The sequence below is a fragment of the Streptomyces sp. NPDC045778 genome, assembly GCF_056431945.1.
Window position 1 is genome coordinate 1 of the sequence record NZ_JBWKJZ010000023.1, and the last position, 164,223, is coordinate 164,223.

The window sequence follows — 164,223 nt, forward strand, 5'->3', positions numbered from 1 at the left end:
TGCGGTGAAGATTCGACACCTCCACCACACACGGGGGCCTTCGCCATGATCAAGCCCGGCCAGTGTCAACAACGCTCGTGATCAATACACCTAGGCGCTTCGTGCGGTTGTCTCGTCCGCGGGCGCGTGGGGGCTGGTCGCGCAGTGCCTCGCGCCCCCTCGGGGCGCTTACGGGCGCCCGGCCTTGCGCAGCCAGTACATCGCGGTCACCGGAAGCAGCACGGGGATGAAGAGGTACCCCATGCCGAAGTCCGACCACACCGTCGCGTCCGGGAAGGCGGACGGCTCCGCGAGGGTCCAGGCCCCGACCCCGAGCACGCCCACCAGCTCGGCGGCGCAGCACACGAGCGCCGCCCTGCGGGCCGTCTCGCCGCCGCGCACCAGCGAGTACGTGATGAAGCCGTAGACCACGCCGGCGAGCGCCGACAGGGTGTAGGCGAGCGGCGCCTTGTCGAAGTCCGTCGAGATCTGCACCGCCGAGCGGGACACGGCGCCGACCACCATCACGCCGTACAGCCACACCAGCAGGATGCCGGGGCCGGTGATCAGCTTCCGCCGCTCCGGCTCACCGCGCTCGGGCGCCTCTCCGGATCCGGATTCGGTCACGGCCACCTCAGCCTCCCCAGATGTCGTACAGGCGCACTTCGAGGACGGCGAGGACCACGCCGCCCGCCGCCACGGTCGCCGAGCCCCAGCGGGTGCGCTCCGCGAGCGACATGAAGCCCGCCGCCGGAACGCAGGCGAACGAGCCGATCAGATACGCCACGAAGATCGTCGTGCCCTGCTCCGGGTGCTCGCCCCGGGCCAGCTGCACGATGCCGACGATCAGCTGGATCAGGGCGAGGAGGGTGACCACGCCCATGCCGATGAAGTGCCAGTCCTTCGTCGGCTGGTCCCGGTAGGCGGCGAAGCCGCACCAGGCCGCGAGCGCGAGCGCGGCCACGGAGGTCGCGACGGTCAGGGCAACAAGCATGCCGAGACCCTATTACGGGCCAAAAGGCCCGATGCGCTCGGGCCCGGGGGCCCGGGGCCCGCCGGGGGCGGCCCACGTATCGTCGATCACCATGAACATCCAGGCTGACCCCCACACGATCCGGGCCGAAGCGCTCCTGTTCGACAACGACGGCACCCTGATCTCCTCGATGGAGTCGGTCATGCGCTGCTGGACGCGCTGGGCGGGCGAGTACGGGATCACCGCCGAGGACTTCGGCCGTGTCGAGCTGCACGGGCGCCCCGCCGCCGAGATCGTCGCCGACCTGCTGCCGGCCGAGCGGGTCGCGGAGGCGGTCGCGCGGATCGAGGAGCTGGAGGTCTCCGACGTCGCGGGCGGCGTCGTCGCGCTGCCCGGCACCCTCGACCTGCTCGCCACGCTGCCGCCCGAGCGCTGGGCCGTGGTCACCTCCGCCACCCGCCGCCTGGCCGAGGCCCGCCTCGACGAGGTGGGCATCCGCCCCAAGACGCTGATCGCCGCCGACGACATCACCCGGGGCAAGCCCGACCCGGAGCCCTTCCTCCTCGCCGCGCGCACGCTCGGCGTCGACCCGGCGCGCTGCGTGGTCTTCGAGGACGCCCCCTCGGGTCTCACGGCAGGCCGGGCCGCGGGCATGACCACCGTGGCGTTGACCACAACGCACCCCGCGGCCGAGCTGTCCGCCGATGTGCTCGTGAAGGACCTCTCGGAGGTGTCGGCGCAGGCCACCACGGGTGGGGTGGAGATCGCCGCCCGCGTCCGAAGGGGCCTTTGAGGCGTCCCCGGACGTCCGGCTGCCGGACATCGTGCGTCCGCTATTCGGACAGTGGTGGCGGTGCGGCGCCGCCCGCGTGTTTTACTGTCCGCATGACCACGACGAGCAGCCGCACCCTTGCGACCGAGGCGATGACGACGCCCGGTGCTCGTTGTATGTGTCGAATGTGCGCCTTCTGAGGGCCCCTGTACCACTGAGCCTCGCGCCCCGAAGCGAAGCCGCCGTGCCCCGCCCCCCGTGTCCCGCTCCCTGAGCCACGCGGAGGGAGCGAGCCAGCCCCCGCGCACACGTCCTCCGGTTCCACCGCCACCGCGAGAGCCGTGCCGCGTTCCGAACGAATGCCCCGTGCCCCGGCGACACCGTGCGCCGCGCACTCGACAGTGACGGAAACCCAGTGATCACCACTTCCGGCCTGACCAAGGTCTACCGCTCACGCGGTCGTGAAGTAACCGCCCTCGACGGAGTCGACCTCCACGTGCGCGAAGGCGAGGTGTACGGCGTCATCGGCCAGTCCGGCGCCGGCAAGTCCTCGCTCATCCGCTGCGTGAACCTCCTGGAGCGCCCCAGCTCCGGCACCGTGACGGTGGCGGGCCAGGACCTCACCGCCCTCGCCGGACGCGGCCCGCGCGCGGGCCGGGAACTGCGGGCCGCCCGCAGCCGCATCGGCATGGTCTTCCAGCACTTCAACCTGCTGTCCTCGCGCACCGTGCAGGCCAACATCGAGCTGCCGCTCGAAATCCTCGGCCTTTCCGGCAAGGAGCGCACCCGCAAGGCCCTCGAACTGCTCGACCTCGTCGGCCTCGCCGACAAGGCCAAGGCCTACCCGGCGCAGCTCTCCGGCGGCCAGAAGCAGCGCGTCGGCATCGCCCGCGCCCTCGCAGGCGACCCGAAGGTGCTGCTCTCCGACGAGGCCACCAGCGCCCTCGACCCGGAGACCACCCGCTCCATCCTCCAGCTCCTGCGCGACCTCAACCAGCAGCTCGGCCTGACCGTCCTGCTCATCACGCACGAGATGGACGTCGTCAAGACCGTCTGCGACTCGGCCGCCCTGATGGAGCGCGGCCAGATCGTGGAGTCCGGCACCGTCAGCGAACTGCTCGCCACGCCCGGCTCCCAGCTCGCCGCCGCGCTGTTCCCGCTCAGCGGCGCCGCGTCCGGCGACCACCGCACCGTCGTCGACGTCACCTTCCACGGCGAGGCCGCGACGCAGCCGGTGATCTCCCAGCTGTCGCGCACGTACAACATCGACATCTCGATCCTCGGCGCCGCCATGGACACCGTCGCGGGCAAGCAGGTCGGCCGCATGCGCATCGAGCTGCCCGGCCGCTTCGAGGAGAACGTCGTGCCCATCGGCTTCCTGCGCGAGCAGGGCCTCCAGGTCGACGTCGCCGGGCAGGACACGCCCGCGCCGCAGGACTCCGTGCTGGTGAAGGAAGGTGCCAAGTGACCTGGGACGAGATGCAGCCCCTGCTGGAGCAGGCCTGTTGGGACACCCTCTACATGGTCGGCTGGTCGGCGCTCATCGCCGTCGCCGCCGGCCTGCCGCTCGGCCTGCTCCTGGTGCTCACCGACCGCGGCGGCCTGCTCCAGAACGTCGTGGTGAACAAGGTGATCGGGCAGGTCGTGAACATCGGCCGCTCGATGCCGTTCATCATCCTCATGGTCGCCCTGATGGGCTTCACGCGCTCCATCGTCGGCACCACCATCGGCCGTGAGGCGGCGATCGTGCCGCTCGCGATCAGCGCCATACCGTTCTTCGCCCGCCTGGTCGAGACGGCCGTGCGCGAGGTCGACCACGGCCTGGTGGAGGCCGTGCAGTCGATGGGCGGCAACACCTGGACCGTGGTCCGCAAGGTCCTCGTGCCCGAGTCGCTGCCGTCGCTGATCTCCAGCGCCACCACGACCGTCGTCGCCCTCATCGGCTACTCGGCGATCACCGGCACCGTCGGCGCCGGCGGCCTCGGCGACCTCGCGGTCCGCTACGGCTACCAGCGCTTCGAGACCGATCTGATGTGGATCACCGTCGGCATCCTCGCCGTGGTCATCTCGATCATCCAGTTCGCCGGTGACTACGCCGCCCGCAGGCTGCACCGGCGCGGCAGCCACTCCGGAGCCGCGCCGCGCCTGAAGCTGCTCCGCGACAAGGCCCCGAAGACCGTCACGGCCGAGGCCGAGCCCGCCAAGGCTTCCTGAGCCCCCAGAGTTCGCTGAGTTCGCCCAGCGGCACCCAGCACCACCCCGCGGCCCCGCCGCGGGCGTGTACCACCCATGGAGAAAGGCACTTTTCGTGCGTAACACCACCAAGATCACCGCTGCTGTCCTGACCGCCGGAGCCCTCACCCTGGGACTCACCGCCTGCGGCTCAGACAAGGGCTCCGCCGGGGACAAGGACGGCGCGCTCGTCGTCGCCGCGACCCCGACCCCCCAGGGCCAGATCCTCGACTTCGTCAAGAAGAACCTGGCGAAGAAGGCGGGCCTCGACCTGGAGGTCAAGGAGTTCACCGACTACGTCACGCCGAACACGGCGACGCAGCAGGGTGAGGTCTTCGCGAACTACTTCCAGCACAAGCCGTACCTGGACGACTTCAACAAGAAGAACGGGACGGACATCGTCCCCGTCCCGAACGGCACGGTGCACCTGGAACCGCTGGGCATCTACTCGAAGAAGATCGAGAAGCTCGACGACCTCAAGAAGGGCGCGACGGTCGCCATCCCGAACGACACCACCAATGAGGCGCGCGCCCTGAAGCTCCTCGCGGACAACGGCGTCATCAAGCTCAAGGAAGGCGTCGGCTTCGAGGCCACCCCCAAGGACATCGCGTCCAACCCGAAGCGCCTGAACTTCAAGGAGCTGGAGGCCGCGGCCCTGCCGCGCACCATCAAGGACGTCGACGCCGCGGTGATCAACGGCAACTACGCCCTGGAGGCCGACCTCAGCCCCGCCAAGGACGCCCTCGCCGCCGAGAAGGCCAAGGGCAACCCCTACGGCAACTTCCTCGCCGTGAAGAAGGGCAACGAGGACGACCCGCGCGTGAAGAAGCTCGCCAAGCTCCTCACCTCGCCCGAGGTCAAGAAGTTCATCGACGACAAGTACGACGGCTCCATCGTCGCGGCCTTCTGACATGCGGGCGCCGGGCACAGCCGTGGCGGCCGGGGCCCTGGCCCTGGCGCTCGGCCTGACCGCCTGCGGCTCGGACTCCGGCTCCGACGGCGACACGCTCGTCGTCGGGGCCACCCCGACCCCGGCCGGTGAGGTCCTCGCGTACATCCAGGAGCACCTGGCGAAGAAGGCGGGCCTCGACCTCCAGGTCCGCGAGTTCACGGACTACGTGACGCCGAACACCGCCCTCCAGGAGGGCTCCCTCGACGCCAACCTCTACCAGCACACCCCGTACTTGAAGGACTTCAACGCCTCCAAGAAGACGGACCTGGTGCCGGTGACCGAGGTCTATCTGCCGCCGATGGGTGTCTATGCCGACGGCAGCAAGAAGCTCGACGACGTCACCCGGCTCCGCTCCGGAGCCGTCGTCGCCGTCCCGAACGACACCACCAACGAAGGCCGGGCGCTCCAGCTGCTCGCCTCCAAGGGCGTGATCGAGCTGAAGAAGGGCGCGGGCGCGAACGCCACCCCCGAGGACATCGCGGCCAACCCGAAGAAGCTCACCATCAAGCCCCTGGAGCCCGCGCAGCTGCCGCGCTCCCTGAAGGACGTCGACGCGGCCGTCATCAACAACAACTTCGCGCTCGACGCGGGCCTGAGCCCCAAGAAGGACGCCGTCCTCCTGGAGTCGGTGAAGGACAACCCGTACAACAACGTCCTCGCCGTGAAGAAGGGCGACGAGGACGACCCCCGGGTACGGAAGCTCGCCAAGCTCCTGAGGTCACCCGAGGTGAAGAAGTTCATCGAGGACGAGTACAAGGGGTCGGTGCTGCCCGTCACGGCGGGCTGACACGCATCAGCGCCCTCGCCACACACACGGGGTCCTCTTCGCGACGCGGAGAGGACCCCGTGGTGCGACGCCCCGTCAGCATGCTGCATGCTGAACACTTCAGCAGGCCTGAAGGTCCCCCAGGGCCACGACGGTTCAGGGAGCGACAGGCCCATGAAGGTTACGGAGCGGCGCATGACTACAGCCCCCACAGGCTCCTCGGGGTTCCCCGACATCTCCATCAGCACGGAGCGGTTGGTGCTGCGCCCTCTCGACGAGGCGGACGTCCCCGCGTACGCGGAGATGATGAACGACGAGCTGGTCACCGCCTGGACCGCCGTGCCCCAGCCCTACACCGAGGCGGACGCGCGCGCCTGGATCACCGACCTCGCCCCCGCCGAGCGGGCCGCCGGGCGCGGCATCTCCCTCGCCGTCACCGAGTTCCTCACCCAGCGCCTGGTGGGCACGGTCCAGCTGCGCCGCACCGACTGGCGGGTGCGCTCCAGCGAGCTGAACTACGTGACCGCGCCCTGGGCCCGCGGCGAGGGCTACGCGTCCGAGGCCGCGCTCGCCACCGCCCAGTGGCTGTTCCACGACCAGAAGTTCGAGCGCATCGAGCTGCGCACCGCCGCCGACAACACCGCGGCCCAGCAGGTCGCGCAGAAGATCGGCTGTATCAGCGAGGGCGTCCTGCGCGGCGCCTGGATAGCGCGGGTCAGAAACGGCGGCGACCCCCTCGGCGGCTGGATCGACCTGCGCACCGACCTCATCGTGTGGAGCCTCCTGCCGGAGGACCTCGAAGGCGTCACGGAGCACCTGACGGCGTTCTCGGACTGGAACTAGCGCCTCGGGCGGCGTGGGCGGCGCATCGGCCTGCGGCCTCGTCCTCAAGCGCCGGACGGGCTGGATCCACTGCGGCACCGTCGTCGGCTGTTCGTCTCCGGGTGTCGCTGGGGCCGCTGTGGCGCCGTCGCCGGCCGTCCGTCTCCGGGTCTCGCCGGTCCACCGGCGTCCGGGTGCGGCGTCAGCAGGTACGCTCCCCTCGGGCCGCACCCACCGGCCTCCCCCTCGACGATCCGCGACCCCAGGAGACAGACGACGATGGCCGACCGGGTCACGGTGATCGGCTGGGACGGCTCGCCGCTGACCACCGCGGCACGCTCCGCCCTGAGCGCCGCGACACTCGTGGCGGGCGCCGCCCACCACCTCGCACTTCCCGAGGTCCCCCCGACGGCCGAACGCATCCGCCTCGGCAGCGTCTCCCTCGCCGCCCGCCGCATCGCCGCCCACCGCGGCACGGCGGTCGTCCTCGCGGACGGCGACCCCGGCTTCTTCGGTGTCGTCCGCACCCTGCGCGCCCCCGAGTTCGGCCTGGAGGTCGAGGTCGTACCCGGCGTGTCCTCCGTCGCCCAGGCCTTCGCCCGCGCCGGCATGCCCTGGGACGACGCCCAGGTCGTGGTCGCCCACCGGCGCACGCTGCGCCGCGCCGTGAACGTCTGCCGCGCGCACGGCAAGGTGGCCGTGCTCACCTCGCCCGGCGCCGGGCCCGCGGAGCTGGGCCTGCTCCTGGACGGCGTCCACCGCACCTTCGTCATCTGCGAGGAACTGGGCACCGAGCGGGAGCAGGTCTCCGTCGTCACCTCCGACAAGGCCGCCGACCACACCTGGCGCGACCCCAACGTCGTCATCGTCATCGGTGGCTCCGTCGCCCACGACAGCGGCTGGATCGCGGGCCGCGACCCCGGCACGGACCCGCGCGGCTGGGCCCTGCCCGCCGCCGCGTACGGCGGCGAGCACGAGCTGGGCGAGGGCGAGACCGACCGCATCCGCGCCGCCCAACTCGCCCGCCTCGGCCCGCGCGTGGGCGACCTGGTCTGGGACATCGGCTGCGGCAGCGGCGCGTTCGCCGCCGAGGCCGCGCGCTTCGGGGCCGCCGTCATCGCCGTGGACCGCGACCCGGACGCCTGTGGCCGCGCCACGGCCGTCGCGCGCCGCTTCGGCGTGCAGGCCCACATCGTGCACGGCACCGCGCCGCACATCCTCGAAAGCCTCCCCGAGCCCGACGTCGTACGCGTCGGCGGCGGGGGAGCGGCGGTGGTGTCCGCCGTCGCCGACCGGCGCCCGGAGCGCATCGTCACCCACGCCGCCACCCGCGACGCCGCCGAACTCCTCGGCCGGAACCTTTCGGAGCACGGATACGCCGTCGAGTGCGCCCTCCTGCAATCCGTCGAGCTCGACACCCGCGCCTGGACGGAGCGGAAGCGGACCGTCGTCTTCCTGCTCTCCGGGCTGCTTCTCGACCGCACCGCGTGACCCTGGCGGCCCTCCTACCGCGCCGTGCGCGGTAGGCTGGCCGATCGTTGTACCGCACCCGGGTGCCCGGTGATTCCTTGGTCAAGGTCCGGAAAGCTCGCCCGTCTTGGGGGGTGCGTGTGGTACGGCGGGGCCGCTGGACGCGCGACGTGGCGCAGTCCACAGCGGACCGTGGCCGATCACGCTGCCGCGGTGGCGGAGCAACCGCGACAATGCCTTGTGGTCCGTACGCGGCGCGTTGCCGTGCGGCTCGCGAGCCCGTTGTGGATGACGGGCGGTCACAGAAGGACTAACCGATGGGCGAGGGGTACGCATGACCGACACCGGCCAGGTCCCGGGCGAGGGGTTGCCGGAGAGCGCAGGCATGGTGGAGCAGTCGGGCGTCCCCGCGCCGGACCCCTACACCTTCCTCGACCCCTCCGAGCACCCCGCCGAGGACGACGACCTGCTGCTGATGCCGGGTGCCCAGGGCGCGTGGAGCGAGGCGCAGGCCGCGCAGCCCGGCATCGCGCAGCAGCCACAGGGCATGCAGGGCGGCGCGCCGGGCGTGCCCGCTCAGCCGGGCGCCGTGTCGGCGCAGTTCGCGCAGCCGCAGGGCGCCCCCGCGGCGTTCGGCCAGGCGGCCGCGGCGCCCCAGGTCCCGGCCCAGGTCCAGGTGCCGGTCGGTCAGGCCGCGGCGGCCGCCGGGCAGGTTCCGACAGGGCAGGGCCCCGCTGAGCAGGTGCCCGCGGCTCAGGCCGAGCCCGACCAGGTCCGGCCGGATCAGGCGCAGGCGGTTCAGGAAGCCCAGGCGCAGCCCGTCGCGGCCCCTGCCTCCTTCGCCCAGGAGCAGGCCGCCCACCAGCCCGGGCCGCACGAGACGGCGGGCCGGGACAGCGGCTCCGTCGACCTGACCGGCGTTCCGCTGCCCTCGGGCCCCGCGCACACGCCCGCGTCGCACCACGGCTCCGCCCGCCGCCCGCTGCACCGCGGCCCGGCCGCGCCCGCCGTCCCCGACGGCGCCGCGAGCCCCGTGCTCTCCCTGGCCGACCGCGGCCCCGCGGGCGCCGCGCCGCACGCCGTGCCCGTACGCCAGCCAGGACCGCCCACCAGCGGCCCCGAGTACCTGGACGTCCCGCGCGAGGACACGGGCGTGCTGCCCGGCCCGCAGCTCGGCGAGATCCCTCCGCAGGGCGCGATGCCCTGGGGCGCGCAGCCCCAGCAGGCCCCGGTCACGCCGGTGCAGGACCCCCAGGGGGCGGTTGCAGAAACGGTCGTCCCAGAGGCCACGGAGGTCACGGAGGCTTCTGAGGCTGCTGAGGTCACGGGAGACCCGGAGGCCCTGGCTGCCCCTGCTGCCCCCGCAGACCCGGCAGCCCCCGCAGACCCGACAGCCTCGGCCGCCCCGGCTGCCCCGGGCAGCTCGGACGGCGCACAGGCCGCACAGGCCGCACAGGCCTCGCAGACCCCGGGCGCCTCCGATGTCACAGACGCCTCCAACACCACGGACGTCACGGACACCACTGACGCCACGCATGTCGCCATGGCCGCAGAGGCCCCCGACAGCGCGAACACCCCCGCCGTCACAGACGCCACACCCGCACCGGAGAACGCGTCCGTCGCGCCCCAGCCGCCCGTTGCGGACGCCGTCCCGGAGCCGATCGAGGCATCGGGCGCAGCCGGTGACGCGACAGCGCCCGAGGGGGCGCAGGAGGTGCCGTCGGCGCACATCGCGGGCCCCGCGCAGGCGGAAGGCGCCACAAGCGCCGTCCTCGCGCCCGATGCCCCGGACGCGCCCGGTACAGCGGATTCCGCTGTTCCGCACGCCCCCGAGGCGGACGCGCCCGCGCAATCCGCCGTTCCCGACCCCGCCGGGCCCGGGCCCGCTCCGGACGCCGCGCACGGCCCGGCCGATGCCGCCGCCGCGGCCGCCGAGGGCGCGGACGGTACGGACGGGCTGGACGCCGTGGCCGCGCCCGACGCCGCCGAGGCCGTCACCGTCCGGGTCGCGGGGGGTGTCCCGGTGCCGCCTCCCATGACCTTCGTCGACGACGAGCCCCCGTTCGCCGACGACCAGGCCCCGTTCGCCGGCGCGCCGGCCGTGCCCCCGGCGGTCGCGCAGCCCGAGGCCGCCGCCGTCACCCCGCAGGCTCCCGACGCCGCCCAGCCGTGGCCCGAGGCGGGCGCGCAGCTGCCCCCGGCCGCGCCCGGCCCGGACGCGCGAGTGCCCTCGCCCCTCGGCCAGTTCGTGCCGGTCGAGGGCTCGGTCCCGACCACCCCGCACCTGGCGCCGACGCCGCCGCGCCCGGTCGCCGTACCCCCGGAGTACTTCGCTCCGCAGCAGCCGGACGAGACGGCCGCGCAGCAGCCTCCCGCCGCGGCCGCCCCGGGCCCGGACGCCGCGGCCCAGGGCCAGGCCGCACCGGACGCCCCCGCGCCCCCCGCCCTCGTACCGGCGGCCGAGCCGGCGGACGCGGAGCTGCCGGACGCCGAGGAGGGCGCGCCGGGGCAGCGGCCCGTCCCCGCGGCCCCCGAAGCCCTCCCCGCCCCCGAGGCGCACGCCGAGCCCGGGGAGCAGCCCGTACCCACCGTGCCCGCACCCCGCGACGGCGACCGGCCCACCGCCGCTCCCGCCGCCACCGCGGCACCCGCATCCGTCGCCGCGGCGGACGGCCAGCTGCCGCCCGCCCAGGAGACGGCCGACCCCGACGAGCCGATGCACGCACCTCACCCGGCCGAACCGACCGACCCCGCAGCCCAGGCCCCGGGCCTCGCCGCCCCCACGGGCCCCGAGGACGTCACCGGCCTGCCCCTCGTGGAGGGCCCCGAAGGCCCCGAGGAATTCGCCGTCCCGCAGATCCAGGACGAGTCCGACCTCGCCGAGCCCCTCCCGGCCGACTCCGCGGTGCCGGTCGAGCCCGAGACCCCCCTTGACCCGCCCGCCCAGGGCTACGCCGACGCCGAGCGCGAGGCCGTCCTGCGCGTCATGCGCGAGCGCCGCGACATCCGCAACGGCTTCCGCAGCGACCCCATCCCGCACGAGGTGCTGCTCCGCGTCCTTGAGGCGGCCCACACGGCGCCGTCCGTGGGCCACTCCCAGCCCTGGGACTTCGTGGTCATCCGCTCCGCCGAGACCCGCCGCACCATGCACGAACTGGCCCAGCGCCAGCGCGAGGCGTACGCGAAGTCGCTGCCCAAGGGCCGCGCCAAGCAGTTCAAGGAACTGAAGATCGAGGCCATCCTCGACACCCCGGTGAACATCGTCGTCACCGCCGACCCCACCCGCGGCGGCCGCCACACCCTGGGCCGCCACACCCAGCCGCAGATGGCCCCGTATTCCTCCGCGCTCGCGGTGGAGAACCTGTGGCTCGCGGCCCGCGCCGAGGGCCTCGGCGTCGGCTGGGTCAGCTTCTTCGACGAGCGCGAGATGGTCCGCACCCTGGGCCTGCCCGAGCACCTCGAGGTCGTGGCGTACCTCTGCGTCGGCTACGTCGACGAGTTCCCCGACGAGCCCGAGCTGATGCAGGCGGGCTGGTCGAAGCGCCGCCCCCTGTCGTGGGTCGTCCACGAGGAGACGTACGGCCGCCGCGCGCTGCCCGGCGAGGACCCGCACGACCTGCTCGCCGAGACCGTCGGCAACATCCGCCCGCTGGACGCCAAGGCGCTCGGCGAGGCCTGGGACCGCCAGAAGCGCATGACCAAGCCCGCGGGGGCGCTCGGCATGCTCGAGATCATCTCCGCGCAGCTGTCCGGCCTGTCCCGGATGTGCCCGCCGCCGATCCCGGAGCCCGCCGCCGTCGCGATCTTCGCGGGCGACCACGGCGTGCACGCCCAGGGCGTCACGGCCTGGCCGCAGGAGGTGACCGGGCAGATGGTCGCCAACTTCCTGGGCGGCGGCGCCGTCTGCAACGCCTTCGCCACCCAGGTCGGCGCCGAGGTCTGCGTCATCGACGTCGGTGTGGCCAGTGAACTCCCGGCGACGCCCGGCCTGCTGCCCCGCAAGATCAGGCCCGGCACGGCCGACATGACCACGGGCCCCGCCCTGACCCGCGAGGAGGTCAAGGCCGCCGTCGAGGTCGGCATCGAGACGGCCCGCGACCTGGTCGCGGCGGGCAACAAGGCCCTCCTGACCGGTGAGATGGGCATCGCCAACACCACCGCGTCCGCGGCCCTGATCTCCGTCTACACCGACACCGACCCCCTTGAGGTCACCGGCCGCGGCACCGGCATCAACGACGAGATGCACGCCCGCAAGGTCGAGGTCGTCCGCCGCGCGCTCGACCTGCACCAGCCGGACCCGGCCGACCCCATCGGCGTCCTCGCGGCCATCGGCGGCCTGGAGCACGCGGCGATGGTGGGCCTGCTCCTCGGCGGCGCCTCCCTGCGCACCCCGGTGATCCTGGACGGCGTCAGCGCCGGCGCGGCGGCCCTGGTGGCCCGCGCCATCGCCCCCGAGGTCCTCGCCGCCTGCATCGCGGGCCACCGCAGCGCCGAGCCCGGCCACGTGGCCGCCCTGAACAAGCTCGGCCTGCGCCCCCTGGTGGACCTCGACCTCCGCCTGGGCGAGGGCACCGGCGCCCTCCTGGCCCTGCCGGTCGTGCAGAGCGCGGCACGGGCGATGCACGAGGTGGCCACGTTCGACTCGGCGGGCGTCACGGAGAAGTAGCGCGGCACCGGGCGGGGCAGGGGCACGCTCCTGCCCCGAGCCCCTGCCAGGGGCGCGGGCGCACCCGCGCCCGCCCCGCCCGTGCCCCCGCTCCCGCCGTACGCTGATGCCACCTCTAAAATCCGCACGTCAGGGCCGCTCCAGAGCAGTAGCGCCCACTGTCCCGCCCCGACGAGGAGCCGCACCGCCATGGCCGTACACCCCGCCTACCCCGTAGGCCTCCGCCTCACCGGCCGCCGCGTCGTGGTCCTCGGCGCGGGGCAGGTGGCCCAGCGCCGTCTGCCCGCCCTCGTCGCGGCGGGCGCGGACGTCCACCTCGTCTCGCCGTCCGCCACCCCGTCGGTGGAGGCGATGGCGACCGGAGGAGAGATCACCTGGCACCGGCGCAGGTACGAGGAGGGCGACCTCACCGACGCCTGGTACGCCCTGATCTCCACCAGCGACCCCGAGGCCAACACCCTGGCGTCCGCCGAGGCGGAGCGGAACCGCGTCTGGTGCGTCCGCTCCGACGACGCCGACGAGGCCACCGCCTGGACCCCGGCCACCGGCCACAGCGCCGGCGTGACCGTCGCCGTCCTCACCACGGACGCCAAGGAGCGCGACCCCCGCCACACCGCCGCCATCCGCGACGCCGTGGTGGAGGGCCTGCGCGACGGCACCCTGGTGGCCCCGCACCACCGCCGCCCCCGGGCCATCGGCTCCGACCGCGCGGGGGAGACCCCGGTCACCGGCGCCGTCTCCCTCGTCGGCGGCGGCCCCGGCGACCCGGACCTGATCACGGTCCGCGGCCGCAGGCTCCTGGCCGAGGCGGACGTGGTCATCGCCGACCGCCTGGGCCCGCGCGACCTGCTCGCCGAGCTGCCGCCGCACGTCGAGGTGATCGACGCGGCGAAGATCCCGTACGGCCGCTTCATGGCGCAGGAAGCCATCAACAACGCGCTGATCGAGCACGCCAAGCAGGGCAGGACGGTGGTCCGCCTCAAGGGCGGCGACCCCTACGTCTTCGGCCGCGGCATGGAGGAGCTACAGGCCCTGGCCGAAGCGGGCATCCCCTGCACCGTGGTGCCCGGCATCTCCAGCTCGATCTCGGTGCCGAGCGCCGCGGGCATCCCGGTCACGCACCGGGGCGTGGCCCATGAGTTCACCGTGGTCAGCGGCCACGTGGCCCCCGACGACGAGCGCTCGCTCGTCGACTGGCCCGCCCTGGCCAAGCTGCGCGGCACCCTCGTCATCCTGATGGGCGTCGACAAGATCGGCCGGATCGCCGAGGCGCTGACCGCCCACGGCAAGCCCGCCGACACCCCCGTCGCACTGATCCAGGAGGGCACGACGGCCGCCCAGCGCCGCGTCGACGCCACCCTGGCCACGGTCGCCGAGGCCGTGCGCACCCACGAGGTGAAGCCCCCGGCGGTCATCGTCGTCGGCGACGTGGTGGCCGTGGGCGCCGCCGGCACCGCGGACACCGAAGCCCACGAGCCCCGGAACCCATAACCGTAACCAGCGGTAACGGACCCCTCCCGCTGCCGTTGGCACCACCCCCTGGACAAGGCAGTATCACCCTGTGGCCGATCTCAGCAGCATCGAAACCATCGAGGACCCGGACGACCCGCGCCTGCGCGACTACACCGGCCTGACCGACGTCGAGCTGCGCCGCAGGCGCGAGCCCGCCGAAGGCCTGTTCATCGCCGAGGGCGAGAAGGTGATCCGGCGCGCCAAGCTCGCCGGCTACGAGATGCGGTCGATGCTGCTCTCCGCCAAGTGGGTGGACGTCATGCGCGACGTCATCGACGAGGTGCCCGCCCCGGTCTACGCGGTCAGCCCCGAACTCGCCGAGCGGGTCACCGGCTACCACGTGCACCGCGGCGCCCTCGCCTCCATGCAGCGCAAGCCGCTGCCCACGGCCGGTGAACTCCTGCGGACCCACCGCCGCGTGGCCGTGATGGAAGCCGTCAACGACCATACGAACATCGGCGCGATATTCCGCTCGGCGGCCGCCCTCGGCATGGACGCCGTCCTGCTCTCCCCGGACTGCGCCGACCCCCTCTACCGCCGCTCGGTGAAGGTCTCCATGGGCGCGGTCTTCTCCGTGCCGTACGCCCGTCTGGACTCCTGGCCCAAGGGCCTGGAGGGGGTGCGCGAGGCGGGCTTCAACCTGCTCGCCCTCACCCCGGACGAGAAGGCCAAGACCCTCGACGAGGCCGCCCCCCACCGCATGGAGCGCGTCGCCCTGATGCTCGGCGCCGAGGGCGAAGGACTGTCACGGCAGGCCCTGGTCGCCGCCGACGAATGGGTGCGCATCCCGATGGCGCACGGCGTCGACTCCCTGAACGTGGGCGCGGCGGCGGCAGTGGCCTTCTACGCCGTGGCGACGGGCCGCCCCACGCCCTGACCCGTCAGCGGGCCGGACGCGCGGCGGCGGTCACGAACCGCTGTCGTGCGTCGAACGTACGTCGCTGACGCCCTGCTCCTGACGGACGTCACCGAGCCCGCGCGCGGGCCCCTGGCACCCCTGCGCGGCGGCGATCCCCAGCGCCACCAGCAGCGTCACGACCACGAACACGAAGAGCCGCTGCCGCAGCAGCCGGGGGTTGGCGGGCCGCAGCCGGGTGCCGGTCGTGCGCGGCCCCTGCCGTCCGGTGTTGCTGCGCGGCCCGGTCCTACCGCTGGAGCCCCGGGTGCCGCGCGGCGCGGGCGGCCGCGAGCCGCCGGTGCGTGAGCCGCCGGTCTTGGAACCGCCCGTACGCGGATCGCCGTCGCGGGAGCCACCGGTCCTGGGCGAGCCGGTGCGCGGCGGGGGAGTGCCCGGCGCCGCGCGGCGCTGCGTGCGCTGGTCGGCGTACTCCTCGGCGAGGCGGCCCGTCGGGCGCTCGTGCTGCTCCTGGCGCGGCGCGGGCGGGCGCACGTCGCCGAGCCCTTGCGCCTCGCGGGCCGCGATCTCCTTCAGGCGCAGCGACAGTTGGAGCGTGCTGGGACGTTCCTCCGGGTCCTTCGCGAGACAGGCCCGCAGCAGCGGCGCGAGCGCGTCCGGCACGCCGCGCAGCTGGGCCTCCTCGTGGACGACCCGGTAGAGCATGACCTCGGAACTGCCGTGCCCGAAGGGAGAGTCCGCCATCGACGCGTACGCGAGGGTCGCCCCGAGCGCGAAGACGTCCGTGGCGGGCGTGACGGCGGCGCCGCGCACCTGCTCCGGCGCGAGGAAGCCGGGCGAGCCGACGGCCGTGCCGACGTGCGTCAGGGTCGAGGCGCCGGTGGCCCAGGCGATCCCGAAGTCGATGATCCGCGGCCCCTTCGGGGACAGCAGGATGTTCGACGGCTTGAGGTCCCGGTGCACCACACCGGCCTCGTGCACGGCGACGAGCCCCTCGGAGAGTGCGGCGCCGACGACGGCGACCTCGGCGGCGGCCAGCGGCCCTTCGGCGGCGACCTTGTCGTGCAGGGAGGGACCGGGCACGTACTGCGTGGCGAACCAGGGCCGCTCGGCCTCCAGGTCGGCGGCCACGAGCCGGGCGGTGCACCCGCCGCGGATGCGCCGGGCGGCCGAGACCTCCCGGGCGAAGCGCGAGCGGAACTCCTGGTCCTCGGCCAGGTCGGGCCGGATGACCTTCAGCGCCACACGCTGCCCGCGACGGTCGGAGCCCAGGTAGACGACACCCATCCCGCCGGCGCCCAGCCGCCTGTGCAGCCTGAACGAGCCGACGACACGCGGGTCCTCGCGCCTCAGGCGCATCATCGCCATGTTCATCCCCGCTGCCCGGTCCGTCTGACGAGCCACAGCTTACGTTTCCACGGCCCGGGCCGTGCAGAGGCCGCGCCCTCGCGGGCCGATCGATTGTCAGTGCCCGGTGCGAAACTTGAAAAGTGGTCAGGTGGCGCGCGCCCAGGGCTCATCGCCGTCACCCGCACCCCCAACCACCCACCGTCGAAGGGGGATTGATCCCGTGAAGGGTGATCGCGTGGAGATAGTCGTGGACGCCGGGGACACGACGCGTACGTACGAAGTGGTGGCGAGCAGGGCGGGCCGCCGCGTGGAGACCGCCGTCCGCAGGGGAGTGGTGGAAGTGAGCGAAGTCACCCGCAGTGGCTCTGTCGTGCGCACCGCGCGGTTCATGGCGACCCGCGTCCTGGCCCTGGTCGAGCAACCCGTCCCGAGGGAGGACAGCTCCGAGTGAACCGGACGTCCCCTCGGGGAAGACCCTGAGTCCTGGGAGGGACCTAGGTCTCCGTCTCCACCCACGGGAGTACTTGTGTGACGAGCGGTCATCCTCCGGGAGGCCCGGCAATCGATACGAGGGCATGACGTGCGCCACGCCCCGCACGCCTAAATTTGAGGTCAAGCGGCGGGTGCAGCACTCGTCCCCCGAGGTCAGACACCCGCCGCTGCCAAGAACCTCCGTGCACCAAGAACCTCTGTGCACGACAAAGTCAGGAAGGGAGAGCGGCCATGGCGGACACCGCGCCGCGGACGATGATCCGCACCCGGGGACGCAGGCTCTCCACCCTGGGCGTCCGGCCGTCCGGTACCCGGCACCCGCTGGTGGCCACGCTCATGGTCCTCCCCCTGGCAGCCCTGCTGATCGTCGCCTTCGGCGGCTGGGACGCAGTGCTCACACAGGCGTCGTCCGTGGGCGAGATGCTGGGGCGCTGAGCGGCGCCCCAGGCCCGGAAGAGCGGTCCGGGCGGGGACATCCGGCCATGAAACCCCGTGGGGACGGGGGTGCGGCGGACGGCACACAGCCCGCGCAGCTGGGGAGCTGCGCGGGCTGTTCTTTTCCCCGCCCGTAAGGGTCGGGAGGCCCCCAGGCCCAGGGGAGCATCCCCAGGGGCGGACCAGGGGCGGACCAGGGGCGGACCAGGGGCGGACCAGGGGCGGACCAGGGGCGCCCCCGCCCAGCCCCACCCCGTACGCTCACCGCACACCGGCACACCCGCATCCCCCAGGACCGCCGTGACCCTCCTCCCCGCCCTGGCCGGCCACGCCGAGCTACGGGCCCACACGCCCGCCCCGCACGCCTGCCCCTGCGCACCGCGCGCCGCCGTTCTGGCGGACCGCCCCGACGCCGCCGTCGTCCGCCACGCGGCCGTCGTGGCCAAGGCCCACGCCCCCGGAACCCCCGAGCCCCCGCTGCGGGCCCGCCTGGCCGTCGCGGCCCACCCCGCCCTCGCGGACACGCTCCTGGCCCCGCTGCGGCCCCACCCCACCCGCCTGCACGGCCGCCTGGTCACGCTCTGGCCGTACGGCACCCCCGTGGACCGGGACGACCCGGACGCCGCCCCCTGGGAGGCGGCAGCCACCCTCCTGGCCCGCCTGCACCGCACGCCGCCCGCGCGGCCGGCGCCCGGCCTGCCGCCCATGAAAGGCCCGGAGAAGGCGGCCCGGGCCCTCGCCCGCCTGCGTGCGGCGACGGCCACGGCCCCGCACCCGGACGCCCCCGCCGTCGAGGGCGCCTGGGCTGCCCTGCCCCCCTGGGCCCGCGCCGAGGCCCCGACACCGGGCCCGTCGTACCTGTGCCACGGCGACCTGCACCTGGGCCAGCTCGTCCGCGCCCCCGAAGGCCACTGGCTGCTGATCGACATCGACGACCTGGGCCTCGGCGACCCCGCCTGGGACCTGGCCCGCCCGGCCGCCTGGTACGCCTGCGGCCTGCTCGGCACGGCGGAGTGGACGAGGTTCCTGGACGCCTACCGCGCGGCGGGCGGCCCGGCCGTCCCCGCCGACGGCGGCGACCCGTGGCCCGTACTCGACGTCCCGGCCCGCGCGCTGACCGTGCAGACGGCCGCACTCGCGATCGCCAAGGCGACAGCCGAGGGCCGCGCCCTGGACGAGGTGGAGCAGGACGTCGTCGACGCCTGCCGCCGGATGACCTGACGACCGGATGACCGTCGTACCTCCCGATCAGGCACCCGTCGCCCCCCACGTAGGGTGCGACGCAGCGAAGCCGGGCAGACATCCGGCGAACCTGTCACGACCGGCGAGGAGTTGAGCCGCCCCATGCACTGTCCCAAGTGCCACGCAGCGATGCACACGTACAACCGCAACGGCGTCCAGATCGAGCAGTGCAGCAGCTGCCGCGGGATATTCCTCGACTACGGCGAGCTGGAGGCCCTGACGCGCCTGGAGAGCCAGTGGAGCGGCCACCAGGTCCCGCCCGCGCCGCCCGTGCCGCCCGCGCCCCAGAGCTACCCCGCCGCGCCCGCCCCCGCCTGGGGCGCCCCGCACCACGGCCACCACGAGCACCACGGACATCACGGGCACAAGCGGCACAAGAGCTTCGGCCACATGCTGTTCTCGTCCTGAGAGCCGTACACACGACGAAGCCCCCGGCCGATGAACGGCCGGGGGCTTCGTGGAGGTGGTGCGCGATACTGGGATTGAACCAGTGGCCTCTTCCGTGTCAGGGAAGCGCTCTCCCGCTGAGCTAATCGCGCGGGACCATCGGCGAGTGTATACCCGCAGGTGGAGGGTGCTGCGTGCGCGATACTGGGATTGAACCAGTGACCTCTTCCGTGTCAGGGAAGCGCTCTCCCGCTGAGCTAATCGCGCGGGGAAACCTCTGCGTGATCGAAGGCCCGAGAGCCTCATGATCAGAGATTCCAGTGGACGATACTGGGATTGAACCAGTGACCTCTTCCGTGTCAGGGAAGCGCTCTCCCGCTGAGCTAATCGTCCTTGGAGGTGGAGACGGGATTTGAACCCGTGTAGACGGCTTTGCAGGCCGTTGCCTCGCCTCTCGGCCACTCCACCAGGAGTACGGGGTTTCGGGATGATCCCCCGCGTTCCTGCGAGCGGACGACCAGGTTCGAACTGGCGACCTCAACCTTGGCAAGGTTGCGCTCTACCAACTGAGCTACGTCCGCTTGTCTTTCCCGGTCCGCTTCCGCGTCCCGGCGACGTGTTGAACTCTAGCGGATTCCCGGGCCAGTACAAAAACGCGTTTGCGCAGCGTGCTGCGCTGCCGCCCTGGTCACCCGGGCCCGGGGCGCCGCAAGAGCGCCGGTCATAGACTCGCAGCCGTGCACGACCTGCCTCCTCTGGCCCGCTTCGGCGGCCTCGTCGCGACCGATCTACGGGACGTGACCAGCGACCCTTCCGCCCTGGACAGCAGCGGCTTCTGGGCCGTCTGCGCGGACTTCGACGGCCGCCTGGTGTGCGCCCGCTTCGGGCGGGTGCGCGAGGAGCCGGTGCCCGCGCCCGTGCCCGGCGCCTGGCACGGCCCGGCGGCCGGCGACTGGACGTCGTCGCTCGACCGCGCCGCGTATACGGACGGCGTACGCCGGATCCGCGCGCACATCGCGGCCGGGGACGTCTACCAGGCGAACCTCTGCCGCGTCCTGTCCGCGCCCGTCCCCGACGACGCCGACATCGACGCGCTGACCGCCCTCCTCGCGCGCGGGAACCCCGCTCCCTACGCCGGAACGATCCGCCTGCCCGCGCACGGCGTGGAGGTCGCCACCGCCTCGCCCGAGCTGTTCCTGCGCCGCGCGGGCGGCGTCGTCGAGTCCGGGCCGATCAAGGGCACCGGCCGGACCGAGGCGGACCTCCTGGACAAGGACTACGCCGAGAACGTGATGATCGTGGACCTCGTCCGCAACGACCTCGGACGCGTCTGCGGGACCGGCACCGTGACCGTGCCCGACCTGTGCGTCGTCGAGAAGCACCCGGGCCTGGTCCACCTCGTCTCCACCGTCCGCGGCGAGCTGCGCCCCGCGGCGGGCTGGCCGGAGCTGCTCGGCGCCGCCTTCCCGCCGGGCTCCGTCACCGGCGCCCCCAAGTCCAGCGCCCTGCGGATCATCGACGCCCTGGAGACGGCTCCCCGCGGCCCCTACTGCGGCGGCGTCGGCTGGGTCGACGCCGACCGGGGCACGGCCGAGCTGGCCGTCGGCATCCGCACGTTCTGGATCGACCGCGCCGACAACGCCCTGCGGTTCGGCACCGGCGCCGGCATCACCTGGGGCTCCGACCCCGAGGGGGAGTGGCGCGAGACCGAGCTGAAGGCCGAGCGGCTGCTGGCGGTAGCGTCAGGAACGTACGAACCAACGGGAGGGACCCCTTCGTGAAGATATGGCTCAACGGCGGCCTGCACGACCTCGAATCCGCGCGTGTCTCCGTCCTCGACCACGGCCTGACCGTCGGCGACGGCGTCTTCGAGACGGTGAAGGCGGTCGCCGGACGGCCCTTCGCGCTCACCCGCCACCTCGACCGGCTCGCCCGCTCGGCACGCGGCCTCGGCCTGCCCGAGCCGGACCTGGACGAGGTCCGCCGCGCCTGCGCCGCCGTCCTGGACGCCAACCCCATGGCTCTCGGCCGGCTGCGCCTGACCTACACCGGCGGCCTCTCCCCGCTCGGCTCCGACCGCGGCGACCACGGCCCGACCCTCGTCGTCGCCCTCGGCGAGACCACGCGCAGGCCCGACTCCACCGCCGTGATCACGGTCCCCTGGACGCGCAACGAGCGCGGCGCGCTGACCGGCCTGAAGACCACCTCGTACGCGGAGAACGTGCTCGCGCTCGCCCGCGCCACCGAGCGGGGCGCGACCGAGGCGCTCTTCGCCAACACCGTGGGGCGGCTGTGCGAGGGCACCGGGTCGAACGTCTTCGTCGTCCTCGACGGCGAGATCCACACGCCGCCGGTGGCCTCCGGCTGTCTCGCGGGCATCACGCGCGCGCTGGCCGTCGAGTGGACCGGGGCGCGCGAGACCGACCTGCCGTTCGACGTCCTGGACCGGGCGGAGGAGGTCTTCCTCACCTCCACGCTGCGTGACGTGCAGGCCGTCCACCGCGTCGACGGCCGTGACCTGCCCGGCGCCCCCGGCCCGGTGACCGCCAAGTCCATGCGGGTCTTCGCCGAGCGCGCCGCCGACGACCTGGACCCGTAGGGGACCGGCCCGGCCGACGGGAAAAGCAGATGACGCGGGGGCGCGGGATGGGTACAACTCCCGTGATGACCACCACTCTGCGGCCGGCCGGGCCGCTCCAGCAGAGCACGGACGGCGCGAAGTCACGTACGTACGACGTGTGCGTGAACAGCCGCCCCGTCGGCCGGATCCAGCTGGCCACGCACTCCGTCTTCGGCCCCCGCGTCGCCGAGATCCTGGACCTGCGGATCGACGAGCGGGACCGCCGCCGGGGCCGCGGCACCGTGGCGGCCCTCGCCGCCGAGGAAGTGGCGCGCGGCTGGGGCTGCTCCCGCATCGAGCTGAAGGTGCGCGCGGGCGCCCCGGGCGCACTCGACCTCGCCACCGCGCTCGGCTATGTGGAGCGCAACCGCAACATGTCCAAGGCGCTGCCCCTGACACCGCCCCCGCTGCCCGACGGCGTACGGGCGCGCCCCATGGCGGACGCCGAATTCACGCACTGGGCGGCGCACGCCACGGAGGCCTACGCCCGCGACTGGATCGAGCGCGGCGTCCCCGAGGCCGAAGCCCGCGACAAGGCGGCACGGGAATACGCGCGCGCCCTGCCCGACGGGACGGCCACCCCGGGCGCCCGCCTGAGCGTCCTGACCGAGGCGGACACGGCGGTGGGCACCCTGTGGCTCGCCGAGCGGAACGGCGAGATGTTCGTGTACGACGTCGAGGTCCGCGAGGAGTACCGCGGCCGCGGCCACGGCCGGTCGCTGATGCTCGTCGCCGAACGGCAGGGCCTGGAGGCGGGCGGGACCCACATCGGCCTGAACGTGTTCGCGGGCAACACCGCGGCCCTGCGCCTGTACGAGTCGCTCGGCTACGAGGTGGACGCGTACTACCTGTACAAGCCGCTGCTCTGACCCCCTCCGGGGCCCGGCTGCCGCGCCGGCCGCCGGCCCCCGGAGGCGGCCGGCGCCGTCAGCCCTGCGCGAGCAGGCGGTCGGTGATCTCCTCGACGCGCTCGCGCAGGCCGTCCTGGCTCTTGCCGCCGTCGAGCCGCTCACCGCCCACGACGTACGTCGGCGTCCCGGTGACCCCGATGGCCTTGCCCTCGGCCTGGTCGGCGTCGACGATCAGGATGTGCCGGCCGTCCACCAGGGCGGTGTCGAACTCCTCGGCGTCCAGGCCCAGTTCCCCCGCCACCTCCACCAGGAAGGGTTCTCCCTTACGGTCAAGCTCCTCCACCCGGGCCAGGACCGCCTCGACGTACTCCCAGCCCTTGCCCTGCTCCAGGGCCTCCTCGGCGGCCTGCGCGGCGGCGAAGGAGTGCCGGTGCTTCTCCAGCGGGAAGTGGCGCAGACGCAGCTCGGCGCGGTCGCCGTAGCGGTCCCGCAGGGCGCGCACGTCGCCCAGGGCGGTGCGGCAGTCGGGGCACTGCAACTCGCACCAGACGTCGATGACGACGGGGCTGGCGGGGCCGGTGGTGGAAGAGTCGTTCATGCGCACAGTCTCCCAGGCGACCGCCCGCCGACCGGCACCTGGGGAGGAGGGCCGACCCGGATATCTCCCTGATGTCCTCCTGCGTCGTGGCTACGAGGCCCCGGCCAGGTGCAGGATGGAAGGGACAAGCGTGACCACACCGTGCCCGCGCGACCGCACCACACCCGCACGCCTGGAGGACCGGGATGATTGCCGAGACCATCTGCTCCGCCGTCGCCGCGGCCGGCCTTGGCATAGCCGCCGTCACGGCGTACCGCAAGCGCTTCCTCGCCGCGGCCCGCCTCGCCGCCTATGCCCTGGTCCCGCTCGGCCTGGTCATGACGGGCGCCGTCGAGTGGGCGGCCGAGACCGCGTTCAGCCCGGTCGCCTGGGCGGGTTTCGGCGTCCTCGGCGCGGCCTGGCTGCTGTTCATGGGCACGCGCTCGGCCGAGCGCCGCTCGGGCGGCACCCGCAAGGAGCGCAAGGCGGCGGCGAAGGCGGCCCAGCGCGACGCGGTCGCCCCCGCCGCCTCCGCCCCCTCCCTCGGCGCGGGCGCCAGGCCCGCGCCCGAGCCGAAGAAGACGGCGGCCCCCGCGGAGGACTTCAGCGACATCGAGGCCATCCTCAAGAAGCACGGCATATGAGCCGAGACAAGCAGCACGACAGCTGAGCAGCGCCCGTCACCCTGAGGGGTCCCCGCGTCACCCTGAGGGGTCCCCGGTTCGAGCGTATCCACGGACACCGTTCGCAGGTACGCCACGCCGGGCCCACCAAGGTCACGGAATGCGGCGAACTGCCGCTCCGACCGGGCGTGTTGGTCAGTGCGGGGGTGCGGGCTGGGTCATCATCACGGCGAGATGCTGGACACCACCACACAGAGCGAACCCGCCCCGCCCGACGGGCACGGAACCGCCGACGAGCCGCGAGGCTGCCTCTTCGCCCTCTCCCAGCCCCCGCTGATGATCTTCCTGGCGGTGATCGGCTGCCTGCTGCTCATGGCCTCACTGCACGACCTGCTCCTGCTGTAGGCCCCGCTCCAGGCGTGCCCGCTCGTCCGTGTCCCGCTCAAGCCCGCCGCCCTCCAGCGCGCCCTGCTCCGGCACGTTCTGCTCCAGGCCCGCCGCCTCCCGGCGCCGGGCCCGGTAGGCGGCGACGTGCAGACGGTTGCCGCAGGTGCGGCTGTCGCAGTAGCGGCGCGAGCGGTTCCGGGACAGGTCGATGAAGGCGCGGCGGCAGTCCGGCGCCTCGCAGCGCCGCAGCCGCTCCTGCTCGCCCGCGACGACGAAGAAGGCGAGCGCCATCCCGCAGTCCGCCGCCAGGTGGTCGGCCACGGAGGCGCCCGGCGCGAAGTAGTGCACGTGCCAGTCGTAGCCGTCGTGGTCGGTCAGGCGCGGCGTGGTGCCCGCCGCGGCCACCAGCTCGTTCAGCAGGGCCGCCGCGACATGCGCCTCGGCGGCCGCGAAGACCTCGGCGAAGCGGGCGCGGACGCGGTGCACCGCCGCCAGGTCCCGCTCCGTGAGCGCTCCGACGTCACTGATCGAGTGGTTCCGCACGAACTCGCGCAGGGCCGCGACGTCCGCCAGGCCCTCGGCGCCGCCACCGCCCTCGTCGTCCGGGTCGTCCGGCGCGGAGTTCACCAGATCGACCACGGCGTCGAGCGCGCACCTGGTGTCATGGGTGATCAGCACGATTCGCTCCCTGGCCTCATGAGGGTCGGGCGGGCGCCCGCCTGATGCTGGCCGATGCTAGCGGCTCACGCCCCGCGCGCCACGGCGCCGGAGCCGCGGAGTGCCGCGGCACCGGCGCCGGTGTCTGCTGTGCCTGCTATGTCGTTGTCGTACCCACGCCGTCTCCCCGAGTCGGACGGCGGTGAGCGGCTCCCGGACCGGCCGGACTAGCTTTCGGCCAAAATGTGCGAGAGCTCCGTGTCGAGATCGAAGTGACGATGCTCCGTGCCGGGCGGCACGGCCGCGTCGGTACGCTTCAGGAACGATTCCAGGGCCCGCGCCGGGGCCTCGAGCAGAGCCTCTCCCTCGGGGGAGCTGAGGGCGATGCAGACGACGCCCTGACCGTGGCTGCGGGACGGCCAGACTCGGACGTCGCCGGTGCCGGTGGGCCGGTGGAGGCCCTCGGCGAGGAGGTCGCGGGCGAACACCCACTCGACGGTCTCCTCGGCTCCGGTGTGGAAGGTGGCGTGCACGGCATAGGGATCGGCCGTGTCATACCGCAGTCCCGCGGGTACAGGCAGTGAGGACTCGCTCGACACAACGAGGCGCAGGTGCAGCTCGCAGCTGACCGTGGTGTTCATAAGCGCCAAGGCCTTTCGCTCAGTGTGCGCTCGGGGATTCGCACGTCGGCGAAATCGACATGCCACCTACGGTGCCGTTGTAAACCCCTCTGAGAGTTTTGGGTGTCTTTAGGTGGCTCGTATGGCGGACTGTCCGAATGGTTCGTACGGCCATTCCGGTGACGGGTTTCCGTCCGGTAGGGTTTGGCGGCATGAATACGGGGAGTAACGAGCCGACGGTGGCCCAGGCGGCCGAGGGCGCGGCGGGCCCGACCAAGCCCGAGAAGCCCTTCGGGTCGCGGGCGCCGGAGTTCGTCAAGGCGCGTCGCGCACTGCACCTGAGCTGGCAGGTCGGCGTCTTCATCGTCGGCCTCGCGGTCGTCGTCGTGGGCATCATCATGCTGCCCCTGCCGGGGCCCGGCTGGGTGGTCATCTTCTGTGGCATGGCGATCTGGGCGACCGAGTTCGTCTGGGCGCAGCTGGTGCTCCGATGGACGAAACGGAAGGTCACCGAGGCAGCACAGCGCGCACTCGACCCCAGAGTGCGCCGCCGCAACATCATCCTCACGTCGATCGGCCTCGTGATCGTCGGGGCCCTCGCCGGCGTCTACCTTTGGAAGTACGGCCTCGAGATGCCGTGGAAGATCAACGATCAGTGAGCGCCGCCCCGGCGGGCCGGCCGAGGCCGCCGGGGGCCAGCTCGGTCAGGTGGTCACAAGCACCCTCTGACATGGGGTAATGTTCTCTCTGCGCCCGGGCGATTAGCTCAGTGGGAGAGCGCTTCGTTCACACCGAAGAGGTCACTGGTTCGAACCCAGTATCGCCCACCCGGGATTGTGGCCCGGAGGCTGGAAACAGCCTCCGGGCCACTGTCGTATTTGACGCCCTTTCACGGAATTCACGGGCCCCGCCGCACCGTCCGGAATAACTGCTTCCTATTTCTCCGAGTTGACGCCCCGTCGGAAACCGGGAGCGGAACGCGCCCCTCGGCGGCAGACTTGAAGCCATGGACTGGTGCCATTACCGCTTCCGCAGCGTATGGAATCTGCACGCCGAGCCCACCGCCGTCTATGCCGCGCTCGAACGCGCCGAGGACTACCCCGCCTGGTGGCCCCAGGTCCGCGAGGTCACCCCCATCGACGACCGCAGCGGCACCGCTCGCTTCCGCTCGCTCCTGCCGTACGACCTGGTGATCACCGCCCGCGAAAGCTGCCGGGACCCCGGGCGCGGCGTCCTCGCCATCACCATGACCGGCGACCTCGACGGCTGGGCGCGCTGGACCCTGACGCCCACGCCCGGCGGCGGCACCCGCGCGCGCTACGACCAGGAAGTCGACGTCCGCAAACCCCTCCTGCGCCGCCTCGCCGTGCCCGGCAGGCCGCTGCTCCGCCTCAACCACGCGCTGATGATGCGCGCAGGACGACGCGGTCTCGCCGCCCGCCTCGACCGGGAAGGACCGCAGGCGGCACGCCCCTGAGGGGCCGCGCCCGCCAGGAGGGCGGGCGGTTTGAAGGATCGGCGCCCGGACCTGTATTGTTCAGTGCGTTCCCGGGCGATTAGCTCAGTGGGAGAGCGCTTCGTTCACACCGAAGAGGTCACTGGTTCGAACCCAGTATCGCCCACCCGGAGAATGCCGGTCCGTCACCGACGGACCGGTTTTTTCATGCCCGGAGCCCGCCAGGGCTCAAGCGGCCGCGGGCAGTTCGGGCCGCAGCGGCCACGCCGGATCCACCGTCTCCGGCGACCCGCCGCGCGCGAACCACGTCTGCAACCCCCGCGCCTGCGCCGCGTGCCACACCGCTTGCAACGTATGCAGCTCGGCGGGCGAAAGACGGTCGAGCCGCGCCGCGAAACGACGGCCCAGAGCGCGGACGAGATCGAGCGCCGCCTGTGCGTCGGCCGCCGCGTCATGAGCGCCGCTCAGCTCGACCCCGTACAGCTCGCACAGGTCCGACAGCGTGCGCCGGCCCTTGCGGTACCGGTCCAGATGCCGGTCCAGGACCCGCGGATCGAGCACACACAGCGGTGAGGTGCCGACATAGCGCGAGAGCGACGAGGCGCGATGCCTGCGCAACTCCCGGTCCAGGAGCGTCAGGTCGAACGGCGCGTTCATCACCACCAGCGGCCGCCCCGCCGCGCCCTGCTCCGCCAGCTCCCGGCCTATTTCCTCCATCACCGGAGCCGGCCAGCGGCCGTTGCGCTCCAGATGGTCCTGGCTCAGGCCGTGCACCGCCGTCGCCGCCGCGGGGACCGGCACCCCCGGATTCACCAGCCAGCGTGTCACTCGCGGGCGGGCCCCCGCGCCGTTCTGCACGACGACGGCGGCCGACACGATCCGGTCGGTCTCCACGTCGACACCCGTCGTCTCCGTGTCGAATGCGGCCAAGGGCCCCTCGTACCAGCACGTCATCCCGACACAACTCCTCGATCAGCTACGGCAGTTGACCTCCGCTCCTGCCTCACGCAGGTGATACCCGGGCCGTTTGCGCCGAACCCGCCCAGGAGACAACACAGGTACGGAGCCCAGTGGTTGACGGCTCAAGCGGGGATTTCACCGGTTCGGAAGGCTTTCAGGACATGGCGCTCGCGCAGCCCGAACAGGGTGGGCTGCTGCCCGAGCGGATCGCACCGCCGCGCGGCACACTCGCCACCACCGCCTGCATGGAGACCCTTCAGGTGGGCTATCTGCACGCGGTCGCGGCAGCGGCCGGATGCTCCCTCTCGCAGCCCTTCCCGGACAACGGCATCGACTGGCACGTCAGCCACAGCGCCCCCGGCCACACCGTCGACGACGAGGTCACCATCAAGGTGCAGCTCAAGTGCACCTACCAGATCCCGCCCCACCCCAAGGGCCCCGCCTTCTCCTTCACCCTGGACAACGCCCACCTGGAGAAGCTCGCCCGCACCCCGGTATCGGTGCACAAAATACTGGTGGTCATGCTCGTGCCCCGGTCCCAGGACGACTGGCTGCGCGCCGGCCACGACCGCCTCGACCTGCGGCACTGCTGCTACTGGACCAACCTCGCCGGGCACCCCGTGACCGGCAGACGGAGGACCACCGTCCGCGTCCCCACCGCACGGATCTTCGACGACCGCGCCCTCTGCGAGATCATGACGCGCGTCGGCACGGGAGGGAGACCCTGATGCACCGCCCGATCGACGACCCCGCCCCCCTGCGCGGCGACGGCCCGGCCACCGCGCACCCCACCCGAGGGCTCCGCCGCCTACGGCCCCGCCCCGCCGAAGCCCCCGACGCGTGGTCCGAGCCGCCCGAGCCCGCCCACGTCGACCCCGCCGTACTCATCGCCCTCCTCCACCGGCACGGCTGGCAGCGCCGCGGCGGCGCCGCCGGACACTACTCCCGCTGGACCCCGCCGGGACCGGCCGCCCGCGGCACCAGCCTCCTCGTCCCCGAGAGCCGCGCCTTCCCCGACAGCGACGACCTCATCGGCGAAGCCCTCACCGCCCTCGCCCGCAGCTCCTCGCCCTCGGCCCGCGACGTACTCGTGTCGCTCACCGTGCCCAGCGACGAGATCCGCTGGTGGCGCGACGTCCCCGGCGGGCCCGCGGGCGCCGCGCCCTGGACCGTCGAGGAACACCTGCGCGGCGCCGCCCGGCAGATGCTCCTGGCCGGCGCCCTCGCCGCACGCGAGCGCGCCGGGTACCACGGCGCACGGCACCGCCGCCCCGCCGCCGCGGCCCTGGAGAACGTCCTCGTGGGGCCCGCGCCGGGCGGACGCCGCCTCACCGCCTTCGTACCGGTCTCCGCCGCCCGGCCCCTTGCCGTACGACTGCACCAGGCGCTGTACGCGGCCCGCGAGGCCGTCGACTACCAGCGGGCCACCGGCGGCATGGACGCCTTCGACGGAGCCGTCGCGGCAGGCGTCAGCCACGAGCTGATCGAGGCCATCGTCTTGCTCGTACGCGGCACCGAGGGCGCCCGCGTCCACGTCGAGTGGTCACCCGCCGCGGGCGTGCCCGAGGGCTGCGCGGCCACCACCGAGCCCGTCGAGTTCTCCCCGGGCGACCTCGCCGTCCTGCGCGAGGCCGGGGCCCGCTATCTGCGCGACGAGCCGTCCGTGCCGGTGCGCATCACCGGCGCCGTGGTGCGCATGCGGCGCTCGGGGCCGCGCGGCGCGGGCACGGTCCGGGTGCGGGTGCTCGCGGGCGCCGAGGTCCCGCACGTACGGATGTCCCTGGACGAGGAGTCGTACCGGATCGCGGGCCACGCCCATCTGGTCGGGCTGCCCATCCGGGTGCAGGGCCGCCTGGAGAGCCGCGGCGGCTTCCGCAGGCTCACCGGGGCCACGCAGGTGGTGCCGGTGCAGGTCGACGACGCCGAGCGGGACCGGCTGCTGAAGTCGCTCCAGGAGAACCTCGACTTCTTCGAGGAGGCGTGCAGCACCGACTGAGGGCGCCGGAGCGCGGGCCGCCCGCGGACAACCGTTTCGCGGTGGGCCCCACCGGCTCGGTACGATTCGTTGCGCGGGCAGGCGAGGACCTGCCGCACCCCCTCAGACAGGAGAGACCGGTGTCAGACGTCCGTGTGATCATCCAACGCGATTCCGAGCGGGAAGAGCGCGTGGTGACCACGGGCACCACGGCCGCCGAGCTGTTCGCGGGCGAGCGCACCATCGTGGCCGCGCGCGTCGGGGGCGAGCTGAAGGACCTCGCGTACGAAATGCAGGACGGCGAGGAGGTCGAGCCCGTCGAGATCTCCTCCGAGGACGGTCTGAACATCCTGCGCCACTCCGCCGCGCACGTCATGGCCCAGGCCGTGCAGGAGCTCTTCCCCGACGCCAAGCTCGGCATCGGTCCGCCCATCCGGGACGGCTTCTACTACGACTTCGACGTCAAGGAGCCCTTCACCCCCGAGGACCTCAAGCGCATCGAGAAGAAGATGCAGGAGATCCAGAAGCGGGGCCAGCGCTTCTCGCGCCGCGTCACCACCGACGACGACGCCCGCGTCGAGCTGGCCGACGAGCCGTACAAGCTGGAGCTGATCGGCCTCAAGGGCAATGCCGCGCAGGCCGCCGACGGCGCCGACGCCGAGGTGGGCGCGGGCGAGCTGACGATCTACGACAACCTGGACGCCAAGACCGGCGAGCTGTGCTGGAAGGACCTCTGCCGCGGTCCGCACCTGCCCACCACCCGGAACATCCCGGCGTTCAAGCTGATGCGCTCCGCCGCCGCGTACTGGCGCGGCAGCGAGAAGAACCCGCAGCTCCAGCGCATCTACGGCACCGCCTGGCCCTCCAAGGACGAGCTGAAGGCGCACCTGGAGTTCCTCGCGGAGGCCGAGAAGCGCGACCACCGCAAGCTCGGCGCGGAGCTGGACCTGTTCTCCTTCCCGGAGGAGCTGGGCCCGGGCCTCGCGGTCTTCCACCCCCGAGGCGGCGTCATCCGCAAGGTGATGGAGGACTACTCCCGCAAGCGGCACGAGGACTCCGGCTACGAGTTCGTGAACACCCCGCACATCTCGAAGGAGAAGCTCTTCGAGACCTCGGGGCACCTGCCGCACTACGCGGACGGCATGTTCCCGGCGATCGAGTTCGACGAGCAGAACTACCGCCTCAAGGCGATGAACTGCCCGATGCACAACCTGATCTTCAAGTCGCGCGGCCGGTCCTACCGCGAGCTGCCGCTGAGGCTCTTCGAGTTCGGCACGGTCTACCGCTACGAGAAGTCGGGCGTCGTGCACGGTCTGACCCGCTCGCGTGGGTTCACCCAGGACGACTCGCACATCTACTGCACCAAGGAGCAGATGGCCGAGGAGCTGGACAAGCTCCTCACCTTCGTCCTGGACCTGCTGCGCGACTACGGTCTGAACGAGTTCGAGCTGGAGCTGTCCACCCGCGACGACTCCGACAAGTTCATCGGCTCGGACGAGGACTGGGCCGAGGCCACCGAGGCGCTGCGCCAGGCCGCCGAGAAGCAGGGCCTGCCGCTGGTCCCTGACCCGGGCGGGGCCGCGTACTACGGGCCGAAGATCTCCGTCCAGGCGAAGGACGCGATCGGCCGGTCCTGGCAGATGTCGACCCTCCAGGTGGACTTCAACCAGCCGAAGAGGTTCGGGCTTGAGTACACCGCCGCCGACGGCTCGAAGCAGCAGCCGGTCATGCTGCACCGCGCGCTGTTCGGCTCGATCGAACGGTTCTTCGGGGTGCTCCTTGAGCACTACGCGGGCGCGTTCCCGGCGTGGCTCGCTCCGGTGCAGGCCGTGGGCATCCCGGTCGGGGACGCGCACGTGTCGTACCTCCAGGAGTTCGCGGAGGAGGCGAAGAAGCATGGGCTTCGGGTTGAGGTGGACGCCTCCTCGGACCGGATGCAGAAGAAGATCCGCAACGCACAGAAGTCCAAAGTGCCGTTCATGGTGATCGTCGGCGACGACGACATGAACGCGGGCGCGGTGTCCTTCCGGTACCGGGACGGGTCGCAGGAGAACGGGATCCCGGCCGAGGAGGCCATCGCCAAGATCCTGAAGGTCGTCGAGGAGCGCACCCAGGTCTGACGCCCGGCCGCGTTCAAGGCCTGCCGCGAGGGGCGGCCCCCACCGGGGCCGCCCCTCGTCGCGTGTCCGGTGGCGAATATGCTGGCCACCATGACGACTGAGCCGGAGCAGCAGATCGGAGTGGGGACGCAGGACGCGTTCCAGCGCCTGTGGACGCCCCACCGGATGGCGTACATCCAAGGCGAGAACAAGCCGACCGGTTCGGGGGCCGAGGACGGCTGCCCGTTCTGCTCCATCCCGGCCAAGTCGGACGAGGACGGCCTCGTGCTCAAGCGGGGCGAGCACGTGTACGCGGTGCTCAACCTCTACCCGTACAACGGCGGGCACCTGATGACGGTCCCGTACCGGCACGTCGCGGACTACACGGAGCTGACGGGTCCGGAGACGCTTGAGCTGGCCGAGCTGACCAAGCAGGCGATGACCGCGCTGCGCACGGCGTCCGGCGCGCACGGCTTCAACCTGGGCATGAACCAGGGCACGGTCGCGGGCGCGGGGATCGCCGCGCATCTGCACCAGCACATCGTGCCGCGCTGGGGCGGGGACACGAACTTCATGCCCGTCACGGCGCATACGAAGGTGCTGCCGCAGCTCCTGGCCGACACCCGCAAGATGATCGCGGAGGCGTGGCCCGCGGCGTAGGGCAGCGCCCCGAAGGGGCGCGGGGCGGTATCGACATGCGGCTCCGCCGCGTGGGCGCGACCGGCCACAGACGGCCCGCAGATTCCGAACCGCGCCCCCGCGGAGCGCTTACGCGCCGTAGACGTCCGCCTGGCGCGGCATCGGGTCCTGGATCGCGCCGCTGAGGAACGTGGCGCGGCCGCTGAAGCGGTCGGTGTTCACGCCGTTCTCCTCCAGGACCTTGATGGCGGCCGTGTGGACGACGCGCAGGACCGGAGTCGCGGCGCGCAGCGCGTCGTCGGCCATGAAGCGGTGCCGCCAGGGCTTGTCCGCCCAGGCGTGGCGCAGGCCGAAGGGTTCGGGCAGGACGAGCTTGCCGCCGAGGTAGTCCAGGATCGGCGGGTACCAGGTGAAGGGGGCGCGGACGGCGAGGCGCACCACTTCCTGGGCGTCGACGAGCGGGAGGTTGCGCGTGGTGGTCTCCCAGAACTTGATGGTCTTGCTGACCGTCTTGGTCTTGGGGGAGGGCTTGCTGGTGAAGAGGGAGTGCACGGGGCCGAGGGCGTGGCCGGTGACCTCGATGCGCAGGGTCTCGTGCAGGACCGTCACCGTGATCAGCATGGTGATGACGAGCTGGCCGTCCCAGAGGGTGAACTGCACGCCCAGGTAGTGGCGGTCGCCGCTGCCGAACTGCTGCTCGTTGCAGATGCGCTGTATTTCGTGGCCCTTGATCTGGAAGGCCTCGACGTCCGTGCCGGAGGGGCGGGACACCGAGCCGGCGTTCTCCCCGACGGGGGTGACGATCCAGTGCCTTATCGACGGGGTGGTGAAGCCGCCGGTGTGCAGGGGGCCGCGCTCGAGCATGCGGAGCTGGTCGTGCACCGCCCGTATGACGTCCCAGCTGCGGAAGGGGTTGATCTCCTTGCCGTCCTCGCGGGGGACCAGTTCCTCGGCGAGCTGCCAGCTGCCCCAGCGGGTGCCCATGCCCAGTATGCCCTTGGGGCCCGCGTAGAAGACGGAGTTGCTCTGCTGCTCGGCGGAGAGGCGGGCGAGGCCCTGGCGCAGGCGCTCGGCGGAGGCGTCGCCGGGGCTGCCGGGCACGGCTTCGGGGATCTTCGCGCCGATGCCGCCGCCCGAGAGGAGGGCGCTCCAGCGCTCGCGCAGGTCCTTGGCGGTGCCTTCGGCTATGTGCTTGGCCCAGAACCAGCCGACGACGGGTACGACGGGGCACAGGCGCAGATACCAGGCCAGGAGGCCGTGGAAGGGCAGTTTGACGAGGAGGATGACCACGACGACGCCGATGGCGACGAGGAGGGCCGTGGCGATGGCCTGGGTGCGCTTGTCCTTCTGCTTGGTGATCCAGCGGCGGGCGGTGAAGACCAGCAGCCAGGCGAGCAGGCCGGGCAGGAAGAGCAGTCCGCACACGGCCATGACGAGGGTGAGCCAGCTGTCGCGGTGGCGGCGGATGCCGGTGGCGGCGAGGCAGTGCTCGACGACCGACTGGGGGTCGATGCCGAAGGCCTGGATGAGGGGGCTGCGGGCGCCGCCGAGCATGCGCACCTGGACCGTTCTGGCGAAGGCCTCGCCGAGGCTCGGCTTGAACAGGGACCACAGGCCCGGTTTCACCACGGACTTGTGCCAGTCGCTGTTGGCCTTGAGGATCTCGTCGACCTCGCCGTCGCGGTAGGCCGCGGAGGCCAGCGCGTGGGTGGCCGCGGTCTGGCCCGCGGCGCCGGAGAGCGGCACCTGGGCCCCCGGCCTGAAGTCGAATGCGTCGTCCGCCACCTGCCGCCCCCATCGCCGCGCCGCTGACCGCCGCGGCCCTTCCCGATTGCGTTGTTTCCCGACTGCGCGGCCCGGCACACCTGTTGACCTGGCCGGTACGGCTGTTGATCAGGTCATCAGCGTATCGGGGCGTGCCGACATCCGTCAGGGGTCGGCGGAATGCCGCCCGCGAGGAAGAGGCGGAGCGGGCGGCATTCGGCCAGTGGGGCTCAACTAGGCGGTGTCCTGGGCCTGTTCGCGGATCCGCTGGGCCAGTTGCGGGGGCATCGGTTCGTGCCGGGCGTAGCGGCGGCTGAAGCGGGCGGTGCCCTGGGAGAGCGATCTGAGGTCGACGGTGTACCGGCCGATCTCGATCTCGGGCACCTCCGCGCGTACGAGGGTGCGTCCGCCTGGTGCCTGTTCGGTGCCGACGACGCGGCCGCGTCTGCCGGACAGGTCGCTCATGACGGCGCCCACGTATTCGTCGGAGATGAGGACCTGGACGTCGGCGACGGGTTCTAGGAGGTGGATGGTGGTGCCCGCGGCGGCTTCGCGCAGGGCCAGGGCGCCGGCGGTCTGGAAGGCGGCGTCGGAGGAGTCCACGGAGTGGGCCTTGCCGTCGAGGAGCGTGACGCGTACGTCGATGAGCGCGTAGCCTGCGGCGACGCCCTTGGCGGCCTGGGCGCGGACGCCCTTCTCCACGGACGGGATGAACTGGCGCGGTACCGCTCCGCCGACGACCTTGTCGACGAATTCGATGCCGCTGCCTCCGGGCAGGGGCTCGACCTCGATCTCGCAGATGGCGTACTGGCCGTGGCCGCCGGACTGTTTGACGTGGCGGCCGCGCCCGGCGGACTTGCCCGCGAAGGTCTCGCGCAGGGACACCTTGTGCGGGATGACGTCGACCTGGACGCCGTAGCGGCTGCGCAGCCGCTCCAGGGCCACGTCGGCGTGGGCCTCGCCGAGGCACCACAGGACGACCTGGTGGGTGTCCTGGTTCTGTTCGAGCCGCATGGTGGGGTCCTCGGCGACGAGGCGTGAGAGGCCTTGGGAGAGCTTGTCCTCGTCGGCCTTGCTGTGTGCCTGGATGGCGAGGGGCAGGAGCGGGTCGGGCATGTCCCAGGGCTCCATGAGGAGCGGGGTGTCCTTGGCGGAGAGGGTGTCGCCGGTCTCCGCGCGGGTGAGCTTGGCGACGCAGGCCAGGTCGCCCGCGATGGCTCGGGAGAGGGAGCGCTGCTGTTTGCCGAAGGGCGCGGAGAGGGCGCCGACGCGCTCGTCGACTTCGTGGAGGTCGCGTTCCTCGTGGCCGCGGTCGACGAGGCCGTGGCCGCAGACGTGCACGGTCTCGTCGGGGCGGAGGGTGCCGGAGAAGACGCGTACCAGCGAGATCCGGCCGACGTAGGGGTCGGACGCGGTTTTGACGACCTCGGCGACCAGGGGCCCTTCGGGGTCGCAGGTGAGGGCGGGCCTCGCCTTGCCGTCGGGGGTGGTGACGGTGGGCGCGGGGCGCTCCAGGGGAGTGGGGAAGCCGCCGGTGACCAGTTCAAGGAGTTCGACGGTGCCGATGCCCTGGCGGGCGCCCTCGGCGGCCGGGGCGGCGGCGAGCACCGGGTGGAAGATACCGCGGGCGACGGCCCGCTCCAGGTCGTCCACGAGGGTCTTGTAGTCGATTTCCTCGCCGCCGAGGTAGCGGTCCATGAGGGACTCGTCCTCGCTCTCGGCGATGATGCCCTCGATGAGCTTGTTGCGTGCCTCCTCGATGGCGGGCAGCTGGTCGGCGCCGGGTTCGGACTCCTTGCGTTCGCCCGAGGCGTAGTCGTAGACGCGCTGGGACAGCAGTCCGATGAGCCCGGTGACGGGTGCGTGTCCGTCCGGTCCCGGCTCGCCGTGCAGCGGCAGGTACAGCGGGAGCACCGCGTCGGGGTCGTCGGCGCCGAAGGCCTCGGCGCAGGTGCGCGTCATCTGCGTGAAGTCCGCGCGCGCGGATTCCAGGTGGGTGACGACGATGGCCCGGGGCATGCCGACGGCCGCGCACTCCTCCCAGACCATGCGGGTGGCGCCGGTGATGCCTTCGGCGCCCTCGGCCGCCGAGACGACGAAGAGGGCCGCGTCCGCCGCGCGCAGACCGGCCCTCAGCTCGCCGACGAAGTCGGCGTAGCCGGGCGTATCCAGGATGTTGATCTTGTAACCGCCCCATTCGACGGGGACGAGCGAGAGCTGGACCGAGCGCTGCTGCCGGTGCTCGATCTCGTCGTAGTCGGACACAGCCGTGCCGTCCTCCACGCGGCCCGCCCGGTTCACCGCCCCCGCGGTCAGCGCGAGGGCCTCCACGAGTGTCGTCTTGCCCGATCCGCTGTGGCCGACCAGCACCACATTCCGTACGGACGCGGGGTGGTCGGCCGTCGCTGCCCTGCCGGCGGCTCCGGGGTGTGCGTTCGCCTTGTCGCCCATGCCTTGGCCTCCCGGTTACGTGCGTGGTGAGGAGGCACAGCCCCCTCGGGGATGCTGGCTGAAGCGCGGACACGCGGGACCCGCGTGCGGGGGCGGCTCCGACGACGCCCGCGGTGCTTCCGAGCTTTCCACTTGCGTCACTGTGCGTCCATACGTCGTACGCGATCGTGAGGGGGCGAGCCGCCGTGTCCGGGGCGTGACTACGATGGGCCAGCCGGTGGCCAACGGGGCCGCCGTGCGCACCGACCCTCGGGAAGGCCATGCTGAACAAGTACGCGCGTGCGTTTTTCACGCGTGTCCTCACGCCGTTCGCCGCGTTTCTCATCCGTCGCGGGGTCAGCCCCGACACGGTCACGCTCATCGGTACGGCCGGAGTGATGGCGGGAGCGCTGGTCTTCTACCCGCGCGGGGAGTTCTTCTGGGGCACGGTCGTCATCACGCTGTTCGTGTTCTCCGACCTCGTCGACGGCAACATGGCGCGTCAGCTCGGCCGCTCCAGCCGCTGGGGCGCGTTCCTCGACTCGACGCTGGACCGGGTCGCCGACGGCGCGATCTTCGGCGGCTTCGCCCTGTGGTACGCGGGGTCCGGCGACGACAACATCCTGTGCGCCGTGTCGATCTTCTGCCTGGCCAGCGGCCAAGTGGTGTCGTACACGAAGGCGCGCGGCGAGGCGATCGGCCTGCCCGTGGCCGTGAACGGCCTGGTGGAGCGCGCCGAGCGCCTGGTGATCTCGCTCGTGGCGGCGGGCTTCGCCGGGCTGCACAAGTTCGGGGTGCCCGGCATCGACGTACTGCTGCCCGTGGCCCTGTGGATCGTGGCCGTCGGCAGTCTCGTCACGCTCGTGCAGCGCGTGGTGACGGTGCGCCGCGAGTCCGCGGAGGCGGACGCCGAGGCGGCCCGGGACGACGCCCAGCGGAGCGAGACCGCCTCATGAGCCGCGCCGCGGACAAGCTGACGGACGCGTTGTACGGGGCGGGCTGGAGCACGGTCAAGAAGCTTCCCGAGCCCGCCGCCGTGCGCCTGGGGCGTGGCATCGCCGACCTCGCGTGGAAGCGGCGCGGCAAGGGCGTGCTGCGCCTGGAGGCCAACTACGCGCGCGTGGTGCCTGACGCGACGCCGCAGCGCCTCGCGGAGCTGTCCAAGGCGGGCATGCGGTCGTACATGCGCTACTGGATGGAGTCCTTCCGGCTTCCGGCCTGGAGCGAGGACCGCATCAAGGACGGCTTCACGCCCCAGGACCTGCACCACCTGACCGACGGCCTGGACAGCGGCAGGGGCGTCATCCTCGCGCTGCCGCACCTGGGGAACTGGGACCTGGCCGGCGCCTGGGTCACCACGAAGCTGAAGACGCCGTTCACCACCGTGCAGGAGCGGCAGAAGCCCGAGTCCCTGTACGACCGCTTCGTGGCCTACCGCAGCGGACTCGGCATGGAGGTCCTGCCGCACACCGGCGGCTCGGCCTTCGGCACGCTCGCCCGGCGGCTGCGCGCGGGCGGGCTCGTCTGCCTCGTCGCGGACCGGGACCTGTCGGCGTCCGGCGTCGAGGTGAAGTTCTTCGGCGAGAGCGCGCGGATGCCCGCGGGGCCCGCCGCGCTCGCCCAGCAGACGGGCGCGCTGCTCCTGCCGGTGACGCTCTGGTACGACGCGTCGCCGGTGATGCGCGGCCGTGTCCACCCGCCCGTCGACGTGCCCGAGACGGGCACGCGCGCGGAGAAGACGGCCGCCATGACCCAGGCCCTCGCCGACGTCTTCGCCACGGGCATCGCCGAGCACCCGGAGGACTGGCACATGCTCCAGCGGCTGTGGCTCGCGGACCTGGACCCGGCGAAGGCGCCCGCCCCGGCGGGGCGCGCGCGGGAGGCGGACGGATCCCGGGGCGAGGGGACGCGGTGAAGGTCGGCATCGTCTGCCCGTACTCGTGGGACGTGCCGGGCGGCGTCCAGTTCCACATCCGCGATCTGGCGGAGCACCTCATCCGCATGGGGCACGAGGTCTCCGTCCTCGCCCCGGCGGACGACGAGACCCCCTTGCCGCCGTACGTGGTGTCGGCGGGCCGTGCCGTTCCGGTTCCGTACAACGGCTCGGTGGCGCGGCTCAACTTCGGCTTCCTGTCGGCCGCGCGGGTGCGCCGCTGGCTGCACGACGGCACCTTCGACGTCATCCACATCCACGAGCCGACCTCGCCGTCGCTCGGCCTGCTGACCTGCTGGGCGGCGCAGGGCCCGATCGTGGCGACGTTCCACACGTCCAACCCGCGCTCGCGGGCCATGATCGCGGCGTATCCGATCCTGCAGCCCGCCCTGGAGAAGATCAGCGCGCGCATCGCGGTCAGCGAGTACGCCCGCCGCACGCTGGTCGAGCACCTGGGCGGCGACGCCGTGGTCATCCCGAACGGCGTGGACGTCGACTTCTTCGCCGACGCCGAGCCCAAGCCCGAGTGGCAAGGGGGCACGATCGGCTTCATCGGCCGCATCGACGAGCCCCGCAAGGGCCTGCCGGTCCTGATGAAGGCGCTGCCCAGGATCTTCGCGGAGTGCCCGGAGGCACGCCTCCTTGTCGCCGGGCGCGGCGACGAGGAGGAGGCCGTGGCCTCGCTCCCTACCCCGCTGCGCGAGCGCGTGGAGTTCCTCGGCATGGTCAGCGACGAGGACAAGGCGCGGCTGCTGCGCAGCGTCGACCTGTACGTCGCGCCGAACACCGGCGGGGAGAGCTTCGGCATCATCCTCGTCGAGGCGATGTCGGCGGGCGCCCCGGTGCTGGCCAGCGACCTCGACGCCTTCGCCCAGGTCCTCGACCAGGGCACGGCGGGCGACCTGTTCGCGAACGAGGACGCGGAGTCCCTCGCCGAGGCCGCCGTGCGCCTGCTCGGTGATCCCAAGCGCCGCGAGGAGCTGCGCGAGCGGGGCAGTAAGCACGTGCGCCGCTTCGACTGGTCGACGGTCGGCGCGGACATCCTGTCGGTGTACGAGACGGTGACGGACGGCGCGGCGGCGGTCGCGGCGGACGACCGATCGGGCCTGCGGGCCCGGTTCGGCCTGGCGCGGGACTGAGGCCGCGCGGGAAGCGCGCGACGCCCTCGACGCCGCGGCCGCGCGGCGGAGCCGCGGATCGACAGGGGCCCCGCGCGGATCGACAGGGTCCGCGCCCCGTCGGGCCCTGCCGGACCCCGGCGGTAGCCTAGGCCGCTGTGACCTCCACTTTGATCTGGATCGCGGTCGTCCTGTTCGCGATCGGCCTCTACCTGAGCTGGACCGCGGGCCGCCTGGACCGGCTGCACGCGCGCATCGACGCGGCCCGCGCCGCGCTCGACGCGCAGCTGCTGCGGCGCGCCTCGGTCGCGCAGGAGCTGGCCACCTCCGGAGTGCTCGATCCGGCAGCGTCGATCGTCCTGTACGAGGCGGCGCACGCGGCCCGGCAGGCGGAGGAGGAGCAGCGCGAGGTCGCCGAGAGCGAGCTGAGCCAGGCGTTGCGCGCGGTCTTCGGAGAGGCGCAGCAGGTCGAGGCGGTACGCGAGGCGCCGGGCGGCGAGGAGGCCACGCGGGAACTCGCCGCGGCCGTGCGCCGGGTGCCGATGGCGCGGCGCTTCCACAACGACGCGGTGCGCGCGGCCCGTGCGCTGCGCCGCCACCGCAAGGTGCGCTGGTTCCGCCTCGCCGGGCACGCGCCGTTCCCGATGGCGGTGGAGATGGACGACGAGCCCCCGGCGGCCCTCGCGGACCGCGCCGCGGCTTGAGCGGGCAGCGCCGACCTGGAGGGGAGCGTGCCGCAGCCGTGCTGGCTGGGAAGGGCTGGCTGTCTCGTGGCCTGAGCGGGCCGCGTTGGCTTGGGAGGGCTGGCTGTCTCGTGGCGTGAGTGGGCCGTGCTGGCTTGGGAGGGCTGGCTGTCTCGTGGCGTGAGTGGGCCGTGCTGGCTTGGGAGGGCTGGCTGTCTCGTGGCGTGAGTGGGTCGTGCTGGCTTGGGAGGGCTGGCTGTCTCGTGGCGTGAGTGGGTCGTGCTGGCTTGGGAGGGCTGGCTGTCTCGTGGCCTGAGCGGGCTGCGCTGGTTGGGAAGAGCCGACTGCCCCGCGGCCTGAGCGGACCGCGCCTTGAGCCAACCGCCCCGCAGCCTGCGCCTCGAGCCAACCGCCCCGCAGCCCGCCCCGACCGCCCCGCGCCTGACCGGCCTCAGGACCGGCGGCGGACCGTGCGCGCCAACTTCGCCGCCTCCTGGCCCCACAGCGCCAGGGACACCGCGGCGAGCAGCGCGAACGGCGTCAGCCACCAGGAGAATCCCCGCTCCACGAACTGCCAGATGACGAACGCGGGCAGGACGAGGGCCGTCACCACCTTGTGCGTGTCCCACCACCGGTTCCCCCGCCGTACGCCGCGTACGACCCACGCCACCACGGCCCGCGCCCCCGCCCACATCTCCCGCATGGTCCAAGAATGAACGGGACCGCGGCGCTTGGGGAGGGGCCACCCACAGTCGCCCCTCGGTCACGACGGCGGGCCGAGGGCGGCAAAACGATCCACCGCCTCACCATTGGCCCTTGCTGTGGCCTGGTCCGCAGGCGTTTCCTCAAGTCGGCGGAATCGCCACACGCAGCGCTGACAGCCCGCTCCCCGCGACGCTCAGCAGCTCGCTTCCACCGAGTCTCCACCGAGTGAGGTCAACCCGTGTCCAGCACGCTCTCCAGCAACGCCCAGACCGCCGACGCCACGGCCACCGGCACCGCCCGCGTGAAGCGCGGCATGGCCGAGCAGCTCAAGGGCGGCGTGATCATGGACGTCGTGACGCCCGAGCAGGCGAAGATCGCGGAGGACGCGGGCGCCGTCGCCGTCATGGCCCTGGAGCGGGTGCCCGCCGACATCCGCAAGGACGGCGGCGTGGCCCGCATGTCCGACCCGGACATGATCGAGGGCATCATCGAGGCCGTCTCCATCCCGGTCATGGCCAAGTCCCGCATCGGCCACTTCGTCGAGGCCCAGGTCCTGCAGTCGCTCGGCGTCGACTACATCGACGAGTCCGAGGTCCTCACCCCGGCCGACGAGGTCAACCACAGCGACAAGTTCGCCTTCACCACCCCCTTCGTCTGCGGCGCCACCAACCTGGGCGAGGCCCTGCGCCGCATCGCCGAGGGCGCGGCCATGATCCGCTCCAAGGGCGAGGCCGGCACCGGCAACGTCGTGGAGGCCGTGCGCCACCTGCGCCAGATCAAGAACGAGATCGCCAAGCTGCGCGGCTTCGACAACAACGAGCTGTACGCCGCCGCCAAGGAGCTGCGCGCCCCCTACGAGCTGGTCAAGGAGACCGCCGAGCTGGGCAAGCTGCCGGTCGTGCTGTTCTCCGCCGGTGGCGTCGCCACCCCGGCCGACGCCGCGCTGATGCGCCAGCTCGGCGCCGAGGGTGTCTTCGTGGGCTCCGGCATCTTCAAGTCCGGCGACCCGGCCAAGCGCGCCGCCGCCATCGTCAAGGCCACCACCTTCTACGACGACCCCAAGGTCATCGCGGACGCCTCCCGCAACCTCGGCGAGGCCATGGTCGGCATCAACTGCGACACCCTGCCTGAGGCCGAGCGCTACGCGAACCGCGGCTGGTAACCGATGACGCACGACGTACCCGTGATCGGCGTCCTGGCCCTTCAGGGCGACGTACGGGAGCACCAGATCGCCCTGGCCTCGACGGACGCCGTGGCCAGGGAGGTCCGGCGCCCCGAAGAGCTGGCCGAGGTCGACGGCCTGGTCATCCCCGGCGGCGAGTCCACCACCATCTCCAAACTGGCCGTGCTCTTCGGCCTGTTGGAGCCCCTCCGCGCGCGCGTGCGCGCCGGCATGCCGGTCTACGGCACCTGCGCGGGCATGATCATGCTCGCCGACAAGATCCTCGACCCGCGCTCGGGCCAGGAGACGGTCGGCGGCATCGACATGATCGTGCGGCGCAACGCCTTCGGGCGGCAGAACGAGTCCTTCGAGAGCGCGGTCGACATGAAGGGCGTCGACGGCGACCCTGTAGAGGGCGTCTTCATCCGGGCCCCCTGGGTGGAGTCGGTCGGCGCCGAGGTCGAGGTGCTCGCCGAGCACGGCGGCCACATCGTCGCCGTACGCCAGGGCAACGCGCTCGCCACGTCCTTCCACCCGGAGCTGACGGGCGACCACAGGGTGCACGGTCTGTTCGTGGACATGGTCAGGGCCGAGCAGGGGCGGCGGTCCTTGTAGGATCTCTGACGTTCGTTATCGAGGTTGGTTACGCGAAGGAGACAGGCAGATGTCCGGCCACTCTAAATGGGCTACGACGAAGCACAAGAAGGCCGTGATCGACGCCAAGCGCGGCAAGCTCTTCGCGAAGCTGATCAAGAACATCGAGGTCGCGGCCCGCACCGGCGGCGCCGACCTGGACGGCAACCCGACCCTCTTCGACGCCGTGCAGAAGGCCAAGAAGCAGTCGGTGCCGAACAAGAACATCGACTCCGCCCTCAAGCGCGGCGCGGGCCTCGAGGCCGGCGGCGCCGACTACGAGACGATCATGTACGAGGGCTACGGCCCCAACGGCGTCGCGGTCCTCATCGAGTGTCTGACCGACAACCGCAACCGCGCCGCCTCCGAGGTCCGCGTCGCCATGACCCGCAACGGCGGCTCCATGGCCGACCCGGGCTCCGTGTCGTACCTGTTCAACCGCAAGGGCGTCGTGATCGTCCCCAAGGGCGAGCTGTCCGAGGACGACGTCCTGGGCGCGGTCCTGGACGCCGGCGCCGAAGAGGTCAACGACCTGGGCGAGTCCTTCGAGGTGCTCAGCGAGGCCACCGACCTGGTCGCGGTCCGCACCGCCCTCCAGGAGGCCGGGATCGACTACGACTCGGCCGACGCCAACTTCGTCCCGACCATGCAGATCGAGCTGGACGAGGACGGCGCGCGCAAGATCTTCAAGCTGATCGACGCGCTGGAGGACAGCGACGACGTGCAGAACGTCTTCGCCAACTTCGATGTCCCCGACGAGGTCATGGAGAAGGTCGACGCCTGACCCGACTCGGGCACACGGGCCGACGGGACACACCCCGTCGGCCCGTCGCTTTGTCAGTGGCACCCGATAGCCTGCACAAACAGGCGATCGAGCGAGGGGGACATGCGGTGCGGGTACTGGGGGTCGACCCGGGTCTGACCCGGTGCGGAGTCGGCGTCGTCGAGGGCGCCGCCGGCCGCCCCCTGACGATGCGCGGCGTCGGCGTCGTCCGCACCCCAGCCGACGCGGAGCTGGGCAGCCGCCTGGTGGCCATCGAGGCGGGCATCGAGCACTGGCTGGACGAGCACCGTCCCGAAGTCCTCGCCGTGGAGCGCGTGTTCAGCCAGCACAATGTGCGCACGGTCATGGGCACGGCCCAGGCCAGCGCCGTCGCCATGCTGTGCGCGTCCCGGCGCGGCATCCCGGTCGCCCTGCACACCCCCAGCGAGGTCAAGGCCGCCGTCACCGGCTCGGGCCGGGCCGAGAAAGCCCAGGTCGGGGCGATGGTGACCCGGCTGCTCCGGCTCGAAGCGCCGCCCAGGCCCGCCGACGCCGCCGACGCCCTCGCGCTCGCCATCTGCCACATCTGGCGCGCCCCCGCGCAGAACAGACTCCAGCAGGCCCACGCCCTGCACGCAAGGAAAGGCCGTACGGCATGATCGCCTTCGTCAGCGGCCCGGTCGCCGCCCTCGCCCCGGACACCGCCGTGGTCGAAGTGGGCGGCGTCGGCATGGCCGTCCAGTGCACGCCCAACACGCTCTCCACGCTCCGCGTCGGCAAGCCCGCCAAGCTCGCCACCTCCCTCGTCGTCCGGGAGGACTCGCTCACGCTGTACGGCTTCGCCGACGACGACGAGCGGCAGACCTTCGAGCTGCTCCAGACCGCCAGCGGGGTGGGGCCGCGCCTGGCCCAGGCCATGCTCGCCGTGCACAGCCCCGACGCCCTGCGCCGCGCGGTCTCCACCGGGGACGAGAAGGCGCTCACCGCCGTGCCCGGCATCGGCAAGAAGGGCGCCCAGAAGCTGCTCCTGGAGCTGAAGGACCGCCTCGGCGAGCCCCTCGGCACCGGCGGCCCGGCCGTCGGCACCCCCGTCACCCAGGGCTGGCGCGAGCAGCTGCACGCCGCGCTCATCGGCCTCGGGTACGCGACGCGGGAGGCCGACGAGGCCGTCACCGCCGTCGCCCCGCAGGCCGAGGCCGCGGGGAACCCGCAGGTGGGCCAGCTCCTCAAGGCCGCCCTCCAGACGCTGAACCGCACCCGCTGACCGCGCCCGCCGACCGCGCCAGGACCGGCGCTCCGCACGCCGGCGCGGACCACGGACGCACGATCTCCGACGACCTACGCGAGGCACACCGCATGAACTGGGACGACCCGACCGACGACGCCGCGACCGCCGCGGAGCGCCTGGTGGAAGCCGTCGCCGACGGAGAGGACCAGGCGGTCGAGGCCGCCCTGCGCCCCAAGGACCTGGGCGAGTTCATCGGCCAGGAGAAGGTCAGGGAGCAGCTCGACCTCGTCCTGCGCGCCGCCCGCGCCCGGGGTGCCACCGCCGACCACGTGCTGCTCTCCGGCGCCCCCGGCCTCGGCAAGACCACCCTGTCGATGATCATCGCCGCCGAGATGGGCGCCCCGATCCGCATCACCAGCGGCCCGGCCATCCAGCACGCGGGCGACCTCGCGGCGATCCTGTCCTCGCTCCAGGAGGGCGAGGTCCTCTTCCTCGACGAGATCCACCGCATGTCCCGGCCCGCCGAGGAGATGCTGTACATGGCGATGGAGGACTTCCGCGTCGACGTCATCGTCGGCAAGGGCCCGGGCGCCACCGCCATCCCCCTGGAGCTGCCGCCCTTCACCCTGGTCGGCGCCACCACGCGCGCGGGCCTGCTGCCGCCGCCGCTGCGCGACCGCTTCGGCTTCACCGCGCACATGGAGTTCTACGAACCCGCCGAGCTGGAGCGGGTGATCCACCGCTCGGCGAACCTCCTCGACGTGGAGATCGACACGCACGGCGCCGCCGAGATCGCGGGCCGCTCCCGGGGCACCCCGCGCATCGCCAACCGCCTGCTGCGCCGCGTACGGGACTACGCGCAGGTCAAGGCGGACGGTGTGATCAACCGTGAGATCGCGGGCGCCGCCCTCGGCGTGTACGAGGTCGACTCGCGCGGCCTCGACCGCCTCGACCGCGCGGTCCTCGAAGCCCTCCTCAAGCTCTTCGGCGGCGGCCCGGTCGGCCTGTCCACGCTGGCGGTGGCGGTGGGGGAGGAGCGCGAGACGGTCGAGGAGGTGGCCGAGCCCTTCCTGGTGCGCGAGGGACTGCTCGCCCGCACCCCCCGCGGCCGCGTCGCCACGCCCGCCGCCTGGGCGCACCTGGGCCTGACCCCGCCCGGGCAGGGGACGGGAAGTGGCCAACAAGACCTGTTCGGGACGTGACACGGACGGTGACGGCGCGGAGAGTCGCACGGTCAGGAACTGCGGTGCCATGCTGAGCGTTGTTCGTTAGGCGCGGACTCGCTTAGACTCCGCCGATGCCGCCTCTATAGGCAGCGCCGCCCACCCCCATCCATCAGGCCGCCCCACCACGCGGTCGTGCGAAGGAAACTCCGTCCCGTGAATATCGTGACCCTCCTCCCGTTCATCGTGCTCATCGGGGCCATGTTCCTGATGACCCGGTCCGCCAAGAAGAAGCAGCAGGCGGCCGCCCAGATGCGCAACGACATGACGCCTGGCACCGGCATCCGCACCATCGGAGGCATGTACGCCACCGTCAAGGAGGTCCACGACGACTCGGTCCTCCTTGAGGTGGCCCCGGGCGTCCACGCGGTTTACGCGAAGAACGCCATCGGCGCCGTCCTGGACGACGACGAGTACAACCGCATCGTGCACGGCGCGGAGCCCGAGGACGATACCCCGGTGGTGCCGGACGACGCTTCCTCCCTCACCGAGACCGACGAGACCGACGAGACTGACAAGCTCGCGTCCGACGACTCGCGCATCGACCTCGGCAAGAAGGACACGGCCGACGCGGCCGGCGACGCCCCCGAGGCCGCAGACGCGGAGCCGAAGAAGACCGACGGCGAGTCCGGCGCGAAGTAGTCACAGCCGGGGGCCCGACGTGCGCCCGCTCGCGCACCGCGGCCCCCGCCGCAGGTGATTTCGCGCCGCGTCTCGACACAACTTCATGGCCGCCCACCCGGGACCCCCTCCGCTCAGCGAAGGCCAGGGGGAGCACCCCGCAGGCCGGCGGTTGGACAGGGAGAACGAGAAGGTGGCAGCACCCAAGAAGGGCCGAAGGCAGGGGACCCAGGGGAAACCGGGTCGCACCCTGGTCTTCATCCTGATCGCCCTGGTGGCGCTCACCGGGGGGATGTTCCTCTCCGGGCACACCACGCCCCGCCTCGGCATCGACCTCGCCGGTGGTACGAGCATCACGCTCCAGGCGAAGAACGAGCCGGGTCAGAAGAACGCGATCAACGAGACCAACATGAACACGGCTGTTGACATCATCAACAAGCGTGTCAATGGTCTGGGCGTCTCCGAGGCCGAGGTCCAGACCCAGGGCTCCGAGAACATCATCGTCAACATCCCCAAGGGCACGAACGCCAAGCAGGCGCGTGCGCAGGTGGGCACCACCGCGCAGCTCTTCTTCCGGCCGGTCATCGCCCGTCAGCCCAGCGTCCCCGTGGACGGCGGCAAGGACAAGGGCAACAAGGGCGACAAGGGCGACAAGGACAAGAAGGACAAGCCGGGCTCGTCCCCGACCCCGGGTGCCACCGACAAGGGCACGGACAAGGACGGCGACAAGAGCGGCAAGGGCGACAAGTCGAAGGACGAGTCCGCCTCGCCCTCCTCGACCCCCACGACCCAGGGCCGTTCCGTCACCGACGGCCTGAAGGACGAGCCCACCCCGTCCGGCAAGTCCAGCGACAAGCCGCAGGACAAGCAGGACAAGAAGGACGACGGCAAGAAGGACGAGACGCCGAAGCCCGACCCGGCCGGTCAGCCGTCCGCCCAGCTCCAGGAGCAGTTCGCCAAGCTCGACTGCACCGACCCCAAGGCCCGCACGAAGATCAAGGAAGGCGTCAAGCCCTCCGACTCGGTCGTGGCCTGCGGCAAGGACAGCGACGGAAACTGGAACAAGTTCATCCTTGGCCCGTCCGAGGTCAGCGGCAAGGAGGTCGACGACGCCAAGGCGATCTTCGACACCCAGGGTGCCGCGGGCTGGAAGGTCACCATGGACTTCTCCAAGACCGGCACCAGGCAGTTCGGCGACATCACCGGCAAGCTCGCCGGCAAGCCCTCCCCGCAGAACGAGTTCGGCATCGTCATGGACGGCGAGGTCGTCTCCTGGCCGTTCGTCCAGCAGGCGCTCACCGGCGGCACGGCCGAAATCTCCGGCAGCTTCGACCAGGACGAGGCCAAGGACCTGGCCAACATGCTGTCGTACGGCGCGCTCCCGCTGACCTTCAAGGAGCAGAGCGTCCAGACCGTCAGTGCGGCCCTCGGCGGCGAGCAGCTGCGCGCCGGCCTGATCGCCGGCGCCATCGGCCTCGCGCTCGTCATCATCTACCTGGTGTCGTACTACCGCGGCCTGGCGCTCATCGCCATCGCGAGCCTCGGCGTCTCCGCGGCACTGACGTACACGATCATGACGCTGCTCGGCCCGACCATTAAGTTCGCGCTGAACCTGCCCGCGGTCTGCGGTGCGATCGTCGCGATCGGCATCACCGCCGACTCCTTCATCGTCTACTTCGAACGCATAAGGGACGAGGTCCGCGAGGGCCGTACGCTGCGGCCCGCCGTCGAGCGCGCCTGGCCGCGGGCCCGGCGCACCATCCTGGTGTCGGACTTCGTGTCGTTCCTCGCCGCCGCGGTGCTCTTCATCGTCACCGTCGGCAAGGTCCAGGGCTTCGCGTTCACGCTGGGTCTGACCACGCTCCTCGACGTCGTGGTGGTCTTCTTCTTCACCAAGCCGCTGATGACGATCATGGCCCGCAAGAAGTTCTTCGCGAGTGGCCACAAGTGGTCCGGTCTCGACCCGAAGCGGCTCGGCGCCCAGCCCCCGCTGCGTCGCTCGCGCCGTACGAGCGCCCCCGCCGCCCCCGTCGACCCGAAGGAGGCGTGAGATGTCGAAGCTCGGCAATCTCGGCGCCCGGCTCTACCGCGGCGAGGTCGGCTACGACTTCGTCGGCAAGCGCAAGATCTGGTACGGCATCTCGATCCTCATCACCATCACGGCCTTCGTGGCCCTGATGGTGCGAGGCCTGCACATGGGCATCGAGTTCGAAGGCGGCGCCGTCTTCAACACGCCCAAGACCAGCGTCTCCGCCGCCTCCGCCGAAGAGATCGCGGAGGACGCGTCCGGCCACCAGGCGATCGCCCAGCGGCTCGGCAACGACACGCTGCGCATCCAGATCAGCGGTGTGGACACCGACAAGTCCGACTCCATCAAGGCCGAGCTGGCCGAGAAGCTGGACGTGAAGGCGGACGACATCAACGCCGACCTGGTCGGCCCCAGCTGGGGTGATCAGATCGCCAACAAGGCCTGGCAGGGCCTGGCGATCTTCATGATCCTCGTGGTGGTCTACCTGGCGATCGCCTTCGAGTGGCGCATGGCCCTGGCCGCGCTGATCGCGCTCATCCACGACATCACGATCACCGTGGGCGTGTACGCGCTCGTCGGCTTCGAGGTGACGCCGGGCACGGTCATCGGCCTCCTGACGATCCTCGGTTACTCGCTGTACGACACGGTCGTGGTCTTCGACAGCCTCAAGGAACAGTCGAAGGACCTCACCAAGCAGACGCGCTTCACCTACAGCGAGGTCGCCAACCGCTCCATCAACAGCACGCTGGTCCGGTCGATCAACACGACGGTGGTCGCGCTGCTCCCGGTGGCCGGTCTGCTGTTCATCGGCGGCGGCTTCCTCGGCGCCGGCATGCTGAACGACATCTCGCTGTCGCTGTTCGTCGGCCTCGCCGCGGGCGCGTACTCGTCGATCTTCATCGCCACTCCGCTGGTCGCCGACTTCAAGGAGACCGACCCGCAGATGAAGGCGCTCAAGAAGCGGGTGCTCGCCAAGCGCCGTGCCGCGGCCGCCAAGGGCGAGTCCGAGGAGGCCCCGGCGCCGGACGCCGACGCCACCGAGGACCCCCAGGGCGCCGAGGACGGCGACGACACCGCCCCCGCGGTCGTCGGCCCGCGCTCCGGCCCCCGCGCCCAGCCCGTCCGCAACCGCGGCCGCGGCCGCCCCTCGGGCAAGCGCCGATGACGGAGACGGGAACCCCGATGACCGAGATCAAGGAACTGCTGCTCAGCCGCATCCGCGACGTGGCGGACTACCCGACGCCCGGAGTGATGTTCAAGGACATCACGCCGCTGCTCGCCGACCCGGCGGCGTTCACGGCGCTCACCGACGCGCTCGCCGACCTGAGCGTGCGCAGCGGCGCCACGAAGATCGTCGGCCTGGAGGCCCGCGGCTTCATCCTGGGCGCCCCCGCGGCCCTGCGTGCGGGGCTCGGCTTCATCCCGGTCCGCAAGGCGGGCAAGCTCCCCGGAGCCACGCTCAGGCAGGCCTACGACCTGGAGTACGGCAGCGCCGAGATCGAGGTGCACGCCGAGGACCTCGCCGCGGGCGACCGCGTCATGGTCATCGACGACGTCCTCGCCACCGGCGGCACCGCCGAGGCCTCGCTGCGGCTCATCCGCCGTGCCGGCGCCGAGGTGGCGGGAGTGGCGGTCCTGATGGAGCTGGGCTTCCTGGGCGGCCGTGAGCGGCTGGTTCCCGCCCTGGACGGCGCGCCCCTGGAGGCGCTCCTCACGGTCTGAGGATCCCGTGGGGCCGCCGAGGCGGCCCCACGGGACATCGAGGCGGGCCCGGCGGAATCCGGCGCCCGCCTCCGGCGTTTCCGCAGTACGGAGCAGTCTCACCGGCCGAGGGCGAGCCGTGGGCCCAGGATCGATACCATGGGCACTTCGGGACCTGACCGGGGGACCCGATCGCGCACAGGGAGCGCTCTTGCCAGACGAGTCCCAGCCACTTGCCGCCGCCAAGCCCGTCCAGGAGTCCGAGCGGGCCACGGCGCCCGCCGCCGCGCCCGCGGGCCAGGCGCCGAGCACGGCATCGGCGGCCCCCGCGCCGGGCGGGACGACCACGCCCGGCGGCACGCCCGCGCGCGGCGAGCACAGCGAGAAGCCCGCCACCGCCGGCAGCGGCGACAAGCCGGGCGGGCCCGGCGAGCCCGCCCGGCCCGAGCAGGCCGCCGAGCGCCGCCCGCGCCCCGCCGCGCAGCCCGAGCGCGCCACCCCGCCACCCGCCCCGGCCCGCCCCGCCACCGGTAAGCCGGAGCGCTCCGGCTCCTCCAACCGCGTGCGCGCCCGCCTGGCCCGCCTGGGCGTGCAGCGCTCCAACCCGTACAACCCGGTCCTGGAGCCCCTGCTGCGGATAGTGCGCAGCAACGACCCCAAGATCGAGACCGCCACGCTGCGCCAGATCGAGCGGGCCTACCAGGTCGCCGAGCGCTGGCACCGGGGCCAGAAGCGCAAGAGCGGCGACCCGTACATCACCCACCCGCTGGCCGTCACCACGATCCTGGCGGAGCTGGGCATGGACCCGGCCACGCTCATGGCGGGCCTCCTGCACGACACCGTCGAGGACACCGAGTACGGCCTGGAGCAGCTCCGCCGCGACTTCGGCGACCAGGTCGCCCTGCTCGTCGACGGCGTCACCAAGCTCGACAAGGTCAAGTTCGGCGAGGCCGCCCAGGCCGAGACCGTGCGCAAGATGGTCGTCGCCATGGCCAAGGACCCGCGCGTCCTGGTCATCAAGCTCGCCGACCGCCTGCACAACATGCGCACCATGCGCTACCTCAAGCGCGAGAAGCAGGAGAAGAAGGCCCGCGAGACGCTGGAGATCTACGCTCCGCTCGCCCATCGCCTGGGCATGAACACGATCAAGTGGGAGCTGGAGGACCTCGCCTTCGCGATCCTCTACCCCAAGATGTACGACGAAATCGTGCGCCTGGTCGCCGAGCGTGCCCCCAAGCGCGACGAGTACCTGGCCATAGTGACCGACGAGGTCCAGTCCGACCTGCGCTCCGCGCGCATCAAGGCCACCGTCACCGGACGCCCCAAGCACTACTACAGCGTCTACCAGAAGATGATCGTCCGCGGCCGTGACTTCGCGGAGATCTACGACCTGGTGGGCATTCGCGTCCTCGTCGACACGGTCCGCGACTGCTACGCCGCCCTCGGCACCGTGCACGCGCGATGGAACCCGGTCCCCGGCCGGTTCAAGGACTACATCGCGATGCCCAAGTTCAACATGTACCAGTCGCTGCACACGACGGTCATCGGCCCCAACGGCAAGCCCGTCGAACTCCAGATCCGCACGTTCGACATGCACCGCCGCGCCGAGTACGGCATCGCCGCGCACTGGAAGTACAAGCAGGAGGCCGTCGCCGGCGCCTCCAAGGTCCGCACCGACGCGCCGAAGTCGTCCGGCAAGGGCAAGGACGACCACCTCAACGACATGGCGTGGCTGCGCCAGCTCCTGGACTGGCAGAAGGAGACCGAGGACCCCGGCGAGTTCCTGGAGTCCCTGCGCTTCGACCTCTCGCGCAACGAGGTGTTCGTCTTCACCCCCAAGGGCGACGTCATCGCGCTGCCCGCGGGCGCCACTCCCGTGGACTTCTCGTACGCCGTCCACACCGAGGTCGGCCACCGCACCATAGGCGCCCGGGTCAACGGCCGGCTCGTGCCGCTCGAATCGACCCTCGACAACGGCGACCTGGTGGAGGTCTTCACCTCCAAGGCCGCGGGCGCGGGCCCGAGCCGCGACTGGCTCGGCTTCGTGAAGTCGCCCCGCGCGCGCAACAAGATCCGGGCCTGGTTCTCCAAGGAGCGCCGCGAGGAGGCCATCGAGCAGGGCAAGGACGCCATCGTGCGGGCCATGCGCAAGCAGAACCTGCCCATCCAGCGCATCCTCACCGGCGACTCCCTCGTCACGCTCGCGCACGAGATGCGCTACCCCGACATCTCGTCGCTGTACGCCGCGATCGGCGAGGGCCACGTCACCGCGCAGAGCGTGGTGCAGAAGCTCGTCCAGGCCCTCGGCGGCGAGGAGGCCGCCAACGAGGACATCGCCGAGAGCGCGCCGCCCGCCCGCCGGGGCCGCTCCAAGCGCCGCTCCAGCGCGGACCCGGGCGTCGTCGTCAAGGGCGTCGACGACGTGTGGGTCAAGCTGGCCCGCTGCTGTACGCCGGTGCCGGGCGACCCCATCATCGGCTTCGTCACGCGCGGCAGTGGCGTATCGGTTCACCGCAGCGACTGCGTGAACGTGGACTCGCTGTCCCGCGAGCCCGAGCGCATCCTCGATGTCGAGTGGGCGCCCACGCAGTCCTCGGTGTTCCTCGTCGCCATCCAGGTCGAGGCCTTGGACCGCTCGCGCCTGCTCTCGGACGTCACGCGCATCCTCTCGGACCAGCACGTGAACATCCTCTCGGCGGCCGTCCAGACCTCCCGCGACCGCGTCGCCACCTCCCGCTTCACCTTCGAGATGGGCGACCCCAAGCACCTGGGACACGTCCTGAAGGCGGTCAGGGGAGTGGAGGGCGTGTACGACGTCTACCGCGTGACGTCGGCACGCAGGCCGTAAGGCACACGCCGAGACACGACTCCACACGGAAGGGCTCCCGTACGCGACGTACGGGAGCCCCTGTGCGAGACGCGCGGAGAACCGCTCAGCCGCCGAACTCCTGAAGGCCCTTGAGGGCCTGGTCCAGGAGGGCCTGACGGCCGTCCAGCTCCCGCTGGAGCTTGTCCGCCTTGGCGGTGTTGCCCGCCGTGCGCGCGGCCTCGACCTGGCCCCGCAGCTTGTCCACGGCGGCCTGGAGCTGACCGGTCAGGCCCTCGGCGCGGGCCCGCGCCTCGGGGTTGGTCCGGCGCCACTCGGCTTCCTCGGACTCCTGGAGCGCCCGCTCCACCGCGTGCATCCGGCCCTCGACCTTCGGCCGCGCGTCACGCGGGACGTGGCCGATGGCCTCCCAGCGCTCGTTGATGGAGCGGAAGGCCGCTCGGGCCGCCTTCAGGTCCGTGACCGGGACGAGCTTCTCGGCCTCGTCGGCCAGCTCCTCCTTGAGCTTGAGGTTCTCGCCCTGCTCGGCGTCACGCTCCGCGAAGACCGCGCTGCGCGCCGCGAAGAACACGTCCTGGGCGCCGCGGAAGCGGTTCCACAGGTCGTCCTCGTGCTCGCGCTGGGCGCGGCCCGCGGCCTTCCAGTCGGCCATCAGCTCGCGGTAGCGCGCCGCCGTCGGACCCCAGTCCGTCGAGTTCGACAGCGCCTCGGCCTCCGCGACCAGCTTCTCCTTGGCCTTGCGGGCGTCCTCGCGCTGCGCGTCCAGCTGCGCGAAGTGGGCCTTGCGGCGCTTGGAGAACGCCGAGCGGGCGTGCGAGAAGCGGTGCCACAGCTCGTCATCGGACTTGCGGTCCAGGCGCGGCAGCCCCTTCCAGGTGTCCACGAGCGCCCGCAGCCGCTCGCCCGCCGACCGCCACTGCTCGCTCTGCGCCAGCTCCTCGGCCTCCGCGACCAGCGCCTCCTTGGCGTGCCTCGCCTCGTCCGACTGCTTGGCCTTCTGCGCCTTGCGCTCCTCACGGCGCGCCTCGACCGACGCGACGAGCTTGTCGAGCCGCTTGCTCAGCGCGTCCAGGTCCCCCACGGCGTGCGCCTCGTCGACCTGCTGGCGCAGGTGGTCGATGGCGATCGTCGCGTCCTTGGCCGACAGATCGGTCGTCTTGACCCGGCGCTCGAGAAGTCCGATCTCGACGACCAGACCGTCGTACTTGCGCTCGAAATAGGCCAGGGCCTCGTCGGGAGATCCTGCCTGCCACGAACCGACCACTCGCTCGCCGCCGTCGGCCGTACGCACGTACACGGTCCCCGTCTCGTCGACGCGGCCCCACGGGTCGCTGCTCACAGCGCCTCCTCCACATGATGCCTGCACAAGGCCACGGGCCCCCGGCATCGTCCACAGTTTCGTCACCGCCAACATAGGCGACCGGCGGGGCGGCTGTCCGCATCCAGCACGAGCGAAATTCACCGCCCGCACCCGCGACGCACACGGGGTCGCCTTCCGGACTTCGCCGGTGCCGCCTCAGGACTTCCGTACGGTCGCCTTGTCGATGACCACGGTCGCGTTCGGTGCCCCGTCGCCCTGCCCGGTACTCTCACCCGCGGCAGCGATCTTCTTCAAAACCTTCATGCCCGACGCGGAGACGGTCCCGAACGGCGTGTAGTCGGGCGGCAGCTGACTGTCCTGGTAGACGAGGAAGAACTGGCTGCCGCCGGTGTCGCGGCCCGTCTTCTTGTCGGGCTTGTAGCGGTTGGCCATCGCCACCGTGCCCGCCGGGTACACGTTGCCCTTCAGGCGCTTGTCCTTCAGGTTCTCGTCCGGGATCGAGTAGCCCGGGGTGCCCTCGCCGGTGCCCTTGGGGTCGCCGCACTGCAACACGTTGACGTTGCCCGAGGTGAGGCGGTGGCACGCGGTGTGGTCCAAGTACCCCTTGTTCACCAGGAAGTCGAAGGAGTTGACGGTGCGCGGGGCCTTCGCCGCGTCCAGAGCGAGGTCGATGTCGCCGCACGTCGTGCTCAGCTTCATCGAGTACGCGGCCGACCTGTCGATGGTCAGCGCCGGCTCCTTCTTGAAGCTGAGCGGCTTGACCTTGCCCGGCGCCGCCTTGCGACAGGGGTCCGCGGGCTTGCTGGGCGTCGGGCCCGGCGCGGCGTCGTCCTTCGTGGAGCCGCCGCCGTCGAAGGCGCCCGCCGCGTAGGAGGCGGCACCCCCGGCCACGACCAGGGCGAGCGTGCCCGCGATGACTCCGTTGCGTAGGCGCCTGCGCCGCTGGGCGACCTCCCGCCGCTGCTGCTGCCGCAAGTACTTCTCCCGCGCGAGCTGCTTACGCCGCTGCTGCTGGCTGACCACCGGGCCCACTCCTCGAACGTCTCATCCGTCGTCTCGCACATCCCGTACGCGATGTCGTACCTGTCGCACGCGCGCGTACGTCGTCCGCCGTCGGTCTGCTGTCGTCGGCGCGCGGCACGAGGGGCCGCGTGTGCCCCGTACCGTATATGGGTTAGCTGTGGAATCGGCAGCGCCGGTAGGCTCTGACCCGCCGCTCTCCCAGCCGCCACTTCGCCGTACGACCGAAACGAAGGACGATCGTGCTCATTGCCGGGTTTCCCGCCGGGGCCTGGGGCACCAACTGCTATCTGGTCGCCCCCGCCGCAGGCGAGGAGTGCGTGATCATCGACCCGGGGCACGAGGCCGCTCCGGGCGTCGAGGAAGCGCTCAAGAAGCATCGGCTCAAGCCCGTCGCCGTGGTCCTCACGCACGGCCACCTCGACCACGTCGCCTCGGTCGTCCCGGTCTGCGGCGCGCACGACGTGCCCGCCTGGATCCACCCCGAGGACCGGTACATGATGAGCGACCCGGAGAAGGCCCTCGGCCGCTCCATCGGGACCCAGCTCATGGGCGAGCTGACCGTCGGGGAGCCCGACGACGTGCGGGAGCTGACGGACGGGTCGAGCCTCAGCCTCGCCGGGCTCGACCTCACCGTCGCGCACGCGCCGGGCCATACGAAGGGGTCGGTGACCTTCAGGCTGCCCGAGACGGCCGACATCCCGTCGGTCTTCTTCTCGGGCGACCTGCTCTTCGCCGGCTCCATCGGACGCACCGACCTGCCCGGCGGCTCCCACGCCGAGATCCTCCAGTCGCTGGCCCGCGTGTGCCTGCCGCTGGACGACTCGACCGTGGTGCTTTCGGGCCACGGCCCCCAGACGACCATCGGCCAGGAGCGCGCCACCAACCCGTATCTGCGGCAGGTGGCCTCCGGCTTCGGGGCGGACCCGACGTCCGCACCCCGACGAGGAATGTGACGAGAGACTTCTGAAGTGAGCACCTTCAAGGCCCCCAAGGGCACGTACGACCTGCTGCCGCCCGACTCCGCGACGTACCTCGCGGTGCGCGAGGCCATCGCGGCACCCCTGCGCAACTCCGGGTACGGCTATGTGGAGACCCCCGGCTTCGAGAACGTCGAGCTGTTCGCACGCGGCGTAGGCGAGTCCACGGACATCGTCACCAAGGAGATGTATTCGTTCACCACACGGGGCGGCGACAAGCTCGCCCTGCGCCCCGAAGGCACCGCCTCCGTGCTGCGCGCCGCCCTGGAGGGCAACCTGCACAAGGCGGGCAACCTCCCGGTGAAGCTCTGGTACTCGGGTTCGTACTACCGCTACGAGCGCCCGCAGAAGGGCCGCTACCGCCACTTCTCGCAGGTCGGCGCGGAGGCCATCGGCGCCGAGGACCCCGCGCTCGACGCCGAGCTGATCATCCTGGCCGACCAGGCCTACCGCTCCCTCGGCCTGAAGGAGTTCCGCATCCTGCTGAACTCGCTCGGCGACAAGGAGTGCCGCCCCGTCTACCGCGCCGCGCTCCAGGATTTCCTGCGCGCGCTCGACCTGGACGAGGAGACGCGCCGCCGCATCGAGATCAACCCGCTGCGCGTCCTCGACGACAAGCGCCCCGAGGTGCAGCAGCAGCTCGTCGGCGCCCCGCTCCTGCGCGACTACCTGTGTGACGCCTGCAAGGCGTACCACGAGCAGGTGCGCGAGCTGCTCACCGCCGAGGGCGTCCGCTACGAGGACGACCCGAAGCTGGTCCGCGGCCTGGACTACTACACGCGCACGACCTTCGAGTTCGTCCACGACGGCCTCGGTTCGCAGTCCGCGGTCGGCGGCGGCGGCCGCTACGACGGCCTGTCGGAGATGATCGGCGGCCCCGCGCTGCCGTCCGTCGGCTGGGCGCTCGGCGTGGACCGCACGGTGCTCGCCCTGGAGGCGGAGGGCGTCTCCCTGGAGCTGCCCCCGGCCACCAGCGTCTTCGCGGTGCCCCTCGGCGACGAGGCGCGCCGAGTGCTCTTCGCCAAGGTCTCGCAGCTCCGCAAGGCCGGAATCGCGGCGGACTTCTCGTACGGCGGGAAGGGCCTGAAGGGGGCGATGAAGAACGCCAACCGCAGTGGCGCGCGCTTCACGGTCGTCGCCGGTGAGCGCGATCTGGCGGAAGGCGTCGTCCAGCTCAAGGACATGGAGTCCGGCGAGCAGGAGGCCGTCGCCGTGGATGAGGTCGTGGAGATCCTCAAGAGCAAGCTGGCCTAGCAGAGCGACGGCGGAGGGGTGGGACGCGCTCGCGCGCCCCGCCCCTCCGCCGTTCACGCCCCCCGTGGGTGCCCCCTTATGTCCACCGGAGGGTGGACTCACAGGAGCTTGCGGCACAATGACCCTGCCCCAGGCCACCCGCGAGCGATGGAAACGGCGTGATGAGCGAACCGATGTCAGTGAAGCAGCCAGTGAAGGGCGGCGCCGCCTCGGGCGAGGGCCGCGCGGAAGCGTCCGGGTCCGTCGGCGGCGGCCGGGCGTTCGCGTTGCTTCTGGTGGTCACGGGTGTGGCGGGGCTGTGGGCGTCGTGGATCATCACGCTCGACAAGTTCGAGTTGCTGAAGGACCCGAACTTCCAGCCCGGGTGCAGTATCAACCCGGTGGTGGCCTGCGGCAGCATCATGAAGAGCGAGCAGGCGGAGGCGTTCGGGTTCCCGAATCCGATGCTGGGGCTCGCGGCGTACGCCGTGGTGATCGGTGTCGGGATGAGTCTGCTGGCGGGGGCGCGTTTTCCGCGCTGGTACTGGCTGACGTTCAACGCGGGCACGTTGTTCGGGGTGGGGTTCTGCACGTGGTTGCAGTTCCAGTCCCTGTACCGGATCAACGCGCTGTGCCTGTGGTGCTGCCTGGCGTGGGTCGCCACGATCCTGATGTTCTGGTACGTGACCGCCTTCAACGTCCGCAACGGCTTCCTGCCCGCGCCGCGCTGGATGAAGACCTTCTTCGAGGACTTCGCCTGGGCGCTGCCGGTCGTGCACGTCGGCGTGATCGCTGTACTGATCTTCACGCGGTGGGGCACCGACCTCTGGGCCTGAGCCCGGCCGCCGGCGGCCCCGGACCGATTGTCAGTGGGGTGGCATAGGGTTCTTGACGTGGAGCCCGATCTGTTCACCGCCGCAGCTGAGGACCGCCAGGAGAAGGACCCGGCGAGCAGTCCTCTGGCCGTCCGCATGCGCCCGCGCACGATCGACGAGGTGGTGGGCCAGCAGCATCTGCTGCGGCCCGGGTCGCCGCTGCGCCGCCTCGTCGGCGAGGGCGGCGGCGGACCCGCCGGGCCGTCCTCGGTGTTCCTGTGGGGCCCGCCCGGCATCGGCAAGACGACCTTGGCGTACGTGGTCTCCAAGGCGACGAACAAGCGCTTCGTGGAGCTGTCCGCGATCACCGCGGGCGTCAAGGAGGTCCGCGCGGTCATCGACGGCGCCCGCCGGGCCATGGGCGGCCACGGCAAGGAGACGGTGCTCTTCCTCGACGAGATCCACCGCTTCAGCAAGGCCCAGCAGGACTCCCTGCTCCCCGCCGTCGAGAACCGCTGGGTGACGTTGATCGCGGCGACCACCGAGAATCCGTACTTCTCGGTGATCTCCCCGCTCCTGTCCCGCTCCCTGCTGCTCACGCTCGAGCCGCTCACGGACGACGACCTGCGAGGTCTTCTGGAGCGCGCCCTCACCGAGGAGCGCGGCCTCGGCGGCGCCGTCACGCTGCCCGACGACGCGAGGGAGCACATCCTGCGGATCGCGGGCGGCGACGCCCGCCGCGCGCTCACCGCCCTGGAGGCGGGCGCGGGCTCGGCCCTCGCCAAGGGCGAGCAGGAGATCACCCTCCAGACCCTGGAGGAGTCGGTCGACCGGGCCGCCGTGAAATACGACCGCGCGGGCGACCAGCACTACGACGTCGCGAGCGCCCTCATCAAGTCCATCCGCGGTTCGGACGTCGACGCGGCCCTGCACTATCTGGCCCGGATGATCGAGGCGGGCGAGGACCCCCGGTTCATCGCCCGCCGCCTGATGATCTCCGCGAGTGAGGACATCGGCCTCGCCGACCCCGGCGCCCTGCCCATCGCCGTCGCCGCGGCCCAGGCCGTCGCCATGATCGGCTTCCCCGAGGCCGCGCTGACCCTGAGCCACGCCACGATCGCCCTGGCTCTCGCCCCGAAGTCGAACGCGGCGACGACCGCGATCGGCGCAGCCCTGGAGGACGTCCGCAAGGGCCACGCCGGCCCCGTCCCGCCCCACCTGCGCGACGGCCACTACAAGGGCGCGGCCAAGCTCGGCCACGCCCAGGGCTATGTGTACCCCCACGACCTGCCCGAGGGCATCGCCCCCCAGCAGTACGCCCCGGACACCCTCAAGGACCGCGAGTACTACACCCCCACCCGCCACGGCACCGAGGCGCGCTATGCGGACGCGGTGGAATGGACCAGGAAGCACCTCGGTCGCAAGCGGTCCTGAGCAGCCTGTAGAATTCCCCGAAGTGCTGAGTCCCGCGTCCGGTCCCGTACCGGCGCCACCAGAGCGGGACATCCAGCCGGAGATCCGGCCCCAGGGCGGAGATCTCCAGGAGCGTCGCGCACCGTCGAAGGTGTCGCGGGCAGCCCACCACCATCCCCCCGGGGAAGCGGTCGGTGGGCCACTCGCGTGCTGCACATAGTGCCCAGACCCAGGAGCGGCTGCCGGGCGAGTCCCTCAAGGACCCGCCGGGTTTCCCGGGCTGCGGATGTGACCTCCCCTAACCCTGGTGAAGCCGATTTCGTACAGAAGAGCAGAGGTGTTTGGTTCATGGCGAACCAGTCCCGCCCCAAGGTCAAGAAGTCGCGTGCCCTCGGCATCGCGCTGACCCCGAAGGCCGTCAAGTACTTCGAGGCCCGCCCCTACCCGCCGGGCGAGCACGGTCGCGGCCGCAAGCAGAACTCGGACTACAAGGTCCGTCTGCTCGAGAAGCAGCGTCTGCGCGCGCAGTACGACGTGTCCGAGCGCCAGCTCGTCCGCGCCTACGAGCGTGCCTCCAAGGTCCAGGGCAAGACCGGTGAGGCCCTGATCGTCGAGCTGGAGCGTCGTCTCGACGCCCTGGTCCTGCGTTCGGGCATCGCCCGCACGATCTACCAGGCCCGCCAGATGGTCGTCCACGGCCACATCGAGGTCAACGGCCACAAGGTCGACAAGCCGTCCTTCCGCGTGAAGCCGGACGACGTCGTCATGGTCCGCGAGCGCAGCCGCCAGAAGCCGCTGTTCGAGGTCGCGCGCGAGGGTGGCTTCGCCGCCGACGGCGAGACCCCGCGCTACCTCCAGGTCAACCTGAAGGCCCTGGCCTTCCGCCTGGACCGCGAGCCGAACCGCAAGGAGATCCCCGTGATCTGCGACGAGCAGCTCGTCGTCGAGTACTACGCCCGCTGACCCGGACGTAGCCTCACCTGGCTCAGCCCGTCGTCTCCCCGCCCTTACGGGTCGGGGAGGCGGCGGGTTCGCGCGTTTGCGGGGTCGTGCCCTCGGCCGGGATCCCGCGCGGGCCGCGCCGCGCCCCCGGCGCCGCCGCCCGGCCCCGGCGCAGCGCCCGCGCCACCGCCGCGTCCGGCGGGAGCAGCGCGCCGGCCCGAAGCTGCGCCTCGTACAGCTCGTCGCCGAGCCGCTCCCTGGCCCGCGCCTCGCACAGCGCGTGCGGGCCGCCGAAGTACCGCGAGCCGAACAGCGGCAGCCCCACCGACGGCCAGATCCGCGAGGCCACGCCCTGGAGCACGGCGGCCTCCGCCGCGTCCCCCTCCGTGGCCGTGAACAGCGCGAGCAGCTCCACCGCGAGGACCGTGCCGAGCAGGTCGTGGAAGCTGTGGTCGAGGTCGAGGCAGCGCGAGACCAGCTCGCGCGCGCGGTCCGGCTCGCCCCGCGTCCACGCCGCGTACCCGAGGACGTACAGCGCGTAGGCGAGCGTCCAGCGCTCGCCATGGTCCTCGCACACCTGGCGCACGTCCTCGCACAGCTCCACGGCGTCCCCGAGCGCTCCCTGGAAGGCCAGGGCCATCGCCAGCTCGACCTGGCCCATCAGCACGTTGCTGTTCAGCTCGCCGATGCTGCGGTACGCGTCGAGGGCCGTGCGCAGCAGCCGCTCCGCGCGCGGCATGTCGTCCGAGACCAGGGCGAGACAGCCCAGGCGGTGCACCGCGTACGCCGCCGCGACGGCGCTGCCCGTGCGCTCGGCGGTGTCCTGGCACTCCTGGAGCGCGCACAGGGCGGGCACCGTGTCGCCCTGGAGGATCGCCACATAGCCGAGCACCCACAGCGCCTTCAGGCGTGACTGCTCGCAGCCGGGCCCCTCGCCCTCCAGGTCCACGGCCCGGTCCAGCCAGTGCCTGCCCTCCGCGAGCCGCCCGCAGCCCACCCAGCAGAACCACAGCGTGCCCGCGAGGTACTGGCCGAGGTGCGTCTCCTCCGGCTCGGTCAGGCAGAACTCCAGGGCGGCTCGCAGATCGGGCAGCTCGCACTCGACGAGCACGGCGACCTCCGCCTGGCGGGGCGAGAACCAGTCCAGCTCGCACCAGGTGGCGAGCCCCATGTACCAGTCGCGGTGCCTGCGCCGCATCCGCGCGGTGTCCCCGGCAGCCCGCAGCCACTCCGCGCCGTACGCCCTGACGGTGTCGAGCATGCGGTAGCGCACGCCCGTGGGGCTCTCCTCGCGGGTGAGGACCGACTGCGCGAGCAGCTCCTCCACGACGTCGAGCACCTCGTCGGCGAGCAGCCCGTCGCCGCTGCACACGTACTCGACGGCCTCCAGGTCGAAGGGGCCGGAGAACACCGAGAGCCGCGCCCACAGCAGCCGCTCCTGCGCCGTGCACAGCTCGTGGCTCCAGCCGATCGCCGTACGCAGCGTCTGGTGCCGGGGCAGCAGGTCGCGCGAGGCGCCGGTCAGGAGCCGGAAGCGGTCGTCAAGGCGGGCGAGCAGCTGCCCCGGGGACAGGGCCCGCAGGCGTCCTGCGGCCAGTTCGATGGCGAGCGGGATGCCGTCCAGGCGGCGGCACACCTCCAGGACCTCGGTGCGGTGCCCGTCGTCGAGGGCGAAGCCGGGCAGGCAGGCCGAGGCCCGGTCCGCGAACAGGGCGGCCGCGTCGGGCTCCGCCATCGGCGCGAGCGGCAGGACGCGCTCGCCCGCAAGGCCGAGCGGCCTGCGCCCGGCGGCGAGGACCCGCAGGCCAGGGCAGCGCACCAGGAGGTCGCGCACCAGCGAGGCGGTGGCGGCCACGAGGTGCTCGAACCCGTCCACCACGAGCAGCAGTTCCCGCCCGGCGAGCCGGTCGAGCAGCACCTGGCGGGGCGAGCGCCGGGTGTGGTCCGTCAGCTCCAGGGCGCCGGCCACCGCGTGCTCCACCAGCTCGGGGTCGCGCACCGGGTCAAGGTCCACCAGCCAGGCGCCGTCGCGCGGCCGGAGCGCGGCGGCCGCCCGCGCCGCGAGCCGGGACTTGCCGACGCCCCCGACCCCGGTCACCGTGACCAGGCGGCCGACGGCCAACGCCTCGGTCAGGACGGACAGTTCGGCGCCCCGGCCGACGAACGCGGTGAGTTCGGCGGGGAGGTTCCCCAGGAGGGCGGGCGCCGCCGGCCCCGGCTGCGGGGACGACGGGTCGGCGGCGGCTGCTGAATCGTTCCGACGGGGATCGGGGCGCTGAGGGCGTCGCATGACGTACGGAGCGTACTCACGCGTACGCGGTCCGTACAATCAGTCCGCGTCGGTTCCGCGGCTTCCCCCCGCTTCAAGTGCCGCGTGCGGTAATGCGGTACGGAGCCGGGGCCCCGGCGCGATAGGGTCGGAGCACGACTTTTCGACGTTCGACGACCCTGGAAACCAGGGCGGTGTCTCAGGGAGCGGTGCACAGTGTCCGGTGGAGAGGTGGCCGGGATCCTGGTGGCCGTCTTCTGGGCGATTCTGGTCTCCTTCCTGGCGGTGGCGCTGGCGAGGCTGGCGCAGACGCTCAGGGCGACCACCAAGCTCGTCGCGGACGTGACCGAGCAGGCGGTGCCGCTCCTCGCGGACGCGTCGACGGCGGTGCGCTCCGCGCAGACCCAGATCGACCGCGTGGACGCCATCGCCTCCGACGTCCAGGAGGTCACGTCGAACGCGTCGGCGCTGTCGACCACCGTGGCCTCCACCTTCGGCGGCCCCCTGGTCAAGGTCGCGGCGTTCGGCTATGGAGTGCGCCGGGCCATCAGTCGTAAGGAAGTGCCCGCCAAGCCGTCCCGTCGTACGGTGATCGTGGGCCGCACCCTCCCGTCGGCACGGCGGGGCAAGCGGAACAACAGGGACAAGAGGGACTGACGCAGCGATGTTCCGACGTACGTTCTGGTTCACCGCGGGCGCTGCCGCCGGGGTCTGGGCCACCACCAAGGTCAACCGCAAGCTGAAGCAGCTCACCCCGGAGAGCCTCGCCGCGCGGGCCGCCGACAAGGCCGTCGAGGCCGGGCACCGGCTCAAGGACTTCGCGCTCGACGTCCGCGACGGCATGGCCGAGCGGGAGGCGGAGCTGGGCGACGCCCTCGGTCTGAACGCCCCGGTCGACCCCGAGCTGCCGGCCCAGCGCCGCCTCGCCCTCGTCGAGCCGGCCACCAAGAAGAACCCCAAGTCCCTCGCGAAGACGACGGACACGACGTACTCGTACAACCGGAATGAGGACCACTGATGGAGTCGGCTGAAATCCGTCGTCGCTGGCTGAGCTTCTTCGAGGAGCGTGGGCACAAGGTCGTGCCGTCGGCGTCACTGATCGCGGACGACCCGACGCTGCTCCTCGTCCCCGCGGGCATGGTGCCCTTCAAGCCCTACTTCCTGGGGGAGACCAAGCCGCCCGCCCCGCGCGTCACCAGCGTCCAGAAGTGCGTGCGCACGCCGGACATCGAAGAGGTCGGCAAGACCACCCGGCACGGCACGTTCTTCCAGATGTGCGGCAACTTCTCCTTCGGTGACTACTTCAAGGAAGGCGCGATCAAGCTCGCCTGGGAGCTGCTCACCTCACCCCAGGACAAGGGCGGTTACGGCCTGGACCCGGAGAAGCTCTGGATCACCGTCTACAAGGAGGACGACGAGGCGGAGCGCATCTGGCGCGACGTGGTCGGCGTCCCCGCCGAGCGCATCCAGCGCCTGGGCATGGGCCCGAACTTCTGGTCCATGGGCGTCCCCGGCCCCTGCGGCCCCTGCTCCGAGATCAACTACGACCGCGGCCCCGAGTTCGGCGAGGAGGGCGGCCCCGCGGTCAACGACGAGCGCTACGTGGAGATCTGGAACCTGGTCTTCATGCAGTACGAGCGCGGCGCGGGCCAGGGCAAGGAGGACTTCCCGATCCTCGGCGACCTGCCGTCGAAGAACATCGACACGGGTCTCGGCCTGGAGCGTCTCGCGATGATCCTCCAGGGCGTACAGAACATGTACGAGACCGACACCCTGCGCGTCGTCATCGACAAGGCCACCGAGCTGACCGGCGTGCGCTACGGCGCCGAGCACGGCTCGGACGTCTCGCTGCGCGTGGTCGCCGACCACATGCGCACCTCCGTGATGCTCATCGGCGACGGCGTGACGCCCGGCAACGAGGGCCGTGGCTACGTCCTGCGTCGCATCATGCGCCGCGCCATCCGCAACATGCGCCTGCTCGGCGCCACCGGTCCCGTCGTCGCCGAGCTGGTCGACACGGTCATCAAGACCATGGGCGAGCAGTACCCGGAGCTGCTCACCGACCGCAAGCGCGTCGAGACCGTCGCGCTCGCCGAGGAAGCCGCCTTCCTCAAGGCCCTCAAGGGCGGCACGAACATCCTCGACACCGCCGTCACCGAGACCAAGGCCGCCGGTTCCACCGTGCTGCCCGGCGACAAGGCGTTCCTGCTCCACGACACCTGGGGCTTCCCGATCGACCTCACCCTCGAAATGGCCGCCGAGCAGGGGCTCTCGGTCGACGAGGACGGCTTCCGCCGCCTGATGAAGGAGCAGCGGGAGCGCGCCAAGGCCGACGCCCAGGCCAAGAAGACCGGCCACGCGGACATGGGCGCCTACCGCGAGATCGCCGACAGCTCCGGCGCCACCGACTTCACCGGCTACGCCCTCACCGAGAACGAGGCCGTGATCGTCGGCCTCCTGGTCAACGGCGTCTCCTCGCCCGCCGCCACCGAGGGCGACGAGGTCGAGGTCGTCCTGGACCGCACCCCGTTCTACGCCGAGGGCGGTGGCCAGATCGGCGACACCGGCCGCATCCGCCTGGACAGCGGCGCCGTCATCGAGGTCCGCGACGTCCAGAAGCCGGTGCCGGGCGTGCACGTCCACAAGGGCGTCGTGCAGGTCGGCGAGGTCACGGTCGGCGCCCCCGCGTGGGCCTCGATCGACGCCCACCGCCGCCGCGCCATCGCCCGCGCCCACTCCGCCACGCACCTCACGCACCAGGCGCTGCGCGACGCCCTCGGCCCGACGGCCGCCCAGGCCGGTTCCGAGAACCAGCCGGGCCGCTTCCGGTTCGACTTCGGCTCGCCGTCCGCCGTGCCCACGGCCGTGATGACGGACGTCGAGCAGCGGATCAACGAGGTCCTCGCGCGCGAGCTGGACGTCCAGGCCGAGGTCATGTCCCTGGACGAGGCCAAGAAGGCCGGGGCCATCGCCGAGTTCGGCGAGAAGTACGGCGAGCGCGTGCGCGTGGTGACCATCGGCGACTTCTCCAAGGAGCTGTGCGGCGGCACCCACGTGCACAACACCGCCCAGCTGGGTCTGGTGAAGCTGCTGGGTGAGTCCTCCATCGGCTCCGGCGTGCGCCGCATCGAGGCCCTGGTCGGCGTGGACGCGTACAACTTCCTGGCCAAGGAGCACACGGTCGTCGCCCAGCTCCAGGAGCTGGTCAAGGGCCGCCCCGAGGAGCTGCCCGAGAAGATCTCCGGCATGCTCGCCAAGCTGAAGGACGCCGAGAAGGAGATCGAGAAGTTCCGCGCGGAGAAGGTCCTCCAGGCCGCCGCCGGTCTCGCCAAGGGCGCCAAGGACGTCCACGGCGTCGCCCTGGTCACCGGCCAGGTCCCGGACGGCACCGGGGCCGACGACCTGCGCAAGCTGGTCCTCGACGTGCGCGGCCGCATCCCCGGCGACCGCCCGGCCGTGGTCGCCCTGTTCACCTCGGCCAACGGCAAGCCGCTCACGGTCATCGCCACCAACGAGGCCGCGCGCGAGCGCGGTCTCAAGGCCGGCGACCTGGTCCGCACCGCGGCCAAGACCCTCGGCGGCGGTGGCGGCGGCAAGCCGGACGTCGCCCAGGGCGGCGGTCAGAACGTGGCGGCCGTCGGTGACGCCATGGCCGCCGTCGAGCGTCTCGTCGGCGAAACCGCCTGATGAGTTCCGTCAGACGAGGCCGCCGTCTCGCCTTCGACGTCGGGGACGCCCGGATCGGGGTCGCCTCGTGCGACCCCGACGGGATCCTCGCGACGCCGGTGGAGACGGTGCCCGGCCGGGACGTCCCGGCCGCCCATCGCCGCCTTCGCCAGCTCGTCGAGGAGTACGAGCCCATCGAGGTCGTCGTCGGACTCCCTCGCTCCCTCAAGGGGGGCGAGGGCCCGGCCGCCGTCAAGGTCCGTGCCTTCGCCCAGGTGCTCGCCGCCGGGATCGCCCCCGTTCCGGTGAGGCTCGTGGACGAGAGGATGACCACAGTGACGGCCAGTCAGGGCCTGCGCGCCTCCGGGGTGAAGTCCAAAAAGGGCAGGTCTGTGATCGATCAGGCCGCGGCGGTCATCATCCTCCAGCAGGCCCTGGAGTCCGAACGGGCGTCAGGCGAGGCTCCGGGTGAGGGCGTCGAAGTGGTCATCTGATCGCGATACGGTAACGTTCCGCGCGGTGCGGCGGCGTTCGAACAGCCGCCGCGCAGCATCAAGAGACGGAACGGTTGCCCTGGGATCCAGGCAGCGGCCCCCGCCTCGCGGCTCGTAGGGGATCGATGACTGAGTATGGCCGGGGCCCAGGCTCCGAACCGTGGCATCCGGAGGACCCGTTGTACGGGGACGGCGGATGGGGAGGGCAGCAGGCCGGGAACGGCCAGCCCCCCTACGGCGGCCAGGGGCAGTACCACCCGCAGCAGCCGCAGCAGGCCCACCCCCAGCAGCCGTACGGCGAGTGGGACGCGGGACAGCAGCAGTCCTACGGCCACCAGCAGGGGTACGACCCCCACCAGGCGCAGTACAACGGCGACCCCCAGCCGCACGACGGCTGGAACACCGGCCGGCCGGGCCAGGTCCCCTACGGCGGCGACCCGGCCGACCCCTACGGGCAGCAGCCCGCCGCGTACGGCGAGGAGCGCCCCGACCTCTACGGCACGCCCGAGGCGTACCCGCCGCCCGAGCCGCCGGGCCGGCGCCGCCCCGCCCCCGAGCCCGACCACGAGACCGGCTGGGATCCCGGCCCCGACCAGGGCGAGCACGCGTTCTTCGCGGGCGGCGACGAGGACGAGGACCAGGAAGAGGCGGGCCGCGGCAGCCGGAGCGAGCGCCGCGGCCGCGGCGGCAAGAAACCCAAGAAGCGGCGGAACGGCTGCGCCTGCCTGGTCGTGGCCGCGGTGTTCGCGGGCGGCATCGGCGGGGTCGGGTACTTCGGCTACCAGTTCTACCAGGATCGTTTCGGCACGGCCCCCGACTACGCGGGCGACGGCACCGACGCCAAGGCGACGGTCACGATCGACAAGGGCGCCACCGGCGGCGCGATCGGCCAGGTGCTCAAGGACGCCGGAGTCGTCAAGAGCGTCGACGCGTTCGTCTCCGCGCAGGGCAAGAATCCCGACGGGCAGAAGATCCAGGCGGGCGTCTACACGCTGAACAAAGAGATGTCGGCCGCCTCCGCCCTCGAAATGATGCTCAACCCGAAGAGCCGCAACAACCTCATCATTCCGGAAGGCAAGCGGAATGGGTGGGTGTACAAGAAGATCGACGAGCGGCTCGAACTCGACGAGGGCACGACGAAGAACATCGCCCTCAAGAACTGGAAGCAGCTCGGCCTTCCCCAGTGGGCCGCCGCCCATGTGGGCAGCAAGGTCAAGGACCCCTTGGAAGGCTTCCTCTACCCCTCCAGCTATCCGGTGGCCAAGGGTCAGAAGCCCGAGGACGTCCTGAAGAAAATGGTCGCCCAAGCCACCGAGGAATACGACGAGTTGGGCGTCGAGGCCAAGGCCAGGGAGCTGAAGCTCAAGAACCCGTTCGAGCTGATCACGGTCGCGAGCCTGGTCCAGGCCGAGGGCAAGACGCATGAGGACTTCCGCAAGATGGCGGAGGTCATCTACAACCGCCTGAAGCCCGGCAACATGGAGACGGTCGGTTTTCTCCAGTTCGACTCGACCTTCAATTACCTGATGGGTCAGAGCAAGATCAAGATCAGCGAGAGCGAGATCAAGACCAATCCCGACCCGTACAACACGTACAAGCACACGGGACTGCCGCCCGGCCCCATCGGAAATCCGGGAGAGGTGGCGCTGAAGGCGGCGCTCAACCCGACGACGGACGGCTGGCTCTACTTCGTCGCCACCGACGGCATGAACAAGACCGAATTCGCCAAGACCCACTCCGAATTCTTGAAGCTGAAGGACAAGTTCAATGCGAGCACAGGCGGCTGAGGCCCGGCACCGGGCGGCCGTACTCGGATCGCCCATCGCCCACTCCCTCTCCCCGGTGCTGCACCGCGCCGCGTACCAGGAGCTGGGCCTCGCCGAGTGGCGTTACGACCGCTTCGAGGTCGACGAGGCGGCGCTGCCCGGCTTCGTCGAGCGGCTCGGGCCCGAGTGGGCGGGGCTCTCGCTGACGATGCCGCTGAAGCGTGCCGTGATGCCGCTGCTCGACGAGGTCAGCGAGACCGCCGCGTCCGTGGAGGCTGTCAACACGGTCGTGCGCGCGGACGACGGGCGGCTCGTCGGTGACAACACCGACATCCCCGGCATGGTCGCGGCGCTGCGCGAGCGCGGCATCGAGCAGGTCGAGTCCGCCGCGATCCTGGGCGCGGGCGCCACCGCGTCGTCCGCCCTCGCCGCGCTCGCGCGGATCTGCACCGGCGAGGTCGTCACGTACGTCCGCAGTGCGGAGCGCGCCGCCGAGATGCGGCAGTGGGGCGAGCGGCTCGACATCGAGGTGCGCACCGCCGACTGGGCGGACGCCGAGGAGGCGCTGCGGGCGCCCCTGGTGATCGCCACCACCCCCGCGGGCAGCACGGACGCCCTGTCCCACGCCGTGCCCGAGCGGCCCGCCACGCTCTTCGACGTGCTCTACGACCCGTGGCCCACCGACCTCGCGGCCCGCTGGTCGGCGTACGGCGGGGCCGTCGTCAGCGGCCTGGACCTGCTCGTGCACCAGGCCGTCCTGCAAGTCGAGCAGATGACCCGGCACTCGCCCGCGCCGCTTGACGCCATGCGCAAGGCGGGCGAACAGGCGCTGGCCGCGCGCTGAGCCGCGGCCCGGACTTGCCCATCCCGTGTCCGCGGACCGGACCGGGGCCGGGGCGGGGCGCCGGACGTGGGAGGATCAGGGGAGGCGGGCCAGGCCGCGCACCCGGTCGCGCCGTCGCAGTTCCAGGCGCGAGCAGGAGGAGCACCGTTGAGCAGGTTGCGCTGGCTGACCGCGGGGGAGTCCCACGGCCCCGCACTCGTCGCGACGCTGGAGGGGCTTCCCGCCGGCGTGCCGATCACCACGGAGATGGTGGCGGACCACCTGGCCCGGCGCCGCCTCGGCTATGGACGCGGCGCCCGGATGAAGTTCGAGCGTGACGAGGTCACCTTCATCGGCGGCGTGCGGCACGGCCTGACCATGGGTTCGCCCGTCGCGGTCATGGTGGGCAACACCGAGTGGCCCAAGTGGGAGCAGGTCATGGCGGCCGACCCCGTCGACCCGGCCGAGCTGGCGGAGCTGGCGCGCAACGCGCCGCTGACCCGCCCCCGCCCCGGCCACGCCGACCTCGCGGGCATGCAGAAGTACGGTTTCGAGGAGGCCCGGCCCATCCTGGAGCGCGCCTCCGCCCGCGAGACCGCGGCCCGTGTCGCGCTCGGCGCGGTGGCCCGCTCGTACCTGAAGGAGACGGCCGGGATCGAGATCGTCTCCCACGTCGTGGAGCTGGCGAAGGCCAAGGCCCCGTACGGGGTGTACCCGACGCCCGCCGACGTGGAGCGCCTGGACGCCGACCCCGTGCGCTGCCTGGACGCCGACGCGTCGAAATCGATGGTCGCGGAGATCGACCAGGCCCACAAGGACGGCGACACCCTCGGCGGCGTCGTCGAGGTGCTCGCGTACGGGGTACCGGTGGGCCTCGGCTCGCACGTGCACTGGGACCGCCGTCTGGACGCGCGCCTGGCCGCGGCCCTGATGGGCATCCAGGCGATCAAGGGCGTCGAGGTCGGCGACGGCTTCGAGCTGGCCCGGGTGCCCGGCTCGCAGGCACACGACGAGATCGTCTCCACGGACGACGGCATCAAGCGCACCACCGGCCGCTCCGGCGGCACCGAGGGCGGTCTGACCACGGGTGAGCTGCTGCGCGTCCGTGCCGCGATGAAGCCGATCGCGACGGTGCCGCGCGCGCTGGCCACGGTCGACGTCGCCACCGGCGAGGCCACGAAGGCCCACCACCAGCGCTCCGACGTGTGCGCGGTCCCGGCCGCCGGGATCGTCGCCGAGGCGATGGTCGCCCTCGTCCTCGCGGACGCGGTCGCGGAGAAGTTCGGCGGTGACAGCGTGCCGGAGACCCGGCGCAACGTGACGTCGTACCTCGACCACCTCCAGATCCGGTGAGCGGTCAGGGAACGGAAGGCGCCCACGCGCCGCGCGTCGTGCTCGTCGGGCCCATGGGCTCCGGCAAGTCCACCGTCGGCGGGCTGCTCGCCGAGCGGCTCGGCCTGCCCTACCGCGACACCGACGCCGACATCGTCACGGCCCAGGGCCGCGAGATCTCCGACATCTTCGTCGAGGACGGCGAGGAGCACTTCCGCGCCCTGGAGCGCGCGGCGGTGCGCGTCGCCGTCGCCGAGCACGAGGGAGTCCTCGGCCTCGGCGGCGGCGCGATCCTCGACGAGGGCACCCGGTCGCTGCTGCGCGGCCTGCCCGTCGTCTACCTCTCGATGGACGTCGAGGAGGCGGTCCGCCGCGTCGGCCTCGGCGCCGCCCGGCCGCTGCTCGCCGTCAACCCGCGCAAGCAGTGGCGCGAGCTGATGGAAGCACGCCGCCACCTGTACGAAGAAGTCGCCCGTGCCGTGGTCGCCACCGACGGCCGGACCCCCGAGGAGGTCGCGGAAGCGGTCCTCGACGCCCTGGAGTTGACAGAAGCATGAGTGAGGCAGTGACGCGGATCCCCGTCGGCGGCACGGCGGGCACGGACCCGTACGAGGTGCTCGTCGGGCGCCGGCTGCTCGGCGAGCTGGGCGGCCTGATCGGCGACTCGGCCAAGCGCGTGGCCGTCATCCACCCCGAGGCGCTCGCCGACACCGGCGACGCGCTCCGCCAGGACCTGGCGGACCAGGGGTACGAGGCCGTGGCCATCCAGGTGCCCAACGCCGAGGAGGCCAAGACCGCCGAGGTCGCCGCCTACTGCTGGAAGGCGCTCGGCCAGTCCGGCTTCACCCGCACCGACGTGATCGTCGGCGTGGGCGGCGGCGCCAGCACCGACCTCGCCGGCTTCGTGGCGGCGACCTGGCTGCGCGGGGTGCGCTGGATCGCGATCCCCACGACCGTGCTCGCCATGGTCGACGCGGCGGTCGGCGGGAAGACCGGCATCAACACCGCCGAGGGCAAGAACCTGGTGGGCTCCTTCCACCCGCCCGCGGGCGTGCTCTGCGACCTCGCGGCGCTCGACTCGCTGCCGGTGAACGACTACGTCTCCGGACTCGCGGAGATCATCAAGGCCGGGTTCATCGCGGACCCCGTGATCCTCGACCTGATCGAGGCCGACCCGCAGGCGGCCCGCACGCCCGAGGGCCCGCACACCGCCGAGCTGATCGAGCGCTCCATCAGGGTCAAGGCCGACGTCGTCTCCGGCGACCTCAAGGAGTCCGGCCGGCGCGAGATCCTCAACTACGGCCACACCCTGGCGCACGCCATCGAGAAGAACGAACGCTACAAGTGGCGGCACGGCGCGGCCGTCGCCGTGGGCATGCACTTCGCGGCCGAACTCGGCCGACTGGCCGGGCGGTTGGACGACCGGACGGCGGACCGGCACCGCACGGTCCTGGAGTCCGTCGGCCTGCCCCTGAGCTACCGCTACGACCAGTGGCCCAAGCTCCTGGAGACGATGAAGGTCGACAAGAAGTCGCGTGGCGACCTGCTGCGCTTCATCGTCCTCGACGGCCTCGGCAAGCCGACGGTCCTGGAGGGGCCGGATCCCGCGGTGCTGCTCGCCGCGTACGGCGAGATCGCCGACTGACCGTTCGCCCCGCCCGCGCGCGGGCGGGGCGAAACAAGCCACGGGCACTTCGGCGCCGTCCCGGCCGTTCACACAACGTCGGCCGGGGACGGTACCGTTCAATGCGGGTGGCCCCGCCGCCCGTACCAGGTCAGTCGCACGAGACGGAGTGGCACCGGATGCAGCACACCGTGGGGTCTCCGCTGCCGCCGCCCCCTCAGCCGGGGCACGGACCGGCCACCGGCTGGACGACGGCCGCCCACCACCCGAGCGCCCCGCACCCGGGCGCGATGCCCGTCGGCGCGCCCGCGCCGGGCTTCGCCGCCACCTCCTCCGGCCCCGCGCCGCACCCCGGGGGCCGCGCCCCCCTGCCGAGCGCGGCGCACGCCCCAGGGGCCCCGCAGGCCCCCGGCGCCCCGCACGCCCCGGTGGCCCCCCACACCCCGGGCGGAGCGCCCCACCCCCACGCGGCCCCGCACGCCGCGCACCAAGCCCCGGCGCCGCCCGTCCGCGACACCACGAGCCACATCCAGCTCCCGCCCGGCGGCCCCGTCGCCGTGCCCAGCCCGCCTCCCGGCCCGGCCCCCGCCGACACGGGCTCCACGACCCTCGCCGTGCTCCTCATCGGCCCCGCGGGCGCGGGCAAGACCAGCGTCGCCAAGTACTGGGCCGAGCACCGCCGCGTGCCGACGGCCCACATCAGCCTCGACGACGTCCGCGAATGGGTGCGCTCCGGCTTCGCCGACCCCCAGACGGGGTGGAACGACAACTCCGAGGCGCAGTACCGCCTCGCCCGCCGCACCTGCGGCTTCGCCGCCCGGAACTTCCTGGCCAACGGGATCTCCTGCGTTCTCGACGACGCCGTCTTCCCCGACCGCCCGGTCGTCGGCCTCGGCGGCTGGAAGCGGCACGTGGGCCCGGGCCTGCTGCCCGTCGTCCTGCTCCCCGGCCTGGAGATCGTCCTGGAGCGCAACGCCCAGCGCTCGGGCAACCGCCGCCTCACGGACGAGGAGGTGGCCCGCATCCACGGCCGCATGGCCGGCTGGTACGGCTCGGGCCTACCCATCATCGACAACTCCCAGCTCGACGTCCCCGCCACGGCCAGCCTCCTGGACGAGGTCCTGACCAGGGCTCTCACCAGCCCGCCGAAGTGGTAGACCCGGGCCGCAAGGCGCGGACGCGGGCGCCTTCGCGCCGTCAACCACCGCGTCCCCACCCCCTCGTACGCGCGGCGCCGACGCCCGGTCGGACGCGCTGAACCGGCCCCGGCAGGGGCGCGCTCTTAGGCTCGCCCCATGTCAGAGGTGTACGCGGCACGGCGGGAGCGGCTCAGACAGCGGTGCGCGGGCGGTGGCGCGGCCCTGGTGTCGCGGCCCGCGAACATCCGCTATCTCGCGGGCGCGGCGCCCACCGGGGCCGCCCTCCTGCTCGGCGGGCCCGAGGACGTCCTGCTGTGTCCGCGGCCGCCGGGCGACGAGGACGGTCCTGAGCGGCCCGACGCCGAGCTGCGCACCCGGGTCCTGGACACACCGGACGGGGACGCCGCCGTCGCGGGGGCCGGGCAGGCGGCGGCGCAGGGCGCGGAGTCCCTCGCCGTCGAGGAGCACCATCTGAGCGTGGCCCGGCACCGGGCCCTGGCGTCCGTGGCGCCCCGGCTCCGCCTGGTCGACCTCGCGCGCGGCGTGGAGCAGCTGCGCCTGGTCAAGGACGAGGAGGAGATCTCCTGTCTGCGGATCGCGGCGGAGATCGCCGACCAGGCCCTCGGGGAGCTTCTGGAGTCGATCCTGGTGGGGCGCACCGAGCGTCATCTCGCCCTGGAGCTGGAGCGGCGCCTCGTCGACCACGGCGCGGACGGCGCCGCCTTCCCGACCTCCGTGGCCACCGGGCCGCACTCGGGTCGCGGCGGCCACCGCCCCACCGACCGGCGCGTGGAGGAGGGGGACTTCCTGTCCGTGTGCCTCGGCGCCGCGTACCGCGGATACCGCAGCGAGGTCGGGCGGACCTTCGTGATCGGGACCTCTCCCGCGGACTGGCAGATCGAGCTGTACGACGTCGTCTTCGCGGCGCAGCGGGCCGGGCGTGAGGCCCTCACACCCGGCGCCGCCTGCCGGGACGTGGACCGCGCGGCCCGGCTCGTGCTTGCGGGCGCCGGGTACGCGGAGGGCCTCCCCGCACGCACCGGACACGGTGTGGGGCTCGAAATCAGTGAGGACCCGCAGTTGGCGCCCGCGGCCATGGGTAAACTGGACGCTTGCGTGCCGGTCACCGTCGAACCGGGGGTTCACCTCCCGGGCCGGGGCGGGGTCCGGATCGATGACACGCTCGTCGTCCGCTGCGAGGCGGACGGCGGACCCGAGCTACTCACCATCACGACCAAGGAGCTGCTCGCGCTGTAGCGCGTGCGCCGGGGTCGTCCACGTCAGTCCAGGAGATTCCGCAACCGTGGCTTCCACGAACGACCTCAAGAACGGCATGGTGCTCAAGCTCGACGGGGGCCAGCTCTGGTCCGTCGTCGAGTTCCAGCACGTCAAGCCCGGCAAGGGCCCTGCCTTCGTGCGCACCAAGCTGAAGAACGTGCTCTCCGGCAAGGTCGTCGACAAGACGTTCAACGCCGGCGTCAAGGTCGAGACGGCCACTGTCGACAAGCGCGACATGCAGTTCTCGTACATGGACGGCGAGTACTTCGTCTTCATGGACATGGAGACCTACGACCAGCTGCACATCGACAAGAAGGCCGTCGGCGACGCCGCGAACTTCCTGATCGAGGGCTTCACCGCCACGGTCGCGCAGCACGAGGGCGAGGTGCTCTTCGTCGAGCTGCCCGCCGCCGTCGAGCTGACGATCCAGGAGACCGAGCCGGGCGTCCAGGGTGACCGCTCCACCGGTGGCACCAAGCCCGCCATCCTGGAGACCGGCCACCAGATCAACGTGCCGCTGTTCATCACCACCGGCGAGAAGATCAAGGTCGACACCCGCGACAGCGGCTACCTCGGCCGGGTGAACAGCTAACCGTGGCCGCCCGTAACACGGCCCGCAAGCGCGCCTTCCAGATCCTCTTCGAGGCCGACCAGCGTGGCGTCGACGTGCTCACCGTGCTCGCGGACTGGGTGCGCCACTCGCGGACCGACACCCGGCAGCCGCCGGTGAGCGAGTACACGATGGAGCTGGTCGAGGGCTACGAGCAGTACGCGGCCCGCATCGACGAGCTGATCTCCCAGTACGCCGTGGGATGGACGCTCGACCGCATGCCGGTCGTCGACCGGAACATCCTGCGGCTCGGCGCGTACGAACTGGTCTGGGTGGACGGCACGCCCGACGCCGTCGTCCTCGACGAGGCCGTTCAGCTCGCCAAGGAGTTCTCGACCGATGATTCGCCCGCTTTCGTGAATGGGCTGCTCGGTCGGTTCAAGGACCTCAAGCCGGGTCTTCGCCGGGACGCATAGCGCCAGTTCGTTTTCGCGGTACCCCGGAGGGCCCGCGGCCAATACGGCCGCGGGCCCTCCGGGGTTTTTTCCGTACGGTGAAATCCACCGGGCATGACAAAGCCGCCGGGGTGGCCGGAAACCCTCTCTGGGTTTCCGGCCACCCCGGCGGCACGTTTCTGCGGGAATCGCCCGTGACGGGCTCAGACCTCTTCGTGAGCCACGGCGCGGCGCGCGTCGGCGTCCAGGACGCCCCAGCTGATCAGCTGCTCGGTGAGCACCGACGGCGACTGGTCGTAGATGACGGCGAGGGTGCGCAGGTCGTCCTGGCGGATGGAGAGCACCTTGCCGTTGTAGTCACCGCGCTGCGACTGGATCGTGGCGGCATACCGCTGGAGCGGGCCCGCCTTCTCCGCGGGGACGTGGGCGAGGCGCTCCAGGTCCAGGACCAGCTTGGGCGGCGGCTCGGCGGCGCCGCCGGGCGGGGTGCCGGGCAGCAGTTCCTGCACCGGAACGCCGTAGAAATCCGCCAGCTCGGCGAGGCGCTGCACGGTCACGGCGCGGTCGCCGCGCTCGTACGACCCCACCACGACCGCCTTCCAGCGACCCTGGGACTTCTCCTCGACACCGTGGAGGGAAAGGCCCTGCTGGGTACGGATGGCGCGGAGCTTGGCCCCGAGCTGTTTGGCGTATTCGCTGGACATATAGCTCCCCGGACGCTGTGACAACGTGCGGCTCCGCCGCGCTGCTGGTGACTCACTGTGAGGTTACGCAGCGTTACTTGGCTGCGTCAAGCCGAATGGGTCCGAGGACCCCTTCCGAGGGGGAGGTGACGGCCCGCGTTGCCGTTGCTGGTACCGTGAAAGACGCTGTAGGCGCCGACTGGCGCATATTAGACGTCCTTTAAAGTCCGTCCCGTGAGGCGGAGAAGGAGGTCCGTTTTCATGGACACGCATGCCTCCGGTGTGCCGCGGCCCGTTCTCGAAGGCCCGGACATCGCACGGGTGTTGACCCGTATCGCCCACGAAATCGTGGAGCGCGCCAAGGGCGCGGACGACGTGGTGCTGCTCGGCATTCCGACCCGCGGCGTCTTCCTCGGCAGGCGGCTCGCCGCCAAGCTCGAGGAGATCACCGGCCGCAAGGTCCCCGTCGGCTCCCTCGACATCACGATGTACCGCGACGACCTGCGCATGCACCCGCCGCGCGCGCTCGCCCGCACCGAGATCCCCGGTGACGGCATCGACGGCCGCCTGGTCGTCCTCGTCGACGACGTGCTGTTCTCCGGCCGCACCATCCGCGCCGCCCTCGACGCCCTGAACGACATCGGCCGCCCGCGCGCGGTGCAGCTCGCCGTCCTCGTCGACCGCGGCCACCGAGAACTGCCCATCCGCGCCGACTACGTCGGCAAGAACCTCCCGACGTCGCTGCGGGAGACGGTCAAGGTCCAGCTCGCCGAGGAGGACGGCCGCGACGCCGTGCTGCTCGGTGCCAAGCCGACCACCGCGGCCGGCGAGCAGTAGCCCGCCCCGTACCGGTACCGGACCCGTCGGGTCCGTACTGACGCGCGCCCGCGCGTCCGCTGCCCGGCCCAGGGACCTCCCCAGGCCTCCGCACACCTGAAATCCCACGGAGCCCACCCGATGATGCGACACCTCATCTCGGCCGCCGACCTCACCCGCGACGACGCCGTCCTCATCCTCGACACCGCCGAGGAGATGGCCCGCGTCGCCGACCGGCCGATCAAGAAACTGCCGACGCTGCGCGGCCGTACCGTCGTCAACCTCTTCTTCGAGGACTCGACCCGCACCCGGATCTCGTTCGAGGCCGCCGAGAAGCGGCTGTCCGCCGACGTCATCAACTTCAGCGCCAAGGGGTCGAGCGTCTCCAAGGGGGAGTCCCTGAAGGACACCGCGCAGACCCTGGAGGCCATGGGGGTCGACGCCGTCGTCATCCGGCACGGGGCCTCCGGCGCGCCGTACACACTCGCGAACTCCGGCTGGGTCGACGCGGCCGTCATCAACGCAGGTGACGGCACCCACCAGCACCCCACGCAGGCCCTGCTCGACGCCTTCACCATGCGCCGCCGCCTCGTGGGCCGCGACATCGGCATCGGGCAGGACCTGAGCGGCAAGCGGATCACGATCGTCGGGGACGTGCTGCACAGCCGCGTCGCCCGCTCCAACGTCGACCTGCTGCACACCCTCGGCGCCGAGGTCACCCTCGTCGCCCCGCCCACCCTGGTGCCGGTCGGGATCGGGCACTGGCCGTGCGAGGTCTCGTACGACCTGGACCGCGTCCTGCCGAAGTCCGACGCGGTGATGATGCTGCGCGTCCAGCGCGAGCGCATGAACGCGGCGTTCTTCCCGACCGAGCGCGAGTACTCGCGCCGCTACGGCCTCGACGGCGACCGCATGGCCAAGATGCCCGACCACGCGATCGTGATGCACCCGGGCCCGATGGTCCGCGGCATGGAGATCACCGCCGAGGTCGCCGACTCCGACCGCTGCACGGTCGTCGAGCAGGTCGCCAACGGCGTCTCCATCCGCATGGCCGTCCTCTATCTGCTGCTCGGCGGCCAGGAGCCCGCCGTCACCCACACCCGTACCGAGGAGAAGTAAAAGTCATGAGCAAGATCCTTATCCGTGGTGCGCGGGTGCTCGGCGGCGAGCCGCAGGACGTGCTGATCGACGGCGAGACGATCGAGGCCGTGGGCGCGGGGCTGAGCGCCGAGGGCGCCACCGTCGTCGAGGCCGACGGCAAGGTCCTCCTGCCGGGCCTGGTCGATCTGCACACCCATCTGCGCGAGCCCGGCCGCGAGGACTCCGAGACCGTCCTCACCGGCACCCGCGCGGCCGCCAGCGGCGGCTACACGACGGTGTTCGCGATGGCCAACACCTTCCCGGTCGCCGACACCGCGGGCGTCGTCGAGCAGGTCTGGCGGCTCGGCAAGGAGTCCGGCTACTGCGACGTGCAGCCCATCGGCGCCGTCACCGTCGGCCTCGAGGGCAAGAAGCTCGCCGAGCTGGGCGCCATGCACGAGTCGGCCGCCGGGGTCACCGTCTTCTCCGACGACGGCAAGTGCGTCGACGACGCGGTGATGATGCGGCGTGCCCTGGAGTACGTGAAGGCGTTCGGCGGCGTCGTCGCCCAGCACGCCCAGGAGCCGCGGCTCACCGAGGGCGCCCAGATGAACGAGGGCGTCGTCTCCGCGGAGCTGGGGCTCGGCGGCTGGCCCGCCGTCGCCGAGGAGTCGATCATCGCCCGGGACGTGCTGCTCGCCGAGCACGTCGGCTCCCGGGTGCACATCTGCCACCTGTCCACGGCCGGCTCCGTCGAGATCGTGCGCTGGGCCAAGTCCCGCGGCATCGACGTCACCGCCGAGGTCACCCCGCACCACCTGCTCCTCACCGACGAGCTGGTCCGCTCCTACAACCCGGTCTACAAGGTCAACCCGCCGCTGCGCACGGAGGCCGACGTCATGGCGCTGCGTGAGGCCCTGGCCGACGGCACCATCGACATCGTCGCCACCGACCACGCCCCGCACCCGCACGAGGACAAGGACTGCGAGTGGGCCGCGGCGGCCATGGGCATGGTGGGCCTGGAGACCGCCCTCTCGGTCGTCCAGCACACGATGGTCGACACCGGCCTGCTCACCTGGGCCGGGGTCGCGGACCGGATGTCCGCCAAGCCCGCCGAGATCGGGCAGGCGCGCGGCCAGGGCCGTCCGGTGGCGCCCGGCGAGCCCGCCAACCTCACCCTCGTCGATCCGGCATACCGTGGAGAGGTGGACCCCGCGGGCTTCGCCTCCCGGAGCCGCAACACCCCCTACGAGGGCCGTGAGCTTCCGGGACGCGTCACGCACACCTGGCTCCGGGGTCGGGCCACGCTCGTCGACGGGAAGCTTCAGTGACCGCAACGCATCTGCTCACCTCCTCCGCCCTGCCCCAGCTGGCCGCCGACGAGAAGTCCGCGCAGGTCACCGACTGGGCCGCGCGGGCCGGCTGGGTCGTCGGAATCCTGCTCTTCATCGCGCTCGTCTACTGGCTGATGCGCGAGGGCTGGAAGTGGCGCGGCACCCTCCAGAGCGACCTGCCCGACCTCGCCGAGGCGCCGTCCGAGCCCGGTGCGACGAAACTTGAGCTGACCGGCCGCTACCACGGCTCGACCACCGCGGGCCAGTGGCTGGACCGCATCGTGGCGCACGGCCTGGGCACCCGCAGCCGCGTGGAGCTGACCCTCACCGAGGCGGGCCTGGACGTCGTCCGCCCCGGGGCGCGGGACTTCTTCATCCCGAAGCAGGCCCTGCGCGAGGCCCGGCTCGACAAGGGCATCGCGGGCAAGGTCCTCACCGAGGGCGGCCTGCTGATCGTCACCTGGGCGCACGGCGACAAGCTGATCGACTCCGGCTTCCGCTCCGACCACGCCGCGGAGCAGGCCGACTGGGTCGAGGCCCTGAACAACATGATCGACAACACCGAGATCGACGGCACCGGTGCCGGGATCCACAGCACGACGGAAACGGAAGGCGCACGATGACGACCTCCACTCAGGGGAACGCCTCGCAGAGGAAGGCGGCGCCTCCCGCTGTACTCGTCCTGGAGGACGGCCGAGTCTTCCGCGGGCGTGCCTACGGGGCCGTGGGGGAGACCTTCGGCGAGGCCGTCTTCTCCACCGGCATGACCGGCTACCAGGAGACCCTCACCGACCCCTCGTACCACCGTCAGGTCGTCGTGATGACCGCGCCGCACGTCGGCAACACCGGTGTCAACGACGAGGACCCCGAGTCGCAGCGGATCTGGGTCGCCGGTTACGTGGTCCGCGACCCCGCCCGGGTGCCCTCCAACTGGCGCTCCCGGCGCTCCCTCGACGAGGAGCTGCGGCGCCAGGGCGTCGTCGGCATCAGCGGCGTCGACACCCGCGCCCTCACCCGCCACCTGCGCGAGCGCGGCGCCATGCGCGTCGGTGTCTTCTCCGGCGACGCGATCGCCCCCGACGCCGAACTGCTCGCCCAGGTGCAGGCGCAGCCGCAGATGAAGGGCGCGAACCTCTCCGCGGAGGTCGCCACCAAGGAGACGTACGTCGTCCCGGCGATCGGCCCCGGCGGCGAAGCCCTGCCCATCGGCGCCGCGCGCTTCACCGTCGCCGCCGTCGACCTCGGCATCAAGGGCATGACCCCGCACCGCATGGCCGAGCGCGGCATCGAGGTGCACGTCCTGCCCGCCACCGCGACCGCGGAGGACGTCTACGCCGTCAACCCCGACGGCGTGTTCTTCTCCAACGGCCCCGGCGACCCGGCGACCGCCGACGGCCCCGTCGCCCTCATGCGGGAGGTCCTGGAGCGCGGGACGCCGCTGTTCGGTATCTGCTTCGGCAACCAGATCCTCGGCCGCGCCCTCGGCTTCGGCACGTACAAGCTGAAGTACGGCCACCGCGGCATCAACCAGCCCGTGCAGGACCGCACCACGGGCAAGGTCGAGGTCACCGCGCACAACCACGGCTTCGCCGTCGACGCGCCGCTCGACCGGGTCTCCGACACCCCCTTCGGACGCGCCGAGGTCTCCCACGTGTGCCTCAACGACCAGGTGGTGGAGGGGCTCCAGCTCCTCGACCGGCCCGCGTTCAGCGTCCAGTACCACCCCGAGGCGGCCGCCGGCCCGCACGACGCCGCGTACCTCTTCGACCGTTTCACTTCCCTGATGGAGGGCCAGCGTGCCTAAGCGCACCGATATCCAGTCCGTCCTGGTCATCGGCTCCGGCCCGATCGTCATCGGCCAGGCCGCGGAGTTCGACTACTCCGGGACCCAGGCGTGCCGCGTCCTCAAGTCCGAGGGCCTGCGCGTCATCCTCGTCAACTCGAACCCGGCGACGATCATGACCGACCCGGAGATCGCCGACGCCACGTACGTCGAGCCGATCACCCCGGAGTTCGTCGAGAAGATCATCGCCAAGGAGCGCCCCGACGCGCTCCTGCCCACCCTCGGCGGCCAGACCGCGCTCAACACCGCCATCTCCATGCACGAGCAGGGCGTCCTGGAGAAGTACGGCGTCGAACTGATCGGCGCCAACGTCGAGGCGATCAACAAGGGCGAGGACCGCGACCTCTTCAAGGCGGTCGTCGAGGCCGTCCGCACGAAGATCGGCCACGGCGAGTCCGCACGCTCCGTGATCTGCCACTCCATGGACGACGTCCTCAAGGGCGTCGACGAGCTGGGCGGCTACCCGGTCGTCGTGCGCCCCTCCTTCACCATGGGCGGCGCAGGATCCGGCTTCGCGCACAACGAGGACGAGCTGCGCCGCATCGCGGGCCAGGGCCTCACGCTCTCGCCGACCACCGAGGTGCTCCTGGAGGAGTCCATCCTCGGCTGGAAGGAGTACGAGCTGGAGCTGATGCGCGACAAGAACGACAACGTCGTGGTCGTCTGCTCCATCGAGAACTTCGACCCGATGGGCGTGCACACCGGCGACTCGATCACCGTCGCGCCCTCGATGACCCTCACCGACCGCGAGTACCAGATCCTGCGGGACGTCGGCATCGCGATCATCCGCGAGGTGGGCGTCGACACCGGCGGCTGCAACATCCAGTTCGCGGTCAACCCGGTCGACGGCCGCGTGATCGTCATCGAGATGAACCCGCGCGTCTCGCGGTCCTCCGCGCTCGCGTCCAAGGCCACCGGCTTCCCGATCGCGAAGATCGCCGCGAAGCTGGCCGTGGGCTACACGCTCGATGAGATCCCCAACGACATCACCGAGAAGACCCCGGCCTCCTTCGAGCCGACACTCGACTACGTGGTCGTCAAGGCACCGCGCTTCGCCTTCGAGAAGTTCCCGCAGGCCGACTCGACGCTGACCACGACCATGAAGTCGGTCGGCGAGGCCATGGCCATCGGCCGCAACTTCACCGAGGCCCTGCAGAAGGCGCTGCGCTCCCTGGAGAAGAAGGGCAGCCAGTTCTCCTTCACCGGCAGGCCCGGCGACAAGTACACGCTGCTGCGCGCCGCCGTGCGCCCCACCGACGGCCGCATCAACACCGTCATGCAGGCCATCCGCGCCGGCGCCACGCCGCAGGAGGTCTTCGACGCCACGAAGATCGACCCGTGGTTCGTCGACCAGCTCTTCCTCATCAAGGAGATCGCGGACGAGCTGACCGCCGCCGACGACCTCACCCCGGAGCTGCTCGGCGAGGCCAAGCGGCACGGCTTCTCCGACGCGCAGATCGCCGAGATCCGCGGACTGCGCGAGGAGGTGGTGCGCGAGGTCCGGCACGCCCTGGGCGTCCGCCCGGTCTACAAGACGGTCGACACCTGCGCCGCCGAGTTCGCCGCGAAGACGCCGTACTTCTACTCCTCCTACGACGAGGAGTCCGAGGTCGCGCCGCGCGAGAAGCCCGCGGTGATCATCCTCGGCTCGGGCCCGAACCGCATCGGCCAGGGCATCGAGTTCGACTACTCCTGCGTGCACGCCTCCTTCGCGCTCAGCGACGCGGGCTACGAGACCGTCATGGTCAACTGCAACCCGGAGACCGTCTCCACCGACTACGACACCTCCGACCGGCTCTACTTCGAGCCGCTCACCCTGGAGGACGTCCTGGAGATCGTCCACGCCGAGTCCCTCGCGGGCCCGGTCGCGGGCGTCGTCGTCCAGCTCGGCGGCCAGACCCCGCTCGGCCTCTCGCAGGCCCTGAAGGACAACGGCGTCCCGGTCGTCGGCACCCCGCCCGAGGCCATCCACGCCGCCGAGGACCGCGGCGCCTTCGGCCGCGTGCTCGCCGAGGCGGGCCTGCCCGCGCCCAAGCACGGCACCGCCACCACCTTCGCCGAGGCCAAGGCCATCGCCGACGAGATCGGCTACCCGGTGCTCGTGCGGCCCTCGTACGTGCTCGGCGGCCGCGGCATGGAGATCGTGTACGAGGAGGCCCGCCTCCAGGCGTACATCGCCGAGTCCACCGAGATCAGCACCGACCGCCCGGTCCTCGTCGACCGCTTCCTCGACGACGCCATCGAGATCGACGTGGACGCGCTCTACGACGGCCACGAGCTGTACCTGGGCGGCGTCATGGAGCACATCGAGGAGGCCGGGATCCACTCCGGCGACTCGGCGTGCGCGCTGCCCCCCATCACGCTCGGCGGCCACGACATCAAGCGCCTGCGCACCTCCACGGAGGCCATCGCCAAGGGCGTCGGCGTGCGCGGCCTGATCAACATCCAGTTCGCCATGGCCGGGGACATCCTCTACGTCCTGGAGGCCAACCCGCGCGCCTCGCGCACCGTGCCCTTCACCTCGAAGGCCACCGCGGTGCCGCTGGCCAAGGCCGCCGCCCGCATCTCGCTCGGCGCGACTATCGCCGAGCTGCGCGCCGAGGGCCTCCTGCCGGCCACCGGCGACGGCGGAGAGCTGCCGCTCGACGCGCCGATCTCCGTCAAGGAGGCCGTGATGCCGTGGTCGCGCTTCCGCGACATCCAGGGCCGCGGCGTCGACACCGTGCTCGGCCCGGAGATGCGCTCCACCGGCGAGGTCATGGGCATCGACTCCGTCTTCGGCACGGCGTACGCCAAGTCGCAGGCGGGCGCGTACGGGCCGCTGCCCACCAAGGGCCGCGCCTTCATCTCCGTCGCCAACCGCGACAAGCGCTCGATGATCTTCCCGGCGCGCGAGCTGGTCGCGCACGGCTTCGAGCTGCTCGCCACGTCCGGCACGGCCGAGGTCCTCAAGCGCAACGGCATCAACGCCACGGTCGTGCGCAAGCAGTCCGAGGGCGAGGGCCCGAACGGCGAGAAGACCATCGTCCAGCTGATCCACGACGGCCAGGTCGACCTCATCGTCAACACGCCGTACGGCACCGGAGGCCGCCTCGACGGCTACGACATCCGCACCGCGGCCGTCGCCCGGTCCGTGCCGTGCCTGACGACGGTCCAGGGCCTCGCCGCCGCGGTCCAGGGCATCGACGCGCTCCACCACGGGGGAGTGGGCGTCCGTTCGCTCCAGGAACACGCACAGCACCTGACGGCCCTTTCCGCGGACCGCGACCAGTAGCCCACGAGGGGGACACCGGAAACGGTGTCCCCCTCCTCATGAGGACACCAGCATGTACGCATTCTTCTTCCGGCTCGTCTTCCGGCGCATGGACCCCGAGCGCGCCCACCACCTCGCCTTCGCCTGGATCCGCCTGGCCGCGCGCGTCCCCGTCCTGCGGACCTTCGTGGCCGCCGCCCTGGCCCCCCGCTACAAGGAGCTGCGCACCGAGGCCCTGGGCTTGCGCATGCACGGCCCCTTCGGGCTCGCCGCCGGCTTCGACAAGAACGCCGTAGCGATCGATGGCATGGCCATGCTCGGCTTCGACCACGTGGAGATCGGCACGGTCACCGGCGAGCCGCAGCCCGGCAACCCCAAGAAGCGCCTCTTCCGCCTCGTCGAGGACCGCGCCCTGATCAACCGCATGGGCTTCAACAACGACGGCTCCGCGGCCGTCGCCGAGCGCCTCGCGGCCCGCGAGCCGGTCTTCAAGCCCGTCGTCGGCGTCAACATCGGCAAGACCAAGGTCGTGCCGGAGGCCGAGGCCGCCGCCGACTACGTGAAGTCCACCGAGCGCCTGGCCCGCCACGCCGACTACCTCGTCGTGAACGTGTCCTCGCCGAACACGCCGGGCCTTCGCAATCTCCAGGCCACCGAGTCGCTGCGGCCCCTGCTGACCGCCGTGCGGGAGGCCGCCGACCGCAGCGTCGAGGGCCGCCGCGTCCCGCTGCTCGTCAAGATCGCGCCCGACCTGGCCGACGAGGACGTCGACGCGGTCGCCGACCTCGCCGTGGAGCTGGGTCTCGACGGCATCATCGCCACGAACACGACCATCGCGCGCGAGGGCCTCGGCCTGACCTCCGACCCGGACCTGGTCGCGGAGACCGGCGGCCTGTCCGGCGCGCCCCTCAAGGAGCGCTCCCTGGAGGTCCTGCGCCGCCTCTACGCGCGCGTGGGCGACCGGATCACCCTGGTGGGCGTCGGCGGCATCGAGAACGCCGAGGACGCCTGGCAGCGCATCCTCGCGGGCGCGACCCTCGTGCAGGGCTACAGCGCCTTCATCTACGAGGGCCCGTTCTGGGCGCGCGGGATCCACAAGGGCCTCGCCGCGCGGCTCGCCACCTCCCCGTACGCCACGCTCGCCGAAGCGATCGGCGCCGACACCCGAAAGGCCTCCGCCGCATGAGCCCCCAGGAACCCTTCGGCGCGCGCCTTCGCCGCGCCATGGACACCCGCGGCCCGCTCTGCGTGGGCATCGACCCGCACGCCTCGCTCCTGGCGGCGTGGGGCCTGGACGACGACATCAAGGGCCTGGAGACCTTCACGCGCACCGTCGTGGAGGCCCTGGGCGACCAGGTGGCCGTCTTCAAGCCGCAGGCGGCCTTCTTCGAGCGCTTCGGCTCGCGCGGCGTCGCCGTCCTGGAGCGGGCCGTCGCGGAGCTGCGCGCCGCCGGTGGCCTGGTCGTCATGGACGCCAAGCGCGGCGACATCGGCTCCACCATGGCCGCGTACGCGGAGGCCTTCCTGCACCCGGACGCGCCGCTGTTCTCGGACGCCCTGACGGTCTCGCCGTACCTCGGCTACGAGTCCCTGCGGCCCGCCGCGGACCTCGCCCGCGAGAGCGGCTCCGGGCTCTTCGTGCTCGCCCTGACGTCCAACCCCGAGGGCGCGGAGGTGCAGCGCGCCGAGCGCGGTGACGGCCGCACCATCGGCGCGACCATGCTGGCCCACCTCGCGCGCGAGAACGCCGGCGCCGCGCCCATGGGCTCGTACGGCGCGGTGGTCGGGGCCACCCTCGGCGACCTGTCGTCCTTCGACCTGGACATCAACGGGCCGCTCCTCGCTCCCGGCATCGGGGCGCAGGGGGCGACGCCCGCGGACCTGCCCCGCGTCTTCGGCGCGGCCCTGCGCAACGTCGTGCCGAACGTGAGCCGCGGCGTGCTCAAGGCCGGACCCGACGCCGGGGCGCTGCGGGACGCGGCCGCGCGGTTCGCGGACGAGGTGCGCCAGGCGGTCGGCGGCTAGTCCGCAGGGCCTGGCGGTCGGCGCGCGACCTCGCGCGGGGGCCGGTCTCGGCCACGTGTGTGTTCCGCATTCGGCCCGGTGGACGTTCCGTGGACGTCGTGCACCGACGGCGTAAGGCCGCCGAACTGACGCGTTGCTTACGCGACACCCGGCCAAAACAGGGGCGAATTGCCCGATATGCCCGGTCCAACGGAGGCTGACCAGGACTTTTCGCTTGTTCTCGCTGACTCAGGCGGCCATGGCCGCTAGTCTCCGACCAGAGCCAACGGGCAAGAGCGTTGCACGTTGCTCCCCTGGTGTGGGGCGACTAGGTTCCTCACCGGTCCGTATCCGACAGTTCGATCTTCGAGGTGACGTAGGCGTGGCTCTTCCGCCCCTTACCCCTGAACAGCGCGCAGCCGCGCTCGAAAAGGCCGCCGCGGCTCGCCGGGAGCGGGCCGAGGTCAAGAATCGACTCAAGCACTCCGGCGCCTCCCTGCATGAGGTCATCAAGCAGGGCCAGGAGAACGACGTCATCGGCAAGATGAAGGTCTCCGCCCTCCTGGAGTCCCTGCCGGGCGTGGGCAAGGTCCGCGCCAAGCAGATCATGGAGCGCCTCGGCATCTCCGAGAGCCGCCGCGTGCGCGGTCTCGGCTCCAACCAGATCGCGTCCCTGGAGCGCGAGTTCGGCGGCAGCGGCGCCTGACGGCCCCGCGCCGTCCGGTGAACCTGGTCTCAGGCACCTCTGAGAACCTGGATAATCGCTGCATGAGTGAACGTCCGCGGCTGACCGTGCTCTCCGGCCCCTCCGGGGTCGGCAAGAGCACGGTCGTCGCCCATATGCGCAAGGAACACCCCGAGGTCTGGCTCTCGGTCTCGGCGACGACCCGCAAGCCGCGCCCCGGCGAGCGCCATGGTGTGCACTATTTCTTCGTCTCCGACGAGGAGATGGACAAGCTGATCGCCAATGGTGAGCTGCTGGAGTGGGCGGAGTTCGCGGGCAACCGCTACGGCACACCCCGTCGCGCGGTCATGGACCGCCTGGAGGCGGGCGAGCCCGTCCTCCTGGAGATCGACCTCCAGGGCGCCCGGCAGGTGCGGGAGTCGATGGCCGACGCCCAGCTGGTCTTCCTCGCCCCGCCGAGCTGGGATGAGCTGGTGCGCCGCCTCACCGGCCGCGGCACCGAGGCGGCCGAGGTGATCGAGCGCAGGCTCAAGGCCGCGCGCGTGGAACTGGCCGCGGAGCCCGAATTCGACACCACCCTGGTCAACACCTCGGTCGAGGACGTAGCGCGCGAGCTGCTAGCCTTGATGAAAGTTGTTTGATCTTCACCCCCTTCGGAAGGCAGAGAGTGTCCTCTTCCATCACCGCGCCCGAGGGCATCATCAACCCGCCGATTGATGAGCTGCTCGAGGCCACCGACTCGAAGTACAGCCTCGTGATCTACGCCGCCAAGCGCGCCCGTCAGATCAACGCGTACTACTCGCAGCTCGGTGAGGGCCTCCTCGAGTACGTCGGCCCGCTCGTGGACACCCACGTGCACGAGAAGCCGCTGTCGATCGCGCTCCGCGAGATCAACGCCGGCCTGCTGACGTCCGAGGCCATCGAGAGCCCGGCGCAGTAAGCAGTCATACGTTCACCACAGGCCCGGCAGAGCACCTGCCGGGCCTGTGGTGTGTCATGGAGTCGTACGCGCGCGGCAGCGACCGCGCGACCGAGTGCGGGGAGGCACGGTGGACAAGCCGAAGGTCGTTCTGGGGGTCAGCGGGGGAATCGCCGCCTACAAGGCGTGCGAGCTGCTGCGCAGGCTCACCGAGTCCGGCCACGACGTACGCGTGGTGCCCACCGCGTCCGCGCTGCACTTCGTCGGCGCCGCGACCTGGTCGGCGCTGTCCGGCCACCCCGTCTCCACGGAGGTCTGGTCCGACGTCCACGAGGTGCCGCACGTACGCATCGGGCAGCACGCCGACCTGGTGATCGTGGCCCCCGCCACCGCCGACATGCTGGCCAAGGCCGCCCACGGCCTCGCCGACGACCTCCTGACGAACACGCTGCTCACGGCCCGCTGCCCGGTCGTCTTCGCGCCGGCCATGCACACCGAGATGTGGGAGCACCCGGCCACCCAGGAGAACGTCGCCACGCTGCGCCGCCGCGGCGCCCTCGTCGTGGAACCGGCCGTCGGCCGCCTCACCGGCGTCGACACCGGCAAGGGGCGCTTCCCCGAGCCCGCCGAGCTGTTCGACGTCGTACGCCGCGTCCTCGCGCGCGGCACGGCGGCCCAGGACCTCGCGGGCCGGCACGTCGTCGTCAGCGCGGGCGGCACCCGCGAGCCCCTCGACCCCGTGCGCTTCCTCGGCAACCGCTCCTCCGGCAAACAGGGCTACGCCCTCGCCCGCAGCGCCGCCGCGCGCGGGGCCCGCGTCACGCTCGTCGCGGCGAACACCACGCTGCCGGACCCGGCGGGCGTCGACATCGTGCCCGTGGGCACCGCCGTGCAGCTGCGCGAGGCCGTCCTGAAGGCGGCCGCGGACGCCGACGCGGTGGTGATGGCCGCCGCCGTCGCCGACTTCCGCCCGGCCGCGTACGCCGCCGGAAAGATCAAGAAGCGGGACGGCGAGGACCCGGCGCCCCTCACGCTCGTCCGCAACCCGGACGTCCTCGCCGAGCTGTCGGGCGACCGCCCGCGCCCCGGACAGGTCGTCGTCGGCTTCGCGGCCGAGACGGACGACGTGCTGGCCAACGGCCGGGCCAAGCTCGCCCGCAAGGGCTGCGACCTCCTCGTAGTCAACGAAGTCGGTGAGCGCAAGACGTTCGGCTCTGAGCGGAACGAGGCCGTGGTGCTCGGTGCCGACGGCAGCGAGACGCCGGTGCCCTACGGACCCAAGGACGATCTCGCCGACACGGTCTGGGATCTGGTCGTACCGCGCCTTGACCGGTCGTAACACCGGTGAACCCATCGGTCCGGATCGTGGCCGGACCGATGGCTGGAATCGGCCCCTGGCGCATCATGCGCCTCTCCGGCCTCTTTAAACCCGCCCTAAACCCGCCAAATGCGGGCCTTGAGCCCTCTGGTGGAGACCGATCGTCGTATCGCACAATGCAGTGCCGCAGGTCACAGGCCTCTGTTCTGGCGAGAGAGGTGGCCATGCGGCCGTGTGTGACCGATAAACTGGTCTCGGACGTCGTCGAGCGCAGCTCTCGGCCCGTCCATCAATGATCAGCCAGCAGCCGCTGCAACCACAGGGAGCGATGTGTCCCGCCGTCTCTTCACCTCGGAGTCCGTGACCGAGGGTCACCCCGACAAGATCGCTGACCAGATCAGCGACACCATTCTCGACGCGCTTCTGCGTGAGGACCCGACGTCCCGGGTCGCCGTCGAAACGCTCATCACGACCGGCCTCGTGCACGTCGCCGGTGAGGTCACGACCAAGGCGTACGCGCCGATCGCGCAGCTGGTGCGCGAGAAGATCCTCGAGATCGGATACGACTCCTCGAAGAAGGGCTTCGACGGCGCCTCCTGCGGCGTCTCGGTGTCCATCGGCGCGCAGTCCCCGGACATCGCGCAGGGCGTCGACACGGCGTACGAGAGCCGCGTCGAGGGCGACGAGGACGAGCTGGACCGCCAGGGCGCCGGCGACCAGGGCCTGATGTTCGGCTACGCCTGCGACGAGACCCCGGAGCTGATGCCGCTCCCGATCCACCTCGCGCACCGCCTCTCGCGCCGCCTCTCCGAGGTCCGCAAGAACGGCACCATCCCTTACCTGCGCCCCGACGGTAAGACCCAGGTCACCATCGAGTACGACGGCGACAAGGCCGTCCGCCTCGACACGGTCGTCGTCTCCTCGCAGCACGCGTCGGACATCGACCTGGAGTCGCTCCTCGCCCCCGACATCCGCGAGTTCGTCGTCGAGCCGGAGCTGAAGGCCCTGGTCGACGACGGCATCAAGCTGGAGACCGAGGGCTACCGCCTCCTGGTCAACCCCACCGGCCGCTTCGAGATCGGCGGCCCGATGGGTGACGCGGGCCTGACCGGCCGCAAGATCATCATCGACACGTACGGCGGCATGTCCCGCCACGGCGGCGGCGCCTTCTCCGGCAAGGACCCGTCCAAGGTGGACCGCTCGGCGGCGTACGCGATGCGCTGGGTCGCCAAGAACGTCGTGGCCGCGGGCCTCGCCTCGCGCTGCGAGGTCCAGGTCGCCTACGCCATCGGCAAGGCCGAGCCGGTCGGCCTCTTCGTCGAGACCTTCGGCACCAACACGATCGACACGGACAAGATCGAGCAGGCCATCAGCGAGGTCTTCGACCTCCGCCCGGCCGCGATCATCCGCGACCTCGACCTGCTCCGCCCGATCTACTCCCAGACCGCCGCGTACGGCCACTTCGGCCGCTCGCTGCCGGAGTTCACGTGGGAGAAGACGGACCGCGTGGACGCGCTGCGTAAGGCCGCCGGTCTGGAGAGCTGACCGCCTGCCGCTCGTTCACCGAGGCCCGGTGCCCCTCGACGGGGGCGCCGGGCCTCGGTGCGTCAGTCGTCGGAACCGGTCGGCATCGACACGTCGTCGTCCCCGTCGGGTTCAGGGGGCCCGAAGCGCCGCCGGATTTCGTCGATGACATCAGGCCGGTCGTGGGCGCGGGCCAGGTTGATGAGCCGATGGAGGAACATCTCGCGTTCCGGATCGTCGGGGGAGATGCCGAACCACTTCAGGAAGGCATCGACCGTGTCCGAGTCGGTCGAGCCGTGGCTCTGGCCGGCCCCGTAGGGAATCGAGGCGTCGGCCCAGCCGGTGGGGGACTGCCGCTCGCTGTCGGACTCGGTCGGTCCGACGCCGGGAGAAGGCGGCGGTACGAGGTGCTCGAAGGGCGGCGCCACCGCATCGTTGTTCGCCGCTGCCGAGAGGCGGGCCAGGAGACCGATCCGATCGACGGTGCCTTCGACTTCCTCGTCGTTGCGTGACAACCACCAGACGACAGCACTGCCCGTGTCCTTCAGGACGTCGTTGCCGAGGTAGGTCCTCTTGCTCCGCTCGTAGTTGCGTTCATGCTCCCAGACGTCCTCGTCCTTACGGACGTCGGAGAGCTTGCACAGGCGCTCGCGGTCCTGTTCCGGCAGGCTCAGCGACACGTCCTGGGCCATGGCCAGTACCCGGCCCGTGGGGTCCGTTCGCATGGTGCCCAGTGCCCCGTTGAGCTGATGCTGCACGAATGCGCTGCGAGTGGGCGGTTGCCGTTGTGTGAGCTGCTGGGCCCGTTGCAGGATGGCGTCCACGGCCAGGCCCGCGGGGTTGATGACCGGGGCGTCCTCCGGGGCCTCCAGTTCGGTCCAGAGAACGGTCGCGGCGAACCAGAAGTCGTAGTCAGAGGTGGAACTCGGCAGCGCTACATGCGTGACCCGCAGCTCAGGCCGCTCCAGCGTGAACAGCTCGGACTGGGGATCGAGGACCGTGTCGGACGCCTGCTCGTCGGCTCCTCGGCTGAGGACGCGGTGGATGACGCCTGCGATGATCGGCAAGAGCACCGCTGTCGCGGGCCAGGCCCACAGCGGCCAGCTGGTGCTCAAGCCGAGGATGACAAGGATCAGCCCCAGGATGACGGTGACGAACAGCGTCATGGTCTTCCGGCCGGAACTCATCGTGAACCCCCGATGTCCGCGTCAGACGGCGTATGGATACGACTCGATGCCCTGCTGGGTATCGATCGCGTGAAGCAGCCGGTCGACGGTCTCCGCGCGATCGGCGACGGCTCCCTCGGCGGCGCGCTGCCACCCCCGCGCGGCCCGGTAGAGGCGCCCCGCCGTGCGGGAATCCGCAGCACAGGCAGTGGCCAGGACCTCAAGGACGTGGTCCCGATGTTCGGTGTAGGCGACGCACGCGCTGAGCCAGTGGGACACGGGCCCGGCCCACCACTCATCCGGCCGGCGCAGCGCCGCCGACCAGCCCTGGACCAGCGACGCCCGGACGCGCGGGGAGCGGATGCGGCGAATGGGATCGGCGAGGGCGAGGAACAAGGTGCTGTCCCTGGCCGCCCACGTGTGCCGGTCCCTGTCTGTGCTCAGCCGACTGAGCATCAGCTCGTAGAGACGGTTCTCGGAGCGGGCCAGCGACACGGCCGCCTCCTGGGCGGCGGCGCCGGTCCGGGCCTTCCCCCGGCGCGCCAGGTGATGGAGGCGCACGAGAGCCTGGTCCGGGTGGGTGAGTGCCATGGACTCCGAGCAGACCAGTACGAGGACGTGCCTCAGCCCCTCGTTCGTGTCCGCCGCTGTGGACCAGTCGTAGATCTGTTGGCGGAAGTAGCGGCCGTGCTGGTCATCGGAGAGACCGAGCGCCAGGAGTTGGGCCGCGTCCGGCACGTAGCGTGTGGCCGCGTCGGCGTGTGCCCACCGCTCCACCAGGGCCTTGAGGTCCTCCGGGCGGTGACATCGCAGGCCCTGTTCGGCGAACCGGGCCACGGCCGCCTTCCGCTCGGCGAGCCCGAGACCAGGTGAGGACATGCAGTCCTGGAACCAGTCGCGCAGCTGTCGCCTGACATCCGGCATGTACGTCCAGAAGTGGTCACGGACGGCGCTGTCGTAGCCGGGCAGGGCGAAGCACACACGGCCGTCGGCGTCGACCTCGGCGCGGACAGCCGTGAACTCGGCGTACAGGTCGGTGCGATCGAGCCGAGGGGTCTCGTCATGCGGATGGCTCAGGGCTTTGAGAAGGGCGTTCGTGGCGTGCAGAACGGTGCTCGGCGGCGAGCCGTGGAACATCGCGAGGGACAGCAACAGGGCCCGGCGGCGGCCGCTTTCCTCGGCGGCGACGTCCGCGGCGACGCGGCCGGCCTGATCGTGCTCGTCGGCCAGGGCCGCGGCGAGCCACCGGGGGAAGCCGCGATCCGCCCCGTCGGTGTCGCGGTGCCGCCTGATCCCGTCGGCGAGGGCTGCCACCTTGTGCAGCGGAGCGCGGGCCAGGTAGGTCCTGAGGTCCTGGTCGTCGAGGTCGGCCGCGGTGGGCTCCATGCCTTCGCACCGCAGATGCCGGGCGAGCACACGGACAGCGCTCGGGCGGCCTATGTCGGCGCTGAGGTGTCTGAGGTCGTCGCGCAGCAGATAGCCGAGGTGGTGCGGCAGCACCACGGCGAGATGGGCGTCGAGCGAGGTGAGGCGGTCGCGGAAGGCGAACAGGTGGCGCTGCATCTCGACGTACCGTGCCTCCTCCGCCTCCGACAGGTCCAGCAGGAGCCGGTCACCCGCGCTGACCTCGCGGGTGTCGAAGACGGAAGCCGCGGAGTCGTCCAGGGTGTCGGGCAGTTCGTGGAGACTTCCCTGTGAGTCCGGCAGCTCGTGCAACAGCATCAGAGCCGCCGCGCGCCGGCCGCTGCCGGGCGGACCGTCGAGCAGGACGACACGTGCTTCTCGCAGCACCTCGCGGACCCTCGTGAAATGCGGTGGGTCCACGAAGCGCTGGTAGAGGTGGATGCGGTCGGTCCGGGAAATGGTGCGTGGCCGTCCGTCTGCCTGGTCGCGGAGGCGTGACGTGGCCGCGGCCGCTGCCACGTAGAAGTTGTATTGAGGCCCTTCACCTCCGTGTACCGAGCCGTGGGATTCGTGGACGTACGTGCCGACGTTCTCCGTCATCGGTCTCCTTGCCTGCGCGTCCGGCGGGTGCGAGGGCCGAACTGATGGCGGACGGTGCCGCTGTCCCCCGTGTAGTAGGTGGTCCCGTCACCGTTCTCGTGGTGGTTGTTGACCATGTCGCCGCTTCCGGTGTGCAGGGGGCTGTGGGATTCGCCGACGAAGGTCCCGACCGAGCCGCCGACGTGGCCGATGCCGCCGCTCTGATGCTCGTTGTGGACGCCGGTGCGTTCGTCGGGCTCACCATTGCTCCGGGCCTGCCCCTGCCTGTCCATCGCGGCCAGGCCGGGGACCTGCTGCACGAGGCGGTCCCCGAGGCTCACCAGGTCCGTGGCGAAGGTGCGCAGCTGGACGCGCGCGTACTGGCACACCGCGAGCTGCGCGATGGCCTTGGGAAGGCGGTGGGGGGAGAGCTGCTCCAGCTTGCCTGATGCCAGGACGGGGACGACGAGTACGCCTGAGTCGAAGGCTTCCTCGATCTCGCGACGCACCCAGTCCTGCGGGTCGGCCAGGGCGCGCCTGCCCGGACGCTTGCGGTCCGGGGCGTCGAGCCAGTGCTCGTCGACGATCACGAGCAGCACCCGGCTGCGGCGTACCGCCTGGGGTATCGCCTGCGTGAAGTCGTTCCCGACCCCGATGGATCCACCGGCCAGGAAGACGCTGTCGGGCCCGAATCTGTCCGCCAGTGCCTCTCGGCACATGTAGGCGAGTTCTTTGCCGCCCTTGGTGCGGAAGTTGATGAAGATCTCGTGCACGGCTGTTTCCTCTCTAGGAACCGGTGGTGCAGGCGATCGCGTCGGCCAGGTCAGGAGCGAGGGCACGTACCGATGGCCGGTCGCGGTGGCGTCCGAGCGTGTGGGAGAGCCGGCGCAGGTCGGCTGTCACCGTCGCGGAGCGGGTGAGACTCACGGAGGCCAGGGCCTCGGAGGCAATCTCACAGGCGTGATCGATCTCGCCCGCAGCGGCGTGAGCTAACGCGCGCCGGACGTTGTGCCGGCCGCGGGTCCGGAAGGCGTGGGCGGGTATGCGCCTGGTCTCCTTGTCGAGCAGAGCCGCTGCCTGCGCGGGGCGGCCCAGGTCGTACAGGCACCAGCCGGTGAACATCGAGACCACGTCCGGCAGGTGGGAGGTGCCGAGTACCGGCCGGGCTGGATCAGCTACGTCCCGCGCCAGGAGTTCACGGGCGCGGTCGAGGCTACGCATGCAGGCCGTGTGGTCGCCCGCGACGGCGGCGCTCTGCGCGAGGTGCTGCGCGGCGAGGCCACGCACCCGGGCGGACGCGTCGCTGAGCAGTGCCCGTTCGGCGAGCTGGCCTGACTCCGCGACGTCGCCTCGATACAGGCTGATGAGCGAGTGCCGGACGTGCGCGTAGGTCGCGAGGTCGGGATCGTCGCCGGCATCCGCGAGCCGCGCGGCCCGCTCGGTCCACCAGCGGGCCATGGCGTCCTTGCCGCACTCCTGCGCCATCCATCCCGCGTACTCGGCGTAGCGTGACGCGATGAGCAGCAGGGCTCGTCGCGTACGAGGGCCGGCGTGCGTGGCCAACTGCTCGAGGCTGTGCGCCTGTGCGGCGAGGGCGGGCAGAACGCCAGCCGGGCCGGAGGCCTGGCCGAGCCGCCGGAGCTGGTCGAAGATCAAATGGGCGGCGTCCACGACTGTCGCTGCCACCTCGTCGGGCGGCGGATCGGCCAGGCCGTCGCTGACTTGAAGCGCCAGGGCGGATGCGGCCCCCGCAGAGATCATTCGGCGGCGCGTCATCCTCTGGACGCTGCTCGAGCCGTCCTTGTCCACGTGCATCAACCACACCTCACTCTCGTGACCCGGACCGACCGGAGAAGGAGGGGACGAGGGGACGGGGATCAGGTCGGCGAGAGCGCCCTCGGCTTTGAGCTGGGCGTCACACAGGCGTGCCAGCTCGACTGTGGGGCGTTTGAGTCCCCGCTCGACCTTGCTGAGCTGGCTCTTGCTGTAGTGCACGCGCTGCCCGAGCTGCTCAAGGGAGAGCCCGGCGCCCAGGCGCCTTCTGCGCAGTTCCCGTCCGAAATTGCGTATCTCTTCCGGCACTTCAACCTCCGTCACTCTCCGGCCGGCGGCCGGAGAGCGCCGGGATTCAGCGTCTGGCAGCCGACGGGGCCGAACAAGGCGAATGGAGCGTTTCCCGTTTCCTCATCCGGAGGGAAGCCGACCTCTCACCGAGTGTCGAGAAAGCAAAATCGGCCAGGACACGCCTGGGGGCGGTACGCGAGGTCCCGTTGTCCCGCCACCGTCGGTTGTCCGACCCGTCTGGTAGGAATTTGGCTGTGAGCAGCGAGAACGAGGCAGGGGGCGGGGCGGCGGGTGAGGGGCCGGAGCAGCTTGCGCTCATTCGGGAGAGTGTGCGGAAGGCGAAGGCGCCGAAGGCCAAGCCGCGGACGTGGCGGGGGGCCGCGCTGGCCAAGGAGCTGCCGGTGGCGCGGGTCGTCGTGGACAAGGGCGTGCTGCACCTCGACCGGTACTTCGACTACGCGGTGCCGGAGGAGCTGGACGAGCAGGCGCAGCCCGGGGTGAGGGTGCGGGTCCGCTTCGGAGCCGGCTCCAGGAACGTGCGCGAGGGGCGGCGCGAGGGCGGCGGCCTGATCGACGGCTTCCTGGTCGAGCGTGTCGCCGAGTCGGACTACAGCGGGCCGCTGGCGGCCATCGCCCAGGTCGTGTCGCCCGAGCCGGTGCTCGACGAGGAGCTGCTCGGGCTCGCCCGGGCCGTGGCCGACCGCTACGCGGGCAGTCTCGCGGACGTGTTGCAGCTGGCGGTTCCGCCCCGGCACGGCCGGGCCGAGGGGCGGCCTTCGCCGGTCGCGCCCGCGCCGCCGCGGGCGCCGGACGCCGGGTCGTGGCGGCGGTATGCGCGCGGGCCGGAGCTCGTGGCCGCGCTGGCGGCGGGCGGGGCGCCCAGGGCCGTGTGGACCGCCCTTCCGGGGCCGCTGTGGGCCGAGGAGATCGCCCGGGCCGTGCAGGCGACGCTCGCCTCAGGGCGCGGCGCGCTGGTCGTCGTGCCCGCCGGGCGGCCCGCGGCCCGGGTGGACGCGGCGCTGCGGGCGCTGCTCGGTGAGGGGCAGCACGCGCTGCTCACCGCCGACGCGGGTCCTGAGCGGCGGTATCGGGAGTGGCTGGCCGTGCGGCGCGGGGCCGTGCGGGCCGTGGTCGGGACGCGGGCCGCCATGTTCGCCCCCGTGCGCGATCTCGGCCTCGCCGTCGTCTGGGACGACGGGGACGCCAGCCACAGTGACGACAACGCGCCGTTCCCGCACGTCAGGGAGGTCCTTGAACTGCGGGCCTCGCGGGACAGGTGCGCCTTCCTGCTGGGCAGCTGGGGGTGCACGGTCGAGGCCGCGCAGCTCGTCGAGAGCGGGTGGGCGGTGCCCGTCGTGGCTGACCGGGAGCAGGTGCGGGCCGCGGCACCGCTGGTGCGGACCGTGGGGGACGGCGACCTCGCGCGCGACGAGGCCGCCCGGGCCGCCCGGCTGCCGAGCCTGGCCTGGCGGATCGCCCGGGACGGCCTGAAGCACGGCCCGGTCCTCGTGCAGGTGCCCCGGCGGGGGTACGTACCGCGGCTCGCCTGCGAGCGGTGCCGGGAGCCCGCGCGGTGCCGGCACTGCGCGGGGCCGCTGGAGGCGCGGGGCGCCGCGGCCTTGGTGTGCGGCTGGTGCGGGCGGGACGAGGCGGCCTGGCACTGCCCCGAGTGCGGTGGCTTCCGGCTGCGGGCGCAGGTCGTGGGCGCGCGGCGGACCGCCGAGGAGCTGGGGCGGGCCTTTCCCGCGGTGCCGGTGCGGACCTCGGGGCGTGAGCAGGTGCTCGACACGGTGGGCGGGGCGCCCGCCCTGGTCGTGAGCACGCCGGGGGCGGAGCCCGTGGCCGAGGGCGGCTATGCGGCGGCGCTGCTGCTCGACGGCTGGGCCATGCTGGGCCGTCCTGACCTGCGGGCGGGCGAGGACGCGCTGCGGCGGTGGATCGGTGCCGCCGCGCTGGTACGTGATCAGGGCGCGGGCGGCACGGTGGTGGTCGTCGCCGAGCCGACGCTGCGGCCGGTGCAGGCCCTGGTGCGGTGGGACCCGGTCGGGCACGCGGTCCGGGAGCTGGCCGAGCGGGCGGAGCTGGGGTTTCCGCCGGTGTCGCGGATGGCGTCGGTGACCGGTGCTCCCGAGGCACTCACGGAGTTCCTGGGCCAGGCGGAGCTGCCGCCGGACGCGGAGATCCTCGGTCCTGTTCCGGTGCCCGCGGCCGAGCCCGGCCGCCCGCGCCGCCCCGGAGACGCCCCGCCGGGCGAGCGGTGGGAGCGCGCTCTGGTGCGGGTGCCCCCGGGCAGCGGCGCGGCCTTGGCCCGCGCCCTCAAGGCGGCGCAGGCCGCGCGGATGGCGCGCGGGGTGGCGGCGCAGCAGACGGTGCGGGTGCGGGTGGATCCGGCGGACATCGGGTGACCCGGTGGCCCGGGGGACCGGGAGCCCGGTGACCCGGTGGCCGGGGGACCGGGCCACCGGCGGGCTCGCGGACACGGGGCGGCCGGTGGGCTGAGGCCTGCCTCACTCCGTCCAGGGGGCCCGGGCCTCTCGGCCCCGTACTCCGTCCAGGGGGCTCGGGCGTCCTGGCCCTCGTCCTGTCACAGGACACAGCGATGCCCCTGCCCGGCGCTCGGGCAGGGGCATCGTGGACGTCAGCCGTTGCGCGGGCCGGGGAAGGCGCCAGGGCGGACGTCGTCACGGAGGCCGGGGCTGCCCGCTGTGGGCTGGGTGGGCATGGCGCGGGCCGCGGGGACGGAGGGGAGGGGGGTGCCCACGGGGACCGTGCGGGTGGTGGTGGAGGGCTCGGTGGCGCGGTCCGGCTCGGTGGCCGTCGTGGTCTGGGCCGTGGTCCGGCGGGCGCCGTAGCGGCGGTGGACCGCCTGCTTGGTGACGCCGAGCGCGGAGCCCACCGCGTCCCACGAGAAGCCCAGTGAGCGGTCGAAGTCGACCGCGGCGGTCACCAGTGTCTCGACGCTGTCCCGCAGTTCCTGGGCGAGGCGGACGGTCGGGGCGGGTGCGCGCCCGTACACGACGAAGCCCGCGGAGGGGCTGGAGCGACGCGGGCGGTAGACGTTGCCGAGCTGCGCGGTGAGGGTGCGCAGTGCGTCCACCTGCCGGCGGACCCGCTCGATGTCCCGTACCAGGAGGTGCAGGCTGGCCCGTGCCTGGGCGTCGTGGGTTGCGTGGTCGGCCATGAACAAGCCTCTCGAACCGGCGTTGAGGGATCGGGTGTTGGGGAGTGGTCGGGCTGGGAGGTCGGGGACGGGGGCGGGAACGAAGGGTGTCCCGGCTGCCGTGCGGGTGGGGGAGCAACGGGGGTGACGGGGATGACGGGCAATGGGGAGAGGGAGGAGAAGGCCGCGTGTGCGGCTCGCTCCGGTCAACTTTTTCTTGACCAACGCGCTACGTCGTGAGGGGTCACGGTCCCAGGGCGTATCCGCATATGCGCAGGGCGCACGGGGGTGCGCACGCCCCCAGGGCGCCCACCTGATGCCTCCCCGGTGCCTCCACCGCTGTTCGCGGGCCGTTCCGGAGGTCCGCCGGGTTGTGACGAGGCGTCTTCCCGCGAGCCGTCTTCCCGCGAGCCGTCTTCCCGCGAGCCGTCTTCCCGCGAGGCGTCTTACCGCCGAAACCCCCTTCACTCACCTGAAACCCTCAAGTCACCCGAAAGGCCCCAGGGGGCTCACGCACCGCCCCCAGGAGGCAGAACCCTCGCGGCCCATAGACTGGTGCGCTGCCGCCACCGCACGGCGCGTCGCCGCCGACGGCCGCCGCCGACCCCCAGAAATCCGAGGTAGCACCCAGTGAAGCTGGTCTTCGCAGGCACCCCCGAGGTCGCCGTCCCCGCCCTGGACGCCCTGATCTCCTCCGGCCGGCACGAGGTGGCCGCCGTCGTCACCCGCCCCGACGCCCCTGCGGGCCGGGGCCGCAGGCTGGTGGCGAGCCCGGTCGCCGAGCGTGCGCAGGAGGCCGGGATCGAGGTGCTCAAGCCCGCGAAGCCGCGTGACGAGGAGTTCCTCGCCCGCCTCCGGGAGATCGCGCCCGACTGCTGCCCGGTGGTGGCCTACGGCGCGCTGCTGCCCAAGGCGGCCCTGGACATCCCCGCGCACGGCTGGGTCAACCTGCACTTCTCGCTGCTTCCCGCCTGGCGCGGCGCGGCCCCCGTGCAGCACTCCCTCATGGCAGGCGACGAGATCACCGGCGCCTCGACCTTCCTGATCGAGGAGGGCCTGGACTCCGGGCCTGTGTACGGCACGGTCACCGAGGAGATCCGGCCCACCGACACCAGCGGCGACCTGCTGACCCGGCTCGCGTTCGCGGGGTCGGGGCTGCTCGCCGCGACCATGGACGGCATCGAGGACGGCACGCTGGGCGCCGTCCCGCAGCCCGCCGACGGCGTCACCCTCGCGCCGAAGATCACGGTCGAGGACGCGCGCGTCGACTGGGCGGCCCCCGCGCTGCGCGTGGACCGCGTGGTGCGCGGCTGCACCCCCGCGCCGGGCGCCTGGACGGTCTTCCGCGGCGAGCGCCTCAAGCTGATCCAGGCCGTGCCGGTGCCGGACCGCACCGACCTCGCGCCGGGCGAGCTGTCCGTCGGCAAGAAGAACCTGTACGTCGGCACCGGTTCGTACGCCGTGGAGCTGCTGTGGGTGCAGGCCCAGGGCAAGAAGCCGATGGCCGCCGCCGACTGGGCGCGCGGGGTGCGGATCGCCCCGGGTGAGACCTTGGGCGCGGGCGACGTACGCTGAACGGGTCCGCCCCTCGGCCCGCAGCGGGCCCTCAGCCTTGGCGGACGTCTGATCCTCACGCAGCGGAGCACCTTTGAACGACCAGCCGAGCCGCCGTCCCCGCACCCAGGGCAAGCCCGGGAAGTCCGGGAAGCCCGGCAGGCCAGCCAAGCCCTACCGGCGCCCGCAGAAGGACCCGGTGCGCTTCCTCGCCTTCGAGGCGCTGCGGGCCGTGGACGAACGCGACGCGTACGCGAACCTGGTCCTGCCGCCGCTGCTGCGCAAGGCCCGTGACAAGGGCGACTTCGACGCGCGGGACGCGGCGCTCGCCACGGAGCTGGTCTACGGCACGCTGCGCCGGCAGGGCACGTACGACGCGATCGTCGCGGCCTGCGTCGACCGGCCGCTGCGCGAGGTCGACCCGCCCGTGCTCGACGTGCTGAACCTGGGCGTGCACCAGCTGCTGGGCACCCGCATCCCCACCCACGCCGCCGTGTCCGCGTCCGTGGAGCTGGCGCGCGTGGTGCTCGGCGACGGGCGGGCCAAGTTCGTCAACGCGGTGCTGCGCAAGGTCGCGGGCGACGATCTCGACGGATGGCTGGAGAAGGTCGCCCCGCCGTACGACGACGACCCCGAGGACCATCTGGCCGTGGTGCATTCGCATCCGCGATGGGTCGTCTCGGCGCTGTGGGACTCGCTCGGCGGCGGCCGGGCCGGGATCGAGGACCTCCTCGAAGCCGACAACGAACGGCCCGAGGTGACCCTCGTGGCCCGCCCCGGCCGGTCCACGGCCGCCGAACTGCTCGACGTGCTCGGCGGCGAGGCGGCCGTGCCCGGACGCTGGTCGCCGTACGCCGTGCGGCTCGCCGATGGCGGCGAGCCCGGCCGGATCGACGCGGTGCGCGAGGGGCGCGCGGGCGTGCAGGACGAGGGCAGTCAGCTCGTCGCCCGCGCGCTCGCGGACGTGCCGATCGAGGGCCCCGACACCAAGTGGCTCGACGGGTGCGCGGGGCCCGGTGGCAAGGCCGCGCTGCTCGCCGGCCTCGCCGCCGAGCGCGGGGCGGTCCTGCTCGCCTCCGAGAAGCAGCCCCACCGGGCCGGACTCGTGGGCCAGGCCCTCGCGGGGAACCCGGGCCCGTACCAGGTCGTCGCGGCCGACGGCACGCGTCCGCCGTGGCGGCCCGGCACCTTCGACCGGGTCCTCATGGACGTGCCCTGCACCGGGCTCGGCGCGCTGCGGCGGCGGCCCGAGGCGCGCTGGCGGCGCCGGCCCGAGGACCTGGAGGGGTTCGCTCCGTTGCAGCGGTCACTGCTGCGCACGGCCTTGGAGTCCGTGCGGGTGGGCGGCGTCGTCGGCTACGCCACGTGCTCGCCGCACCTCGCGGAGACCCGGGCCGTCGTGGACGACGTACTCAAGCAGGCGGACGGCGCGGAGTTGGTCGACGCGCGCCCGCTGTTCCCCGGAGTGCCCGCACTGGGGGAGGGGCCCGACGTGCAGCTGTGGCCCCACCTGCACGGGACGGACGCGATGTACTTGGCGGTCATCCGGCGTACGAGGTGATCCCGGGGGCTCCGCCCCGGTTGGTCGCGCTGCGCGCTCGTCCTCAAGCGCCGGACGGGCTCGCACGGTCCGTCCTCGGTTCGTCCGGCTGCTCCTTCGCCAGGGCGTGCGGCCACCAGATCTTCGGGCCCACGTCCAGGAACAGGCTGGTCACCAGGATCGAGCGGACGATGAAGGTGTCCAGGAGGACGCCCAGGGCCACCGAGAAGCCCACTTCGACGAAGGCGACCATCGGGATCGTGCCGAGGACGGCGAAGGTGCCCGCGAGGACCAGACCGGCCGAGGTGATGACCGCTCCGGTGGCGGCCAGGCCCGTCAGGACGCCGGGGCGGGTGCCGCGGACGCCCGCGTCCTCGCGGATGCGGGTGGTCAGGAAGATGTTGTAGTCGATGCCCAGGGCCACGAGGAAGACGAAGACGAACAGCGGGAAGTCCGTCGACTCGCCGGGGAAGTCGAAGACGTGCCGGAAGACCAGCGCGCTGATGCCGAGGGCCGCGGAGAAGGACAACACCACGGTGGCCATGAGGAGCAGCGGGGCCACGATCGCCCGGAGCAGTACGGAGAGGATCAGCAGGACCACCACGAGCACGAGCGGGATGACGACTTTGTTGTCGTGAATCGTGGCCTTGTCCATGTCGAGCAGCGTGGCCGTGCCGCCGCCGATCTTCGCGTCCGCGTCGGGCACGTCGTGGACGGCGTCCCTGACCCGTTCCACGGTGTCCTTGGCCGCCTCGCTGTCGGAGGGGTCCGTGAGGACGGCCTCGTACAGGACCTTGCCCTCGTGCTCCGGTTTCGTACCGGGCGGTACGGCGACCGTCGCCGGGTCCACGCCGCGGGTCCGGCTCACGACGCGCTCGACCTGCTGTGCCCCGGCCCGGTCGGCGACGACGACCAGGGGGTCGCCGCTGCCCGCGGGGAAGTGCTCCGCCGCGACCTCCTGGCCCGTGACGGAGTCCGGCTTGTCGAGGAAGGCGTCCTCGTTGCTGACGCCCGCCGCGCGCAGTTGCAGCAGACCCAGGGAGAGCGCCGCGAGCGCCACGGAGGTGGCGACCCACGTCAGACGGGGGCGGCGCGCGATGCGGCGCCCCGCGCGGGCCCACACGCCCCGCTCGGCGGGGTCGGGGGAGCCGTGGCGCGGGATCTTCGGCCAGAACAGCCAGCGGCCGCAGATCACGAGCAGGGCCGGGAACAGCGACAGCATCACGAGCAGCGCGACGCCCACGCCGATCGCGGCGACGGGACCGAGGCCGCGCGTGGAGTTCATCTCGGCCGTGAGCAGCACCAGCATGCTCAGGACGACCGTCGCGCCGGAGGCGATGACCGCGGGTCCCGCCCGGTGCAGGGCGAGCGCCATCGCCTCGTGCCGGTCCTCGTGGCGGCGCAGCTCCTCGCGGTAGCGGGCGACCAGGAGCAGGGCGTAGTCCGTCCCGGCGCCGAAGACGAGCACGGTCAGGATGCCCGCGCTCTGGCCGTTGACCGTGAGGCCCGCGTGCTGGGCCAGGAGGTGGATCAGCGCCTGGGCGACGAAGAGGGAGACGAGCGCGGAGACGAGAGGGACCAGCAGGAGGACGGGGCTGCGGTAGGTGACCAGCAGGGCCACCACGACGACGGCGCCCGCCGAGAGCAGGAGCGTCGAGTCGATGTCGGCGAAGGCCTTCGAGAACTCCGCGTTGATCCCGGCCGGGCCCGTGACGTGGACGTCCAGGCCGCCGCCGCCCTCGCCCACCGCGTCGCGCACGTCGTCGACGGCGTCCGGCAGGTCGTTGTAGGTGTCGTCGTTCACCGTGAGCGGCACGTACACCTGGGCCGCTCGGGCGTCGGCGCCCTTCTTGTCGAAGGCCGGGCCGCGGGTCTCGTCGCCGCGGATCCAGTGGGAGCGCAGCTGCTTGATCCCGCCGACGCCCCGGTCGATCCGCTCGCGGTCCGCGGCCGTCAGGGGGCCGTCATCGCGCGCGTACACGACGACCATCGGTATGGTCTCGGGCCTGAACTCCTCGGACACGTCCAGGACTTGGGTGGACTCCGCGGACCGCGGCACCCAGGACGAGGTGGTGTTGTCCTGCTCCTCGGTGAGCTTCTGGGCGAACGGCGCCGCGACGACGAGGGCGACCAGCCAGAACACGAGCACCAGCCACTTGACGCGCGGCCCGCAGACCAGCCACGCCACCCCCTGGTGGGCTTGCCGCCGCTGGTCGCGCTGTGTTCTCGGCGTTCTCGGCGTTCCTGGCATAGGAGCCCCCTGCCGCCCCGCGCGGTGCCGGTGGACCGTCAGCATGGCACGCGGTGCGCGGGCGCGGGAGGGCGTGCGGGGCCGCCCCGCACACCGTGGCGGGACCGGAGCGGGCAACCGCCGCCGGGCATGGCAGGCTTGGGGCATGGCCCCGCAGATCAGCCCCAGCATCCTTTCCGCCGACTTCGCCCGCCTCGCCGATGAGGCGAAGGCCGTCGAGGGCGCGGACTGGCTCCATGTCGACGTCATGGACAACCACTTCGTGCCGAACCTCACCCTCGGGGTGCCGGTCGTAGAGTCCCTGGCCCGCGCGACGGACACGCCGCTGGACTGCCATCTGATGATGGAGGACCCGGATCGCTGGGCTCCGCAGTACGTCGAAGCGGGGGCCGGATCCGTCACGTTCCACGCGGAGGCCGCCGCGGCGCCCGTCCGGCTCGCCCGCGAGATCCGCGCCAAGGGCGCCCGCGCCTCCATGGCGCTCAAGCCCGCGACGCCCATCGAGCCCTACGAGGACCTGCTGCCCGAGCTGGACATGGTGCTGATCATGACGGTCGAGCCCGGCTTCGGCGGCCAGGCCTTCCTCGACATCATGCTCCCCAAGATCCGCCGCACCCGTGAGCTGATCGGCAAGCACGGCCTCGACCTGTGGCTTCAGGTCGACGGCGGGGTCTCGGCCGCCACCATCGAGCGGTGCGCGGAGGCGGGCGCCGACGTCTTCGTCGCCGGGTCGGCCGTGTACGGCGCCGAGGACCCGGCCGAGGCGGTCCGCTCCCTGCGTGCCCAGGCCGGTGCCGCGACGGCCACCGCCGGGTGGGCGTGCGGTCACTGAGCCCCGCTTGGCCAACGGCTTGGCCACGGGAACGTGAACGCGGCCCATCGAGGCTGATCAAGTACGCCGGATCTGCGAGGATGAACAGCGAACCCAGGTGTACGAATGTCCTGAACAGCAGTGAGCAGTGAGGAGAGCGCCGTGTCGGCCATGTCGGCGGGTCGGTCAGCCATGCGGATGGGACCCGCGGAGCTGGTGCAGGCGGCGGCCATGGCCCGCCGCTTCTATCTCGAGGGCAAGTCCAAGATCCAGATCGCCGAGGAGTTCGGCGTCAGCCGCTTCAAGGTGGCCCGGGTCCTGGAGACCGCGCTCGAACGTGACCTTGTGAGGATCGAGATCCGCGTGCCCGCGGAGCTGGACGCCGAGCGCTCCGACGCGCTCCGCGCCCGCTACGGCCTGCGGCACGCGGTCGTCGTCGAGTCGCCGTCCTCCACGGACGACGTCGACGAGTCGCCCGACCCCGAGAACCTCGGCGAGGTCGCGGCGGGACTCCTCGGCGAGCTGGTGGCCGAGGGCGACGTGCTCGGCCTCGCGTGGGGCCGCTCGACGATCAACATGGCGGCGGCCCTGGAGTCGCTGCCGCCGTGCACCGTCGTGCAGCTGACGGGCGTGTACGACGCGGGCACCGCGGAGCGCGGCTCCGTCGAGGCCGTGCGCCGCGCCGCCCAGGTCTCCGGCGGCGACGCCCACCCCATCTACGCGCCGATGCTCCTTCCGGACGCGGCCACGGCCGCGGCCCTGCGGCACCAGACGGGCATCGCCCGCGCCTTCGAGTACTTCGACAAGGTGACCGTCGCCGCGGTGTCCATCGGCTCCTGGGAGCCGGGCATCTCCACGGTGCACGACATGCTCACGGACGAGGAGCGGGCGCACTACGCCTCGCTCGGCGTCGCCGCCGAGATGTCCGCGCACCTCTTCGACACCGAGGGCCGCCGGGTCGGGCGCGACCTCGGCGAGCGCTGCATCACGGTCGAGGCGGACCGGCTGCGCCGCATCCCGGAGGTCGTCGCGATCGCCGGGGGCCAGCGCAAGGCCGCGGCCATCGACGCGGTGCTCCGCTCCGGGCTCGTGACCAGCCTGGTCACGGACACGGCGGCGGCCGACCACCTCCTGGAGAAGGGCCCGGCCCCCCGGCCCGCGCTGGACCGCGCGGACCCGGACGGGAGCTGACCCGCTCGCAGGCACGCGTGACCAGGGGCCCGGTGGTGTCCGGCGTCCGGACGCCGGCGGGTGCCGGTGCGCGGAGGCTGTGGCAGCATCGGGCCCATGATCATTCGGTCGGCGGGGCGCGTCCTGGGCGCGCTGCTCCTGTGTCTCGCGGTGCTCGCCACGGGCTGCGGCACCGAGCGGGACAGCGGCGCGGCACGGGACGGCGGCGCGGCCTCGACGCCCGCCTGGGCGCGCGGCATGGCGACCGTCACGGCCGACCGGCTGCCCGCGGAGGCCCGCAGGACCCTGCGCCTCATCGACGCCGGCGGGCCCTTCCCGTACGCGAAGGACGGCACCGTCTTCGGCAACTTCGAGGGCCGGCTGCCCCGTGAACCACGCGGCTATTACCACGAGTACACCGTCCGTACGCCGGGGGAGCGCGGCCGCGGCGCCCGGCGCCTCGTCACCGGCCGCGAGGACGAGACGTACTACACGGACGACCACTACGCGTCGTTCAAGGCGGTGCTGAGATGACGGAGGCACGAGCGTGACGACGGGTGACTGGACGGGCGGGGACCCCGCGGCGGCGGAAGGAGAGCCGCCGGGGGCGCTCGCGGGGGTGCTCGGGGCCGTGCGCGGCACCGGGTGGACCACCGTCGCCCTGGAGCTGGGCGGCGTCCGCGACAAGGACGCCTTCATGGAGCGCTGCGCCACGGCGTTCGCGCTGCCGGAGTGGTTCGGGCGTAACTGGGACGCCCTGGCCGACTGCCTGACGGACCTGTCGTGGCAGCCGTCGGCCCGGGGGTGCCTCGTGGCCGTCACCGGCTGGCAGGAGTACGCGCGCGAGGCGCCGGGCGACTGGGAGATCGCGCAGGACGTCTTCGCCACGGCGGTCGAGCACTGGCGCGGCCAGGACACGGCACTGGAGATCGTGCTGGCACTGGGGCCGTCGGACTGACGGCGTACGCCGGACCGACGGCGTATGGGCACGAGGGCACACCGCACGGACGGCGGGCGCACCGGCGGACGTGCGGGCAACACGGGGGGAGCGGGGCATGAGGCTGTACGGGCGCGACGAGGAGCGGGCCGTCGTCGACGGGCTGCTCGACGGGGCGAGGAAGCAGCGGGGCGGGGTGCTCGTCGTGCGGGGCGAGGCCGGGATCGGCAAGACGGCCCTGCTGGACCACGCGGCCGAGCACGCCACGGACCTGCGGGTGCTGCGCGGGCTCGGCATCGAGTCGGAGTCGGAGCTGGCCTTCGCGGGGCTGCACCTGCTGCTCGGCGCCCACATCGACCGGCTCGACCGGCTCGACCGGCTCGACCGGCTCGACCGGCTCGACGAGCTGCCCGCGCCGCAGGCACGGGCGCTGCGCACGGCCTTCGGGATGACGGAAGGACCCGCCGGCGCGGACCGCTTCCTCGTCGGGCTCGCCACGCTCTCGCTGCTCGGGGAGATCGGCGAGGAGCAGCCGCTGCTCGTGCTCGTCGACGACGCCCAGTGGCTCGACCAGGCGTCCGCGGAGGCGTTGCTGTTCGCCGCCCGGCGCCTCGGCTCCGACCCCGTCGCGCTGGTCTTCGCCGTCCGCGACGGGCACCCCTTCCCCGCGACCGGACTGCCCGAGCTGCGGCTCGCGGGCCTCGACGAGGGGGCGGGCGCCCGGCTGCTGCACCAGCACGCCGAGGGGCTCCCGGCGCACGTGCGCACCCTGATCCTCCGGGAGGCGCACGGCAATCCGCTGGCCCTGCTCGAACTGCCCGCCGCGCTGAGTGCCGCGCAGCGCTCCGGCGAGCTGCACGCCGACTTCTTCCACCTCGGCGCCCAGGCCGTCTCCGAGCGCGTCGAGCGGACCTTCCTCGGCCGGGTGCGGGCCCTGCCCGCCCGCGCCCAGGACCTGCTCGTGGTCGCCGCGGCCGAGGCCACCGGCGAGCTGAGCGCCGTCCTGGCCGCCGGGCGGGCCCTGGACGCGTCGGCCGCCGACCTGGCCGCCGCCGAGGAGAGCCGCCTGATCCGGGTGGCCGACGGGCGGCTCGCCTTCACGCATCCGCTGGTCCGCTCCGCCGTCTACCGCGCGGCGCCGCTCGCCCTGCGGACGGCCGCGCACCGCGCCCTGGCGGCGGCCACGACCGCCGACCGGCGCGCCTGGCACCGGGCGGCCGCCGCCACGGGCCCGGACGAGAGCGTCGCCGCCGACCTGGAGCGCACCGCCGAGGGCGCGCGGCGCCGCGGCGGCCGACAGGCCGAGGCCGCCGCGTACGAACGCGCCGCCGACCTCTCGCCCGGCCAGGACCAGCGGGCCCGGCGCCTCGCCGCCGCGGCCGCCGCCGTCGAGAACGCGGGCCACCCGCAGCGCGCCGCGGACCTCGCGACCCGGGCCGCGGCCCACCCGCAGGACCCGCTGACCCGCGCCCGGCTCGCCCGCATCCGCGCCACCGCGGCGAGCGCCAGGGGCGAGCAGCGGGCGGCGCACGCCCTCCTGGTCGACGCCGCGGCGGAGGTCGGGCTGCACGACCCCGAGGCCGCGGCGTTCATGTTCCTGGACGCGTTCTCCGCCGCCTGGGCGATCAACGACCCCGGCATGATCGCGCGGACCTCGGCCCGGCTCGCGGACCTCGCCCCGCCGCCGGGCGTCGCGCCCCTGGTCACCGCCGTCGAGGGCTTGGTGGCGGTGGCCCTCGGCGATCCGGCCAGGGGCCTCGCCGCGGCCCGCGCCCTGGTCGAGCCGCCCGGCGGCGTGGTGCCCGGGGCGGGCCTGTGGGAGCGCGCCAGCACGCACTGGTGGCATCAGCTCATCGGGGACGTCGACGCCGCGTACGACCGCGCCAGGGCCCTGGAGCGCGACAGCCGGGCCAGTGACACGATCGGCCTCATGCCCGCCGCGCTGTTCCACCTCGCGCGGGCCCAGCTGCTGAGGGGCCGCCTGCGGGACGCCACGGCCGCCGCATCCGAGGGCGTACGGATCGCGGAGGACACCGCGCAGGGCCTGTTCGCGGGGAACCTGCGCGGCGTCCTCGCGCACATCGCCGCGGCCGAAGGCGACGAGGACCGCTGCCGGGCGCTCACCAAGGAGCTGTCCGCGCAGGGGCTGACCATCGCGGCCGCCTGGTCGGCCGGCGCGCTCGCCCTGCTCGACCTCGGCCACGGCCGCCACGAAGAGGCCCTGCACCGCCTGGAGGGCCTGTGGGCCGGGCCGCACGGGCACGGCGGCTTCGCCCTGTACGCCCTGCCGGACCTGGTGGAGAGCGCGGTGCGGACGGGCAGGCCCGAGCGGGCCGAGGCCGCGGCCGCCGCGTTCGCGCGGTGGGCGGACGCCACCGGGCAGCCCTGGGCGCGGGCCGTGACGCTGCGCTGCCGGGCGCTGCTCGCCACCGCGGAGGGGGCCAGGGCCGAGGGGGCCAGGGCCGAGGGGGCCAGGACTGAGGGGGACGACCCCGCCGACGCCCTCTTCGCCGAGGCCGTCCGCGCCCACCGGGCCGCCCCGCACGATCAGCGCCCCTTCGAGCGGGCCCGCACCGAGCTGCTGTACGGCGAGTGGCTGCGGCGCAGGCTGCGCAGGACCGACGCCAGGCCGCGGCTGCATGCCGCCCTTGAGCTGTTCGACGGGGTCGGCGCCCCGCTGTGGGCGGAGCGCGCCCGCGCCGAGCTGCGGGCCACCGGCGAGACCACGCCCGTGCGCGACCGCGAGCCGGGCCTGCTCGACCGGCTCACGCCGCAGGAGCTGCAGATCGTGCGGCTCGCGGCGACCGGCCTGAGCAACCGGGACATCGCCGCGCAGCTGTTCCTCAGCCCGCGCACCGTCGGCTACCACCTGTACAAGGCGTATCCGAAGCTGGGCGTCGCCTCGCGCGGCGAGCTGGCCCGCATGGACCTGGGCGCGTGACGGGCACGGCGGCGCGGCACCGGCGCAGGGCCGATGGCGGAGGCACACCAGTCACGTGACTGATTCGGCCCCGGGCGCCGCTTCCTAGCGTGTTCCTCGCGGCTCGAACCGCCGCGCACAGCCCCAAGCGAACCGCTCGGAACGGGAGTTCAGCCATGTCCGCCCCCAGCAAGTCAGCCGCCCCCGCCCCCACCGGTGCCCCCGCCCCCACCCGTGCTCCCGCCGCCCCCGCGGCGCCGCCGGACCGCGTCCCCGTCAGGACCTGGCTTGCCGTGGTGGCGATGGCGCTCGGCACCTTCGCCATGATCACCGTCGAGGCCCTTCCCGTGGGCCTGATGACCTCGATCAGCGGGGGGCTCGACGTCTCCGAGGGCGCGGTCGGCCTCCTGGTGACGCTGCCGGGCCTGGTGGCCGCCGTGACCGCGCCCGTCCTGCCCGTCCTGATCGGGCGCCTCGACCGGCGCGTCGTGCTGCTCGCCCTGCTCACGCTGATGGTCGCGGCCAACGCGCTCTCGGCCGCCGCGTCAGGCTTCGCGCTGCTGCTCGTCGCGCGGTTCGTCGTGGGCATCAGCATCGGCGGGTTCTGGGCCCTCGCGGCGGGCATCGCCGTGCGCCTGGTGCCCGAGCGGCACCTACCGCGGGCCACCGCGCTCGTCTTCGGCGGCGCGACCGCGGCCAACGTCATCGGCGTGCCCGCAGCGACATTCGTCGGCGACCTTTCCGACTGGCGCGTGGCCTTCCTCGCCGTCGCGGGGCTCGGTCTGGTCGTGGTCGCGGGCCTGGTGTTCCTGCTCCCGGGCCTGCCCGCCACCGAGCCGGTGCGCCTGTCGGAGCTGCCCCGGCAGTTCCGCAACCGCACGGTCCGCGCGGGCGTCGTCGCCACCGGCCTGCTCGTGGGCGGCCACTACGCGGCCTTCACCTTCATCAGCCCGATCCTCCAGGAGACCTCCGGCGTCGGCGAGAGCCTCATCGGTCCGCTGCTCCTCGTCTACGGGCTCGCGGGCATCGGCGGGACGGTCCTCGCGGGCATCACCGCGACCCGTGACGTCCGCACCACCATCATCGCGATGAGCGTGCTGCTCGCGGCCGTGCTCGCGCTGTTCCCGCTGGTCGGCCGGAGCCCCGCGACCGGGATCGCGCTCCTGGTGCTGTGGGGGCTCGCCTTCGGCGGCATCCCGGTGGCCGTGCAGACCTGGGTGCTCAAGGCCGCGCCCGGCTCGACCGAGGCCGCGACCGCCCTGAACACCTCGATGTTCAACCTGGCCATCGCCTCGGGCGCGGCCATCGGCGGCGTGCTCGTGAGCGCGGTGACCCTCACCGCGGTCCTCGGGTTCGGCGCGGCCTTGAGCGCGCTCACCTCGCTCGCCGTGTGGCGCACCAAGAGGATCTAGCCGGAGCCGCGCGCGGACGGCCGCGCCCTTGGAGGATCTGACCAGGGGGTTCACGCGTCGCCTGGGTGATCGTCCCAGGCGGCGCAATCGGTCGGGCATGGGACAATGAAGTACGTGCTTTTCCCCCGGCTGTCCGGTTCGGGGGCCACCTCTGATCGACTGGGATGAGCAGCACGTGCGTTTCCTCAATGACATCCAGCCTGCGTACGACCTGACGTACGACGACGTCTTCATGGTCCCGAGGCGCTCCGCCGTCGGCTCCCGCCAGGGTGTCGACCTCGCCTCGCCCGACGGCACCGGCACCACGATCCCGCTGGTCGTCGCCAACATGACGGCGATCGCGGGCCGTCGCATGGCCGAGACCGTCGCCCGCCGCGGCGGCCTCGTCGTCATTCCGCAGGACATCCCGATCGAGGTCGTCACCGAGGTCATCTCCTGGGTGAAGACGCGTCACCACGTCCTGGACACCCCGATCGTCCTCTCGCCCGCGCAGACCGTGGCGGACGCCCTCGCGCTGCTGCCCAAGCGCGCGCACAACGCGGGCGTCGTGGTGGACGCGGACCACAAGCCCGTCGGCGTGGTCACCGACGCGGACCTGAGCGGCGTCGACCGCTTCACGCAGCTCGCCGAGGTCATGTCCAAGGACCTGCTGCTGCTGGACGCGGACATCGACCCGCGCGACGCGTTCAACAAGCTGGACGGCGCCAACCGCCGCTACGCGCCCGCGGTGGACAAGGACGGCCGCCTCGCCGGCATCCTCACCCGCACCGGCGCCCTGCGCGCGACCCTCTACAAGCCCGCCCTCGACGCGGACGGCAAGCTGCGCATCGCCGCCGCCGTCGGCATCAACGGCGACGTGGCGGGCAAGGCCAAGCAGCTGCTCGACGCGGGCGTCGACACGCTCGTCGTGGACACCGCGCACGGCCACCAGGAGTCGATGATCGCCGCGGTCAAGGCCGTGCGCGCGCTCGACCCGCGGGTGCCGATCGTGGCGGGCAACATCGTCGCCGCCGAGGGCGTCCGCGACCTCATCGAGGCCGGTGCCGACATCATCAAGGTCGGAGTGGGCCCCGGTGCCATGTGCACCACGCGCATGATGACCGGCGTCGGCCGCCCGCAGTTCTCCGCCGTCCTGGAGTGCGCCGCCGAAGCCAAGAAGTTCGGCAAGCACGTCTGGGCCGACGGCGGTGTCCGTCACCCGCGCGACGTCGCCATGGCGCTCGCCGCGGGCGCGTCGAACGTCATGATCGGCTCCTGGTTCGCGGGCACGTACGAGTCCCCGGGCGACCTCCAGCAGGACGCGAACGGCCGCCTGTACAAGGAGTCGTTCGGCATGGCCTCCGCGCGCGCGGTGCGCAACCGCACGTCCGAGGAGTCCGCGTACGACCGCGCCCGCAAGGCGCTGTTCGAGGAGGGCATCTCGCACTCCCGCATGTTCCTCGACCCGGCCCGTCCCGGCGTCGAGGACCTGATCGACTCGATCATCGCGGGCGTCCGCTCCTCCTGCACCTACGCGGGCGCCGGCTCCCTGGAGGAGTTCGCCGACAAGGCCACCGTCGGCATCCAGAGCGCCGCCGGATACGCCGAGGGCAAGCCGCTGCACGCCAGCTGGAGCTAGCGCGCCGGCCCTCGAGGGCCCGACCTCTCCAACTCACCGACGGCCCCCGCGAGTTCGCTCGCGGGGGCCGTCGGCGTTTCGCGCGTACCGCGGAAAGATTACAAACGGAATACGGATCGGCCCACGGGGAAGGTGCGGGACGTGAGCCGAAGGTGACCGGACCGGAAACGAACCACGTCTCCAGCAGCGGACAAAACGGGCGTCGCGCAACGGACGAAAGGGACGGCGCAATAAAGGTCCGTACAATCGAAGCTCACGCAACGATCTTCCGTCGGTGCGCAACGTTGCTGCATTTCGGCTGGGAAGCGGAACCGCTTAGAGTCTGGCGCTGTACGTGGCGTGGCGGGGACTGCCTGCTCGGTGGTTCCCGTGGTGATGCCCGGGCTGCCGTGGGTCCCGGCCATTTCGACCGGCAGCGATTAAGGAGCCACCCGTGCTCGACCAGGGCGCCCCCCCGAAGACCCGCCCCCGCCCCCAGGGCGGCGTCGGTTTCGGCAGTCGAATAACGCGGCGCAAGCCGGTGGACCGCCTGGTCGCCGAGGGCGGCCAGGGCGAGGGCGGCACGCTCCGCCGGACCCTCGGCATGTGGCAGCTGACCATGATCAGCATCGGCGCGACGCTCGGCACCGGCATCTTCGTGGTGCTCGGCGAGAGCGTCCCGAAGGCGGGCCCCGCCGTCACGATCTCCTTCGTGATCGCCGGCCTCACCGCCCTCTTCTCGGCCCTGTCGTACGCCGAGCTGGCGGGCACCATCCCGGTCGCCGGATCCTCGTACTCGTACGCGTACGCCACCATGGGCGAGCTGGTCGCCTGGGTCTGCGGCTGGTGCCTGGTCCTGGAGTACGGCGTGTCCGTCGCGGCCGTCGCCGTCGGCTGGGGCGAGTACCTCAACGAGCTGCTCGACGGCACCATCGGCGTCACCATCCCGGACGCGCTCTCCGCGGCGCCCGGCGAGGTCGACGGCGCCATCATCAACCTGCCCGGCCTGATCGTCGTCCTTCTCGCCATGGTGTTCCTGCTCGGCGGCGCCAAGGAGTCCGCACGCGCGAACACGATCATGGTCATCGTGAAGATCGCGGCCCTCGTGCTGTTCTGCGCGGTCGGCTTCACGGGCTTCAAGTCCGGCAACTACTCCGACTTCATGCCCCTCGGTGTCGCCGGGGTCAGCGCGGCCGGGGCGAGCCTGTTCTTCTCCTACATCGGCTTCGACGCCGCCTCCACCGCCGGTGAGGAGGCCAAGAACCCGCAGCGCGACCTGCCCCGCGCGATCATGCTCTCGCTGATCATCGTCACCGCCCTGTACGTCCTGGTCGCCGCCGTCGCCGTCGGCGCGTGGAACTGGAAGGACTTCGAGGGCTCCGAGGCCTCGCTGACCGCGATCATGAACGACGTCACGGGCCAGACCTTCTGGGGCACGCTGCTCGCCGCGGGCGCCGTGATCTCCATCGCCAGCGTCGTCCTGACCGTCCTCTACGGCCAGACCCGCGTGCTGTTCGCGATGTCCCGCGACGGCCTCGTGCCCAAGACGTTCGCCAAGGTCAGCGGCAAGACCGGCACGCCCCGCGTGAACACCGTCCTGGTGTCCCTGTTCTGCGGCGCCCTCGCCTCGGTGATCCCGCTCGGCAAGCTCGTCGACGCCACCAGCATCGGCACGCTCTTCGCCTTCGGCCTGGTCAACGTCGCCGTGATCATCCTGCGCCGGACCCGCCCCGAGATGCCCCGCACCTTCCGGGTGCCGCTCGGCTGGCTCTTCCCGGTCCTCGGCTTCGGCTTCTGCGCGTACAACATGTACAACCTCGACGCGGCGACCTGGAAGGTCTTCGGTGTCTGGATGGTCGTCGGGCTCGTGTTCTACTTCCTGTACGGGATGCGCCGCTCCCGTCTGGAGACCGAGCCCGCCGCGGAGGTCTCCGCAGTGAAGTGACACGCAGAGAAGTGAACGACCCCCAGTGCGACTGAACGATCTCGACGAACGCATCGTGCACGCCCTCGCCGAGGACGCCCGCCGTTCCTACGCCGACATCGGCCAGCTCGTCGGCCTGTCCGCGCCCGCCGTGAAGCGGCGCGTGGACAGGCTGCGGGCCACCGGAGCGATCACCGGGTTCACCGTCCGCGTCGACCCGGCCGCGCTCGGCTGGGAGACCGAGGGGTTCATCGAGATCTACTGTCGCCGCAACACCTCGCCGGAGGCGATCCAGCGCGGTCTGGAGCGCTATCCGGAGGTCGCGTCCGCCTCCACCGTCACCGGGGAGGCGGACGCGCTCGTGCAGGTCTTCGCCGCGGATATGCGTCATTTTGAGCGCGTGCTTGAGCGGATTGCCGGAGAGCCGTTCGTGGAGCGCACCAAGTCGGTGCTGGTGCTCTCGCCGCTGATGCGGCGGTTCTCGTCCGGGTCGCCTGCCTAGTCTTCCGACTGCGGGCGCGTTGTGGCTTGGCGCGCAGTTCCCCGCGCCCCTTCGGGGCGCTCCACCTGAGGGGCGCTCCGTTCTGGGAGGCGCTCCGTTCTGGGAGGCGCGGGCCGCCCCACCCCCGTGGGGGCAGCCCGCGCCCCGGCTCAGTGGCCCTCGGGGTACGGCGGGTTCCACGGGGTCACGTGGAAGTCGCCCGTGCCCTTTCTGACCGTTTCGAAGGGGGCGGCGCTGTTGCACTTCGTCAGCTTCTGGTCGCCGGTGGGACGGCCGGTCGCGGCCCAGCTGTAGCCGAGGCGGTCCAGCTTGCCCGGGCCCTTGTCGTGGACGCTGAAGCCGACGCGGCCGCCCTTGATCTTCTCCATGCGGCCGGTGCTGGTCTCGGTGATGATGCCGGTCGCCGACGCGACCTTGCCGCCCGTCACCAGGCAGTCGATCCGGCCCTTCGCCCAGCCGCCCCTGCCGCCCGGCTTCTCCAGGTGCACGAACTTGAAGGTGCCGGTCGCCTTGTCCGGACGGCCGACGTTCTTGGCGGCCAGGTGCGCGTCGAAGGTGAAGGTCACGTCCTCGGTCGTCTTGCGGAACATCTTCGCCGAGCCGGTGAGCGCCGCCGCCTCCCGGGGCTTCGCCTGCTTCTCGGCGGCCGGTACGGGGCGCGTGACGTCCTTGCCGGACGCGACGGCCACGCCCGCCGCCCCCGCGGTGACCAGGAGCGCCGCGCTCACGGCGAGGGCGCGGGTGCTGTTGCGGGTGAAGGTGATGCGGCTCACGGGAAGCCCTCCGTCGGTCGAATTCTGCTGAAGTGGCCCGGTCGTTCCGGGTGACTTCACGATCTCCCGGGGAGGGGGCCCGGCGCGTCGGGCCCGAGGCTGCTCTCCGCTTCCCCCGCGCGGGGGAGACCCCGGGCCTTCGTCTGCGTCCCAGGTCGGACCTTCGTAACCCCCGCAACGAATCTCCGTTCCGGGCCCCGGACGCGCAACGGATCGCGGGGGCAGGCGCAACGGTCGTGTCTTGTCCCGTCACACCCGCGAAACGTACGGTCTATCCGACTCACCCCGCCCCCCGCCCGAGCCCCCGAGGTCCGCCATGCCGCCGCTGCGCACCGCCCTGCTCCAGAGTTCGGGGCGTCCCGGCTCCGTCGCCGCCAACCTCAAGGCCCTGGACGAGGCGGCCGCCCGCGCCGCAGCCGCCGGGGCGCGGCTCCTGGTGACCCCCGAGATGTTCCTGACGGGCTACGCCATCGGCGACGACGTGCCGCGCCTGGCCGAGCCCGCGGACGGCGAGGCCGCCGACGCCGTCGCCGAGACCGCGGTGCGCCACGGCCTGGCCGTCGCCTACGCCTACCCCGAGCGCGACGGCGAGCGCGTGTACAACGCCGTCCAGCTCATCGGCGCCGACGGCACCCGCCTGGCCAACTACCGCAAGACCCACCTCTTCGGCTGCTTCGAGCGCGACCACTTCACGCCCGGCGAGCAGACCGTCGTCCAGGCCGAGCTGGACGGCGTCCGGATCGGCCTGATGATCTGCTACGACGTGGAGTTCCCCGAGAACGTCCGCGCGCACGCCGTCGCCGGCACCGACCTCCTGCTGGTCCCCACGGCGCAGATGCACCCCTTCCAGTTCGTCGCCGAGTCGGTCGTGCCCGTGCGGGCCTTCGAGAACCAGATGTATGTCGCGTACGTCAACCGCGTCGGCCACGAGGGCGAGTTCGAGTTCGTCGGCCTCTCGACGCTCGCGGGCCCCGACGGCGTGGCCCGCGCCCGCGCCGGGCGCGGCGACGAGCTGGTGTTCGCCGACGCCGACCCCGCCTTCCTGGCCGCCTCCCGCGAGGCCAACCCCTATCTGCGCGACCGCCGCCCCGGCCTGTACGCGTCCCTCGGCTGAGCCGAGCCCCCACCCCGCACCACCGTTCCGTACTGTGCAAGGAGTCCGTACCCCATGACGTCCACGGTGCCCACCGCCGTCCAGCACACCGACGCGCAGCCGCCCATCACCATGTTCGGGCCGGACTTCCCGTACGCGTACGACGACTTCCTCGCCCACCCGGCGGGGCTCGGCCAGATACCCGCGACCGAGCACGGTGCCGAGGTCGCCGTCATCGGCGGCGGCCTGTCCGGCATCGTGGCGGCGTACGAGCTGATGAAGATGGGCCTCAAGCCCGTCGTGTACGAGGCCGACCAGATCGGCGGCCGTCTGCGCACCGTCGGCTTCGAGGGCTGCGACCCGGCGCTCACCGCCGAGATGGGCGCGATGCGCTTCCCGCCGTCCTCCACGGCGCTCCAGCACTACATCGACCTGGTGGGCCTCAAGACCCGGCCGTTCCCCAACCCCCTTGCCGAGTCGACGCCTTCCACCGTCGTCGACCTCAAGGGCGAGTCGCACTACGCCGAGACCGTCGACGACCTGCCGCAGGTCTACCGCGACGTGGCGAAGGCGTGGAACGACTGCCTGGAGGAGGGCGCGGACTTCTCCGACATGAACCGCGCGCTGCGCGAGCGGGACGTGCCGCGCATCCGCGAGATCTGGGCGAAGCTCGTCGAGAAGCTCGACAACCAGACCTTCTACGGCTTCCTCTGCGAGTCCGAGGCCTTCAAGTCCTTCCGGCACCGCGAGATCTTCGGCCAGGTCGGCTTCGGCACCGGCGGCTGGGACACCGACTTCCCGAACTCCATCCTGGAGATCCTGCGCGTCGTCTACACCGAGGCCGACGACCACCACCGCGGCATCGTCGGCGGCTCCCAGCAGCTGCCGCTGCGCCTGTGGGAGCGCGAGCCGCAGAAGATCGTTCACTGGCCGCTCGGCACCTCCCTGGCCGAGCTGCACGAGGGCCGCGCGCCGAAGCCCGCCGTGACCCGGCTGCACCGCACCGCCGGCAACAACATCACGGTGACCGACGCGAACGGCGACATCCGCACCTACCGGGCGGCGATCTTCACCGCGCAGTCCTGGATGCTGCTCTCCAAGATCGAGTGCGACGACTCGCTGTTCCCCATCGACCACTGGACGGCGATGGAGCGGACCCACTACATGGAGTCGTCCAAGCTCTTCGTGCCCGTCGACAGGCCGTTCTGGCTGGACAAGGACGAGGAGACCGGGCGTGACGTCATGTCGATGACGCTCACCGACCGCATGACCCGCGGCACCTACCTGCTCGACGACGGCCCGGACAAGCCCGCCGTCATCTGCCTGTCCTACACCTGGTGCGACGACAGCTTGAAGTGGCTGCCCCTGTCGGCGAACGAGCGCATGGACGTCATGCTCAAGTCGCTCGGCGAGATCTACCCGAAGGTCGACATCCGCAAGCACATCATCGGCAACCCGGTGACCGTGTCCTGGGAGAACGAGCCCTACTTCATGGGCGCGTTCAAGGCCAACCTGCCGGGCCACTACCGCTACCAGCGCCGCCTGTTCACGCACTTCATGCAGGACCGCCTCCCCGAGGACAAGCGCGGCATCTTCCTCGCGGGCGACGACATCTCCTGGACGGCGGGCTGGGCCGAGGGCGCCGTGACGACGGCCCTGAACGCCGTGTGGGGCGTCATGCACCACTTCGGCGGCACCACGGACGCGACCAACCCCGGCCCCGGCGACCTCTACGACGAGATCGAGCCGGTGGAGCTGCCGGAGGACTGACGGCGAGCGGGGCCCCGCCACCAGGCGGGGCCCCGCGCCCGGCCCGGCCCGGCGTCAGTCGGGCAGCGGCGTGAGCAGCATCCGCCCCACGAGGCCCACCGCCCCGTCGAGCCGCTCGCGCAACTCCCCGGCGAGACCCGGGAACTGGCGCAGCGCCCACAGGGCACGCGCCGTCGACCAGGCGCTGTCGCGGGCCCGCTCCAGGCTCCAGGAGCCCAGCAGATGGGTGAGCGGATCGGCGACCTGGAACACGTCAGGGCCCGGCATCAGCTCTTCGCGGACGCGCTCCTCCAGCGACACGAGGATGTCGCCCACGCGGTCGAACTCGTCCTCCAGGTCGGCCGGTTCGCAGCCGAGAGAGCGACAGGTGTCCACGACGGCGAGCGCCAGGTCGTGCCCGATGTGCGCGTTGACGCCCGCGAGGGCGAACTGCAGCGGTCGTACGCCCGGATGCCGCCGGAGCTGGAACAGCGGCCGCCAGCAGGCGGGCGGGCACCGGTCGGCGGCCACCGCGTCCACGGCCGCCAGATAGCGCTCGGCGAAGCGCACGTCCAGGGTGACGGCGGCCCCGACGTCCGGGAACGCGCCCGCCCCGACGTGCCGGCCGACCTCCTGAGTCACCGCGAGATACACGCGGTTGAAGACCGCGACGCCGTCCCGGCGCGGCCACGTCCTGTCAAGGGCGCGCATGCGCGCCACCACCGCGTCCACGCCGCGCGCCACCACGTCCACTCCGTGCGCCGGGTGAGTGCACTCGGCCAACCGCTCCAACCGCGCCATGGGGGCAGGGTCCCAGCCCTAGCCTTGCGCACGGGTCCGCCGGGCGGGCACTTCCCCAGAACGGGGGAACGGCCCGCGAGGACCCCGGGGGAGCGGTACGAGGGGGGAGCGGACGTGGGGGAGACACGTGCGGGCGGCCGCGGTGGGCGGCGGCGCGGGCTCGGCGGGATCACGGCGGCGGCGACCGTGCTGGTGGCGGCCTTCGGGGTGCTGGCCGGAGCGGTGACCGTGGCGGGGGACGACGGGGCGGGCGCGCACCGGAGCCGGACCGAGGCGGTGGAGGGGTCGCGGTCGGGCCCGGTGCCGTCGGCGCGAGGACCTGCCGCGGCGCGGTTGTACCGGCACGAGGGCGCGCAGGTCGTCAGGTGGGTGCGCGCGCACAGGGACGACCCGAGGCGCCCGCTGATCGCGTCCCGGATCGCCGCCAGGCCCGCCGCCGTCTGGTTCACCGACCCCCGGCCGTGGGCGATCACGGCCCGGGTGCGGGCCGTGACGGCCCGGGCGGGCGACCGGGTGCCGGTGCTCGTCGCGTACGCGATCCCGGACCGCGACTGCGGCGGCCCCTCGCGGGGCGGCGCGCCGCACCTCGCCGCGTACGCCCGGTGGATCGAGCGGTTCGCGGCGGGCCTCGGCTCCCGCGAGGTCGTCGTCATCCTGGAGCCGGACGCCGTCGCGCTGGCGGACTGCCTGTCCCCGGGGGAGCGGTCGCGGCGGTTCGCGGCGCTGGCCCGCGCGGGCGCCGTCCTGAAGCGGGCGAACCCCGCGGCGCGCGTCTACCACGACGGCGGGCACTCGGGCTGGCACCGGGCCGAGCGGCAGGCGGCCGCGCTGCGCCGGGCGGGCGCGGCGTCCGCCGCCTCCTCGGACGGGGTGTTCACGAACGTGTCCAATTTCCACCGCACGGCCGCCGAGACGGCGTACGCGCGCCGGGTCCTCGCCGCCCTGGGCGGGCCGCGCGGCCTCGGCGCCGTCATCGACACCAGCCGCAACGGCAACGGCGCCCCGGCGGACGGGGCCTGGTGCGACCCCGCGGGGCGCGGCGTCGGCCGCCCGCCCACGCTGCGCACCGGCGCGGCCCGCATCGACGCCTATCTGTGGGTCAAACTGCCCGGGGAGTCGGACGGGTGCCGGGGCAGGCCCGGCACCTTCTCGCCGGGGTACGCCTACGACTTGGCGCGCGGCTGAGCCGGACCGCCCTCCGCGTCCCGCGGGGCGTCCGCCTCCTGCTCGTCGTACGACGACGTCCCCGAGTCGAGCAGCGGCTCCTGGGACTTGAGGTGGGCGGGGGCGAAGGCGCGCAGCACGTGGTAGCCGGTGATCACGACGATGGTGCCGAGGGCGATGCCGCTGAGCGAGAAGGTGTCGGTGAACTTCAGCGAGACGTTGCCGACGCCGATGATGATGCCCGCTGCGGCCGGGACCAGGTTCAGCGGATTGCGCAGGTCGACGCCGGCGTTGATCCAGATCTGGGCGCCGAGCAGGCCGATCATGCCGTACAGGATGACGGTGATGCCGCCGAGCACGCCGCCGGGGATCGCGGCGACGACCGCGCCGAACTTCGGGCACAGGCCGAAGAGCAGCGCGAAGGCGGCGGCCGCCCAGTACGCGGCCGTGGAGTAGACGCGGGTCGCGGCCATCACGCCGATGTTCTCGGAGTACGTGGTGTTGGGCGGGCCGCCGACCGCCGTGGACAGCATGGACGCGGCGCCGTCCGCCGAGATCGCGGTGCCGAGCTTGTCGTCGAGCGGGTCGCCGGTCATCTCGCCGACGGCCTTGACGTGGCCCGCGTTCTCGGCGACCAGGGCGATCACGACGGGCAGCGCGACGAGGATCGCCGACCACTCGAAGCTCGGTCCGTGGAAGGTGGGCAGGCCGATCCAGTCCGCGTCGCCGACCGCCGACAGGTCCAGGCGCCAGTGGTCGGTGACCTTGCCGGAGCCGTCCGCCGAGTGGATCTTGCCGAAGACCGCGTCGAGGGCCCAGGACAGCGCGTAGCCGAAGATCAGGCCGAGGAAGATCGCGACCCGGGACCAGAAACCCCGCAGGCACACCACGGCCAATCCGGTGAACAGCATGACGCACAGCGCCGTCCACTGGTCCTGCGGCCAGTAGGTCGCGGCCGTGACCGGGGCGAGGTTGAAACCGATCAGCATGACGACCGCGCCGGTGACGATCGGGGGCATCGCCGCGTGGATGATCCGTGCGCCGAACCGCTGTACCGCGAGCCCCACCACGAACAGCGCCGCGCCCACCACGAACACCGCGCCCGTCACGGTGGCACTGGAGCCGCCCTGGGCGCGGATCACGGCCGCGACGCCCACGAAGGACAGCGAGCAGCCGAGGTAGCTGGGCACCCGGCCGCGCGTGGCGAGCAGGAAGATGACGGTCGCGACGCCCGACATCATGATCGCGAGGTTCGGGTCGAGGCCCATGAGGACCGGGGCGACGAACGACGCCCCGAACATCGCCACCACGTGCTGGGCGCCGAGCCCGAACGTCCGGGGCCACGAGAGCCGTTCGTCGGGTCGGACGACGGCCCCGGGCGCGGGGGTGCGCCCGTCGCCGTGCAGCCGCCAGCGCACGCCGAGATCCATGGTGAGTTCGCTTTCTGTGCGCGGGACGAGCTGTGCCGTCGCGGGGGACGGGCCGTGTCGTCGCGGGGGGACGAGCCGTGTCGTCATGTCGACGGTCAGCGTCGACATGTTAGTGCGACGTAAGTGCGGATTCTCTCCGGCTCCTCCGGTACGGTGTCCCGGCCAGGTCGATGAACTCTGTTCATGTATCTGATTGGAGTGCGATGAGTGCCCGTACTCGCTGGAGGGCGCTGCTGACCGCGGCCGTCCTCGCGGTCGCCCCACTGGCCGCGCCCGCCGCTGCCGCCACCCCCGCCGCAGCGCGGCCCGAGGTCCCTGACACCGCCGTCCTCGACGGCCACCGCGTCGCCGAGGCCAAGCGCCGCCTCGACCAGGGCGACCCGCGGCTGCGCCGCGCCCTGCGCGACCTGACCGCTCGCGCCGACCGCTGGCTGGGCCAGGGCCCCTGGACCGTCGTCGACAAGCCGAGGCCGGCGCCCGGCGGCGACCCGCACGACTATCTGAGCCAAGCCCCCTACTGGTGGCCGACCGCGCCCCGGACCCCCGAGAACCCCTGGGGCTGCCCGTACGAGCAGCGCGACGGCGAGCGCAACCCCGAGGTCGACACCGGCACCGACCGCCGCGACGCGGAGAACGTCTTCGACTCCAGCTACGAATTGGCCCTCGCCTGGTACTACACGGGCGAGCGCGCGTACGCCGAGCACGCTTCGGCCGTCCTGCGCACCTGGTTCCTGGCCCCGGCGACCCGGATGAACCCGCGCCTCGACCACGGCCAGTTCATCCCCTGCAAGTACGACGGCCGCGCCATCGGCATCATCGACTTCTCGCAGTCGTACACGAGCGTCCTGGACGCGCAGGCGATCCTCGCCACCGGTGCCCCCGGCTGGACGCGGACCGACCGGGCGCGGATGACGGACTGGAACAAGGACTTCCTGGACTGGCTGGCGCACAGCGACTTCGGCGAGCAGGAAGGCGCCGCGAAGAACAACCACGGCACCTTCTACGACATGCAGCTCGCCGCCCTCGCCTACGCGACCGGCGAGAAGGCCCTCGCCCGGAAGACCGTGCGCGACGCCCGCGCCAAGCGCGTCGACCCGCAGATCGCCGCCGACGGCAGCCAGCCGCAGGAGCTGACGCGGACCCGCAGCTGGCACTACTCCGCCTTCGACCTGGTCGCCCACACGCGCCTGGCCGCCATCGGCCGGCACGTCGGCGTGGACCTCTGGGCCCACCGGGGCCCCGCCGGGCAGAGCCTGGCCAAGGCCGTGCGCTATCTGCTGCCCGCCGCCACCGGCGAGCGGCCGTGGCCGCACCCCGAGCTGGACTTCCGCGCGTACGCGGCCACCGACGTCGCGCACGCGGCCGCCGACGCGGGCGACCAGGCGGCGCGGGCCGCGGTGCCGCAGCTGAAGGCCCCGCCCGGCGGCGACCTGTGGGCGCTGCGGCCCGCGGCGGAGCAGCTCGACTCCATCACCGGGTGAGGCCGCCTCAGCCCTTGCGGTCCACCGCCTCGGCCTGGGGGGCGGGCGCCTGCGCGGGCGCCCGCCCGGCCGTGCGCAGCACCCCCGCGCACACCATGAGCCCGCACGCGAGCACGGTGACCAGGCTGAAGGAGACGACCAGGCTCGTGGCGTCGGCGAGCGTGCCGATCGCCGACGGCGCGATCAGGCTGGAGGTGTAGGTGATGGTGGCGACGCCCGCGATGGCCTGGCTGGGGTTGGGGCCGCTGCGCCCCGCCGCGGCGAACGCAAGCGGCACGACGACGGCGATGCCGAGGCCCATCAGCGCGAAGCCGGTCATGGCCAGGGCCGCGTGTGGCGCCGTCACCACGCACAGGCCGCCGACCGCGGCCAGCAGCCCGCCGACCCGCACCGTGCGCACCGCGCCGAAACGGTCGACCACCTTGTCGCCCACGAGGCGGGCGACGGCCATCGTCAGCGTGAAGCCGGTGGTGCAGGCCGCGGCCAGACCGGCCGACGAGTCGAGCACGTCCTTGAGGTACACCGCCGACCAGTCGAGGCTGGCACCCTCGGCGAACACCGCGCAGAACCCCACCGCGCCGATGAGCAGCGCCGACTTCGGCGGCAGGGCGAAGCGCGGCGGCGGGTCGTCGTCCGGGGCCGCGCCCAGTTCGAGCACGCCCTGACAGGCGATCAGGCCTGCCGTGGTCAGTACGGCCGCCGCGAGGGCGTGGTGCACCCGGGCGTCCGCGCCCAGGTGCGCCGCGACCGTGCCGCCCGCCGAGCCGATCAGGGCGCCGACGCTCCACATGCCGTGCAGGCCCGACATGATGGACTTCTCCATGCGGTTCTCGATCTCGACGCCGAGCGCGTTCATCGCGACGTCCGCCATCCCCGACGTCGCGCCGTACACGAAGAGCGCCGCGCACAGCGTCGGCAGGTTCGGCGCGAGCGCGGGGAGCGTGAGCGCGAGCGTCCACAGGGCGAGCAGCGCCCGCAGCGCCGTCCGCACGCCGAAGCGATGGCTCAGCCAGCCCGCGAGGGGCATCGCGAGGGACGCGCCGATCGCGGGGAAGGCCAGCGCGAGGCCGAGCATGCCGGCGCTGACGTCGGCGTGGTCCTGGATCCACGGCACCCGGGTCGCGAACGACCCGGCGACCGAGCCGTGCACGCAGAAGATGACCGCGACCGCGAGCCGCGCCCGGCTCAACTGCGGCTTGCTGTAAACCACTTGGCTCTGCCCCTCACTCATCCGCTCCACCCCTCCACGGTCCCCTCCGGGACCGCCGCAGTAAACTATCAGGAACCCTGCCTGATAGAAGAGGGTCAGGGAGCCGAATATCGCGCTATCGCGCGCACCGCGGACGCCGCCCGGGCGGACCGGCGCGAGCGCTGTGGAAGGATCCGGCCATGCCCGCATCACCGAGCACCGCTCGGGCCATCAACGACCGGCTCGCGCTGCGTCTCCTGCAAAGCGAAGGCCCCTTGACGGCAGGGCAGTTGAAGCAGCTCACGGGCCTGTCGCGGCCCTCCGTCGCCGACCTCGTGGAGCGCCTTCGGGAGGCCGGTCTGATCGCGGTCGTCGGCGAGGCGGGGGAGCGGCGCCGGGGTCCGAACGCACGCCTGTACGGCCTGGTCGCCGACCGCGCCCATCTGGCCGCGCTCGACGTGCGCACCGAGAGCGTCACCGTCGTCGTCGCCGACCTGCTGGGCACGCCCCTCGCCGAGGACTCGCTCCCGATGGGCGACGGCACGGGCACCGGGCGTGCCGTCGAGCGGGCCGTCGCCCTCGTCGAGCGCACCGCGGCCGCGGCCGGCGCCCCGCGTCTGCACACCGTCGGCGTGGGCGCCCCGGGCCTGATCGACCCCGCCACCGGCGACCTGCGCGACTCGGCGGGCCTGCCCGCCTGGCACCGCCGCCTGGTGACCGCCCTGACGGACCGGCTCCCCGCGCGCGTCCTGGTGGAGAACGAGACCAATCTCGCCGCCCGCGCCGAGCAGCGCGACGGCGCCGCGCACGACCGCGACACCTTCGTGCTCCTGTGGCTCGGCGCGGGCACGGGCGCGGCCGTCGTCCTGGACGGCGCGCTGCGCCGGGGCGCGTCGGGCGGCACCGGCGAGATCGGCTTCCTGCCGGTGCCCGGCACCGCGGGGCTGCCCTCGGCGACCGCCTGCGACGGCGGCTTCCACTCGCTCGCCGGGTCGGGCGCGGTGGCCGACCTGGCCGCCGACCACGGCCTGAAGGCGGACCCCGAGCCGGGCGAGATGCCCGCCGCGGCGCTGGTGCGGCATGCCGTGGAGACGGGGCACGCGCCGTTCCTCGACGCCCTCGCCGACCGGGTGGCCATCGGCGCCGCCTCCGTCGCGGCGGTGCTCGACCCCGGGTGCGTGGTGCTCGGCGGCGAGCTGGGGCAGGCGGGCGGCGCGGACCTCGCCGACCGGGTCGCGCCGCGCGTGGCGGCGATGTCGCCGCTGCGCACGGAGGTCAGGGCCAGCGCGCTCGGCGGCGCCGCGGTGCTGCGGGGCGCGCTGCTGACCGCCCGGGACGCGGCGCAGGAGGAGCTGTTCACGACCGGGGCGTGACGCCGGGCACCCCGGCCCGCGGGGAGGCATGCGGGCCGGGGTGAGGTGGCGGCCCGGCGGCGGGGCAAGGGCGTGTCTTCCCGCCGCCGGGCGTCAGGGGAGGGGCACCGGGTGCCCCGGGCCGGAGCGTCAGCAGGCTCCCAGGTCCTGCCAGACGCCCCACTGGCCGGTGGTGCCGGGCTCGTCGCCCTTCGTCCACCACTTGGCCTTCCAGGTGTGCGACTTGTGGGACACGGTGGTCCCTGAGCCGTACTCCGCCGTCGCGCTCCACGCGGTCGGCGCGCACTTGCCGGGCGGGTCCGTCGGGCCGGGCGGGTCGGTCGGGCCGGGGCCGGTGCCGGGCTCGACCACCGTCGTGCCGCGCGCCAGGTCACCGGCGAGCGCGTACGTCGTACCGCCGATGTTCACCGTCCAGTTCGACGGCGTCGAGACCGGCAGGTAGTAGTTGAACGACAGGTCCACGGACGCGCCGGGCGCGAGGGTCTGCCAGGCGGGCAGCTTCAGCGAGACGCGGTGGAAGTCGCCCTTCAGACCGCCCGCGTTGGACCCGGTGTGGCCGCTGCTGATCACCTTGGTGCCGAAGCCGGACTGGTCGGAGGCGTTGGCGGGGGCCGAGGTGGAGTAGTCGAACTGGAACTCCGTGCCGCCGGGCAGCGTCGTCTTCGTGTGGTTGGTGATCTTCAGCTTGGGCGTGATCGGGTAGTTGGAGTCGCCGAGCTTGAAGTCGCCGAACTCCACGCCGATGTCCACGGCCTTGGCGGGCAGGTCCTTGCCCGCGACCTTCGCGCCGTAGGGGGACGCCGACTTGAAGGCGTCGTACATCGTCGTGGTGAGCGTGTCGCCGATCTCGTACTGGCCCTTGGCGGCGTTCCAGGAGTAGTCACCGGCCAGCTCCCACACCATGGTGCCGCCGATGCCCTTGTCGACCACGTAGTCGGCCTTGGCCTTCACGGACTGCTCGTCCTCGGTGGACAGGAACACCTTCTTCTCGGCGTTCCACAGCCAGGGCGCGACCAGCTTCGCGTCGTACTTGCGGGCGTAGGTGCCGGTGAGCTTGGTGTCGGCGCGGAAGCCGTACTCGGTCACGTAGTCCCCGACGACGCCCTTCTCCAGGTTCTTCGCGTGCCACATCGGGTTCGAGCCCGCCGGGGACTCCTTGCCGTTGTCGTCCTTGTCGTGCCACAGGTTGTCGATGCCGACCGCGCCGTCACCGCACTTGGTGAGCCCGGAGCCGGCCGGGCAGTCCGTCGTGGCCGCCTTGCCCCACAGGCCGTCCGTGCCGCCCTGTACGTTCTTGAAGCCACGCGTGTAGTACGGAAGGCCGATGTTGATGCGTCCCGCGGGCATCGAGCCGCGGAAGTAGTGGTACGCCCAGTCGGTGTTGAGGTAGCCGATGCCGCCGTACTGCTGGCTGCCGTAGACGCCCGCCGCGGCCAGCTCGCTGTCCTTGCCGTCGTCGTAGAGCGAGGCGTTCGGGCCGACGTGCTCGTTCCAGGCGCCGTGCAGGTCGTACGACATGATGTTGACGTAGTCCAGGTACTTCTGGACCTGGAAGGTCTCCATGCCGCGCAGCAGATAGCCGGAGGAGGGCGCGGCGACGGTCAGCAGGTAGTGCCTGCCGTCGGCGGCACCGGCCTTGTCGAGCTTCTCGCGCAGCGTCTTCATCAGCGCCGCGTAGCCCTTGACCAGGCCCGCGCGGCGGCCGTTGGCGAGCTGCCAGTCGAGCGGGTTGCCCGCGTCCTTCATCGTCGTCGGGTACTCGTAGTCGATGTCGACGCCGTTGAAGCCGTACTTCCTGATGAATTCGACGGTCGAGTCGGCGAAGGTGTTGACGCCCGCCTGGTTCACCGAGCCGTCGGCGTTGGTGGCCATCGAGTAGAAGCCGCCGGAGTTCACGCGCTTGCCGTCGTCGCCGAAGTAGCCGCCGGTCTCGGCCCAACCGCCCACGGAGACCAGGGTCTTCACGTTCGGGTGCTTCTTCTTGAACTTGTTCAGGAGGTTGAAGTGGCCCTTGTAGGAGAAGCCGGGGTCCATCTCGGCGCCCGCGACGCCCGGCCACGTCATGCCGGTGGCGGCGTTCTTCTCGCCGTCGGAGCCGACGGAGATCTTGTTGTCCTTGCCGACGTGCGCGAAGGCGTAGTTGAGGTGGGTGACCTTGTCCCAGGGGATGTCGGACGCGAGGTAGGCGGGCTCGCCGTTCTTGCCGGTGCGCCAGCCGGTGAAGTAGCCGATGACGCGGCGCTGGTGGTCCGCGCCCATCTTCTCGCGGCCGGCGGTGTCGTAGACGGAACAGTAGGGGACGTCGACGCCGGGGGTCTTGTGGAGGCCGTCGGGTCTGCACGACTCGTGGGCCACGGGGTCCGCGGCCTGGGACGTCGTCGCGGCGAGCGTGCTCAGGAGCAGTCCGGCGACGGCGGCGCCGGTGGCCAGGAGCGTGGTTCTCGCGCTGGTTCTCGCGGTGGTTCTCGCGCGGGTGGGGGTGGGCACGTTGTTCCTCCTGGGGAGGCTCGGTGTCGCACAACGGACGGGGACGTCGGCCCACGATGTGCGCACACCGGGCGGGCCTTTCCGCAGAGTGACGCAGACGTTAAAAGGACTAGACCAGAGCGTCAATAGGTATGGACCAACCCTGTTACGGAGGGGGATACGCCATTTCCGGACGGGCGGTCGGCGGAATCCGGTCAGAACGGGGCGACGTGATCCGGCCGGGCCGGATCGCGGGCGGCGCGGCGCCCGCTGTGATCCAGCCCACAGAAGGCGGCCCGCACGGCCGCTGCCGGGCGTGGCACACTGGCTGCGTACCAAAAGCAGCGCACTCCGGGGTCGGTGTAATTCCGAACCGGCGGTTACAGTCCGCGACCCGGTCACCTCCAGTGGCCGGTTGACCAGGTGAAACTCCTGGACCGACGGTGAAAGTCCGGATGGGAGGCAGTGCGCGGCGAGCGGGCACGTCTCTGCGTGTCGCGCCGCCGTAGTGGCTTGTTCCCGACAGGGGACAGGTCCCTTCCGGCGTCCGCGGCCCCGTGTGCTCCCGCTCGCTCCTTGTCGTCGTCATCGACGCGCCCCGGAGTCCGTGCCCGAAGAGGCAGGAGGACCCGGTGGCCACCCAGGCCGAAGCAGCCGCCATGCGGCACGCGCTCGCACTCGCCGTGCGCGGACTCGGCTTCACCAGCCCCAACCCGGTCGTCGGCTGCGTCATCCTCGACGCCGCCGGACGCACCGTCGGCGAGGGCTACCACCAGCGCGCGGGCGGCCCGCACGCCGAGGTCCACGCCCTGCGCGCGGCGGGCGACAAGGCCCGTGGCGCCACCGCCGTCGTCACCCTCGAACCCTGCAACCACACCGGCCGCACCGGCCCCTGCGCCCAGGCCCTCGTCGACGCCGGGATCGCCCGCGTCGTCTACGCGGTCGGCGACCCGAACCCGCAGGCCACGGGCGGCGCGGCCACCCTGCGCGCGGCCGGCGTGGACGTCGAGGCGGGCCTGCTCACCGCCGAGGGCGAGGAGGCCAACGCCGCCTGGCTGACCTCCGTGCGCCTCGGCCGCCCCCATGTCACCTGGAAGTACGCCGCCACGCTCGACGGCCGCACCGCCGCCGCCGACGGCACCAGCCGCTGGCTCACCTCCGCCGCGTCCCGTGCCGACGTCCACCGGCTGCGCGCCGAGTGCGACGCCGTCGTGGTCGGCTCCGGCACCCAGCGCGCGGACGACCCGCACCTCGCCGTGCGCGGCGTCGAGGGCGCCCGGCAGCCGCTGCGGGTCGTGGTCGACACCCACGGCACCGCCGTGCGCCCCGGCGCCCGCGTCCTGGACGACGCGGCCCCCACGCTGATCGCGGTGGCCGCAGACGCTGACGCCGACGCCGCCGCCGACGCCGCGCCGCGCCCCTCCGGCGCCGAGACGGTGCGCCTGCCGCGCGCCGCCGGCGGCCTGGACATCACCGCCCTGCTCGCCGCGCTGCACGCCCGCGACGTGCGTTCCGTGCTGCTCGAAGGCGGCGCCACGCTCGCGGGCGCCTTCGTCGCCGCGGGCGCCGTCGACCGCGTCATCGGCTACTTCGCGCCCGCCCTGCTCGGCGCGGGCCCCGCCGCCCTCAGCGGCGGCGGAATCACCACCGTCACCGAAGCGTTGCGGCTCGACATGACCGAAGCCGTCCGCGTCGGACCCGACCTGCGGATCACCGCAACCCTCGTATCGAAGGAGCACTGAGCGTGTTCACCGGAATCGTCGAAGAGCTGGGCGAAGTCACCGCCGTCGAGACCCTGGCCGACGCGTCCCGCTTCCGTCTGCGCGGTCCCGTCGTCACCGACGGCGCGAAGCACGGCGACTCCATCGCCGTCAACGGCGTGTGTCTCACCGTCGTCGACCACGAGGGCGACGAGTTCACCGCCGACGTGATGGCCGAGACGCTGAACCGCTCCAGCCTCGGCGCCCTCGCGCCCGGCTCGAAGGTCAACCTGGAGCGCCCCACCGCCGTGGGCGCCCGCCTCGGCGGCCACATCGTGCAGGGCCACGTGGACGGCACGGGCACCGTCCTCGACCGCAAGGCCTCCGAGAACTGGGAGATCGTCAAGGTCTCCCTGCCCGCCGACCTCGCCCGCTACGTGGTCGAGAAGGGCTCCATCACCGTCGACGGGGTCAGCCTGACCGTCGTCGACGCCGGGCCCGACTACTTCACCGTCAGCCTCATCCCCACGACGCTCGCGCTCACCACGCTCGGCGTCAAGCAGGCCGGCGACCCCGTCAACCTCGAGGTCGACGTCATCGCCAAGTACGTGGAGCGCCTGCTCGGCACCCGCTCCCAGAGTGAGGAGCCCACGCGATGAACCACTTCGACTGGCTCAACGCCGAGGCCTTCACCGCCTTCGGCCAGCACATCATGTGGTCCGACATGGTCGGCAACAGCGTCGGCCTGATCGCCCTCGCGCTCGGCTGGCGCCGCTCGATCTGGACCTGGCCCGCCCAGTTCCTGTCCGGTGTGATCCTCGTGGCCGCGTACGCCTCCGCGCAGCTCTCCGGCGGTGTCGGCAAGCAACTCCTCGTCATCGGCGTCGCGGTGTGGGGCTGGCGCCAGTGGACCCGCGGCACCCAGAAGGCGCAGGACGGCTCCATCGCCGTGCGCTTCGCCACCTGGAAGGAGCGCGGGCTGCTCCTCGGCGGCACCGCCGCCGGCACCCTCGCGGTCGGCGCCCTGTTCTCCGCCGTGCCCGACCTCTCCTGGAACCCCTGGCCCGACGCCTACATTTTCGTCGGCACCCTCGCCGCGATGGTCGCCCAGGCGCGCGGCCTGGTCGAGTTCTGGTTCGCCTGGCTGCTCGTCGACGTCGTGGGGGTGCCGCTCGCGTTCTCCAGCGGGCTCGCCTTCTCCGGCCTCGTGTACGTCGTCTACCTCGCCCTGGTGCTGTGGGGCCTGCGCGACTGGTGGCTGCGCTCCCGCCGCGCCGCCGCCCCGCAGCCGCAGCCCGTCATCGAAGGAGCCCCGGCATGACCACCCACACGCCTTCCGCCGCCCCCGATGACGCCGGGCCGGTGCACCCCTTCTACTACACGACCGACAACTCCGAGGACCTCTGCCTCGACCCCGTCGAGCTGGCCGTCCGGGACATCGCCGCGGGCCGCCCCGTCGTGGTCGTCGACGACGAGGACCGGGAGAACGAGGGCGACCTCGTCGTCGCCGCCGAGAAGGCCACCCCCGAGATCGTCGCCTTCATGATGACCGAGTGCCGCGGCCTGATCTGCGCCCCCATGGAGGGCGACGAGCTGGACCGCCTCGACCTGCCGCAGATGGTCACGGACAACACCGAATCGATGCGGACGGCCTTCACCGTGACCGTCGACGCGGGCCCCGCGCACGGCGTGACCACCGGCATCTCCGCCGCCGACCGTGCCACCACCCTCCAGATGCTCGCCGGCGGCAAGGCCAAGGCCGGCGATTTCGTCCGCCCCGGCCACATCTTCCCGCTGCGCGCCAAGGAGGGCGGCGTCCTCGCCCGCAACGGCCACACCGAGGCGGCCATCGACCTGGCCCGGCTCGCGGGCCTGCGCCCGGCCGGTGCCATCTGCGAGATCGCCGGCGAGGACGGGCGCATGCTGCGCCTGCCCCAGCTGATCCCCTTCGCACGGAAGCACGGACTGACCATCATCTCCATCGAGGACCTGATCGACTACCGGCGCTCCGCCGAGCCCACCGTGCGCCGCGAGGCCGAGGTCCGGCTGCCCACGGCCTTCGGCGAGTTCACCGCGTACGGCTACCGCTCCACCGCCGACGGCGTCGAGCACGTGGCGCTCGTCCACGGCGACATCCAGGACGGCGAGGACGTCCTGGTGCGCGTCCACTCCGAGTGCCTGACCGGCGACGTCTTCCACTCCCTTCGCTGCGACTGCGGCCCCCAGCTCCAGGAGTCCATGCGGCGCATCGCCGCCGCGGGGCGCGGCGTCGTGGTCTACCTCCGCGGCCACGAGGGCCGCGGCATCGGCCTGATGTCCAAGCTGCGCGCGTACGAGCTCCAGGAGCGCGGCAGCGACACCCTGGACGCCAACCTGGAGCTGGGCCTGCCCGCCGACGCCCGGGACTACGGCGCGGGCGCCCAGATCCTCGACGACCTCGGCGTGCGCAGCCTGCGCCTGCTGACGAACAACCCCGACAAGACCGAGGCGCTCGCCCGCCACGGCCTCAAGGTCATCGCGCGCGAGCCCATGCCGGTCACCGCGGGCGAACACAACCTGCGCTACCTGCGCACCAAGCGCGACCGCATGGGCCACGACCTGCCCTGGCTCGACGCCACGGACATGTCCGCCTGCGGCAATCAGTGACTCGCTCCACCACCGTCCACCCCACCACCCCTAGGAGAAGCGCGTGAGCGGCAAGGGTGCCCCCGAACTGAGCGTGAAGAACTGCGGTGACCTGCGCGTCGCCGTCATCGCCGCCCTGTGGCACGAGAAGGTCATGGACGGCCTCGTCGACGGCGCGCTGCGCGCCCTGCACGAACTGGGCATCGACGAGCCGACCCTGCTGCGCGTGCCCGGCAGCTTCGAGCTGCCCGTCGTCGCCAAGGTCCTCGCGGGCCGCGGCTACGACGCGATCGTCGCCCTGGGCGTCGTGATCCGCGGGGGCACCCCGCACTTCGAGTACGTGTGCCAGGGCGTCACCCAGGGCCTCACCCAGGTGTCCGTCGACACCGGTGTGCCGATCGGCTTCGGCGTACTGACCTGCGACACCGACGAGCAGGCCCTGGACCGCGCGGGCCTGGAGGGCTCCACCGAGGACAAGGGGCACGAGGCGGTCACGGCCGCCGTCGCGACGGCCGCCACCCTGCGGACCGTCTCGGAGCCCTGGCGCTGAGGGGCGCCCCGCGGGCGCGTAGAGTAAGCGACATCATGTCCAAGAAGACTTTCGAGGAGCTGTTCACCGAGCTCCAGCACAAGGCAGCCCACGGCGATCCGGCCACCTCCCGCACTGCGGAACTGGTGGACAAGGGCGTCCATGCCATCGGCAAGAAGGTCGTCGAGGAGGCCGCCGAGGTGTGGATGGCCGCCGAGTACGAGGGCAAGGAAGCCGCCGCCGAGGAGATCTCGCAGCTCCTGTACCACGTCCAGGTGATGATGGTCGCCCGCGGCATCTCCCTCAGCGACGTGTACGCCCATCTCTAAAACGAGCGTTCTATCCGGGCGCGCGAAAGGTTCGCTGCCCCCGCTCGCACGCAGGCTCCCGTAAGTCCTCGTACGTTCCCGCAAGTCCCGCACCGTCACGCAAAGGAATCCGACCTCATGCTGCGCATCGCCGTCCCCAACAAGGGTTCACTGTCCGGACCTGCGTCGGCGATGCTCCATGAGGCCGGATACCAGCAGCGCCGCGAGTCCAAGGAACTCGTCATCGTCGACCCCGGGAACGAGGTCGAGTTCTTCTACCTGCGCCCGCGCGACATCGCCATCTACGTCTCGTCCGGCAAGCTCGACATCGGCATCACCGGCCGCGACCTGCTGGTCGACTCCGGCGCCAACGCCGAGGAGATCCTGCCGCTCGGCTTCGCCCGCTCCACCTTCCGCTTCGCCGCCAAGCCGGGCACCGCGCACGGCCTCGCGGACCTCGCGGGCCGCACCGTCGCCACCTCCTACGAGGGCATCGTCGGCAAGCACCTGGCCGACAACGGCGTCGACGCCTCCGTCATCCACCTCGACGGCGCCGTCGAGACCGCCATCGAACTGGGCGTCGCCCAGGTGATCGCGGACGTCGTGGAGACCGGCACCAGCCTGCGCAACGCGGGCCTGGAGGTGTTCGGCGAGCCGATCATGAAGTCCGAGGCCGTGGTCATCCGGCGCACCGGCGCCGAGGGCGACGACCCCAAGGTGCAGCAGTTCCTGCGCCGCCTCCAGGGCGTCCTGGTCGCCCGTACGTACGTGATGATGGACTACGACTGCCGCGCCGAGCACCTGGAGCAGGCCGTGGCCCTCACCCCCGGCCTGGAGTCGCCGACCATCTCCCCGCTGCACAACGAGGGCTGGGTCGCCGTCCGCTCCATGGTCCCCACCAAGGACGCCCAGCGGGTCATGGACGACCTGTACGCCATCGGCGCGCGCGCCATCCTGACCACGGCGATCCACGCCTGCCGCCTGTGACCGGACAGGGAAACACCGTCATGCCAGAGTCCTCCGCCCCGCCCGCGCTCCCGGTCACCTTCCGGCCCGGGCGCACCCGGGCCGTGCTGCTCGCCGCCGCCGCCGCGATCTTCGCGGTCCTGGTGGTGATCGCGGTGATCCTGCCCGACCTCAACCCGGGCGAACGCATCAGCTTCGTCTTCACCGGCGCGCTGCTCGCCGGCGCCCTCGTGCTGCTCAGCAGGCCCAAGGTGGTCGCCGACGAGTCGGGCGTGACCGTCGTCAACATCGCGACCCGGCGCCGCCTCGCCTGGGCAGAGATCGTCCAGGTCAACCTGCGCCCCGGCGACCCGTGGGTGTTCCTCAACCTCACCGACGGCACCAGCCTGCCCGCCCTCGGCATCCAGCCGGGCATCGCCAAGCAGCAGGCCATCAGCGACGCCCGGGCGCTGCGCGCCCTCGCCGACGCGCGGTCGGGCAGCGAGCACGGCTGACCTCAGCGGGGGGTCTTGATTAACCTGGTGGCGGGGCCGGCCCGGTGTGCCGCCCCGCCCCTGCCGGGCCCGCGGCCCCCAGGGGCTCCTGCTACCCGAGGAGTGACTCCCTCCGGCGATGGACGGATCGTCCTGTAGTACCTGCGCCGCCCCCTCCCGACATACCGGGACCCGCGCACCGGGCGAGGCGGCGGCATCATGACCATCCCCCTGCTGCTCCTCGGAGCGGCCCTCCTGCTGATCCTCGCCAACGGCTTCTTCGTCGCGGCCGAGTTCGGCCTCGTCACCGTCGAGCGGCCCGACGCCGAGAAGGCGGCGGCCGACGGCGACCGCCGTGCCCGCAGGGTCGTCAGCTCCCTGAAGGAGCTGTCCTTCCAGCTGTCGGGCACCCAGCTCGGCATCACCCTCACCTCCCTCGTCGTCGGCATGCTCGCCGAACCGGCCCTCGCGCACCTGCTCGCGGGCCCGTTCACCTCCGTGGGCCTGCCCGAAGCGGCGGTTCCCGGCGTGTCCGTGGCCGTCGGCATGCTCCTCGCGTCCGCCGTGCAGATGGTGATCGGCGAACTCGTGCCGAAGAACTGGGCGGTGTCGCGGCCGCTCCAGGTGGCCCGGTTCGTCGCGGGCCCGCAGCATGCCTTCGCGCGCCTGTTCCGACCGGTGATCGCCGCCCTGAACGCCGTCGCCAACCGGCTCGTACGCGCGCTCGGCGTCGAGCCCACCGAGGAGCTGGCCTCCGCCCGCACCCCCGGCGAACTGGTGTCGCTCGCCCGGCACTCGGCCCGTGCCGGGGCCCTGGAGCAGGACACCGCCGACCTGTTCGTGCGCACCCTGTCCCTCGGCGAGCTGACCGCGCAGCACGTGCTGACACCGCGCGTGAAGGTCAGCGCGCTCCAGTCGACCGCGACCGCCGAGGACGTGGTCAACCTGACCCGCGCCACCGGCCTGTCCCGCTTCCCCGTCTACCGCGAGCGGATCGACGAGATCGTCGGCGTGGTCCATCTCAAGGACGCCCTCGCCGTGCCCGGGCACGCGCGCCTTCGCACACCCGTCAGCCGCATCGCCAAGGCGCCGCTGCTCGTGCCCGAGACGCTGCCCGTGCAGCCCCTCCTGGAGCGGCTGCGCAGCGAGCAGCCGATGGCCGTCGTCGTCGACGAGTACGGCGGCACGGCCGGAGTCGTCACCCTGGAGGACATCGTCGAGGAACTCGTCGGCGAGGTCCGCGACGAGCACGACCGCCAGGACCTGCCCGAACTCGCCGCCGCTCCGCCCGAGGACGGCCGCCCCGCCTGGGACGCCGACGGCGGCTGCCGCGTCGACACGCTCCAGCGCATAGGACTCGACGTCCCCGAGGGGCCGTACGAGACGGTGGCCGGGCTCGTCGCCGACCTGCTCGGGCGCATCCCGGCGCCCGGCGACCGGGCCGAACTCCCGGGCTGGCGGCTCGCGGTGCGCCAGGTCGGGCACTACCGCGCCGAGCGCGTGCGGCTCGTGAGGACCGCGGGCGCCCGGCCCGCGGGAGACGGCAGGGCCGTCGCGGAGGCGGTGCGATGAGCGCCCTCCAACTCCTCTTCGCCCTGCTGCTCGTGCTCGCCAACGGCTTCTTCGTGGGGGCCGAGTTCGCGCTCGTCTCCGTACGCCGCAGCCAGATCGAGCCGCTCGGCACGGTCCGGGCCCGACGGGTCCTGTACGGCCTGGAGCACCTGCCGCAGATGATGGCCGCGGCCCAGTTCGGCATCACCGTCTGCTCGCTGACGCTCGGCGCGGTCGCCGAGCCGACCGTGGCGCGCCTCCTGGAGCCGCTGTTCGAGGCGGCCCACCTGCCGGGGGGCGTGATCCACCCCCTCGGGTACGTGATCGCCCTTGCGGTGGTCGTCTTCCTGCACCTCGTCGTCGGCGAGATGGTCCCGAAGAACCTCGCGATGGCGGCGCCGGAGCGGACCGCGCTCTGGCTCGGCCCGGGCCTGGTCGCCTTCGCCCGCCTGTGCCGCCCGGTCACGGCCGCGCTCGGCGCCTGTGCCCGGGTGATCCTGCGGCTGTTCAGGGTCGAGCCCAAGGACGAGGTCGAGGCGGTCTTCACCAGCGTGCAGCTGGGCCGCCTGGTGGAGGACGCGGGCCAGGCCGGGCTGCTCGACCCGCAGGAGCAGGAACGCCTGGAGGACGCCCTGGAGCTGGGCTCGCGCCCGGTCACCGACGTCCTGCTCGACAGCGCGTCCCTGGTCACCGTCGGCCCGACGGTCACCCCGGACCAGGTCGTCGACCTCACCGCCCGCACCGGCTACTCCCGCTTCCCCGTCCGCGCGGAGAGCGGCGCCTTCATGGGCTATCTGCACGTCAAGGACGTCCTCGACCTGGAGGACACCGACCGTGCGGTGCCGCAGCACGTCTGGCACCAGATGACGACGCTGCGGGCCGAACTGCCCCTGGACGACGCCCTGTCGGTGATGCGGCACGCCGCGACGCACCTGGCGCAGGTCGCCGACCCCTGCGGCCGGATCCTCGGCCTCGTCGCCCTTGAGGACGTCCTGGAACTCCTGGTCGGCGAGGTCAGGGACCCGGCCCACCGGGTGACTGTGCCCCGTATGGCTCGGGGGAGGGAGCTGGTGGGCTGACACGGACGGGACGCACCTTGGAGCGCCGGACGGGCAGTATGCAGCCCGTCCGGCGTTCGAGGACGAGCGCGCAGCGCGAAAACCGTTCAGGCCCCCTGCCCAAGGCCCGCGTCGCGAGCCCGCACGATGGCCGTGGAGCGGTCGGCGACCTGGAGCTTCACGAAGATCGCCGAGACGTGGTTGCTGATGGTCTTCGGCGCCAGCTGGAGTCTGCGGGCGATCGCCGGGTTGGCCAGGCCCGCGGCGATCAGGTCGAGCACCTCCAGCTCGCGCGCCGTCAGCTCGGGGAAGGGCGAGCGCGCCGCGGCGTCCCGCGGCCGGGCCATCCACTCGGCCACGCGGCGGGCGATGCGCGGCCCGAAGATGGCCTCCCCCGCGGCCACGCAGCGGACCGCGCGGACGATCTCGTCCTGCGCGGCGCCCTTGAGGATGTAGCCGCGGGCGCCCGCCCGCATCGCCGCGAAGACCGACTCGTCGTCCTCGAACATCGTCAGGACGAGCACCGCCGTGTCCGGCGCGGACGCGAGCACCTCCCGGGTCGCGCTGACCCCGTCCAGGTCCGGCATCTCCAGGTCGATGACGAGCACCCGGGGCCGGTGGAGCAGCGTCTCGCGCACGGCGGCGCGCCCGCCCGCGGCCTCGCCGACCACTCTGATGCCGTCGATGGACCCGAGCAGTGCCCGCAGGCCCCCGCGGACCACGGGGTGGTCGTCGGCCAGGATCACGGTCAGCTCACTGGTGTCGGCGGACGTCGTCAAGGCGCGGCTCCCCACGGCGGCGGTGCGGTCGTTCCACGACAAGGCAAGCGGCGGTGCTTCCCGCCATGTCTACCCATCGTGGCGCACGCCGGACCCTCCGTCCTGGGCGCGGGCACCCGAATCGGCCGGGAGGACTTCCCGGTACGGCAAGGAGCGAGGGCCCTGACCCGAAGGGCACGCCCGAGGCCATGCTGAGCGGGCGAACGGGGGGCGGCCGGGCCCGTGGCAGCGGGCCCGGCCGAAGACGAAGCCCCGCAGAGCCGATGACCAGGCCCCGGAACGGAGGCACACCCGATGCGCCGGACACCTCCCCGCGGGGCACCGCCCTTGAGCCCGCCGGCCCGCGCGTGCGCGGCCCGGCACGTGCTCGTACCCACGAGCCGCACGTCAGGGACTGCGAGGACAAGGAGAACGGCAATGCGCGACACACTCAAGGCAGTTGGCGTGGCGACCCTTGCCGCGGCGGCCCTCTGCGCCGGTTTCGCCGGGGCGACAGCGCAGGCCGCGGCGGGGGGAGGTGGTGCGGTCACGAGGGTGGTGGCCGCGGGTGAGTACGTCCACCACGCGTGGACACGGATCCTGTAGGGCTGACGGAATCAGGGGCCTCAGCCCTACGGAGCCGCGCTGGTGCTAGCAGGACCGCAACGGCAGGACGGCGTTCACCTCCCCGCCCTCCGGACCGGGACGGCACCGGCACCAGCCGGCGAGTTCGGCGGCCCGCTCCGCCATCGTGGACATGCCCACCCCGGGCTGCCACGGCAAGGCGGACGGGCCGCCGTTGTCGGTCACCTCGATGCGCAGCGCGTCGTCCACGCGCAGCCGGACCAGGGCGTGGTCGGCCCGCGAGTGCCGGGCGGCGTTCGTCAGCGCCTCCGTCGCGATCCGGTAGGCCGCCACCTCGACCGCGGCCGGCAGCTGGGGGAGCCTGCCGGGCGCGTCGATGGTGATGGCGAGCGGCGCGCCGCCGCCGCGGTGGCTCAGCCGCTCGGCCTGCCGGGCGAGGGCGGCGACGAGCCCCAGCTCGTCGAGCGCGGGCGGCCGCAGTCCCTCGACGAGGCGGCGGATCTCGTCGATGGCGCCGCTGGCGTGCCCGCGCAGCTGGTCCAGGAGGAGTTCGGCCGTGGCCGGGTCGGAGCGGACCAGGTTGCGCGCCGCGTCGGCCGTGAAGGCGAGCCCGGTGAGGGTGGGGCCGAGCCCGTCGTGCAGGTCGCGGCGCAGCCGCCTGCGCTCCTCCTCGCGGGTCGACACCAGGCGCTCGCGCGAGGACTGCAACTCCTCGGACAGGACGGTCGCCCGCACGGCGACCCCCAGCGGCACCACCAGGGCCCGCAGGGTGCGCAGATCCTCCGCGTCGAGCCGGGCCTGGCCCCGCCGCGTGCCCACGACCAGCTCGGCTTCCCTGGTGCCGGGCGCGGGCAGCGGCACCCGCGCGCAGCCGGGCGGCGGGGTGCCGGAGGCCGCCACCGCGCGCCCTTCCAGGTGGAAGGCGGCGTACGGCACGCGCAGCGCGTCGCGGACCGCGAGGAGCAGCCCGTCCAGGCCGGCCTCGGCGGTCAGCCGGGCGCCGAGCCGGTCGAGCGCGCGCACGGGATCACCCCGGTCGCCGTACAGGAGCCGGTCGATGCCGTGCTGGAGCACGCCGCGCACCGGGTGGAAGGCGATCGCGACGGCGACGGCGACGAGCGCGGCACCGCCGATGTGGAAGGTCTCCCGCAGCACCCGGTCGAGGAAGAGGACCACGGCCGTGTACACGCCGAGCACGCCGAGGGACAGCGCCATGTACAGCAGGGCCCGGGAGACCACCCATTGGATGTCCAGGACCTGCGGGCACAGGATCGCCACGGCGATCGCGATCGGCTGGGCGGTGATGAGGACCTGGAGCGCCTCCGCGTTCATGCCGAGCGGCCACCAGGGCACGGCGCAGAGCACGGCGAGCATCAGCCACAGCATCTGGCGGCGCAGCCGCTCGTCGCCCCAGCGGTAGCGCACTATCAGGGCGGCGAGGTCGATGAGCATGGGCACGAAGATGCCCAGGAGGTCGGTCTGCGCCCGGTACGGCTCCAGCGGCGGCCAGCTCAGGGCCTGCGGATACCCCGAGGGCCCGCCGAGCGCGTACGGCTCCGGCGTCGTCACGCTCCACAGCCAGAACAGGCCCCCGATGGCGGCGGTGCCCCAGGCCACCGGGCGCCAGCGCGGGCCCGGCAGGTTCCCGGTGGGGAAGAGCAGGAGGGCGAGCGGCACGAAGAGCCGCAGGCCGAGCGGCCAGGCGGCGAGGGCGAGGGTCACCAGGAGGCGCAGCGTCGCGGGGGCCCAGTCCTCGCGCAGGCCGAGGGCGAGGAAGCCGAGGGCCAGGACGGTCCCGGCGTGCGCCGCGCCGCCGCCGAGCAGGAGCCAGCCGATGGGGTTGCGGGGGCGGCGCGAGGCCACGGCGACGCCGCAGGAGGCGAGGACGAGGGACAGGGTGGTGTCCGTCACGACGAAGCTGTCGACGGCGAGCTGGAAGCTGAGCCCGCACGCGATCCACAGGGCCACGCCGGTTCCGGTGGCCGTCACGACGGCGGCGAAGAGTGCCCATGCCGGCCAGGTGGTCATCGTCGCGCACCCCCACCGTGTCCGCGCGCCCTTGTGGTCAGGGTCGCGGACTTCTGGCCAGGCCTTGCGCTCTTGGGCGGCAAATGCCTCTAAGGGGTGACGGGCGGGGCGCGCTCAGCCCGTCCCGGCAGGCCCCGTGGGGCCGCGGCCCGAGAGGACCTCGCCGTACGCCTGCATCAGGTCGGGCAGGCGCAGCGTGGCCAGGTCGGTGCGGGTCGGCTCGCCCGGATAGCCGGAGAGCCGCAGATCGCGGTAGGCGCAGCTCTTCTCGTACAGCGTGCGAAGGAACCTTCCGTTGCCCAGCTCGTCGATCCAGGCCTGGTCGACCACGTGCCCGCTGATGGACCGCAGCTCGTCGCGGGCCTCCTCGTCCCACACGTCGCCGTTCTCGCCGGCGAGCACCTCGCCGATCGCGGTGAGTTCGAGCGGGCGGTACGAGGGGAAGTCGACGCGGGTGGTGAAGCGCGAGGACAGGCCGGGGTTGGCGGCGAGCAGGCGGTCCATGCCCTCGGGGTAGCCGGCGAGTATCACCACGAGGTGGTCGCGGTTGTCCTCGGCCCGCTTCAGGAGGACCTGGAGCGCCTCGTCGCCGTAGGCGTCGCCCTTGCCGTAGCCGGAGTTGGACAGGGCGTAGGCCTCGTCGACGAAGAGGACGCCGCCGATGGCGGAGTCGATGAGTTCGTTGGCCTTGACGGCCGTCTGTCCCAGGTACTCGCCGACCAGGTCCGCGCGCTGGGCCTCCACGAGGTGGTCGCCGCCGAGCAGGCCGAGCGCGTAGAAGACCCGGCCGAGGATGCGGGCCACGGTGGTCTTGCCGGTGCCGGAGGGCCCGGAGAAGACGAAGTGTCGTTTCGGCGGCTGCACGGGCAGGCCCTGGGCCGCGCGCAGACGGGCCATGTTGAGCTGCGCCGACAGCGCCTTGACCTGCCGCTTGACCGGTTCGAGGCCGACCATGCGCTCCAGCTCGGCGAGGGCGTCGGCGAGCAGCGCCGGATCCGTGGGCCCCGGCGGCAGCTGCGGCGGCGGGGGCTTGACGGGGATGATCGCCTTCTCGCGCACGGTGTCGGCGGCGGGCGGATCGACGGGCCCGGTGCCCGGCGCCAGGTCGGGCCCGGTGACCTTCAGGTCGCGGCCCTCGGCGCCGAACAGCGCGTCCACGCCGTCGGGCCCGTCGAGCACGTCCTGGCCGAGGCCGGTGAGGGTGACGGCGGCGAGGTCGGTGCCGTCGTCGAAGCCGTCGCCCTCGGCGATGGCGGCGAGCCGCGCGGAGGTGTCCATGAAGGCGGGGTCGACGCGGTGCACCGCGCGGTACAGCGGCAGGGCGGCGGCGGAGCGGCCGGTGCCCTCGTGCGCGCGGGCCAGCCAGTAGCGCAGCTCCTTGCGCTGCGGCTGCTCGCTGCGGCAGCGCATCAGGGCCGCGGACAGCAGCGGCTCCGCCTGGCCGTACATGTCGAGCCGGACCCGGGCCATGCCGCCGAACAGGCCCGCCTCGATGCCGAGCATCGGGTCGTCGATCAGCGGGTCGGTGTGCCGCACCAGCTGCTCCCAGTCCTTGACCAGGTAGGCGCGGCAGGCGTGCAGGAAGCGCACCTGGCTGTCGGTGTCGACGGGCGGAAGGCCCGCGAGCGCCCGGTCCAGCTCGGGGACGTGGCGGCCGTCCAGCCAGTGCGAGGCGTGCGCGAGCAGCAGGTCACGGACGGACTCGAGGACGGGCTGGACCCACCAGCCGAGCCAGTACCAGGAGTTGAGGGTGCGGCCGTGCCGGGCGCGCTGCTCGCCGAAGCGGTCCCGGTGCTGGTACATCCGCAGGAGCGCCGTCGTCGTGTCGACGCGCAGCGCGTGCAGGCCGAGCCAGCCGTCGGCCATGCCCGGGTCGATGCGCACCGCGGCCCGGAACTCCTCCTCCGCCTGCGGATAGGCGCCCATCGTGTAGGCGTCGACCCCCCGCAGCCAGGCGAGGTCGGCCGGGGCGGCCTGGCCCTGCGTGCCGAAGTCCATCACGTCCCCCACAAGCCGTGCCCCCGTGTGTGAGCCACCGGGCCGCTGCCCGTCGGCGACCGATCTGAACCGCCGTGCTGCGGACGGGAGTTGACTCGGTGCGCGAAGCCGCCGTCCGTCCGGTCGCACCGAGAGGCATCGTACCTGCGGAGAGGCGCCCGGCCGTAGGGTGCGGGGGCGCGGGATCGGGCGCGGGAGGGCGCGGCAGCCGCCCAGGTGGGAGCGGGCGCGATGGTGACCCAGGGTGAGCGAATGACGGCTCGTGGCGCCCGGCGGAGGCGGTGCGCGGGCAGAACGAAGCCCCCGATCACGGGGGAACAACCGGGGGCTTCGCGTACAGGGGCGACCCGAAAGGTCGCTCCTTGAGAACGTAAGTCCTGTAAGGCCCCTCGGTCAAGCAGAGTTGGACGACTCACGGAAACTGGCCAGACGGTCGGAAACGGACTTTCCCAAGTGTCAGCGCGCTGCGGGTGGGCCTTCACCCTGAGTGACCATTTGGGCGTCCGTCGGCGTCCCGGCGGGCCCCGTCAGCACCTCGTACCCCTGGGGCAACTGGCGTACCAGGAACTCCGCGTACGGCCGGGACGGGTCTTCGGCGAAATGACGCCGTTCGGCCCCTTCCCAGCCGTCCCAGAAGACGCGCTGCTCCGGGCCGTCCCGGTGGCGCCCGCGGGCCCAGGAGGCGGCGCGCGGCAGCTCCATCCACAGCAGGCACGCCAGGAACGGGCGTAGCACGCGGCGACCCGCGCCGACGCCCTCGACGAGGACGACGGGGGCCGCGGGCAGGGGGCGGCTTGCAGGGCCGTAGCGGCGCGCGTGCCAGTCGTACGCCTCGTAGTGCGCTGTCTCGCCCCGGGACAGCGGGGTGATGACCTGGTGCCGCAGCCGGCCGGTCCAGTCGAACAGCGCCTCGTGGCTCGCGATGTCGTCGAGCCTGAGGACCGGGGCGCCGCCGAGCGCGTCGGCGAGCCGCTCGGCGAACGTCGACTTTCCGGAGCCCGCGTGCCCGTCGACGGCGACCAGGCGCACCGGGCCGCAGGACGGGGGGAGCGCGGACAGCGCACGGGCGAGGCGCGGGAGGGGTGTGGGGCGCCGGGTCATTGTCATCACCCACCAGCCTAGGTCCCCGCGCCGATTTCCGAACAGTTGCGCGGTTCAGCGTGGCGCCGCAGGTCATACCAGTGGTAGAGGCCAATATTGGTGAGTGCCGTCGGAGTCCGTTCACTGGCAGAACCCACCATCGAACGGCCATAGTTGGCGCACTGTCGTGCACCTGACGATTCTCGTCCGGGCCCTGCCCCGGCGGGCGTCGTCCGGGCGGGCCCCGCTCCGGGGCCCGTCACCGAAGCGTCCGGCTGCCGCCGGAACCCACGTCGACCGGGGGTCCCCGTCCATGGACCGAGCTGAAGACATGTCCCGCAGAAGACTCCTGACCACCGCCGCGGGCGCCGCGGCCGTCGCCGCCGTCGCGGCCGCCGCGACCCCGGCGGGCGCCGCCCCAGCCGCGCGCCCCGGGCCCCCGGCCCGGCACCGCCCGCCCCGCGCCGACCGGCCGGTGGACAACCGCTCCTGGACCTCGCGCAAGGACTGGAGCACGGGCGCGGGCGCGGGCACCCGCGTCACCGGCAAGACCCGCCCCGGCGTCGAGATCGCCGAGCCCCTGGGCTCCACGGACTACGCCGACCCGCACACCGGCAGGACGAGCACCTGGGAGTACGCCCGCTGGACGGGCCCGGTGCACCGCTCCGCCGTGCCCGGCACGGAGGTCATCGCCTCCTGGAACGCCCGCACGCCCCGCGGCACCTGGATCCAGGTCGAGCTGGAGGCCACGTACTCCGACGGCACCAGGACGCCGTGGTACGTCCTCGGCCGCTGGGCCTCCGGCGACGACCGCCAGGACCCGGCGGCCCCGGTCATACGGCGCACCTCGGTCGACGGCCAGGAGGACGGCAGGTCGACTGTGTGGACCGACACCCTGTCCGTCGACGACACCACGACCGGCCTGCGCCTCGTCTCGTACCGGCTGCGCCTGACCCTGTACCGCGAGCCCGGGACCACGGCCACCCCCACGGTGTGGCGCGTCGGCGCGATGACCTCGGACGTGCCCGACCGCTTCACTGTGCCCGCATCCGAGCCGGGCCTCGCCCACGAGCTGGCGGTGCCGCGCTACTCGCAGGAGATCCACAAGGGCCGGTACCCGGAGTACGACAACGGCGGCGAGGCCTGGTGCAGCCCCACCTCGTCCCAGATGATCCTGGAGTACTGGGGCCGCAGGCCCACGGCCGCCGACCTGGCCTGGGTCGACCCCTCCTACACCGACCCGCAGGTGTGCCACGCGGCGCGCCTCACCTACGACTACCAGTACGGCGGCTGCGGGAACTGGCCGTTCAACGCCGCCTACGCCGCGACGTACGACGACATGCAGGGCGTCGTCACCCGGCTCGGGTCGCTCACCGACCTGGAGACGCTGATCGCCGCGGGCATCCCGGTCATCACGTCGCAGTCGTTCCTGAAGGAGGAGCTGACCGGCGCAGGCTACGGCACGGCAGGACACCTGATGACCGTCGTCGGCTTCACGGACGCCGGTGACGTGATCGCCAACGACCCGGCGTCACCGACCAACGCCGCCGTGCGGCGCGTCTACCGGCGGCGCGAGTGGGAGAACGTCTGGCTGCGGACCAAGCGCAAGAACGCGCAGGGCAAGGTCGTCTCCGGCACGGGCGGCGTGTGCTACCTGTACTTCCCGCTGCGCCTCTCCAAGGCCCAGCTGGCCGCCCTCGCCGCGGTCGGCTTGCGCTGACGCGAAGGGCCCCGCCCCCGGTGCGCCCCGGAGGCGGGGCCCGTGGTCACGGCGCTCAGGTCGCCGGGTCCACCACCCAGTCCGGGTGCCCGGGCATCGGCGGGGTCTTCGCCCCGTACAGCCACGGCTTGAGGAAGCCCTCCAGGTCCTCGCCCGCGACCCGCGAGGCCAGGTCGATGTAGTCCCGCGTGCTCGCGGCCTTCCCGCGGTACCGGGTGACCCAGGCCCGCTCGATCTTCTGGAACGTGGCGTCGCCCACCTGCTCGCGCAGCGCGTACAGGACGAGCGCCGAGCCGTCGTAGCGCATGCGCTTGAAGAGGTTCGGCTCGGTGGGCTCGGCGGGCGCGCCGAAGTCCTTGCGCCACTGGTCGTGCGCCTTGTACGCGGCCTTCATGGCCTCCTCGAAGCTGGCGCCCCCGTGCTGCTCGGAGTACGCGCGCTCGTAGAAGCGGGCGTGGCCCTCGCTGACCCACAGGTCGGACCAGCCCTTGAGCGCGACGCTGTCGCCGAACCACTGGTGGGCCAGCTCGTGCACGAGATTGCGCTCGGCGTCGACCTGGGTGCCGAGCAGATCGGCCTTCGGGACGAGCGACAGGGTCTGCGTCTCCAGGGCGACCCCGAGGTCGGTGTCGCCGACGAGGACGCCGTAGCGGTTGAAGGGGTAGGGGCCGAGCCGCTCCTGGAGCCAGGCCAGGTGGTCCTCGGTGAGCTTCCGGTACTTCGCCGTCGGCTCGGCGAGGGCCTCCGGCACCACGTCGCGGATCGGCAGACCGCCAGGGCCCGTCCGCTCGTCGAGCGTGAACCTGCCGACGGCCAGCTGCACCAGCTGCGTGGACAGCGGCTGCTCGGAGTCGTACGTCCACCGCACCCGGCCGTCCGGCTCGGCGGCTTTGCCGACCAGCTTGCCGTTGGCGACGGCCGTCAGGTCCTTCGGCGTGGTGATGCGGAAGGTGATGGGCGCGCGCTGGCTGGGGTGGTCGTTGGCGGGGAAGATCAGCCGGGCGCCGTTGGGCTGGGGGTAGACCACCGTGCCGTCGGGCGTGGGGATCCAGCCGTAGTCCTCGATGGCGTCGTCGCGGTGGCGGACCTGGGTGGGGTCGGCGGTGTAGGTGACCTTCACCGTGAAGGAACGGCCCTTGGCGAGCGGCGACTTGGGCGTGACGGTCAGCTCGTCGCCGGCGCGCGAGGTGCCCGCGGCCTTGCCGTCGACGGTGACCGCGTGCAGGGTGTTGCCGCCGAAGTCGAGGTTGAAGCGGGACAGGGACTGGGTGGCGGTGGCCTTGATCGTCGCCGTGGCCGCGAACGGCGTCCTGGGCGCCTGCCAGTCGAAGTCCAGGAGGTAGCGGTCGACCTGGTAGCCGCCGTTGCCGTCGAGCGGGAACATCGGGTCGCCGAGGCCCGGGGCGCCGGGGGAGGGCTTGGCCTCCGTGGTCGATGCGGAGGTGGCGTAGGAGACCGGTCCGGTGAGGGCGGCCGCCACGGTCACGGCCGCCGCGAGGGCGAGCCGCGCTCTGCGGCGGGGTGTCGGGAACGTACTCATCGGAAACCCTTCGGTCGACGGTGCGCGGACGTACGTCCGGTGGCGCGCGGACGTACGCCGTCTTAGACGCACGGCCCGGGGTCCGAGTTGTGGGGTGACCAACGTCTCGCCCGATACGAGTGATTTCGCTGGCATGGTGGAGGGGGCAGTGGGAGGGGCCGCTGCCGGACAGTGGGGGGAAGCCACTGCCCGACGACATATCGAGAGTTGCCATGACCTCCAGCTCCGCCACCGCCACCGTTCTCCAGGCCCACGAGGGGTTCCAGGCCCGTGAGGGGCTCAGGGCCCGTACCGGCGGCCCCGGGGAGGACGGCTCCAAGGTCCTGGAGCACGTCCTCGGCTGGACGCTCGTCGTCCTGCTCGCGATGCTCGTCACGCAGGCCGGTCTGATGTGACCCCGGGCACACCCGCGGAGGCGTCAGAGACGTCGGCCCCCGCCCGCCAGTGCCGGTGCGGCACGCCCACCAGGCCGTAGAGCCACCGCACGGGCGAGCGCCGCGCCAGCAGGACGACGCCCGCGAACACCGCGAACAGCGGCAGGCCCAGCCAGGCGCCGAGCAGCCGCACCAGCGCGCTCGCGACGACGGCGCCGAGGAACGGCAGGCCGTAGATCCCGGCCGCCGCGATCGCCACGGCCAGCACGCGGGGCACCTTGCGGTCCTCGTCCGCGCCGGGCAGTGACCAGCCCTCAAGCAGCCAGCCGATCTCCGTGATCAGCATGGTGCCGATGACGGCGGCGCCGAAGACGAGCAGCGCGAGGAACGTGCCGGAGGTCAGGAAGTCCAGGGCGTTGTTCACCACACTGTCCCGCGGCCAGTCGGCCCAGTCGCGTGCCCCGGGCGAGAGGAAACGCTCGTACCCGCTGCCGTCCCAGCCGTGCACCAGGGTGGCGAACACCAGGAAATAGCCGCCCACGCATTGCAGGTAGGCCCAGTAGCCCGCGCCCACGAGCACCAGGACCTGCGCCGCGAGGAACCCGAGGACCGCCCCGGCCGGGATGCCGCCCGCGTAGAGCAGGACGAAGCCCGCCCACACCCCGTCGTGCCCGTCGGCCACGTGCATGGTCGCCCAGGACGGGTTCTGCCACAGCAGGAAGAGCCCCGTCGGCACCATGAGCACGGCCGCGAAGAGCAGGGTGAGCGCCAGGTAGGGGTTGGCGGCACGGCTGCGGGTGCGCGGGCCCTCGCCCGCGTTGATCCGCTCCCACACCTGGAGCTGGCGCCCCGCGGCGAGCGCGGACGTCGCGCCCACCGCGTACGCCCAGAACAGCGCTGCCTGGATCTGGATCACGGTGACCTCTCAGGGGTGCGCCCGCAGACTGAGCCCGTCCGCGGTGATCACGTCCGAGGTGACCAGGGCCTGCTCGGCGCTCACGTCGGTCATGAAGACGAACGGCGGCACCAGCGGCGGCACCGGGAGCCGGTCGGGCGTGAAGGTCAGACACAGCAGGCCCTCGATGCAGCCCTTGAACTTGGTCAGATACAGCGTGACCTTGCCGTTCAGGTTCAGGCTCTCGGCGCCCAGGGCGAGTTCGCGGCTGCCGTCGCGGGTGCGCAGCCGGTAGTCGGTGAGCGAGGCCGCGTTCATGCGCAGGACCATCACCTTCAACGGCCCGTCGGCGGTGGGGATGTCGCGCACACCCGCGACGATGAAGCCCTTCGGCGCGAACAGCGTCGTCGTGACGGTCGGCGGCGTCCGTGCCGCCACGACGGCCCCGTCGCCGGGCGCCCGCGGGGCGTCGACCGCCCCGCCCAGGGGCACGGCCTTCGCCGGCGCGGCGCCCCACAGCGCCGCCCCGGCGAGGAGCACCGGAAGCAGCACGGCGAGGGTCCGCGTGCCCTGTCCGTCGCGGAGCGCGGGCCGGCGCGCCTCCTCCTGGCCGTCCTCGGGCACCGGCGTCCAGCCGAAGCCCATCGCGCTGCCCACGATGCCGAGCAGCATGCCGAGCAGGAAGCCGCCGAGGTTGGTCGCCGCGAACGACAGGACCGACAGGATCAGCGCGTTGACGGACACGTAGTGGTGCGCCTGCGGCAGCAGCCACAGGAACAGACCGGCGACCATCAGCGCGATCCCGATGCCGATCGCGGCGATCCCGCCGAGCCCGAGGCTCACCAGGACAGTCAGCGGCGACAGCGGCACGACCAGGAGTTCCGCGCCGCCCAGGATGAGCAGGAGCCCGCCCCAGAACGGGCGGGTGCGCCGCCAGCCGCGCACCGCCCGGCGCACCTCCCTGAGCGGCAGCCTCTCGTCGAGCCAGCCGCCCTCGCGCGGCGCGCCGGGGCCGCTCAGAAGCACTTCTTGCCGTCCAGGCTGACGTCGACGCGCATGCCCTTGAGGCGGAAGTTGCCGCCGGTCGCCGACCAGGCGTGCGACCTGACCTTGGACACCTCGATGTCCCCCGCCTGGAGGCCGAACTTGCCCTTCTCGCCCTTGACCCCGGGCACCTCGTCGAGCGTGGAGGCGTCCCGGCCGATCTCGGCGGTGCCGAAGCGGGCGTCGCCGACGAGGTCCTCGCCGTCGATGATCAGGTTGCTCGCGGTGACGTTGCCCGCGTCGCCGCCCGCCGTCAGCTTGAACACCACCGTGCCGATGGGCGTCTTGACCGAGGCGGCCTGACAGATGTCGGACAGCGTGGCGTCGCCGATGCCGAGCAGAGCCACCGGGTGGCCCTTGCCGTCGACGCTCCGGTCGACCTCCACATAGCTGGCCAGGCCCTGGCTCGTCAGCTTGCCCGACGAGACCTGGAAGCTGGTGCCGGAGACCGCGAAGGACGCGGCGAGGGCGCCCTCCGCCATGATCGACGCCATCGCACCGACCGCGACGAACGCGGGCAGCGCGATGACGGCCGTCTTCTTCCAGTTGGTTCTGCCCTCGGGGGCTGACCCCGCTGCGGGCCGCTTGCGTGCGCTCACTGTCTTCCTCCCGTACGAGTCGGCCGTATCGCGCGTGCGTCAGGGGAGTGCGTTACAGGGCGCCGTCGGGAGGGCCGCGCCGGTCCAGGCAGGGGGCGAGGGTCTGCCATACTGCGGCTCATCCCAAGGCAGTTGGAGACTAGGGCCGAAATTGAATAATAGTCAACAGCGCGGTAGCGACCGTTCCACCGACGCGGACCGACCGCAGGCACGCGGCACGGACCGCTCCATGGCGCGCCGCGCCGAACTCATCACCATCGGCCGGAAGCTGTTCGCCGACACGTCCTACGACGCGCTCTCGATGGACGACATCGCGAGACAGGCGCGGGTCGCCAAGGGGTTGATCTACTACTACTTCAAGTCCAAACGCGGGTACTACCTGGCGATCATCGAGGACTCGGTGGCCGACCTCGTGGAGCGGGCGGCCGGTGACACCGAACTCCCGCCCGTGGAGCGGGTGCACCGCACCGTCGACGGCTATCTGCGCTACGCCGAGCACCACCAGGCGGCCTACCGCACGATCGTCAGCGGCGGCGTCGGCTTCGACGCCGAGGTGCACGCCATCCGGGACGGCGTGCGCGAGACCATGGTCGGCACGATCGCCGAGGGCGCGTACGGCCGCCGCGCGGTGCCGCCGCTCGCGCGCACCGCGCTGCTCGGCTGGCTGTGCAGCGTCGAGGGCATCACGCTCGACTGGATCGGCCGCAGGGACGGGGCCGGCGAGCGGGAGCTGCCCCGCGACACGGTGCGCGAGCTGCTCGTCCGCACGCTGCGCGAAACCCTGAACGTCATCGAGGACTTCGAGCCCGACTGCCCGGCGCCGCCGCCGTGACCGTGACGACGACGAGGGGGCGGGAGCCCGCCGGCTCCCGCCCCCGATCGTCAGAGGTGGACGACTAGTTGATGGCCTTGATCAGCTCGCCGTTCGCGGTGTCACCGCTCAGCTCCCAGAAGAAGGTGCCTCCCAGGCCCTGCTGGTTCTTGTAGGTCATCTTCCCGGCGATCGTGGCCGGGGTGTCGTAGCTCCACCAGTTGGTGCCGCAGTGCGCGTACGCGGTCCCGGCGACCGTGCCGTTGGCCGGGCACTTGGTCTTGAGCACCTTGTAGTCGTCGATGCCCTGCTCGTACGTGCCCTGCGCGGGGCCCGTGGCGGTGCCGCCCGGGGCCTTCTGGGTGACGCCGGTCCAGCCGCGCCCGTAGAAGCCGATGCCGAGGAGCAGCTTGTCCGCCGGGATGCCGAGGCCCTTGAGCTTGGCGATCGTCGCCTGCGAGTGGTACTCGGCCTTCGGGATGCCGGTGTAGGAGCTGAGCGGCGAGTGCGGCGCCGTCGGCCCCTTGGCGTCCCACGCGCCGAAGAAGTCGTACGTCATCGGGTTGTACCAGTCGACGTACTGGGCGGCGCCCGCGTAGTCCGCGGCGTCGATCTTGCCGCCGGGGGAGGCGTCGGCCGGGATGGCGGCCGTCACCAGGTTCTTCGAGCCGAACTTGGCGCGCACCGCGGACATCAGGTTCTTGTACGCGGCCCGCCCGCTGGTGTCGCAGCTCAGGCCGCAGGCGCCCGGGTACTCCCAGTCGATGTCGATGCCGTCGAAGACGTCCGCCCACTTGGAGTTCTCGACCAGGTCGTAGCAGGACTGGGCGAAGGCCTGGGGGTTCTTCGCGGCCTCGGTGAAGCCGCCGGACCAGGTCCAGCCGCCGAAGGACCACAGGACCTTGAGGTTCGGGTGCTTCTTCTTGAGCTTGCGCAGCTGGTTGAAGTTGCCGCGCAGCGGCTGGTCCCAGGTGTCGGCCGTGCCGTCGACGCTCTGGTCGGCGGAGTAGGCCTTGTCGGTCGCGGCGTAGGCGTCACCCATCGTGCACTTGCCGCCCTGGACGTTGCCGAAGGCGTAGTTGATGTGCGTGAGCTTGTTGGCGGAGCCCGACGTCTCGACGTTCTTGACGTGGTAGTTCCGGCCGTAGACGCCCCATTCGGTGAAGTAGCCGACGACGCGCGAGCCCGCCTGGGCCTCGGCGGCCCTCGGGGCGGCTTTCTGGTCGGCCGTGGCGCTGCCCGCACCGGCGAGCAGGCCCGCGCCCAGGACGGCGGTACAGGCGGTGGCCACGAGCGCCCGGAAGCGGGCGCGGGGACGGTGTGGTCTTGGCATCGCTGTCTCCTCGTGGGGGGAGAGGGGAGCAAGGGGGGTTGGTGCTGTTGACCAAAGAACAGTCGCGTTTTGAATTGGCATGAACGCGAAAGATTCCGTGCCGCTGGACTCTAGGGAGGACTAGACCATTGCGTCAATGGTTCGGACCAATTCCCGTTCTCCGTGGCCGCCGTGGGCGGCTTCCACCCAGCGCAAGAGGTGGCCGGTGAAGATCGGAAAGCGGCTGGGATAACCCGTGACGCCATGCCGCCGATCGGGCATACTCGACGCGCCACAGTCGCTGGTCAGCAGCTTCCGCGATCCGGAAGGGCAGCATCGGCCTGGCAGTGTCCCGGCGACGTCGTCACACCCCGAGCGCGCGTCCGCTGCAAGTGCCCGACAGGGGAACAGGGGAGAGGAGAGCAGCATGCCTGACGGAGCCGTGCAGCCGGTGGAGCGCCAACTGCCCACGGAGGAGGCCCGGGACCTGCTGGCACTCGTCCGCGAGCTGGTCCAGCGGGAGATCGCCCCGCACGCGGCCGAGGAGGAGGCGGCGGGACGGTTCCCGCGCGAACTCTTCGTGCTGCTCTCGGAGTCGGGCCTGCTCGGACTCCCCTACGACTCCGCGTTCGGCGGCGGCGACCAGCCGTACGAGGTCTACCTCCAGGTCCTCGAGGAGCTGGCCGCGGCCCGGCTCACGGTCGGCCTCGGCGTCAGCGTGCACTCCCTTGCCTGTCACGCCCTCGCGGGGTACGGCAGCAAGGAGCAGCGGGCCGAGCACCTCCCGCAGATGCTGGGCGGCAAACTCCTGGGCGCCTACTGCCTGTCGGAGCCCTCCTCCGGCTCCGACGCCGCCTCGCTGCGCACCAAGGCGGTGCGCGACGGCGACGAGTGGGTCCTCACCGGCACGAAGGCCTGGATCACCCACGGCGGCATCGCCGACTTCTACACGGTGCTCGCCCGCACCGGCGGCGAGGGCGCGAGGGGCGTCACGGCCTTCCTGGTGCCGGGCGACGCGGCGGGGCTCACGGCCGCCGCCCCGGAAAAGAAGATGGGCATGAACGGCTCGCCCACGGCACAGCTCCACTTCGACGGGGTCCGGGTGCCGGACGCCCGCCGCGTCGGCGACGAGGGCCAGGGCTTCGCGATCGCGCTGTCCGCGCTCGACTCGGGGCGGCTCGGGATCGCCGCGTGCGCGATCGGCGTGGCCCAGGCGGCGCTCGACGAGGCGCTGACGTACGCGACCGAGCGCCGGCAGTTCGGGCGGCCCATCGCCGACTTCCAGGGCCTGCGCTTCATGCTCGCCGACATGGCGACGCAGATCGAGGCCGGCCGGGCGCTGTACCTGGCGGCGGCCCGGCTGCGGGACGCGGGCAAGCCCTTCTCCAAGCAGGCCGCGATGGCCAAGCTCCTGTGCACCGACGCCGCGATGAAGGTCACGACGGACGCCGTGCAGGTCCTGGGCGGCTACGGCTACACCGCCGACTTCGCGGTCGAGCGCTATATGCGCGAGGCCAAGGTGCTCCAGATCGTCGAGGGCACCAACCAGATCCAGCGGATGGTCATCGCCCGCCACCTCGCGGGCCCCGACTCACGCTGACCCGGGCCGGAGCCCGAAGGAACTCTGCGGGGCGGGACTGATCAGCAGCCGCGGGTCCGGGCCGCGCGGGCGGGTGTCCCGCTCCGCGTCCGGCTCCGGGCCGGGATCCGGGGGGACCGGCGGGACCTGCGGGTGCCGGGACCGGCCGTAGCGGCCCTCGTGGCCGCCGTGGCCGCCGAAGGACGGGGTGTCGTCACCGGCGCCGCGCGAGCCGTACGGGGAGCCACGCCCGGTCTCGTACCGTGTGCCGCGCGCCATCTCGTAGGAGGAGCCGAAGGACGCGTCCTGGCCCGTCCCGTAGTGGTCCGTGAACTGGCCGCTCGGCGCGGGCGGGGCCGCGAGGCGCACCCACTCCGGGTCGTGGCGCCCCGGCAGCGTCCGGCCGCGGTCGGCCCACTGGCGGATCAGCGCCCGGTAGATGGGCGGATCCTGCGGCGGCGAGGGCTGCGGCGGGGACGGCTGGTGCTGCGGGGCGTAGCCGGATGGTGCGTACGAGGCCGGAGGGGAGTATGAGGCCTGAGGTGCGTACGACTGCTGCGGTGCGTAGGGGGACCGGTGAGGAACCGATTCTGCGGCGGCGGCCGACGCCGCGTGGGTGCGGCGGTGCTGGCCTGCCGGAGCATGTGTGGGGGTCATGTCCGGCCAACGCGCGGTGCCGTGGCCAGGTCACCATCGGGTTGAATCGAGAGTGCGTTCAGGGTCCGTTGCCGCGCGGCGCGCGCGTCGCACCGCACCAGCGCCGCCGTACGCGGCGGCACGCCGTCGCGGACGCACGCGCCACCGGTGCCTCGCGCGCCCGCCGTCCGGGTCGCGCGCGCCAGGTGCTGACACGTGTATGGCTCCCGCACGGCAACTGACGTACCGTCAAATCCGGTCCGGGAGCGCGTCACCCGGCCTTCCCGAACCACCCTGTCCCCAGGGAGGCACCCCGTGCCGGACGACCGCCCCGTGCCCCTCGACGAGTACCCCGTCCACCAAGTGCCGCTGTCCATGAAGCACGTGGCCACCGGCGACCGCAACGCCTACGACCGGTGCATCTTCCACCTCTTCGACCACCGGGGCCGCGCCCTGCTGATCGTCGGCCTCGGCGTCTATCCGAACGTCGGCGTCATCGACGCGTACGCCACTCTGCGCACCGGCGATACGCTCCACGCCGTACGCGCGTCCGACGCGCTCGGCGACGACCGTATGGAACTCTCCGTCGGACCCCTCCGCATCCTGGTCGACGAGCCCCTGCGCAGGCTCCGCCTGACGTGTGCCGCCGACCCCGATGACCCGGCCTCGCTCGCCTACGACCTCACCTGGCACGCCGACTTCCCGGCCCTGTGGGAGCCCCACCACCTCCAGCGCCGCGGCGGCCGCCTCACCCTCGAAGGCCGCAGGTTCGTCCAGGCGGGCCACTGTGCCGGAACGATACGCCTCGGCGGCGACGAGATCCCGGTGACGGCGGGGGAGTGGACGGCCACCCGGGACCGCAGCTGGGGCGTGCGGCCCGTCCCCGGCGAGGAGGGCGGCCGGCTGGCCGAGGAGTTCCCCACCGACGGCTTCCACTGGATCTGGTGCCCGGTGCGCTTCGACGACCGTTTCCTGATGGTCATCATCCAGGAGGACGCCGACGGCTACCGCACCCTCAACGACGCGACCCTCGTCCGCCCCGGCGACCGCGACCGCCAACTCGGCTGGCCCCGGGCCGACATCGGCTACCGCTCCGGCACCCGGCACCCCGAGTCCGCGGTGATCCACCTGACCGACCCGCTGACCCACAAGCCCATGGAGCTGGGCGTCGAGGTCCTCACCTCGCTGCCCCTCGCCGTCGGCGCGGGCTACCCGCCCGCCGACGACTGGCAGCACGGCACCTGGCGCGGCCGCCACTGGTGCGAGCGGCGCGCCTACGACCTGTCGGACCCCGCGGCCCACCCCCTCGCCGCGTACGGCGTCATCGACCACGCGGTCCGCTGCACCCTCGACGGCCTGGTCGGCCACGGGATCTTCGAGCACGGCACCTTCGGCCGCCACGACCCGAGCGGCTTCACCGGCTTCGGCTCCGTCGCGCCCTGAGCGGCGCCCACGGGCCGCCCCCTGAGAGGAGCCCCGCCATGGCCACAACGCCCCGGCCCCGCACCAGCACGCGCGACCCCGAGGCGCTCGCCCGCCGCCTGACCGACTGGCTCGACGCGCGGCTGCCCGGCGCCAGGGCCGTCGACGTGAGCGTGCCCGAGTCCAACGGCATGTCGAGCGAGACACTCCTGTTCACGCTCGACCACCCCCGGCCGCCCGTGCGCGCCTGCGCGGCCCGGCTCGCGGCGGACCCGGCCGCGTACACGGTCTTCCCGGTGTACGACATGCCGCGCCAGTACCGCACCCTGCGGCTCGTGGCCGAGCGCACCGACGTGCCGGTGCCGCGCGTGCTGTGGCTGGAGGAGGATCCCGCTCCGCTCGGCGCGCCGTTCTTCGTGATGGAGCGCGTCTCGGGCCGGGTGCCGCCCGACGTCATGCCTTACACGTACGAGGGCAACTGGCTGCACGTGGCCGGCGACGCCGAGCGCGCGCACCTGGAGGACGCCACGATCCGCGTCCTGGCCCGGCTGCACGACCAGGCCCCGGCCGGCGAGGCGGCGTTCCTCGCGCTGCCCGGCGACGGCGACCCGCTGAGCCGCCATGTGGCGGCGCAACGGGCGTACTACGCGTGGGTGGTGAAGGGGCTGCCCCGCTCACCCCTCATCGAGAGCGCTTTCACGCGCCTGGCGGAGCTGTGGCCCCCCGACCCCGGCGAGACGGTCCTCAACTGGGGCGACGCCCGCATCGGCAACATCGTCTACGAGGGCTTCGACCCGGTCGCCGTGCTCGACTGGGAGATGGCCTGCCTCGGGCCGCGCGAGGTCGACCTCGGCTGGACCGTGTACCTGCACCGGTTCTTCCAGGACCTGACGGTGGGCTTCGGGCAGCGCGGCCTGCCCGGCTTCCTGCGCCGCGACCGCGTCGAGGACCGCTATGCGGAGCTGACCGGCCACCGGCCGTGCGACATGGACTTCTACACCCTGTACGCGGCGCTGCGGCACGCCATCGTCATGCTGCGCGTCGCCCACCGGCAGGTGCACTTCGGGGAAGCCGTGGTGCCGGACGACCCCGACACGCTGATCCTGCACCACGAGAGCCTCGCGGCGATGGTGCGCGGCGACTACTGGTGACGGCCCGCCGGTGGTTGACGGGCCGCCCCCGCTGTCCGCCGGAGCGGCCGGTCAGGCCGCGCGGCCGAGCTGGCGCTGCCGGGGCACCCGGATCGGGCGTGAGCCGGGCCCGCCCACGTGCGAGAACGGCTGCGTACGCCAGTCCAGGCCCTGAGGGAGCGTGAGGAGCAGGGCGGTGTCCTGCTCCTGGGGCTCGGGCGACTCGTCCGCGGACTCGGCGTCGGCCGCGGGGCGACCCGTGCCCGCGCAGACGGTGAGCCCGAAGGGATTCCACGGGGTGGGGCACAGGGCGTGCTCGGGCAGGACGTCCTCGTCCGCCAGGAGCGCGATGGGCTGCCCGCAGTCGGGGCAGGTCACGCGGTACATCTCCAGAGTGTCGTAGGCGTCGAACTCCTCGTCGTCGGCGTCGGTGGGTTCGACACCCTCCGGTGCGGGTTCGAGCAGTTCGACGGTCTGCTGCTTACGGCGCGCGGAACGACCGGGGCGCTTCAGGTTATGCATGGGAATCTCCCCCTCGGGTGGGCCGACAAGGCACTGCGGCCTCGACCACAGCAAGCACTTCCCGTCCCGTCCTGGCGGTAATCACGGCACTTCCCCGGACCCGCCCGCCGATGTGTGGTGTTCGTCACATGCCGGATGAAGATGCCGCGGCGCCCGGAGCGGCTCCCGGGGCGTGCGCAGGTATGCGGGCGTGCGGAGAGTCATGCGGAGCGATCCCCTCCCGCGGCCTTCCCGCCGACGTCCTCGTGGCACCCGGAGCCAGGGCCGCGGGCGCCCTGCTCGCGGCGTCCACGGCCTCGCGCGGGCGGCGCCCGGGGCCCGCCCCGGTGTCGTCCAGGTGTCACTCAGGTATCGGAGGGGATCAAGGGCACTGTAGGTTCGGCGCATGGAGGAGCTGGACCGACAGATCGTGCAGCTGCTCGTCAAGGACGGGCGGATGAGCTACACCGACCTGGGCAAGGCCACGGGCCTGTCCACGTCTGCCGTGCACCAGCGGGTGCGCCGGCTCGAACAGCGCGGGGTGATCCGCGGATACGCCGCGGTCGTCGACCCCGAGGCCGTCGGCCTGCCGCTCACCGCCTTCATCGCGGTGAAGCCGTTCGACCCCAGCGCGCCCGACGACATCGCCGAACGCCTCGCCGGAGTGCCCGAGATCGAGGCCTGCCACAGCGTGGCGGGCGCGGAGAACTACCTCCTGAAGGTCAGGGTCGCCACCCCGCACGAGCTGGAGAACCTGCTGGCCAGACTGCGCTCGCTCGCCGGGGTCTCCACCCACACGACCGTGGTCCTCTCCACGCCGTACGAGGCGCGGCCTCCCCGGATCTGAGCCCCTCGCGGGCCCTTCACGGCGCGCCAGGACCGGCTGGGCACCCCGGCGGCACGCCGCCCTCGCGCAGGCGCGAGACTGTCCCCATGAGCGAGCGCACCACCCCCGAGAGCGGGCACCGTACCGTCCTGCTGCGCGGCGGAGAAGTCCACAGCCCCGCCGATCCCTTCGCGACCGCGATGGTCGTCGAGCGCGGCCATGTCGCCTGGGTCGGCTCCGAAGGCGCCGCCGACGCCTTCGCGGACGGGGTCGACGAGGTCGTCCACCTCGAAGGCGCCCTCGTCACCCCCGCGTTCACCGACTCCCATGTGCACACCACGGGCACCGGCCTCGCGCTCACAGGCCTCGACCTCTCCCGCGTCGGGAGCCTGGCCGAAGCCCTCGTTCTCGTCCGCGAATACGCCGCGGCCCGCCCGGACGACCGCGTGCTGCTCGGCCACGGCTGGGACGCCGCCCGCTGGCCCGACGGCCGCCCGCCCACGCGCGCGGAGCTTGACGAGGCCGTCGGCGGCCGCCCGCTGTACCTGTCGCGCGTCGACGTGCACTCCGCCGTCGTCACCACCGCCCTCCTCGACCTGGTCCCCGGCGTCGCGGGGGCGGCCGGGTTCCGCGCCGACGCGCCGCTGACCGCCGACGCCCACCACGCGGTGCGCGAGGCCGCCCACGGGGCCGTCACGCCGCTCCAGCGCGCCGAGGCCCAGCGCGCCGCGCTCCGCCGCGCCGCGTCGCTCGGCATCGGCTCGGTGCACGAGTGCGCGGGCCCCACCATCTCCAGCGAGGACGACTTCACCGGCCTGCTGCGCCTGGCCGCCGACGAGCCCGGGCCGCGCGTCGTCGGCTACTGGGGCGAGCTGGGCGCCCAAGGCGTCGCCCGCGCGCGGGAACTCGGCGCCCGGGGCGCGGCCGGTGACCTGTTCGTGGACGGCTCACTCGGTTCGCACACGGCCTGGCTGCACGAGCCTTACGCAGATGCGGGCGCCGCGGGCGCCGCCAGCCACACCGGCAACGCCTACCTGAGCGCCGCCGACGTCGCGGACCACGTCGTCGCCTGCGCCGAGGCGGGCCTCCAGGCGGGCTTCCACGCCATCGGGGACGCCGCCGTGACCGCAGTGACCGACGGCGTGCGCGCCGCCGCCGACAAGGTCGGCCTCGCCCGCGTCCGCGCCGCCCGGCACCGCGTCGAGCACGCCGAGATGCTCACCCCGGAGAGCATCGCCGCCTTCGCCGAGTTCGGCCTGACCGCCTCCGTGCAGCCCGCGTTCGACGCGCTGTGGGGCGGCGACGGCATGTACGCCCGGCGGCTCGGCGCCGAGCGCGCCCGCGCCCTCAACCCGTACGCGGACCTGCTGCGCGCCGGTGTGCCGCTCGCCTTCGGCTCCGACAGCCCGGTCACCCCGCTCGACCCCTGGGGCACCGTCCGCGCCGCCGCCTTCCACCACACCGCCGAGCAGCGGGTGTCCGTGCGCGCCGCCTTCACCGCCCACACGCGCGGCGGCTGGCGGGCCACAGGGCGCGACGACGCGGGCGTCCTGGTGCCCGGCGCCCCCGCCGACTACGCCGTGTGGCGCACCGGCGCCCTGATCGTCCAGGCCCCCGACGACCGGGTCGCCCGCTGGTCCACCGACCCGCGCTCCGGCACCCCGGGCCTGCCCGACCTGACGCCCGGCACTGAGCTGCCCGTCTGCCTGCGTACGGTGGTCGCCGGCGAGACGGTGTTCGTACGGCCGGGCGAGTGACACGGTGCGGCCGCGCGGCTCCGAACGGGGCCACGTGGCGCGTCGCGCGCGCCGGGCCCGCTCGCCACTGACCTGCTGATCTACGGAAACCGCGCAGGTCACACGGCTATTGACAGACGGCCGCCGTGCACGGGTAGTTTCGGCCGGGTCCACCACAGGACGTCCGACCGGTGTACCTGCACGCAGTCGTCGAACGCCGCTGGGTCACGGGTGGCGCGCCGCACCGGCGCACCGCCACAGGGAGCCAGGTCCAGCGCCCGCGACGCCCGGGCGCGGGAACGCGATCGCCGGGGCAAGGGCGTCCCTCCCGCTCCCTGGGAGCGCGGGAGAGGTGCGACCCGGGTGGGGCCCGGAAGCTCAGTAGACAACGGCTCTCGGTCGACCCGCAGCCAGCGGGTCCCAGGCCGGCCCGAAGGGCACCGGGCCCCTACCCGCAGGATCGCTTCCGCACCGGCATGGCCCCGGCGCGGGCCCGGTACCCGTGGTGTCGCGAGAGCCCCAGGCCCGGGCCACTATGGTGGTCCCCTGCGTACGAACGAAGGGGCAGTAGTGAGCAACGGCGGCGGGATCAGCGAAGCAGCGGACGCGGGACGGCAGTTCGGCCCGCTCGGCCAGGCCTTGGTGATCATCCCGACCTACAACGAGGCGGAGAACATCCAGGCGATCGTGGGCCGGGTGCGCACCGCTGTGCCCGAGGCGCACGTGCTCGTCGCCGACGACAACAGCCCCGACGGCACCGGCAAGATCGCCGACGAGCTGACGGCCGAGGACGACCACGTCCACGTGCTGCACCGCAAGGGCAAGGAAGGCCTCGGCGCCGCCTACCTCGCGGGCTTCTCCTGGGGCCTTGAGCACGGCTACGGCGTCCTGGTCGAGATGGACGCGGACGGCTCGCACCAGCCCGAGGAGCTGCCGCGTCTGCTCACCGCCCTCAAGGGCGCCGACCTGGTGCTCGGCTCGCGCTGGGTGCCGGGCGGACGGGTCGTCAACTGGCCCAAGTCGCGCGAGTTCCTCTCCCGTGGCGGCAGCACGTACTCCCGGCTGCTCCTCGACGTGCCGATCCGCGACGTCACCGGCGGCTACCGCGCCTTCCGCAGCGAGACCCTGAAGGGGCTCGGGCTCGGCGACGTGGCCTCCCAGGGCTACTGCTTCCAGGTCGACCTGGCCCGGCGGGCCGTCAAGGCGGGCTACCACGTCGTGGAGGTGCCCATCACCTTCGTGGAGCGCGAGCACGGCGACAGCAAGATGAGCCGCGACATCGTCGCGGAGGCGCTGTGGCGGGTCACCGCCTGGGGCGTGGGGGAGCGCGTCGGCAAGGCCCTGGGCCGCAAATCCTCCGACCCCCGTTCTTGATCACCCCGCTTATCCCGGTCTGAGCCGGGGCCAGGCACACTGGGAGCATGACGACTGGCGCACCGCCTCCCCTCAAGCCCGCCCGGACCCGGCGCTCACGCGTCCTCAGGTTCCTGCCCCTCGGCCTCGTCGCGTGGCTGGTCCTGGAGATCTGGCTGCTCACGGTGGTCGCGGGCGCGTCGAGCGGCCTGACCGTGTTCCTGCTGCTTGTGGGCGGCCTGGTGCTCGGCTCCTTCGTCATCAAGCGGGCGGGCCGCCGCGCCTTCAAGAACCTGAGCGAGGCCCTGCGACAGCAGCAGCAGGGCCTGGCGCCCGCGCCGGACCAGGGCGGCGGCAGCGCCCTGACGATGCTCGGCGGGCTCCTGCTGATCCTGCCCGGCCTGATCTCGGACGCCCTGGGCCTGCTGCTGCTCCTGCCGCCGCTCCAGAAGGTCCTCAGCCGCAGCGCTGAGCGCGCCTTCGAGCGCAAGCTCCGCGCGGCCGCGGCGGCCGCCCCCGGTGGCCTCGGTGACGCCTTCCAGCAGGCGCGCATGCACCGCCCCGACGGCAAGGTCGTCCAGGGCGAGGTGATCCGCGAGGACCAGCCCCCAGCCCGTCCGGGCGACCGGCCGGACGACCCCCAGCTCCCGCGCTAGCCAGGGCCCTGGGGCCGCTACAGGGAACGACGAGGGCCGGGGGGGGGGGGGGGTGGGGGGGGGGGGGGGGTTTCTTTTTTCCTTGCCCCCCCTTCCCTTCCCCCGACCCTCTCTTTTTCCCCTTGTTCCCCCCCCTTTCCCTCTTCCCGCA

145 protein-coding genes, 7 tRNA genes and 1 riboswitch are annotated in these 164,223 nt (G+C 72.5%); of the genes, 111 read left to right on the forward strand and 41 right to left on the reverse strand.

Going from position 1 to position 164,223, the window contains the following annotated elements; translation table 11 throughout:
* Positions 1-168: 168 nt before the first annotated feature.
* Positions 169-606, reverse strand: coding sequence for a hypothetical protein (locus tag AC07GB_RS26650; RefSeq protein ID WP_478849656.1), 438 nt, complete (start codon positions 604-606; stop codon positions 169-171).
* Between the two features lie 7 nt (positions 607-613).
* Positions 614-973 carry a hypothetical protein gene (locus tag AC07GB_RS26655; protein WP_144002436.1) on the reverse strand — a complete coding sequence of 120 codons (360 nt, stop codon included), beginning with the start codon at positions 971-973 and terminating at the stop codon, positions 614-616.
* A 91-nt stretch (positions 974-1,064) separates the two neighbouring features.
* Here AC07GB_RS26655 and AC07GB_RS26660 point away from each other — a divergent pair, with 91 nt between their 5' ends.
* The 10 genes from AC07GB_RS26660 to AC07GB_RS26705 all read left to right on the forward strand — a co-directional run bounded on the left by AC07GB_RS26660 (position 1,065) and on the right by AC07GB_RS26705 (position 15,021).
* On the forward strand, positions 1,065-1,745 hold the full coding sequence (locus AC07GB_RS26660; protein WP_478849658.1) for an HAD family hydrolase: 681 nt from the start codon (positions 1,065-1,067) through the stop codon (positions 1,743-1,745).
* Between the two features lie 394 nt (positions 1,746-2,139).
* Positions 2,140-3,192 (forward strand): methionine ABC transporter ATP-binding protein, encoded by a 1,053-nt coding sequence (locus AC07GB_RS26665; protein ID WP_478849660.1) that lies wholly within the window; start codon positions 2,140-2,142, stop codon positions 3,190-3,192.
* Positions 3,189-3,938, forward strand: coding sequence for a methionine ABC transporter permease (locus AC07GB_RS26670; protein ID WP_478849662.1), 750 nt, complete (start codon positions 3,189-3,191; stop codon positions 3,936-3,938). Before AC07GB_RS26665 ends, AC07GB_RS26670 begins: the two co-directional genes overlap by 4 nt.
* A 94-nt stretch (positions 3,939-4,032) precedes the next feature.
* Positions 4,033-4,866, forward strand: coding sequence for a MetQ/NlpA family ABC transporter substrate-binding protein (locus AC07GB_RS26675; protein ID WP_478849664.1), 834 nt, complete (start codon positions 4,033-4,035; stop codon positions 4,864-4,866).
* Position 4,867: 1 nt separating this feature from the next.
* Positions 4,868-5,695 carry a MetQ/NlpA family ABC transporter substrate-binding protein gene (locus AC07GB_RS26680; RefSeq protein ID WP_478849666.1) on the forward strand — a complete coding sequence of 276 codons (828 nt, stop codon included), beginning with the start codon at positions 4,868-4,870 and terminating at the stop codon, positions 5,693-5,695.
* Positions 5,696-5,869: 174 nt separating this feature from the next.
* The gene (locus tag AC07GB_RS26685) at positions 5,870-6,517 is read left to right on the forward strand and encodes a GNAT family N-acetyltransferase (protein WP_478849668.1); all 648 of its coding nucleotides are present in this window, start codon (positions 5,870-5,872) and stop codon (positions 6,515-6,517) included.
* 258 nt (positions 6,518-6,775) lie between these two features.
* On the forward strand, positions 6,776-7,987 hold the full coding sequence (gene cbiE, locus AC07GB_RS26690) for a precorrin-6y C5,15-methyltransferase (decarboxylating) subunit CbiE (protein ID WP_478849670.1): 1,212 nt from the start codon (positions 6,776-6,778) through the stop codon (positions 7,985-7,987).
* Between the two features lie 313 nt (positions 7,988-8,300).
* On the forward strand, positions 8,301-12,632 hold the full coding sequence (gene cobT / locus AC07GB_RS26695; RefSeq protein WP_478849672.1) for a nicotinate-nucleotide--dimethylbenzimidazole phosphoribosyltransferase: 4,332 nt from the start codon (positions 8,301-8,303) through the stop codon (positions 12,630-12,632).
* Positions 12,633-12,821: 189 nt separating this feature from the next.
* Complete coding sequence (cobA, locus tag AC07GB_RS26700) at positions 12,822-14,123, forward strand: uroporphyrinogen-III C-methyltransferase (protein ID WP_478849674.1); 1,302 nt, start codon at positions 12,822-12,824, stop codon at positions 14,121-14,123.
* A 70-nt stretch (positions 14,124-14,193) separates the two neighbouring features.
* Complete coding sequence (locus AC07GB_RS26705; RefSeq protein ID WP_478849676.1) at positions 14,194-15,021, forward strand: TrmH family RNA methyltransferase; 828 nt, start codon at positions 14,194-14,196, stop codon at positions 15,019-15,021.
* A gap of 30 nt (positions 15,022-15,051) precedes the next feature.
* On the opposite strand, the gene AC07GB_RS26710 is transcribed toward AC07GB_RS26705, so the two are convergent.
* On the reverse strand, positions 15,052-16,374 hold the full coding sequence (locus AC07GB_RS26710; protein ID WP_478849896.1) for a serine/threonine-protein kinase: 1,323 nt from the start codon (positions 16,372-16,374) through the stop codon (positions 15,052-15,054).
* 196 nt (positions 16,375-16,570) lie between these two features.
* Between AC07GB_RS26710 and AC07GB_RS26715 the strand changes: the two genes are divergently transcribed.
* The 4 genes from AC07GB_RS26715 to AC07GB_RS26730 all read left to right on the forward strand — a co-directional run bounded on the left by AC07GB_RS26715 (position 16,571) and on the right by AC07GB_RS26730 (position 18,927).
* On the forward strand, positions 16,571-16,801 hold the full coding sequence (locus tag AC07GB_RS26715; protein ID WP_138958616.1) for a hypothetical protein: 231 nt from the start codon (positions 16,571-16,573) through the stop codon (positions 16,799-16,801).
* Between the two features lie 272 nt (positions 16,802-17,073).
* A complete protein-coding gene (locus AC07GB_RS26720) occupies positions 17,074-17,277 on the forward strand; it encodes a hypothetical protein (protein WP_366789760.1) in 204 nt (67 codons plus the stop codon).
* A gap of 300 nt (positions 17,278-17,577) precedes the next feature.
* Positions 17,578-18,498 carry a phosphotransferase family protein gene (locus AC07GB_RS26725; protein WP_478849678.1) on the forward strand — a complete coding sequence of 307 codons (921 nt, stop codon included), beginning with the start codon at positions 17,578-17,580 and terminating at the stop codon, positions 18,496-18,498.
* 123 nt (positions 18,499-18,621) lie between these two features.
* A complete protein-coding gene (locus tag AC07GB_RS26730; RefSeq protein WP_478849680.1) occupies positions 18,622-18,927 on the forward strand; it encodes a TFIIB-type zinc ribbon-containing protein in 306 nt (101 codons plus the stop codon).
* Positions 18,928-18,983: 56 nt separating this feature from the next.
* Here the strand turns inward: AC07GB_RS26730 and AC07GB_RS26735 are convergent.
* The 5 genes from AC07GB_RS26735 to AC07GB_RS26755 form a co-directional block, all read right to left on the reverse strand.
* A tRNA-Val gene (locus AC07GB_RS26735) sits at positions 18,984-19,058 on the reverse strand.
* A 43-nt stretch (positions 19,059-19,101) separates the two neighbouring features.
* A tRNA-Val gene (locus AC07GB_RS26740) sits at positions 19,102-19,173 on the reverse strand.
* 54 nt (positions 19,174-19,227) lie between these two features.
* Positions 19,228-19,299: transfer RNA gene (locus tag AC07GB_RS26745), tRNA-Val, on the reverse strand.
* Between the two features lies 1 nt (position 19,300).
* Positions 19,301-19,374 (reverse strand) — tRNA-Cys (locus tag AC07GB_RS26750).
* Positions 19,375-19,414: 40 nt separating this feature from the next.
* Positions 19,415-19,487: transfer RNA gene (locus AC07GB_RS26755), tRNA-Gly, on the reverse strand.
* Positions 19,488-19,643: 156 nt separating this feature from the next.
* Between AC07GB_RS26755 and AC07GB_RS26760 the strand changes: the two genes are divergently transcribed.
* From AC07GB_RS26760 to AC07GB_RS26770, 3 genes are all read left to right on the forward strand, one after another.
* Positions 19,644-20,687 carry a chorismate-binding protein gene (locus AC07GB_RS26760; protein ID WP_478849682.1) on the forward strand — a complete coding sequence of 348 codons (1,044 nt, stop codon included), beginning with the start codon at positions 19,644-19,646 and terminating at the stop codon, positions 20,685-20,687.
* On the forward strand, positions 20,684-21,505 hold the full coding sequence (locus AC07GB_RS26765; protein ID WP_478849684.1) for an aminotransferase class IV: 822 nt from the start codon (positions 20,684-20,686) through the stop codon (positions 21,503-21,505). The genes AC07GB_RS26760 and AC07GB_RS26765 overlap by 4 nt, the downstream gene beginning before the upstream one ends.
* 65 nt (positions 21,506-21,570) lie before the next feature.
* The gene (locus tag AC07GB_RS26770) at positions 21,571-22,395 is read left to right on the forward strand and encodes a GNAT family N-acetyltransferase (protein ID WP_478849686.1); all 825 of its coding nucleotides are present in this window, start codon (positions 21,571-21,573) and stop codon (positions 22,393-22,395) included.
* A 58-nt stretch (positions 22,396-22,453) separates the two neighbouring features.
* Here the strand turns inward: AC07GB_RS26770 and AC07GB_RS26775 are convergent, their stop codons facing one another.
* Positions 22,454-22,975: a DsbA family protein gene (locus tag AC07GB_RS26775; RefSeq protein WP_478849688.1), complete on the reverse strand. Its 522-nt coding sequence runs from the start codon at positions 22,973-22,975 to the stop codon at positions 22,454-22,456.
* Between the two features lie 185 nt (positions 22,976-23,160).
* On the opposite strand from AC07GB_RS26775, the gene AC07GB_RS26780 reads away from it, so the two are divergent.
* Positions 23,161-23,598, forward strand: a complete 438-nt coding sequence (locus AC07GB_RS26780) for a hypothetical protein (protein ID WP_478849690.1) — start codon at positions 23,161-23,163, stop codon at positions 23,596-23,598.
* A 213-nt stretch (positions 23,599-23,811) separates the two neighbouring features.
* Positions 23,812-23,982, forward strand: a complete 171-nt coding sequence (locus tag AC07GB_RS26785; RefSeq protein WP_478849692.1) for a hypothetical protein — start codon at positions 23,812-23,814, stop codon at positions 23,980-23,982.
* On the opposite strand, the gene AC07GB_RS26790 is transcribed toward AC07GB_RS26785, so the two are convergent.
* The gene (locus tag AC07GB_RS26790) at positions 23,956-24,642 is read right to left on the reverse strand and encodes a CGNR zinc finger domain-containing protein (RefSeq protein ID WP_478849694.1); all 687 of its coding nucleotides are present in this window, start codon (positions 24,640-24,642) and stop codon (positions 23,956-23,958) included. The two genes, AC07GB_RS26785 and AC07GB_RS26790, sit on opposite strands and share 27 nt — an antisense overlap.
* Positions 24,643-24,848: 206 nt before the next feature.
* Positions 24,849-25,262: an SsgA family sporulation/cell division regulator gene (locus tag AC07GB_RS26795; RefSeq protein ID WP_003959770.1), complete on the reverse strand. Its 414-nt coding sequence runs from the start codon at positions 25,260-25,262 to the stop codon at positions 24,849-24,851.
* Positions 25,263-25,453: 191 nt separating this feature from the next.
* Between AC07GB_RS26795 and AC07GB_RS26800 the strand changes: the two genes are divergently transcribed.
* The 4 genes from AC07GB_RS26800 (at position 25,454) to AC07GB_RS26815 (ending at position 26,863) form a co-directional block, all read left to right on the forward strand.
* A complete protein-coding gene (locus AC07GB_RS26800) occupies positions 25,454-25,900 on the forward strand; it encodes a TIGR02611 family protein (RefSeq protein ID WP_478849696.1) in 447 nt (148 codons plus the stop codon).
* Between the two features lie 96 nt (positions 25,901-25,996).
* Positions 25,997-26,068, forward strand: a tRNA-Val gene (locus AC07GB_RS26805).
* Between the two features lie 179 nt (positions 26,069-26,247).
* Positions 26,248-26,718 (forward strand): SRPBCC family protein, encoded by a 471-nt coding sequence (locus AC07GB_RS26810; RefSeq protein WP_478849698.1) that lies wholly within the window; start codon positions 26,248-26,250, stop codon positions 26,716-26,718.
* A 73-nt stretch (positions 26,719-26,791) separates the two neighbouring features.
* Positions 26,792-26,863: transfer RNA gene (locus tag AC07GB_RS26815), tRNA-Val, on the forward strand.
* A 62-nt stretch (positions 26,864-26,925) separates the two neighbouring features.
* Here AC07GB_RS26815 and AC07GB_RS26820 read toward each other — a convergent pair.
* On the reverse strand, positions 26,926-27,651 hold the full coding sequence (locus tag AC07GB_RS26820) for an exonuclease domain-containing protein (RefSeq protein ID WP_478849700.1): 726 nt from the start codon (positions 27,649-27,651) through the stop codon (positions 26,926-26,928).
* A gap of 167 nt (positions 27,652-27,818) precedes the next feature.
* Here AC07GB_RS26820 and AC07GB_RS26825 point away from each other — a divergent pair, with 167 nt between their 5' ends.
* From AC07GB_RS26825 to AC07GB_RS26840, 4 genes are all read left to right on the forward strand, one after another.
* Positions 27,819-28,385, forward strand: a complete 567-nt coding sequence (locus tag AC07GB_RS26825) for a DUF4365 domain-containing protein (RefSeq protein ID WP_138958603.1) — start codon at positions 27,819-27,821, stop codon at positions 28,383-28,385.
* Positions 28,382-29,653, forward strand: a complete 1,272-nt coding sequence (locus AC07GB_RS26830) for a hypothetical protein (protein WP_478849898.1) — start codon at positions 28,382-28,384, stop codon at positions 29,651-29,653. The genes AC07GB_RS26825 and AC07GB_RS26830 overlap by 4 nt, the downstream gene beginning before the upstream one ends.
* Before the next feature lie 119 nt (positions 29,654-29,772).
* Positions 29,773-31,752 (forward strand): threonine--tRNA ligase, encoded by a 1,980-nt coding sequence (thrS, locus tag AC07GB_RS26835; protein WP_478849702.1) that lies wholly within the window; start codon positions 29,773-29,775, stop codon positions 31,750-31,752.
* A gap of 78 nt (positions 31,753-31,830) precedes the next feature.
* Positions 31,831-32,391, forward strand: coding sequence for an HIT family protein (locus tag AC07GB_RS26840; RefSeq protein WP_478849704.1), 561 nt, complete (start codon positions 31,831-31,833; stop codon positions 32,389-32,391).
* 108 nt (positions 32,392-32,499) lie between these two features.
* Here AC07GB_RS26840 and AC07GB_RS26845 read toward each other — a convergent pair whose 3' ends face one another.
* The gene (locus AC07GB_RS26845) at positions 32,500-34,155 is read right to left on the reverse strand and encodes a hypothetical protein (protein WP_478849706.1); all 1,656 of its coding nucleotides are present in this window, start codon (positions 34,153-34,155) and stop codon (positions 32,500-32,502) included.
* Positions 34,156-34,368: 213 nt separating this feature from the next.
* A complete protein-coding gene (locus AC07GB_RS26850; RefSeq protein ID WP_478849708.1) occupies positions 34,369-36,585 on the reverse strand; it encodes an elongation factor G-like protein EF-G2 in 2,217 nt (738 codons plus the stop codon).
* Positions 36,586-36,845: 260 nt separating this feature from the next.
* On the opposite strand from AC07GB_RS26850, the gene pgsA reads away from it, so the two are divergent.
* The 4 genes from pgsA (at position 36,846) to AC07GB_RS26870 (ending at position 40,319) form a co-directional block, all read left to right on the forward strand.
* Positions 36,846-37,520 carry a phosphatidylinositol phosphate synthase gene (gene pgsA, locus AC07GB_RS26855; protein ID WP_478849710.1) on the forward strand — a complete coding sequence of 225 codons (675 nt, stop codon included), beginning with the start codon at positions 36,846-36,848 and terminating at the stop codon, positions 37,518-37,520.
* Positions 37,517-38,479: a phosphatidylinositol mannoside acyltransferase gene (locus AC07GB_RS26860; protein ID WP_478849711.1), complete on the forward strand. Its 963-nt coding sequence runs from the start codon at positions 37,517-37,519 to the stop codon at positions 38,477-38,479. The genes pgsA and AC07GB_RS26860 overlap by 4 nt, the downstream gene beginning before the upstream one ends.
* Entirely contained in the window at positions 38,476-39,636 is a 1,161-nt protein-coding gene (locus AC07GB_RS26865; RefSeq protein WP_478849713.1) for a glycosyltransferase family 4 protein, read from the forward strand. The genes AC07GB_RS26860 and AC07GB_RS26865 overlap by 4 nt, the downstream gene beginning before the upstream one ends.
* Before the next feature lie 137 nt (positions 39,637-39,773).
* Complete coding sequence (locus AC07GB_RS26870) at positions 39,774-40,319, forward strand: LemA family protein (protein WP_478849715.1); 546 nt, start codon at positions 39,774-39,776, stop codon at positions 40,317-40,319.
* Between the two features lie 430 nt (positions 40,320-40,749).
* Here AC07GB_RS26870 and AC07GB_RS26875 read toward each other — a convergent pair whose 3' ends face one another.
* Positions 40,750-41,001, reverse strand: a complete 252-nt coding sequence (locus AC07GB_RS26875; RefSeq protein ID WP_478849717.1) for a hypothetical protein — start codon at positions 40,999-41,001, stop codon at positions 40,750-40,752.
* A gap of 315 nt (positions 41,002-41,316) precedes the next feature.
* On the opposite strand from AC07GB_RS26875, the gene pdxS reads away from it, so the two are divergent.
* The 11 genes from pdxS to AC07GB_RS26930 all read left to right on the forward strand — a co-directional run bounded on the left by pdxS (position 41,317) and on the right by AC07GB_RS26930 (position 53,211).
* A complete protein-coding gene (pdxS, locus tag AC07GB_RS26880) occupies positions 41,317-42,165 on the forward strand; it encodes a pyridoxal 5'-phosphate synthase lyase subunit PdxS (RefSeq protein ID WP_478849900.1) in 849 nt (282 codons plus the stop codon).
* Positions 42,166-42,168: 3 nt separating this feature from the next.
* Entirely contained in the window at positions 42,169-42,780 is a 612-nt protein-coding gene (gene pdxT, locus AC07GB_RS26885; RefSeq protein ID WP_478849719.1) for a pyridoxal 5'-phosphate synthase glutaminase subunit PdxT, read from the forward strand.
* Between the two features lie 49 nt (positions 42,781-42,829).
* Positions 42,830-43,582 (forward strand): YebC/PmpR family DNA-binding transcriptional regulator, encoded by a 753-nt coding sequence (locus AC07GB_RS26890; RefSeq protein WP_478849721.1) that lies wholly within the window; start codon positions 42,830-42,832, stop codon positions 43,580-43,582.
* A 107-nt stretch (positions 43,583-43,689) separates the two neighbouring features.
* Positions 43,690-44,220, forward strand: a complete 531-nt coding sequence (ruvC, locus tag AC07GB_RS26895) for a crossover junction endodeoxyribonuclease RuvC (protein ID WP_478849723.1) — start codon at positions 43,690-43,692, stop codon at positions 44,218-44,220.
* Complete coding sequence (gene ruvA / locus AC07GB_RS26900; protein WP_478849725.1) at positions 44,217-44,825, forward strand: Holliday junction branch migration protein RuvA; 609 nt, start codon at positions 44,217-44,219, stop codon at positions 44,823-44,825. Before ruvC ends, ruvA begins: the two co-directional genes overlap by 4 nt.
* A 92-nt stretch (positions 44,826-44,917) precedes the next feature.
* Positions 44,918-45,991, forward strand: coding sequence for a Holliday junction branch migration DNA helicase RuvB (gene ruvB / locus AC07GB_RS26905; RefSeq protein WP_478849727.1), 1,074 nt, complete (start codon positions 44,918-44,920; stop codon positions 45,989-45,991).
* A 177-nt stretch (positions 45,992-46,168) separates the two neighbouring features.
* Positions 46,169-46,654 (forward strand): preprotein translocase subunit YajC, encoded by a 486-nt coding sequence (gene yajC / locus AC07GB_RS26910; RefSeq protein ID WP_478849729.1) that lies wholly within the window; start codon positions 46,169-46,171, stop codon positions 46,652-46,654.
* A gap of 172 nt (positions 46,655-46,826) precedes the next feature.
* Positions 46,827-48,683: a protein translocase subunit SecD gene (gene secD / locus AC07GB_RS26915; RefSeq protein ID WP_478849731.1), complete on the forward strand. Its 1,857-nt coding sequence runs from the start codon at positions 46,827-46,829 to the stop codon at positions 48,681-48,683.
* A gap of 1 nt (position 48,684) precedes the next feature.
* Positions 48,685-49,827, forward strand: coding sequence for a protein translocase subunit SecF (secF, locus tag AC07GB_RS26920; protein ID WP_478849733.1), 1,143 nt, complete (start codon positions 48,685-48,687; stop codon positions 49,825-49,827).
* A 17-nt stretch (positions 49,828-49,844) separates the two neighbouring features.
* On the forward strand, positions 49,845-50,384 hold the full coding sequence (locus AC07GB_RS26925) for an adenine phosphoribosyltransferase (RefSeq protein ID WP_478849735.1): 540 nt from the start codon (positions 49,845-49,847) through the stop codon (positions 50,382-50,384).
* A gap of 190 nt (positions 50,385-50,574) precedes the next feature.
* A complete protein-coding gene (locus tag AC07GB_RS26930; RefSeq protein ID WP_478849737.1) occupies positions 50,575-53,211 on the forward strand; it encodes a RelA/SpoT family protein in 2,637 nt (878 codons plus the stop codon).
* 85 nt (positions 53,212-53,296) lie between these two features.
* Here AC07GB_RS26930 and AC07GB_RS26935 read toward each other — a convergent pair whose 3' ends face one another.
* Together AC07GB_RS26935 and AC07GB_RS26940 are read right to left on the reverse strand one after the other, a co-directional pair.
* Positions 53,297-54,529, reverse strand: a complete 1,233-nt coding sequence (locus AC07GB_RS26935) for a DUF349 domain-containing protein (protein WP_478849738.1) — start codon at positions 54,527-54,529, stop codon at positions 53,297-53,299.
* Between the two features lie 177 nt (positions 54,530-54,706).
* Complete coding sequence (locus tag AC07GB_RS26940; protein WP_478849740.1) at positions 54,707-55,534, reverse strand: peptidylprolyl isomerase; 828 nt, start codon at positions 55,532-55,534, stop codon at positions 54,707-54,709.
* Positions 55,535-55,773: 239 nt separating this feature from the next.
* On the opposite strand from AC07GB_RS26940, the gene AC07GB_RS26945 reads away from it, so the two are divergent.
* The 5 genes from AC07GB_RS26945 (at position 55,774) to rpsD (ending at position 60,935) form a co-directional block, all read left to right on the forward strand.
* A complete protein-coding gene (locus AC07GB_RS26945) occupies positions 55,774-56,487 on the forward strand; it encodes an MBL fold metallo-hydrolase (RefSeq protein WP_478849742.1) in 714 nt (237 codons plus the stop codon).
* Between the two features lie 15 nt (positions 56,488-56,502).
* Positions 56,503-57,765, forward strand: coding sequence for a histidine--tRNA ligase (gene hisS, locus AC07GB_RS26950; protein WP_478849744.1), 1,263 nt, complete (start codon positions 56,503-56,505; stop codon positions 57,763-57,765).
* 173 nt (positions 57,766-57,938) lie between these two features.
* Complete coding sequence (locus AC07GB_RS26955; protein WP_478849901.1) at positions 57,939-58,580, forward strand: vitamin K epoxide reductase family protein; 642 nt, start codon at positions 57,939-57,941, stop codon at positions 58,578-58,580.
* A gap of 57 nt (positions 58,581-58,637) precedes the next feature.
* Positions 58,638-59,993 carry a replication-associated recombination protein A gene (locus AC07GB_RS26960; RefSeq protein WP_478849746.1) on the forward strand — a complete coding sequence of 452 codons (1,356 nt, stop codon included), beginning with the start codon at positions 58,638-58,640 and terminating at the stop codon, positions 59,991-59,993.
* 327 nt (positions 59,994-60,320) lie between these two features.
* A complete protein-coding gene (rpsD, locus tag AC07GB_RS26965) occupies positions 60,321-60,935 on the forward strand; it encodes a 30S ribosomal protein S4 (protein ID WP_478601998.1) in 615 nt (204 codons plus the stop codon).
* 22 nt (positions 60,936-60,957) lie between these two features.
* Here rpsD and AC07GB_RS26970 read toward each other — a convergent pair whose 3' ends face one another.
* On the reverse strand, positions 60,958-63,204 hold the full coding sequence (locus AC07GB_RS26970) for an ATP-binding protein (protein ID WP_478849748.1): 2,247 nt from the start codon (positions 63,202-63,204) through the stop codon (positions 60,958-60,960).
* 195 nt (positions 63,205-63,399) lie between these two features.
* Here AC07GB_RS26970 and AC07GB_RS26975 point away from each other — a divergent pair, with 195 nt between their 5' ends.
* The 13 genes from AC07GB_RS26975 (at position 63,400) to nusB (ending at position 76,331) form a co-directional block, all read left to right on the forward strand.
* The gene (locus tag AC07GB_RS26975) at positions 63,400-63,840 is read left to right on the forward strand and encodes a DUF948 domain-containing protein (protein ID WP_478849750.1); all 441 of its coding nucleotides are present in this window, start codon (positions 63,400-63,402) and stop codon (positions 63,838-63,840) included.
* Positions 63,841-63,847: 7 nt separating this feature from the next.
* Positions 63,848-64,201, forward strand: coding sequence for a DUF6167 family protein (locus AC07GB_RS26980; RefSeq protein WP_478849752.1), 354 nt, complete (start codon positions 63,848-63,850; stop codon positions 64,199-64,201).
* Positions 64,201-66,870, forward strand: coding sequence for an alanine--tRNA ligase (alaS, locus tag AC07GB_RS26985; protein ID WP_478849754.1), 2,670 nt, complete (start codon positions 64,201-64,203; stop codon positions 66,868-66,870). The genes AC07GB_RS26980 and alaS overlap by 1 nt, the downstream gene beginning before the upstream one ends.
* The gene (gene ruvX / locus AC07GB_RS26990) at positions 66,870-67,343 is read left to right on the forward strand and encodes a Holliday junction resolvase RuvX (RefSeq protein ID WP_478849756.1); all 474 of its coding nucleotides are present in this window, start codon (positions 66,870-66,872) and stop codon (positions 67,341-67,343) included. The genes alaS and ruvX overlap by 1 nt, the downstream gene beginning before the upstream one ends.
* Positions 67,344-67,468: 125 nt before the next feature.
* Positions 67,469-69,130, forward strand: coding sequence for an endolytic transglycosylase MltG (gene mltG, locus AC07GB_RS26995; protein WP_478849758.1), 1,662 nt, complete (start codon positions 67,469-67,471; stop codon positions 69,128-69,130).
* Complete coding sequence (locus AC07GB_RS27000; protein WP_478849760.1) at positions 69,111-69,953, forward strand: shikimate dehydrogenase; 843 nt, start codon at positions 69,111-69,113, stop codon at positions 69,951-69,953. Before mltG ends, AC07GB_RS27000 begins: the two co-directional genes overlap by 20 nt.
* A gap of 147 nt (positions 69,954-70,100) precedes the next feature.
* Positions 70,101-71,285: a chorismate synthase gene (gene aroC, locus AC07GB_RS27005; RefSeq protein WP_478849762.1), complete on the forward strand. Its 1,185-nt coding sequence runs from the start codon at positions 70,101-70,103 to the stop codon at positions 71,283-71,285.
* 53 nt (positions 71,286-71,338) lie between these two features.
* A complete protein-coding gene (locus AC07GB_RS27010; RefSeq protein WP_478849903.1) occupies positions 71,339-71,821 on the forward strand; it encodes a shikimate kinase in 483 nt (160 codons plus the stop codon).
* A complete protein-coding gene (gene aroB, locus AC07GB_RS27015) occupies positions 71,818-72,909 on the forward strand; it encodes a 3-dehydroquinate synthase (protein ID WP_478849764.1) in 1,092 nt (363 codons plus the stop codon). Before AC07GB_RS27010 ends, aroB begins: the two co-directional genes overlap by 4 nt.
* Positions 72,910-73,067: 158 nt before the next feature.
* The gene (locus AC07GB_RS27020; RefSeq protein WP_478849766.1) at positions 73,068-74,045 is read left to right on the forward strand and encodes an AAA family ATPase; all 978 of its coding nucleotides are present in this window, start codon (positions 73,068-73,070) and stop codon (positions 74,043-74,045) included.
* A 138-nt stretch (positions 74,046-74,183) separates the two neighbouring features.
* Positions 74,184-75,284 (forward strand): aminopeptidase P family protein, encoded by a 1,101-nt coding sequence (locus tag AC07GB_RS27025; protein ID WP_478849768.1) that lies wholly within the window; start codon positions 74,184-74,186, stop codon positions 75,282-75,284.
* 46 nt (positions 75,285-75,330) lie between these two features.
* Complete coding sequence (gene efp / locus AC07GB_RS27030; protein WP_138958567.1) at positions 75,331-75,897, forward strand: elongation factor P; 567 nt, start codon at positions 75,331-75,333, stop codon at positions 75,895-75,897.
* A 2-nt stretch (positions 75,898-75,899) separates the two neighbouring features.
* The gene (gene nusB, locus AC07GB_RS27035) at positions 75,900-76,331 is read left to right on the forward strand and encodes a transcription antitermination factor NusB (protein ID WP_478849770.1); all 432 of its coding nucleotides are present in this window, start codon (positions 75,900-75,902) and stop codon (positions 76,329-76,331) included.
* Positions 76,332-76,513: 182 nt separating this feature from the next.
* Here the strand turns inward: nusB and bldD are convergent, their stop codons facing one another.
* On the reverse strand, positions 76,514-77,014 hold the full coding sequence (bldD, locus tag AC07GB_RS27040) for a transcriptional regulator BldD (RefSeq protein WP_016638847.1): 501 nt from the start codon (positions 77,012-77,014) through the stop codon (positions 76,514-76,516).
* Positions 77,015-77,254: 240 nt separating this feature from the next.
* On the opposite strand from bldD, the gene pyrR reads away from it, so the two are divergent.
* The 13 genes from pyrR to metK all read left to right on the forward strand — a co-directional run bounded on the left by pyrR (position 77,255) and on the right by metK (position 91,790).
* The gene (gene pyrR, locus AC07GB_RS27045) at positions 77,255-77,830 is read left to right on the forward strand and encodes a bifunctional pyr operon transcriptional regulator/uracil phosphoribosyltransferase PyrR (protein WP_478849771.1); all 576 of its coding nucleotides are present in this window, start codon (positions 77,255-77,257) and stop codon (positions 77,828-77,830) included.
* Between the two features lie 120 nt (positions 77,831-77,950).
* Positions 77,951-78,928, forward strand: a complete 978-nt coding sequence (locus tag AC07GB_RS27050) for an aspartate carbamoyltransferase catalytic subunit (protein ID WP_478849773.1) — start codon at positions 77,951-77,953, stop codon at positions 78,926-78,928.
* Between the two features lie 5 nt (positions 78,929-78,933).
* Entirely contained in the window at positions 78,934-80,220 is a 1,287-nt protein-coding gene (locus tag AC07GB_RS27055; protein ID WP_478849775.1) for a dihydroorotase, read from the forward strand.
* The gene (locus AC07GB_RS27060) at positions 80,217-80,846 is read left to right on the forward strand and encodes a PH-like domain-containing protein (protein WP_478849777.1); all 630 of its coding nucleotides are present in this window, start codon (positions 80,217-80,219) and stop codon (positions 80,844-80,846) included. The genes AC07GB_RS27055 and AC07GB_RS27060 overlap by 4 nt, the downstream gene beginning before the upstream one ends.
* On the forward strand, positions 80,843-82,027 hold the full coding sequence (carA, locus tag AC07GB_RS27065) for a glutamine-hydrolyzing carbamoyl-phosphate synthase small subunit (protein ID WP_478849779.1): 1,185 nt from the start codon (positions 80,843-80,845) through the stop codon (positions 82,025-82,027). The genes AC07GB_RS27060 and carA overlap by 4 nt, the downstream gene beginning before the upstream one ends.
* Entirely contained in the window at positions 82,020-85,340 is a 3,321-nt protein-coding gene (carB, locus tag AC07GB_RS27070; protein WP_478849781.1) for a carbamoyl-phosphate synthase large subunit, read from the forward strand. The genes carA and carB overlap by 8 nt, the downstream gene beginning before the upstream one ends.
* Positions 85,341-85,392: 52 nt before the next feature.
* Positions 85,393-86,505, forward strand: a complete 1,113-nt coding sequence (locus AC07GB_RS27075) for a quinone-dependent dihydroorotate dehydrogenase (protein WP_478849783.1) — start codon at positions 85,393-85,395, stop codon at positions 86,503-86,505.
* Entirely contained in the window at positions 86,502-87,344 is an 843-nt protein-coding gene (gene pyrF / locus AC07GB_RS27080) for an orotidine-5'-phosphate decarboxylase (protein WP_478849785.1), read from the forward strand. The genes AC07GB_RS27075 and pyrF overlap by 4 nt, the downstream gene beginning before the upstream one ends.
* Positions 87,345-87,705: 361 nt before the next feature.
* Positions 87,706-88,029 carry an integration host factor gene (locus AC07GB_RS27085; protein ID WP_016638838.1) on the forward strand — a complete coding sequence of 108 codons (324 nt, stop codon included), beginning with the start codon at positions 87,706-87,708 and terminating at the stop codon, positions 88,027-88,029.
* A 62-nt stretch (positions 88,030-88,091) separates the two neighbouring features.
* Complete coding sequence (gene gmk / locus AC07GB_RS27090) at positions 88,092-88,649, forward strand: guanylate kinase (RefSeq protein ID WP_478849787.1); 558 nt, start codon at positions 88,092-88,094, stop codon at positions 88,647-88,649.
* Positions 88,650-88,675: 26 nt separating this feature from the next.
* Positions 88,676-88,948 carry a DNA-directed RNA polymerase subunit omega gene (gene rpoZ / locus AC07GB_RS27095; RefSeq protein ID WP_478849789.1) on the forward strand — a complete coding sequence of 91 codons (273 nt, stop codon included), beginning with the start codon at positions 88,676-88,678 and terminating at the stop codon, positions 88,946-88,948.
* 109 nt (positions 88,949-89,057) lie between these two features.
* Positions 89,058-90,266 carry a bifunctional phosphopantothenoylcysteine decarboxylase/phosphopantothenate--cysteine ligase CoaBC gene (gene coaBC / locus AC07GB_RS27100; RefSeq protein ID WP_478849791.1) on the forward strand — a complete coding sequence of 403 codons (1,209 nt, stop codon included), beginning with the start codon at positions 89,058-89,060 and terminating at the stop codon, positions 90,264-90,266.
* 309 nt (positions 90,267-90,575) lie between these two features.
* The gene (metK, locus tag AC07GB_RS27105; RefSeq protein ID WP_172384542.1) at positions 90,576-91,790 is read left to right on the forward strand and encodes a methionine adenosyltransferase; all 1,215 of its coding nucleotides are present in this window, start codon (positions 90,576-90,578) and stop codon (positions 91,788-91,790) included.
* 62 nt (positions 91,791-91,852) lie between these two features.
* On the opposite strand, the gene AC07GB_RS27110 is transcribed toward metK, so the two are convergent.
* From AC07GB_RS27110 to AC07GB_RS27125, 4 genes are read right to left on the reverse strand one after another with little or no spacing between them, the layout of a single operon-like run.
* Positions 91,853-92,935, reverse strand: coding sequence for a hypothetical protein (locus AC07GB_RS27110; RefSeq protein WP_478849793.1), 1,083 nt, complete (start codon positions 92,933-92,935; stop codon positions 91,853-91,855).
* A gap of 42 nt (positions 92,936-92,977) precedes the next feature.
* Positions 92,978-94,939 (reverse strand): hypothetical protein, encoded by a 1,962-nt coding sequence (locus tag AC07GB_RS27115; RefSeq protein WP_478849795.1) that lies wholly within the window; start codon positions 94,937-94,939, stop codon positions 92,978-92,980.
* Positions 94,936-95,691, reverse strand: a complete 756-nt coding sequence (locus AC07GB_RS27120) for a TIR domain-containing protein (RefSeq protein WP_478849797.1) — start codon at positions 95,689-95,691, stop codon at positions 94,936-94,938. Before AC07GB_RS27120 ends, AC07GB_RS27115 begins: the two co-directional genes overlap by 4 nt.
* Before the next feature lie 13 nt (positions 95,692-95,704).
* Positions 95,705-97,000 (reverse strand): helix-turn-helix domain-containing protein, encoded by a 1,296-nt coding sequence (locus AC07GB_RS27125; protein WP_478849799.1) that lies wholly within the window; start codon positions 96,998-97,000, stop codon positions 95,705-95,707.
* A 236-nt stretch (positions 97,001-97,236) separates the two neighbouring features.
* Here AC07GB_RS27125 and AC07GB_RS27130 point away from each other — a divergent pair, with 236 nt between their 5' ends.
* Positions 97,237-99,387 carry a primosomal protein N' gene (locus AC07GB_RS27130; protein WP_478849801.1) on the forward strand — a complete coding sequence of 717 codons (2,151 nt, stop codon included), beginning with the start codon at positions 97,237-97,239 and terminating at the stop codon, positions 99,385-99,387.
* A 233-nt stretch (positions 99,388-99,620) separates the two neighbouring features.
* On the opposite strand, the gene AC07GB_RS27135 is transcribed toward AC07GB_RS27130, so the two are convergent.
* Positions 99,621-100,163, reverse strand: coding sequence for a hypothetical protein (locus AC07GB_RS27135; protein ID WP_478849803.1), 543 nt, complete (start codon positions 100,161-100,163; stop codon positions 99,621-99,623).
* 609 nt (positions 100,164-100,772) lie between these two features.
* Here AC07GB_RS27135 and fmt point away from each other — a divergent pair.
* Positions 100,773-101,717: a methionyl-tRNA formyltransferase gene (gene fmt / locus AC07GB_RS27140; RefSeq protein WP_478849805.1), complete on the forward strand. Its 945-nt coding sequence runs from the start codon at positions 100,773-100,775 to the stop codon at positions 101,715-101,717.
* A gap of 73 nt (positions 101,718-101,790) precedes the next feature.
* A complete protein-coding gene (locus AC07GB_RS27145) occupies positions 101,791-103,257 on the forward strand; it encodes an RsmB/NOP family class I SAM-dependent RNA methyltransferase (protein WP_478849807.1) in 1,467 nt (488 codons plus the stop codon).
* A gap of 43 nt (positions 103,258-103,300) precedes the next feature.
* Here AC07GB_RS27145 and AC07GB_RS27150 read toward each other — a convergent pair whose 3' ends face one another.
* On the reverse strand, positions 103,301-105,487 hold the full coding sequence (locus AC07GB_RS27150) for an MMPL family transporter (protein ID WP_478849809.1): 2,187 nt from the start codon (positions 105,485-105,487) through the stop codon (positions 103,301-103,303).
* A 145-nt stretch (positions 105,488-105,632) separates the two neighbouring features.
* On the opposite strand from AC07GB_RS27150, the gene rpe reads away from it, so the two are divergent.
* The 9 genes from rpe (at position 105,633) to AC07GB_RS27195 (ending at position 116,760) form a co-directional block, all read left to right on the forward strand.
* On the forward strand, positions 105,633-106,319 hold the full coding sequence (gene rpe / locus AC07GB_RS27155; protein ID WP_478849810.1) for a ribulose-phosphate 3-epimerase: 687 nt from the start codon (positions 105,633-105,635) through the stop codon (positions 106,317-106,319).
* A gap of 171 nt (positions 106,320-106,490) precedes the next feature.
* Positions 106,491-107,489: a sugar-binding transcriptional regulator gene (locus AC07GB_RS27160; RefSeq protein WP_478849811.1), complete on the forward strand. Its 999-nt coding sequence runs from the start codon at positions 106,491-106,493 to the stop codon at positions 107,487-107,489.
* Positions 107,490-107,585: 96 nt separating this feature from the next.
* On the forward strand, positions 107,586-108,002 hold the full coding sequence (locus tag AC07GB_RS27165; protein ID WP_478849813.1) for a guanyl-specific ribonuclease: 417 nt from the start codon (positions 107,586-107,588) through the stop codon (positions 108,000-108,002).
* 13 nt (positions 108,003-108,015) lie between these two features.
* A complete protein-coding gene (locus AC07GB_RS27170; protein ID WP_478849815.1) occupies positions 108,016-108,426 on the forward strand; it encodes a barstar family protein in 411 nt (136 codons plus the stop codon).
* 97 nt (positions 108,427-108,523) lie between these two features.
* The gene (locus AC07GB_RS27175; protein ID WP_478849817.1) at positions 108,524-111,346 is read left to right on the forward strand and encodes a helix-turn-helix transcriptional regulator; all 2,823 of its coding nucleotides are present in this window, start codon (positions 108,524-108,526) and stop codon (positions 111,344-111,346) included.
* A gap of 155 nt (positions 111,347-111,501) precedes the next feature.
* Positions 111,502-112,737: an MFS transporter gene (locus tag AC07GB_RS27180; RefSeq protein WP_478849819.1), complete on the forward strand. Its 1,236-nt coding sequence runs from the start codon at positions 111,502-111,504 to the stop codon at positions 112,735-112,737.
* A gap of 175 nt (positions 112,738-112,912) precedes the next feature.
* Positions 112,913-114,355, forward strand: a complete 1,443-nt coding sequence (locus AC07GB_RS27185) for a GuaB1 family IMP dehydrogenase-related protein (RefSeq protein ID WP_478849821.1) — start codon at positions 112,913-112,915, stop codon at positions 114,353-114,355.
* 433 nt (positions 114,356-114,788) lie between these two features.
* Positions 114,789-116,279: an amino acid permease gene (locus AC07GB_RS27190; protein WP_478849823.1), complete on the forward strand. Its 1,491-nt coding sequence runs from the start codon at positions 114,789-114,791 to the stop codon at positions 116,277-116,279.
* Between the two features lie 25 nt (positions 116,280-116,304).
* Positions 116,305-116,760, forward strand: coding sequence for an Lrp/AsnC family transcriptional regulator (locus AC07GB_RS27195; protein WP_030674789.1), 456 nt, complete (start codon positions 116,305-116,307; stop codon positions 116,758-116,760).
* Positions 116,761-116,909: 149 nt separating this feature from the next.
* Here the strand turns inward: AC07GB_RS27195 and AC07GB_RS27200 are convergent, their stop codons facing one another.
* Complete coding sequence (locus AC07GB_RS27200; RefSeq protein ID WP_478849825.1) at positions 116,910-117,533, reverse strand: Repetin; 624 nt, start codon at positions 117,531-117,533, stop codon at positions 116,910-116,912.
* Between the two features lie 316 nt (positions 117,534-117,849).
* On the opposite strand from AC07GB_RS27200, the gene AC07GB_RS27205 reads away from it, so the two are divergent.
* Positions 117,850-118,647, forward strand: coding sequence for a carbon-nitrogen hydrolase family protein (locus tag AC07GB_RS27205; protein ID WP_478849827.1), 798 nt, complete (start codon positions 117,850-117,852; stop codon positions 118,645-118,647).
* A gap of 54 nt (positions 118,648-118,701) precedes the next feature.
* On the forward strand, positions 118,702-120,396 hold the full coding sequence (locus tag AC07GB_RS27210) for a flavin monoamine oxidase family protein (protein ID WP_478849829.1): 1,695 nt from the start codon (positions 118,702-118,704) through the stop codon (positions 120,394-120,396).
* 54 nt (positions 120,397-120,450) lie between these two features.
* Here AC07GB_RS27210 and AC07GB_RS27215 read toward each other — a convergent pair whose 3' ends face one another.
* Positions 120,451-121,176, reverse strand: a complete 726-nt coding sequence (locus AC07GB_RS27215; RefSeq protein ID WP_478849831.1) for a DUF5995 family protein — start codon at positions 121,174-121,176, stop codon at positions 120,451-120,453.
* A 168-nt stretch (positions 121,177-121,344) separates the two neighbouring features.
* On the opposite strand from AC07GB_RS27215, the gene AC07GB_RS27220 reads away from it, so the two are divergent.
* Positions 121,345-122,361 (forward strand): glycoside hydrolase family 6 protein, encoded by a 1,017-nt coding sequence (locus tag AC07GB_RS27220; protein ID WP_478849905.1) that lies wholly within the window; start codon positions 121,345-121,347, stop codon positions 122,359-122,361.
* Here the strand turns inward: AC07GB_RS27220 and AC07GB_RS27225 are convergent.
* On the reverse strand, positions 122,340-123,770 hold the full coding sequence (locus AC07GB_RS27225; RefSeq protein WP_478849907.1) for a uracil-xanthine permease family protein: 1,431 nt from the start codon (positions 123,768-123,770) through the stop codon (positions 122,340-122,342). The two genes, AC07GB_RS27220 and AC07GB_RS27225, sit on opposite strands and share 22 nt — an antisense overlap.
* Positions 123,771-123,973: 203 nt before the next feature.
* On the opposite strand from AC07GB_RS27225, the gene AC07GB_RS27230 reads away from it, so the two are divergent.
* Complete coding sequence (locus AC07GB_RS27230; RefSeq protein WP_478849833.1) at positions 123,974-125,251, forward strand: alginate lyase family protein; 1,278 nt, start codon at positions 123,974-123,976, stop codon at positions 125,249-125,251.
* A gap of 7 nt (positions 125,252-125,258) precedes the next feature.
* On the opposite strand, the gene AC07GB_RS27235 is transcribed toward AC07GB_RS27230, so the two are convergent.
* Positions 125,259-126,482, reverse strand: coding sequence for an MFS transporter (locus tag AC07GB_RS27235; protein WP_478849835.1), 1,224 nt, complete (start codon positions 126,480-126,482; stop codon positions 125,259-125,261).
* Between the two features lie 158 nt (positions 126,483-126,640).
* Between AC07GB_RS27235 and AC07GB_RS27240 the strand changes: the two genes are divergently transcribed.
* Complete coding sequence (locus AC07GB_RS27240) at positions 126,641-127,813, forward strand: ROK family transcriptional regulator (protein WP_478849837.1); 1,173 nt, start codon at positions 126,641-126,643, stop codon at positions 127,811-127,813.
* Positions 127,814-127,942: 129 nt separating this feature from the next.
* On the opposite strand, the gene AC07GB_RS27245 is transcribed toward AC07GB_RS27240, so the two are convergent.
* Positions 127,943-130,300 (reverse strand): chitinase C-terminal domain-containing protein, encoded by a 2,358-nt coding sequence (locus tag AC07GB_RS27245; protein WP_478849839.1) that lies wholly within the window; start codon positions 130,298-130,300, stop codon positions 127,943-127,945.
* Between the two features lie 321 nt (positions 130,301-130,621).
* Positions 130,622-130,752, forward strand: a riboswitch (FMN riboswitch).
* Positions 130,753-130,938: 186 nt separating this feature from the next.
* Here AC07GB_RS27245 and ribD point away from each other — a divergent pair.
* From ribD to AC07GB_RS27295, 10 genes are all read left to right on the forward strand, one after another.
* On the forward strand, positions 130,939-132,021 hold the full coding sequence (ribD, locus tag AC07GB_RS27250) for a bifunctional diaminohydroxyphosphoribosylaminopyrimidine deaminase/5-amino-6-(5-phosphoribosylamino)uracil reductase RibD (RefSeq protein ID WP_478849909.1): 1,083 nt from the start codon (positions 130,939-130,941) through the stop codon (positions 132,019-132,021).
* A 2-nt stretch (positions 132,022-132,023) separates the two neighbouring features.
* Entirely contained in the window at positions 132,024-132,638 is a 615-nt protein-coding gene (locus AC07GB_RS27255; RefSeq protein WP_478849841.1) for a riboflavin synthase, read from the forward strand.
* Positions 132,635-133,300: a nicotinamide mononucleotide transporter family protein gene (locus AC07GB_RS27260; protein ID WP_478849843.1), complete on the forward strand. Its 666-nt coding sequence runs from the start codon at positions 132,635-132,637 to the stop codon at positions 133,298-133,300. Before AC07GB_RS27255 ends, AC07GB_RS27260 begins: the two co-directional genes overlap by 4 nt.
* The gene (locus tag AC07GB_RS27265; RefSeq protein ID WP_478849845.1) at positions 133,297-134,625 is read left to right on the forward strand and encodes a bifunctional 3,4-dihydroxy-2-butanone-4-phosphate synthase/GTP cyclohydrolase II; all 1,329 of its coding nucleotides are present in this window, start codon (positions 133,297-133,299) and stop codon (positions 134,623-134,625) included. Before AC07GB_RS27260 ends, AC07GB_RS27265 begins: the two co-directional genes overlap by 4 nt.
* A gap of 43 nt (positions 134,626-134,668) precedes the next feature.
* The gene (gene ribH / locus AC07GB_RS27270) at positions 134,669-135,154 is read left to right on the forward strand and encodes a 6,7-dimethyl-8-ribityllumazine synthase (protein WP_478849847.1); all 486 of its coding nucleotides are present in this window, start codon (positions 134,669-134,671) and stop codon (positions 135,152-135,154) included.
* Between the two features lie 35 nt (positions 135,155-135,189).
* On the forward strand, positions 135,190-135,462 hold the full coding sequence (locus tag AC07GB_RS27275; protein WP_030674739.1) for a phosphoribosyl-ATP diphosphatase: 273 nt from the start codon (positions 135,190-135,192) through the stop codon (positions 135,460-135,462).
* 117 nt (positions 135,463-135,579) lie between these two features.
* The gene (hisG, locus tag AC07GB_RS27280) at positions 135,580-136,428 is read left to right on the forward strand and encodes an ATP phosphoribosyltransferase (protein ID WP_478849849.1); all 849 of its coding nucleotides are present in this window, start codon (positions 135,580-135,582) and stop codon (positions 136,426-136,428) included.
* Between the two features lie 20 nt (positions 136,429-136,448).
* The gene (locus AC07GB_RS27285) at positions 136,449-136,901 is read left to right on the forward strand and encodes a PH domain-containing protein (protein WP_478849851.1); all 453 of its coding nucleotides are present in this window, start codon (positions 136,449-136,451) and stop codon (positions 136,899-136,901) included.
* A gap of 198 nt (positions 136,902-137,099) precedes the next feature.
* Positions 137,100-138,452, forward strand: coding sequence for a hemolysin family protein (locus tag AC07GB_RS27290; RefSeq protein WP_478849853.1), 1,353 nt, complete (start codon positions 137,100-137,102; stop codon positions 138,450-138,452).
* A complete protein-coding gene (locus AC07GB_RS27295; RefSeq protein WP_478849854.1) occupies positions 138,449-139,510 on the forward strand; it encodes a hemolysin family protein in 1,062 nt (353 codons plus the stop codon). The genes AC07GB_RS27290 and AC07GB_RS27295 overlap by 4 nt, the downstream gene beginning before the upstream one ends.
* A gap of 86 nt (positions 139,511-139,596) precedes the next feature.
* On the opposite strand, the gene AC07GB_RS27300 is transcribed toward AC07GB_RS27295, so the two are convergent.
* Positions 139,597-140,268 (reverse strand): response regulator, encoded by a 672-nt coding sequence (locus AC07GB_RS27300; RefSeq protein ID WP_478849856.1) that lies wholly within the window; start codon positions 140,266-140,268, stop codon positions 139,597-139,599.
* 417 nt (positions 140,269-140,685) lie between these two features.
* Here AC07GB_RS27300 and AC07GB_RS27305 point away from each other — a divergent pair, with 417 nt between their 5' ends.
* On the forward strand, positions 140,686-140,853 hold the full coding sequence (locus tag AC07GB_RS27305; protein WP_478849858.1) for a hypothetical protein: 168 nt from the start codon (positions 140,686-140,688) through the stop codon (positions 140,851-140,853).
* A gap of 45 nt (positions 140,854-140,898) precedes the next feature.
* Here AC07GB_RS27305 and AC07GB_RS27310 read toward each other — a convergent pair whose 3' ends face one another.
* From AC07GB_RS27310 to AC07GB_RS27320, 3 genes are all read right to left on the reverse strand, one after another.
* Complete coding sequence (locus AC07GB_RS27310) at positions 140,899-142,860, reverse strand: sensor histidine kinase (protein WP_478849860.1); 1,962 nt, start codon at positions 142,858-142,860, stop codon at positions 140,899-140,901.
* A 114-nt stretch (positions 142,861-142,974) separates the two neighbouring features.
* On the reverse strand, positions 142,975-144,858 hold the full coding sequence (locus AC07GB_RS27315; RefSeq protein ID WP_478849862.1) for an AAA family ATPase: 1,884 nt from the start codon (positions 144,856-144,858) through the stop codon (positions 142,975-142,977).
* Positions 144,859-145,314: 456 nt separating this feature from the next.
* Positions 145,315-145,965 carry a uridine kinase family protein gene (locus tag AC07GB_RS27320; protein WP_478849864.1) on the reverse strand — a complete coding sequence of 217 codons (651 nt, stop codon included), beginning with the start codon at positions 145,963-145,965 and terminating at the stop codon, positions 145,315-145,317.
* A 286-nt stretch (positions 145,966-146,251) separates the two neighbouring features.
* On the opposite strand from AC07GB_RS27320, the gene AC07GB_RS27325 reads away from it, so the two are divergent.
* Complete coding sequence (locus tag AC07GB_RS27325) at positions 146,252-147,658, forward strand: peptidase C39 family protein (protein WP_478849866.1); 1,407 nt, start codon at positions 146,252-146,254, stop codon at positions 147,656-147,658.
* 55 nt (positions 147,659-147,713) lie between these two features.
* Here the strand turns inward: AC07GB_RS27325 and AC07GB_RS27330 are convergent, their stop codons facing one another.
* Complete coding sequence (locus AC07GB_RS27330; protein WP_478849868.1) at positions 147,714-149,198, reverse strand: M1 family metallopeptidase; 1,485 nt, start codon at positions 149,196-149,198, stop codon at positions 147,714-147,716.
* A gap of 212 nt (positions 149,199-149,410) precedes the next feature.
* Here AC07GB_RS27330 and AC07GB_RS27335 point away from each other — a divergent pair, with 212 nt between their 5' ends.
* Positions 149,411-149,593, forward strand: coding sequence for an SCO1431 family membrane protein (locus AC07GB_RS27335; RefSeq protein WP_478849872.1), 183 nt, complete (start codon positions 149,411-149,413; stop codon positions 149,591-149,593).
* On the opposite strand, the gene AC07GB_RS27340 is transcribed toward AC07GB_RS27335, so the two are convergent.
* Genes AC07GB_RS27340 through AC07GB_RS27350 form a run of 3 tightly spaced genes read right to left on the reverse strand, consistent with a single transcriptional unit; the run spans position 149,571 to position 152,005 of the window.
* Positions 149,571-150,488, reverse strand: a complete 918-nt coding sequence (locus tag AC07GB_RS27340) for a hypothetical protein (RefSeq protein ID WP_478849874.1) — start codon at positions 150,486-150,488, stop codon at positions 149,571-149,573. The genes AC07GB_RS27335 and AC07GB_RS27340 overlap by 23 nt on opposite strands.
* A gap of 9 nt (positions 150,489-150,497) precedes the next feature.
* Complete coding sequence (locus AC07GB_RS27345; RefSeq protein WP_478849875.1) at positions 150,498-151,493, reverse strand: DUF6114 domain-containing protein; 996 nt, start codon at positions 151,491-151,493, stop codon at positions 150,498-150,500.
* Positions 151,484-152,005: a DUF6230 family protein gene (locus AC07GB_RS27350; RefSeq protein WP_478849911.1), complete on the reverse strand. Its 522-nt coding sequence runs from the start codon at positions 152,003-152,005 to the stop codon at positions 151,484-151,486. Before AC07GB_RS27350 ends, AC07GB_RS27345 begins: the two co-directional genes overlap by 10 nt.
* 256 nt (positions 152,006-152,261) lie before the next feature.
* Here AC07GB_RS27350 and AC07GB_RS27355 point away from each other — a divergent pair, with 256 nt between their 5' ends.
* Positions 152,262-152,942, forward strand: a complete 681-nt coding sequence (locus tag AC07GB_RS27355) for a TetR/AcrR family transcriptional regulator (RefSeq protein ID WP_478849877.1) — start codon at positions 152,262-152,264, stop codon at positions 152,940-152,942.
* A gap of 64 nt (positions 152,943-153,006) precedes the next feature.
* Here the strand turns inward: AC07GB_RS27355 and AC07GB_RS27360 are convergent, their stop codons facing one another.
* A complete protein-coding gene (locus tag AC07GB_RS27360; protein WP_478849879.1) occupies positions 153,007-154,254 on the reverse strand; it encodes a glycoside hydrolase family 18 protein in 1,248 nt (415 codons plus the stop codon).
* 406 nt (positions 154,255-154,660) lie between these two features.
* Here AC07GB_RS27360 and AC07GB_RS27365 point away from each other — a divergent pair, with 406 nt between their 5' ends.
* A complete protein-coding gene (locus AC07GB_RS27365; protein ID WP_478849881.1) occupies positions 154,661-155,833 on the forward strand; it encodes an acyl-CoA dehydrogenase family protein in 1,173 nt (390 codons plus the stop codon).
* On the opposite strand, the gene AC07GB_RS27370 is transcribed toward AC07GB_RS27365, so the two are convergent.
* Entirely contained in the window at positions 155,825-156,469 is a 645-nt protein-coding gene (locus tag AC07GB_RS27370; protein WP_478849883.1) for a hypothetical protein, read from the reverse strand. The genes AC07GB_RS27365 and AC07GB_RS27370 overlap by 9 nt on opposite strands.
* A 294-nt stretch (positions 156,470-156,763) precedes the next feature.
* Between AC07GB_RS27370 and AC07GB_RS27375 the strand changes: the two genes are divergently transcribed.
* Both AC07GB_RS27375 and AC07GB_RS27380 read left to right on the forward strand, forming a co-directional pair.
* Complete coding sequence (locus AC07GB_RS27375; RefSeq protein ID WP_478849885.1) at positions 156,764-157,891, forward strand: Rv3169 family protein; 1,128 nt, start codon at positions 156,764-156,766, stop codon at positions 157,889-157,891.
* 38 nt (positions 157,892-157,929) lie between these two features.
* A complete protein-coding gene (locus AC07GB_RS27380) occupies positions 157,930-159,021 on the forward strand; it encodes a phosphotransferase family protein (RefSeq protein WP_478849887.1) in 1,092 nt (363 codons plus the stop codon).
* A gap of 51 nt (positions 159,022-159,072) precedes the next feature.
* Here the strand turns inward: AC07GB_RS27380 and AC07GB_RS27385 are convergent, their stop codons facing one another.
* Entirely contained in the window at positions 159,073-159,522 is a 450-nt protein-coding gene (locus AC07GB_RS27385; protein ID WP_478849888.1) for a hypothetical protein, read from the reverse strand.
* 385 nt (positions 159,523-159,907) lie between these two features.
* On the opposite strand from AC07GB_RS27385, the gene AC07GB_RS27390 reads away from it, so the two are divergent.
* From AC07GB_RS27390 to fxsA, 4 genes are all read left to right on the forward strand, one after another.
* Positions 159,908-160,348: an Lrp/AsnC family transcriptional regulator gene (locus tag AC07GB_RS27390; RefSeq protein WP_030674680.1), complete on the forward strand. Its 441-nt coding sequence runs from the start codon at positions 159,908-159,910 to the stop codon at positions 160,346-160,348.
* An 86-nt stretch (positions 160,349-160,434) separates the two neighbouring features.
* Positions 160,435-162,084, forward strand: a complete 1,650-nt coding sequence (locus AC07GB_RS27395) for an amidohydrolase (protein ID WP_478849890.1) — start codon at positions 160,435-160,437, stop codon at positions 162,082-162,084.
* 549 nt (positions 162,085-162,633) lie between these two features.
* Complete coding sequence (locus tag AC07GB_RS27400) at positions 162,634-163,437, forward strand: polyprenol monophosphomannose synthase (RefSeq protein ID WP_478849892.1); 804 nt, start codon at positions 162,634-162,636, stop codon at positions 163,435-163,437.
* 47 nt (positions 163,438-163,484) lie between these two features.
* On the forward strand, positions 163,485-164,072 hold the full coding sequence (gene fxsA, locus AC07GB_RS27405; RefSeq protein WP_478849894.1) for an FxsA family membrane protein: 588 nt from the start codon (positions 163,485-163,487) through the stop codon (positions 164,070-164,072).
* Positions 164,073-164,223 lie beyond the last annotated feature (151 nt).

Bases quoted from the DNA above. Each gene is read 5' to 3' on its own strand.
- AC07GB_RS26655 (WP_144002436.1), bottom strand. From the start codon at position 973: ATGCTTGTTGCCCTGACCGTCGCGACCTCCGTGGCCGCGCTCGCGCTC.
- AC07GB_RS26660 (WP_478849658.1), top strand. From the start codon at position 1,065: ATGAACATCCAGGCTGACCCCCACACGATCCGGGCCGAAGCGCTCCTG.
- AC07GB_RS26680 (WP_478849666.1), top strand. From the start codon at position 4,868: ATGCGGGCGCCGGGCACAGCCGTGGCGGCCGGGGCCCTGGCCCTGGCG.
- AC07GB_RS26685 (WP_478849668.1), top strand. From the start codon at position 5,870: ATGACTACAGCCCCCACAGGCTCCTCGGGGTTCCCCGACATCTCCATC.
- cbiE (WP_478849670.1), top strand. From the start codon at position 6,776: ATGGCCGACCGGGTCACGGTGATCGGCTGGGACGGCTCGCCGCTGACC.
- cobT (WP_478849672.1), top strand. From the start codon at position 8,301: ATGACCGACACCGGCCAGGTCCCGGGCGAGGGGTTGCCGGAGAGCGCA.
- cobA (WP_478849674.1), top strand. From the start codon at position 12,822: ATGGCCGTACACCCCGCCTACCCCGTAGGCCTCCGCCTCACCGGCCGC.
- AC07GB_RS26710 (WP_478849896.1), bottom strand. From the start codon at position 16,374: ATGAACATGGCGATGATGCGCCTGAGGCGCGAGGACCCGCGTGTCGTC.
- AC07GB_RS26720 (WP_366789760.1), top strand. From the start codon at position 17,074: ATGGCGGACACCGCGCCGCGGACGATGATCCGCACCCGGGGACGCAGG.
- AC07GB_RS26730 (WP_478849680.1), top strand. From the start codon at position 18,622: ATGCACTGTCCCAAGTGCCACGCAGCGATGCACACGTACAACCGCAAC.
- AC07GB_RS26770 (WP_478849686.1), top strand. From the start codon at position 21,571: ATGACCACCACTCTGCGGCCGGCCGGGCCGCTCCAGCAGAGCACGGAC.
- AC07GB_RS26775 (WP_478849688.1), bottom strand. From the start codon at position 22,975: ATGAACGACTCTTCCACCACCGGCCCCGCCAGCCCCGTCGTCATCGAC.
- AC07GB_RS26780 (WP_478849690.1), top strand. From the start codon at position 23,161: ATGATTGCCGAGACCATCTGCTCCGCCGTCGCCGCGGCCGGCCTTGGC.
- AC07GB_RS26785 (WP_478849692.1), top strand. From the start codon at position 23,812: ATGCTGGACACCACCACACAGAGCGAACCCGCCCCGCCCGACGGGCAC.
- AC07GB_RS26795 (WP_003959770.1), bottom strand. From the start codon at position 25,262: ATGAACACCACGGTCAGCTGCGAGCTGCACCTGCGCCTCGTTGTGTCG.
- AC07GB_RS26800 (WP_478849696.1), top strand. From the start codon at position 25,454: ATGAATACGGGGAGTAACGAGCCGACGGTGGCCCAGGCGGCCGAGGGC.
- AC07GB_RS26810 (WP_478849698.1), top strand. From the start codon at position 26,248: ATGGACTGGTGCCATTACCGCTTCCGCAGCGTATGGAATCTGCACGCC.
- AC07GB_RS26820 (WP_478849700.1), bottom strand. From the start codon at position 27,651: ATGACGTGCTGGTACGAGGGGCCCTTGGCCGCATTCGACACGGAGACG.
- AC07GB_RS26825 (WP_138958603.1), top strand. From the start codon at position 27,819: ATGGCGCTCGCGCAGCCCGAACAGGGTGGGCTGCTGCCCGAGCGGATC.
- AC07GB_RS26840 (WP_478849704.1), top strand. From the start codon at position 31,831: ATGCTGGCCACCATGACGACTGAGCCGGAGCAGCAGATCGGAGTGGGG.
- AC07GB_RS26850 (WP_478849708.1), bottom strand. From the start codon at position 36,585: ATGGGCGACAAGGCGAACGCACACCCCGGAGCCGCCGGCAGGGCAGCG.
- pgsA (WP_478849710.1), top strand. From the start codon at position 36,846: ATGCTGAACAAGTACGCGCGTGCGTTTTTCACGCGTGTCCTCACGCCG.
- AC07GB_RS26860 (WP_478849711.1), top strand. From the start codon at position 37,517: ATGAGCCGCGCCGCGGACAAGCTGACGGACGCGTTGTACGGGGCGGGC.
- AC07GB_RS26875 (WP_478849717.1), bottom strand. From the start codon at position 41,001: ATGCGGGAGATGTGGGCGGGGGCGCGGGCCGTGGTGGCGTGGGTCGTA.
- pdxS (WP_478849900.1), top strand. From the start codon at position 41,317: ATGGCCGAGCAGCTCAAGGGCGGCGTGATCATGGACGTCGTGACGCCC.
- pdxT (WP_478849719.1), top strand. From the start codon at position 42,169: ATGACGCACGACGTACCCGTGATCGGCGTCCTGGCCCTTCAGGGCGAC.
- AC07GB_RS26890 (WP_478849721.1), top strand. From the start codon at position 42,830: ATGTCCGGCCACTCTAAATGGGCTACGACGAAGCACAAGAAGGCCGTG.
- ruvA (WP_478849725.1), top strand. From the start codon at position 44,217: ATGATCGCCTTCGTCAGCGGCCCGGTCGCCGCCCTCGCCCCGGACACC.
- ruvB (WP_478849727.1), top strand. From the start codon at position 44,918: ATGAACTGGGACGACCCGACCGACGACGCCGCGACCGCCGCGGAGCGC.
- secF (WP_478849733.1), top strand. From the start codon at position 48,685: ATGTCGAAGCTCGGCAATCTCGGCGCCCGGCTCTACCGCGGCGAGGTC.
- AC07GB_RS26925 (WP_478849735.1), top strand. From the start codon at position 49,845: ATGACCGAGATCAAGGAACTGCTGCTCAGCCGCATCCGCGACGTGGCG.
- AC07GB_RS26955 (WP_478849901.1), top strand. From the start codon at position 57,939: ATGTCAGTGAAGCAGCCAGTGAAGGGCGGCGCCGCCTCGGGCGAGGGC.
- rpsD (WP_478601998.1), top strand. From the start codon at position 60,321: ATGGCGAACCAGTCCCGCCCCAAGGTCAAGAAGTCGCGTGCCCTCGGC.
- AC07GB_RS26970 (WP_478849748.1), bottom strand. From the start codon at position 63,204: ATGCGACGCCCTCAGCGCCCCGATCCCCGTCGGAACGATTCAGCAGCC.
- AC07GB_RS26980 (WP_478849752.1), top strand. From the start codon at position 63,848: ATGTTCCGACGTACGTTCTGGTTCACCGCGGGCGCTGCCGCCGGGGTC.
- alaS (WP_478849754.1), top strand. From the start codon at position 64,201: ATGGAGTCGGCTGAAATCCGTCGTCGCTGGCTGAGCTTCTTCGAGGAG.
- ruvX (WP_478849756.1), top strand. From the start codon at position 66,870: ATGAGTTCCGTCAGACGAGGCCGCCGTCTCGCCTTCGACGTCGGGGAC.
- mltG (WP_478849758.1), top strand. From the start codon at position 67,469: ATGACTGAGTATGGCCGGGGCCCAGGCTCCGAACCGTGGCATCCGGAG.
- AC07GB_RS27000 (WP_478849760.1), top strand. From the start codon at position 69,111: ATGCGAGCACAGGCGGCTGAGGCCCGGCACCGGGCGGCCGTACTCGGA.
- AC07GB_RS27010 (WP_478849903.1), top strand. From the start codon at position 71,339: ATGGGCTCCGGCAAGTCCACCGTCGGCGGGCTGCTCGCCGAGCGGCTC.
- aroB (WP_478849764.1), top strand. From the start codon at position 71,818: ATGAGTGAGGCAGTGACGCGGATCCCCGTCGGCGGCACGGCGGGCACG.
- AC07GB_RS27020 (WP_478849766.1), top strand. From the start codon at position 73,068: ATGCAGCACACCGTGGGGTCTCCGCTGCCGCCGCCCCCTCAGCCGGGG.
- AC07GB_RS27025 (WP_478849768.1), top strand. From the start codon at position 74,184: ATGTCAGAGGTGTACGCGGCACGGCGGGAGCGGCTCAGACAGCGGTGC.
- bldD (WP_016638847.1), bottom strand. From the start codon at position 77,014: ATGTCCAGCGAATACGCCAAACAGCTCGGGGCCAAGCTCCGCGCCATC.
- pyrR (WP_478849771.1), top strand. From the start codon at position 77,255: ATGGACACGCATGCCTCCGGTGTGCCGCGGCCCGTTCTCGAAGGCCCG.
- AC07GB_RS27050 (WP_478849773.1), top strand. From the start codon at position 77,951: ATGATGCGACACCTCATCTCGGCCGCCGACCTCACCCGCGACGACGCC.
- AC07GB_RS27055 (WP_478849775.1), top strand. From the start codon at position 78,934: ATGAGCAAGATCCTTATCCGTGGTGCGCGGGTGCTCGGCGGCGAGCCG.
- carA (WP_478849779.1), top strand. From the start codon at position 80,843: ATGACGACCTCCACTCAGGGGAACGCCTCGCAGAGGAAGGCGGCGCCT.
- AC07GB_RS27075 (WP_478849783.1), top strand. From the start codon at position 85,393: ATGTACGCATTCTTCTTCCGGCTCGTCTTCCGGCGCATGGACCCCGAG.
- pyrF (WP_478849785.1), top strand. From the start codon at position 86,502: ATGAGCCCCCAGGAACCCTTCGGCGCGCGCCTTCGCCGCGCCATGGAC.
- gmk (WP_478849787.1), top strand. From the start codon at position 88,092: ATGAGTGAACGTCCGCGGCTGACCGTGCTCTCCGGCCCCTCCGGGGTC.
- AC07GB_RS27110 (WP_478849793.1), bottom strand. From the start codon at position 92,935: ATGACGCTGTTCGTCACCGTCATCCTGGGGCTGATCCTTGTCATCCTC.
- AC07GB_RS27115 (WP_478849795.1), bottom strand. From the start codon at position 94,939: ATGACGGAGAACGTCGGCACGTACGTCCACGAATCCCACGGCTCGGTA.
- AC07GB_RS27135 (WP_478849803.1), bottom strand. From the start codon at position 100,163: ATGGCCGACCACGCAACCCACGACGCCCAGGCACGGGCCAGCCTGCAC.
- AC07GB_RS27150 (WP_478849809.1), bottom strand. From the start codon at position 105,487: ATGCCAGGAACGCCGAGAACGCCGAGAACACAGCGCGACCAGCGGCGG.
- rpe (WP_478849810.1), top strand. From the start codon at position 105,633: ATGGCCCCGCAGATCAGCCCCAGCATCCTTTCCGCCGACTTCGCCCGC.
- AC07GB_RS27160 (WP_478849811.1), top strand. From the start codon at position 106,491: ATGCGGATGGGACCCGCGGAGCTGGTGCAGGCGGCGGCCATGGCCCGC.
- AC07GB_RS27165 (WP_478849813.1), top strand. From the start codon at position 107,586: ATGATCATTCGGTCGGCGGGGCGCGTCCTGGGCGCGCTGCTCCTGTGT.
- AC07GB_RS27175 (WP_478849817.1), top strand. From the start codon at position 108,524: ATGAGGCTGTACGGGCGCGACGAGGAGCGGGCCGTCGTCGACGGGCTG.
- AC07GB_RS27180 (WP_478849819.1), top strand. From the start codon at position 111,502: ATGTCCGCCCCCAGCAAGTCAGCCGCCCCCGCCCCCACCGGTGCCCCC.
- AC07GB_RS27205 (WP_478849827.1), top strand. From the start codon at position 117,850: ATGCCGCCGCTGCGCACCGCCCTGCTCCAGAGTTCGGGGCGTCCCGGC.
- AC07GB_RS27210 (WP_478849829.1), top strand. From the start codon at position 118,702: ATGACGTCCACGGTGCCCACCGCCGTCCAGCACACCGACGCGCAGCCG.
- AC07GB_RS27215 (WP_478849831.1), bottom strand. From the start codon at position 121,176: ATGGCGCGGTTGGAGCGGTTGGCCGAGTGCACTCACCCGGCGCACGGA.
- AC07GB_RS27225 (WP_478849907.1), bottom strand. From the start codon at position 123,770: ATGGATCTCGGCGTGCGCTGGCGGCTGCACGGCGACGGGCGCACCCCC.
- AC07GB_RS27230 (WP_478849833.1), top strand. From the start codon at position 123,974: ATGAGTGCCCGTACTCGCTGGAGGGCGCTGCTGACCGCGGCCGTCCTC.
- AC07GB_RS27235 (WP_478849835.1), bottom strand. From the start codon at position 126,482: ATGAGTGAGGGGCAGAGCCAAGTGGTTTACAGCAAGCCGCAGTTGAGC.
- AC07GB_RS27240 (WP_478849837.1), top strand. From the start codon at position 126,641: ATGCCCGCATCACCGAGCACCGCTCGGGCCATCAACGACCGGCTCGCG.
- ribD (WP_478849909.1), top strand. From the start codon at position 130,939: ATGCGGCACGCGCTCGCACTCGCCGTGCGCGGACTCGGCTTCACCAGC.
- AC07GB_RS27260 (WP_478849843.1), top strand. From the start codon at position 132,635: ATGAACCACTTCGACTGGCTCAACGCCGAGGCCTTCACCGCCTTCGGC.
- AC07GB_RS27265 (WP_478849845.1), top strand. From the start codon at position 133,297: ATGACCACCCACACGCCTTCCGCCGCCCCCGATGACGCCGGGCCGGTG.
- AC07GB_RS27275 (WP_030674739.1), top strand. From the start codon at position 135,190: ATGTCCAAGAAGACTTTCGAGGAGCTGTTCACCGAGCTCCAGCACAAG.
- hisG (WP_478849849.1), top strand. From the start codon at position 135,580: ATGCTGCGCATCGCCGTCCCCAACAAGGGTTCACTGTCCGGACCTGCG.
- AC07GB_RS27285 (WP_478849851.1), top strand. From the start codon at position 136,449: ATGCCAGAGTCCTCCGCCCCGCCCGCGCTCCCGGTCACCTTCCGGCCC.
- AC07GB_RS27290 (WP_478849853.1), top strand. From the start codon at position 137,100: ATGACCATCCCCCTGCTGCTCCTCGGAGCGGCCCTCCTGCTGATCCTC.
- AC07GB_RS27295 (WP_478849854.1), top strand. From the start codon at position 138,449: ATGAGCGCCCTCCAACTCCTCTTCGCCCTGCTGCTCGTGCTCGCCAAC.
- AC07GB_RS27305 (WP_478849858.1), top strand. From the start codon at position 140,686: ATGCGCGACACACTCAAGGCAGTTGGCGTGGCGACCCTTGCCGCGGCG.
- AC07GB_RS27310 (WP_478849860.1), bottom strand. From the start codon at position 142,860: ATGACCACCTGGCCGGCATGGGCACTCTTCGCCGCCGTCGTGACGGCC.
- AC07GB_RS27315 (WP_478849862.1), bottom strand. From the start codon at position 144,858: ATGGACTTCGGCACGCAGGGCCAGGCCGCCCCGGCCGACCTCGCCTGG.
- AC07GB_RS27320 (WP_478849864.1), bottom strand. From the start codon at position 145,965: ATGACAATGACCCGGCGCCCCACACCCCTCCCGCGCCTCGCCCGTGCG.
- AC07GB_RS27325 (WP_478849866.1), top strand. From the start codon at position 146,252: ATGGACCGAGCTGAAGACATGTCCCGCAGAAGACTCCTGACCACCGCC.
- AC07GB_RS27330 (WP_478849868.1), bottom strand. From the start codon at position 149,198: ATGAGTACGTTCCCGACACCCCGCCGCAGAGCGCGGCTCGCCCTCGCG.
- AC07GB_RS27335 (WP_478849872.1), top strand. From the start codon at position 149,411: ATGACCTCCAGCTCCGCCACCGCCACCGTTCTCCAGGCCCACGAGGGG.
- AC07GB_RS27350 (WP_478849911.1), bottom strand. From the start codon at position 152,005: ATGGCGTCGATCATGGCGGAGGGCGCCCTCGCCGCGTCCTTCGCGGTC.
- AC07GB_RS27360 (WP_478849879.1), bottom strand. From the start codon at position 154,254: ATGCCAAGACCACACCGTCCCCGCGCCCGCTTCCGGGCGCTCGTGGCC.
- AC07GB_RS27365 (WP_478849881.1), top strand. From the start codon at position 154,661: ATGCCTGACGGAGCCGTGCAGCCGGTGGAGCGCCAACTGCCCACGGAG.
- AC07GB_RS27370 (WP_478849883.1), bottom strand. From the start codon at position 156,469: ATGACCCCCACACATGCTCCGGCAGGCCAGCACCGCCGCACCCACGCG.
- AC07GB_RS27380 (WP_478849887.1), top strand. From the start codon at position 157,930: ATGGCCACAACGCCCCGGCCCCGCACCAGCACGCGCGACCCCGAGGCG.
- AC07GB_RS27385 (WP_478849888.1), bottom strand. From the start codon at position 159,522: ATGCATAACCTGAAGCGCCCCGGTCGTTCCGCGCGCCGTAAGCAGCAG.
- AC07GB_RS27390 (WP_030674680.1), top strand. From the start codon at position 159,908: ATGGAGGAGCTGGACCGACAGATCGTGCAGCTGCTCGTCAAGGACGGG.
- AC07GB_RS27395 (WP_478849890.1), top strand. From the start codon at position 160,435: ATGAGCGAGCGCACCACCCCCGAGAGCGGGCACCGTACCGTCCTGCTG.
- fxsA (WP_478849894.1), top strand. From the start codon at position 163,485: ATGACGACTGGCGCACCGCCTCCCCTCAAGCCCGCCCGGACCCGGCGC.